Source organism: Treponema sp. Marseille-Q4132 (assembly GCF_014334835.1).
GTDB classification, from domain to species: Bacteria; Spirochaetota; Spirochaetia; order Treponematales; family Treponemataceae; genus Treponema_D; species Treponema_D paredis.
The window spans coordinates 1,902,328-2,133,013 of sequence record NZ_CP060591.1; the positions used below are offsets into that span (position 1 = coordinate 1,902,328).

Sequence of the window (230,686 nt, forward strand, 5' to 3'; positions counted from 1 at the left end):
AAATAAAAGGAGACGATACCTTGCTGTTGTGGTGTATTATATTTCGAATCAAAATATAGTACAATTCCTCGTTACTGCATTATAATAAAACGACTTGATAAGAAATTTTCTGCAAGATATTCCCATGAACTGTTTTGCAGCTTTGATTTTTGACAATTCAGCAGTGGCTCAAAATCATGGCGTTTGAGCTGTAGAAAAGCATATTTGCCAAGCACACGCTTTTTTACGAGTTTTGTAGAGTAAAACTCAGGAAGCAACCGCAAGGTTGCGGCGTTTACGTCAAAGGAGATGGATGAAGCACGCACGATAGCCGGCGTTTTGTGCGTGGGGCTCTATTACTACGGTGCACGGTACTTGGATGCGAAATACAGTCGGTGGCTGAGTGCGGATCCGGCGATGAGTGATTACGTGAGCGGAACGAGTACAGGTGAAGGCGGTGCGTTTAATGTATTAAATTTGAACCTTTATCATTACGGCAATAATAACTCGGTAAAGAATACGGACCCTGATGGCGAGAATGTATTTGGAGCCGCAATAATAGGAGGATTAATATCTGCCGGGATTGATTATGCTTTCCAAGTTGGAGGAAATTATTTGCAGGGAAAAAGAGGTGCTGAGCTTTGGACTGATGTAAATGCAGACGAAATAGTGGGGCTTTTGTTTCAGGTGCATTAACGACGGTTGGACTTGGATCTGTATCAAATGTTGCAAGTCTTGCTAATAAAGGTGGAAAATTAATACAACTTGCAGGCAGTGCCGTTGTAAGCGCTGGCGCGAGTGTACCAGGAATAGTAGTTCAAAATATTGTAAATAATATAGTTGATTCAGATAATAAAGTTAACTTATTTGATGGTGTTGTAGATAACATGAAATTTTTAGCTAAAGCAGGTGCTGCATCTGCCGTTTTAACACCATTACCAAAAGTATCGGCTAGGGCACCAGACTTTATAAAGAATAAACCTAATTATGTTATGAAAGGAGATAGAGCAATTCGTAAAGGAGTTCTTCCTGGTACCGCTCAGGCTACATGGGTACAAGTCGGTAAAACAGAAAATATCAAAAAATACTGTAAATGGCTATATGGTAATAAGGAATAGTAGTGTATGACAATATTTGAGCTTTACGATAACATAAATAGAAAAACATGGATATTGCAAGGAATAGTTTCATTTACTATTGTTATTTTTGTATGGAGAAAAAAACTATTAGATATTAATACAGAAAATAAGTATTATATATTATTGGTAGTTATTATTTTGCTTATAAAAGCAATAATGTATATTTTATGTTTTTTTATGGCGATAATAAAAAATAAAAGGCTATAAATGATAGTTTTTTTATATATGGCTCCATCTGCTTATGCCGGATTGGAGCACCACGGAGCTTCTTCGCAGCGAGCCGATAGGTGAAGCTTCAAGCGAAGCCGGTTGGTACATAACGCGTCGTTCTGAAATAGCGGATATCTACGACACGCGATATGCCTATCCGGCCGATGCTTTGGGTACCGAAGGCATGCTGGATAATAATTTCCGCTTACGCAAACGGCGCTCTTGCACTTGAATATGAGCTGATAAGCCGGATTATAAAGGCGCGGACTAGAAAGAAAATGACACAAAAGCAGCGTGCCTAAAAAACCGGTATACGACAATCCAACATTGCCCGATTGGAATGCGGGTTTAAGCGGGAGATAAAAGCGATCATCCGATCGTGCAAAAGCTCAAAGATACCGAGGACAAAGAACGCATCGCCGATATTTTTTTCGTGCTGCTCGATCAGGTGCTGCTCGTCGGCGGCGAAGAGCTGAAAGATCCCGCCGACTTCGTAAGGCGCATGAACAATCTTTTGAGCAGATAGATCCGCCTGCTGGGAGCGTGAATTGAAACTGGGAACTCGAAGACGGGCTTAAAAAGCTCTTGGGTCGCACCCTCAGGGGAGCGTGAATTGAAACTTGCATTATTTACCTATTCCGATCATAGCACGGAGTCGCTCCCTCAAGGGAGCGTGAATTGAAACAAGGATTATGAGGCGGTAAAAGCGGACGTCGAAGTCGCTCCTTCACGGGAGCGTGAATTGAAACACTTCCGGTAATTTTTCATGTGGAGCTATAACACGTCGCTCCCTCAAGGGAGCGTGAATTGAAACGAGGGGTACGACAATCGCGGACGGCACGTAGGGTCACTCCCTCACGGGAGCGTGAATTGTGAAATGAACAGCCGCTCATTGTTCTCTTGCAGCGTGCCGTCGTGAAAACGACGGCTTTTTTTTTATATTTTTTGAGATTTATTTGACGGCCGGATATACATGGGTTATACTTAAAAGCAAAATAGTACGTTTACAACAGTGTACTGCATCGGATATTCATAATAAAAATATATTAGTCGGATAAAAAAGGTCGTTCTTATGAAAAAAATCGCGGTTATTGCATACGATAAAGTTTCCGCAGATGTGTACGCGGAGCAAATTCGATATTTTATGGGCGATAAAGCCAGGGTGTTTCCCTACAGTACGAAAGAGAATTTTACCGGAATCCGACCGGCCGATCTTTATTTGATTTCCACTTGCGCGTGTACCGAACTTAATAATTTTCAAAGCCGGCTGCCGCCTAAGAGCGAAGTGATTATCATTCAAGTAACGATACGGAAAGAAAGCTTAAAACAATTATTAAAAATTCCGCAAGGGACGAAAGCGCTTGTTGTCAATCTCAGTCACAAAATGGCCATTGAAACGATGGCTTTGTTCAATCGCTTCGGTATCGACAATATCGAATGCTATCCGTGCAGCCCGAACGAAACGTATACGCCGAATATCGGTTTCGCCGTTACACCGGGGGAAAGCCGTTACGTTCCCGAAGAAGTGAAAGATGTTTTGGATATCGGGCCGCGTCTTTTGAGCGGCGACACGGTCGTCGAGCTGCTGTTGAAATCGGATTGCGAAGAACTCCTCGAAGAAGAAAAAGTTAAACAATATCTTAAAGAAATCGTCGACGACAATTATAATTTCAATCGGATGTTCTATCGTTCCATACGGATGGAAGGACTTTTCGATATCCTCCAAAATATGCTCGATATCGGCATTATCTGTATCGATGCGGAAGGAACGGTATTTTATTTAAATAAAAAAGCGGAGGAAATACTTGCCGTATCGGAAAAGACCGTCATGCGTAAAAAAGCGGGCGATGTTCTGCCTTTTATTCCGTTTGGCGATTTTCTTCGTTCACAAAGAACTGTAAAAGAACACATGCTCAAAATACGCAATGTCGATATGACGCTCAATATTACGCCGATCGTCAAAGGCAGTTCTTTTGTCGGAGCTATGGCGACGATTCAGCGTTTCAGTGATGAAGAGTTCCGTCAGCACAAACTGCGCCGCCAGCTCATGCATAAGGGACATGCCGCAAAATATACGTTCGATTCGATAATCGGAAGCAGCGCCGCTTTGCGTCGCGCAAAAGAAGTTGCCGCTAAAATGGCGTGCCGAACGGCTCCCGTTCTTTTGACCGGTGAAAGCGGTACGGGCAAAGAACTTTTCGCACATGCGATTCACGCGGCATCCGAACGGCACGGCTATCCCTTTGTCGCAATCAACTGTGCGGCGATTCCGGACAGCCTTATGGAAAGCGAATTGTTCGGTTATGAAGAAGGCGCTTTTACGGGTGCGAAAAAAGGCGGTAAAATGGGCTTTTTCGAATTCGCTCATCGCGGTACGCTTTTTCTCGACGAAATCGAAGGTATGAGTAAAGCGCTGCAGTTGAAACTTTTGCGCGTTATTCAGGAAAAGGAAGTATTGCGGATCGGCGGCAACAGTGTCATCAGCGTCGATGTGCGTATTATCGCTGCTACGAATGAAAATCTCGGAGATTTGGTACAGGCGGGAGGATTCAGAAAAGATTTGTATTATCGGCTCAATGTGCTGAGTTTGGAACTGCCGCCGTTACGCGCGCGGGAAAAAGACGTTTTGGAATTGATCGACAGTTTTAAGTCCCGGCTGCACTCCGATTTTACGCTGGTGCCGGAGGCGGAACGGATACTCCTAAGTCAAAAGTGGGACGGCAATATCCGGCAGCTGAAAAACTGTGTCGAACATCTTGCCTGTTTGAATAAAACCGAAATCTTTCCGGAAGATTTACCCGCCGATTTGCAGACGAGGCGCCAAAAACAGGATCGATTTGAACGGGGATTTGAAACGGAAAAGACAGCCCCTTCATCCGTTTTTTCTTCCGTAAATGAAGTATCTTCTGTGCCTTCGGCTTTTGCAACGGAAACGGGGGAGCCGTCCGATTATCCGGCTTTGTGGGGCAGCGCCGGTACCGTCCGCTTTTTTCCCGCCGCAAGCGCGGAAAAGCACGCCCAGCTTTTTTTGCTCGGTCAAATGGAGCGGCGCGCAAAAGAAGGGAAAAGCTGCGGCCGGCGGTTTTTACTGCAGCAGATCAGAAATGCGGGTTATATCGTCGGAGAAAAAGAAGTGCGTGACATATTGAAAGGTATGGCGGCGAAAAGATTTATCGATGTAAAAAAAGGCAGGAGCGGAACTCAAATAACCGAAAAAGGGGTAATTTGGTTTAATGAAAATAAAATAACGGGGTAAATGGGGTGTCTGAAAAACAATATCGATAAATATCCCTGAATCCGCAAAAAATTCGTTAAAATAGCGATGAAATCTTAAAGTATTCGTATAAAAATCATAATAAAAACCAATATCTCCAACGTTTTTTATTGGCATAAAAAATGCATATAAATTTAAAAATATAAAACAATTCCTGCATAGTATATAAAAAGGGAGAATACGATGACCTATGATTTTGATGCGATAACCGACAGAACGCGCAGTAATTCCGTAAAATACGATGAAGCCGAAAAAAAATTCGGTACGAAAGATCTTATTCCGTTGTGGATTGCCGACATGGATTTTCCGACCGCCCGGCCGATTATCGACGCAATGGCGGAACGGAATAAAAACGGAATTTTCGGTTATACGTCGCGTCCCGATTCGTATTTTGAATCCATTCGTGATTGGCAGGTAAAAAGAAACGGCTGGATATTCGATACCGCACTGGCATCTTTTTGTCCGGGCGTAGTACCGGCTTTGTCGGCGATCATTGACCGGTTCAGCGGTGAAGGAGATGCCGTTTTATTTTTTACGCCGGTTTATTCCGAGTTTTTCAGCGTCACCCGAACCTGCGGACGGACTCCGCTTACGGTTCCGCTTTTGGAAAAAGGCGGCGGCGCGGTCGATATCGATTTCGACGCATTCGAAAAAGCACTGCAGAAAAAACCCTCGCTCTTTATTTTATGTCATCCTCACAATCCTCTCGGCCGCGTCTGGAAAAAATCCGAACTGCAGAAAATTGCGGAATTATGCGTACGCTATAAAGTGCCGGTCATATCCGACGAAATTCATTCGGATCTTATGCTGTGGGGCAATAAGCATATTCCCTTTGCTTCCGTCAGTCCGGAGGCGGCATCCTGTACGATTACCTGTACGTCGGCGACAAAAACGTTCAACCTTGCAGGTTTGCAGGCATCGACGATTATCTTTCCCGATAAAGCGGCAAAAGAAAAATTTGACGCATTTTGGCACCGCATAGACGTTCATAGAAACAACTGTTTCAGTGTCGTTGCGGTCGAAGCCGCTTTCAGATACGGTGAAGAATGGCTTGAACAGGTACTGCATTACATTGAAGCCAATATGAAATACGTAAAGGAATATATCGATACGAATATTCCCCGAATAAAAACCTATATACCCGAAAGTACGTATTTGATGTGGCTCGACTGCCGCGGACTCGGCTTTACCGGCGACGAACTCGCGGAATTTATGGCGAAAAAAGCGCGTTTGGGATTAAACGACGGACGCGCATTCGGTGCCGACGCCGGATATATGCGGATCAACGTTGCCTGTCCGCGCTCGATATTGACAAAAGCACTGACGCAGCTTAAAGAAGCCGTCGAAAAAAAATAATCGGACGCCTTAAAATCCGAAGTTTTCGGCGTCTGTGAATCATACGGTGCGGTTTTTCCGCAAAGGGAAATATTATGCTGAAAGATATGGAAGAATACGTTATCGCGCTCAGACGGAAATTTCACAAAATTCCGGAAGTCTCTTTAAAAGAAAAAGAAACTTCCGAACACATCCGGCGCGAATTGGAAACCTTGGGCATTTCATATAAAACCGTCGGCGAATACGGAACGGTCGCGAGTATCAAAGGCGATCTGCCGGGCAAGATATATGCGTTCCGATCCGATATCGACGCGCTGCCTATAAACGAAGATACGTCGCTCGAATTTAAATCAGAGCATGCGGGCTGTATGCATGCGTGCGGGCACGACGGCCACATCGCAATTCTTTTGACCTTTGCACGGGAACTTGCAGCTATGAAATCGGAACTCAAAGGAACCGTTTACCTTTGTTTTCAGCAGGCGGAAGAAATCGGCAAAGGGCATCAGGAGATTATCGACTATCTCAAAACCGTCGGAAAAATTGAAACGATGGTGAGCTCTCATCTTTGGGCGGACATTCCCGTCGGAAAAATATGGCTGCAGGCGGGAGCGGTGATGGCGGGAACGACGAGCTTTCACTTGACCGTAACCGGAAAAAGCTGCCACGGCTCGCGCCCCGATCAAGGTATCGATCCCATCAACGCCGGTGCGATGATCGTCGGAGAAGCATTCCGAATTAAAGACAGGGAATTCAGTCCGCTTCAGAACAATACGCTGAGTTTCGGATTGTTTCACAGCGGCACAGCGACAAATATCATTCCCGATCAGGCGGAACTCGGCGGAACGATGCGATTTTTTTCGGATACCGAACGCAAACAATTATTTTCCGTCCTTGACAGGAGCTGCAAAGCTGCGGAAATACTGACCGGTGTAAAGGCGGAATGGAAGCCTCTCGTCGGTCTTCCTCCCGTTGTAAATGATTCGGCAAGTATTGCAAAAGCGCTCCCGTCGGCACAGGCCGTTTTCGAGGATAAAAACGTCATCCGATTTGAAAAGATTATGGGTTCCGATAATTACGGCTGCTATCTGCAGGACTTTCCCGGCTTTTATGCGTTTATCGGTATCAGAAACGAAGAAAAAGGAATTTGCCACGCGCATCATAACAGTAAATTCGATATGGACGAATCTGCACTGCCGAATGCCGTTCGTTTTTATATCGATTTTATACGCAGAAATATGTAGGAGGTATCTATGGATACTGCAAAACGGAAAGCCGAAAATAAGCGACAGCTTTCGGGTATGTTGGGTTTTATCGAGAGGGCAGGAAATAAAATTCCGCATCCGATTTATATGTTTATCGCGTTTTTCTTTTTGACGCTGGTTCTTTCGGCGATTTGCGCCGCGGCCGGAGTCAAAGCGGTTAATCCGGTAAACGATAAAGAAGTCGCCGCCGTCAATCTGCTTACATCGGCCGGAATTGCCGATATTTTGAAAAGCTTTCCGTCGGTGTGGGCAAGTTTCGCACCGATCGGCGCGGTGTTTATTGCAACGTTGGGACTCGGCGTTGCGAACGGCAGCGGATTTTTAAAAGGGATTCTGTCGCTTGCAAGCAATTTCAAATCGAAATTCATCGTGACGATGATTGTCGTTTTGATCGGTATCAACGGAAACCTGATCGGCGACACCGCGTTCGTCGTGTTTCCTCCCCTCATTGCAATTTTGTATATAAATTTGAAACGTAATCCGCTTGCGGGACTCTTTACGGCCTATGCATCGGTGGCTTGCGGATTCGGAGCCGCACTGGTCGTCGGTAACGGAGACGCTATGCTTGCAGGTATGACCGAAGCCGCCGCGCGTTTGGTGGATCCGGCGATGGTCGTTTCACCTGCGAGCGGATATTATTTTATGCTCGTATCGACGATCGTGTTGAGTCCCGCAATCGCTTGGGTGTCTATCAAATTCGTAGAGAAAAAACTCGACGACACGGGTATGGGTTCGGAATTCGAACTTGAAGAAGACGAGCATATAAAAGTTTCGCTTTCAGCCGTGGAAAATAAAGCTATGAAATTGGCGGCATTGGGATTGGCGGGCTTGGTTTTGGTTCTCGTTGTCATGGGATTCAAAGGTATGCCCTTTGCGCCGCCCGAAGGAAAATCGTTTGCGTTCAGTCCGATGCTTCGAGCCATTCCTGCCGTTATCCTGTTTGTGTTCGCCGTTCCCGGCTACGTATACGGAAAAATTACCGGCACGATTAAAGAATTTAAAGACATATTCGCTATGATGACGAATGAAATAAAAACGATTGCGCCGTTTTTCCTTATTTGTTTTTTTGCAAGCCAATTTATTTCCGTATTTGCAAAGAGCAATTTGGGAACGATCATCGCAATCAAGTGCGGTCTGTTTTTGAAAAACAGCGGCATTCACGGCGTCGGCCTTTTTGTCGCCTTCGTATTCCTTATCGCGATTATAAACCTCTTCGTCAGCAGCATGAGCGCAAAATGGGCGGTACTCTCTACGGTTTTCGTTCCCATGCTTTTGATTGCCGGCATAACTCCTGCGGCCACGCAAATGGCATATCGCATCGGTGACAGCTTGACAAACAATATTACGCCGACGTTCGCATATTTGGGCATTATCCTTACCTATGCGCAAAAATACGATAAACGTGCGCAGACCGGTACGGTTATGGCATACATGCTGCCGTTTTCAATCGCGTTTACGCTCGTGTGGGTTCTTTTGCTGATATTGTGGACGGTTTCCGGTTTGCCGATCGGCCCCGGATATAATGTATTTATGTAGGAGGTATAATAAATATGAAAAAGATAATCGTATTGTTATGTGCCGCATCCCTTATGTTTGCTGCGGTAACAGGGTGCTCTTCGCCGATGTCTGATAACAACGACGATCGATTTCTTCCTGCAGAAGACATCGATCCGAACGGGGGTGCGGATATTCACGGCGCGAATAATCACAAAAAATCAAAATATTGGCTGCATCCGGATTTTTATAATATGCAAAGCGATGATCAAGTAACGATTATATCGCATTTTAAAACCATGCAGCAAACGACCGAATACAGCTGCGGTCCTTCGTGCGTTACGATGGCCCTCATGCATTTGGGCATACCGATGACCGAATGGGAAGCCGCAGTCGGTATGCATTGCAATATGGATGAAGACGATCCGGACGCAAAACCGGGCAGTGCAAACAACTGGTACGAACCCGGTGCAAATGTCGAAAAAATCGTCAAGTTTTTAAAAACACTTTCCGATGTGAAGATTGTCGAAGCGAATTACAAAGAACATCCGCAGCCGGACGATTTCGTAACCGACGCCGATATTGCAACGTTGAAATATTCTCCTGCTATGAAGGGTAATTATAAAAGATATTTTGAATCCGTATCCCTTTACTCGAGCGAAAATAAAGCGGATACCGATAAATGGGTTACGGATGCAAAAGATTCGTTTTTTGTAAAATGGCTGACCGGTCATTTGAAAGAAGGGCATCCGATTATCGCTCATACCAATCTGTGGAACGGACATTATGTTGTAATTGTCGGCTATGATAACGGCGGAACACCGCAGCTTGGTGATGACGTTTTAATTATTGCCGATCCTTATGATACATGGGATCACTGGCAAGACGGATTTATCGTGCTGCCGCTTGAAAAATTTTTTTATGAATGGAATGATTTTAATATTGCGGCGAAACCGTATCAGTTGCAGCCCTTTGTAGTAGTAGGGAAAAAATAAAAAACAAACCCTTGTCCGGTATTGCCGCATCATAACGGATTACATACTATTGCAATACCGGGCAAGGTATTTTATTGCGGAAATCGTTTTTCCCTCGATTGCCTAAACTTCGTTTTTTGAACACCCTTGCTTTTATATCCTCATAACATTTTCAAAGTACGATCATCCGTATATCTCCCGGATTGTATGTTTTATCACATTTTAAATACTATACTTTTTTAATAATTATTTATAATACGGAATCCCTAAGGCGTTTCAACAAGATCATTGACGCGGTACCTCCTTTATCGTATGGTGTTGTTAATAAGACTTCTCTTTTTTACGGAGGATAACATGGTTAGAATGAAAAAAATGCTTTTAACCGGATGTGCGGTTTTAGCGTTGTGTCTTGCCGGATGCGCGAAGAGCGCAACGTATACGGCAGGTACGTATACCGCAAGCGCAAAGGGAATGGGCGGAGATGTCAACGTTTCAGTTACGTTCAGTAAATCGGCGATCACTAAAATCGAAATCGGCGCGCACAATGAAACGCCCGGTATTTCCGACACGCCGATAAAGGAAATTCCCACGCAAATTATTAAAACGCAAAGTTTGGCCGTCGATACGGTAAGCGGAGCGACTTTTACGTCCAAGGCGATTTTGACGGCCGTTGCAAATGCGGTCGAACAGGCGGGCGGAGATGTCGCCGCGCTTCAATCGAAAAAGGCAAAGGTCAAAGCGGGAAAGGCCGCAAAAAAGACGACCGATGTTGTCGTTATCGGCGGCGGCGGCGCGGGTTTGTCGGCTGCGGTCGAAGCGGCGACGAACGGCGCGAAAGTTATTCTTATCGAAAAAATGTCCATTCTCGGCGGTAATACGCTTTTGTCCTATGCCGAACTTGCCTGCCCGAACAATTGGCTGCAGCAGGAAAAAGGCATTAAAGACAGTCCCGAACAATTTGCAAAAGAAATGTATGAGGGCGGCGGCAAATTCGCAAAAAAAGAATTGGTCGATATCGTTGCAAATAACGCGACGGCGGGAGCGCTGTGGCTTCGCGATGTTATCGGCGTAAAATATCAGGATTATCTGGTACACGAAGGCGGACACAGCGTTCCGCGTGCGGTCGAACCGATCGAACTCGGCGCAGGTATGATTACGCCTTTAAAAGAATACGCCGAAAAAATCGGAGTGGAAATTCTTTTAAATACGAAGGGCGAAGAGCTGATAAAAGACAAGTCGGGGAAGATCGTCGGCGTACAGGCGATGCAAAAGGATAATACCCCGATCGTGCTGACTGCAAACAGGGCCGTTGTGCTTGCGACCGGCGGTTTCGGAGCGAATGTTGAAATGCGTCAAAAATACAACAAGCGCTGGGAAACGCTCGACGCATCGGTTAAGACAACCAACTCTCCCGCCATCGTCGGCGACGGAATTGTCATGGCCGAAAAAGTCAACGCGAATTTGATCGGCATGGAATACATTCAGCTCTATCCGTTTAACAATCCCATTACCGGAGTGTTCTACGGCATCGAAGCGCCGAGCTGGTCGGGAGAAGGTTTGATTTACGTCAACAAAGACGGCAAGCGTTTCGTCAACGAAGTCGGCATGCGCGATGTGCGCGCGGAAGGCATTCTCGCACAAGGCGGCGTCGCATACGCGATCTACAATCAGGAAGTCGCCGACCGTCTGCACCTTGAAGAAAAATTCAAAGACGAATACGCAAAGACTTTGGCGGACGGCGTCTTTTTCAAAGCCGACACGCTCGAAGAAATCGCAAATCATTTCGGCATCAACGCCGCAAACCTCGTCAAAACGATGGACGCGTACAACAAGGGCATCGAAAATAACAACGACGAATTCGGCAGAAAGACGAGTATGGTTACGATGAAGAGGGGCCCGTGGTTTATTTTGAAAGGCGTCGTTTCCGTACATCATACGATGGGCGGCGTTGAAATCAACGAAAAAGCGCAAGTGCTCGACGTCAACGGAAAACCGATTCCCGGTTTGTATGCGGCGGGCGAAGTTACCGGCGGCATTCACGGCAATAACCGCGTCGGAACCTGCGCGATTTCCGACATCGTCGTATTCGGCAGAATCGCCGGTAAAAATGCTGCAAGTACGGCGCAGTAATAGGCGGTAATATATATATGAAAAAATATTTTTATGTATTCGGTTCGCTGTTGCTTGCCGCTTTTACGGCGGTCGGCTGCGCGGGAAAAGATGCCGTAAAAGACGGCGATTATGCGGTGAGCGTTACGGGCCATAACGGTCCGCTCGAACTTACGGTAAACTTTTCGGCTAAAAAGATTTCCGGCATTACGATAACGAAGGAAAACGAAACGGATGTGCTGTCGGATCCGGCGCTTATCGATTTGCCGAAAAAGATAATCGAAACGAACAGCCTCGCCGTTGATTCGGTATCCGGCGCAACGGTTACATCAAGTGCCGTTAAATACGCAGTCAGACAGGCGATTGCACAAGCGGGCGGAAATCCCGACGACTTTGAAAGACCGATAGAAAAAGCGCCGGCAAAAACCGAAAATATCAGCGCTGACGTCGTCGTTATCGGTGCGGGCGGTGCGGGTGTAAGCGCGGCTTTACGTGCCGACCAACTCGGAGCGAAGACAGTGCTTTTGGAAAAGACCGGCATGATAGGAGGTGCTCTCGTCGTCAGCGGCGGCAATCAGGTTGTCATGGGCTCAAAACTGCAAAAAGAAGCCGGTGTTGCAAATGATTCGATGCAGAGCATGGTTGCCGACTTTATGAAAAACGGCGCACGTAAAAACAATGAAGCCTCCCTTACGCTTTTTGCGCGGAATGTCGGAGCCGCGAGCGATTGGCTCCACGAATATGCCGGCGTTCAATTCGATATGAAAGGCGGGCTGCACAAACTTGCCGAATATTCGAATGACAGGGAATTGGCCTACCTCGGCGGCGGAAGCGGTTTTATGAAAAGTATTTTGCAAAAGCTTTCATCGACGAATATCGATCTGCATTTGAATACGAAGGCGACCGAATTAAAACGCGACGGCGGTATGGTTGTCGGTGTAATAGCCGAAGATTCCGACGGCAACACCTACGACATAACGGCAAAGTCGGTCATAATCGCAACCGGCGGATACGGTGCGAACAAATCGCTTTTGTCGGAAGATCTGCAAAAATCGCTGTACTACGGCAGATCGAATGCGACCGGCGACGGTTTGATAATGAGCGATGCGGTCAATGCTCAGCGGCAGCTCATGCAGTACGGAAAACGCTATCCGAACGGTATCGAAGTCGCTCCCGGCATGGCGAAGTCAACGATTGCCGGAAACATCGTTGCGTTCAATTCGGGCAGCGCGATTCTTATCAATAAGGAAGGAAAGCGCGTTGTAAGCGAAAAAGCGTCGAATCGCACGATTCTCGAAACCGAAGTCAAACAAACCGGCGGAATGCTCTTTTTATTCATGGATCAGAAAACTTTCGATATGTGGAAGGAAAGGCTTGCAAACGCAGGCATTTCGAAAGAAAATATAGATGCATGGCTTAAAAATAACGGTTCGCATGCGCCGATTTTTATACGCGGAACGACGGTCGAAGAAGTCGCCGCCGCTTTGAATATGGATGCAGCGGCTCTTAAAGCTACGATCGATACGTATAATTCTTATGTCGTATCGGGAACCGATTCTGCTTTCGGACGTCCGGCAAATTTTATGAAAGCGAAAATCGAAGACGGTCCTTATTACCTTGTCGAACAAAAACCGCGTTTTGCAACGACGATGGGCGGCTTGGTTTTGGATGACAGCTTGCAGGTTATCGGCACGGATGGAAAAATAGTTCCCGGACTTTATGCCGCAGGAGAAGTCGGCGGCGGTGTTATGGGGGATGATTCTCCTTCCGGTGCGAACAATGCATGGGCGATTACGTCGGGAAAACTTGCCGGCGAAAGCGCTGCAAAAAACGCATCGAAAAAATAGCGTTTAACAATTGACGTGGCGAGCAATTAGCAATTGACGCGGCGGCGGATATTTTGCCGCTTGCCGCGGACACGCCGTTTCAAAAACCGTATCGTTTCGATAACCCCGTCGATATACGTATGTACATCGGCAGGATATTGTCATTTTATGGCTTCCGCTTCTACAGCCGACGCAATCTCCGCATTGCAGATACGGATACTGCAGTCTTCCGCTTCCGAATATCCGAGAAAGTCGATGCTGCCGTACCACAAAATTCTTTCATCGAAAACGGCAAGCCGCTGCGAAACATTTTCTTTTACGAAAACGCCAGCACCCGCAGCTTCGAGCATGTCGATATACGACTGCTGCTTTTTGCGTCGGTCTTTATCTTCATGCAACCTAGTCGTGATAAAAATTTTGCACCCGTTTGAAAGTATTTTCGGTACAAGCGGTAAAAATTTTTGTACTTCGGTTTTGGAAAGATACGGCGAGCAAATGACGGCCGATTTTTTTGCGCTCATGCAGTCTTTAATAAAATCGGTTTTACAGTTGTCGACGGAATACAGCTTTGACGGTGCCGCTCCGTTTTGAGCCGAATCGGAATCAGGCTTTATCGTATAACCTAGCTGCTTGTAGCCTTTGAGGCGATTCCGGTACATGTGATCGAAAACTTGAATACGGAAGTCGACGTAGTCATAAATCAACACTTCTTCTTTTCCCGCAAAATTTCTGTGCAGGCGTCCGCAGTATTGCGCAAGCGTGCCTTTCCAGCTGAACGGCATTGCAAGCATAAGTGTGTCGAGCCGCGGATCGTCAAAGCCTTCTCCTGCATACTTTCCCGTCGCAAGCACGACAAGCGATTCGGATGCGGGAACTTTGTTGAGCGCTTCCAGCTGTTCTTTCTTTTGCTTTTGCGTTCCTTTGCCGGTAATCACGATGACATGGAGGGCAGCGTCTTTGAGGTAATTTTTTAATAATTTTAAATGTTCGATCCTGTCGGAAAGGATAAGTGGTGTCCGTCCTTCTTTGACGGCGTCTCGTACATCGGAAACGATTAACATATTCCGCGCTTCCGCTTGTACCATTTCGGAATAATAATTTTGAATTGAGGACTTCGAAATCTCCGCATTTTCTGCAGCGATATGAAAGTTCGTAAGACGCGGAATAAAATAATGCTCAAAGTTTTGTACACGGTTCATCTGTTTCGCAGTCGTCGCATAGAGGATCCGCCCGCATTGCATAAAGATAATCTTTTGCCTACCGTCGCGTCGTATCGGCGTTGCTGTCAATCCGTACACGTATTTTGCACGAAAGCTCTTTATGAGATTTTCCGTCCCGAATGCCGACACGTGATGACACTCGTCGACGATGAGCATACCGTATGCATGCCGTCGCGGTTTTACCGCATCCGAATTTTTTTCCGTAAGCGATTTAATAATTGCGATGTCGATAATTCCCGTCGCGGTATCTTTGCCTGCGGCGATAGTTCCTGCTTCATAATTCAAAAATCGCTTGACGGCCTTTTTCCACTGCTCCAAAAGTGCATGCGTCTGCACGAGGATCATCGTATTCGTTTTTCGTTCCGCAATGAGAGCGGCGGTGGTTACCGTTTTTCCGAAACCCGTTCCGGCGGATAAAATACCGATATCCGATTTAAGCATCGCCTGTAAAGCTGCTTTTTGTTCATCGTACAGTTTTCCGGTAAAATTGATTTCAATGCGTATTCCTTGTTCGCGTTTATCCGTGATTTCGTACGGTACATCGCAATCTTTTAATAATTTTTCGATTTGAGCGAGATTGCCGCGGGGCAAAAGCAAAGCGTTTTCCGTTTCACCGGAACAATCGATATAACGAGGGATATTATAGAGCGGAAGCCGCATGTGAAGGTTTTTAAAATATTCCGGATTTAAGAAAACCGCCGTCCGCCGAAAAACTCCCAGAGCCCGCTCCGATATTCCATTTTTTTCAATTTCGATTTGGTTGGAGAATGTGATGTGCACAACTGAATAAAAATCTTTTTGCGTAAGCTGCGGGCTTTTCGATGATGGAGCGTTTGATTGCGTATGTGGATCGCTTGAATAAACGTTCAATAATTTGTTTTGCGCTGAATTATCGCTCTGCTGATTTTTAATAATTTTATATGCTCTTCCGAATTTAATAATATTGTCTGTTTTATTAATTTCGTCGGTATTGAAATCGTCCGGTTTATTGATCCCACCGATATCGAAATCGTTCGGCAAAAAATCGGACACGGTCTTTGCAATTTCGGTACAGCGCGCCTGCACGGCTTTTTCGGACAATTTTTTGACGGAACTTAAATACACCCACTGATCGTCAAACGGAATAAAATTTTCGTCCACAAAAACGGAACACTTGTTTTTTACCGCCTGTCCCTGCAGCGGCAGAGCGATCAAATTGCCGTAGCCGCCTTTCGGTATCGCATCCTGATTGGGAAACATACGGTCGAATGATTCAAACGAAAGCGAATGCCGCTTGTTCATCGCAGCCTGTAAAATCAATGTCCCGAAATTACGAGCTCGTTTTGCGGCAACAGTTTCGCTGAAGAAAATCCAAAGGTGAGCGCCTTTTCCCGATCGCGATATTTCAACTGAAACGGGAACCGAAAACGCAGCACAGATTTTACGTACGGCCGCCGCATCTTTTTTCCACGCATCGGAACTTCCCGTATGCCAATCGAAGTCAAATGCGAGAAAGCGGCATACATCTCCTTCCATAAGCGGATATAAACCGACGACATCACGGCAAGCGGAATCTTTTCCCGCCAAGTGATTAAAAATATAGCCGTCGGAAAGCGGAATGGGGAGTTTAAACGGACAGGAGGTGCATGAATATTTTTTCATATCGCATTTTCCGTTCTGCCACTTGTTTTCGCAAACCGGCGAATAGCCGCTTTTGTCAGATTTCGCGTTGTACCAGCGCAGCGCAAAGACATCCTGTCGGCCGACAAAGAGCGATGTATATAAATCGATTTTTTGTTGCGGTGTGCTGTTTCGAGTAACAAGGACTTGCGATGACGTTGTGGATATGTCCGCTGCCGGCAGTTCCGGTGGTGATTGTACAAATATATCGGCCGGTTCCGCTTTTGTGCTTACGGCGCCGGCTTTTTCTTCAAGTGTGCATCGAATATCTTCGTGTGTCGCGGCGAAATAATTTATTAATTCGATAAGTTTTTCGCGAGAAAGCGTTTCCAAATATGCTAAAACGGCAGACGATATATCGGACATTGTGTACGAATTATGTATCGGTCGTATGATAGGAAAAAATAAATAAAATATCATTCACTTTGTGTGGTATGACTTGAAAATTCTGTGCGCCGAAACGGGGAACACGAGGGAAATATATTGGTCGATCTTTCCAAACGCGCTCTTCGACCTATTACACGATCGGTTTGGTATGAAAGATGAGGTAATTTATCAATCCGCTTCTCTTTAAAGTTACGAGCAACAATCTCTTGTTCGTTTCATCGAGCCATACATAATTTGATCCGAACTGATCGACAAATTTATATGCACGATTTAACTCTTGTATCCATGAAACATTATCCGTAAACGGCAAAAACCCCATCGCACTGTTTGAGTGTATTTTAGCATAGCCGTATGGGAGTTTTAATAAAATACCGTCTGCGGCGAGAAAATCGTTTTTCGGAAGTACGCTTTTTAGAATATATACAGTATCGCTTGTGTCCTTCAGTAGTCCGTAATAATCGTGAGTATGAATCCACGATTCCGTAAAAGTGAAAAATAATAAAATTATTGAAAGCGAAATACCGATTGCGCAGGCGTATATAGTTTTTTTGTGTTTCAAGTTTTTATCGCCTTTTTTTTCGGAATATAACAGCTTTCTACCATAACTTCATTTTTATTGTATCACCGGCTTTCGTTTCCGATTTAAATGATTCCGATGAATTATATATTTTATAAACTCCGCAATCAAGTTTCGCAAGTGTATCGCATCGCCTTTTGTACGAGTTCTTGCAGTATCGGAATCGCGTCTTTTTCAAACCACGGGTTGCGCTTTCTCCAGCCGAAATTGAGCGGTGAGGGATGCACGATCGGAAAATACTCCGGCAGATAATTATTAAAATATTTTACCGTTTCGGTTAAGCTTCGCTTCGCCCGCATCCCCAAATAATATTTTTGCGCGTACGCTCCCACCAAAATCGTCAGGCGGACGTTCGGCATAAGCGCCGAAAGCTTCGGATGCCATGTTTTTGCAAAGTCTTTCCGCGGAGGCAAATCCCCGTGCGCACCTTTTCCCGGATAGTAAAAGTCCATAGGCATGATCGCAAACAGATCGGGATCGTAAAATTCTTCATCCGTTACGCCGAGCCATTTTCGAAGCAGCCGTCCGCTTGCGTCGTTCCACGGTTTCCGCGTTTCCTGTGCGATCCGTCCGGGCGCCTGTCCCACGAGTACGATGCGCGACTTTGCCGATGCGGTGTAGACGGGAGCGAATCCTTTTGCGCGCAAGGGCGCATTCATTTCAGCGCGGTCGATTTGTGTGTAGAGAAGCGGGAGCATAAACGTATAACCTCGATAATAAATATCGTCTATTTTTCTAATATAAATAAATATTCAGAAACATGTATATCTCTGTTTTTTAAATTTCTGCTTCCGCGAAAAACGTTGTATCGAATTTTCCGTGTTTTAAATTTTCCGTATTTATGCAGCATAGTTCGCATTTCATCAAAGGATATAAAGCCTTCCGAATTGTAGGAGATGATCACGAATTTACTGTCCAAATTTGCGATTATTTCTTCCATCGCATTTAACGCGCCGTACGGTTTATTAAATACGGAACGATTCCAATCCTGCGTTATTCCGCTGACTTTGCTTATTTCCACGTCGAGTTTGTTTTTTAAAATAAGATTCAGCATAAAATAATTCGATCCGTACGGATGTTGATTATACGGCGGGTCGAGGTATGCTATATCCAAATTTTTCAATTCTTCGGAAAGCTGCACCGCATCTTTTTGATAAACGCGCAGCTTCGATTCATAATTACTGAAAACGGGTTCTTTCAATTCTATCTTGCCGAAAATTCTCAAAAGCGCATTTTTACCGGCAGCTCCGAAGCAGCCGATCCCCGTATTTTTATCTTTATAAAAACCTTTGAAAACGCCGCTCGTATTGACATGAATGGAAGCTTCGGTAATCAAAGGCGCCAAGAAAAATTTTTTTAATGTATCTTCTTCAATTATTTCATCGATCAGTTTTCTATACGTGTCGATCAACACGGCATTTTCATGTGTGTAAAAAACTCTTTCGTTCGGTAAAATATGATCATCGTTTTTAGGCGCGTAATTTTTTGAAATTATTCCGCTGTATTTTTTGCGTAAACATTGATTTTCAATCTCGCTTCTGAGTGCGGAACATTTTTTTACGGGATAGTCTTTTTTATTTGTTAAATAGCAACTGTTTATTACGGCGGAGTAATCTTCCAAATCGTTTACGATCAGCGTATCGGAATGTTTTTTCAGCATGCGTGCAACAATACCCGATCCGGAAAAAATATCCACGCAAATCATTTTTTCTTTTTTCAATTTTTGCGATATTATGTTTGCTTCTTTTTCAATATGACCTATTAATAAACGTTTGTTCCCAAGATACGTGATTATTTGCGTTGTTAGAAAAGCATCGTTTTCTTTATAATTTGCGTTGTTCATACAAACACCGTGTTTTATTGGAACATTCGGATAAATTCCTCCGGCAATAGAACTTTTATTTTTGAACTTTTATAGTCTGCAATATTTCTGGTTATTATATATTCGCACCGGTTTTCTACAGCTGAAGAATATTGCAGCGCATCTTCAAAATCGGAAAATTTTGATTTTAATGCTTCTAATACATTCTGATGATCGATTGTTATTACGGTTATATACTTAACTATATTTAGTATAAATTTCCGTGCCTTATTATCGCCGCCGAATTTTCTCAATATATAATAGATATTGGCAACACAATTTGATGAAATATTTCCTATGATAATATTATTTTCCGCCATTGCCAATATGATTTTACTGGCAGAAAAAAACGGTTCCCTTGCTAATGCAACATCAAGGACAATATCGGTATCAATAAAGATCTTTTTTATCATAAATATTTGTCCTGTAATGCTTCACTGAGCATATCTTTATATGATTTTCCATTGTCATAAAACATACCGGAAATACTGTCGGTTATCGGTGATTTCATTGTAGAAAATGAAGCAGCCGTCTCATGATCGGTTGCTATATTTTTAAGATAATCTTCTACGATTCGGGAAACGCTCCTATTCTTTTTTTGAGCATATTCCTTTGCTTGTTCTATTACAAATCGATCTATAGTCAATGTAAGTTTTGCCAACATATATCACCTCGCACGTATAAGTATAACATATAAACACGTGTAAGTATATATTTTATAATAGAGAACGCTACACTACATATTTTTTGATATTTCCCGTTTTGTGTTTTTATTTTGACATCTCATCGCGCGTTGTCAGATGCATAACAATTTGCTATGATACAGCGTATGGAAAAAACTGTATCGCGAAACAGAAAAATCGCATTGACGGGCGCGCTCTGTGCTCTTGTCGTAGTCCTCGGCATGCCGCCGCTCCATCTCGGCATGATCCCGCTCGGCCCGAATGCATCGATTACGATCATGCATATCCCGGTTTTGCTCGCCGTTATGCTGTCGGGAGGCGCGTCGGCTCTCGCATCGGGGATCGCCGTCGGTACGGTTTTCGGCGTGTTCAGTTTGATCCTTGCGGCGATAACGCCGACCGGTGCGCTCGATCCGCTTTTTATCAATCCCGCCGTTTCGGTTTTGCCGCGCGCGCTTCTTGCCGTAGCCGCTTGGCTTTTATGGCGGTTTTTGTCGCTCGTTCCGCATTTGCCGAAAACGCTTTCCGCCGCGCTTACAGCGTTTATTTCAACGCTTGTGCATACGTGTTTTGTCGTCGGCGCGCTGTATCTTTTTGCGGGCGGCAGGATGATGAGTGCGATGGGCGGCAAAGGCTTTGTCGCCGTGCTGCTTTTACTGCTCCCGAACGCGCTGCTCGAAGCTGCCGCCGCTGCGATCGTGTGTGCGGCGGTGATCGCATCGGCGACGGTTGCTGCGGGAAAAAAATCGAAACTGTCGCAGGAAGACAAAAATTAATACGGGAATATCAGCTTTGATTAAATTTCAATTAATTGATAAGGAACAGGTTTCATGCGGATCGTTATTATCGGTGCCGGTTTTACCGGCGTACAGCTTGCAAAATTATTGATCAATGAAAAAAATACCGTCGCGATTATCGACAACGATGAAAACAACGTGCGTCACGTTTCGAATCGGCTTGACTGTACGGTGATGCTCGCCGACGGTAACGACTTGGAAACACTCGAAGAAGCGGGTATCGCGAAAGCGGACGCGCTCGTATGTGTTACGGAAAACGACGAAGTGAATATGATCACCTGTTCGCTCGTCGACGCGGTATATCCCGACATCGTAAAGATCGCGCGTGTGCGGAACTACGCGTACTATGTCAACACGGCGGCTGCAAAAAAGAGCCACGCGGATTCGTTCGGAGGAAAACACCGGCCTCTGTACGGAATCGATTATATGATCCATCCCGACGTGGAAGCCGGTGAAGCCGTCGTTCAAGCGGTCGAAAGCGGCGCCGTGAGCGACGTGCAGGTTTTCGGAAACAATGCGTATGAGTTGACGCGCATGACGGTCGCAAAGGAAAGCAAGCTTGTCGGGCAAAAACTGCAGACGATCCGCGCGCTCATCGATAAGCCTTTTCTCATCGCGTACGTCGAAGAAAACGGCAAAACTTCCCTTCCGAGCGGCAATACGGTTCTCAATCCCGGCGACAGCATCGGCGTCATCGTTGCCAAAGAAAACGTTCCCGAATTGCTCTCGCTCTGCGGTTCCGAGCAAAAAGAATTGAAAAATATCGCTCTTATCGGAGCGGGAAGAATCGGCACGATCATTGCGGAACGATTGATTCAGCCGAAAGAAAAGCGATCGCTTTTTAACTTGTTTTCGAAGCAGGTTATCAAACGGCCGCAAAAATTCGTCATCATCGACAGCGATGAAGAGCTGACTAAAATCGCATCCGAGCGCTTTCCGTCGGCAAAGGTTTTTTGCGCCGATGCGACGGACGAAGCTTTTTTGCAGGAAGAAGGGATTGCATCGTTCGATTTGGCGATATGCGCGACGCACAATCACGAAATGAACATGGTGCTTGCGGCCTACCTCGAATCGCTCGGTGTCGGAAAATCCATAAGCCTCGTCACGAGTTCGGCCTTTTCGTCGATTTCGCGGAAGCTCGGCGTCGACGTGCCCGTCCCGATCCGCGATGCCGTCGTCGATTCGATTATGAGTCATTTGCGCGGAAAATCCGTTAAAGAAATTCACACCGTGACGACCGGCGATTTGGAAATCATCGAATGCGTTCTTCCCGGTGATTCGAAGGCGATCAATAAGACGCTCCGCGACATTGCGAACCCGGGCGTATTTTTGATCCTCCTTGTCAAAAAATACGACTCACAAGTTTACGAAATACCCGTCGGCGATACGCGCCTCCATGCGGGCGATCACGTTATCCTTATCACCGTTGCGGAAGAAAACGGCAATGTCGTTTCGTTTTTCGGCGGCAGCGTAAAATAGGGGAGCGGATCATGGCGGTTTTAACATTTTTAAAAATCATATCCATTATTGTCGCATTTATCGGCGTTTCGTTTTTAATTCCGATCGGCACGGCGCTCGCGCTCGGAGAGACCGTCGTCATCGCTTCTTTCGCCGTTCCGATGGTCGCAAGCTGGATCGCGGCGATCGTCATCTTTATCGCCGGGCGAAAAACGGAAATACGTCTTTCAACGCGCGGTACTTTCATCATCGTCGCACTTGCGTGGATTTCCGGAAGCGTATTCGGTGCGCTGCCGCTCTGGTGCAGCCGTGCGATCCCGCACTTTGCCGACGCCATTTTCGAAAGCGTCAGCGGTTTTTCGACGACGGGAGCGACGATTTTGAGCGAAGTCGAATCGCTGCCGCGAAGCATCAATCTGTGGCGGTGCGAAATGCACTGGCTCGGCGGTATGGGTATCGTCGCGCTCACCGTCGCGCTTTTGCCCCTGCTAGGCGTCGGCGGTTTTCAGCTCATCAAAGCGGAAACAACAGGTCCCGAAAAAGGCAAAGTGACGCCGAAAATCACGACGACGGCAAAAATTTTGTGGATTTCCTATACCGCACTTACGCTCGTGCAAACGGTGCTGCTCTTGTTTGCCGGTATGGATTTTATCGATGCGCTTTCACACGCGTTTGCGACGCTCGGTACCGGCGGTTTTTCGACGAAAAATTCGAGCGTCGGCACATACGGTTCCGTTTCGATCGACGTCATCTGTACGGTGTTTATGTTTTTGTCGGGAATCAACTTCAGTTTATACTACTATGCCGTGATCGGAAAATTTTCGGAGATCCGCGATAACTCGGAATTAAAAGCGTATTTTGCCGTTTTTATTGCGGCTTCGCTCGGTATTGCGTTCGTTATCACAAAACAGTACGGTTCGTTTTTGCAGGCGCTCAGATACGGTTCGTTTCAAGTCGCTTCGATTTTGACGACGACGGGATTCGGCACGGCGGATTTTACAACGTGGGCGCCGACTGCACAATTATTAATTTTTATACTCTATTTTTTAGGCGGCTGCGCAGGCTCTACCGGAGGCGGTATAAAAGTCGTGCGCTGGGTCGTCCTTGCAAAACAGCTGCACAACGAAACCGAAAAAATGCTGCATCCGCACGGTATATTCAATATTCGGTTGAACGGAAAAGTCGCCGGCAAAGATCTGGTATCGAACATTGCCGCGTTCATTTCGCTGTATTTCGTGCTCGTGTTTATAACGACCGTGATAGGCTGCCTTTTCGATTTGGATCTGCTCAGCGCTTTGACGGGTGCGCTTTCGATGGTCGGAAACGTCGGACCGGGCTTCGGAAAATTGGGACCGGCGTGCAATTACGGCTTTCTCCCCGATGCGGTCAAATGGTGGTATTCGTTTGCAATGCTCGCCGGACGGCTCGAGCTTTATACGATGATTTTGTATTTTCTGCCCGCGTTTTGGAAAAAATAAAACCGGAACGCAAAATCGCGCTCCGGTCGGTTTAATAATTAATAATTATTATTTAACTTTAACGGAGCCGAGGCAGATATTCTTTTTCGTTTCGGCGTCGAAAATGATAATATCGTCGCCGACGATGTCGAAGCGTATCGGTTTATCGACCGCATAGTCGATCGAACCGAACACGACGGAAGATAAAATATCGCCCTTGAGATTGATTTTGACGATCGTTTCCATACCCGACGGAAGCGTCGAATACGCAAGCCCTTCGATTGCACCGCTGTCCCTGATCGGAAGAAATTCCGGACGGATACCGATGATAACGTCTTCTTTTTTAAGCTGTATGTCTTTTTCGCAGGCGAAGACCGCATCGATGCCGAAGAATTTTACCGAGAGTTCGTTTGATGCCGTCTGCTTCGCTTTTGCCGGAACGAAATTCATCGTCGGGTTTCCGATAAAATCCGCGACGAACAAATTCGCCGGACGGTTGTAAACGACGAGCGGCGGATCATACTGCTGCAGATCGCCCTTTTCAATTAAACAGATGCGCGTCGCAAGCGTCATAGCTTCGAGCTGGTCGTGAGTAACGTAGACGAAAGTCGAGTTCGTGTCCGAATGCAGACGCTTCAATTCCGTGCGCATTTCGCTGCGCAGTTTCGCGTCGAGGTTTGAAAGCGGCTCGTCCATAAAAAGCACTTTCGGTTTCGGCGCGAGCGTCCGCGCGATCGCGACGCGCTGCTGCTGACCGCCCGACAATTCGGCCGGATAGCGGTCTTTGAATTCTTCGATTTTTAAAGTCTTTAAAACTTCCCGTACGCGCTCTTCGATTTTGCTTTTCGGCCATTTTAAATTTTCAAGACCGAAGGCGATATTTTTATACACGGTCATGTGCGGCCACAAAGCGTAGTTTTGAAATAAAAAGCCGATATCGCGTTTGTCGGGCGAAACGTTGATGCCTTTTTCCGAATCGAAAACGACCGTATCTCCGATGGTGATTTTACCTTCCGTCGGCGTTTCAAGCCCTGCGATCATGCGCAGTGTCGTCGTCTTTCCGCAGCCGGACGGCCCGAGCAATGTGATGAATTCTCTGTCTTCGATAACCATATTGAGATGATTGACACCGACGAAATCGCCCCAGCGTTTTGAAACATCATGCAATTCTATCCGCGGCATATAGTAACCTCCAATTTTTTTTATGCGATGCAAACACGCACCCGTTTATATAAAACAGATGCATAAAGCCGCTGCGCCTGTATTTTTATATGGATTATATTTCAGTATAAATCAGAAAAATCGCGTTGTCAATCGTTCGTTTACCGATTATCGATTATGCTTACCGATGATTTTCTCGGCGATGAGAGCGGCTTCTCTCTCTCCGTCCATGGCCGACGACACGATGCCGCCGGAATAACCGGATCCTTCGCCTGCGGGATAAAGGCGCGCGACGGAAATGCATTCGCCCGTTTCCTTATTTCGCAGTATGCGCACGGGAGTCGATGTGCGCGTTTCGACGGCGATGAGGAGCGCATCCGGTGAAATAAAGCCTCGCATCGTTTTATTAAAATCGCCGAACGCTTTTTCGAGTCTCGTTTTGATGTGGGGAGGAAGCCATTCGTCAAGTCTGCTTGAGACGACACCGGGCGTAAAACTCGTCGGAGGAAGCGACTCGCTTTTGCGGTGAGAAAGAAAGTCTTTCATGCGCTGAGCGGGAGCCGCCTGTCCTTTTCCGTGCAGCTTCGCTTCGCGTTCGATATGCGCTCGCCAGTATAAGCCTGCAAGGGCGGGACAGTCGCCTGCTTTTTTAATAAATTCCTGTGGGATGTCTTCTGGCCGTATTTCGACGACGATTGCCGCGTTCGACCACTTCGAATTGCGTTTGCTCGACGACATGCCGTTTACGACGATCTGATCGCCGTTCGTCGCCGACGGTACGACAAAGCCTCCGGGGCACATGCAAAAAGAATACACGCCTCGCTCCGAAACTTGCGTCGTGAGGCGGTATTCTGCGGATTGAAAATTTTTTCCGTGAAATTGAATCGCATCGATGAGTTCGCGCGGGTGTTCGACGCGTACGCCGGCCGCGAAGGTTTTCGCTTCGAGCGCTTCCGGAGCGAAGCGTGCGACGAGGGCGTATATGTCGTTTGCCGAATGTCCCGATGCAAGCAGCACCGCGTCCGCTTCGATCGTACGCCGCTCTTTCGTTTTCGTATGCTCTACGGCGATTCCCGTGATACGTTTTTTGCCGTTTTCGGTTTCGGAGAGAAAGTCGACGCACTTTGTGCAGCTGTGAAATTCGCCTCCGAGTGAAATGATTTTTTCGCGCATCGCGTTTACGATTTTCGGAAGTTTGTCCGTACCGATATGCGGGTGCGCGTCGGTGAGGATTGATTCCGACGCTCCGAAAAAACGGAACAGGGAAAGTATACGGCCTGCGTTTCCGCGCTTCGTACTTCTCGTGTAAAGTTTTCCGTCGCTGAACGCGCCGGCGCCCCCTTCTCCGAAACAGTAATTGCTGTCGCCGTCGACCGATCCTTTTGTGCTGATCTCAGCTATCGTTTTTTTGCGCGCGTCCGTATATTCGCCCCGTTCGACGATTATCGGCGTGATGCCGTCTTCGAGCAAGCGGAGTGCGCCGAACAAGCCCGCGGGACCGGATCCTACGATGACGACGCGATTTGCGCCGTCGGCAGGCTGCCAGGTCGGTATCTGCTTTGCCGATTGCTCGTCGGGTGCTTCTCCGATGTACGCTTTACAGCGCAGGCATATCCGTATGCGGCCGTGCCTCGCGTCGATCGAACGCTTTGCGACTATGAGCCGTATATCTTCGGGGCGGATGTTGCAGTTTTTTTTCGAAAGCGCTTCCACCGCTTTGTTTTTTAATAAATTTTCATCGTGCTCGTCTTCGGGGCGTACGATGAGCGTGATGTCCGAAATCATAAAGATTTCCACGCGTCGATGAATTCGAGCGTAAACTGTTGGATGTCGCCGAAGTATTTTTTTTGAAACGCGCATGCGATTTTTCCGATGTAGCGGAAATGCCAGCTTTCCCAGCGGTAACCCGTAGCATCTTCATAGCCGTCGGGAAAGCTCAAACTCCAGCCGTAGTTTTCCGCGTGATTTCGCATCCACGCGCCCGCACGGGTATTTGCAAAAGTATTGTCGATGGAACCGAAGTCGATGACGAGACCCGTCTGGTGCTGGCTTGTGCCCGCTCGAGAACTTTCTCTCTCGGCTTCCGCAAGTCCGTCGATCTGCACCCACCGCTCGAATACTTTTTTTTGGTATTCATAGGAGCGGTATGTTGAGCTTACGAGCAGGGTAACGCCGTCTTTTTTTGCTTCTCGTCCCATAACGACGAGCGCTTCGTAGGCTTCCGGTCTCAGAGAAAGATCGTTTCGGATAATGTTGAACGCGTCGTTTTTGACGAGCGGGATGAGGCGGGCAGGGGCGTAGCCGTCGGGAAGAGGATGCGTTTTGTCCACGAGGGTCAAAAGTGAAAGATCGTCTTTCGGATTTTGCGAATCCTCATCGAGTACCGCTTTTAAATCCGCGATAAATTCACCGTAATCGTTTATAACTATCGTTTCCTGCGCACGTGCGCTCATATTCGAAATTACGGATCGGACGCGGGATTCGTCTTGTTCCCGCTGTACTTCTTCCGCAGTCTTCCGTACGGCAGGCGCGCTTTGCGTTTTTGTTAAAGACACGGTTTTTGCAGCGGCGGTTTTTCCGGTATCGTCCCGTCCGAAGACGAAAAACAGCAGAGCAAGTGCCGCCGCACATATCGGCGCCGAAGTCAACAGTATCGTTTGTTTTTTCATCGTATATCCTCATGTATAATTTAATAATTATTAATTCGGTGCGGGAGACGTGCGGCAGGGATTGGAGGGGCGGAAGTTCCGAAGGAATGGAGCCGGAAGGCGGAACCCCGAAAAGCCCGGTTTTTGCGGCGCGGCCGCAAAAAGCCGCCCGAAACAATATGCGTACGATACAACCCGCATGCGCTTCATCACTTGAATTCGTAGGCCTGTAAGCCGCAGTTTTCAAAGCCGCTGTTCGTGAATTCTTCGATGGTTTCGTAATCCTGAAAATACGTGCTGATAAGCGACGAAACCATGCCGTGACACACGAAGAGTATATTGTCGGGCGCGAAGCGCGCACGCCCTTCTTCGATCGCTCCGTAAACGCGGTAAGCGGCATAGAGCAGCGATTCGCCTCCGGGAAAGCGTTTATACGGGTTCGCCTTTATCGCAAGGAATTCCGCACCCTGTGTGCTCGTGTGTTCGAATGCGCCGAAATCGATTTCGTGCAACCGTTCTTCGACGACGGCATCGATACCGAGCGCCTTTTCGATATACGATGCGGTTTCCCGTGCGCGGCCGAGAGGCGAGACGAGAATGTGTTTGATGCGATAATCGTTTTGATGTTCGGCAAGTCGGGCGGCGAGAGAAGCTGCTTGCAGCCTGCCTTTTTCCGCAAGCGGGACTTCGGCAAGACCCGAGATGATGTGTTTTGCATTCCATTCGGTTTCACCGTGCCGGGTAACGTAGAGCGTCATAGCCACATACTACCCAAAAACGGCGATTTGCGCTACTATTATTTATTCGGTTTCAATGAACTCGACCGGATAAGAAGGTAGAAGAAAAATGAAAAACGCATACGTCAAACGGATTTGGGAAGACGTTCAGCTGAAAAATGCCGACCAGAGCGAATTCCTCCAAGCGGTTCAGGAAGTTTTAACCACGATAGAACCTGCCGTCGCAAAGATGCAAAAAGAACTTGAGCGCAATGCGGTCCTCGAGCGTTTCGTAGAGCCGGAACGCACCGTCATGTTCCGCGTGCCGTGGACGGACGACAAGGGTGTGCCGCATATCAACCGCGGATATCGCGTGCAGTTCAACAGCGCGATCGGTCCGTACAAGGGGGGCTTGCGCTTCAGCCCCGAAGTGAATCTTTCGGTTTTGAAATTTTTGGGTTTCGAGCAGACGCTCAAAAACAGTTTGACGACGCTTCCGATGGGCGGAGGCAAGGGCGGAAGCGATTTCGATCCGCACGGAAAATCGGACGCGGAAGTGATGCGCTTTTGTCAATCTTTCGTGACTGAATTGTACCGTCACATAGGCCCCGATACCGACGTGCCTGCAGGCGACAAGGGGGTGGGCGCGAGAGAAGTCGCGTTTATGTTCGGACAGTACAAGCGCATTACGAATACGTTTTCCGGCGTGCTCACCGGCAAAGGACTGGACTTCGGCGGCTCTCTCATCCGCACGGAAGCTACGGGCTACGGGCTCATCTATTTTGCGGAGTGTATGCTGAAAAAAATCGGCGAAGACTTTACCGGCAAAACGTGTTCGGTTTCGGGCGACGGAAACGTCGCGCAGTACGCTGTGGAAAAATTGATCCAGCTCGGAGCGAAACCCGTGACACTCAGCGATCACACGGGATTCATTTTCGATGCACAGGGCATTACGCAAAAAAAACTCGATTACGTAAAAAAATTCCGCGCCGCACATAAAGGTATTTCCGAATACGTAAAAAAATTCCCCGAAGCGAAGTTTACCGCGAACGCGAAACCGTGGTCGGTAAAAGTCGATTGTGTATTTCCTTGTGCGACGCAAAACGAATTGGTCGGAAAAGATGCCGATATGCTTATTAAAAACGGCGTCCGGCTTGTCGCCGAAGGTGCGAATATGCCGAGTACGCTCGATGCGACGGTGAAGTTTCAAAATGCGAAGGTGCTCTTTGCGCCCGGCAAAGCTTCGAATGCGGGCGGTGTTTCCGTTTCAGGTCTTGAGATGAGTCAAAACAGCGGACACCTTTCGTGGACTGCGGAAGAAGTCGATGCGAAGCTGAAGCGGATCATGACGAACATCCACGACAACGCATACGATACGGCGAAGGAGTTCGGTGTAAAAGGCGATTATGTCGCAGGTGCGAATATCGCGGGATTCGTCAAAGTCGCCCGCGCGATGATCGCGCAGGGATTGGTATAACAGCTTTGCAGTTGTGAGGCGAGATATATGAGAGCCGGTTTGTCCGAAAAGGATGGGCCGGCATTTATTCTGATCCCGCCTTTGTCGGCGGACGGAGGAATTTATGAAATGCGTTCGTTTTGTACTTTCGATTTTTGCTGCGGCACTGTTGATTGCAGGCTGTGCGTCCGCTCCGAAAGCATCTGCAAAAGAGCAGACTCCCGAAGCGCAGGCGAAAGCGCCCGAATGGCGGACGTTTCGCGGAAAAGTGACGGCGATAGAAAAATACGGACACGCCGTTACCGATATCGCATTTGCCGATATGCAAAAAGCGGGCTATGAACACGGCGATATCGTAACCGTACGTTTCGATAACGGCTATACCTTCAGCGCGCCCGTCGTCGCAAACTACGATGTCGATAAGGGCGCCTTTCTCGTACGCACGAATCACGCCGGAGGATTTATCGCCGCGTGCATCAATTACGGAAAGCTGAACGTAACGGCAAACGTCGGAGTCGGATCCGCACTCACCGTTTCGATGAAACAAAAAGCGGGCTATCGCGAACAGTACGCGCTTCGCGCCCTTTCCAGAACCGATAAGCGGAGCGACTATGCGTCGGATGAATCTTTTGCCAATTTCAGAAGCGTGTCGCTCGGCTCGATCGGGAAAAATATTTTATACCGCGGAAGCCATCCCTTAAAAAAAGGCTGGGCTCGCGCACCCTTTGTATCGATGCTTATGGAAAAGGCGAAAATCAAAACGGTCGTCGATATGTCCGATTCCCGAAACGAACTCACGTCCTACCTCGACCCGTCGAATCCTCAATACTCGGCATATTACGCATCTCTCGATAAAGCGGGCAGCGTTGTGTGCCTCAGTATGAATATGGATTTTACGAGCGATATATTTGCCGCCGGTATCATCGGGGGCTTGCGTTTTATGATCGGCCGCGGAGGACCGTATTACCTGCATTGCAACGAAGGAAAAGACCGCACCGGCTTTATCATGATTTTGATCGAATTGCTCATGGGCGCAAGCAAAGAAGAAGCGATGCGCGATTACATGCAAAGCTACGTCGATTTTTATCACGTGGAAAAAGGCAGCTATAAATACAACGTTATCGCAAAGGCGAATTTCGAGCCGATGTATAAAGCGATCGTCGGAAGCTTGCCGCCTGCAAAAGGCGCGCGTGCATATCTTTCGGCTAACGGTATGACCGATGCGGAAATCGAAGCGCTTATACAACGTCTCCGCTGAAATATTTTTTTAATAAAAAGCGATTTGTTATGACAGAACCTTTCAAAAACGGAACACTCGTCGTCTATACCGACGGAGGATGCAGCGGAAATCCCGGGCCGGGCGGCTGGGCCTGCGTCATCATCGATGGCGAAAAAGAAGAAGCGCTGAGCGGCGGAGAAAAATCGACGACGAACAACCGCATGGAACTCACTGCGGCCATCGAAGCGCTTTCCGCCGTCGTACAAAAACCTCAGTACGGCGGACGGGCAGTGCACATTTTTTGCGACAGCCAATATGTCAAAAACGGTATTACAACGTGGATCCGCTCGTGGAAAAAAAACGGCTGGCGCACTGCGGCGAAAAAAAACGTTTTAAACCGCGATTTGTGGGAAAGACTCGACGCCCTTTCCGCATCGCTGGATATCTCATGGTCGTGGGTAAAAGGACATGCGGGGATCAAATACAACGAACTGTGCGACGAGCTGTGCCAAAAAGAAATCCGCCGGCAAAAAGATTGATCTTTGCCGGCGATCGTTGATTGATAATTATTAATTTCAGAATATTTCGGGAGATTTTCCCCGTTCAATATTCGTCATGCGCCGGTTTTTTGTCCTTGCTTTGGACACGCTGCATATACGGCTCGATCGCCGCCTCTATTTTTTCCTCGGTGAGCGCGTTCATCATCTGCGAAGTCATCGCTTTGGTAAAGTAAAATCTCAGCGTAGCGGACGCTTCGATTTTCGATCGGCCGGAATTGTATTCTTCGTTTTCAGCCGACGGCACGGAAAGCAAAAAGTAAGGGGACCCGTTTTTGAATTCGTATCCGAATTGTACGCGGGACTGTGCACGGTTGTTGATTATCGTTGCAAAGGATCCCCATTGCAGTGAAACCGGATATTCTCCGTAGATCTTCGTCCGATTGCCTTTTCTGTCGAGCCGTTTATTTTCGAAATCGTCGAGATATCGATTGACGGCTTCCTGAAATAAAGCGCGTCCGGCTTTGCCGAGCAGTACGTGGTACATACCGCCGCGGTACCATGCGGCAAAACCCGCAAGCCCCGTTTCGATATTGTAAATGCACAGTGCATCTTCTTCTTTCAGCGTGCCGAATGCGGTTTTTTGGAATACGCGCGTCATGTCGATTTCGATATCCTGTTGTCCGCCGGTAAAAAAATTCGTAAACGCGTTGCCGTTTTTCGGACGTACGATGCTGCGAGGGGCGTCGTCCTTTTCCTGCCGCTTTATCTCCGTGCCGGAAGAATGTGCGGCATAGGAATCCGCTGAAATCGGCTCGGCCGACTTGCACGAAACGCATGCGAGAGTACCGACCAGCACGAACGGCAATGCGATGATATGGAATTGTATTTTTTTCATAAGAGCCTCGATGTAATTGGTATTTCCGTAGCTATAGCATAAAAAGCGCGTTGTGTATATATCCCCTGAGAACTTTTTCAGAAACCCCAAACACGTAAAAAATACGATAAAATTTTTACTGAAATTTTAATTATTTTTTACGACGACATTTCATGTCGTACTGCCTATGGTAAAATATCGCTGTATGCAATGACATCGATGTCAAGGAGATTTGTTATGAAAAAATTATTCGGCGGTATGTTAATCGGCACTTTGATTTCGGCGGCTTGTATGGCGTTTTCGAGTTATGCGGAAACAAAACCCGAGCTTAAAAAAATCAAAGATAAAATAAAAGATGAAGCAAAGCATCATTACGATAAACAAAAGGAAATATGCAAAGATATTATCGGGCTTTTTACAAAAAAGAAAGGCATTCATCTATGCTAGTCGGCTTTTATTTGTCTTAATTTCGTATCGTATCACGTAAAAACCTCACCCAAAAAAAAGCTTGCATTTTTTCAGGGGGGGGTATAATAGAAGATAAATTCACATTGAGTGTCGTTGAAACTGCGATGCTCAAAACGTGATAATCGGTTATGACTGACTATGAAAAAAGGTCGAGAAGAAAAAGTAAAATCAAGACGCATTCTTCGTATCGATGAAGCATTGCGTTCGGGTAAAAAGGTTACATTGGCGTCTCTCGTTAAACGGTGCGAAGGAGTTTCCGCCAGAACGATCCAGCGTGATATCGAATTCATGCGTGACTTTAACAATGCGCCGATCGTATACGATCGGGAAACGCGTTCCTACCGTTACAGTGAGCCGAACTTTTTTATAAAAACCGTACAGATGACGGAAGGAGAACTTTTTTCTGTCGCTCTTTTTGACCGGCTTTTGGAACAGTACCGGAACACGCCACTGGAAAATGACCTCAGAAACGTATTCAGAAAAATCATTGCAGGCATGCCCGATGAAATCACAATAGATTCTTCGTTTCTTGAAAATCGCACGACATTTATTCCCGATCAGGGACCGAAAATTGAGCCGGAAGTTTTCCCCAAAGTTTTTGAGGCTCTTAAGGGGCATAAAACACTGGAGTTTGAATATCGCCCGCTTCAAAAACTTTCGTATATGCCTCGACTGCTGGATCCGTATCATGCAGTCTGTCAAAAAGGAAACTGGTACATCATCGGTTTTTGCCATGACAAAGGCGATGTCAGAGTCTTCAGTTACAGCCGGATGAAAGATGTACGCATAACAAAGGACTCTTTTAAAATACCGGACACTTTTAAACCGGAAGATTACTTTGACAAAGAGATCGGCGTTTGGCTCAGCGCAAAGCAAAAGTATACGGTGGAACTTTTAATTTCAAAGGAAATCGGAACGTTCGCAATAGACAGAACATGGCATTCCAACCAACAGCTGAAGCAAAATAAGGACGGAAGCGTACGGGTAAGTTTTGAAACAACCCAGCTTCCGGAAGTAAAACGTTGGGTGCTCGGACAGGGGAGTACGGTGAAGGTGTTGGGGCCGAAAGAGCTGAAGGTAAAGATTTTGGAAGAGGCGAAAGAAATTATTAAATTTTATAAATAGATATTAACTATGACATTATTTGTCGTAGTGCGTATGTTAAGATATTAGTAAAAGGGAGGATTCTATGAGGTGTCCAAGTTGTAGGCATAAAAATAATGATGGTGCAAAGTTTTGTGAAGAATGTGGAAACAAATTAATATCGGTTCCAAAATTTTGTCCGGAGTGTGGTGCAAAACTAAAAGACGAAGAAAAGTTTTGTCTTGAATGCGGCTATAATTTTTCTTCGATGACAATGCGAAATAAAAATTTAGATTCAAATATTTTAGAAGGAAATTTGCCACAAGGAAAATCCCGGGGGAAAATAATACTTCCATCTGGTAACTGTTTATCAGGAGTATCCGATGCAGAAATAGTACATTTTGTATCTGAAATTCCTACAAATTATAATGCAAATGATCCTAATTGGAGAGTTTTAGAACCTTCGGATTTTATGGATGGAAAAGAAAAAGAGCTTTCTGATGAATCATTATTGAAAGCTTATATATATACGGGTAAAAAAGTTTTCGAACTTTTTATTTGTTCGCCAGCAGAAATTTACGCAAATAAAGATTCTAGTTGGATGTTCTCTGATTTCCTTGATATGCGTTCAATCGATTTTGAAAACTTTAATACTTCTAAAGTAATAAATATGAATCGTATGTTTAGTTGTGGCTCTCTAAACTATATTGATTTATCAAATTTTAATACACAAAACGTTACCGATATGAGTGATATGTTTTCAGGTTGCGAATATCTAGCATCATTGGATTTGTCAAGCTTTGACACTCATAAAGTTAAAAACATGAGTGGTATGTTTCAACAATGTTGCAGTCTAAATAATCTTGATTTATCGAATTTTACGATTAAAAAATATGTAGATAGCGGAGATTATTCAAAAGTTGATATGCGCTCAATGTTCGTAGATTGTAAAAATCTTATTAATTTGATTTTACCCAATAATATATCGGAAAATGCAAATATTGATTATATGTTTGAAAAAGAAGTTCGGGGTGAATGTCCATATGGAAATACGGTTTCTTGGTATCAAAAACCTGATAAAAAAAGAATAAAAGGTGGATTTTCTTTATCAGGTCTATTTGGATTATAAAAGTAAGTATGTTTTTTGCGAGGAGAAAAAATATGAAATGTACTAATTGTGGTACTGAGAATAATAGCAAAGCTAAGTTTTGTATTGAATGTGGAAAAAAATTAGTGCAAATTTCGTCCTGTCCTAATTGTGGGGCAAAGATAAACCGCAATGTAAAGTTTTGCTCAAATTGTGGTTTTAATCTTTCTTCGAAAACAAATAATGTTGTTCAAAATAATTCAGTTACTGAAGAGGAAGCAAATAGAATTGTAATTCTTCCTCCTAGTGAATTTCCAATTAGCGAGTGTGAAGAAATATATTTCTTATATAGTGAACCAAAAAATCTTAATTCAGGTTCGGAAATGTGGCAGACTACAAATATTAATGATGCTTTTGAACCAGATAAAATTGCAAAAGGAAAAAATCTTTCACTATTAAAAGTTTATGCAAATCTTTTAAAGGAGAATGGAGAAGAAAAAGTACGCTTATATATTTGTTCATCTGCTCAAATATATGCAAATGAAAATTCACGCAGTTTATTCGGTGATTGTGGTTGGAAGTTAAAAAAGATTGTTCTTGAGAACTTTGATACCTCAAAAGTTATTGATATGAGTAGGATGTTTGAAGGTTGTAAAGGACTTAAAAGTCTTGATTTGTCGAATTTTAACATGGAAAATGTTGATAATTTTTGGTATATGTTTAAAGGGTGTGAAAACTTATCAAGTATCAAGTTCCCAAATTTAGACGATAAAACTTCAAAATATCTTTACCTTGTTCTTCAAAATTTCGTAGAGGTACTAGATAATTCGTATGAAGCAGTTGAAAAAATACTTTTGGAAAATGAAGATCTTGATGAAGATTATTTGAATATGGTTGTAAGTATGTTTAAAGACTGTGAAAATTTAGAGAAAATAGATCTTCCTGAATTCTAGATTTAAGTTGTAAGAGGAATATATTATGGAGTTTTTTATTAATAAACAAGCGAATAAGTTATTAGAATGTAGTAGCTGTGGAGAGAAATTAAATCCAAATCAAAGATATTGCTCAAAGTGTGGAAAAAGAGTTGAAGTTGATGAAACTATGAAGAAAAAAGCTATTTCAAAATTAGTTTTAAAAAATTATAGTAGTATTGATGTATCCGATTACTTGGATTTTGTATCATATAAATCAATAACAGAAAAGCAAAAAGCTCAAATTTTAAACTTTGATAAAAACCTTTCTATATGTGATTTTATATGCGCTTGTAGTAAATCAATTCTAGGCGATTCATATAAAGACGGTTTATTATTCATGCTTTCGGGCTTTTACGTAAAAGAAACTCCTTTTTCACAGTCATATTTTTTCAAATATTCTGATATCGAGTTAGAAATTCTTATTGGCGATTCAGAAGAATTACGTGTTTATTTTCATGATAAAGAAACGAATAAAATGAAGCACAAAGATGTTGCTATATATGACGCACGAAAATTAAAGGAACTATTAGAAAAGATAATTGCTATAGATAAAGAAAATGATACTTCATATACAGTGAAATCTCCAACAGGGGCAACAAAAGGCGTTCATGGAACCAAAAACAGAAAAGCTTATCGTGATGGTCAAATAAGCGGTTATGAACGCTGTTCAAGGCAATATGAATTAAAACTTAGGAGTGAAGCGGAAAAATTCTTAAAAAAAGAGAAAGATTTCAGACATGAAACGACAGAATATGAGCAATTACTTGATGAATACGAAAAAGTAATTGAAGAACTTGAAGCGTTAGTTAGAGAATCTTCTTTAACTGAATATTCTGAGCGTTTAGAAAACGAAAAGAAAATTGTAAAGCAATTAAAACAGTTGCGGGGATGATTATGTCTAGACTTGATGAATTAAAGGCAAAGAGAAGTGCATTAAGTACAGAAAGAGAAAATACAATAGCTGGAGTTAGTGAAGTACCTAAAGAACTTCTTAGAGTCGCTGATGTTGCTCACAACGCTGAGCAGAATATCAAGAATCTCGATGAAGAATTTGAATTACAAACTAAGTTACGTGGAAAAGATATAGGCTTTTTATTTTTTGCTACGGCATTGCAATGTGTACGGCAGTATATTCTTACGGATTTTAAAATCCGTATGGATGACCAAAAAGCCGCTGACAAGACTTTGGGCAAAAAAAAGTTCGACCCTCATGATTTAAAGGCTCGGAAAGAAGCCGGATTTGAAGTCAGACATCATAAATTGTATAATCCGACTTTAGAAGAAATCGTTTTACATCCTGTTCCATTTGATACTACAAAAGGAAGTAAGCAATTTGAAGATTTAAATCCTTTTTCCGGTACAGGAAAACTCAGGCATAGGGCAGGTGCTATAGGGCATGATCCCATTTTAGGTTGGATATTCGGTACTGCAAACATTGCTACAAGTACGCTTACCGGCTGGAATATGCAATCATTTCATATATCTTCAAAAACCGGAACAGGCGGCGGAGATTTTTTAAAATTACATGCCGATACAGGTAAAGTGCTTTCATATACATTTAATAAATTACTCCATGAGAATTTAAAAGGGAAAATAATCATAGGTACATCTTTAGTCAAAGAAGGAGTTCATTTGGCTTCTGATGTAAATACAAAACACAGTTTGCCTTTTCCAATTGTTTCAACCTATGATCCGAAACTTGCTTCAGGACTCGCCGATTATGGAATAGATATGGCTAATATTTTAACAGTCGGAAAACAGGTAGCTTTGGCTTCAGCAATTAATATGCTTGTTGTAATGATCCATCGCATGACTTTCAATGCTGAGAGAGACGGCGATCCAAAATTGTATGAAGTTCGAACAAGGCGGGTGGTTACCTATTCAAATGTAATTGCCTCTGCAAGTAATGTTCTCGCTGTTGGAATCGCTGCCGGTATTGGAATCGCCGCCGGGAATGAAGAACTTGTTAGAAGAAGTCTCCGAAAACTGGATATTGGCGGATTGCTCGTTACTTTGTATCGACTTATAAACGATTATAAATTTATAAGTGATTTGAAACAAGAATTTATTTTGAATAACTTTGATAAAATGGTTCAGGGAGATATGTAGTATATGATAGAAGAGTTCGAGTCTATAATTCTTTGTCGAAATGATAAAGGACGTTTTGTAAAGCAAATAAAACTTGGTAATAAATTTTTGTCGGATATTAACCAAATGTCTAATGCTGTTTTTCAAATTAAGAATGATTATATAAGCTTAGAAAATCAATTAAATTTATTGAATTGGAAAATTAATAGTCTTATTTCAACCCGAATTCTCTATAACTATAAAGGAATTAATTTCCCAAAACAAAATGAAGAAATGTCATATATGTCGAAAAATTATTTCTCCAAAGTTATAGAAAATATAAATGAAGGTCTTTATGCATTATTAACTGATTTTTATAATAATAAAATTGTTGTTCATCCCCGAATAATACACGATCATATTATTTATCTTCTTTGCTTTTATCAAAAATTAAAAATCTCAAAAGATTTTAAATCTATCGTAAGCTATGAGCAAAAAGAAATGGTCGAGGCTCAGTTTATAGAGTGTATAAATTTATTCAATGAAATTTTATCAGATAAAATTTTTGAAGATAATTGTGATTTTGTAATAGGAATGTTTTCTGTGCTTTTAGGTAAATCTTATAATTATAAACCACAGGATATTCCTCACTGTGAATTGAAAGACTGCAAATTAGATTATGAATTCAAGGAAATACCATGTTTCCGCTGTAGCTGAAAAAATAGCTTCTTTTGAAACTCCAAAATATTTAGAACAAAGAGCAGAGAGCTTCAAAGCAAAAACTTAAAAAAGTGTTATCTAAAGTTCCTGCAATAGAACCTTTGGAATTTGACAAATAAAAGTCAAACACAAATTATAACCACCCGGCAAACGGGCGGTTTGATCCTATCATAAATTTTCAGCTTCCCCTCCCGAATAATACTCCAAAACTTTTCGGGCGAACCGATAAGCGTTTTTTATTTCCGTATTTGACTCAAAATACTGTTTTCGATGAATCATACGACCGTCAAAAAATTCGGATATTTCTTTTAATGTAAACTCCTTGATTTTCGGCGACGTTATCAGTTTTGTATACACCGATAACATAACTGCAAAATCGTTAAGAAGAGGGACTTTCATGCAGCTTGAAATGACACCGTTGCCGATACCGATATTGCCCCGCAAAAGTTCGAAACTTGTGTCCAAGTCGTATTTGAAACTTTGTACGCTCTTAAAAGAACACAGCATACAGATATTGTGCGCCGCTGCATTTCGCAATCTTCTGACCGAATCGAAGTGTTTGGCATAGTCACATTTGATTCTAAAAAAATCGTAATAAAAAATATAAAAATTAATAAAATCATAAAAGCCGATCATTTCAACAAAATTCCAAACAGTAGGCACTTCAATATATTTGTCAAAATCGAGTCCGCTGTAGCCTGCGAGCCTCGCTCCTGATGTGAGGGTCGCCTTTATTTTTTCATGCGATTCCAGGAATTTATCTACAACTTCGTATCCGTCATCCGCAGGATTGTTCTGACATTCATTGACAAGTTTTACCTTCAGGTAATGTTCCAAATCAATGGTCATTTTGAGGATAAGTTTTCTGAAAAACATATCGACGGTCGAAAGCTCGACCAAATGTCCGAAATCCAAACCGATGTATTTTCCGCTTTTTGTCCGCTCGTTACAGGTTTCGGCGTATTGTTTTAAACGAAAAAAATAATTGTGTTTTTGAAGGAAACTTTTTGCATCTTCTTCACTTATTAAATTAAAAGTTAAACCGAGATTCGTTTTACAATAGTCAATGATTTCAGGAACGGTAAGTTTTTTTGATTTTAAATGTGAGTAAGAATTCTTGGACATTATTAATTTCTCCTATTTTTTGTTTTCGATATCCCAGTCGATTTCGATGGAGCGGTGTTCGATGTCCTGAATGCGCCGGTAGGTCAGGCAGTCGGCGCGGTGCACGGTGATACCTCTGTTCCGCGATATATAGCCGACGATCGCATCGGGGTATTTCGGTTTGCAGCACTGCGCGAAGGTGACGAAAAAATTCGTCGAACTTCCGATGCGTATTTTGCCCGTTCCCTGCACTGTGTCGGTGCGCGCTCCTGTTCCCTTTTTGTGCCGCCTCGTTTCCTGAATTTCACGGGAGGTTGTCGTGTTCGCGCTTTGTGCCGTTTCCGTTTTCGCTTTGTCGGCAAAGGTCGGATCGTGTGCGGTGAGCCACGCGTGGATCTTTTGCCGCGCTTTTGCGGTTTTTACCGCCGCGAGCTGAGATGCCGTCGGATGCGCCTGCGGGTTCGTGAGGATTTCGATGATCTGTGTGTTTTGCAGCGGCTCGACGAGCGGTATGATTTTTCCGTCCGCTTTTGCGCCGACGATTTTTTCGCCGATAGCCGAATGGATGCGGTATGCGAAGTCGATCGCGTTCGAGCCGGCGGGGAGCTGTACGACTTGTCCCTTCGGCGTAAACACGTAGATTTCATCGCCGAGCAGATCGCTTTTCAGTGCGCTGAAAAAATTTTCATCGGAAACGTGACCGTCGCGAAGTTCGCGCAGTTCGTTGAAGATACCGAGGTGTTCGATGTCGACAAAATCGCGGCTCTTTCCTTTTTTGTACAGCCAGTGGCTCGCGATACCGTGCTCGGCCGCTTCGTCCATCGCTTTTGTGCGTATCTGTATTTCGAGCGGTTTCCCGTCGCACATGACGGTCGTATGCAGCGAGCGGTAGCCGTTCGCTTTCGGCATAGCAATATAATCTTTAAATCGCCCGTCGAGCGGCTTCCAAAGATTGTGCACGATGCCGACGATCGTGTAGCATTCCGGGTTTTCGTCGCAGATGATGCGGAGCGCGAGCAGATCGTAGAGTTTGTCGGGCGACACGTTGCGCTTTCGCATTTTTTGATAAATCGAATAAAAATGTTTTGCGCGGCTCGTGATAGCGATGCGGATGCCAGCCTTTTGTGCAGCCGAACGGATTTGTTCCACGGCTTTTTCGAGGTAGGCGTTCCGCTCGTCTTTTTTTTGCGCGACGATCGCTTTGATCTGCAAAAACACGTCGGGATTCGTGTACTTTAAACTCAAATCTTCGAATTCGTTTTTTTCTTCCTGCATGCCGAGCCTGTCCGCAAGCGGTGCCCAAATGTCGATTATCTCTGCGGCGAGCGCGCGCTGTGTCGCATCGGGAAGCGTATCGATGCAGCGTATTTGATCGAGTTTATCCGCGATTTTAATAAGGATGATGCGCACGTCGTCCACCATCGCGAAGAGCATTTTGCGTACCGCATCCGCCTGCTGTATCGTCGAATGTCCGACGGGCATGTGCATGATCTTCGTCGTACCGTCTATGAGACGGGATGTGTTTTCGTCGAACAATTTGCGGATATCGTCTTTTGTGACGTCGAAATCGTATATCGTGTGGAGCAGCGCCGCGCATATCGATTCGGAATCCATTTTGTTTTGTGCGAGGATGTATGCGATGCGGAGCGGATGCAGACAGTAGGGAGAGCCGTCGGATCGGTTTTTGCCGCGCGATTTTTCGCAGAGCAGATTCCATGCCGCTTCGATTTTTCGTTTGTCTTCGTCCGAATAAAAATCGAAGGCGCCGAAAAACTCGCCGAGCAGTGCGGCTGTATCGCGTATATCGGCTTTGACGGTGACGATCCTACTCATCGCGTCATCGTATCAAATCGCAGGTCTTGACGCAAGCATCGCGGTAAGAGTATCGGTACATTCCGCGCGATTTGTATCGTATCGGTATTTCGGTTGTTAATAAAATATACCGGAGGTATTGATGAAACGGATACGGTCTATAATTTTGTTGATAATTTTTACTGCAGCGGCTATTTTGACCGGATGCGGTGCGCGTAAAAACCTTGCTGCAATGAAATATACAGTCGACAGCGCGTCCGTGCGCTCCGGCGGCGTCTATGCGGCCGAAGAAAAATCCGCCGGTACTACTTCCGATGCCGCGCTGCCCTTGCCCGAAAACCGAAAGCTCATCCGTACGGGGAATATCCGTTTTGAAGTTTCGAGTCTCGCCGAAACGAAGGCGGCGGCGGAAGCGTGGGCGAAGCGTTTCGGCGGTTATGTTTCGGATTTTTCGGAAGACGGCCGCTCGCTCGGTATGACGGTACACATCCCGTCTTCCGTTTTTGACGATGCGATGTCGTCGTCCGGCACTATCGGTAAAATCCTTTCGAAATCCGCGGACAGCGTCGACGTTACCGACCGCTTTTACGATTTGGATTCGCGTTTGGCAACTCGCCGTGTTTTGCTCGAGCGATTGCAATCGTATCTTCGGGAAGCGAAAAATATCAAAGACATGCTCGAAATCGAAACGAAAATAAACGACATTACGGCCGAAATCGAGCAGATGCAGGGACAGTTCAACCGTCTGTCCAAACAGATCGATTATTCGGAGATCTATATCGAAGCGCACTTGCCGTACAACCACGCGGAAGACAGAGGCTTTATCTTTCCCGATTTGAAATCGGCGTTTATCGAATTCTGCGAAACCGTCGTCGGGTTTTTTACCAACTTTGTATTCGTCGTTTTGTACATAATCATTTTCGGCATACCGATCCTCTGCGTCGCATTTTTGCTGTATTGGATTTGCTTCGGTAAAATCGGCGTGCTTCGAAAGCTCTTTGCAAAGATCCGCGCAGGTAAAAAAGAAAAATAAGGCATTGCAAAAGACAGCCTGTTTTTTCAGCCTTATATACCCGCATTGCTACAAACGGTTTTTTTTGGTAAAATCGCCGTCATAGCGAACGTAACGCTTAATAATTTTTTGTGACGGGAACTTCTAAAGACTGCGGTTTTCGGAAGCAGCCCGATACGTACGGGAGACGGCTATGGCGGAAACGAATCACGAATGCACGCTTGATAAAATCATCAGTTTGTGCAAGCGGCGCGGTTTTGTATATCAATCGAGCGAAATTTACGGCGGGCAGGCGGGCGCGTGGGATTACGGCCCGCTCGGAATCGAACTCAAGCGCAATATTCAAAATGCGTGGTGGAAAGAGATGACGCAGCTCCACGACGATGTCGTCGGCCTTGACTCTTCAATTTTTATGCATCACACGACGTGGGAAGCGAGCGGACACGTTGCTCATTTTTCCGATCCGATGATCGACTGCACCGAATGCAAAGCGCGTTTTCGCGCGGATCAGCTTATCGAAGATTTTTGCGCTTCTCACGACGTAAAGCCTGGAAAGGCGGTAGATGCGATGACGCACGAAGAGATGAAAGCGTTTATCGACGAGCACGCCGTCAACTGCCCCGTGTGCGGCAAGCACAGCTATACCGGCGTGCGCGAATTCAATTTGATGTTCAAAACACATCTCGGTCCCGTTCAAAGCGACACGTCCATAGTATACCTCCGCCCGGAAACCTGTCAGGGCATTTTCGTCGATTTTAAAAATATCGTTCAATCGAATCGGATGAAGATTCCGTTCGGCGTCGCGCAGGTCGGAAAATCGTTCCGCAATGAAATCATCTTTAAGAATTTTATCTTCCGTACTTGCGAATTCGAACAGATGGAAATGGAATACTTTTGCAAGCCCGGTGCCGACGATGATGCGTTCGCGTATTGGCGGGAACAGCGCTGGAATTTTTATAAGCGATACGGTATTGCAGAAAAAAATCTTCACTGGAAACACCACGATAAACTTGCGCACTATGCAAAAGACGCGTACGATATCCAATACCGCTTTCCGATCGGTTTCGAAGAGATCGAAGGTATTCACAACCGGACGGATTTCGACCTGTCGCAGCACACGAAGTACAGCGGCAAAGATATGAGCTATATCGATCAGGACGACTGCAACAAGCGTTACACTCCCTACGTCATCGAAACGTCAGCCGGATTGAACCGAAACTTTCTCATGTTTTTGTGTGAAGCGTACGAAGAGCAAAACGTCGCATCCGACGGCGGCGAAGATTACCGCACGGTGCTGCACCTCCATCCGCGTCTCGCGCCGGTTACGGTCGCCGTACTCCCGATGATGAAAAAAGACGGACTGGCGGAAATTGCGGCGGACGTCCGTAAAGCGCTCAAAGAAGATTTCGTCACCGATTACGATACGAGCGGTACGATCGGCAAACGCTACCGCCGGCAGGATGAAATCGGCACGCCGTTTTGCGTTACGGTCGATTATCAAACAAAAGACGACGACACCGTGACGATCCGTTTTCGCGATTCGATGGAACAAACGCGCGTCAAGAGAAGCGATTTGGTTTCCGAAATTCACAAAGCGATCGCATCGTACACGCCCGTCATTAGAAATTAATAATCATGTATCGTATCCGTGCGGTCATTTTGCCGGTGCGCTTACGATGCATCCGTCACACGGATAAAGTATGGATTACGTTCGGCTCGGCAAAACGAATCTCCTCGCAAGCAGGACGGCCTTCGGCGCCATGTCGCTCAAGCATACGGGAGATACCGAAACGGCTTCAACGCTCATCCGAAAAGCGTACGAAGCGGGAATCAATTTTTTCGATACGTCGCGCAGCAACGGTGCAAGCGAAAAGCTGCTCGGAGACGCGCTCTACGAAGTGCGGGAAAACGTCATCATCGCGACGAAATCGAAAGCCTCTTCGGGGCAGGAACTGCTTCGCGATTTGGATGAGAGCCTCGACGCGCTGCACTGCGATGCGATCGATCTGTATCAATACGAAACTGAAAGTTTTATCCCGACGGCAGACGGCAAAGACGGCATCTATCAAACGCTCCTTACGATGAAAGCGTCCGGTAAAATCAAACATATAGGTGCCGTAACCGAAGACTTTGATACCGCTTCCGAAATTATTAAAACGGAACTTTACGAAACGATCCAATTTCCGTTCAGCATGATAAGTCCGCTCGACACAGCATCTCTCGTGGAGCTGTGTGCGGAACGCGATATGGGCTTTATCGCAATGCAGCCCTTGTGCGGGGGCGTGCTTTCGAATATTCCGCTCGCCTTCGGCTTTCTCCATCAATACGAAAACGTTTTTCCGCTGTGGGGTGCGGAAACGCTCGAAGAGCTTTCGCAGATTTTATATTTTAACGACCGCCCGCCGGTCATCGATGAAGCGTTCCAAAGAGATGTCGAAAAGCTGCGCACGTTTTTTAATTAGCGAGATAACGGGCAAAGATTTTCCAAAGACAGGTAAGGTGAATTCAAAGGCTGCACACTGCCGCCCAGTTTCTAAAAAATATTTTATAACCGCCGGCATCCCATAAATCGATAAATTCTTCATACGGATAATATCGATTTCCGCTGCGGCATTTTTTATCCGTGACGGTTTTACGTGTATTTTCGGAACTCTTTTTCTGCAGCGAATCATACAGCATAAAGCCGTTTTCATCGTATCCTAAAATCGTTACATAGTGTTGAATATGCTGTATTTTTATTAAAACGATTACGGGAAAGCCCTTATCGATATTTTCTTGAAGCCATTGTATTTTCTCGTCTCCCGTTTTGTTTTTCAAAATATATTCTTTCGTTTTTATCGCATACGCATTTAATAATTTAATAACACCTCGCGGGAATGTGAGATTTTTGTATATCCTCCACTGTATTTCACTTGCAAGCAATTCGGGAGAAATTTTGTCGTTTTTTAAGATATTGATAACAGCCATGACCGAATACGGCCCGCAATTGTTTAAGGTTTGCCGGTAAAGCAGATCGGCATCGAGCGGTAAAGAGCGGCTTATTTCATGGGGTATCGGTTTTATTGTTATACGGGAAGGAAATGCTCTTCCGAAAATTAATAACGATACGGCCGCAAAAAAAATAATAAGAGAAATAATTATTACGGTAGGTTTTATCTTCATATTAAAAAAACGGGATGCCGAGCGGCACCCCGTTTGCGATTTTTCCGGCTTACGGACGCGCGATGATATCCGCAAGTTTCGCACACTTTTCCAAATCTTTCGGCAAAAGTTCTTCGCGCGCTTTATTGACGTATTTCGGATCCTGGAAGCTGTATGTAAACTTCGTATGGATATCGTAAGTACCCTTCATGAGCGCGTATGCGTCTTCGGTCATGACGAGTTCTTCGTCCGTCGGGATGACGAAAATTTTCGTTTTGCTGTCATCGGTGCTGATGCATGTTTCCGCGTTTCCGGTAAAAGACCATGCGTTTTTCTGCGCATCGAGTTTGATGCCGATATCGTCCAATCCTTCGAGGCTTTTTCCGCGAACGGTCGGAGAGTGTTCTCCGATGCCTGCGGTAAAGACGACCGCATCGACGCGGCCGAGCGCTGCTTTGTATGCGCCGATATATTTTTTAAGGCGGTATGCGGACATTTCAATCGACAGAGAGGCCAGTTTGTCGCCTCCCGCCGCCGCATTTTCGATGTCGCGGCTGTCCGTGTATTTTCCGTCTGTGATGCCGAGTAAACCGCACTGTTTGTTGAGCGCCGTATCCATTTCATCGGCACTCATGCCGGTCTTGCGCATAATATAAAACGGAAGCGCCGCATCGATGTCGCCGCACCTCGTACCCATGACGAGTCCCTCGAGCGGTGTAATGCCCATAGACGTATCGAAGCAGACGCCGCCTTTTACCGCGCATACCGACGCACCGTTTCCGAGGTGACAGATTATTAAATTCGTATCTTTTGGCTCTTTGCCGAGCAGCACCGCAGCGCGTTTCGACGTGTACATAAACGATGTGCCGTGGAAACCGTAACGGCGCGCGTGGTATTTTTCGTACCATTCGTGCGGGATCGCATACATATACGATACTTCAGGCATCGTCTGGTGCCATGCGGTATCCATAACGGCGCAGTGCGGAACATTCGGCAGCACTTTTTGCGCAGCTTCAATACCCATGATGTTTGCAGGATTGTGCAGCGGCCCCAAATCCTGCACTTCGCGGAACGTTTCGAGTACGGCAGGCGTAATGATAACCGACTTCGTGAATTTTTCACCGCCGTGGAGTACGCGGTGACCGACGGCACCGATCGTGCTCATGTCTTTGATGACGCCGACTTTTTCGTCGGTTATTTCTTTCATGATAAGTTCGATCGCTTCTTTGTGTGTCGGGCAGGGGCTTTCGATTTTATATTTGTCGGCTTCGACGCAGTGCGTGATGACCGAGCCGGGGCGGCCGACGCGTTCTACGATGCCCGTACACAAAACGGCTTTGTCGTCCCAGTCGTAGACTTGGTACTTTGCGGAAGATGAACCGCAGTTAAGCGTTAGAATAACCATACTCGCTTCCTTAATAAAAAATGTGTTTATTATTATAAAAGTATTTGCCGTTCTTCGCAAGGTACCGCATTGCATCACGTTAAATCTAACCGAAAAAAAAGCCGTTCCTCACGTAAAAATCTAACCCAAATCTGAGTCACAATAGAAGCCCGAAGGAAGGGCACCATGGGGTTAGATATGAAAACGAAAAAGAAATTGACCGAAGAAACGGCAAAACGCTACTGTACGGCAAACAAGAAGCGCAAGACGAAAATCATCGACGAGTTCACCGCAACCACCGGCTACAACCGAAAATACGCCATCCACATCCTCAAAAACAGCGCACGCATAAAAATAACACACTTCAACAACGTCGAAAGAAAGAGTGTACAGATCATCAAAAAGCCTCGTAAAAAGCGGCACTATGAAAAATACTACGGTCAAGATGTGCAGCGTGAAGTTATTCGACTGTGGCTATTTTCGATGTACCTGTGTGCAAAACGGCTCGTACCCTTTATCCGCGACAATATCGATTACCTTGCCCTCAAGTTCGGCTATACTGAACAACTGAAAACAAAACTTGCTCACATATCAAGCGCAACGGTCTCAAGGATACTCAAGCCGGAAATCCCCAAGCATTCCATCCGCGGTATTGCAACGACACGACCGGCAAAGAATCTCAATAAACTCATTCCGATCCGCACCTTCTTCGATTGGGACGAACGAAAACCGGGCTTTTTCGAAGCCGATACGGTCGCTCATTGCGGTACAACTACGGAAGGACAGTATATTTGTACCCTGACACTCACCGACGTTCATTCAGGATGGACGGAAAATCGTGCGCTTTTGAATAAAGCTCATCGGTGGGTCAAAGAAGCGACAGAGGACGTGAAAATACACTTACCCTTTGCTATGAAAGGCATTGACAGCGATAACGGACGTGAGTTCAAAAATATACAGCTTTTGCAGTGGTGTGAACTAAATCATATTACGTTCACCCGAAGCCGGTCGTACAAAAAAAATGACAACTGTTTTGTTGAACAGAAAAACGACAGCGTGGTAAGGCGTATTGTCGGCTACTATCGATTTGAGGGAGAAGCTGCCTGTGTTGTCTTAGCAGAACTGTATGAAAGTTATAATAAGCTCGTTAATTTCTTTTTTCCCTCGATGAAGATTATTGCAAAGCAACGAATAGACGCAAAGGTCATAAAGAAATATGATGCGGCTAAGACTCCCTACCGAAGGCTTATGGAAAGTAAGGAGGTAAGCAAGGCGGTAAAAGCTGAGCTTTTCAGGAGAAAGAACAGATTGGATTTACAACAGCTGCTTGACAAGACACAACTCTTGCAGCGTAAGCTTATCGCTATGGCGGTGCAACGGTCATAGCTACGGTTAGATTTTTACTTGAGGAACCGAAATCGTTTCGGTTAGATTTTTACGTGAGGAAATACGGGTACCGCCGCAGCAGTCGCGCGCGGGTACCGGGAATTATGCATGAGAAACTTTAATCGTAAAAAGATGACATGTAACGTAAAAATCGGCTACACTCCCGGCAGCAGCCCTGCCGTTTGCGCGGGGAACTTCGCGCTTCGCGCTCGTTGCAAGTGCCGCGGCTGACCGTAATCGGAATCGGACTGCGCAAAATTTCTTCGAAATTTTGCTTGCCATCGGTCAGAGCGGCTCGGCGGCATTGCCGCTGCCTCGCGTTCCTCCTTTTTTATTTTATTATACGCCTCTTTCCTGTGTATACATTTTCTATGCGTAAGTCCTACATCTGATGGCGCGCCGGATACGGGAGCGAGCGCCGCATTGTCTTTCGCGTTCCGTGTCAACCTTTCATCAGCGCCGCGTACTTTTCCGCGATGCGCTTCGATTTTTCCGCAGCGAGCCCGCGGTAGCGCGCGGGGTTTTCGAAAAACGTTTCCGCGTCTTCGATGCCGAGTTTTTTCAGCTGCTCGGTTATTTTATTAAAAGCATCGGTGTGGCGCTTCAGTACGGCAAAAAACGGCTCTCCCGTCTTTTCGCATTCGAGCGTAATTTTTCTGACGATTTCATGACCGTCGCTCACACCCGCTTCTCCGAGTAAAATATACGCCGGCTCCGCAAGTACTCCGCCCTTTACTCTGCCGCCCGCATTTTCAAGCGTCTTCGCCATCGCTTCCGTATCAGCCTGCAAACCCGACACGACTTTTTTCATGCGGCTCACCGCCAGCGTAAAGCCCGCGACATAATCGGCGATAAAACGCTGGCTCGCGCTGTTCGTCAAATCACGCTGGTGTTCCGAAATCTGATCCATATAAAACGTGATTACGCGCGGACACATCGCTTTCCACAAAGACTTTACGTGCTCGCTGTTCCACGGATTGCGCTTTTGCGGCATCGTACTCGAACCGACTTGCGTCGAACTGAAATACTCGAACACTTCTCCGATCTCCGAACGCTGGAGATTGCGCAAATCGTCGGCGAGGTTTGCGATGATGCCGAAGGCGGTATTGCATTCGAGCAGCAATCGTAAAAGGTATTCCGGTTCGACGAGCTGATTCGAATATTCGCTCGGTTCGAGACCGAGAAATGCGAGATAGCGCCGCTCCAAAGCTTCGGGATCTTTGACGATCATCGAAAGCCCGTTGTACGCGCCGACGGGACCTGCAAGTTTTCCTTTCAGCTGCTTTGCAAGCTCTTCGATTTTAATAATCGATTTTCCGAGCCTCGAAACGAATTCCGCAATCGTCCAGCCGAAGGTAATCGGAACGGCGTGCTGACCGTGCGTGCGCCCGACTTGCGGCGTTTCGGCATCGCGCAGTACGATATCGCAGAGCGCTTTTTCGAGCGCTTTCAATTCGGGCACGGTGACGTTTTGCATAACGTCCCGCATGCGAAGTGCAAGCGCCGTGTCGAGTATGTCGACACTCGTCGCGCCCAAGTGAACGAAGGGCGCGATTTCGCTCGGAACCGTCCGCTTCATCACGTTGACGAGCGCGCGGATATTGTGCTGCGTCTTTTCTTCTTCGGCGTACACTTCTTCGGGATCGACGGTATTTGCCGCCGCATCGATTGCCTCCTCGATTTCAGACGTGAGCGCGCCTCGCACTTCGAAATGCGCTTTTACGAGCGCGGCCTCGGCTTTCGCACACGAGCGCACCGCCGCCTCTTCGGAAATGCAGCGCACGAGTTTATCGTATACGTCTTTTTCGGAAATCGAATAACGGTGATCCAACGGCGAAATATTTTCAAAAACGGAACGGGTTTTCATGCGGAAAGTATGCAGGAAAAACGGAAAACTTGCAATGCGCTTCCGCTCTGACGCTTCGATTTTATTTTAATAAAATTTATTAAAATGACAAAGGGGGAAGTCTCCCCCTCGCTTCCGCCCGCATTCCTCCGCAAGCGAAAAATCATCTTTTCCGCTTGCTCCGTTCATGCGCTCGTCCGCTGCCCCTTCCAGCGGGGACACCCCGCAACGCCCCGTCTGCCCTTTATCAGCGGACGGAAGACGGAAAGCGCGTTATATTGATGTTGCCGCTTTCGGTTTTTATCTTGAGAGATGCCGCACCGTTTTTATACCGTACGGAACCGCTGCCTTTCGCATCGGTATTCGTAAACGCATCTTTGACTTTGCCGTCGGGTGCTGCGTATTCGAGCAAGTAGCCGTCGTTTTCCGGCAGCGCGATGTTTACCGAACCGCTTTCGCATGAGAACGACGCTTCTTTCATCATGGTTTTTGCGCTGAAATTGACGCCGCCTTTTTGAGATGCCGCATCGATATAATCGCACGAGCCGCTGTAGCTTATCCGGCCTTTTTCCGCCGCTATGTGTGCGCTTTTTGCGTCGGTGTCGCCGCATACGATCATGCCCGTTTCGCTTGCGAGCGAAAGCGCCGTAAACGAGCACGCATCGAACACGATTTTACCGCCTGCGGTTTTTACGTCGAATACACCGCATGTAAAGCCGCTTACGCTGACGGCGCCGCTCGTCGTTTTGACCGAAACGAAAAAATTATTAATTTCGATCGGCATCGTCCGCGGCACTTTTATATCGATCTCCGTGCGGTCGAGCATCGTGTGTTCCTGCCTGTCTTCGGCGATGACGACGGCGTTATCTTTGAGGACGGCATAGGGTCTGTCGTTTTGTTTACGGTCGGACGTGATCGAAAGCTCGATACGTGATTCGTCCCATTGAGAAAATTTCAAATCGCACGAAGAGACGTCCGCTTTGATTTCGGATATTCTGTCCGATTGAAAAAATACCGTTTCGGTTTTCGATTTTTCTTTTCCTCGTTCCGCCGGTTTTTCCGCTTTGCCGCCGTTCGAACGGCTGATCAGCAGTATTTCCGCGCCGACGGCGATGACGAGCGTTGCGATTATCGCAATCGCCGTCTTTGCATGATGATCCATACAGCTTCCTGTTTTCTTCCTTGCTATCAAGACAAACGTATTTGAAATATATATTAATAAAAATAGTCGGCAGTATAAAAAACGGCTGCACTCCCGGCAGCAGCCCTGCCGTTCACCGCGACTGACCGTAATCGGAATCGGACTGCGCAATCTTTTTAGCAAAAGATTGCTTGCCATCGGTCAGAGCGGCTCGGCGGCAGTGCCTCTGCCTCGCGTTCCGCCTCGTTTTATTTACCAGCACCTTTTTTCTTAGTTTATATTTCCGATGCGGTTGCCCCGTGCGCTGACATTCGATATTATTGTAGTATAAATGTATGAAAAAGACAAATGCAATGCGCATCCTTGAAAGCGCGCACATTCCGTATGAAACGGCTTCATACGACGATGACGGAGAACACGAACTCGGACGGGGAGCTGCCGAAACGCTTGCGAAAAAACTCGGCATCGATCCGAAGCTTGTTTTTAAAACAATCGTCATGCGCACGGAAACGAAAGAGCTGTGCGTGTTTTGTGAAAGCGCCGTAAACGAAATCAATTTGAAAAAAGCGCGGACCGCCGCAGGTGCAAAAGAGATCGATCCGGTAAAGCCCGATGAACTTTTGCAGTTGACCGGCTATGTGCGCGGAGGCTGTTCGCCGCTCGGCATGAAGCGGAAATATAGAACCTTTATAGACAGGTGCGCGCTCGATTGCGAAAAAATCTACATCAGCGCCGGCGTACGCGGAGGGCAGATCATCATCAAACCGGAAGATTTGATAAAAGCCTGCGATGCGCTTGTTTGCGATTTGGCGTTGTAAAATCGGATACTTTTTATAGAGGCAATCGTATTCTTTTCACGAGCGGATAAATCCGCTATACTTCGTACAAAGGCTTTGACGGGAAAACATGAAAGTCGATATGGCGAATAAAAAAGTCGGAAAACTTCCATTTTTGAAAAACTCGAAATTCGTGCGGACGATTATCGTAACCGCGCTGTGCGTCCTCTTGTTTTCGTGCGGCGGCAAAACAAATCCGTCCGCAGCGATGACGGGAGAAGGTGTGCTTTCCGTTTCAACTGCAGGAGAAGACGCTGCGAATATCAAACGTCCGACGCAGCTGTGGCACGTTTCCGATGAAGCCGTGTGCATATTTTTCGGCTACGGCTATAACGATGCGGCCTTTGTCGCTTCCGTGACGGAAGCTTTATCCGCCGTATACGGCGCCTCTTCGGACGGCGGTCGTATTTTGCCGATAGTTTTCCCCGATGACTTTAAGCGAGGTTCCCGTTCCGTTGCTGCGGAGCTCCCGCTTCTTGTCGGCGAAAAAAAATTGCGCGGTCTCATCCTGCTCGGTGCGCCGGAAAATACGCATTTCGGAATCGCTCACCTGCAGGATAAATACGACGGTACTTTTCCCTTTCCCGTGTTTTCTTTTTTTTCACAGGACGACGTATCGGGGACGGAAGGTACTGCGGATATCGTACTCGATAAAGCGCAGGAAGCCGGCATTGACGGAATTATTAAAAACGAATCGGAACAGACTTTCGTAAAAGAAGTGCCGGATTTTGTCCGTCGCTCCGTCGATTTTATGCTTTCGGTCGACGGCCGGCTTGCAAAAAACAACGACCTTTTTACATATCTGAAAAAAATCGTCGGAAAGGCGAAGCTGCGCCGTTATGTCGATCCCGAATCGGGTTTGCAGTCCGTCAATCATTTCATTTTGAGTGATTGATTTTCATGATTACGCTGAAACAGACGGAGCGTCATCTGCTCGGCGCAAAGCGCGATATCGATTCTCTTGCGAAAAAAGAAAGTGCGCGCATTCTCGTTCTTTCCGATTCTCACGGGCAGCGTGAACTTTTCCGCCTTATCGTTGAAAAGGCGGGTCCTTCGTGCGATGCTCTCGTTTTTTGCGGCGACGGTGCGGGCGATTTCGTTTCGTGTATGGACGATGCGGCGAGCGACAAAGCATTTGCCAAGCTTGTTCCGCCGGTTGCAGCCTTTGTCGAAGGCAACGGAGACGCCGACAGGTTTCCCGTGCGTTTTAATCCCGCCGGCAAAAAATCGTCCGAGGTTTTTTATGAATTGATCATTCCCAAGAGGCAAATTTTTGAAGCGGCCGGTCACGTGATCTATGCGGTGCACGGTCACGAACAGGGCGCGTATTACGGAACGGAGAGAATCGAACGCGAATGCGAAGCGGCCGGCGCCGACATCGCGCTCTACGGGCATACGCATATTGCAGCCGAAATGCGTCGGGACGTCTACATCGTAAACCCCGGGAGCATATCCTATCCGCGTTCTCTCACGCCTCCCTCGTTTGCCGTTCTTGAACTCGACGGAAAAAACAGCAACGCCGTTTTTTACCGCATCGACGTGCATCTCGACGGCGTACGCTTTACGCCGTTTACACCGAAAAAAATGTCGCTGTGGATCTAGACCGGAGAAGCTGCGGGTACACAGGTATGCGGCGGATAACGGCGCTTCGGCTGCATTCCCTTTTCTTCGTTCGGCCGCTGTCCATAAAGTTGTAAAGTAAAATTGAAAATCGATAAATCAAAAAAGCCCAGGTAATCCACGGCACGCCGGACATCCGACTACCGCTGCTGCATTCCTGCTCTGACGGGGTTTGCCGGCGTTCGGCTGCATGGCACCTGGGCATAGCGGAAAGAGGGGGATTCGAACCCCCGGTGCCTTTTGGGCACGCACGCCTTCCAAGCGTGTACCTTAAACCACTCGGACATCTTTCCTAAAATATTTTCAGTATGAAGGTAAATCGATGAATAATAAAAACGATTTTCCGTGTGACATTCGTTCCGGTTCGAATCCCAACGATATCTACGATACATGCTGTCCGGAAAGAGGGGGATTCGCCTTGTGCTCGCAAGCATCCCTGCCTGCTCGCTTCAGGCGCCTGCACTCGCTTCCGCCCGCATCCGGCGGGCTCATCCTTGCCCCTGCTCGGCGCTCGTTCCGGTTCGAATCCCCTAACGTTTTCACAACATCCGTTAAGCGGAAAGAGGGGGATTCGAACCCCCGGAACCCCAAAGGGTTCAACGGTTTTCGAGACCGTCCGGATCGACCACTCTCGCATCTTTCCTTAAGCGGCTATAAGCCGTACGAGACTAACACGATTCGAACGTGCGACCCCCACCTCCGCAGGGTGGTGCTCTAATCCAGCTGAGCTATAGTCTCAAAAAAATAACAATACGGAAGCGACAGGAGTCGAACCTGCCCAGCCCTTACGGAACTGACGGATTAGCAATCCGTTGTATTACCGCTCTACCACGCTTCCGATTCGTCTGACGGCGCCGTAAACGATGCACGAGCGATGTCCATTGAAAACCGATGCGGCGGAAACCGCAGGCGATTTTTCTGTCCGGAGCGAGAGGGATTCGAACCCCCGGAGGATTGCTCCTCAATAGTTTTCAAGACTACCTCCATCGACCGCTCGGACATCGCTCCAAAAGACGTAGCATAAGCATATCAAATTATCGCTTTTTGTGTCAAGTATAGGATTGTGCCGTAAATGAGATAATCGGAACTTGTTGATTTATACATAATAGAGTATATTTACGGCATGAGAAAAACCGATTTTATGCTCGGCGCGCTGCTTGCACTCGTTGCGCTCATGATGATCATTGCGCCTGAACAATGTATAAAAGTCGCCGTCGTCGCGCTTGGTATCGAAGCCGTTGTCAACGGCATTTTTAACCTGATCAAAATACGGCAGCTTGTCGATGACAAATCTTTCCAGCTTACGGTCATCGTTCGAAGCCTTATCAGCATCGTTATCGGTATTCTCGCCGTCGTTTTGCCGCTGCGCTTTGCCGAAGCCATGTGGACGATTATGCTCTACGTACTTGCAGCCTACCTCCTCGCGTCGGCCTTTCTCGAACTGTATATGCTCGCGAAACTCCGCGATACGAATATAGAACGCCGGCGCTACATGCTCGAAGTGATCATATCGCTTGTCGGAGCAATCGTATTGTTTATCGTGCCGCAGCAGATAGGGCTCGCCCTTGTGCGCATTCTCGGAGTTTTGCTCCTTGCCGTCAGCGCGGGTTATATGCTTTTCGAATGGCACGACCGCCCGATCGTCGTCGATGAAGTCGAAGTCGTGGACGATGTTCAGCCTCCCGTTTCAGGCTCGCTGCCTGCCGATGATTCTGAAAAACGAGGCGCAGCGGAATAATAGTCGAATGAGCGTCGACCGGTTTTTTATTAATTGTTAAATTTGAATTAGGAGGTACGATAAAAAACGCCGTCTGAAATATCGCCGTCGCTTTTTATCTCGAGTTTGCGCGGATGTTTGCAGAAAATGTGTATACTTAGTGTTTCGATAAAAATCGCATAAATACGATACGCTTTATTTTGCAAACTCGACTATTAAACGTGTGCGCGCACGCGCACGGCTAAAAACTTTTTCGGAAATTGATATTTCCTGCAAAAGTTTTTATGGGAGTATATATGGCTCACTGTGTTGTTCCCGAAGCGGAAGCGATCCTCGATAAAGAATATCCGGTGCTTGACAAGGGCTTTGTCCGCCTTGTCGATTATTTCGGCGGAGACGCGCGGATCGTTCAGGCGGCGCGCGTTTCGTACGGGGAAGGAACGAAGACGGTTTCGCAGGACGGCGCGCTCATCGATTATCTTTTGCGCCACGAACACACTTCTCCCTTCGAACAGGTTGTGATGACCTTTCATCTTAAAATGCCGATCTTCGTCGCGCGTCAATGGGTACGCCACCGCACGGGCAGGATGAACGAAGTGTCCGGCCGTTATTCGATCATGAAAGACGAGTTCTATGTTCCTTCCGATGAAAACATCGCGCCGCAGAGCAAAGATAACAAACAGGGCAGGGCGGTGGAACCTTTTTCGAAAGACGAAGCTGAAAATATCCGAGCGGCGCTCGAAGAGGGACAAAAAACTTCATACGAAACCTATACGAAACTCCTCGATGCCTCTCTTGCACGGGAGATCGCGCGCATCGATTTGCCGCTTGCGCTCTATACCGAATTCTATTGGCAAATGGATTTGCACAATCTCTTTCGATTTTTAAAACTCAGGCTCGACGGACACGCGCAGTATGAAATCCGCGAATACGCAAAAGTTATCCTTGCGCTGTGCCGCACGGTCGCACCTCTTGCGACGGGATCCTTTATCAATCATATAAACGAAGGAGTTCGCTTTTCGGGCGAAGAGATGGAAGCGCTGCGAAAAATACTTTCAGGAGAACAAAATCCGCTCGCAGGAAAAAAGCGCGAACGCTTCGAAGAAAAACTGCGGACGGGAACGCAGCTGTAGCGCGGCTCGTTTAAACCTTAAAATGCGGCATTGCAGGAAGTATCAACTTCCGAGGATGCCGCATTGGTGCGCGCACCCGTATATCCTTTATTTTTTTACGACGACGATGTTCCGTTCCGCATCTTTCATAAACGGCACGCGCACTTCGGTAAGCGTATAATCGGCGACAACAGCGCGTATCGCGTCCATTTCGTTTTCGATATTCGTTTTTTTCGCTTTATATGCGGCAAGATATCCGCCGTTTTTTATAAGCGATAAAAGGGTTTTTGCGAATCGGGCGTCGAGGGGTTTCAGCGCGCGGAACACCGCTATGTCGAAACTTTCATGCGGAATTTTTTCGGCTTCCGATTTTTGTACGGTAAGGTTTTGCAGACCGAGCATTGCGGCGCAGTTTTCGAGAAAGGCGCATCTCCTGTCCATACGTTCGACGAGCGTAAAGCGAAATTGCGGAAAGACGACGGCAAGCGGAATACCCGGCAGTCCTCCTCCCGAACCGATATCGCCGATGAGGATACCGTCTTCGCTTCGTATGCCGGCTGCAAGCGAAGCGATAATATCGTGTGCGGCGAGACTGTCGAATACGTGACGAACGGCAAGCTCTTCGAAGTCGCTCGTGTTGACGAGATTGTACGCGGAATTGAACAGCTGCAATTCTTTTATGTACGCACCGAGCTTTTGCGCGAAAAGCGGAATCGAAGACTGTGCAAAGCCGAGCTCGGAAAGCCCTTCTTGCAATATATCGTTCATGGTTATTTTCCGCTTCCGATGTCGATAAGCAAATCCGCACGGCAATTCTGATCGGATGTGCGCATCGAAACGAGATTGCCGGTTTTTACCGCAGTTAGATTGCCGAGAGAGGCAAGCCGATACATGAACGAATGCACATTCGTATAATCCTGTACGACGGAGCATTCCACTTTATACTGCGTCGAAAATCCCGCGTGTCCTGCCGGCCGAAAAAGTAAGTAAAACGTTTCCATCCGCTTTTGACCGTTTGCCGTATACGTTCTGTCGCCCGTCAGCAAAAACGTGCCGTCTTCTCCGACATCGCTGAAATACACGGTGCGGCACGAAGAGAGGACATCGTAGCCGTTTACGATAAAACGCAGTATGCCGGGACGCGCGGAAGAGGCGAGGGGCTGCTCTTCGTTCGATTTTACCGCTTCGGCATTTTGTTTTTTTACGTTGTCAAGTTCCGAAAGTATTTTTTCGAGCATCGCATTCGATGAAGACGGCAGCGCCCCACCGGAAGGTATTCCGCCTGACGATAGACCGCCCTGCAAAAGCGCATCGGTTCCCGACGAGCCGAGCAGCGAATAAAAATTGTTAAGGAGACCTTTTTTTGCAAGCGCCGTTAAATCGGCTGCCGAAACGGCGGACTGATTTTTCGAGCCGTTTGCATCCGCCTGTCCGGTACTTTGCACTTTGCCGCTCGGTATCTGTTGCATTGTTTGCGTCGGCGTTTCGTTTGCGGCGGGAGCGGAGCCGGTTTGCGAATCGTTCGTCTGCCGCTGTGTTGCGGTATTTCGGCCGGGCGTATAATGAGGAGCGCTCATCGAAGGAACGCTCAGCGTCGGCATCGAAGGAGGAGTCGGCATAACAGGCGCCGTTACGGGAGCGTTCTGTTTTTCGCTTCCGGACGATGTTCCGTTTTGCGCCGAAAGCGGCATCAGCGTCAATATCGCTGCCGAAGCGAAAGCCGCCGGCATGATCTTACATATTTTCAATTGCCGCCTCCACGAATTCGAGCCGCTTTTGCAGCTGTTCGATCGCGCGCTCGATGCGTTTTTTTTCTTTTTCAAGTTTCGTTTTTTTATCATCGGCATCGTCCGAGCTTTTACGCCGCATAAGAGCGCGCACGCTGTCGGGGCCTCCTCCGTGCAAAAGCTGTTTTTCCGCAGCGCTTCTGTCGTCGGGATTTTTGAGCGATGCGACGAATTTCATATTGTCGTAGCCGAGTGCGGGATTGATGTTTTCCATACCGAGCTTTCGGATGTCGCGTGCGGAATTGCGCGGGAGACAAAGTACGCGGTCGATATAATCTTCGTAGCGGATATTCGCTTTTTCACAGAGATCGTACGCTTTTGCGAGAAGCCGCCCGAACTCTTGCATGAGCTCGCCGTTTTTTTCGAGGTAATTTTTGCGGATCTCTTCGGTGAGTTTTTCGAGCTCCGGTGAGCTTTTCATATCCAGCGCGTAGTAACCCTTTTTTTCGGCGATAATCAACAATTCGTTGAACTTCGCCCAAAACGCCTGCGTGTGCACCCTCGCGTTCGGGAGCGCCGTGTCGCCCATAGTCGCAAGCGCTTCTTCGGTGAGCAGGTGATGCGCATATTCGTGGACGGCGGTATAGATCATTTCGTTATCGGTTTTAAAATTTTTATTGTGCAAAATGATTTCATGCGTATCGGGTTTGTATAAACCGTTGACACGCCGGCTTTCTTTTCCCGATTGAATGACCGTAAAGTCGAGCTTCGTGTCGCAGATATCGATGAGGAGTTCTTTGATTTTTGCATTGTCCATACGTTAAGTATAATGAAATCCTCTTTATTAAAAAAGCACATACGGTAATTTTTTCTATTTTTTGGTTCGGTTTTTCGCTGCCCGTTTCAGGGACGCGCAAGCCTTTTTTTCGTAAATTATACCGATGGATATGTTTACTCTTCTGCGTTATAATAATGTTATAAGGTTTTAAGCGTTTCAAGGATATAAAATGAAGAGGGAAGATATTTTCTTGCGTTCCGTTTTTATCCGCGCAAAAATTCCTCCTTTGTTCGCCGAAGCTGCGCGTTCGGCGGAAAGTTCCGATTCGTTTTGCCTTACCGTCTCCGGCGATGATTTTTTTGTTTCCGAATCGGATCCGCTTTATGCGCCGTACAATCAGCGCGAGGGCTGTAAAAAAAGTTTTCATCTTTCGGAGTATGTTTTTACATCGAATATTAAAAAATTATTTTTCGATGTGAATCTTTTTTACGGCGCATCGATCGCGCATATTTGGTATACGGCGTCGAATGCGGCGGATTTTTTCGTTCCGTACAGAGATGCGGCCGGCGGTATGCTTTGCTTTTATCGTCCCGATTTTGTCATTGAAATGAAAAACGGATATTTTTACATTGTAGAAATTACGGACGGCCGGACGGCAAACGATCGCATAGTACGGGCAAAAAAGGAATACATTGAAAAAAATAATATTTCGGTAAGCGGTATGCACATATCCTATGTAAGCGTTCCGTTTCGCTGCGCCGATATGCCGTTTGAAGATTTTATTCGTACCGATCGTTGATGTGACGGCGGCGTTCACACCTGCTGCGGTTCGTTCCGCAATTTTCCGACGGCATCGATCAATTTCGGCGGCGTCAAATCGTACGCGCGCGCAAATCGCTGAGATGCGATGCCGTGCGCGAGGACTGCCGTAACGGCCGCGTCTTCGGCATCGTATTGCTGGGCGAGCAGCGCGCAGATGAGACCTGCGAGCACGTCGCCGCTTCCGGCTTTTGCAAGGCTTTGATTTCCTTCTACGCTTACGAAGACGCCGCGCTTCGACGTGATCACCGTATTTGCGCCTTTGAGTACGAGCACGATATGCGGAAAGCGTTCGGAAAATTTTTTGACGATTTCTATCCTGTCGTCCGCAAGCTGCCCGATCGTATAGTCGCCGAGCGCACACAACTTCAAAAGCGATTGAAATTCTTTCGGATGAGGAGTCAATATAATCCTCGTGCGGCGCTTCGAGAGTACATCGAGCAGTTTTACGATATCGCCGTAATAAAAAGAATCGGCATCGAGCACGATACCGGCACCTTTGTGCGCTTCGAACTGCGCGCATACGCTTTGAAAGGCTTCCGTCCGATCGCGCCCGAATCCGCTTCCGAGTAAAATCGCAGTCGTGTTTTTCGGAAAGGATTTTTCAATTATCAGATCGGGCGGCAATTTAAATCGCGCAGCCGTTCCGGTTTCCGTTTCTACAAGCGTCGAAAGTCCCGCGCCGAAAGCGAGCGCCGCTTGTCCTGCGATAATCGCAGCTCCGGCTTTTTCTCCGACGGCAATCGCGGCATGTCCGAAGTTTCCTTTGTGTACCGATTTTTTAGTCCGCACTGGAAGCTTCATATCGTCCGCTTCGAGGAAGTACAAGTCGGCAGCGGCAGCCTCTTCGAATATGCGGCCGCTTACTCCGATACCGTATTTTTTAATAATTCCGCAAAAGTCTTTTGCCGCGTCTCCGAAATACGCCGCTTTGAGCGCACCCATCGAAATCGTCAGGTCGGCATTGAACGCGAGCGGCCTGTGTTTGTATTCGGTCGAAACCGCGCCACACTTGTCTATGCCGCTCGGTATGTCGCACGCAATGCGGAAACACGGAGCGTTATTGATTTTATCGATGAGGGCGGAAAGGTCGGGCATGAGCGTTCCGTGAAAACCGGTACCGTATAAACAGTCGACGACGAGAGCGCACGATGAAAGCTTTTTGAAAAATGCCGAGCGGCTTAGGATTTTTACACCGGCTGCGAGCGCCGCATCCCGTTCCCGTTTACAGTTTTCCGTTTTCGCGTCACAAGCGGCATACACTGCGGCGGGGATATCGCCTGCAATCCGGCGGGCGAGCGCGTAACCGTCGGCACCGTTGTTGCCGCTTCCGCACAGGATAAGCACGTCGTTCGAAGATGCCGTTCCGCGCTGTGCCGCACGCGATATGCTCGGCCGTTCCGTTCGATCAACCGGTCGTTTTTCATAAATCCGCGCAGCATCCCGATCGTGCAAAGCTTTTTTTACTTCGTTTTCAAGCGCGCTTGCCGCATTTTCGATCATCACGTCTTCGGTGATGCCGAAAACTTCATGCATGCGCTTTTCAAGCTCTTTTACATCGATAAAAACTTTTTGCATATACTCATTCCCTCAAAACCGGCGGAATCAATTATGTTAATTAATAATCGATTCGGAAAACCGCTGTGCGTTCATTTCCGATAAACGCATAATTCCCTTCTTATTATTTAAAAAACAGCAATCCTGCCGTACCGAGCGGAATGAGGTAGCACGCAAACCATCCGAGCTTTCCTTTTTTAATAATTTTCATAAGGAGGGAAAGAGATGCGTAACCGACGACGAAAGAGGCTGTGCACCCGACGAGGATAGGAAGCGCTCCGATCGATTCCGACATTTTATCGAAATCTTTGAGCTCAAGGATAAAGGCGCCGAGAATTGCGGGAATCGAAACGATAAACGAAAACTCTCCCGCATCCGCTCTCCCGATGCCGGAAAGCAGTCCGCCTGCGATCGTCGAACCGCTCCTTGAAATGCCCGGCAGCGTTCCGATGCCTTGGGCCGCTCCGACGACGAGCGCCTGTTTCCACGAAATGCCGTCGGATTTTTCTGCGCCCTCTCTTTTTTTGCCTGCATATTGCGAGATAAGCAAAATGAGCGCAGTGACGATAAAGAATGCACATACGAATCGTATGGAAAGAGAAGGGAGCATTTTTTCCGCGGCTATGCCGATGACGCCCGTAACGAGCGTTGCGACGATGACGGCGGCGACCGTTTTGCGGGAAGCTTCGTCGCTTTTTGTCAAAGAGCTTTCGCCCGAAAGGCCCGAAACGACGGGACGGTGCGCGATCATCCTTGCGAACGCACAAAAGAGTTTCAAAATATCGTGTCGGAAATAAAGTACGACTGCGGCGAGCGTTGCAAGGTGAAGAAATACGTCGAATAAAAGCGGCACGTCGCCGAGCGAAAACAGATGCTGCGCGACGGCAAGATGACCGGAAGACGAAACGGGTAAAAATTCCGTTAGGCCCTGAAGTGTGCCGAGCAAAAGGCTTTGTAAAATCGTCATGGATCCATCATAGCAAAAGAGCGGAAAGATGTCATGAGCGATATGCGGCGATACGAAGCTGCGGGGATTGCAGCTCCGCTGAAAAATAAGTACCTTACAGTACTTGCTCTCCGTCAAGATAGACGCGGGAAATCGACAAGCCTTTTTCGTCTTTTTCGAAGCAGACGAAATTTGCTCTGCAGCCCCGTGCCGTTTTGACTTTTTTTTCACAGCCGTAAAATGCCGCAGGAATTTCCGACGCTTTCATCCATGCATCTTTTAACGAGCAAATACCGCTTTTGACAAGATGCTCCACGCCGTGCCGGATACTTTGCGCGGAACCGGCAAGAAGACGCGGTTCGCTCATCATACAAAGCCGTCCGTTCGGCTGGAGCAGGACATTTCCGCCGATCGGCGTTTCGTACGTTCCCGGCTGTAATCCGCCGAACTGCGTGCTGTCGCTGATAATAAAAGACCGCGGACCTTTTACGGCAAAAGCCGTCTTCAACACCGATTCGGGAAGATGAAATCCGTCGGCAATACAGGAAAGCGTCAAACCGTCGTTGCTTAATTCTTCCCACAAAAAATTCGGATGACGGGGCACCATGACGGGAACTCCGTTTCCGAAGTGTGTGACGAGACTCGCTCCGCTTGCAACGGCTTCGGCTATTTGTTCTTCGCTTGCCATCGTATGTCCTACGGATACGACAACGCCGAGCTCACTGACTTTTGAAATAAAAGAATACGTGTCCGCACCCCATTCGGGCGAGAGGGTAAGAGCCGATATTTTTCCTTCCGCAGCATCATACCATCTCTTAAACATATCGAAGTCGGGCGCTCGGATATGGCGTTTGTCGTGCGCACCGGAAGCTCCGTCTTTCGGGGAGATAAAGGGGCCTTCAATATGAATACCCTGCGTCATTTTTTTTGCCAACGCATTGTGATGTATAAAAGAAACAATCTCTTTGCAGCGCTTCAGAATTTTTTCAGGATCGGCGGTGATAACGGTCGGACAAATCAGTCCGCAGCCTTCTTTCAATAAAGCGTACAGCGCTTTTTCATAGGCTTCTTCCGTCAATTCGTCGGTCGTATTGAAGTCAATGCCGTTGAAACCGTTAATTTGAGTATCGAACAGTACGGGTGCGATGTTCGGATACGTTACGGAATTTTCCGGCTCCGTTTTTTCCGCCGAAACAAAAATACCGTTTTCAATTTGGAGCTTTACCAGCGTATCGGTGCCGTACATCCATCCGGTAAAAAACATAAAGATACCTCCTCTACAGGCTCCGTATGGATTTTCTGAACTTATCGATAAAACGATTGTTCCATTCATCACCGCCCGGGCAGTTGCCGCTTCGCCAAACGGGAGGATTGACGCCTTCGTTTACAAGCATATTGATCGCTTCGATTATGATGCCGTTCATCACGAATGCGTTCGCGTATGTGCTGAGCGCGCCGATTTTTTGTTCGAAGCCGGGAAGTTCGATTGTCGCATCTCCCAGTTTTATTTTGCAGTCGACCGAACAGTCCGCGATTTCATGCAGATTTTTTTTCGACGGATGACGCGCAGGATGATCTTTCGGACAGGAATTTGCATGGGCATGGGAACTCACGCCGATCACTTTTGCGCCGCGCGATTGTGCGGTTAAGCATGCGTCGATCGTAGCGGAATTGATTCCGTACGCGTTGACGACGATCAGAAGGTCTCCTTCGCCTATGCCGTTGTCTTCGATTACGATTTTACCGTAACCGGGAAGCCGCTCCGTCGCCATCGATTTTAAAGCGCCGTTTGAAAGCATCGTCTCCTGATTTAAGATAGCGTTTATGTGCATGAGGCCGCCGGCGCGGAAAAATACTTCCATCGCGGCGAGATTCGAATGTCCGCCCGGGCCGAATACATACACGATTTTGTCTTTTTTTACATGGTCCGCGACCATGCGCGCCGCTTTGAGAATATTTTTTTCTTCGGTATCGTATATTTCATCGATAATGCCGAACACTTCTTTGCGGTACAGTTTTAAAACATCACCTTCAGTCATTTTACGCCTCCAAAAAATATTAATTATTAAAATTATCCAACGCTTTGTTTATAAGCTTTTCCGTTTCCGGGCCGTAGGTTCCGCACAGCGCAAAGTAGATCGCCGAACCGTGCGGCTCATACCCGCCTTCACGGATTTGTTTTTCGCTGCACAGATAACCGATCATGCCGTTCGTATAACAGACGCACAAACCGTTTTTGTTTTTTTGCCGTACCGACAGCGCATACTGCTGCGACATTTCGGCATTAAAAAAATACACGGGTGTCGAACCGAAATCGACGCGCGTTATTTCAAGCGTTTCATAATCGCGAAAGTTTTTTTCGATCGCTTTTTGCGCCCATTGGCGCATTGCGTCGTCTTCCGCATGAGCCGCAAGCGCTGTGACTTCATTTTTTGAAAAATCCTGCACGAGCGGAAGTTTGATCCGGCTTTTTCGCAATTCAAGATTTTCCTGAATCGGAACGCTTTGTGTTTGCAGAGTATCTCCGCACTTTTTAAAAAACTCATCCGCAAAGGCGATAACTTTTTCGAAATCGACGGAAGTGAAACGCTCTCCGAGTACGCTGTTCGGGCGCAAGTCGGCGGTACAGCCCTGCAAAAAGATTGAAACGCTTTCGGGATACGTTTCATCGAAACGCCGTAAAACGATCCCTGCGTAATCCGGATGTACGCTGTTGCCGTCGGAGAGATTGTTATGACACGCATAGTGAACGGCGAAGCCTTTCGGTTTCCCGCTGCTTTTTTTTACGAATTCGAAAATTGTTAAATCGGTATCGGCCGGCTCTTCATAATTCGGACGCATTTCGATGCCCTTATCCGTTTTTTTTCTGCGGTACACGTTCATGGCGCATGTGCCGTTAAATCTCCGTACGGCGACTTCTTCCGAATCGCGTTCCGCTGCAGTGATTCCGTTGATAATCCTTTGCAGTAAAAAATCGATGTAATTGTCGGATACGGTTTCAAGCAGCGGCGTAAACGCGCGTCCCGTTCCGGGGCCCGAGTGATTATGGGATGCCGTAAACAAAACTTCATCTTCGGCGATGCCCTGCTTTTGCTTGAGCAGCGCCCGCACGGTATCGATAAAATCGGGATTCCACCACAATAAATCCGCATATACGATGATGATGCGTTTGTTTGCCGTTTGCCAATAGTGAACGCGCAGAAAAATATCTTCCGTGATACCGCTGAAATTATCCGTCCGGCGTGCATAGCCGCACAGTCTGAGAGATACCTTCGGAGAAATTACCGATTTTGCACAGCCGAGCCGTATCATAAAAGCTCCATTATTTTTATAAAATTGCGCAGGATGTGGAAAGGATCTTTTACCGGAAGCGCAACGAGTTTGTCTGCCGGTTTTCCGTCGCGCGTACGTATTTGAATCCATTCTCCGAGTTCCGTATTCGGAAACGTTTTGAAAATATAGTCGAAACTTTGGGTATATATTTTATTAAATTTTTCATCGCCCGTAAATTTGTACAGCAAAAGGTAGGTATACAGGATTTCCGAATGCGGCCACCAGAGTTTCATATCCCACGTATCGGCGATGAGTTTTTCATACGGAGAGCCCGTCGACGTACCGCGCGGTTTTCCTCCTTCAAAATCGACAAAACGGAAAAGCCCTCCGCATTCCGAATCCCATCCGAGATGCCATGTGTGTTCGGCTGTTTTACAGATGCGGGGAAGATATTGTTCGAGAGAGCCGAATGCTTGAAGGAATTCTATTTGGAACCAGATGTCTTCGATCGTGTGACCGGGATTGATATGGCGGTCAAGCAGCCGTTTGTCTTTGTCGGGAAAATCGGATACGAATTCGTTTATATAGCCGTCTTCTTTCATAAGACGCTCGAGTATGAATGACGCGTTCTTTTTTCCGAATTCGACAGCTCCGTCCGACGGTATGCCGAATGCTTGGAGCATCCGTATATATTCGTATACCGTATTCGTAAGGATCATCGGAATTCCGTGCGTGCGGCAGCCTTGGGGAATCGGGTAGGGCTCCGTTAAAAAGTCGTCCCTTTCTATCCGCCGCTTGATACTTTCATACAGCGCCTTCGAAGTGTCGATCGCTTCCTGCTTTTTCGACAGTACGGCGTACTGGGCCGAACCTATCAGGGCGAAACAGTCGGCATAGATACTCGCGTCGAAACGGCCGGTACGTTCATCTTTTATCTTTTTGCCGTCTCGGGTAAGCAGATAGCAGCACGAACCGTCTTCCATGATGCAATAAGAATTAATAAAATTCCATGTACCGTCCGCCCACGTTTCGAGCGTCGCCGCATCGATGTTCGGCATTGTCTTTTTTTTGGCCGATTCCGAGAGACGGCATAAAATCCACAGCCATCTCCCTTGCGACCACGTAAATTTATTGTCGCTTATTCTTTTATCGCCGTAATTGTTAATGCAGTTGAGAATCCCTCCGTTTTCAGGATCGACGAATTTACTCCAATACGGCAAAAAATTGTTTCGGATTTGATCGATATAAAATTGTTTTTCGGCGGGATAATTCATTTATATCTTTCCTCATTTTCGGATGGGCAAGCCGAACCGCCGGACTTTCGTTCCGTCCGCCGGTTCGGTTTTTTCGGTTTGAAACTTTGTTTATGCTTTTTCTTCGAGATGCTGCAGCATGGTTTCAACTTCGGCGGGTACTTTTTTGCCGGATGCTTTGTTGGCAAATCCCACGGCACAGTATACGACGAAAGCGACAAGGGTCGGCATGATCAGGCCGACATCGGGAGGCAATTTTAACGCGCCGGCTTTTGTGAGCACGAATACGAGGAAGCCTCCGATCGTCGAAAGAATTGCGGCTTTTCCGTCCGAGTGTTTAAATGCGGGGAACAGTCCGAGCAAAAGCGGAACGGCCGTCGGTCCGAGCAGTGCTGCAAACCACGAAAGGATCATACCTGCGACTCCGCCGAATTTCTGATTGAGCAAACCGATGATGACGGTGAATGCCATAAAGATAAACGTCGTAATGCGTGCAAGCCGGAGACCTTCTTTGCCTTCCTGATCGATATCTTTTTTGAAAATCGGAAGGATGTCGCGAGTGATGACCGCCGAAATCGTGTTGCAGTCCGACGTGCACATAGAAAGCGTATTTGCATACATTGCGGCGAGCGACAGTCCGATCAATCCCGTCGGCAAAAATTTCTTGCTCAGTTCCGCAAATAAATTTTTCGCCGCTTCGCCCTGTGTCCATCCCGGGAATACGAGCGGACCGAGCCACATCGGCGTAAAGACTACGAGCGGCCATACCAAATACAACAGTGCGGAAAGCAGTGCGCCTTTGTGTGCATTTTTATCGTCTTTGCTTGAAATAAAACGCGTCGCCAGACTCCACGTACCGCCGTTATAGCTCAGGAAGATGACGAAGAAATAAAACAGCGACCACGTAACCGAGCCCTGTCCTCGTCCGGGGTTAAAGATAGAAATATGTCCCGCCGGCAGCGATTGAAACGCTTGAACCAAGCCGAGATTCATTTCGCTCTTTAAGAAGAGGATCGTGCCGACAAAAAGTACGATACCTCCGACGGTTTGAATAATCCATTGTGCGAAATCCGTCCACAAGTCTGCGATCAAGCCGCCTACGGACATATAGTAAATTGAAACGAGCGCGGAACTCAGGACGCCGACCCAAAACGGGATGCCGGTAAAGCCCTGTACCAGAATACCGATCGAAGCCCACTTTGCACCGACGTCGATAAGCTTGCTTACGATACCTGCAATCGCGACGACAACTTGAGAGGCCGTATCGTAACGCTTTTTGAGATATTCGGTCGGAGACTGGATACCCAAAAATTTACGCAAACGCGGCCAGCGCGGTACGATGACTATGGAACCGAGGGCGACCGCGATCGCGATGCTCATGCCCCACCAAAAATAAATTTGCGTTCCCGTCGCGTATGCGATGCCCGCATATCCGACAAATACGACGCCCGAATATCCGGTTACGTGATGCGAAATACCCGCCAGCCACCACGGAACCTTACCTCCGGCGACATAAAAATCTTCCGCGGTTTTGACGTTCTTTTTGGAATACAAACCGATCAAAACCATTCCTACAAGGAATGCGACGACCATGCCGTAATCGACCCAACTCATTGTTCCTCCTTGAATCGAATTGCAGGCAAATCTCCGCATTTGCAGACAATCCGATCCGTGCGCATTTGCGCATACTTATTATTATTAAAACTCAATAAATTATTTATTTATCAAGTTTCCGGCACATGCAGTATCTATGTACATACGGGTATGTTTCGTCTTTCGTAAAATGCTTGCAGGACATGTTTCCGAAACGGGACCCGTAAGGGCGGCGCATGTCGCGTCGTGTTTTTTTGCCGTAGGCACGATACAGAAAATACGTTCGCTCGACACGAGCGTCGGTATCGTAACCGTAAGCGCGTATTCGGGTACGTCGGCTATGGTAGGGAAACAACCGTCGTTTACCTGCTGCTGCCGGCATACCGGATCGAGTTTTACTTTTTTTACCGTTTTCGCGTCTTTGAAATCCGCAACTCCCGGATCGTTAAATGCGATATGACCGTTTTCGCCTATTCCCATAAAAGTTATGTGAATGCGCACGCCGTCGAGCAAGGCACCGTACCGCGCAGCTTCTTTGTCGGGATCCGCTTCGCCGTCGATTAAATTGACGCTTTTAAAAGGTACTTTCGAAAACAGCTTTTCCGAAAGAAAACCGTTGAAAGAATGCGGATCGCCCTGTTTTAAACCGACATAATCGTCCATGTGATATGCGTTGATCTTTTCCCACGGAACGGAAACGTCCGCCGTAAGAGCCGCTAAAAAATCGTTTTGCGAAGGCGCGGCTGCAAAGATGCAGTTGAGTTCGCTCCTCTCTTTTAATAATTCTTTGATGCATACGGCGGCGTCGCGGGCGGCGGCTTTGCCCATCTCTTCGCGAGTGTCGTATACAAACAATTCCACTTCGTCAAATCGCAATTGTTTCATTTTTATCGCCTCACTTTATAATTGATTTTCCGTACCGATTCCCGTTCGATCAATTTCGGTTCGAGCATTATCCGGCTTGCGGTGACGGGTTTGTTTTCGATCCTGTTCAGCAAAATATCCGCCGCGAGCCGTCCCGTATCCACCGCCGATTGGTCGATTGTCGTAAGTGCGGGTACGAACATTGCACCGAACGGAATGTTGTCGCAGCCGACGATCGAAATATCGGACGGTACGTGCACACCTTCCTTTTCGAACTTTTTTATCAATCCTATAGCCGTCATATCGTTTACGGCGAAAACCGCATCGGGCAGATAGCGCCGTTTCATCAGCAGTTCGGCGGCATATTGTCCGCGATAAAAGTCGTCGTTGAAGTCGTCCCGCCGCTGTTCAAAAGCGGCGATCAGCGCATTTTGCGCCGAAAAACGCCTGCGCTTTTTTGTAAACGCTTTTTTATATCCTTCAAACAATCGCTTTCTGCTGAACCGGTCGAGCGGCCCCGATACGAAAACGATATCCTTATGCCCCGCATCGAATAAAAACTCTGCGGCGGTTTTTCCTGCCGCAAGAAAATCGAAGCTGACGCTGTCGATTTCCGGATAATCATAGGGCTGATCGAACAGCACAAAAGGGACGGGGAGGGCGCGCAGTGTCCTCAAAAAAGCGCCGGCAAGATGTATGCTCGACAATAAAAGCCCCGCAACCTGTTTTCGCTGCAATATATCCAAATGCTTTGTTTCGAGCTGAAATCGATTTTGCGACGAACAGATAATCGGCATATAGCCGCGTTCGATACATTCGCATTCCACAGCCGATACAAGCTCGGCGTAAAAAGGATTCGACAGCGACGGAATGATGACACCGATTTCTCTGCTCGTTCCGCCTCTGAGCATCTGCCCGAACACATTCGGCTTATAATGCATGCCGAGCGCGATCCGAAGGATTTCTTTGCGGACTTCGCGGCTTACCGGATAATCCGAACCGCTCAAAACGCGCGACACCGTAGCGGATGACACGCCCGCTTTTTTTGCGATATCGGAAATAGTCGGCCTTTTTTTCGGTTTATCCTGCATAGTGTCGATTTCCGTGACAGTAAACGTTTACTATATGGTAAGTCCGTTTTTTCGATTTGTCAATAATTATTTTTTCGTTATAATTTATTACAATATAATGAATTGGAAGACAGGTAAAAAAATCGGAATGCAGAAATTGAAAACCGTATATAAAAAAATCGGTTTTTTTGTTGCATCGATATAGAATAATATTTCTATTGAAAAACAGCGCCGTGCTCGGATATGCGGCTCTGCTTTTATCCCGTACATACATCGCACGCGTATTGCCGGCGCCGTAAAAATGCAATACAATGCTTCGTATGCATTTCGACATCATCGATACCTTGTATTCCCTGCCCGGGATCGTTATCGGACTTACGCTGCATGAATACTGCCACGCACTCGCCGCGTACAAGCTCGGAGACGGAACGGCAAAAGCGGACGGAAGGCTTACCTTTGATCCGATCAAACACATCGACCCGATCGGTTTTTTGTTTATCGTCATCGCGGGTTTCGGCTGGGCAAAACCCGTTTCATTCGACCCGCGGAATTTGGCGCATCCGAGACGGGACAGAGTCGTCATCGCGCTTGCAGGCCCGCTGTCGAACCTTGGGCTCGGCATCGTCTCTCTTTTTATTGTAAAATTGTTCAGACTTGCAGGCGGGAGCATTTCGTCGTTGCCGCTGTTTGCCGTGTACAAAACCGTTTTTTACGTGCTCCTCTATACGGCGACGATCAATCTCGGATTGTTTATTTTCAATATTTTGCCCATCCCGCCGCTCGATGGCAGTCACGTATTTTTTTCGGGGATGAACTTCAGCAAAGAAAAAGAAGCGCGCTTTATGCAGTGGGGCACTTTCGCTTTGTTCGCCCTCATCGCAGCCGAGCGGGCGACAGGCATCGACTTTATTCCTATCGGTGCCTTTGTCAATAAAGTCGTATCGTTGGTGTTGTGAGCCGTCGTTGCAAATTACCCGACGGGAACGCTTTTGCGCTGCAACGCGGATATTTTGCCCTGTAAAACACAGTAATAATACAAGTGTGTTATTTTTCATTTTATCCTGTACGTACATCGTGCGATACGTTTTCTTTTAGCTTGCCTATAAACGGGTACGGTAGGTAGCACGTTAGAAACCGTCCAAAAAACTTCAGCTTTCGGACAGTTTCTTTGATCTACCGGTATTTTCGGCATTTACTCTAAATATCCCCCGAATAGCCAACCGACGGCATCAGGGCTGATATCTTTTCCCGTTACTTTTTTAGCTCCGTCTAAAAACTTTACTTTTACCCAATTGCTTTCTATGTTATCGATTATTTGCTTTTTGCCGACTTTTATTATTTGTACACGCGAGCCGGCAGCAGCTTTCAGCATCGGAGTTCCTTTTTCTATCGACGGATCGGCACGTAATACGGCCGGGGTTTTTACGGCCATTATTTGATTTTTTGATTTTACTTGAACTTTTATTATTTTTTCAGACTTACCGATATTCTCTTGCACATTGTCTTTACCGGCGGTTACTTCATCGATATCCGTATTTCCTATAGAAATTAACAGTTCCGGCATTATGATTTTATCATCGTAATCTGAAGTGCCGTCGGCGTGGCGGGGCCAAGTGACTTTTGAAAGATCGCAGGTATTATTTTTTATTAAGTTTTCATATTCTTTAAGGGTTGCTTCATTTATCCTGCAGAATGTATGGATAAATATGTCATCGATATAAAAATCAAGATAATCCCCGTCAATAATTATTTTTGCAGAATGAATATTATATTCATATTCTTTAAATGGGATTTCCGTTTTTATAAAATTGCTATAATATAAATCGGACTTTTGTACAATCCCAATTAAAGAAAAAATAATCTGATTATTTTTTACAGTAACATTTCTTACGGTCATATAATATGGGAAACAAAATATAGACAATGTTTCACCACTGTAATTCCAGGCTAAATAAAAATTACCGAGTCTTTTATGCTTCATCTCTTCATCAGTATTAACTCTGAATTCCAAAAAAGCGTTTGGGACTCCAGTATACCAATACAAATATGTTTTGAAATCTACCTCTGATAGCTCCGGAGCATGATAAACAGATGGATATAATTCAATTAATTTATCTCTATTTTGTGCTTTTAATACTTCAAAATCTTCATAAATGACAAAACTTTCTTTAGCTAATTTCTTTTCAACATTATCAGAGAATAGTTTGGAACTAATAAGGATTAATGAAAATATTATTATAATTCGATATTTATTCATTTTCATCCTTACAATTGTCTTTACCGGCGGTTGTTTTATCGAGACTCGTGTTTTTCGTAGAAATTAACGGTTCCGGCATTATGATTTTGTCATCGTAATCCGAAGTGCCGTCGGCGTGGCGGGGCCAGGTAACTTTTGAAAGATCGCAGGTATTCGTTTGGATTAGATTATTGTATTGATTCAATATCTCATTATCCACTTTGCAAAAGGTATCATAATAGTCAGTTAAATTATTGAGATAAACTCCAAGATAATCTCCGTCAAACCGTAAAATTATCGTACATTCGTCTTCCCGTATCGGCCAACTTGAAAAAGGTGATTTATTTTCATTTTTTTTGCAGTTGAATGTTTTTACAACATTTATATAAAAACATCCGTTTTCATAGTTGATCTCATCCATGTAAAATGATAATAAATCTAATTCTTTCCCTCAAGTTACGCATAAATTGTCTTGGTCACGATATAAATCTTTTATAATGCAAAAAGTAGAAAAACAGTCCTGCTCATCCCATTGTATGGTTTTCTCTTCTAATTCATGATAAAATGTTAAAGTTTCAATATTAGCAAAATATTTCTTTATACTTTCTTTGTTTGCAGTATGCAGTATTTTAAGGCATTTTTCCGGAATCCAGAAAGAATCATTCTTTTCAAGAATCCTATCATATAAACTTTTCTTAGGAGAAGCAAAAGTATTTAAACTTATACAAATCAAAACTATATAAAGTAATTTTTTTTTCATGGCATAACATGTCCTTCCTTAACAAGTTCTGCCGGTTACAGGAATAATAGTATGTATTTTCCTACCTTCCGAACAGTCCTTTGAGCGCTCCGGCGGCTTTTTGTACGGCGTCGCTTCCGGTTTGGCCTGCGAGCTGTTTGAGTATGTCCCGCTGAGCTTTTTCGAGCGCGGCGTTCATATCGCCGAAGTTCGCTTCCTGCAGTTTGATGCCGTTTTGAATATCCGTAAGCTTTGCGATTTCGGCTGAAACGCCGCCCGTTTTTTCGGCGAGCAGTTCGTTTACTTTTTCGCGCGCGGAAGCGGTGATCGACGTCAATTCGGAAGCGAGCATGCTTTGGAAAACTTCGGCGAATCGTTCGGCCGCGTCCGTGTCGATCGACAGCGTGATGCCCGATTCGAGCGCGTAGCCTGCGGTAAAGCCGACTTTGAGCGCGGTAAAGCGTTCCGTCGCTTTGCGGTAGATTTCGTATACGGGAGCGGGTTCGAAAGACGGAGTCGCGATTTTCATACCGCTCATATCGATTGCACCCTGCACGCGAAAGCTTCCGTCGTCATCGCCGAGTACGGTACACGAAAGGGCGGACGAGTGCGCGGCAAGCGAATACGCGTCGTCGATTTTGAGCGAAAGCGGAAAGCCCGAGCCGCTGTACTTTGCGGACAAAAGCGGATTATCCGTTTTTCGTCTCCCGTCGATAACGGCGCTTATCGCGTTGTCGATTCCGTTAACGGCGAAGGCGGCGGAAAGCTCTGCGGGCTTTCCACGCTTGTCGGGATCGCTTGAAACTTCTTTTGCCGACACGCTCCAGTTTGCACCGGAGCCGTACGCGTTTTCGATTAAAAACTTCGGAACGGTATCGTTTTTATAATAGATATCCGTGCCCTTCATGCGCCGCGAAACTTTTTTCTCTTTCTTTTTTGCAGGCTTCGGCGCAGCTTTGCTTTTAAATTGAAGGGCCGTATCGATCCCTTTTTGCACGTAGGGATAATACGTACCGAAAAGATTGTACATAAACGCCGTAAGCACTTTGTTGAAGACGCCGCCGATGCCGTCGTTTTTGAGCGTTTTGAATTTGGCGATCTCTTTGTCGATGAGCGCTTTGTCGGATGCGATCGCAGCCCCGATTTCTTTCGAAAGCCGCTCGGCCTTTTCGGTATCGCTTTTGAAGTCCGCCCCGATTTTTTCAGTCTGCGTTTTTATATTTTTTCCCTGCACGACGGCGGCGTTGATCGCATCGAGCGCTTCTTTTAATTTTACGGGATCTTTTACGCCTGCCCAATCGGTTTTGATGAGAGTATCGACGGAACTTGAAAATTCGCGAATCGATTTTTCCATCGACTCGGGCGTATCCTTCCACTTTGCGACCGTCTCTTCGATCGCGGCCTTTGTGCTTTCCGCCATAGCCGGAGATTTCAAATTGCTTTCAACGTTTTTAATAATCGTTTGAGGATCGTATTCTGCAAAAGTGTCGGAAAGCGTTTTTTGTACGTCGGCAAGGAGCGCCTTTTGCATGTCGGCGATGCGGCTTTCGTTTTGTTTTTCTTCGCGCTTTTGTTTTATCGGAATATAGCCGGACGTTTTCCGCTCGGTACCGATGAGCAGGTCGGCGACGGTGATGTTTTCCGCGTCGAATTTGCCGCGCAGCAGTTCGGTCAAATTGAAATCGAAAGTGATTTCCCCGACTTGAAAGATGTTTTTCATCACATCGTTTTTGTTCGCCTGCTGCAAATCTTTTATCGTAAGCTTCGCGCCGAATATTTGAAAATCGAGATAGCCGATATCGGTTTTCGCTTGGAAAGCGCTTTGCATTCCCGCGACGATCGCTTTCTTTACGATGATATTTTTGAACATACCGATAACGACGCAAACGGCGACTATGGCGCCGACGAGGGCTGCAAGCGGGATAAGCTTGACGCCGAATTTCTGCTGTCGTATCTCTTTTGCGACGGCTTTAAGACGGATAAAATCCGCTTTGACGATTTCCGAATTTTTGGGGATGCGGACGCTGCCCGTTTTATCCGCATCGGTGGTAAAATAATTATTAATAAATTCTTTATCCGCCGCGACGTATATTTTTTTCAGTATTTTCTTTTCGAATTGCTTTTGCGTATAAGATTTTTTTAACAATCCGGGGAGTTTTTTTGAGGGAACGGTTTTTTGCGTTTCAGCGATTGTCGTTTTCATACTTATACGATCTCCGACGCCTTTGCGGCAATTTTTGAAATGATCGGCAGCGCACCGATCGCTTTTCCGATTTTGCTGTTTTTGATCGCGCCTGCGATGACCGTACGCCACTTTTTGATCAGTACGATCGCAAGGAGAAAAAGCGGCACATAGCAGACTATGCCGCAGACGAGGGAGCCGCACACGATCGTATTGTTGAATCTCGTAAAGCCGACGAACGGAACGTCGAGCAGGTATGAAAAAATCGGTTCGAGCGGAGCAAACGTAAGAACGGCGTAGCCGGTTTTATGAAAAAGCGGGTCGAGCAGGGGAGAAGCGAGAGAGCCGAGCGCCATTGCGATAAGGTATGCGGCTTTGTTCGTCCGCATAAATAAAAACAGTACGGCGAGCAAATACCACAGCAGATTGTCTTTCGGCATAAAGCCGAGTACGAGCCCGAGGCAAAGCGCGTTCGCGATTTCCGACGGCTTCGAATTCGAATTGAGTGCGCGGAATAATGTTACGATATTTGCGATCATCGGATTCCTCCGAAATTAATAGGTCGAATTTCGATCTTTGTTGAACTCGGCAGGCAGTCGAAAAAGCAATCTGTTTTTGCAACCGCCCTCATATTATTAATTATTCAGAACAGCTGCGGCGAGTTCCTCGCCTTTTTTTTCAAGCGCCTGTAAATCGGCTTCGGTCGGAACGCCCTGCCATTCGTACTGTTCGAACTGTTCCCACTTGAGCGGAGCCGAAATTTCGTCGTACTCTTTTTTTGCTCCTCCCGACCAGCCCCAGCTTCCGATGCGCAGCGCTTTTTTCCCTGTGATGTGCTTGCGGTTGAAAAGATCGAGAATGTGCGCCATAGCGGGAAAGAGTTTGTATTCGTACGTCGGAGCGGCTATGACGATGCCGCGGGAACGGAGAGCGGCTGCGAGTACGTGAGAATCGTCGGTTCCGGGAACCTGCAAAAAATCGACTTTGATGGAAGCGTCGGCCGCTTTGATGCCGCGCACAAGGGCTTCCGCGCCTTTTTTCGTGTTGCCGTACATGGACGAGCAGATGACGCAGATTTCTTTTTCGCCCGTTCCCGCCGTATTGTACGAAGCGAAACGTTCGTAGGCGGCGATGATCCGTTCGGGATGCGCTCTCCAAATGATGCCGTGGCTCGGCGCAATCGTTTTGATTGCAAGGTTTTCGGCGCGGAGCTTTTCGATCGCTTTTTTGACAAAGGGGCTGAAGCTTGCAACGATCGTCGCGTAGTAGCGAAGGCTTTCTTCTTCGAACGATGAGAGTTCGCTTTCGGAAAATTCGTCGTCGAATACGCGCTCGCCGGTCGCGCCGTAGCCGCCGAAAGCGTCGCAGCTGAAAAGCGTTCCCGACGCCGCATCGAACGTACACATCGTTTCAGGCCAATGCACGTTCGGGATTTCGTAAAACGAAAGCGCTTTGCCGCCGAGATCGAGCGTATCGCCCGATTTTACTTCGCGGATTTTAAGAGCGGGGCATCCCTCGTCCGCTTTGATAAAATTCTTTACGAGGGCCGCACCCTTTGCGGTCGTAACGATTTCGATGTTCGGATTTTGCTTTACGAACTCGGGCAAAAATCCCGTGTGATCCGGCTCAAGGTGATTGAGGATGAGATAGTCGATTTTTGCGCCGCCGTCGATTTCGCCGAGCCGTTTTTTCAAGAGGTCGACGGCTTCGCTCCAGTCGGCGGTGAGATCGATAAGCGCGTTTTTTTCTCCGCGCACAAAATACGAATTGAGCGTCACGCCGTTCGGGATCGGCCAATAGCCTTCGAACAAAGGCTGATGAAGGATGTCCGAATGAATGACGGAAATATACGGTGTAATTGAAGCGGTACTCATACCGCCATTTTAGCAATCAAACGCTATGTAGACAAGCCGGCCGCGGACGGACTTTTTCGCTTATTGCAAGTCATGCGCGGAACATCGCGTTCATCCGTTCATTGAAAGGCATGAGCGGTACGCCGCGCTTTGCACCGCCGACATTATGACAAAAAGAGTTCGATGTGTCGCAATCGCTTTCGGCGCGTATTTCCTCACGTAAAAATCTAACCGAAACGATTTCGGTTCCTCAAGTAAAAATCTAACCGTAGCTATGACCGTTGCACCGCCATAGCGATAAGCTTACGCTGCAAGAGTTGTGTCTTGTCAAGCAGCTGTTGTAAATCCAATCTGTTCTTTCTCCTGAAAAGCTCAGCTTTTACCGCCTTGCTTACCTCCTTACTTTCCATAAGCCTTCGGTAGGGAGTCTTAGCCGCATCATATTTCTTTATGACCTTTGCGTCTATTCGTTGCTTTGCAATAATCTTCATCGAGGGAAAAAAGAAATTAACGAGCTTATTATAACTTTCATACAGTTCTGCTAAGACAACACAGGCAGCTTCTCCCTCAAATCGATAGTAGCCGACAATACGCCTTACCACGCTGTCGTTTTTCTGTTCAACAAAACAGTTGTCATTTTTTTTGTACGACCGGCTTCGGGTGAACGTAATATGATTTAGTTCACACCACTGCAAAAGCTGTATATTTTTGAACTCACGTCCGTTATCGCTGTCAATGCCTTTCATAGCAAAGGGTAAGTGTATTTTCACGTCCTCTGTCGCTTCTTTGACCCACCGATGAGCTTTATTCAAAAGCGCACGATTTTCCGTCCATCCTGAATGAACGTCGGTGAGTGTCAGGGTACAAATATACTGTCCTTCCGTAGTTGTACCGCAATGAGCGACCGTATCGGCTTCGAAAAAGCCCGGTTTTCGTTCGTCCCAATCGAAGAAGGTGCGGATCGGAATGAGTTTATTGAGATTCTTTGCCGGTCGTGTCGTTGCAATACCGCGGATGGAATGCTTGGGGATTTCCGGCTTGAGTATCCTTGAGACCGTTGCGCTTGATATGTGAGCAAGTTTTGTTTTCAGTTGTTCAGTATAGCCGAACTTGAGGGCAAGGTAATCGATATTGTCGCGGATAAAGGGTACGAGCCGTTTTGCACACAGGTACATCGAAAATAGCCACAGTCGAATAACTTCACGCTGCACATCTTGACCGTAGTATTTTTCATAGTGCCGCTTTTTACGAGGCTTTTTGATGATCTGTACACTCTTTCTTTCGACGTTGTTGAAGTGTGTTATTTTTATGCGTGCGCTGTTTTTGAGGATGTGGATGGCGTATTTTCGGTTGTAGCCGGTGGTTGCGGTGAACTCGTCGATGATTTTCGTCTTGCGCTTCTTGTTTGCCGTACAGTAGCGTTTTGCCGTTTCTTCGGTCAATTTCTTTTTCGTTTTCATATCTAACCCCATGGTGCCCTTCCTTCGGGCTTCTATTGTGACTCAGATTTGGGTTAGATTTTTACGTGAGGAACGGCTTTTTTTTCGGTTAGATTTAACGTGATGCAATGCGCGGCGTTGACACATCGCGCTTTCAACTTTACTATAGCGGTAGTATCGGCCTCTGTGCCGCAATTTATAAACAGGAGACTTTCATGGGAGTGCCTCTCGTAGAACAATGTAAAAAATATTTTGCCGAACTTACGGAAGCGTCGCGAGCTGCGGCAAAGATCGATGAAGAAAACGTATATCAGGAAGCGAATCCCCTTACTCGGAAATTTATGGACGAACTCTTGTCGGAAGTTATGCTGCCGGGTTCGGGAATTGTTAATATTGAAAATTTCAAAGCTTTTTACCGCGCGATAACCGAAGAAGGCAAAAGCGGCCTCATTTTGATGGAACACTATACGAATCTCGATTTGCCCGCCATCTGCTATCTCCTCGATCATGAGGGAGAGGAGTGGGCGAGGGATTTGTCGAAGCGGATCGTCGCGGTCGCCGGTATGAAGCTCAACGAAGAAAGTCCCATCGTGCGCGCATGGGCGGAAGGTTTTACGCGCGTGGTCATCTATCCGACACGCAGTCTTGACAAAGTCGAAGCGAACGCGCAATCGGAAACGGAAATCGAAGAAGAAAAAAAGCGCGCGCGCAAAATCAATTTGGCGGCGATGCACGCTATGGACGATTGCAAAAAAAGAGGACAGGCGATACTCGTGTTTCCGAGCGGTACTCGCTACAGACCCGGCAAGCCTGAAACGAAGCGCGGACTGCGTGAAATCGACAGCTATCTGCGCCTCTTCGACGTCATGCTGCTCGTGTCGATCAACGGCAACTGTCTCCGCATCAATCCGGAAGCCCCCGACAATATGATGATGGATCTCATTGAAAACGATACGATAACGCTGTCCGCGTCTCCCGTCATCGAATGCAAACAGTTCCGGCGCGACGTTATTGCGAGCTTGGGCGAAACCGAAGAGGACGCAAAGCAAAAGATTGTCGACCGCGTCATGGCGATTTTGGAAGAGCAGCACGAAGCGGCGGAAGCGGGGCGGGTGTAGCGCAGCATTGTACGCGGGCACCGACGGGGAGAGGTGCTCAAGTGTGCGGCCGGCAATACCTCTGATATATTAATTAAATTTAAAAGAATAATTCGGAAATTCCATCTTATGTAAACAATTGATAAAATCTTTTATGTATTTATTGTTATCCTTGTGCGTGTCTTCTATGCAATCGATATACATTTCAATAAATACATTTTTTTCTTCACATTTCATATATGCGATTTGTTGATAATGGCCGTGTCCTTCTTTTTTCTTTAAGTCGTATAATTTATATTGCCATTTATTCAATTGAGTCGAATACTCGGCTGAACCGATTTTTGTTAATTTATAATCGGGCAGATAGTCGGTTAGATTTTTAATCATATCCGATTCGAATTTTTCCAATGTAAAATCTTTCGGCGGAAAATACAGCTTTACATTTATATACACGGGAGTTTCATCCATACCGTATTTTTTTATAAAAAATACTCCGTTAACGCCGTATCGCGCTGCGGCGTTCATATCTACCATCCAATAATTCGGAAGAGGAATACTTAATAAAAAATTATCGCCGTATATTGAGAATGCCAGCAGTTCTTCATCTTTGTCTTTTGCCGAAATTGATATTGCGATTTGTAAAAGCACTGATACCAAAATAAAAATTCGATTTATTTTCTTCATTTATTTCCCCCTCTATGTTTTTTTCATTTGTGCATCGGTTACCTCCGGACATTCCTCAGTAACTACGGGTTTGGCTGAATTTATGAGTTTCCTGTCTTCTCAGTAAGCGGATTTTTAATTAAATTATCTAATGTCATAGTTTTCATGATACAATTTCTTCTCTTTATAAATATATATGTTTTTCTAAAAAATTAGAAATGACTATATCATTTTCCCATACTCGTAAATAGAATCACTTGCTAAATCAATTCTGTCATTCCAATATAAATATTTTGTGCTGTCTGCTCGTCAAGGTAATATTCTCCGCAGTTGTCACAAATTTTTGCAGGAACATTACGGAAAATAACTGTCGCATTGTCGCGAGTAAGTACAACTTGTGTAAAACCCTCTTGCATCTCTCCGAGCTTGTAAATCGGATATTTCATGTTAATTTCTTCTTTTTGTGAAATCAGAAGTCCATCACAGTGGGTGAGAAATCTTTAATTAGTCAGTGATTCACGTATTACTTCTTGTTCGACTGCTTTTTGTATGAATTGATTTAATGATATACCTTGCATTACCGATAACAGTTTCGCCTTTTTATGCAACTCCGGCGCAATACGAACATTAAAACTGCCTTTGTATGATTTCTCTATTTTTTTACCGCTCGCTTTACATAAAATTATGTAATCATTTACAGCTTCTTCAAAGGATTGTTTCAATTCACTGACCGTATTCCCTTCAAAAGACACCAGATCGTCAATGCCTTCTATTTTTCCGAAAAAGATTTCATCAGCGGCATTGAAATGAACGGAACCTATAAAATCTTTATACTGTAAGATATCTTTCATATTAATCCCCTTGTTGTCAGTTCTTCTACAAGTTGTTCTACTTGGTATTGTTTTAATACGTTTTTAGGATGCGGTTTATGAAGCCGAATAATGTGCCCTGTTTTTTCATTAAGAAACGCTACTCGAGAACCTGACGTTTTCCCGCTTTGACTTTCTTTATAGCCCAGTTTTCCTAATAATTTCCTTAATTCATCATATGTAAAATCAACCGGTTTATTTAAAAGCCTTTTTATAAGTTTTTCTTTTTGGCTCATATCTAATAATACTCTATATATGTTATAACTGCAACTGTTTTCCGGTTATAATTATAAGCTGCTGTAGTAATCCTCTTTTTTTTCGACAGCGCGCCGCGATTTCAAGTACTAAGCGGTGCTGTATATTAATCTTTCTTAAATATTTTCCCGTCTTTTCATAAGGCAAAGGGCTTTGAAAAGGATTATTTTTTATAATTTCAATCAAGTCTTTTAGTGTCTGTGTTGAATTTATTAAATCAATATTTTAAAAATATATTAATTTATTTTTCTAATAATTAACTCAACTAATAAAGTTAATAAGCTACCAATGATAACTGATAGCAAAGATAAAGCAATATTATCTTTCTGCCTAACAAAAAAATTCCTACAATTTCTATATGAAATCGAATTTCACTTATATATATTTCGAATTTTTCGACTTTTTTTTCGGAGAATTTTTCTATTTCTTCTCTACTCTCTAGCTCAAAATTATTTATTGTTATTTCATATTTAAATCCGTTCTCTTGAATTATATCTAGTAAATCATTAATTTCATCTAAATATAACTTTGAGTATTTATAATATTTTAAATCCCTTGAATTTTGCTTTATCATAATTATTTCCGAGAGTTTTCTAAATTGCACATATAATATTTCTCACCTTTTTCTCTTTATATCATAAAGAAATACTACTTTTTATCTAGGCTGATACAAAACAAAAAAATAAATTTCTCAAGCATAATAATAAAAAAATGCCCACCGGGCAATCGGTATAACATTCGCTTAAACGCATTGCACAGCAAATGTCAGGCTGACACGGCTGTTAGGTTTCCTATCTTCTACCAAACAGTTTTTACATCATACAACTATTTCATATACAGTATGAGTAAATTCCAATTTTTTCTTGATTTGTTTTATTGAAATCTCCCAAAATGAGGCATAACTGTAAAAACAAACATTAGACTCAACTATATCTTTAGCACTTTTCGAAAATCGATAAATACCAAAGATCTGTATGCGTGTCGAGCAAATACTTCTTTACATATACTCCGAAAAATCTTCGAGAGGTTCATCAAAATCCGGCGACATATAAAAAGGTTCATTTTTCCAAACACCGAAAAGAGATTTTTTTTCAGAACTGTGTAAGGCATATATGATATCTCATACAAATTCTATTGTATAATAAATTCATAAAATTTTCTGCTACAGTAGTTAGTAATACTGTAAAATTAGAAAACCGCTCGTAATTTATTATTACCGATTGTTATTATGTTTTCCTCTAAAAAAAGCCGGTAAGCGGCTGCCTACCGGCTTTTATGTTTTTTTTACTTTGTCAGAACCGCCATCTCGTAATTCTTTGTTGTAAAGTACGCGGCAATAACTTTATTTGCATAAGTACCGTTTATAGGCGCCCCTTGGCAAATCGTGTACTGCTGAATACCGTTACTTGCCGGCACCGTCATCACAACCCAGTTGCCGGTAAACTTACCGCTTTCAACACCGTTTTTAACGACTCCGTCGGAACCGATGCCGTCTTTCAGCCATGCAATGCGGGCGGCATTTGCCGAACCGTAAAAACCGTTATGGTAGTAGCTGATGTACGGAACCTGCTTGGTGCCTTCTTTGCGTACACCGATTTTAAGAAGGGTACCGGGATTCATATAGGTATCGACCTTAACAACTTTAAAGTCTGTAGAAGCAGGCTTTGTTGTTCCTGTCACTTTATCCGGCGGCAAGTAGGTATATTTAACTCCGCCTTCTCCGCTGGAGTAATAGCCGATATGAACGCCGTTATCATCATCAACAACAAGATCAATAAAGAGCGGGGCTGCACCGTCAATGCGTACGGCATTACTTTGCCAAGCGGTCGTTTTTTTATCGGTTCCCGTAGGAGCGATATAGGTGCTATCAAAATCCTTATAGCTGTATACAAGAGCACTGCTATTCGAATCATACCAGGCAACTACGGCACGATCTGTAGTAGTATTCAATTCAACCAATCCGACGCCTACATAAAGCCCGCTTCTATACGTACTGCTATTGCTGTCGGCGATAATTTCATAGCCGTTTGCGGAATAATCACCGTTTGTAGGTAAGTCATACCCCAGGCCTTTATCCATAGATGTCCACGAATCGGTACCGACAATTCCGTATCTGAATTTTACCGGCGGATTATCATTATTGCGATCATAATATGCCAGAGCTATTCTTGCCTTGTCCGTATCTAAGCCTTTGCCTCGTATAGCAACCTTAGGAATTTGAATACGATTTACATCATAGATTTCCCCTCCTGAACGACCTTGATTAAGAGACCCTTCAAGCCGCCGTTTTCCCGAACCATTTACATAGTTATTACGTTGACTGGGTTTCTGCTTTGCTACAAAATTGAAGCTGGTTGTATCACCGCCGCCTTTATCCGTATTAGTCGAACCTCCGTAAATATTTCCCGCTTCATCATACGCTACAACAGTATTGTGAAATTTACTATGGGTAGTTTCATACGCATAAGTATCGTTATTCATATCGCTGATACCATTTAGCAGTCGCTGGTTTTTCAGCATAAAGAATTTCATAGGAGCAGCGCCCCCGAGACTTCCCAGCGACATATAAAATCTTGAATCCTTATCCATCACAAACTGCGGGCTTTCCATTGCATTGTTATTGATAATAGGTTCCATCTTCCATACAAAAAGCTTACGTTTTGCATTGAGGATATCGTTATTAATTCCGTTGCCTTCAATATTGTACGGCTTTATAATATCCACCTTGTTGTTGACGGATTCGATAGAACCGACCTTAACGGACAAATCGCCGCTCGTATGCGATGATGCAATGGCTACGCTGTTTAAATTCGTACCGAGCGAAGAGGTGCCGAGCATAATCGTTCCGCCTGCGAGATTAAAGCCTTTTACTTTAATCGTTTCACCTGCCCGTACCGGATATTCGCCGGTTGAAGCGCGCGAAAAGGAGCCTTTATTACTGCTGTCGGCACCTTCTAAACCGGTTACTATCTCCGTAATATACGGAACAACGTTTACCGTTGTTTTCGGCTCGTTTGCAGTATAAGCGTACATAGAAACCGTAGTTGCTTCAATGGGGACGTCATCTTCAAGCGTTGCCTTATTACCTGTTACGGTTCTTATACGTGTAAGGTATTGCGTTTCGCCTTTTGTAAACACAACGAACTGTCCCGGTTTTTTATCTGCGAAAACAGCGTCTTCCGCAGACCTTTTTTCACTCCGGGTAACGCCTGTTGTTTTGGCTGTAGTCACTCCGGTGTCGGAAAATGTCGTTGTTCCATCATTAGCTGTTACTTTAATGTCTTTCGCAAGGCCTACGCCTATCTTTTCGGTATCCCAATCAATTTGCCATGTAACGTAATAACCAAGATAGTCGGCACCGAGTTTTTTAACCGTTAATACGATACCATCCGCTGAAGTTATTGTTCCAGCCGTCCAAGTGGAGCCGCTGCCGGAAAGCGCAGCTGTTAACGTTTTACCGGATACCTCAGCCGTAATTGAATCGATTTTAATATTGTCATACGCAAAACCGCGTAGGGTAACTTTACCCGAAACGGAAGAGTGATCGTTACCTAAGCTGTTAATCTTTGCAATTTCCACATGCCCGTTGGCACGTTTGTTTTCGTATAGTGAGTTATCACCTTCGCCGTTCCAGTGGAACGGAAGGATGACAACCGTAGGCGGCGTACTGTCGAGAGCATCGAAAAGTGTATTGATTTTAACTTCGGCAAAAGAACTCTTTTCAAGCGGAACTGCGCCGGTCGGGCTGCAATCGTGTGCATTGTCCCACAGTTCAAGAGTCAATTCTTTGGTTGTTTCGCCCGTAGTATTTCCGATCGTATTCAAATTGGCTTGGCTCAATATTATGATACCGTTGTTGCTGATATCCTGCATATAGTGCCCGGCTAAAACCGCATTGTTGTATTTCAGACTGTATTTAATCTGTCCTTCTCCGCCGGTAAAATTCACCTTTATTTTGGAATTATTTTCATTTTTAAAGGCAAATGCACTGCTGGTATAATTCGCGGTAAAGTCGAGATTAGAGTCTACGTCTATATCCTTGAGGGCTTTGTTCACATCATTATTTACGAACTCGACAGCACTTCCTCCTATGTCAGTAACGAGCGTTATTGTCTTTATCTTTATCGGCTTGTTTTTTACCCGCACATCGACAGGAGGAGCATTATATTCATTACCGCTCTTGTCGGTTATCTTGTAATGCAGTGTTCCCTTTCCGTCTTTAAGCGAACCGAGATTTATCTGTCCTTTCCAAGTAACCTGCCCGCCGAGCTGCCGCGTTATTTTATTCGTATTATCGGTTTCGGTTATAATCGTATGGGTTGTTGACCCATTATCTACCGTAACCCATGCCTCAACTTTTGCAACACCGGAACCGTCGTCGTTGGCAACGCCTTTTACGATCCACGGACTGGAGGAGCCTTCATTATATATCAACACTTCCGGTTTGTAGAGGATATAGTTGTATTCTTTGGCTTGTATCGAAGGAGTAAAATTCACCGTACTTCCCGATACGTCCGTTACCGTCAGTTCGGTATTTTCGGCCAGTATTTTAGCGCCTGCGCCTGAAGATGCATTTGCTCCCAAGTCCCGTAATTTGTCGGCGAGAGCGGTGTTCGTCACCGAAGAAGTACCGAAAACTCCGCTGTTGATATACATGCTTGATCCGAATACTCCCGTCGGCGGCGTCGTATCGAAGCGGAAGGTAAACGTACTGTCAGACTTTAGGCCTGTGTTTGTATTCTCTGTAATTTCAACCTTGATCGAAAAGTCATTACCCGACATGCCGCTTATATTAAGCGGTATGCTTAACGCATAGCCCGAAACACCGCCTGCATTATAAGGTGTAAGCCAGCCGGAAGGCGCCGTAGTCTGCGTATACGATATACCGCCGCTCATTTTGCTCGAGGTAATTTTAACTTCTTTTATTCCCGAAGGATCGGTCAATTTTGCCGTAAGTTTTTTGCCGCTTCCGATCCACATATTCGTTTCATAATTTTGCGGCGACGGCGGCGCCGAAACATTTTCGATTTTTACGTCGGTGATCAACGGCGCGTCTTTATCGACGATTATTTTTATCGGCGTCGTCCATTCACCGAGTCGTCCGTTGCTTTTATTTTTTGCACGGAGTCTGAAATAAACGTCTTGGCGCTGTGATGTTCCGTTGAACGCGCCGTTTCCGTTTATTTCAAGACGCCATTCAGCACCGCTTTGTCCGGGGCCGGAACCCGTTCCCGGAACGACTTGTCCGTCTCCGCCTTGATACCAATCGGCGGTGTATCCGGGTCCGTTAGTTCCGAAGGTCATATTCGACGCATTCGTAAAATCAGAAGTCTTTGAAAACTGTACATATACCTCACCGACAGCGCTTGGTCCGCCGGTAACAGCGCTTGCCGTACCGAAAATTTGTATAGTACCGCCGACAACAGCATCCGCTTGTGGAGAAAGTACTCTTACAACCGGCTTTGTTCCGTCGGGATTAAAAAGAATTTCTTTTGTTGAATCAACGGTTGCATTGCCGAGTATATCTTCGCTTCGGATATAGAGCGGTACTTTATAGTAGGAGCTCGAGCCGACTCGAGTTCCGTAATTTTCCGGATGAGCGCTCATCGTGTCCAAATTGACATCGGAGATGTTCCACGAGCCCTTTGTAGATGTGGTCATATTTTGCCAAGAGGGATCATCGAGAGCGGGTGTAGAAGCTTTTCGCCCCAGTATATATTTTGTACCGGTTTCTTTCACGCCCGATCCCGTTCCGTCGGTGATGGTACCCGAAATAGTGATTTTACCGGCTTGAGGGTCGGTAGGAAGGGGATAGCTTATATCAACGGATGGGGCGGTCGTATCGATAATAAAATCTATATCATCGCTGTCCGTTCCTCCTCCGGAACTTACCGCAACAAAATAAATTTTGTGATCTCCGTCGGTAAGTTTGTGACCGGGATTGCTTACGGGATTGTTGATATCGACCGTGGCTTTATACCGTATACCGCTGTCTAAAGACAACTCGTGAGCCGGCGTATGAGGAACGGTTGCACTATCGATATTGTAGTATACTTTACCGCTGGTTCCCAATCCGGTAACGTCCGCTTTGATTTCGAAATTTTCTTTTTTATATTTATCCATGTCGCGAACGGGCCTGACGCGGGCTCCGCCGCCGCCTGAGAGATATTTGCATACGAATAAACCGTCACCGGCCGAATTGCCGTCATTATAAGCTACAAAGCTGTTCGTATGGCTCTCATTCGAACTGTCCGTTCCTTCGACAAGTATTAAATAATTGCCTTCCGAAAAAGAAGCGGGCAATTTGCATTTTACCTTTACGATACCGCCTTCTTTTCTTACAACTTGGTTTGCCAAATCCGCAGCGGTTAAATGTTCGAAACTTAAAAGCTCCGTTTTGACAAGATTTGCTTCTGTGAAATTCTTGAGACTGTCGCTTTCATTTCCCGTGCCGTTCCATTTGTACAAATTTATTTTTATATTGCTTGCAGTATAATTTGAAAGAGAAGAACCCTTGATTATGGGATTTCCGTCTTTATTCGGGATCAAATCGATGTTTATAAACGTATCGACGTTTTCTTTAAAAACCGCAGATGAAATATCGCCTAAATTGAAGGAATCCTTTGTCAAATATCTGATATTTGCGACTCTGAACCCCGGGGATTTATTCGGATCCAATTTAAAGGTACTGCGTTTCGCTTCAGAACCGTTCATCATTTTACGGTTATTTTTTAATGCATTTTTCGCATCGGTATCGTTACGTAAAGCCAATATTTTTTGATCATGCTCATTTTTTACAGAACCTTTTTTGCCGGCAAAATAATCGCTGATCACTTCTTCCGTATACCCTTTTCCCGAAACGACATCGTATATATCGTCCTGCAAATAAAAAAAATCCGATCCGTTACCTTCCGTATCGGGAGTACTTCCCGTAAATTTCCGTGCATTGTCGTATAAAGAAATTTGCGCTTTAATAATATTTGCAGGCCTGCTTGCCTGCAATGCATACAACGCATCACCGTCGGCTGCAGCTTTTATATTTATATTCTTTCCTACATAGTCTTTTTCAATACGGATATTTTCATCGGCAACGATCAATAATTTTTCAACGGTATTTCTTTCACCTGCCTGTCCTACCACCGAAAAGACCGCTCCGTAACCGTCCGCCGGTTGATTTGTCGTATCGGCTGCATCTATCGTCGTCGACGGCCGCGAAACGATAAACACCGGCGGCGTATTGTCGATTTTATAATTTTTCGTAAACTTGGACGTTTTACCGCCGTTGTCGGTAACGGTAACGATGGCCGTGTATTCGCCGTCGGGTATGGGGTACACTTTTACCAAATCATGTCCGGGTTCCGTACCCGTTGATTCGTTGTTTATACTTGCAGTCCACGATGTATTGTAGGCGCCCGGCGCGGAAAGTTCGGCCTGAAAAGAGCGCGTTCTGTCTTTCGTTTCTATGTTTTCAAAAACGATTGAAACCGCTTGTACGCCTTCGTCGTCTTTTGCCGTTCCTTTCAGCACAAAACTTCCACGTATGGGTGTTTCGCCAGCATCGGGATAGGTGATTTCGCCGTTCGGCGGTAAAATATCCACGCTGCCGCCCAGGGCCACATTTTGCGGGCAGGCGGAGTATAAAATCAATGTTAGGGCAAATAATGCGGAATATAAAAATCCCGAGAGTATTCGCTTATTTTTATTTTTCAGTACCGTGTTTTTCATAAACATACCTCCAAAAATTTTGCGTGTCCGTATTCTTTTATCAGAATACGTTGACGCGTACTCCGCCGCTTAAGTGCGGCACAATCGATTTGATCGACGGTGAATTGACGTCGGTCGTGATGAACCACAGCTGTCCTTCGGTAAAGAACGAGAACGAGCTGAAATATTTTCGTTTTGCCAATTTTACTCGCGGGAATTCGAGCTGAATCAAACCTGCCGGCAGCACTTGCGGTTTGCCGCTTTGTGTTTCGCTGAACAGTGAAAACTGTGCGCCGAGCGCTACATTCAAATACAGCCACTGCCAATCCGGCCCGAAATAATAGCCGAAGGGCAGTTCGAATACGTTCGCCAAAAGTTTTAAAGAGCCGACGTGTCCGCCGTAGCGGATTTGCTGCAGCGGCAGATTGCGCACTTTATAAAAGAAATCGAACTGATCTTGCGTAAATTGTCCGTAATGCAGCTGGAGTTTTACGTTGTCGTCGAAAAAGCTTAAGCCCACACCTGCGTTCCACAGCGTCGCGCCCCAGAATCCCGCTTCGAAATGAAGACCCTGTATGAATTTCGGCACTTCGTATATCGATTTGTCGCCTTTGCGGAGTGCGGCGCTCGTATCCGCGAGACTGACATTGTCCGACGTCAAGCCCGCAAACGTTATGTTTTCGTTATAGCGTCCGCCTTCACCCGGAGAGATAAGCGTTATATTCGGTGCGGTTTTATCGATTCTGATGATCGTCCGGCATATAGCGACTTCTTTATTTTCCATAACGGCGCGCACGAGTAAAAAGTGATAGCCTTCCTCCATATCTTCCGTTTCGAGCCGATAGCGCCAGCCGTTTTTGAGTTTTGCCGGAACGAACGTGCGTCCGTTGTTGAAACTCACTTCAACCTGCTTTAAGCGTTTTCCCGCAAAAATCCGTTTTGCGTCCGCAGATGCGTCTTTTGCGGAGGCGGCATCTTTTTCCTCCTGCGAAACGGAATAACCGGCCCTGCCTTTCAAATAGGGTCGGTCGATCGCGAAGTCTCCCATAGCAAGGTTGTCGATCGTGATCCACGGCCCGTTTTCTTTGTACTGCACGGAAACGCCGCTTGAAATCACCGCTTGATTTGCGGGGAGGATACCCTTGATTTCGATCGTATGTTCGCCTTCGCTTATGACATCCGCATTCAAGCGGAACGATGCATACGAAGTGCCCGTCACATCGGACGTCATGATTTGTTTGCCGTCTACGAAGAGCGATACCTGTTGTATATTCGTCGAAGAATCGACACGGCCGTATACGTTGAACTCGCCGAACAGCGTTTCGCCGTTTAAAGGATAGAGCAGTTCGATTTTATTTTTATCGGCTTTCCGCGATACGTCGAAGTTTACGGCGGCTTCGTTCGTATTGCCGGCTTTATCGACGCCTGATATTTCCAGATTGTAGCGTCCTTCCGGCAGCGTGGAAATATCGATGTTTTCGGCGACGAGGAGATCGTTTTTAAGTTTTATTTGAGCGAGCGATGCTGGAACCGCCGTATTCGAAAGGCTTTTTATTTTCAGCGTTACGCCTTCGAGAGAGATATTGTCCCGCGTTTTTCCCGATACGAATAAATTTTTATCGAGCCGGGAGCCCGCCAGCGGATATTCGATTTTCAAAACGGGCGGCGTGTTGTCGATATTGATTAAAGTGGACGATACCGATTCCTGTCCGTATTTGTCCACCGCTCTGATGAGTACGACGTGGGTACCGTCGCCGATAACCTGCGTGTTGAGCGAATAGTTCCATTTGTCTCCGCCGTTCGCCCGCAAAAAACTGTTTCCGTTGTTCACCGATATGTAGACGCCTTCGATACCGTTCGCATCGGAAGCCGTACCGGTTATCGTTATAAGACCCTTTACCGTTTCACTGATGTCGGGCGAAGTCATTTGTGCCAGAGGCTTTGCGAGCGACACTCTGATTTTTCGTTCGACCGGCGAGCTCTTTATACCGTAGATATCTTCGCCGTATATACTGATCGTATGCTCGTTGTCGGTCAAAGATGAAAGAGCGATCGGAATGGAAAACGTATGCTTGACATCGAGCGCCGTATACGCTTTGTTGTCGATCCTGTAGTAGATTTTCGCCGGAGCGTCATCGTCGTACACAATACCTGAAATTTCGAAATCTTCGACTATAACCTGATTTTCAAACGGCAAATGTATTTCGACGACCGGAGCGTCCGAAGCGGTATCGATATCGAAATCGTATCGGTTGATGAGCTTAACGTTTCCCGCCTGGTCGGTAAACCGAAACTGCATGTTTTTGCTTATCGGATCGGCTGCGCTTCCCATGACGGTGTTCGAAAGCGAAGCATAGGGGAATTCCTTCCATGCCGAATTTTTATCTTCGGTTTTGTACTCGGCTTTTACGCCGCCGAATTTTTCATCGACGGTAAAAGCAGCCGTTATGGAACCGTTTACTTTATCGCCGTTTGCGGGCATAACCATGCGTACGTCCGGCGCTTCGGTATCTTTTATAAAGATTGCGTGTTCCGAAACTTTTTTGCCGGTATCGTCCGTTGCGGTGACGGTGAGGAAAAGCGCTCCGTCGGGGAAAGCTTTTACATCGAGCGTTTTTTCAAAGCGGCCGTCGATCGTTCCCGTTAAAACTTCATCCGAAGAAGCGGACGATAAGCTGTAATCGAGCGGCAGCCGGGTACCGCTTACGCTGCCCGAAAAGACGAGCGAATCTTTTACGTAAACAGCGTTTTTGTTAAGCATTATTTTAAGAGAAGAGGTATCGGCGGAAATGTCGACGCTTTCGCTTATTATTTCACGACCGTCGCTCGTGCGTACTTTTACGCGGACGTCTTTATAAACTCCGTCTTTTGCAGCGCTGATTTTTACGATGCTGCCTTCAACTTCGCAAGAGAGGCCTGCCGCTCCGGTCAATTCGGCGCTTTCGATTTCTGCGCCGTCGGCCGAATAAAACAAACCTTCCAAAGGTTCGCCCGTGATGAGCGCGGCATTTCCGATCCGCTTTCCGGCCCATGCAAAAGAAACCTGGTCGCTCGTGTCGCCCGACTTGCCGTTGTCGGCGATGCCGATGAGCAGTTTTTGTGTCGAAGAGCGGCCTGCCGTATCGGTTGCGCTGACGGATAGGGTATATATTCCCGCGCCCGTTTTGTCGTTTACGGGAGGACGTAAAATGAATTCCGTCTGGCCTTCTTTTATAACAAGCGATCTTTCTTCTTCGCCGTTAAAACCCGCACTCACTTCGCGTAAACCCGCTTCCGCTTTTATGCGGACGGCCGTCGAAACTTTATTTTGCGCGCCGTATAAGGGGATGACCGAAGTGCCCGACTCGAACGTAATGACCGGCGCTTTTCCCGTTAAAGAAAACTGAACGCTTTGCACGTTTCCTTCCGTACCGTCGGCATTTACGATGTACGCGGTAAGCGTGTGGTTTCCTGCCGGAAGTTCGTCTTCGCTTGCTGAAAACGCGATTGAAGACGAAGAAAGCATAAGAGATTTTTCTTCGCCTCTGTCGATTTTATAGCGGATTTCGGACGTCCTGCCGTAGGCCAAGCCTGAGATAAAGAGAGCGCCGTCTATTTTTTCGCCCGCTTTCGGACTGACGATTTCCAAAACGGGTTTGTCTTTCGCTTTATCGATTTCAATCTTTTTTTTCTCACGCACGACGTTTCCGGCAATGTCCTTTGCCGCAAATTCGATAATAAGCGATTTTGCATTCGTACGTGTAAAATCGAATTCTTTGACCCAATAATCGTTGCCCGGCGTTACGGAAATCTCTCCGCTGTCTTTTCCGCATACCCACGTAAGAGATTCGAGTCCCGTACCGTCGGATACGCGTCCGGCGACGGAAAAAACGCTCGGAAACGTTTCGGTGTCATTGTCCGGATATATGAATGAAAGTGAGGGCGGCACATTATCCACGAAAAATAAAAAGGTATAGATTCCCGTCGAGCCCTGTTTGTCGACCGCTTTGAACCAGCACACGTTCGGGCCGTCCGGAAGCAGCGCCGTTTTTACGGGGAGTTTAAAAACGGATCGCTTTTGCTTTTTATCGTAGGAAAGGCGGACTTCTTCAAATTTGTTTCCGTTATCGAGCGAATAAAACAGACGGTCTATGCCGTTTCCGTCTTCAACCGTTCCTTCCAGCTGTACGGTTCCCGACACCAAAGTGCCGGCTCCGGTATTCGTAACGCTTGTAACGGGGAGGCGTCTGTTCAAATTGAAAGAAGTTTTTACGCTTTTTCCCTGCACACCGTTGATATCGGTACCCCAAACTTCTATCGTATGCAAACCTTCGTCCAAAGACGCCGTATTGAGCGTATACGACCAAAATTCGGTACCTTTTGCCGTATATATTTCTTCGCCGTCGTCGATACGGAACGACACTTTTGTAACGGCATCATCGTCATAGCAGGTTCCGATAATATCGACGTTGCCGGCTACGTCCGCTCCCGATGCGGGAAAGGCGATCGAAGTAACGGGCAGATCCGAATCCGGATCTATGTACATATTGAAAGGTCCCGCATAGCCGACATTGCCGGCCGTATCGCGGGCGGTGATGAGGATATTGTATTTCCCCTTTTTTTTTGCCGAAATATCGACCGTTTCCTGCCAGCTTTTACGAGAAGCGAGATCGGTTTCGGTTATATCTCTGGAACCGAAGGCATGGACGGCGCCGAGCGCACAGCAAAAAAACACAAACGATGCAAGTCTTTTCATAAACTTCCTCTCTTACCGGACACTCCGATAAAATATTTTAAAGGCAGCCGCCCGAAAAAGGCGATCTGCCGATAAAAAACATGAATCCGCTTCTTTATCGGTATATGCATTAGAAATCTTTACTTCGGCAATACCGTACCGACGAAAGGATTGTGCGCGGGCGGCGCAGGATGATCCAATCTCACCACAGGATGTGTACCGAAGTATTTTATCTAAAAACACTAAAAAAGCCAAAACGTCCATATTTTAGCATAACGATAAAAAAAAGACAAGCGGTCGTCCGCTTGTCTTCGATATGATACGATGCAATTTTTGTACGATTTACGTTCGGGGCGAAGTACCTGTATGTCGAGCAGACGCCCCTTTGTTTTGCGACAGCCCTTTTTCAGGCGCGGGTTTAAAAATACAGTCGCAGTCCGCCCGAAACGATTGCGCCGAATTCCGTCGGGTATTCGCTCGTGTCCGCAATGTGATAGTTGTGTTTTCGGTTGTCGTTCGGAGTCCCGTCGATTACGGTAAAATAGCTGTAAACGAATCCGACGTCGCCGTATATCGTCAGCGGCACTTTAAATTTGCGAAGCGAATATTCTCCGCCGATTTTTACGATGTGAAACCATTGGTATGCGCCGTCGTGCAAAAAATATTTCCGCATAGCGTCGCGGCCCTCGGGATCGAGTTCGGAATATATCGAACTGCCGCGCACCGCCTGGCCTCCGTGTTCGGCTCCGTGTCTGATAAATTGATATTCCAAATGTGCCGTCAAGGCGGTAAGAGGCGAGCTTTCCACACGGATGTGCAGTTCATCCGAATTCGGCGGAAGATAATAACCGAGATTTTCGCCTGCGCTCATGTACGCTTCGGTTATATAATGCGAATACCACGGCGCTTTATTGATGGCGGTATGCGTATAACAGAAAGGTTCGATTTTTGTATAGCGGCAAGAAATCGTTGTAAACGGAAGGAACGGAATACTTGCTTTCATGCCGACTTGCGTTGCATACATATTGCGCGTCGCGTGGATGAAATCTCCGAGCAGTCCCGTTACCCGGCTGAAGCCGTTGAATTCGTCGAGAAAGATCGATGCCCATACGGTGCCGATTTTCGGATATGTATAAGAGATATTGCCGAACAGTGCGATATTATCCAAATCGCCGATATTGTTTTGATAAAAAACTTTGTCGGTCAGCGGGAAAAAATATCCCAGCTCGAAGCGCTTCGGCCAAACGGCGGTCGTTCCGAAATCGGCATGGATATATTTAAAATTGAATTCGAGCATTGCGATCGAATACGCGTTTTGAAAAAACGCCGCGTTGTCATAATCGCCGTGATCTTTTTTACTGTTGTATATCTTTCCGACAATATATGCGCTGTTCGGAAATTCGAGGATGCCGGTAAGCGTCGAAAGCGAAAACCAGCTGAAAGGAGAGATTTCGGCTTCGAGCGCAAGAAAGGGGTGTGCGGCGCCTCCGAATACGAGGCTTGCACCCTTGTCCATACCCGCCCATTCGCGCGAAAGGCGTCCGAATCGGATAAATATTTTATCATCGAAAACACCCGCCGCGATTTCCGAATTGATTCCGAAGCCGCCGGCGCCTTCATCGCACCAGCCTTCGAGACCGCTTGCCGTCAAGTCGCCTATTTTGTATACCGAGCCGTCCCATGTTTTACGGTGTGAAAACGGAAAAAACGCTTTGTTCGCATAAGTTTTAATCGTGCGGTCGGCGGAGCCGTCTTCAGTTTCTGTAAACCACCATTTTCCGATGCTGTAAGTTCCGAGGTTTTTCAGTACGGCGCGAGAAGCATTGCCGAACAAATTGAAATCGTAGGAAAGCTGCGTTCCGAAATCGCCTCTTACGGAAACCGTAGGCAAAAACCTAAAGCCCCACTGGTCGTCGTCTTTATTGTTGTAGATGCCGCCCGAAGCGAATATATCCGCTTTGAACGTCAGATCCGCCGTCGTACGGAGCTTTCCCTTTCCTTCATAATAATATCCGCCGCGTAAACCGTCTTTTCCGGGCTTTCTCTTAAATCTTTCGAGCGCATCGAATAAAATGTCCCGTTCCGTTTTCGAAAGCAACGGCGTGTCGGACGCATCGGATGCCGCGATGATTTCGTTGATCGCGTTTATAACCGTTTTTTCCGAATACGGTTTTACTTTCGGCATCGCTCGGCAAAGACCGCGCAGTTCCGCCTGTGCGATAATTTGATATACCGGATGTTCCAAAGGAACGGCGGCGTATGTTTGCGCAAAAAGCGCCGCGCCGGAAAATACGAAAAGCGCCGCGCAGACCGTGATACTTAACAATCGCTTCATAAAAACCTCTGTAAAAAAATCGATGCAAATTTATTATTGCAAAATCGTTAATCGATGATTTCTCCGAGGATGATTTCATCGATCTTTTTTATCATACCCCCGATGCCGTCCGAAACGAGGGCCGCAACGAAGGGACGCGCGATGATTACCTGCGACGCTCCGTAAAAGAGCGCCGTTTGTATATCATGGCGCGTTCTCACTCCGCCGTCAACCCAAATTTCGCCGCAATATTTTTTGATTTCTTTTCCGTATTCGGCAAGGAATTCAGCCGTGCTTCCTTCGCGCGTATCGATGCGCCCTCCGTGATTCGAAATGAAAGCTATGTCCGGTTTGACTTCTTTTACGAGTTCGATATCTTCTTTGCAGAAAATTCCTTTTAATGCGTACGGTACGGAAATTTTTTTTCTGATTTCCGAAATCAGCGCAGGCGTCTTTTTTTCCAGCTGTACGAGATTCCGCATCGTTTCAATATTGTACGAGTCGATATCGTTGCCGATTATTTCCGCAACGTCGCGGGCTGCCTCGATGCGGTCGAAAAGCTTTTCGTTCGGATAGGGTTTTAAAAATACCGCCGCTTTCAAATCCGGTTCCGCTTTTTGCAGTTTCCGTACCGCATCGAGCCCGTAGTGCAGTTTATAATCGGGGTAACCGTCGCCGACGCACAAACCGATGTCTCCGTACCGCGCGGCCGAAAAATACGGCAGATAAAAATATTCTTCTTTTTCGAAGCCGATATTCTGTACCGCACCGGTAACGGGTCCCGCCCGCACCGCGCTCGTTTCAACGGGTATCGATAAAATCGATTTGATCGTTCCGTCCGATACCGCCTTTTGCCGAAGCTTTTTCCATCCTTCGAAATTCAATTTGAAATTTTTATTATTGTTAACGCCGCCCATGCCCGGCATCTGTCCGATACAGCCTCTTCCGTCGCATACGGAACAAACGGCGCATTTGAATTCAAAACGGTTCGCCACGATACCCATCCATGTGCCGCATTATAGCCGAAACGTCCGAAGTTTTCCACTAAAACCGGATATAAAATCTGCCGATATTGATAGAACGGAAAACGAACGCGGTTTTTCAAAAACGCGTTTGAATTGCAAACTCGATTATGGGAGTATCGATGGAACGTTTGAATAAGCTGAAGTACGCTGCGGGTGTCGTATTGCTGCTTTTTGCGGCGGTTTTTTCTCTCGCGCTTATACTGCAGCCCTTCGATTTTATCGCATATACTGCGGGCTTCGGTGCCTCTTTGTTTTTACTCGGCACTATGCTTTTTTCGATATACGGATTTTCGAGCATACTCATTCCCGCGTTTTTATTTGCAGCGGCGATGACATGTTTTTCGGGAAAATGGACGGCACGAAAAGCGATGCGTCTTTTGACGGCCGCCGTTCCGTTTTTTACCGCCGTAATCACCGAAAACATCTGCAAAGCGATCGGCGAATTCAGTGCCGATTTTACCGGCATAAAAATCGGTGTTACGATCGCATTCGGCATCATGCTTATCGTCATAGAATGGCTTGGAGCGGGCATCATTGCGGATAAAATTACGCAGTCTGCAAAACGGAGAGGATTTGAAAAAATCCCGCGTGAAAAAACAGGAGAGGAAACGGACAGCGGAACGCACGATGAAAAAAGAACTGCTTCCGATTTTTCGGCGGACGATACGGAAGTTGAAAACGAGGGCGAAAGCGATCCTTACGAAAGCGCACGCGAAATCGATTCGCTTGCAAAAATGCCCGCCCGCAAAACGAATGAAAGAGGGGAGGCGTTTTCGAAAGAGAAAGAGTCTTCATCCGATATTGTTTCCCCGTTTGAAAATGTTTTTGATGAGGCCGGCGGCGATCGAGGCGATGCCGAAGACGGCGAAAAAAGCGGTGCGGAACGAAAAGGAGAAGATGCGTCGGCGCTTATTTCCGAAGAGGAATTTACCGCGCTTACCGCTCGCGACGACGCTCCGCTCGGCGAAATCGAAGAGCTTTCATGGCCTGATTTTCCCGAAGAAAACGCCGGCGCTTCGTATTTGGCGAGCGATGAGGATACCGGTGAGAGCGGAAAAGAGGAGCGCAAAACCGTACCGTTTTGGGAAAGAGAAAGACCCCGCAAAGCTGAAGATATGATTTCGTCGGAAGAAGACGATTTTTTGCAGGATTCGGATGAAAACGGAGCTTCCGATGACGAAAGCGTTTTCGGAGACAGATTCGAAACGGACGGATCGATAAATTCTTCCGATGAGCTTTTGCACGGTGAATCGCTCGATCCCGATTTTTTCGATGTCGATTTGAACGAAGAAACGGACGATACGGCGTTCGACGGAAAAACGAATACCATATACGATGTCGATTTGAGCAAAGCGGGCACGGCATCCGGAAATGAAACACCGCGTGATTTTGCCGGAAACGTTTTCAACGATATGGATGCCGACGTGCGGAAAAATTTATCAAATTTTAATAATTCTCTTTCGGCGGGCGTTCCCGTTATCGAAGACGGGCGTACCGTTTCGGGGGCGGATGCAACGACTTCGAAAGAAGAACTCGAAGCATTTTTCGGCAGCGCACGGGAAAAGGAAATTCCCGCTTTAAAGCCGGAGCCCGTAAAAAAGATGAAACCGAAAGGTCCGTATAAAATTCCTGCGAATTTATTAACGGAATATAAAAACGATCAGTATTGGATAATAGACGAAGAAACGAAAAAGGCTTCCGCCGAACTCAAAGAAACGCTCAACGAATTCAACATCGAAGCGGATATCATCGGCATAAAAAAGGGACCGGTCGTTACGATGTTCGAATTGCTTCCGGCACCGGGCGTCAAGCTCAGTAAAATCGCAGCGCTGCAGGACAATATCGCTTTGCGTCTTGCGGCGAGCAGCGTCCGCATCGTCGCGCCGATCCCCGGAAAAAAAGCGGTCGGCATCGAAATACCGAACAAAGAGCGCAGCATCGTCAGTTTCCGTGAAATCGTCGAAAAGGATATGAGCGAATACAAAAAGATGTCGGTACCGGTCATCCTCGGAAAAGACATTCTCGGAAAACCGCAGATTATCGATCTCGTAAAAACGCCGCACCTTTTGATCGCGGGCGCTACGGGCTCCGGAAAATCGGTGTGCGTCAACAGTATGATCCTTTCGATTTTGTACAAGCGCTCGCCGCAGGAAGTAAAACTTATTTTAATCGATCCGAAAATCGTCGAACTCAAACTCTATAACGATATCCCGCACTTGCTCGTTCCGGTCATCACCGAACCGAAAAAAGCGTTTCAAGCGCTGCAGTGGGCGCTGTGTGAGATGGAGCGGCGCTACGCGCTTTTGGACGGTATGGGATGCCGCGATGTGGCGAGCTACAATAAAAAGATCGAAGAAAAACACATAGCGACGGAAAAGATTCCGTACATCGTTTTGATCATCGACGAATTTGCCGATTTGATGGCGACGACGGGCAAAGAACTCGAATCGACGGTCGCCCGTCTTGCGGCGATGAGCCGCGCGATCGGCATACACTTGGTACTCGCAACGCAGCGGCCTTCGACCGACGTCATCACCGGATTGATTAAAGCGAATATTCCCGCGCGTATCGCGTTTATGGTCGCCTCCGGAATGGACAGCCGGATCATCATCGATCAAGTCGGTGCGGAAAAATTATTGGGCAGAGGCGATATGCTTTATTCGAGCGCCGTCAATCCGTTTCCCGTGCGCATTCAGGGGACCTTCGTCAGCGATCAGGAAGTTGAAGATGTCGTCAGTTGTGTGAAAAAATACGGAGAGCCGGAATACATCGACGAAGAGATTTTCGTGCCGGAAGAAGAAGAGAGCAGCGAGCCGAGTTTGTTCGACGGCGAAGATCCGCTGTACAATCAGGCGCTCGATATCGTCGTGCAGTCGGGAAAAGCGTCGGCATCGTACATCCAGCGAAGGCTTAAAATCGGCTATAATCGCGCGGCCCGCCTCGTCGAAGAGATGGAAGCGCGGGGCATTGTAGGACCGGCGAACGGCAGTAAACCTCGCGAAATCATTCACATACCCTAAGCTCGGCACGTATTTTCGGAAAAAGCGTGCTGCAAGCGGCTTGTGCGCAAACGGGACATACCGTATATGCCAGCCGCTTTTCCGGCGCTTTTATTTTTTTGTAATGACTACGGAATTATCCGCGTTGGAATACGGGGCGGGAATATATTTATCCGCCTGCCAATCGTTTTCCCAGCGCTGCCCGTCGATGAGGTAGCGGAATTGATATTCTTTATCCGTGTCGAGATCCAGTTTGACTGAAAAAGATCCGTCTTTGTTTTTTTTCAAGGGCGTTTCGGTGCTGCTCCAGCTGTTAAAATCGCCTGCAATATTGATCGTTTTCGCCGTTCCCGCGGCATCGGGAAGCACGGTGAACGTGACGGAACATTTTTTTCCGTCTTTTGAAAAGGATTTTTTAAGCGACATGGAAAACCTCCATATATTTTACTTTATAATATACTTTTTGCGAGCGCTGCAAGCGGCTGTTGCCAATCGACTGCAAATAGTATACTATACTTTCATTAATAAGTAAACAAATATTTCGGAGCTCTACGATGAATAATAAACGATATCTCTTTACGTCCGAGTCGGTAGGCGAAGGACATCCGGATAAAATTTGCGACCGTATTTCCGACGCCGTCCTTGACGCTTGCCTCGCCCGGGACGCGGAAAGTCATGTCGCATGCGAAACTTTTGCAACGACGGGTATGGTGCTTGTCGGCGGTGAAATTACAACCGGGGGCACGCTCGATATCGAAGGGATCGCGCGCGATACGGCAAGAAAAATCGGCTATACGGACGCCGCCTACGGTCTCGACTGCGAATCGATGGCGGTTCTCAACGTCATCCACAAGCAATCGCCCGACATCAATCAGGGTGTCGTCGGCAAAGGTCTCAAAGAATATACCGGTCAGCAGGGTGCCGGCGATCAGGGGATGATGTTCGGCTTTGCGTGCAGCGAAACGCCCGAACTTATGCCCGCGCCGGTCATGTACGCGCATAAACTGCTTTTAAAAGCGGCCGAACTGAGAAAAAATAAAACGATTCCGTGGCTGCGTCCCGACGCGAAAAGCCAAGTGACGATCGAATACGAAGGACACATTCCCCTGCGGATCGATACCGTCGTCGTCTCTCACCAGCACGATCCTTCGGTCGAACACGGTGAAATCAAAGAGACGATTATCGAACGGATCATAAAACCCGTACTCGATGCGACGGGTTTGCTCGACAAAGATACGAAATACTTTATCAATCCTACGGGGCGTTTCGTCACCGGCGGCCCCCAGGGGGATGCGGGATTGACAGGACGCAAAATCATCGTCGACACATACGGCGGTATGGGCCGACACGGAGGCGGCGCATTCAGCGGTAAAGATCCGTCGAAAGTCGACCGGTCGGCAGCCTATATGGCGCGTTATATCGCAAAAAACATCGTCGCCGCGGGCCTCGCCGACAGAGCGGAAATCGAACTCGCGTATGCGATCGGCGTTCCCTTTCCCGTGTCGATTATGGTCGATACTTTCGGTACGGAAAAAGCGCCGGTCGAAAAAATTACGAAAGCCGTAAAAGAAATCTTCGACTGTACGCCTGCGGGTATCGTAAAAACGCTCGATCTCAAACGTCCGATCTACGAAGCGACGGCGGCCTACGGGCATTTCGGCCGCAGCGAATTCAGCTGGGAAAAAACCGACAAAACCGATGCGCTCAAGCGCGCCCTGACATAATTTCATGACACTGCTGACAGAGCGGGAAATCTGCACGGTATTCGACCGTTTTAAAAAGCACAACCCCGATCCGAAATCGGAACTCCAATGGAAAAATGCGTATACGCTGCTCGTGTCGGTCGTGCTTTCCGCTCAGGCGACCGACAAAAGTGTCAACGCCGCAACCGAGTCTCTCTACAAAATCGCGGACACGCCTGAAAAAATGATCGCTCTCGGACAAAAAAAACTTGAAACCTATATCAAGTCGATCGGACTCTATCATACGAAGGCGGCGCACATCATCGCTCTCAGCAAAATCCTCATCAACGATTTCGGCGGAGAAGTGCCTTCGACGCGCGAAGAGCTTATGAAGCTTCCCGGCGTCGGCAGAAAGACGGCGAACGTCGTGCTCAATGTCGTCTTCGACAAACCGACGATGCCCGTCGACACGCACTTGCTGCGCATCTGTCCGAAAATCGGACTCGCCGAAGGAGCAACTCCGCTTGCAGTCGAAGAGAGCCTCGTCTCTCGCGTTCCCAAGCGATATATGCGTCACGCGCATCACTGGCTCATCCTGCACGGACGCTATGTGTGTACCGCGCGAAATCCGAAATGCGATACCTGTATCATAAACGACATCTGCAAACACAATGACGTTTTAAAAAATTAATAATCGGCAAGAGGTTTAAGATGGACGAATCGACAAGCGCCGTAACGATCGGCGTACAGCAGGCGCAGGAACAGATTTCCAAACACAAGGAGACGCTCTTTGCGTGGGTAAAATCGTTTTTTACGTGGACGAATCTTTTTCGCGCTGCGGGAATGCTCTTCGTCATCGGCATCATTTGGTTTTTGTATAAGCTCGCCTTCCATGCGCTCAATCGCGTAAGCGAACAAAAGATAAACAAACAGAACAATCTCGCCCTGCATAAATTATTAAAATACGTTTTTTACTCGGTCATCGTCATGTACATACTCAGCTGCTTCGGTATCAAGCTTACCGCTTTGCTCGGAGCCGCAGGTATTGCGGGGCTTGCCGTCGGTTTTGCGGCGCAGACGACGGTCAGCAACGTCATCAGCGGACTCTTCGTCATAACCGAAGGCGTCGTCAAAGTCGGCGACCGTATCGTCGTCAGCGGAGTTACCGGAGATGTCGATTCGATCGATTTGCTTTCGACGAAAGTGCACACGCTCGACAATCAGCTTGTGCGCATTCCGAATTCGTCGATCATCAATACGACCTTTCAAAACAATTCGTATTACTCGACGCGGCGCATAACGTTTGCGATCGGTCTGAAATACGGTACCGATATCCGCTATGCGCTCGACGTGCTTTTAAAAGCGCCCGAGCTGTGCGAAACGGTTATCAAAAAGCCTGCGCCCGCCGTATGGGTGGACGGCTTCGGCGACAGCAATATAAATATGACCGTCGCGGTGTGGTGCAAGAGTTCCGATTTTCTCAAAACGAAAAACGATATGTTCATCGCGCTGATGCGCGTTATGAACGAAAACGGTCTCGTCACATCGTATAACTGCGTCGAAATCGTACCGCACGACGATTCGACCCCGGTGCCGCCGGCAAAAAAATCCGTCGCGCGGCAAAGCTAGCGCTTTTTACGGCAGGCACGACATATCGAGCTTATCGAAGCCTGAGAGCAGTGTTTTCGCAATTTTAATAATTTTTTCCGCGTCGCCTTTTCGTTCTCCTTCGATGTTGAGCGGCATAACCGGATCGTGGAGGCTCAAGCGGAGAAGCATCCAGCCCCGCGCATCGCCGCCTTTGAACGAAACGCGGATCCCCTCGTAAGATTCCGGAAGCTCCCAGCCTGCATCTTCGGCTCGCTTTTTAAAAGCGTCGAGTACGGTTTTGCCGTAAGTTTTAAAATCGTCCGTGCCGATTTTAAAGCGGTATTCGCATTCTTCGACGAGCGGCGGCAGCCGCGCGATGAGGCTGTCTATAGTTTTTCCTTCGGCTTTCGCTTTTGCGAGCGCGATGATCAGTTTTACCGCGAGGAAAGCGCCGTCGTCGAGATAGTAATTGTCTTTGAGCGCGCCGTGTCCCGACGTTTCCATCGCAAGCGGCGAAACGATGCCCTTTGCGTTGAGCTCTTTGCATTTGTTGATGACGTTTTTGTAGCCGCGCATATAGCGCAGATGGCGTAAGCCCAGCACTTTTTCCAAAAAATACGTAAGCCTGTCCGACGTTACCGAATCGGTAACGATCGTTCCGCCCGGATAAGAAGGCGCCAAAATCGCGGAAATCATCGCGATGATCGCATCGCGATTTACTTCGGCTCCGGTGTGCAGCACGGCGGACATGCGGTCGACATCGGTGTCGAAAATCAATCCCAAATCGGCGCCCGCTTCGACGGTCGCGCTTCGTGCGGCTTCCATTGCAGCTTTATTTTCCGGATTCGGGATGTGGTTCGGAAACATGCCGTCCGCTTCCAAAAAGCGGCTGCCTGCAGTATCGGCTCCGAGCGGCTGCAAAATAGACGAAACGAAAAAGCCCGCGCATCCGTTTCCCGCATCGACTGCGATCCGTAAACCCGAAAGCGGTTTGTCGCTTTCGGATTTTGCAAGCTCCGCGCAGATAGTTTTCCGCAAGTGCGCGGCGTACAGCGAAAGCAGGTCGAAAGAGGCGAGCGGCGAATCGGAAAAAGCTTCACTGAGCGATGCCGCGCTTTTCAATATCGATTCGATATCGTCGTGTTCGAGACCTCCGTCGCGGTCGAAAAATTTTGCGCCGTTTCTGTTGAACGGAAGATGGCTTGCCGTCATCATCACCGCACCGTCGTATTTCGTTTCGGGAAATACGGTCGACATAAACATAGCAGGAGTCGTCGAAAGGCCGCAGTCGACCACTCGCGCGCCTTGAAAGGCCATGCCTTTTGCAAGGGCGGTCGAAAGAGAAGAGCCCGAAATGCGGGAATCGCGCCCGATCCCGATCGTGAGTACGGAAAGGGGTTTATCGATTTTTTTTGAAAGCCACAGTACAAACGCCTGCCCGATGCGGCTGCACGCCGCTTCCGTAAAGTTGACGTTTTCGCCTTCGACGCCGCTTACGGCGATGCCGCGGATATCGCTGCCGTTTTGCAATTTCATCATATCGCTGTTTGCCATAGTTTCAGTATATAGAGAAAAGAAAAATTATATAAGAGCAAAAAAATCCGAGCAGTGCGCAGGATTTTTTTGCGCCTCCTATGAAAGAAAAACGGCTCGGCCGTTTTTCGCCTCCGGACTTATTCGAATAAATCCGAGCAGTGCGGAACTTGCAACGAGCGCGGAGCGCGAAGTTCCCCGCGCCCCTTGCAACGAGCGTGGAGCGCGAAGTTCCCCGCGCCACTTGCAACGAGCGCGAAGTGCGAAGTTCCCCGCGCAGAAATCTGCGCGCGTCTCCTATGAAAGAAAAACGGCTCGGCCGTTTTTCGCCTCCGGACTTATTCGAACAAATCCGAGCAGTGCGCCACTTGCAACGAGCGCGGAGCGCGAAGTTCCCCGCGCAGAAATCTGCGCGCGTCTCCTATGAAAGAAAAACGGCTCGGCCGTTTTTCACCTCCGGACTTTCCGAAACTCGATTATTAAAAATGCCGACACCGTGCCGTCGCGCGGTGACGATTTGACAAAATGCCGTATGCATATATACAATAAAAATAATTATGGTACAGGTAACGTATACGGATAAGCGTTCATTTTCGATTTCAATCCCGTCCGAGCTTACGGAGGGAAAGCGGCGTCTTACGAGAGAAGAAATCGAAATACTCGAAAAAAATCAAAACACATCGGACGATCCTTCGTGGCAAAATTTTTACGTTGATGCCGAATGCTTTGATGCCTCTCTCATACGCGATTCGTCGTTTTCCGGTTTTACCGTTTTGGGAAAGCTCCGGCGGGCAATGCTTAAGTACCACGATCTCGAACTCGAAGAAGGTATCTACAATTCCAAATTGATAAATGCCGTGACCGGCGACGACAATGCAATCCGGAACGTCGCGTACTTTGAAAATTATCGGCTCGGAAAAAACGTCATGCTGTTCAATATACAGGAAATGAGCTGTACATCGCATTCGAAATTCGGCGAAGGGATTTTAAAAAAGAACGAGCCTGAGGAAAACCGAATATGGATCGGCGTCGCGAACGAAAACGGCGGCAGGGAAGTGCTTCCGTTTAAGAGTATGATTACCGCAGACGCATATCTGTGGTCGCGCTATCGGGAAGACGGCGCTCTTATGAAACGTTTTGTCGCGCTCACGGAAAAAGGCGCCTCAAGCGCAGAAACTACATACGGAATTGTTAAAAATAACGCCGTCATAAAAAATACGACGCTTTTAAAAGATGCCGAAATCGGAGAATGTGCATACATCAAAGGTGCGTTCAAATTAAAAAATATTACGGTATTGTCCTCGGAGGCGGAACCGTCGCAAATCGGCGAAGGCGTCGAAATGGTAAACGGCATCATGGGTTCGGGCAGCCGCGTTTTTTATCAGGCGGTTGCGGTGCGCTTTGTCATCGGCAAAAACTGTCAGCTCAAATACGGCGCGCGGCTTTTGAATTCGGTACTCGGAGACAATTCGACCGTGTCGTGCTGCGAGATTCTTAATAATTTGATATTTCCGTTTCACGAACAGCACCATAATTCGTCCTTCCTCATCGCGTCGACGATTATGGGACAGTCGAATATCGCATCGGGAGCGACGATCGGCAGCAATCACAATTCGCGAAGTCCCGACGGCGAGCTCGTCGCTTCGCGCGGATTTTGGCCTTCTCTTTCAAGCGATTTTAAACACAACAGTCGATTCGCGTCGTTCGTGCTCGTTGCAAAGGGTTCATATCAATACGAACTCGATATCCCGTATCCGTTTTCGCTCGTCGCGCTCGGTGAAAACGGAGACCGGAGCGTGCGCATTTTTCCGGCGTGGTGGTTTATGTACGATATGTTCGCGCTCGTCCGGAATCGCTACAAATTCAAAAAACGCGATAAGCGGATCGTGCCGGTGCAGCATATCGAAACCGATCCCTTTGCGCCCGATACGATGCAGGAAATTATGAAAGTTCTTGAGCGCATTGTCCGGTTGAAAGCGGAAGAGACGGCACGGCTTTGCGGACGGGCGGATGCGAAAGAAGGGGCGGACGGCAGCGGAGATCATTCGTCTGCAGATAATCACGGTGCAAGCTGCGGCGGTGAAAACGGTGTGGTCGAAGCGGCAAAGATCGAAGAAGCGAAAGCGTTTTTCGAAAAAAATCCCGACGCCGATTTTACCCTTTCCGATGCACAGTGTCAAAAAAAATACGGTGCGACGATATTTCGTCCGGCGTATGCGTATCATCAATACAGGAAAATTATTAAATATTTTGCCGCAAAAACGATAATCGAATATTGCGATGAAAAAAATATCGTCTCCGTTTCTCCTGCCGTTCTTGCCGATATGGCGCGCTATCCGCTGTACACCGAATGGGTCAATGCGGGCGGACAGATTATCCCGCTCGAAAAAATCGATGAGCTGCGTGAAAAAGTAAAGCGCGGGGAGATGTCGAGCTGGGACGAAGTGCATCGGTTTTACGATGCGTGTGCGACTTCGTACCTCGCCGACAAAACGCGCTATGCGCTCTATCTTTTGGAATATATCTACGGCATTCCTTTTGAACGATGCAGCACGGAGCAGTGTCGTAACCTCGTCGAAAGCGTCATCTCCGTTTCAAACGATATGTATGAGTTGTCGGTATCGTCGCGTGAAAAGGATTATACCGATTATTATCGAAAGATGATCTACCGGAGCCGCGAAGAGATGGACGCGGTACTCGGTACGATCGACAGCGATGATTTTTTAACGATGTTGAAAGACGACACGGAACGCTTTAATAAAAAATTGTATCACGTATTTGCACTGTAAGCGCGTGTTGAAGCGGTTCCGTATTTTTCGTGTAAACGCAGGAGGGCGCGGTAGCGGCGCTCCGCCGTGCGATCTCTCGTGCATGCGAGTGCCATGCCGAGCACGAAAAATCGCCGAACCGAAGCCGCGCTAGGGGCGCATCGCGTTTTTAATGCCGGCAAGGAGCTCCGAGTATTCGGTGTATGCCGGAAGCGCGGGATTATCCTTAATAATCTGCTCCGTCGATTTGAATAAAAATCCCGCTTTGGAAGCTTTGATCATCGCGAGATCGTTGAAGGAATCTCCCGCCGCGATCGTTTCGAAGCCGACCGACTGCAGTGCTTTTACCGTCGAAAGTTTGCTTTCGGGGCAGCGCATTTTATAACCGGTGATTTTTCCGCTTGCGTCGTGTTCCAGCGTATTGCAGAAAATCGTCGGACGCCCGAGCTTTTCCATAAGCGGAGCGGCAAACTGTTCGAAGGTATCGCTTAAAATGAGCACTTGTGTAAACGAACGCAGTTCGTCGAGAAAATCTTTCGCGCCGGGCATCGGATCGATTTTTTTTATCGTTTCGCGAATTTCATTCAAGCCGAGATTGTGTTTATCGAGGATATCGATTCGGTAGCGCATCAGCGTATCGTAGTTCGGTTCATCGCGCGTCGTGCGCCGCAGTTCGGGAATGCCGGTCGCTTCGCTGAACGCGATCCATATTTCGGGGACGAGTACGCCTTCAAGATCAAGACAAGTTATAAACATACCTAAACTATAGCACATACGCCGGCAGGGAGCAAGCCGCAGCGCGCCGGCTGTACGCGAGGACGTATACATAATAATTTTTATTGCTTTTTTTTGAAATAAGGCACATAATTATTTGTAGACTTTCATGGAGGCAATATGAAAAAACGATTCGGAATGATGATTGCCGCGGCAGCTGCGGCGATCGCGCTTTTTGCAAGCGGCTGTGCAAGTACGCCTTCTCCCCGCCGGAGCGACGGCAAAGCGCATGAACTCGTCATCCTTCACGTCAACGACACGCACGGAGCCGTTTTGGCCACGAAGGACGGCGTCGGCGGGCTTGTGTCCATGGCGGCGTTTATCAAGCAAGTGCGCGCGCAAAACAAAAATGTGCTCGTGCTTCATGCGGGAGACGTAAACACGGGTTCGGCTCTTTCGAATATGTTCAACGCGGAACCGGACATCATGAGTTTCAATAAAATGGGCTTCGACGCCATAGTGCTCGGAAACCACGAATTCGACGGAACGCTCGCAAAGCTCGAACAGCAGATAAAAATCGCCGAATTCCCGTGGGTGTCCGCAAATATCAAACGCGGAAGCCGCTATCTCGTCAAACCTTATATCATTAAAGATTACGACGGCTTCCGCGTCGCGGTCATCGGATTGACGACGCTGCGCACACTCGTCATCGCAAGCCCCGATAAGAGTCTCACTTTTATCGATGAAATCGAAGCGGCAAAGCAGATGGTAAAACGCGTACGCGAAAAAGAAAAAGCCGATATCGTCATCATCGACGGACACCTCGGCGACGTTCCGGAAACGGAAACGCAGAATACGTCGGTAAAGCTCGCCGAGCAGGTTTCGGGTATCGATTTGATCGTCGACGGTCACTCGCACTCGTATTTTGAAAAACCGAAAATCGTCAACGGCGTACCGATCGTCACGGCCAACGAATACGGAAAATACGTCGGCGACGGCGTCATGACGATCGTCAACGGTAAGGTGACGGATTTTACGTGGAAAGCCGTTCCGATTACGCTCAAAGCCTTCCCGCCCGATCCGGACGTCGAAACGCTTTTAAAACCCTATGTTGCCAAAGCGAACGCGGCGTTAAAAGAAGTCGTGATGAAAACGACGGCCGCTTTCGAATTCGGAAACCGCCTCACACGCTACAAAGAAATGGCGCTCGGCGATCTCGTGACCGACGCGATGGTCTCATACCTTAAAACGACCGGCGTCACGGTCGACGGCGCAATTACGAACGGCGGCGGCATCCGCGCTCCGCTTCCTGCGGGCAACGTTACGCGGGAAAATATTCTCACCGTTTTGCCCTTCGAAAATTATGTATACGTGCTCACGCTCAAAGGCGAAGACGTCGTTAAGCTTTTCGATTTTATCGGCAGTATCAAACAGGGAGCAGGCGCGTTTACGCAGGTTTCAAAAGAGATCCGTTACACGATCACCTATGATGCGGACGGCAACGGCAAAATCGGCAATGTCACAATCGGCGGAAAACCCATCGACAAAAACCGTACCTATCGCATTGCCACGAACGATTATATGGCAAAGGGCGGCGACGGCTATACGGTGCTGAAAACTTCGATCGATACGTACAATACGTCTATGCTCATCAGTACGGTCGTTATGGAATACGCGCAGAGACTGCAGGGTGCCGTGACTCCTGCGACGGACGGACGCATTACGCTTGTAGGCGGAAAACTGCCCGAGTAATTCCGGAAGACCGATACGGGGCGGTAAACCGTGCGCAATTGTGTGCGGCGATACGCCGCCCCCGTTTTATTTTTTACATTAGCGCATGATTTCATTTCAAAAAGCCGGATGAACATAAATCGTTTTATTCGCGACCGTATTATAAAAGTGAAATTATAGGAATCAAAAGTGCGAGTAGCCAAATGACGATTACTGATTTTTGCGGCGGAGCAAATATGTCTTTTCCTCTGTTGATTTTTATCAAGCGATACATTACGCTGAATTATTATTATCATTTTTAGGAGATTATATGAAAAAGATATTGATTATTATGGTTCTGGCTGTCTCGTGTACGTTTGCCACGTACACCGATGAGTTGGAAAATCTTATAGGAAATATCAATGATGTTTTTACAAATATCAGTAATGCAAGAAATAAAATCGTTCCGGCTGTCGGTAAGATACCGGAGAATAGAGAGCTGCTGCCGTTTGTGATGGATTATGTCAACACGAAAAATCCGGACTTGGTAGCGGGAGACGTTAAATTTCTCCGGTTAAACGCAATTGACGATGAATACCTAATTTCACAGTATGTCGTTGTTAAATATATGCTCACTTACATCCGTCAGGAATCGGTGATAGCGATAAAGGGCGAAGGCGACAAATTGTATATTTCTACGCAAAAAATAATGAACTACGCAACGGATAAAAACGGTAACAGAAAAGATAAAGGGACGATAAGTGGAAATAAAACATTGAATACTATGAATGAAATGCTTTTAAACGATTTTAATAAAAAATTTTCTTCATGGACGGACGAAGAATACGAACGCAAATATCGAGAAGCCGTCACGGACTTTGATGTTTTAAACTCAGTATCGCATTACTCACCTAATAAACTAAAAGCAAAAAAATGGTTTACGAATCATTCGCTTGACGGTGAGATGCTTTCGATTTCTTTTGTTTTTAGCGACATTGCCGAAAGTACAATGGACGGTTATGAGTATAAACTTGGAGGATTTATTCCTGGAACAACATCATATAAGGATTTGGAACCGGTTCTGGTATATTTTTTCAGTAACAATGGCAGCTACATTGATTTGCAAACGGGAACGCCTATCACGGTCAAGGGGAAAGTTGTTAAGGTTAATTATTCATCTGACTTTGATAAGAAATATCAAATTATATCAATCGACGTTATTGAACAGTAGACAGTATATGTTTGACATATGTCAATTGATTATTGAATTCGTATACTTTTATTACATACATTAGGAGGCTATGATGAAACGCATAACAAAATCGATTTCGGCAATTTTTATCGGCGCGGTATTTTTCGTATCGTGTGCAACCGCTTCGGGGGCGGCGGAAAAAGCCAAGCAGGCGACGGCTGCAAAAAACGAAGCCGATGAAATACTGCTTGCGGAACAGGGGATGCTGGCGTACAACTGGATGCAGCAATCGGGCGAATATCGCGCGCTCGCGTATCAGGCGTTCAATGCGGCAAAAGCGGCATTCGATGCGGCGAGCCCCGCGAACGGTATGAAAAAAGCGGTCGTCGTCGATCTCGACGAAACGATGATCGATAATTCCGCCGAAGGCGCAAGCCGTCTGTTGGAACACAAGGGATTCAGTCCCGCATCCTGGACGACGTGGTGCGAAGCCGAACAGGCGCGCGCGATTCCCGGAGCCGTGGAATTTGCAAACTATGTCAATTCGCACGGCGGCAAAATGTTTTACGTTTCGAACCGTATCGCCGGCGCGGAATACGGGCCGACGGTTAATAATTTAAAAGCGCTCGGCTTTACCGGAGTCGATGAAACGTCCCTGCTTTTAAAAGACAAAGAGTCGAAAAAAACGGGACGCTTCGAGCAGGTGGAAAAAGCAGGCTATGAAATCGTCGTGTTTATCGGCGACAATCTGGACGATTTCGCTTTTACGGGAGAAACCTACCATAAGCTCAACGATGCGCGCCGTGCGGCCGTCGACAAATACAAAGCCGATTTCGGCGTAAAATATATCGTTTTGCCGAATCCTCTTTACGGAAACTGGGAGGGAGGATTGAACGCCGATTATTATAAAACCGATGCGGCCGGCAAGCTCAAAATCCGCAGAGATAATTTAAAAGTTTGGAAAAAATAATATCGAAATGAAACGGAAGGACTGTCCGAGAGGTGAAGTTTAAACGAGCCGCTGAAACAGCGCGCCTCGTTTAATTTCGAGTTTTCGGGCAGCTTCCTTTCCGCGATATCGATATGTGCTCGGCGATATACCGTCGCCCCTATCCCGCGATCTTCGTTCCGATAAAATCCTTACCGTCAAGAATATTTTTTATATTTTCAATGTTTTTTCCCGATGCGCAGATGACCGCAAGTGAAAGCTCTTCGGCCTTTTTGCTTGCGACGGGATCGAAGGGGACGTTTTTTCCCGGCGTCCACGCATCGCCTACGATTTTGCGAAAATCTTTCCAGCAAATTTCATCGATCGGTTTTGCGTCGGGATTATGACGAGGATCGTCGGTATACACTTTTTCTATATTCGAAAGATTGACGACCGTATCCGCATCGAATTTTTCGGCAAGGAGAACCGCGTCGTTGTCCGTCGAAAATCCGGGCTTCCATCCCGAAGCGACGAGGATTTTTCCGCTGAATGAAATATCCGCCGTAGGATCGCAGACGACTTCATCCCGACACAGATCGGCGCAGCAAGCTTTTAAAAGTTCCGCATTGAGCCGTGTCGCCATAATGCCGATCCGGTCGGCCACATCGTTTTGTATGTTTCCGCCGGATTTTTCAAGCACATCGCCGTACGCTTTTTGATAAACGCGCGCCGGAGCGCCTCCGCCTGAAACGAAGATGAGGCGGCGGTCGTTTCCCTCGCCGAGCCAGCGGCGCGCCATAGCAATAAAATTGTTTAAGAATTCGGTATCGGGTTTGTCGGGGGCGATGATCGAACCTCCGACCGAAAGGATTTTCGTTGTCATAACGTTTATTATAAAACCAATAAAGCGCAAACGCAATAGCGCATCGCGTTTTTATTAAGCAATGACAAAACCCGCTATTCAAGCTATAATTATACTATGCGATTTACGAGTACACGAAACAAATCCAAGACCGTCGGTTTTGCGGAAGCCGTCCTGCACTGCATGCCGGAAGACGGCGGGCTTTATGTACCTTCGGATACGGAAGACTTGCGGCGCTGGATACTCTATACAGATAAAACGACGTCGTTCGCGTCGATCGCCGGAGCGCTCACATCGGCTTTTATCAAAGACGAATTCAGTCCCATCATCTGCGAAACGATCGCGACAAAAGCCTTTCCGTTCGAACCAGCCGTCCGCCGTCTCGACGATACGCATTTTATGCTTGAACTCTTTCACGGACCTTCCGGTTGCCATCGGGATTTCGGCATCGCATATCTTACCGCCTGTCTCGAAACGATTTTGCAGATGAGAGACAGCAGTGCGACGATTTTGGCGGTAACGCGCCGTGAAACCGGAGCCGTCCTTGCTCAGGAACTGCGCGGTAAAAAGCGCATCAAAGCCGTCGTCGTCTGTCCGAAAGGAAACGTATACGGTATGGAGGAAAGCGATTATTGTTGGAACGGCGGCAATATCTATCCTGTGGAAATCGAAGGAAACGAAGACGATTGCCGAAACCTTGTGCGCAGTATTTTCGCCGACAAAAATTTTTCCGAAGCGCACCGCCTGACCGTTGCGAATACCGCAAATATCGGGCGGCTTTTACCGCAGGCGTTTTTCTATCCGTTTGCGTTTTCGCGCTTGAAAGGCGAAGTGCCGGGCGATATGTACTACGCGCTCGCGCCGGGCAATTACAGCAATATCGTCGCGGGTTTGTACAGCTGGCGTTTTGCGCTTCCTTTAAACGGCTTTTTTATTCCTGCAACCGACGCGCTCACCGTCAATGCGGCAGGCGACTGCATCGTCCTCGATTCGGTCGTCCCGTATGCCGAGCGCATGCCTGCCGATCCGACCGATCCGTCGAATATCGAGCGGCTTGAAGAAGTGTTTTCCGCAAATAGCTTGATGATGCGCAATTTCGTGTATCCGGTAAAACTCACCGACAAGATGGTAGACGACGCGGTAAAAGAGCTTTTCGTAAAATACGGTATTTTTGCCGACCGGCACACGGGGCGCGCCTATGCTGCGGCAAAGGTGAAAGCCGATATGTCGTCGGAAGACGGCGGCGCCGTCATTATCGTTGCGCGCGATCATCCTTGTCTTTCGGCCGATTATATCCGCAGTACGACGGGCGAAGCGCCTTGCGTGCCCGAACGGATCGCATCCGCGCTGAAAGCCGTCCGTGTCGGAAAGCCCGTGATTTCATCGGAAGCCGAACTGCGCAGTATAATCGCCGGTATCGCCTGATAAAGAAAGGTTTAAACGAGCCACGCCCGTGTACGAATGCGGCAATTTTCGAAAATGTCGAGCCGGCGTATACGTATATCTGCAAGTTTTCAAAAATTGAAGTTAAACGAAGCGCACTGTTTCAATCTTTGTCTATGCGTTCGTATCTCTAGTCCGTACTTCGAATCTTTACCGTACAAGAATCGCTTCTGCCTTTGCCGTCGGCGACGGTGAGTTCGTAAACGCCGGGAGCGGGCTTCCATTCATATTTTTCGCCCGGTGCGCTTTTGCAGATAAACGACGCGCCCGAAAACCAAAACAATTCTTTCGTATCGGCATCGGCGGACGCGCTCAAAACGATGGTGCTGCGCGCGGGATCGGAGGAGCGGAACACATATTCTGTATGTTTGAGAGGCGACCGTATTTCCGGCGGATAGCCGCTTTTGTGTAAACCGCTTTTGCTTTGCTCCGGCGGGTAATCGGGAGGAAGAAGCCGCGGCAGTCCCGCTTCGGCAAAAAGCGCCTGCAAATCGCTCGGCCAAAATTCTCGCACGACTTCTTTGCAATACGGTTTTCCGGTTTCGTCGGTGCGGTAACCGCTTCTCGTGTCGATCGTTATCTTTCGATGAATGCGGCACTTCGCTATCGGCGACACTCCGGGGATAAACCACGCTTCTTCGGTATGCGGGCAGTCGTCGGTCGGAACGGCGCCCGACACCGAACACACGCGTATCTTCGTCACTCCTTCAGGCGGAGACTTCCGGAATGCGTCGACTCTGCCCGACGCGATCATGCTGTCGGCAATCGCAAAAAAGAGGGGAGCTGCGGCACTGCGTCCGAGGAAGGCATTGTTTCCGACGCCGTCGAAATTTCCTATCCATACGCACATCACGTACTTGCCGAAAAAGCCCGCCGTCCACGAATCGCGGAAGCCGACGGACGTTCCCGTTTTGTAAGCGACAGGAACGGCTTTCGCTTCGGTAGGTCTTGCTTCGACGGGCGGAGGATTTTGCTCGAGCATTTGGCACACGATAAATGCCGCTTCGGGTGAAAACAGTCGATGCTCTTTAAAATTATTAATTGGCAATGCATCGCCGATTGCCGCACGGCTTTCGCTCATAACCGCTTTAAGCGGCCGCTCCGTACCTCCGTTTACGAGAGAAGCGTACAGAGTCGTAAGTTCGAAGGGCGTTACGTCCGCACTTCCGAGCACGATCGAAAGCCCGTAGCTGTCCTTCGCTTTGAGGGCGGAGATATCCGCGTCCGCTAAAAAATCGTAGAGATCGGGATTTTTCAATTTCCGTGCGAGCGTTACAGCAGGGATATTGCGGCTTTCCGTAAGCGCCTGCCACGCTTTTATGGGACCTTTGAATGTGTTGCCGTAGTTGTCGGGCGTATATTCGCTGAAACTCGACGGCGTGTCTTTGAGCATCGTGCCGTAATGGATGATCCCCTGATCGAGGGCGAGCGCGTATATAAAAGGTTTCAGCGCGGAGCCGGGCGAACGCTTTGCGATGTTTCCGTCCACTTGCCCCTGAATGGCATCGTCGTAAAAACGAGCCGAACCGACAGCCGCAAGCACTTCCATCGTTTCGGAATCTGCGAGTAGGACTGCGGCGTTCGCAATGCCCAAATGCCGCTTCCGGTTGATAAAAAAGCGGATGCGAGATTCAACGAGTTCCTGCAAATTCGAATCGATTGTCGTTTTAATAATTTTTTGCGGATGTGCGAGATGCGGTCTTTGCAATTCGAGCATACGGGTATAGTGCGGCGCTTCATCGGGAAAGGTGCAGACGAGCTGCGGGGGCGAGATGACGAAAGCGCGTTCGCCGATCGCCGCCGGACGTTCCTTTATCCATTCGTCGAAAAGCGAGAGTCTCGCGTCGATGAGTTCGTCAGGGACACGGGATGCGGAGGGACATCGCTTTGCGGGATTTTGCGGAAGTATGCAGAGCATGAGGCGTTGCGGCAGATCCGTCTTTTCGATGCTCTTTCCGAAAAAATAATAAGAAGCCGCCTCGAAACCTTCGATGTTTTTTCCGCAGGGCGCGAGGTTGACGTACGCGTCGAGTATGTCCTGTTTCGAATACAAAACTTCGAGACGGAGCGCTAAAAAAATCTGCGCGAGTTTTCCGGGTACGCTTCGCGTATACAGACGGTATTTCAATTTTGCCGTCTGCATCGTAATCGTCGACGCGCCTATAACGCGCGATCGCTTTACGTAGGTTTCCCAGCCCGCGCGTATGAGGGATGCGGGATTGATGCCGTGATGCAGGTAAAAGCGCCGGTCTTCCCGAAGCAAAAGCGCTTCGATAAATTCTTTCGGAAATTCCGTAACGGGTTTATAAATGCGAAAGCGTTCGTCCGGAGTGAGGTATACGCGGAGAAGTTTTCCGTTCCTGTCGGCATAGGCGCCTGAAAAAGAGATGCCGTCGAGGATGCCGTTCGCTTTGCTGCGGACGACATCGACAACGCAAAAAAGCAGCAGCGCTCCCGCAACGCCGAGAGCTGCCGCATGACGCTTTTTCATTTATCGGAGATCGTTATGCTTTTTTGCGGACGGAGCGCGCGCTGCGTGCCGTCGTACATCGCTTCGGCAAAGAGCGGCGGCACCGTGTACTTCCCTGAGTTGACGGCTCGCACTTTGTACGTGAACGTTTTAAGTTCCTGCGTCACAGTTCCGAAGAGCACGATGCGGTCTTCGCGTATGTCGACGTAATCGGGTTTCCAGCCGGTATCGCTTTCGCGTACGGACGCGATATCAGCTTCCAAACCGCACGGCAGCATATCGACGACGGCGACGTTGCGTATCGATTTGTTTTTCGTCGAACGGACGTTCACTTTTACCGTCACTTCATCGCCGAGTTTTACCGCATCGATTTTTTTACCGTTCGCATCGACAAATTCGCGGTACACTTCGATGCCGTCTTTCGTTTCGCCTGAGGGGATATCGTGCAAAAATCCGCCCTGCGTCACTTGATAAAAGAGATTCGTCTTTTCGTCGTTCGTCACGCGAAGCTTTTGCGCATCCGAAGAGAACTCTGCGGTAAAGACTTTTTCACCCACCGGTGTAAGAGACTTCGTCGTTTTGCCCGCTTCCTCGGTAACGGTAAATTTTCCCGTTTCAGATGTGGGCATTGCCGCGAGATAGCTTTTTATTGCGATGAGCGTCATCGCGGCCGAAAGGGATGCGTAACGGCGATGAACGATTTCGTCTTCGATCGATTCGAGCAGATGTGCGGAAACGGCGGAAAGTTTTTCGGGATAATATTCCGAAATGAGGTAGAGGTACGCCGATTTGAAATACAAGTCATCTTCGAAAAAGCCGATGCTGTCGGCCGTTTTGACGCCGCGTTTTACGCGCGAGACGAGCTTTTCGCCTTCCGACGCCATGCCGAGCATTTTATACGATGCGGCGAGGAAAACGCCCGCGACGGAAGCTTTATCGTCGCGATCCATATCTTTGCGCAGAGAATTGATATAATCCGTCGTCACCGTTTCGTTGCGCGTGAGCACGTAAACGCAGAACGCGCGGCCGTATACGCCGCCGTCCGTGTCGGCCGCCCTCTTTTTCAAAACGCCGAGCAGATTGTTGAAAAACACGTCGGGAACGTAATAGCCGTTTTCGCGCGCGTCGGTTAAAAACATGGCACAGTATGCGTCGAGAGCTGCCCAGCTTTCCGAACGGTGCGTCCAAAATCCGATCGAACCGTCCGACTTTTGTCTCGACTGAAGTGCTGCGACGACGTTGTCGATCGCTTCCTGAGCGTCCGCTTTCGTTTTGCCCGACTCTTTGAGTAAGTCGGGGAACAAGTACGGATAGGCCATACTCACTTGCTGTTCCGAACAGCCGTACGGATATTTTTCGAGATAAAACTGCAAGCCCTTTGCCAGTCCGCTCGGCAGATACGAAAGCGCAATTTCTCTCGTCGCGTATTCGTTGTACATTTTTTTATCGACGTCGACGCTCGCTTTGTCTTTTGTAACGCGCCCGCTCGTAAGCCGCACTTGATACGGCATGGACGGACGGACACTCATCGAGGAAGTGATGCGCGACGAATGAGAAGCGCCCTTTGCAGTAAACGCGATATCCGCAGCACCGAGTACGTCATTCGTTTTTATGCTGAACTTCGCCGTCGCATCCCGCCCTTCGGGGATCTTTAGCGTTACCGACTGCGCGGACGTGATCGAAAAGTGAGCGGTCGGAACGGCGCCGAGTACGACGGATGCATCGCTGCCCGAACCCTTATCGTTGTTCGTTACCGTTACCGATATGTCGAAAGTATCTCCGGGAGAGGCGAAGGTCGGAGCATTCGGCACGATGACGTAAGTGTCTTTTATCTCCGACGATGCCTGTGCGACGCCTATCGCTTCGGACGACACCGCGACGGCCATAACGCGGAGGCTTCCGTTGAAGTAATCGGGAATGCGGTAGCTGAGGTTCCTCTTTTGAGGTCCCGTGTCGACGATGCCCGACCAATAGGCGACCGGCTCGTTTTGTTTCCGCTTAAACGGATTCAAATTGTGCGCGAGCAGATCGTAGTCTTCGCCGCCGCCTGCCGCAGCGAGCGTACGGAGGATATTGTATTCGGGCAAAACCAAAGCGAGCACTTGAGACGTCGAAACTTCGAGCGCGCGCTTTTTAAAAAAGTACGCAAGCGGATCGGGTGTTTTATAGCGCGCAACTTGCAAAATACCTTCATCGATCGCCATGACGACGATTTTTCCCGGCCTTTTACTCGAATACGAAATCGTGTAATCGGTTCCGGGCTTGGCTTCACGCGCTACGTCGAGCGTGATTTCGTTCGTACGCCGTTCGAGGCTGACCGAAAACGGAACGGCCGCATAGCAGAAGGGACTCATGTAGATTTCTTCGGAATCGTAGGAGCGCGCGTACATGATCGTGATATAGCCGTTTCCTTCAAGTCCCTGCGGAATCGCAATCGACTGCAGAGAGGATGCGCCGTCGGAACGGAACCATTTGTAGGTATACACTTTATCGCGTTCGACGGCGATGAGACCGCTTCCCGCGTACGGCGCTTTGATAAAAATCTGCGCCGTTTCTCCCGGACGGAAATCGCTTTTTTCCATCTTTACTTCGAGCTCTGCGGTACGCGACAGGCTTCGCTGCAAATTCTTTTCGCCGATAACGGAATACGGCGTTTTATTAAATTCGAGACCTTCTCCGTTTTTCAGCGTCAGTGTAAAATCGCCTTCATCCGAAACGGGCAGCCGATATTTCAATCCCGCTTCGGGGATCGTAAGCGTTTTCGTAAATACCGGATATTCTTTTTTTACCGATTGATATTTATACGCGCCGTTCGGTTGTTTGACGAGCACGGACACGTAGCGGTTTTCAGTGACGGCAAGTTCGACTCCCGACACCGCTCTTTGTTTGAGATCGGGGCCGACTGCGATGAGCGTCAGTTCGCGCGCCGAATCCTTTTTGATGTACGAAAGATCGCCGTCGGCTTTTACACCGATGAGATATTCGAGCGGAGAAACGTATACCGACGACTGCGAAGAGACCGCGCGGCCGCTGCCTTTTTCGTAACCGTCGGCCGTAAAGGTCATGCGGTACGACGCTTTGGCAAATTTTTCGACGTCGATCGCAAACTCCGCCCGTCCTTCATCGTCGGTCGTCTTTTCGTCGAGCGTTTCCGTATACGAATCTTTTCCGGTATACGGATCTGAAAATACGTAGCCGCGGTACTGCGGAAAGCGCATATATCCCGGATCGAGCGAAATCTCCGCCGAAACTTTATTGCCCGCCGCGACCGTGCCGAAGAGGTTTCGAAGCTTTACGACGCCCGTAAGCTTTGCCGGCCGGATCCAGCCTAAAGCCGGAAGCGGGTCGAAAGCCGTCGAAATCGAAAGCGTATCCGGTAAAAACTCTTCGACTTTGACCGTTTCGTTTCCGAGGAAAACGCGTTCGATTTTTCCGTCGGAACGCTGTTTTCTGAAATATGCGGAAACGTTGTATTCGCCGGTCGGAGAGTAGGACTGCGTGGCGAATTTGATTTCTTCAAAGCCCGCGTCGTTGAGCGCGAATTCTTTGTCGACAATCTCCGTGCCGTTCGGATCCGTGACGACGTAAGCGAGCGGAGTTCCCGCAAGGCTTTTCGCCCAATTTCCCGCTTTAACGATGAGACCGAGCTTTGCCGTATCTCCCGGCCGGTAGATGCCGCGGTCTGAAAAAATATAGGTGTGGATCGCATCGGGGTCGAGCGCGCCGTATTCGCCTCCCGTATTGAAATCCGAATAATCGAGCGAGCGTCCGTAATCGGCATACGGCATAAACGCGAAGTCGCCTCCGTTTACCGCAGTGTAGGCAACGGGGCGATGTTCGCTGCGGTTCGTCGAAAGAGAAGGAAGCGTTACGTGGCCGTCGGATGCCGTAACGCCCGAAGCGAGCGTGTCGCCGTTGAGCGCGACGACTCTTATTTCAGAGCCCGCAATGGGCCTTCCGGTCGCGATCGACTGTACGAATACGTCGCAGGTTTTGTCGGCATTTTTTTTAACGATGATCCCCTGATCGGTTACGAGGATGAGTCTCTCGTCACCGCTTCCGTTTTTTTCGCTCGACACGCGGAACAAAAAGAGACCGTATTTGAGATGCTGTGACGGGATCGAATTCAAATAGCCTGAAAAATCGAAGTTCGTATACGACGGTTTTTTCGCGTTCGTTGCAGCGACCGAAGCGTCGGAACGATAGACCGCACTCACATTGTTTTGATTGAAGATATAGTCGTAGTTGAACGAGAAATTTTTCATATCGCCGTTCGACATCGACGCGATGTGATTGATTTCATCGCTCTGCATGCGCCACACCGTGTAGTACACTTTATCGACGCCGCGCGTGAGCACCGGAATCTTTTTGCTGCCGCGCATCGAAATGATCGTACCGTCCGATAAAATCGTCGTCTCTTTGGGATAGGAGCGCACTTTTACGACTGTTCCGTGAGGATCGGTCAGATAATAATCGCCGTAAAATTTTGCGCCGTCTTTTACCGCGACGTAGAGATACGAACCCGGTTTTGCATCGATTACAAACGAATGCATCGTATCGTATTCGAGTTCCGAAGGCAGCGCCGTAAACGAAAGCGCTTTGCTGTTTTTAATAACGGTGTCGGTAACTTCTTCTTCGCTGTACCACTCGTAATCTTTTGCACCGCGACTGCCCGGTTCTGCAGGTTTATCCTGCGGCAGCTCGTATACCGAAAGCGCGCTTTGTAAATTGTCGGCGCTTATCTTCGCCGTCGTTTCGATCGCGATCACCTGCTCGTATTCCTGCGCATCGTTTTTGACAAGGGTAAAATCTATCGATTCGATTTTGGCATAGCTTGAAGAGCCGGGAACGGTAACCGAAGCCGTCATCTTTTTTAAAGGCGATCCGCCCGAAGTCGATTTGATTCCCGCCGCGATCGCGATGTTCATTGTTACGTCTTTTGCAGGCACGCCGAGCGGTTCGGATGCGAAAAACGCCGTGCGCTTATCGTCGCTCAAACCCGCCCTTACCGTATAACTGCGTTTTTCGAAAGTGCCGCTTTTCGGATTTTTCATATCGGGAGAAAGCGAGACGAGCTTTTCGATACCGTCGGAGTTTATCGGAAAATTCGCACGAAGCGAAAACGAAATATATTTTTTTGCGGGATCGGCGGCGTCGATGCAGAATTCCTCATCTTGGATTTCCGCATAAAAATCGTCGGTTGAAAATTTTGCCGTATACGAACGGATTTTAACGTGCTCGGCGAAATCTTTTTTTGAAAACGAAATCTGATACTGCGTACCGAGCGGCCACGGTTCGGAAGGCGTAAAGACGAGTTCGTCGGAACCGATCCATCGCCACTGGCCTGCCGTATCGGGTTTCATCGCTATGCCGCCGGCAATGATTTTATCGGCATCGTCGATTTTCGCGGCGGAACCGTTGAATGAAATGACGAGCGGGTCTTTCGCGTTTTCGAGCAAGTCCGGCTCATCGACCGAATAACCGATTTCCATTTTAAGCGGCATCTTCGACTCGATAAATACCCACGCAAACAAACCCGCGACGGCGAGCACGATGAGGCCGACGACCGACGCGAGTGAAATGAGAGCGATTTTCCGCGCTTTTTTAAATCCGGCTTTATTGCGGAAAAAAAAACGACCGATCGCCTTCATCCATTCAGGCGCTTCGTACTTTCCGAAAATTTTTGACCACGCGATTTTACCCATACAGCTGTCTCCCAATAAAAATGCGATATGCCGCCGCAGATTTCAAAGGAAATTATAGCGCAATGTAAGATTAATTTTAAGCGCCGGTTTTGCACTCGGCGGTATAAAAAATCGGAGTCGAAGAGTAAAGCTCGGCAGAGTTGAACGGCGTATTTCGCGCATGTCCGTTCCGATTTACTTTATTTTCGCCAACTGCTAAAATAACGCTATGATTTTTTCAGCGACCGAAATCGAACAGACTGTCAATATGTTTATGCGGCAAAAGCTCGACATCCGCGCGATCACCATGGGCATTTCCCTGCGTGACTGCATTTCAGATGACGGCAAAAAATGCCGGAACCGTATCTACGATAAAATTATGAAGCGGGCGGGAAACCTTGTCAAAGTCGGCCGCGAAATCGAAGCGGAATTCGGAGTGCCGATCATAAACAAACGTATTGCGGTTACGCCGATTGCGATGATTGCGGAAGCGAGCGGCGAACGAAGTTACGTCGCGTGGGCGGAAACGCTCGATAAAGCGGCAAAGGAACTCGGCGTCGATTTTGCCGGCGGTTTTTCGGCTCTCGTGCAAAAAGGCATCACGGAAGGAGACGCCGTTCTTATCGATTCGATTCCCGCGGCTCTTGCATGCACGGAACGGGTGTGTTCGTCGGTCAATCTCGGTTCGACGAAGAGCGGCATCAATATGGACGCCGTAAAGCTCATGGGACAAATCGTCAAAAAAACGGCGGAGCGCACGAAAGAAAAAGACGGCATCGGATGCGCGAAGCTCGTCGTGTTCTGCAACGCGCCGGAAGATAATCCTTTTATGGCCGGCGCATTTCACGGCCCGGGAGAAGGGGACGCGGTGCTGAGCGTCGGCGTTTCGGGACCGGGCGTCATCCTCGCGGCCGCAAAAGAATATAAAGGAAAACCGATCGACGAACTTGCCGACGGTATCAAAAAAACGGCGTTCAAAGTTTCGCGCATGGGACAGCTTGTCGGAACGGAAGCGGCACATCGTCTCGGCGTCGAATTCGGCATCCTCGATCTGTCACTTGCGCCGACCCCCGCCGTCGGAGATTCGGTTGCGCGCATCCTCGAAGAATGCGGCCTTGAAAGCGCGGGCGCTCCCGGTACGACGGCAGCTCTCGCGATGCTCACCGATATGGTAAAAAAAGGCGGCGTTATGGCGAGTACGAAAGTCGGCGGTCTTTCCGGCGCCTTTATTCCCGTGTCGGAAGACGAGGGGATGATCCGCGCGGTAAAAGAGCACTCGATCACGCTTGAAAAACTCGAAGCGATGACGACGGTGTGTTCGGTCGGTCTCGATATGATCGCGATCCCCGGCGATACGGAAGCATCGACTATCAGCGGTATCATCGCGGATGAACTGGCGATCGGCATGGTCAACAACAAAACGACCGCAGTGCGCGTTATCCCCGTCCCGGGAAAAACGACGGGCGATTGGGCGGAGTTCGGCGGTCTCTTAGGCGGCGCGCCGGTTATGGCGGTGAACGCGTTCAGTTGTAAAGAATTCATCGATCGCGGAGGGCGCATTCCCGCTCCCATTCACAGTTTCAGAAATTAACAGGTCGAAGGCCGAGTTGGAAAATTCGAAATTGAATTTAATCAATAACCCCGATGCAGCCTCGCAGCGAAGCTTCAAGCGGTGTCGGGGTATTAAACCCTTCGCACGAATAATTTGCAAAACTCGACGTTTGATTGATACGTGAAAAAGTCGGAAGGTATCTTATGCGCTTTATTCCGGTCGATGAAAAAAAGAAAGCGGAAACGCTTGCCTTCCTTGCAAAGCACGAGCGCACTTGCGTATCGCTTGTCGAACATATAAGGCTCGGAGGCGGCGACAGCTTTACAATCGAAAGCGGTGCGCACGAAACGCTCGGCGTCATAAGCGTCAAAAGCAGAATGCTCCTGTGTATTCCGAATGTGCGTTCGTTGCAAAACGATAAAGCGTTTTGCTCTTCCCTCAAAGTATTTCTGTCGGATAAAAAAATCTCATGCGTAAACGGTGAAGCCGAAGCGTCGCACTTTATCATGAAAATCCTTGCGGAACTCGGCAGGACGCCGCTCCACATAAACGAATACGCGCTCATGACGCTTTCCGAAGCGGCGTTAAAAAAAATCGAAGCAAAAAACAAACGGCATGCGGCTGTATCGGAGGGGCTCAAAATGCACGGAATGCGTGCGGAGTGCGCTGCGGCAAATCAGATTTCGGAAAATGCGGCGGCAGGCGGTACAGGTGAAAAAGCGTGTTGTGAAAAATTTAAAATAATCCGATGCGGTATAAGAGATGCGGATGCGCTCATGCCGCTGCAGCTTGCATACGAAGCGGAAGAAGTGTTGCCGCCGTGCAGGACGCAAAATCCCGCCGTTACCCGAAAAAATCTCGAGCGCATTTTAAAAACCGAATATGTTCTTGCGCTGCAAAACTCACGCGGCGAGCCTGTCGCAAAGGCGAACACGAATGCTGTCGGCATCCGCCGGGCGCAGATAGGAGGAGTGTACACTGCTCCCGATTTCAGAAGAAAGGGGTGCGCATCGCTTCTGGTCGAAACGCTCGCCGAAAAAATCGTCGCTTCGAAGCGATTTCCCGTACTCTACGCAAGGAACGGAAACGAGGGCGCGCAAAAAGCATATTCGGCGATCGGTTTTATAAAAACGGGCGGATTTACGATTGCGTATTATTAAGTGAATGCCGTGTTTCGAAAATATTTTAAAACCGAAGTCTGTTTTCGGCGATGCCTTGACCGCTTAGCCGCGGTCGAGCTTTTTGACGGGCTTTCGTAAGCATAAGGTTCGAAACGATGTGCGGCCGGTCTCCCGCCTTGTCGACTGCAAATTTTTTTATTGTTTTTTCTGGCGATAAGGGGGATTTCGTGATATAATGACAGTTATATCGCGGAGGTACGTTGTGGCCGAAAAAAAGTATATCGTTGCGCTCGATCAGGGAACGACGTCGTCGCGGGCTGTCGTGTTCAATCACGGAGCGAATAAGGTCGCAAGCGCGCAGCAGGAATTCAATCAATATTATCCGAAACCGGGCTGGGTTGAACACGATGCCGAAGAATTATTTTTGAGTCAGCTTTCGGTACTCCGAGAAGCCGTGCGGAGCGCACGCATAGAAGAAGGGCAGATTGCGGCTATCGGCATAACGAACCAGCGGGAAACGGTCGTATTGTGGGATAAAGCGACGGGAAAACCGGTGTACCGCGCTATCGTATGGCAATGCCGCCGAACGGCCGAACTTGCCGACGAATTGGTGCTGTCGGGGCAGGGAGATGTGATCCGCGAAAAGACGGGCTTGCTTCCCGACGCGTATTTTTCCGGCACGAAAATCAAATGGATTTTGGACAATGTCGAAGGCGTGCGTAAACGCGCGGAAAACGGAGAGATCCTCGCAGGTACGATAGACACGTGGCTCGTGTGGAAGCTGAGCGGCGGCAAATGCCACGTAACGGATTATACGAATGCCTGCCGCACGATGCTTTTCAATATTCACACGCTGAAATGGGACGACGATCTGCTGCATTTGCTCGGTATACCGCGCTGCATTCTTCCCGACGTAAAAGATTCATCGTGCGTGTATACGACGACCGACAAGAACGTATGCGGTTTCGAAGTTCCTATCGCCTCCGTCATCGGCGATCAGCAGGCGGCGCTTTTCGGTCAAGGCTGCTTTAACGAAGGCGAAACGAAATCGACGTACGGTACCGGCTGCTTTATGCTCATGCACACGGGAACAAAGCCGGTCGCTTCTCCGCATAAGCTTTTAACGACGATTGCACTCGGCATAAATGGTTCCGTGACATACGCGCTTGAAGGCAGCGTGTTTATCGGCGGAGCGCTTATCAAATGGCTGCGCGACGAACTCGGTCTTATTAAAACCGCACGCGAATGCGATACGCTTGCGGAAACCGTTTCCGATTCGAACGACGTGATCATTGTGCCGGCTTTTACGGGACTCGGCGCGCCGTATTGGGATCCCTATGCGCGCGGTACGATTACGGGACTTACCCGCGGTGCGAATAAAGCGCACATCTGCCGTGCGGCGCTTGAAGCGATCGCGTTTCAAGTAAAGGACGAGCTTGAGTGCATGAAAGAGGATGCGGGCTGTGCGATTCCGACGCTCAAAGTCGACGGCGGGGCGAGCGTGAGCAATCCGATGATGCAGTTTCAGTCCGATATACTCGATACGCCCGTGTACCGGCCGAAAAACGTCGAAACGACGGCGACTGGAACCGCCTTCCTTGCGGGGCTTGCCGTGGGTTTTTGGCACGATAAAGACGAATTGCACGATTTTTGGAAGATGGATAAAATTTTTACTCCTGAGATGGAAAATAAAAAGCGCGATGCGCTGTACGCATCGTGGAAGCGCGCGGTCGAACGTGCAAAAGGCTGGGCGGAAAAATGTTGACAACTGCGTATATTTGTTTTATCGTTAATTTTGTTATAAAAAATTTTTGAAAACACCGTCGGTTTCCGGCGACGGTTATAAAAGGATTGCGCAATGACAAAACGTGAACGTGTGCTTGCAGCCGTACTCGGACAAGAGGTCGATGTTGTCCCTTCTTCGTATTCTCTTCATTTTCCTTCCGAAAAAGCAAAATCGAATAAGGGTGTAGCATCGCATCTCGAATTCTACAAAAAAACCGATGTCGATATTATGAAGATAATGAACGAATATCTCGTTCCCGATTTCGGCAGTATCCGTGTTCCTGCGGATTGGAAAATTATTCCGTCGTTCAGCCGAAAAACGAAATTTATTTCCGACTTCGGCGATTTTGTGAAAAAGATCATCGATCGTTTGGGACCGGATGATTTTTCTCTTGCGACGATTCACGGAATTTGCGCTTCTTCGATCCATCCGATTGAAGCACGCTACGGCTATCTTCCCGTACGGGAGATGCAGGTGTCACATCTGCGTGAAAAGAGCGAGCCTTATCTCGATGCCTGCCGCAGGATTGCCGACGGGCTTTGCATTATGGCGGATATGATCTTCGAGGCCGGAGCAGACGGCGTCTATTACGCGGCGCTCGGCGGAGAACGCCATTTTTATACCGATGAAGAATTTTCCCGTGCTGTTTTGCCTTTCGATTTGCAAGTGATAAAGCATATAAAAGCGAAGGGCGGATATGTGCTGTTGCATATGTGTAAAAATAATTTAAATATGCAGCGTTTTAAGCCCTATGCGTCCTATGCGGATATCGTAAACTGGGGCGTTGCCGAAACTAATTTTTCTCTCAAAGAAGGGAAAAAACTTTTTTCAACTTCCGCGATTATGGGAGGGCTTCCGAATCGCGCGAAGATGTGGACTCAGGGCAGCGATGAAGATTTAAAGAAAGCGATCAAAAAAATCATCGCCGAAATGGGGCATAAAAAGTTTATCATGGGGGCGGACTGCACGCTTGCAACGGATTTGGCTTACGAACGGATCAACACGGCGGTGCGAACCGCGCGTTCGAAATAAATTAACTCAAGGAGTCAATATGAACAAGAGAATGAGTATCGTTTTTTCCGTCGCGTTCGCTGTCTTCATCCTATCGCTTACGGGATGTTCTCAAAAGGAAAAGGGTGTGGGCGGCAAAGCGGTGTATCCTGCAGGAACCGTCGTTATCTACGGTTACGGGCAGCCGCAATATCTTTTGCAGTATTACGACGCGTGGCTTGAAAAAAACAGAGACATTGCACCGGATGTAAAAATCGAAATTGTGCAGACGAAAGGAGCCGCCGATACGCGCGAAAAACTTTCGATGACCTATCTTGCCGGTTCATATCAGGATCTGCCCGATGCCATATATATCGATCCCGTCAACTTAAAGGATCTCGCTGCCGGCGGTATAATAAAGGATGAAACCGATTACGTAAAGCCTGTGCTTTCGGATTTTGTCGCGGGCTGTGAAAACGATGCGGTCTACAAGGGACGCATTTACGGTTTGCCCGATCAAGTGCGTCCGCAAGTTCTCTTTTACAATAAAGCGGTTTTTGATGCATACGGAATCGATCCTGCGACGATGTCGACGATGGACGGATATATCGAAGCGGGCCGTACGCTCAAGCAAAAGAGCGGCGGAACCGTATATCTTTCCTATATCGATCCGGGTGCGATGACGTGGCGTTATTGGGGACGACGGGGTTTGATGCCGCAGGCGAATGCGCGGATATGGGGCGATGACGGTTCCGTAGTGATCGGATCCGATCCGGGTACGAAACTTGCGATGGGTGTACTCGATACATTGTATTCGGAAAAACTCTTGCTGAATTCCGCGATTTTCCAAGCACCGCTTTACGATGCGATGCGCACGGGCCGCATAGCGACCTTTTATATCGGCGCATTTTGGGACGAATTTATCCGAAAGAACGTAAACGAAACATCGGGGCAGTGGCGTGTTATGCCGGCTCCCGTATTTAAAGAAGTCGGCACGGGCGGTGCGCCTGTATGTTCATACTTCGCCGTCGTTGCAAAACCCGACGGAAAATACGCGGGTCTTGTCGAAAAACTGTGGTACGATTTCCATCACGACAACGAAGCGAGAAAGACGTGGGTGCGGGCTATGGTTGAGCAAAACGCGCCGTATGCGAATCCGATTACGCTTGCCATGTTCGAAGATCCGTTTTGGAAAGAGCCGTCCGAATTTTACGGCGGACAGAGTTTCAGAGAGTGGGAAGCGAAGTGCTTGAACAATCCGAGCAAAAATCTTGCCGTAACCGCGCAGGATGCCGAAGCCGATTTGGTCATCAGCCATGAGCTTGAACTCTATGTGGCCGGCGACCAAACGATGCAGCAGGCCGTCGCAAACATGGACAGCGTCTTAAAGCAGAGGATCGGAAAAGCCGTCGTCGCCGAATAGAGGGCGTATCCGAAGACCGAAATTTTAAGAACCTCCGGTCTTATTCAGGGCAGACCCTTTCGAGTCTGCCCGATTTTTGGAGAAAGGGGCGTATGCGCTCTGCTATCAATAAATATAAATATCCGTATCTTTTTATTTTACCGTTTTTCGTGTTGTTTTTCGTATTTCAGCTGGTGCCGCTTTTGTGGACGATAGTCATAAGCTTTACGGAGTGGAACGGCATCGGTACGCCGAAAAACGTCGGTACGGCGAATTATATAATGCTTGCCGGCGACAAAATGTTTTGGAATTCGTTTTTCAATACGTTTATATATTGGATAACGGCGCTTGTTTTTATTCTCGTTTTTGCGATGGTACTCGCGCTCATCGTCAATTCTCTGGCGCAAAGGACAAAATCGTTTTTCAGTACGGTCGTTTTTTTGCCGAACGTCTGCGCGGCGATTGCCATGGGTTTGATATTCCGCCTGCTGTTTGACGATACGGTCGGCTTGATCAATGAAATAATAATTTTATGCAGAGGGAATCCTCAGCTTTGGCTTACGAGCACTCGTCTGAGTAAAGCGCCCGTCATCGTACTCAACGTGTGGCGAAATACGCCGTGGTTTATGCTCATTTTGTATTCCGGTTTGCTTGCGATCAACCGCGATTATTACGATGCGGCGAAAGTTGACGGTGCGGGATTTTTGCGGCAATTCATATATATCACGCTTCCGGAGCTCGGCAATATCATCTTTTTCTGCTTTATCACGCTTACGGTCGACTCATGGAAAATTTTCAACGAACCGTACATACTGCGCGGTCCCGGGACGAGCAATACCTCTCTTTTTCAATATATGTACGAAACGGGATTTACGATTTTTAAGATGGGTTATGCGTCGGCCGTCGGCTGCATCCTTATGCTTATATTGTTGCTGCTGTCGCTGATACAGTTTGCGGTGAAAAAAGGGCAGGGCGAAATATGACGAAACAAGCCGCCCGATCGATACAGTACCTCGTAAAATACGCCGTCATGCTGTGTATCGCTTTTATTGCGCTCTTTCCGATCGTATGGATGTGCATTATCTCGCTCAAAACGCCGACGGAAAATATAAGCGGTTTTAATTCGCTTTTCGTTTTGCATCCGACGCTGCGCAATTATATACAGCTTTTTAAACAGATCCCGATCGGAAAAAATTTCTTTAACAGTATTTTTACGACGGCGATCGGTACGGTTACGACGGTGTATTTTTGTGCACTTGCGGGCTTTGCGTTTGCAAAGTACAGGTTCCCCGGACGGGATGTTTTATTTTACTTTGTCATCGCGACGATGCTCATTCCTCCTGAAGTGGGAGCCGTTCCGCAATTTTTGATTATGCGGCGTCTCCATTTCATTAACAGCTTATGGTCGTTGATAGTTCCGAAAATTGCAACCGCCGTCGGTATCTTTTATATGCGGCAATATATACTCGATGTCCCCGATGAACTGCTCGAAGCGGCGCGGATCGACGGTTGTAAAGATTTCGGTATTTTTAATAAAATCATGTTTCCCGTTATAGTGCCGGCTTTGATTTCGTGGGCTTCGTTGACGATTGTCGCTCGCTGGAACGATTTTTTTTGGCCGATGCTTTTTTTGCGCAAAGCGGAAAAATATACGCTGATGATTTCGATTTCACTTTTGCCCGTCAGCGACGGTCTTTCCACTCCGTGGCCGGTGATCCTTGCTGGTACGACCGTCGTTATCATTCCGATTATAGTCGTGTATTTGATTTTTCAAATGATGCAGAAACACGGTTCTCTTTCGGGTGCCGTAAAAGGATGAGATATTTGAAAAGATATATTTTGCACTGTCTTTTAATCCGCAGTATCCGCTGCGTGCATGATAATTGCCGTTTTGGAAATATTGTTTGAAAGGGAGGTATGATATACATGGGTACGTATGATGTTGCGATAATCGGCGCGGGGATTACCGGCGCCTGCATCGCGCGGGAGCTTGCAAAAACTTCCGCAAAGATCGCGCTCATCGAAAAAGAAAACGATGTCGCGTGCGGCAGTTCGAAGGCGAACTCCGCGATCGTTCACGGAGGATTCGACCCCGTGCCGGGTACGCTCATGGCGCGCCTCAACGTGCGCGGAAGCGAACTGTATCCGGAACTTGCAAAAAAATTGAATTTCGATTACGAAAACAACGGTTCGCTCGTTATCGCCTTTGACGAGCAGGGCAGGACGCTTTTAAATACGCTGCTCGAGCGCGGCAGGAAAAACGGCGTTAAAGATTTGCGTATCGTCGAAAGCGAAGAACTTCACGATATGGAACCGAATCTCGGCGACAATTCGCTTGCGGCTCTGTACTCTCCGACTGCGGGGATCATGTGTCCGTACAAAGCGACGTGGGCATTTGCCGAAAGCGCGGTCATAAACGGCGCGGAATTTTTCAGAAATACGGCGGTTCACGCGATCGAAAAAACGGACGGCATCTTCGTGCTCTCTACGGGACACGGAGAGATCCGCGCGAAGTACGTCGTAAACGCCGCGGGCATTTTTGCGGATAAAGTGAGTGCGATGGCGGGCGCTCGAAGATTCGTCATCAAGCAGCGGCGCGGCGAATACTGTCTTCTTGACAATAACTGCAAGACGCTCGTCAACCATACGCTCTTTCAAACGCCGACCGCGCTCGGAAAAGGCGTGCTCGTAACGCAAACCGTCGACGGCAATATTTTGATCGGGCCGAGCGCCGACGACCAAAGCGGCGATATGTCGGGCTATACGGGCACTACCGCCGTATCGCAGGCGGACGTGCTTGCAAAAGCGTCGCTGACGATCCCCGATATTCCCCGCGGCAATATTATCAATTCCTTTGCCGGTATCCGCGCGATCGCCTGTGAAACGGATGAAAACGGAAATGCGGGCGAAAGTATCGAAGATTTTATCATCGAAGAAGATGCGAACGTAAAAGGTTTTATCAACGCGAGCGGTATCTGTTCGCCCGGTCTTTCAGCCGCTCCGGCAACCGCCGAATACGTTGCGGAACTGCTTAAAAGCGCGGGTCTCGATGTAAAAAAGCGGGACGATTTTATCGAAGAGCGCAAGGGGATCACCGCCTTTCACACGGCGGATATTGCGACGCGTTTAAAACTTATTAAAGAAGATCCGCTGTACGGGCAGATCATCTGCCGCTGCGAAACGGTAACGGAAGCGGAAATCGTGCAGGCGATCCGTTCTCCGCTCGGCGCGCTCGATGTCGACGGCATCAAGCGGAGGACGCGGGCGGGCATGGGCAGGTGCCAAAGCGGTTTTTGTTCGCCGCGTGTTACGGAAATCCTTTCGCGCGAAGCGCATATTCCGATGACGTCGGTGACGAAAAAAGGAGGGGCGTCGTTTATGCTTGCGGGTAAAACGCGCGACTTTTCCGACGACGAATCGATGCAGGGGGCGACACGATGAGCAATACGATATACGATGCGGTCATTGTCGGCGGCGGGCCGGCCGGTCTTGCCGCAGCCGTTTCGGCACGCGACAACGGTGCTGAAAAATTATTGATTTTGGAACGCGATTCGAAGCTCGGCGGAATTCTTTTGCAGTGCATTCACAACGGATTCGGTCTTCACTATTTCGGAGAGGAGTTGACGGGTCCCGAATACGCCGGCCGCTTTGTTGCGCAGGTTCGCGAACGGGGCATCGAATACAAAACGGATACGATGGTCATTTCGATCGATAAGGCGGAAGATTTCGAAGGCGCGGGACTGACCGAAAGATCGTTCGATAAAACGAGCGGAGAGCACGTCGTCACGGCGATGAACGCAAAAGACGGGCTTATGTTTTTGCATACGAAGACGGTTATCCTCGCGATGGGCTGCAGAGAGCGGACGCGGGGCGCCCTCGTCATCCCGGGGACGCGGCCTGCGGGCATCTTTACGGCCGGAAGCGCGCAGCGTTTCGTCAATATCGACGGGTACTTGCCCGGCAAAAAAATCGTCATTTTGGGAAGCGGCGATATCGGCCTCATCATGGCGAGGCGTCTCACGCTCGAAGGGTGCGACGTAAAAGTCGTATGCGAAGTAATGCCGTATTCGGCGGGCTTGAGCCGCAATATGACGCAGTGTCTCGAAAACTTCAACATACCGCTGAAATTGAGTACGACGGTTATCGAAATACACGGGAAGGAGCGCGTGACGGGCGTTACGATCGCTGCCGTCGATGCGAACCGCCGGCCGGTAAAAGGCTCTGAAGAATACGTCGCGTGCGATACGCTTCTCCTTTCGGTCGGGCTCATTCCCGAAAACGAAGTGAGTACGGGTGCGGGCGTTCACATGGATCCGGTGACGAAGGGGCCGTCGGTCAATCAGCTTATGGAAACGAGCGTACCCGGCATCTTTGCGTGCGGCAATACCGTACATGTTCACGACTTGGTCGATTTCGTGACGACCGAAAGCGTGCTCGCCGGAAAGTGCGCGGCCGAATACGCGCTTCATGCGGAAAGCGCGAGACAAAATGCGTCGAACGCCGCTTTGCATGCGCTTCCGATACGGCCGGGAAACCGCGTGCGTTACACCGTGCCGCAGCATATCGATCGGGACGATGCCTTTAAAGAAAGTGCGTCGAAGCAGTATGCGGACAAAAAAGACGAGCCGAAAGTGCAGATCATGTTCCGCAGCACCGACGTGTACCGAGGCGTTACCGTCGCGGTCTACAGCGGCAACGAGCGGCTTTATTCGAAAAAAGCGCGGATCGTGCGTCCGGGCGAAATGCAGATTGCGGACGTGCCGGCTTCTTCCCTTGCAAAGGCTGAAGCGCCGCTCACCGTTTCGATCGAAACGCCGGAAGATACGATAGATTGACCGAGGGGCGCGGCACAATGCGGACGCGATTTTAAAATTTTGTAAATTCGGAATACGAGGTTTCTTATGGAGATAAACGAAAAAAAGACGATGACGTGCATCATCTGTCCGATGGGTTGTCAGCTTGAAGTGACGAAATTGTCGGGAGCGGGGGAAGCGCCTGCATATTCGGTTACGGGCAACGCGTGCAAGCGCGGCGAAGCGTATGCGTACAAAGAACTCACGAATCCCGAGCGGACGCTCACGTGTACGGTGCAGGTTTCAGGCGGCGCTTCGAGGCTCGTGCCTGCAAAGTCGAAGACGGAAGTGCCGCGAGATATGCAGCTTGAATGCATGGAAGTGATAAAGCGCCTATGCGTTCCGGCTCCCGTTCGTGCGGGGGATGTACTCTGTGAAGACATCCTCAATACGGGCGCCGATATCATCGCATGCGATGACGTCGCCTCTCTGTAAGCGCCTGCGATACGGTTCGGGGCATTGCGGGGTATCCCCGCAGAGGGGGTAGTGGAAAAGACCGGAGCGCCTGAGCGCGAGGACTTTGAAACGAGGGGGAGACTTCCCCCTTTTTTTATATTAATAATTATAGAACTCGAACGATAATTTATTAATTGTTAAAACTTCGCTTTTCTGAGGCGCACCTGTTCGATGTCGTCGCTGAAAAGTTCGCGCAAGTCGTTGAGTCCGAGCGCCATGAGCGCCATGCGGTCTATGCCGATACCCCAAGCCAAAACGGGTACGTCGACGCCCATCGCTTTCGTCACTTCGGGGCGGAATATGCCCGATCCGCCGAGTTCGAACCAGCCGAGCACCGGATGTTTTATATGCACTTCGATCGACGGTTCGGTAAACGGGAAATAGCCGGGCACGTATTTGACGTCGGTTGCGCCTGCGATTTCCGTCGCGAACATTTTCAAAAAGCCGAGCAGCGTTTTTAAGTTGACATCGTTTCCGAGCACGATGCCTTCGGTTTGATAAAAATCACTCAAGTGCGTCGCATCGACTTTATCGTAGCGGAAGCAGCGCACGATGCCGAAATATTTCCCCGGTACTTCAGCTTTGTGGAGCTGGTGCGCGGACAGAACGGTACCCTGACTTCGCAAAATGAGGCGGCGCGTAAACTCCGTGTCGAAGCGGTAATTCCATCCGCGGCTTCCCGAATCTCCTCCGTTTTCGTGAATGCGTTTGACGTTCGACAGGTAGGGTTCTTCGATCGATTTTGCGTGCGTCGGATTTTTGATGCGATACACGTCGTGGATATCGCGCGCCGCGTGGAACTGCGGCATAAAGAGCGCATCTCCGTTCCAGAATTCGGTTTCGACGAGCGGGCCGTCGAACTCCTGAAAGCCGAGCGACGAAAGTTTGTCTTTTACCGATTCGAGAAACTGCACGTAGGGGTTCGTTCTGCCGGGGATGATGCGTGCCGGCGGAATCGCGATGTTGTACGCGCGGAAAGTTCCGCGTTTCCAGTCGCCCGAAGAGAGCAGCTGCGGCGTCACTTCTCCGATTTCGTTTCCGGTGATGCCGGCTTTTTTGAGCGCTTCGACGACTTTTTCGTATGCGCCGGTGAGTTTATATGTAACCGTTTCGCGTTCGATTATTTTGAACGGACTGTCCGCAGCACCTCGTTTTTTTGCGAGGCTTGCGATGACGTCCTTTTCTTCGGCGGAAAGCGATTCTCTGTCGATCTGTCCGTTTTCGGCAGCTGCGGCTTTTTTTAATAATTCTTTGACGATCGAAATGCGTTTCGGAAGGGGCTTGTCGGTTATGATGACCTGTTTTTCGTCGTTCATTTTCAAAACGCCGTCTTTTGCGAGCTGACCGAATGCGCTACCGATATCTTTGCTTTCGATGTTCAGCGCCGCGGCGATCTTCGGAAGCACTTGGGCGCCGTGTTCTTTTATAAAATTGATAAAGCGTTCTTCGATCGTGCTGCCGACTTTTACGACGGAGCGGCCGAGTTCGGTGATTTCGTAATACGTGTGCGGCGTTCTGCCGGCTTCTTTGACGAGTTCTTTGCCGGAAAGCCACGAAAAAGCCTGGTTTGCATGACCTTCTTTATAATCCAAATCTTTTTGCAGTTTTTCGGCCGTTAAATCGTCTTTTTGCGAATAGCGCAAAAGCACTTTCGTTTCGAGCGGATGCAGATTTTTAATAATATTTGAAACGTCCATTGCGTGCCTGATTTACCGAGTGAATTTTACGTATGACATATACTGCGCGCAGCTGTAGCCGCGTTCGTTTTTAAAATATTTTTCTTTGTCGCGCGCGAGGTACTTGTAGTGATAATATTGATTCGCTTTCATAAAATCTTCGAGACATGCGAGTACGGTGTTCATCGCTTGGCCTTTGTCGTAGGTGACGTACATGCACGTGTAGTAAATTCGCACTTCGTCATAGCGCGGCGTATATTCGATGCGCACTTCGGCCGTGTCGTCGGTCGTGTGCTGATTTTCCGGTATGATGATGCGCGTCGTCTTTTCGTCGTAGCCTTTATTGTTGGCGGATGTTTCGGGCGTGAACGTTCCCGTTTTTTGGGCAAAGATCATAATCCCTGCAAAGAGCATGCAGCATGCGAGCAAGATTTTTTTCATAGCGCGGTACCTCCGTAGTGCCCTTCGTCTTTCGACATGTTAAAATTGGGTATACGGTAGTATTTTATCAGTTTCAAGAAAAAAATCAAGCTGGACTTTATAGCGCCCCGCATCGATGCCGATAAGCGGCTCCCGTCTGAGGAGTACTCTGCCGCGTATTTCTTTCGGTTTATTTTTTATTTTTGTCCGAAAGTAGGCGCGCACTGCATCTTTGATCGCGTCCCGTACTGCGTTCGTTATACCGTCGAAGCCGTCGGAAATTTTTCCGTAGCCTATACCGTGTACCGTATCGTTTGTGATCGACGCCCAAAGATAATAATTTCGGATCATCGCTTCCGTCCGCGTAAATTCCACCCAGCAGTATACTTTGCCTTCTTCGACCCACGGTTTCGTATACGCGATGCTTTGTTCCGCTTCTCCCAATTCCCGCACCGGAGAAAAATCGATGTATTCTTCGACGCCGCGCAGTTTGTCGGACGGCGTATAGCTGAAATTCCAGCCGTGTACCATTCCGCCGATGATAAACGGCGCGAGCGTTTTCAGACGCGCACTAGAATAATCGAATACGCCCGCGGAAATATCCTGCGCTTCTGCGAGAGCAGGATATGCGTCGAGCTCTGCCCACAGCGGTATGCGGATATGCGCGACGATGTCCGGCGTTTGCGAAAACGCGGTTCCCGCTTTTGCGTGAGGAAATATGCACGCGGCGAAGAGAAGAAAAAACGTCACTGTGAAACGCGCGACGAATACGGGCGTGCGCTTTTCGGGTGAAATCATATTCTGCAACAGTATCGGTATTCTTTTCATCTGTCAATTCCCGCCTTATTGTGTTGCATAGGCATATTTCAGAACTCTCTTATTCATAGTAAAATAATCCCTATTTGTGGGACTAAAACATCGCGTTTCCAGACGGGCTGAAAGCGCTGGATGGAGTGTGAATTGGGATAAAGAATAAAACTATTCATAAAAAGGAATATCCTTTTTGATATGCTCAGGCAGAGGTTTTCCAAAAAAAGAATAATTCAATCTATCTATTACACCTAACTCCATCCATGCAGCTGTATATTCCAATCCGATGCAATTTTCTCTTGTAGTCCTAAAAAACTGGCCATCTTTATATAATTGATAATAATCTGAACCTATTGGCTTATTGTACTTGTTAAAAACAATTTTTCTTTTTTCCGAAAGTTCCATATTGCATATAAATTTCCATTTATCGCTTTTTAAGCAATCACGGTCAAGCCAGATTCTAAAAACTTCGTCCTTTTCTATTACTTCATTTATATTGTCATCTTCAGAATCTGAATAATAATTGAAAAAAGCTACATCATTTGCTTCTAATATCTGACAATAGCAATGAAATTTTTCATCAAAATCAAATCTGTATATATCGCCAACCTGCTTTCTTCTTGCCATTTTTTTTACTCCTGAACTGCTCCTACCATGCGGCTTTCTCCAACACTTGTATCAAATCTATATTTTTAAAATCATCTTTTGTAAACGAATGATATTTTATCAGCATCTTTAAATTACCTAACCAAATATCATCGTTTTCTTTACTAGCTTCTTTCAAAGTATTTTCTAAAGGCGGTAACAATATTTCCTTTGGAAAAGTTTTAAGTAAAGATATTGCCTTTTCAGAGCCTGGCCATGATAAATCCTGCAGAAGATATAATAAACCGTCGATTGATTTATATTGTTCGTCAACTTTTTTATTCGCTATTATTTCGACTAAATTAGCCATTAGTTTTTTAGGGGCGTTTTTTATTAAAATATTAAAATCGAAATTTTCAGCGTTGGAAAAATATGTAATGGCTTCTTCTTGTAATTTTCTGTCTTTATCCCAACTTAAATCTTGCAGTTTACTCATTTCTATTATTCCAAAATCAGCTTTTTACTCCGGAAACCGAGCGAAATTCGAGCATTTTCCGAAGCAGTCATACATATCCCTATTTGTAGGACTAAAACCCGGCGCTCTCGCTGGAGCGGAAAACACCGGATGTAGTGTGATATTAATTACATTTATTATTAATAACTCTGATTTTATCTTATACAAATAATGCACACACCTCTATTTTTCGCTTAAATTTGAATTATAAAATTTATTGTAAAAAATCTTTGTATTCTGTTTTTATGATTGACTTAATTTCTTCTCGTTCTTCAAGTTTTATTTCTTTCCATTTTTCCATTAAATCAAGAGAATGTAGCAAAACTTCCAAAACAAGTTTCTTTTTATGATTATAATCCGATTTCATAAATTCGTTATAATCAATTTTAAGCCTAAATTCCAGTTCATTATTCTTTAGACTTCGCCGTATAATTTCTTTGTACTTTGGACCTTTTTCATTCAAAATTATTGTTATAACAGCCCATTCAACATAATTCCCAAGTTTACAGTGCTTTATAAGTTCGTTAATGCGAGGTTCAATTTCATTTCGTATAATTGAATTCTCTTTACCACATTCTTCCATTTCTTCCGCAGACATCCATAATTTCATAATGCATCTCCTGTTATTACCAATCTGATTTATTCAATCGCGGTCTTTGTTCGTTATTATTTGTTTTGTAATCAAGAATTTTTTCATGCTGCCAATCATGCATTTCTCGCTTCGTACCATTTGTTTGAAACTCAATTCTATTACTCCTTTACTTTTACCGATATAGCTTGTAAAATTTTGGTATATACATGGGGAAAGTCATTATTTACTCAGCAAGTCTCTTTGATAATTTCCTTCATGCGGCATAGTCTTTAATGCTTCCGGTTCTACGATTTTTTTTTCGGCAAAAATATTGTTTAATATTTTTAGTAAATCTTTTAGATTTTTTTATGGATTACTTTTGAATTAAATTGTATATTCCAAGCTAAAATTCCATTCTCTTCAAGAATTTTATAATCACCGTATAAATAAGGTTCTTGCCAATAATCGTCGTCTTGAATCGTTATCGAATTTTTTTTAGGGCGTGAATTAATTATACAGATGTTGTCTATATATTGTATTACCAAAAGCGCATCTTGTTTTCCTAATATAAATTCATTGATTATTTTTACAATAGCATCTTTCATAATTCAAAGCCCGTATTTATGGAATTAGATTAATATCACCTGCGATTACAAAATCAACACGATCAGTTGTTTTCTGCGGAAAATAATAATTTTTCGCAGGGCAGCAGCTCATTTCCTCTCCGAAATCCGTACGCGCATTGCACGGGCTTCTTGCCGCTCCGCTGTTCCGTGCACCGCGCGGTGCGGATTGTTTTCGGCGGGAGGGCGCGTATTTCCGAATCGATCCGTTACGGCAAAACAATCTTAATTTGCCTTTATATTTATTATCGTATAATTTTTCATAATCTCAAAGAAAATCGCCCAGTTCGGAAGCTGCCGTTCGAGCAGGTCTATACCGTCTCTGTTGCGGGATGACATCATAAGTATTTTAAGGTTTGAAATGATTTCGCTGTTCGCTTTTTTTGCATCGGCAAGCAATTCGTTTATTTGAATGTATACGGTTTGCAGGTGATGTATTTCTTCCTGTATGATTTTTTGCGCATTCGCATTGATTGCCGAAACCATCGTCTCAAGCTTCGAATAAAAATCGCTGTCTTTGTGACTGTCGATGATGTAGCTTTCGAGTATGGCGGTATCGAACATTTTTCCGCGCGAAAAAAGATTTTCGAAAGCTTTGATTCTGCCGCGGCTTTCACCCGATGCGTATACGCTGCTTGAAAATTCCGATTTGTACGTTTGATTGTTGAAAAACCCTTCGATGATGATATTATTCAAAAGCGCTTGTATCGGCTGTGTGAGATATTGCTGCAAAAAGGTTTTGAGGATCTGCATCGGCGTGATCCACGCGAACGCGAATGCGGTATTCGCCCGGAGCTTTTCATTCGTGCTTGCATCGTAGCCCGCAATGGTCGCAAGAGGCGAATCGTTAAAGAGTTTTGAAAGTTCGCTTGAAAGCCGCTCGTCTTTGAGTTCGGCTTTGATCCGCTGTTCATCCGCCTGATACTGCTGTTGGAGCCACGCCGCAAAATTCTTCCGCGCCGATTCTCGGTATTCGACCGATGAAGGTTTGTACTCCGCATTTTCTTTGTATATGCGGATGAGCGCCTGTAAGCGCGACGGTGTGAGTACGCGCGTTATGATGTATGCGATTTTTTTTATGTTATCCGTATAAGCGTCGGTGCGAGACGAGGAAAGCGTGCCGTTGTTTTTCAGCTGTGCGAGCGCGATGACGGCTTGTACGACGGCGGTCGAAATCTGCAGTCCTTCGATTTGAAAATACAAATCTTCGATCGCGTTTCCGATCCGTGTAAGCGGTACTTCCTGATATACCGGTTTGTATGACATATCGATTGTCGTAAAATTCGCATCGAAAGGATGGATGATTGCGGCGAAATTGAAACGGCATAAGTCGACGAGCTGATGCAGCGATATCAATTCTTTGTCGATGTTTTTAAATGAATCGCCGTTGAGCGCTTTTATTATTTTTTCGAGCGTATGCCGCTGGCGTTCGAACTCGCGGTCTTGATCGGCACCCGCTGCCGCCGCGGCTTTTTTTCTGTTTGCATAGGAAAGCGATTTTACCGCTTCCTGATCTTCGGGCGAAAATCCCGTCAGCACGAGCTGGGCTTCAAAACGCCGCTGCTTCGGAATATCGGAACCGCCGATCGTTCCGGCAAACAATTCGTTGAGCGGATGCGTGTTGACGTACAGAATACGTACGGCTTCCGCAAAGTTCGGCAAAATACGCCCGTTCCGGTACAGGGCGGGCTGAGCGGAAAGAATTTCGCTTTCGAGCTTTTTTTTCTGCAGACGCTGCTGCACTTCGGGGGAATCTTTATGAAATATCGATTCGAAAAAAACGACGATCGCGCGGAATAAACTCATGTATACTATTGTAATTCATTTTAGTGTTTTTGCAAGAGCACGCGGATTTCGAGCAGTGCGCAGGAATTCTCAAGCGTCTCCGATAAAAGAAAAACGGCTTGGCCGTTTTTCACCTCTCGACTTCTTATACGATTGCGAGCAGTGGCCGTTCGCGGTACATCCGTGTACCGCTCACTACCGTATTTTTACTTCGTAAAAATACGCAGCCGTTTTGCTAAGATACGACACGGCATCCGTGCCGTGATTGAATGAAGAAAAATTTCCTGTGCAGGAATCGCCGAGCGTCTCCAATCACAAAGCGCACCGTAAACGTCGCGCTTTGTGTCCTCATAAGGAATCGCAGTCGGCTTTCATGCTTTTTATTACATCCGAACGGATGAAGTATGAAAGCCTCTGCACGGATAAAAGAAAAGCGGCTTGGCCGTTTTTCACCTCCAGACTTCCTATAAGATTTCGAGCAGTGGCCGTTCGCGGTACATCCGTGTACCACTCACTACCGTATTTTTACTTCGTAAAACTTGACACAAAAAAGAAAAACTCTCTAAATCTTTATCAGATATAAACTTACCCTATCTTTTACAAATCAATCGAGTAAAAATCTCTCAACTGTAGTAATTACTGTAGTAAAAAAAATGCAGTGAATAGAGCTGTTGCACTAGCGTAGGGCCTAATGCAACCGCTTTAGCGGTACCCGTCGGAACGGGATTGCCACATTAACATGCCCTACGTGTTAATGTGGTTTTTTTTTGTGCAGTGCCGGTGCACGGACGGACGGAGATACTCTCCAATCCGTCCGTCTATCGGGTTCGACTCCCGATCTGCACGATTGCTGCCGTATGGCGGCGTAAATCTCATCATGTGGAAGGAGAGTATCCATATGCAGGTTATCACATTTTCAAGTATCAAAGGCGGAACCGGAAAGACATCGCACGTTATTATGGCCGCAAATTGTCTCGGAGCTGCCGGTTATCGAGTCCTTGTCATCGACATGGATTTAAACAATGCTGCAAGTTTTTATTATTTGAACGAGCAAACGCAAGAGCGCGTCAACGAAAAAAACATTGCTGCAGCGATCGGCCGGGCAGATAATCGCCTTGAAGATTATATCTTACTGACCGATCATCGGGGTGTCGATATTATTCCGTCGTCGCTGTATCTGGTTGATATGCGCGGCGTATCGGATCGTAGGCTTGCACAAATGTTGCCGACGATCAGCGAGCAGTACGATTTTATCTTTGTCGACACCCAGCCGACGTACGACAATCTGGTGCTGGCTGCTTACAACGCATCGGACATCATCATTACTCCTGCCAATTTGTGCACGTTTGATTACAACACGGCGAGCTTTTTACGCGATAAAATCGCAACCGAAACGGACAAAATCAATAATTGGTATATCACTATTAACGGATACAATGCGCGCTATGCGCAAGCCGGTACGGGTATTCAAAAAGAGTATATCGATTATTTTCAACGAGATTTTACATTGACTCCGACGCAAACGTGGCTCCCCTGGACGTCAACGGTACGAAAAATCACCGATCAAAATATGTATCTCTCGGATAAAAAGAGCGGCAAAGACACTGCTGTCAATCCGAAATTGTACGATGCTGTATGCGCTCTTGCCGAAAGCATCAGCGGTACGAGTTTTGCTCCTCCGGAGGAATTCTGATGGCATTGAATCTTGCTCATAAAAGTGCGCTTGCCGGTCTTAACAGCGGTTGTACGACTGTCGCCCGGCAAATGCGGCTCGATGAGATACAGCTTTCCGATGAGTTTTCATCGCTGTTTCCGGTAAATCCTGCGGTTCTGGCTCAAATCGTAGAGAGTATAAAAAAACACGGATTTGACAATTCTCAGCCGCTACATGTTTGGAAAGAAAAAGGCCTATTGCTTGATGGACATACTCGTCGCCTTGCCGTCCTTGAATGCGGTCTTACGACAGTCCCTGTTTTTGAACACAGTTTTGCCACGGAAGAAGAAGCGATGGAGTATGCACTCGGCTTACAAACTGCGCGCAGAAATTTGACGGATGCAGAATTATTAAACGCACTATCGAAACTCGACCAACTGAAAAACAGAGGACGTCCGGACGGTAAAAAAGCGGATGACCGGCCGAAAGGAAAATCAGCCGCACATCTTGCCAAAGTGCTCGGCACGAGTACCGGCAAAATCGAAAAAGCACGAGCGGTATCGAAAAAGGCGACGGCGGAAGTAAAAGAAGCTGTAAAAGCGGGAAAGATGTCCGTCAATGCGGCATACGAAACAGTGAGAGCGCCGTCACCGGAAAAGGAATCGAGTACGGCAGAAAATCCTTCGATACAGCTCGATAAAATTATTTTTATTTTGTCGGAGCGAAAAATGTATCCTGCGATCACCGCGTTGTGCAGCGACTTGCATATACCGCAAAAAGTCATCGAATCTGTTTTGCAAAACATTCCGGAGAAAAAACGCGCGTTGATACAAAATTTGCGCATAGGAGACGTACATGGCACAAAAAAAAGCTGATTTATGTGTTGCGATCAATACCTATAAAGACCGCAACGGCGAAGAACGTACACAATGGGAAAATATCGGGGTCGAAATGAAAGGCGATGACGGAAAAATATTTTTCTTATTAAAACCGTGGATCAACCTTTCCGGCATTCCGCATGACACGGGCAAACACGTTGCCGTTTATCGATTTACCTCGAAAGCGGCGTCGTCTTCATCTGTTGCACTGCCGGAAACAAATTAAGCGGGTGCGGATATACAGGTTTGTCATGCAAGGTTCGAATCCTTGGTATCCGCAGAACCCTGTCAGGGTTAAAAAACGACTGACCCGGTCGAAAAACGGGTACGTTTGTTTTATGGGTTCTTGTAGGCCTAACGCCATTTTAGGCCTATAAGTTTTCTCAAAACGAGGAAGTTATGCGTCCGTTCCGAGAATTTTTAACTGCGGTTGCCGCAATGCGGAAACTGCAAATCGCTTATCAAAAAGACAAAGCACCTTCTCTTTTGAAAAAAACGGAAAAGCAGGAATCTCTCGTCGATACCTTGCTCGATGAGTACAGAAGCGAATATATTTCGCAAAAACAAATACCGCTATTTTAGGGATACAGGAGAAGAATTTTATGCTGAATTATCTCTGGAAATATTTAAGTATACTTACATCATTGGATTGTATAATTTTACTTCCTGTTTTCATTTTATTATTTGCCAAAGGGTTGAATTTACCAGTATCTAAACAAAAAGATAATCGGAAGTGTGATTGGTCTCTGAACGATTTCCTGTACATTTATTATTGTTCACGTTTTCTTTTCTATATTATAGCAATACTTATTTTAGTCATTGTATATAATCGTTACCATAAAAAACCTACTAATAAAACACCCCCTGCTATAGAGAAGCAGAGCAATGAAATGCTGCCTTCTGTAAAAGAACAGGGCGAAGCAATTCTAAAGAGAAATCTAAACATATCGGTACTAAAAGGCATGTGTATTTGCGAATACGCTAACGACAAAAAATATGATTTCGGGTTTTGACCTTTACAGAGTGCATTTGGAGGATAATTACGATGGCTTATTTATCGCCTTCCGTTTTAACGATTATTTTCACTTTTATGATTATGGGCTATGTATGGGCAATTTTGTATCTGGCTTATGCTTATCATAAAGAGCAAGCGAAGAAAAATGGTAGTACAGATGATAATTTGGAATCGGATAAAAACAAAGTGAAGAAAGATATGCAAAATATTGAACTTAACGACAATGATACCGCCGATGAAAAACATGCAATAGCAAACATTAGTAAATCTCTTCGCAGTATTGAGATAACTGTAAGTGCCTTTATTGCCTTCTTGATTATTTTTATCCTAACAAAATTCTAGTTTTTGACAGATAGTAGGAGGCAGTATGGAATTTTATGCGAGCCGGATTTATACGGCGGTAAATGCAGACAAACTTCAGATCGGGAGTGAATGTATATTTGCGAATACGCTAGAGGAGTTACGGCAAAGAGTCCAAGCCGTAAACGTAGAAGACTGTACAAAAAAATCAAGTAATTGGTATTACGATGCCAATATTAAATACTTCGTATCTGATACGGGTCCATGGATTTACGCCTATCTTATCGAGCCGCCTGTCGAGACGAAGTACAATCCGTGTCATGGGCAAGCGAACGGGAAGCGACAATTAAAGATATAGAGGCGATCGTAACACAGAATCTAACCGTGATCACCGGTACCAAATCTGCCGTACCTGTGCAGCGGAACGCATTCTTACGAGGCGCAAAGGACGGAGAAGATATAAACCTTTCGCGGCAGATGACCGGATCGGGCGGGCGGTATTTGGAATGATAGCGATACGCGACATGATTTTATAGCAATTGCTTATATTTTGGGGATGGTATAGATGGGCGGGAGACCATGAAGTACGCGATAGAGGGATTTTCACAGGCGAAGTTGCTTGAATATAACTTGGATATACTCGACGCATTTTTATTGCGGTGGTTTGCGGATTTTATCGCATCGGGTAGTATGCGGCAAACGATACAAAAAGGGAGGATTTATTATTGGATCCACTACCCGACGGTCATGAAGGAGTTACCGGCGATGGGCATACATAATACAAAATCAATTGCCGCAAAGTTTGAAAAATACGTTTCGGCAGGCATTTTAGATAAGACGGTCATACGTACACAAAAAGGCGCAACTGTCTATTATGCGATCATCGAATCGGTATTTCGCTCGCTCTTATATACGCCTGAAAATCCGCACTGGAATAAAAATTCCTGTGCGGAAAATCCGTTCCCGGATTTGCCGTTTTATGATGAAAAACCGGCTGAAAACAGTGAAATTTCAAGCGAAAACGGGGTAGATTCGGGAGAATCGGACGAAGAAAATCCGCACCGGAATAAAAATTCCTGTGCGGAAAATCCGATTCCGGATTTACCGTTTTATGACGAAAAAACGGCGGAAAATGACGAAAATTCAGACAAAAACGGAGAAAATTTGGGAGAATTGAGTGAGGAAAATCCGCACCGGAATAAAAGTTCTTGTGCGCACGAGAATAAAAATTCCTGTGCGCACCGGAATGAAAATTCCTGTGCTTTAAATGACTCTACTACAAAGGATTCACCTACTACTGCTACTACTAGTGTCAGCAAAAACGAGAAAGCAGCAGCAGTTATTTCGTACTTAAAAAAAGAGTTTGAAAAGTATTTGAATCCGGAACTCTTTTCAGCCGATTTTTGGCCGTCATTTTCGGTTGCCGTGCAAACACTCCCGAACCGAGTGTGGAGCGAATATATCGCGTTTTTATTTCGGTATACGGCGGAGAAAAAACCGCAATCGCCGGTAAATTATATCTACCGTATCGCCTCCCAGCCGTTTATGCTTGCCGCATACTTTGAGGATAAAGCAAAAGCCGAAGCAGCGAAACAGCGGATGTCGAAAAAACGAATATGTGTTATCTGCGGGAGAGAATACGAGGGGGAAGAATGTCCCGTATGTCATTTTTGCTATTACGACAATTCCGACGCAAAAAAAGTTGCATTGGCGAAACGGATATATGAGTTACCCGATTCGGAAAAAGCAAAACTTGAAAAGGAGCTTTCGGAATGTTCTTTGAAGTACGGCTTGGAGCAGTTTGCCGAATACCAAAAACACAAAGAGCTTATTTACGAAAAATACGGGATACACGCATGAGGCATTTTTTGTTTGAAGATAAAGACTATGAAATCAATCCTCGTTATAAAGTGCCGAAAAAAGAATATGCACTTGTTGCAGGCCTTGCCGCGCTTTATTATTTTTCGAAGTATCATAGCGGGAAAAGTTTCAGCGGAAAGAGCGGCGGTTATGGTATGAATACAAAAAGATATGCTATCGACCGGCGGCAAAACTGCACGGTAAAGATGCACTACAGTTACAGCATGGATGCACACAAAGAGCAGATAAATCGATACTTGCAGCGGGAAGGAACGGGAAAAGACGGAAAGGGTGCGGAATTATACGGCTGTGATGAAAAAGAGTATCGGGAACACATGGTATCAAAAAATTTCCGTATTTTTTTAAGTCCCGGAAACGACAAGGTTGTACTTAAAACGCTTGCAACGACTTTTATCAAACAGCTTGAATTGCAAACCGGTTATACACTGTATTGGCTTGCAGCCGAACACTACAACACCGCACATCCGCACGTTCATTTGTTAATAAACGGAAAAGATAAAAACGGACAGGACGTATACATCGCCCCTGATCTCGTAAAAACGCATATGCGCGACATTGCACGCGATATTTGTACTTCTCTTGTCGGGAGCCGCACGGACGAACAGATCCGGGAAGAAAAGCGTAATCAATTAAAGGCTGCCCGATATATAAAATTGGATCATGAAATTGAAAGCCTTATGTTTACTAATAACACTGTAGATGTAAAAAGTATCTTTACGAAAAAAGAATTATTATTGACGCGCCTTGAACACCTGCATACAATGGGCTTATGTAAAAGGAACGGGAAAAAATATATTTTTGAAAAAGATTGGATCGATACATTGAAAAATGTCGGGCGTTATAACGTGTACTTGGATGCCCGAAACGAACTGCACTATACATCGAAATACGATTTTACCTTATTTCACACGGAAGAAAAAAATGTAAGCGGCATTGTAACGAAGGTGTATCGTATGCAGGAAGATTCTGATGCGAATGCCGTCGTCGTCGAGAGCATCGACGGGAAAGCGTATTTTATCCCTCTCTACAAAAAAGCTCCGGTAAAACAAGGAGAGACGGTAAAGGTACAAATGGAGCAGAACCAAAAAGGCCGGCTAACGCCGTGTTTTGAAAAAGTGAGAGAGGAAGAATTACAAAAAGAGTGTACAGCAAAAGGATATACGAAAGGGTTTGCCGCAGCTCTTATGAAAAAAAGTTTTACACGAAAGAACGAAAGAGAGTTATAATAACAAAAGCGAAAGGAGCGATAGATGAAAGTGCATATTGCATACACACACAAAGATAACGGAAGCGGCGTTTGGGTCGATACAAACGGTAAAGAGCTTACGAGCGATTACTGTAAAGGAAACGAGGTTTTTGTAACGGATAAGGACGGAAACGAAGTGCAAACCAAGGCGCGATTTCTGCACTATACGGGAAAAGTTTTCCGCGATAAGGACGGACAATTATTGGATGACGATATATACAAAGGCGGTATCATATTACGTTTTAGAAACGGCCGTCTTGACGGAGAAGGAGAACCTGCTGTCGAAACGGAAGATTGTCATATCGAATATTGGGATAAGGGAGAACTGAAAGAAGTTGTAAGCGACTATATGAATCATAAAGAAAAATGGCACAATAATATGATTCAGGAGGTTATCATCGATAAGCAATAGCCTCAAACGGATCGGCACTTTTTAAAAACCCATAAAACAGACGTTCGGAGGAATCCGGATGTCCAAAAAAGAGTTTATCCGAAAAAAGCCTCAAACGGGCAACACCAAACAAATACGTGTATTTGTTTTCAGATTTACTATCCTCATCATCATGCTTACCGGATGCTGGGTATCGACGCAGTATTTTGCAAAACTGGTCGGCTACAGCGTTGCGCTGTGCGGTTATCCTGCGTACATAACGGCGAAAGGCTATCCCATCTATTATCCGTGGATGTATTTGTCATGGATGATCGACTACCTTTTTAAGCCCGAATTTTTCTATGTAAAGCAGGCGCTGAAACCGTGGATTTTTATCACGACGGTATCGACAGCACTGTTCTTGTTATACACACTCATCCGCGGATTGTCGCAAAAATCGGAGAACCTCTACGGCTCGACAAGACTTTCGACAAAAACCGATTTAACGCAAAACGGACTTTTAACCGGCAAAGGCACGATACTCGGCATGTATATTCCGCGCCCGGAATATACGGCGGTAAAAGTCGTTATCAGCGAGGGCAATCCTTCGATGCGTCTTGTAAAACAGATGCCGCTTATAACCCAATACGGCACAGGTTCGACGCTTGTTATCGCTCCTCCGAGAAGCGGTAAAGGCGTATCGATCGGGATCCCTTCGCTCTTAAATCACAATGGCTCGCTTATCGCAGTAGACTTTAAGGGCGAAAACTATATCTATACATCCGGCTATCGAAGAAAATTTTCATACACATTTAAATGGTCGCCTTCAAGTAACGACAGCATATCGTTCAATTTTTTAATGGAGATACGCAAGGGAGAGGAATGGTCGGACGCGATCATGCTTGCGACGACCTTGCTTGCACCGCAATATGAAGGCAAAGAGGACGACAACGCGGCACATTTTAGAATTGCCGCTATCGATTTTTTAACCGGTACGATACTGCATGTACTGTGCAGCAGTTTTACCGATAAAACGCTCGGCGGCTGCCTTGATTTTCTGTCGGGTACGCAAACCGGCACGGAAGAAGAGCGGGAGGAAAAGAGCTATGTACTGCTCCGCTCGATGATTGAAGCCGAACACTGTTCGGCTCAAGTTCATGCGCACGTCGTGGGAGTGGCAAACCGGCAGCTTGAACGGCCGGCACGCGAGCGAGGCTCGGTCTTTTCAAGCGTTTTTAAAGGCTTATCGGTTTTCGAAGACCCGAAGATCCGAAAAAACACATCCGCTCACGATTTCAGCTATGCGTCTTTCGTCGATTGTAAACACCCGGTAAGTTTATATATCACGCTGTCAAATGCGAAGATCGATCAGACGACAATGCTGTTGCGTCTTTTTGTAAGCATGATGCTCCGCCGGCTTTCGGATGCGGAAACGAGTTTCGACGAAATATTTTTGAAACACCAACTGCTGTTTTTTATCGACGAGTTTACCGCGATGCCTGCGATGAACTTTTTACAAAAGGCGATGGCGATCGTTCCCGGCTACGGCATCAAGTTTATGCTTATCTGCCAGAGCTTGTCGCAGCTTAATGCGGTCTACGGAAATGATCATCAGTTTTTGTCTCTTGTAAAACACATCGTAACCTTTGCCCCCGGCGACGTGCAATCGGCAGAGCTGTTTTGTAAGACAATCGGAAAAGAGTCCGTATGGAAGTCATCGACATCGATATCCGGAAATAAAATGGATATCACGCTCAATAACCTCAATCAATCCGGAACGGAAATCGAGCGGAATCTTATCAACCCGGATGAACTTATGAAACTGCCGTACAGCGACTGTCTCATCTTTACACAAGGAATGCCCGTAACGTACGCCTCGAAAGTCGTCTACTACGGCGACAGCCGCTTTAAGCACAAGGTGTATAACAAAAAAAATCCGAATCCGAAATTACGGCCGTATATGAAAAAGGCGGAACTTTTAAAAGAGTGTGCACCGCTTCGAAAGATGAAAACGGATCGTGCGTGGTACGAACTTCCGTTATGGACGACGCTCGAAAAAGAAGAGGACATCGTGTACTCGAAAAACTTAATCGATCCGCGTTTAACCGGTCAAGCACTCGCACAAGAGGCGGCGGAAATAACGGAAGAGCCAAACGAAGCGAAAGAAGAGATAACGAATCTGTCGGCGCTGCTCGTCGGCTAAAGGAGATAAGAGATGCAGAGCGTACAACACAATTTTAAAATATCCAATGAACTCGATAAAGAAATTCGCGAATACTGCAAAATACAGAAAATTGAAAACTTGAGTGAGTTTTTTAGACGTGCGGCGGTAAAGGAAGTGACGCCCGATACGTCGGACGCGCTTTTGACGTTCGAATCGTTAAAAGATTTACACGATAAAATGCACCGGCTAGAAAGCGAGCTGTCGGTTTTCTTTCACCTGTTTTGCTTCTACGTAAAACACTTCTTTGTATACAATCCCGAAATTCCTCCCGCCAACTTACAGGGTGCGGCCTTATCCGCGAAGCAACGATACGACGAAATGTTTTCAGAGTTCAAAAGGACATTTGCTGACTCGCCGTCGATTTTTCACAGCATGCTCGCGGATTATTTTGAGGAAAGAGACTAAATGCTCGATTATAAAGCGCAGGAAATAGTCAACGAACGCCAACTGCAAAATCTCATGGGAGAGCTCTACGAGCTTACACCCTATTTTGAAGATGAGAGCGTTTTAAATATTTTTACCCTGCGCAACGGAAAAATTAAAATTGATCATTTCACGAAAGGACAGTTTATTCTGGATAATATCGTTTTCTCTCGCGATAAAGTCATGCGCATTATTAATTTTTTAGCAGCAATGACCGACTGCGTTATAAATCCCTTGGAGTATCCGGTACTTGAAACATTCATCCCCAGTTACGGATTTCGCGTAACTGCGGTAATAAAGCCATGGGAGCTGTATCCTCAGCTTGCAATCCGCCGGCCGAATCCGCGTATTATCACACTCGAAGAATATCTGGAAGCGGGAAGGATCTCGGAAGCACATTTCCGACAGATAAAAGAAGCGATCAAAGATGCTAAAAATATCGTTATTATCGGAGCGACAGGAAGCGGCAAAACAACTTTCGCAAACAGTTGTATACATGAACAAGTCCAACTTTATCCAACCCATCGATATCTATTGATTGAAGATAATCCTGAATTGAGATGCGAAGCCGAAGACGTAACGCATATTCTCATTCGACACGAGCAGGTACAAGCCGCGAGAAACTTTGCTTTGCGCTGGTGTCCGAAGCATATCACGTTCGGTGAAATACGAAACAGCATTATGGCCGAAGGAGTATTGGAATTATGGAATACGGGGCATCCGGGAAACTTTACGACCTTGCATGCAAATTCCGCAAAAGCCGGTTTTGAACGCCTTACCGGCATGATACAAGACCCGTATGTAAAAAATCATATCGGAGAATACGTCGATCTTTGGGTCTATCTTGCGCACCAAACAGTCGAAGAAGTACTCGAATCGGAATCGATACAAAATCACATGAAAACCCTAAAACAAACCATATCACAAATGAATCTCTATGGAGGATTGTATGATGAAACTCATGAATGACAAAAGGAGCATTCACGTGTCGGTTAGTAAAATAAAAGGCGGAGCCGCCTCTGTTTTACTTTTTCTTACAACAGCGTCCGCATTTGCGCAAAGCGATATTATTCCGAGCGAAATAAAGACGACGTTCGAGACTATCCGTGACTGGATCAAAGATGAGATTGCGCCGGTATTGCTCGGAATTTTTTGGATATGTACGGCAATCTATTATGGCTATCATAAAGATTCGAACAGAGCGAAGACGGCGTTTATCGCCGTAACCATTGCGGCAATCGCAATCGGAATCGGTTTAAAAATCGTTGAAAAAGGTATGAAGCTGAGTTGATATGAGCGTTATCGATTTTTCAGTTCCGGTACACCGAAGTTTACAGCAACGTGATTTACTTGCAGGAGTGCCGCACAGTGCATTATTTGTCCTTGTTATATTCGGTATCGTAACCGTATATATGGCGCAATTATATTGGTTTTTGCCAGTAATAATCGTGCTCTACATTGCGATGCGGATATTAACAAAACATGATCCTTTTTTACTTGATATTATTTTCATATCAATAACACAGGACGATTACTTGTTACCTTAACAATTTTCGATGGCTGCCCTCCGCAGGGGCAGCCTCTTTGAGAGCATACTATGCAGCCATTTAAGATACGCTATAGAGCGAAGAAAAACAGTTTTTATAAAATTCTCCCGTGGGCATATATCTCCGATTATGCCGAAGGCGTTGTCGTGCAAAAAAACGGACTTTTGCAAAGAACGTTCGCTTTTCGCGGGCCGGATTTGGAATCGGCGGCGGCCTTGTATATCAACGATATGTGCCTATTTATTAACGATATTGTAAAATCGCTCGGTACCGGATGGGCATTTTGTTTTGAAAACAATCACTTTCAAACGCGCGATTATCAGGGAGCATCTTTTACCAACACGGCAGCCTATCTTATCGATAAAGAGCGGGAGTTTACCTACCAGTCATACGGCGCTCATTTTGACACGAACTATTATCTTACGATTGTCTATGAATCGCCGTTGGATATCAGCACTAAGATCACAAATATTTTTTTCAAAGAAAAAACGATCGGACTCGACAGTTCCATAAAGGAAGCGGTGAAAAAACTGCTTGCCGTTACGGATGATATATGCGCACTGCTGGCGAAAAAGATGACGATCGTACCGTTGGATAACGACGAAACGCTTGCGTACTTAAAGCAGAGCATATCAAAATCAGGATGCCCGGTACAAAATCAAAACGATATTGCCCCGTTTTTTCTCGACCACGTTTTACCCGATGAAGTGCTGGATGTCGGTATGACCTTAAAATTGGGAGAGTATTTTATCCCGATGATAACAATCAATGCGTTTCCGACAAAAACCTATCCTGCGATTTTGGACGCATTAAACGGAGCGCATATCGAATACCGCTGGACGTCGCGTTTTATTTGCATGGATAAACAAACCGCGCTCTCTTCCATTCAAAAACAATCGGATAAATATTTCGGCCAGCGGGAATCGTGGAAGCAAACGTTTTTTAAGATGTGGACGCACGAAGATACCGGAAGGGTCAATAAAGGAGCTGTTGCACGAGAAGAAGAAACGGATGCCGCGCAAATAGACGTTGAAACTGACGTCGTTTCTCTCGGCTATTATACAAGCTCGCTTATGGTCTGGGATACATCGCTTAAAAAAGCGAAAGAAAAACTTACTGCCGTAAAAAGTATTATCGGAGCTGCGGGGTTTACCTGCGTTGAAGAAACGTTCAACGCTTTGGAATGCTTTATGTCCATGATGCCCGGAAACGTATACCCGAATATCAGGCGGACGGCATTGACAAGCATGAATTTTGCACATGTCATACCGATATCGGCGATATGGGCGGGTGAATCGTACAACGCGCATACGGACAAGGTTTGTAAAGTCGGTGTGCCGCTTATGACCTGCTCGAGTAACTACGGTACACCGTTTTATTTTAATTTAAATGTCGGGGATGTCGGTATGGTATCGGTTGTTGGGCCTATAGGATCGGGAAAATCAACATTACTCGAACTTATCGAAGCGCAATTTTTAAAGTATCCCGGATCCCGTGTCATTATCCTTGACAAAGGAAGGAGTGCCCGGCAACTTACCATGGCCGTAGGCGGCCGCTATTACGAACCGGGTGCAAACCGAATCGCGTTCCAACCGCTTGAAAATCTCGACACGCAAGCGGAGCGCCTTTTTGCTGCGGAATTCATCGAAGGGCTTTTAATAATGCAGCAGCAAAAGATTACGCCTGCGATAAGTAAAGCGATCTACGAAGCGGTTAATCTTGTTGCAGGTATGCCGAAAAAACAGCGGACGCTTACGACTTTCAGGCAAACGGTAAACTACTACGATGAAAATCGGAATATCGATACCGTAAAAGAAGCGCTCGAGCCGTACTGTCTCGGCGGAAAATATGGACAGATATTCGATGCCGATTCAACTGATATGAGTCTTGAGACCGCATGGCTTATGATAGAGATGGGTGAGCTCATGAAGCTCGGGGAAGCATGCGTAACGCCGGCACTAAAATATATCTTTCATCTCATCGAAAGCAGGTTCGACGGCACGCTGACGCTTTTAGTGCTCGATGAAGCTTTTCTCTTTTTCAAAAATCCCATCTTCGCAGACCAGTTTAAAGAGTGGATAAAAACGGTTCGAAAGCTCAATGTCATGATCGTATTTGCGACGCAGGAGATCGCAGACATTATCAACTCGCCTTTATGCTCGACTATCACCGAAGAATGCTTAACAAAAATATTTTTGGCAAATCAGGAAGCATCCGTTCCGGTCATTACCGAATATTACCGGCAGCTCGGGCTTACCGACAGTCAAATCGATATCATCTCTCACGCAGTGATGAAAAAAGATTATTTTTATAAATCCCCGAAAGGTACCCGGCTCTTCCAGCTCGATTTAGGAGATCTTACCCTTGCGCTTATCGGCGGGCAAGATCATCGGATGCTCGACGAACTTGAAGCCGCACACAAAGGAGAGGCGGGATATGAATATGTAAAAGATATTCTTGCTGCAAAACATATCGACTATAAAAACTATTTGGAGGAATAACATGAAAAAGAAATTGGCAATGGTTATGCTGCTGGGTACGCTTTTATTCACACGCGGGACGGCACAGGGATATCCGGTGATCGATATCGCACATATTTTGGAAACGATACAAGTCGGTTTTCAAACGTATCAGCAAGTACAAAATACGATCAAGCAGTTGGAATACCAATATCAGCAGACAAAAATGCAGCTGCAAAATTTACAAAAAATGGACTTCAGCAACATTAACGGTGTCAACGATGCCGTAGGGCTTGTCGATAAAAACTTGAATTTTTTGCGTAATTCCGAAAGCCGGCTCAAAAATACCCGTATACAGATCGGCAAAGGAAGCTATGATTTGGCTTCGATGTATAAAACGCCTGATGGTGTTTTTGCGGAAATGAGCGATTTATGGACAAGGGATTTAAGTAATGAAGAAAAAGCGAGAATCTACAGCCGTTACGGACTCGATCCGAGAAATTATTATTACATGCAAGCATGGAACGGACGTGTACAGGAAGGTGCGAAGAAAATCGCAGCGCTTGCCGAAGATGCCGACAAACAGTTTGAAGAAAACGGTAAAGCCGTTGAAGCGATCGCCGAAAAATCCCGATCGGCCGACAGTACCGTTGCGCTGTTGCAAGCGACGAACGAACTCCTTCGTAAGCTGCACGAAGAGCTTCAAATGCTTTCATACACGACCAAAGTATCGGCAAATATGCTCGCCGACAAAACTATGGCCGAATCATACAACCGACCGGAAACGAGAGTCTCTGATGATTTTTTTAGTAAATCGGCAATCCCTGATTTGGAATTCAAAGGAGAGCGCTAATGATACAATGGCTCGATCATCCCTTTGTCGATTTATTAAGTCAGATAAAAGGACTGTTGCCGTATTTTATGATACAAGCACGTTATCTTGCCGGCTTCCTATTGCTGCTTAATATCAGCTTATCGTCGATTAAATATGCTATAACCCATCAAGGAATAAAAGACGACATCGTTAAAACGGCGACGGCACTCGTCTTTTTCGTCATCATCATCAATTTATATCCGGCGATCATCAACGGGTTAAACCGTATCGTGTACAAATGGGCGATGAATTCGACCTATACGAAAGTGCTTGCACAAACGATCGATAAGACGCGGCAGGATTCCGAGTTTTGGGCAAAAAAAGGCGATAAAGCCGAAGATGCGTATTCGGATATTATTAAAAAGGTTGCCGTCGTCGAAGGCGACGGGCAAGTCGGATACCGTTATATACTCGACGTATATCTTCCGGGCACCGGCTATTTTTCCCCTTCCGCGATGATGCGCGTCGTTATGCTCATTCTTGATAATATTCTCACCAAGGCGAACTCACTTTCACGCAATGCGTTCGGCATTGTTCACGATATGTCAAGTTATATTATGCTGCTTTTAACTGCGCTCTGTGTACTATTCGCGTCGATTTTCGGGCTGGCACAATATTTTTTAGGCGCTGTTGAGTTTCAGCTTATTGCCGCTGTCGGCATCATTACGCTTCCGGGTATGCTCTGGAATTCGACGAAATTTTTAACGGAAAAACTTATCGGTGCGATCTTAGGATTTTTTATTAAAATGCTTTTCGTAAGTATTGCCGTCATGCTTATGTTCAACGGACTGTTGGTATTGATGACAAAAGAATTTGCAGGCGCCATCGATCAGCTCGTCTATACGATTTTTACGTGCTTTCTCTATGTGATGTTCTGCCAGTCGGCTCCTGCTCTTGCAGTATCGCTTTTAACCGGAAGCCCGCAGATGTCTTTAATGGAAGCAGGAGCTGCGGCCGCTTCCATCGCTGCCGGTGTATACGGCGCGCAAAGGATCGGAGGCGCTGTAGCGGGAACAGCGGCACGAGGGGGCACTTCGCTCGGAGGCGGATTTGTAAAAACGATAGGGGCATCCATGCAGGGAGCACAGGATGCGGCTTCTTCCGGAAAATCCTTACCGGGCGCCATTGGCGCGGGAATGCTTTCCGGTGCACTTTCTACCGGACACTCGGTCATTAAAACTGCCGGCAGCGTTACCAATTCCATCGGAAGAAGCCTTACCGGCCGCCGAACGGAAAACAAACACAGCTCTCTTGAACGCTTTCAAAAAGGCTCGTCGTCCGACGGCGGAAGCATACTGTCCGGCAGCTCGCCGAGCGCGGATAATGCCGATGTCGGAAAGGCGCGTTCCGTTACGGATTATTTCCGGGCAAAATATAACGAAGGACAAAATTTTGCTAAAGGAAGATTTGCAAGCGAAGGAACGGTTGCTGCACAGACAGGAAGTCAAAAGGTGTTTGAAACTTCTTATGCGTACGCTCCGAGACTGAACGAACGGACGTTTCAGAAACTTCCTCCGGCGTTTGCTCCGAATGCGCTTCCGAAAGCGAAAGATCCGGAAGGATTACCGCCCCCGTCTTCGACTCCCAGCAGGCTCACGCTCCCGCCGCCGAAGAATTATCCTAAAAACTAACGAGGTTTGATCATGAATCATAAAACACAAAGCTATCTGCCCGACAGCACGGAAAAACATCCGATGAACCGCCTCGACCGGCAATACGACAGGATCATCGGATCGGAACGGACTAAAACTGTAGTGCTTACGATTATCGTATGTATATTGCTTGTCTATGTTATCGGATCGCTCTTTTTATATCGCAACGCTATAAAGATGCCGAAAGCAGTCCCGATGGTCATCGAAGTCGCTCCGTGGGGAGAAGCGATCAATGTGGGTGATATTTCAAAATATTCGTACGGAACACTCGAAGTTCCCGAAACGAGTAGACAGTGGCAGGTAAAAGAGTTCGTTCGAAAACTGCGCTCGCTTTCCTCCGATCCGCAAGTACTTTATGAAAATATTTCCTCGCTTTTTTCCATGATCACAACGAGTGCCGAAGCGAAGGTCAAGTACGACGTACGGAATCCCGACGTGTTTGCACTTGTCGGACGAAAGACCGTTACCGTGATGATTGAGTCAATTATTAAAGCGTCGGCCAAAACGTATCAAGTCGATTGGATTGAAACAACGCAAGGAGAAAACTCCGGAAAGCGGCATTACCGCGGACTTTTTACAATCGAATTACTGGAACCCTCTGCAAAACAGGCCGAAAAAAATCCGTTAGGCATATACATAAGTGCCTACGATATAGCTGAAATCACAAAAGGAGAAGGACAATGAAAAAAATAATTCTGCTTTCGTTTTTGATACTGTTTTTAGTATCGTGTAAAACAATGACGATGATGCCGAGTACACATCCGGATACGATGAGCGCATCCGAACAGAAGAAGGAAGATGAAAACGAGGAACATCAATATATGCTCGATGAAATCGTGTCGAACATACAGAGCAAGAGGGAAATTATTTACATAGAAAAACCCGTTTATCGGCCGAACGAGGAAACCGTTGCAAACAAGCTGCCGAAGGCCGAGCAAGAAGTACTTGCAAATATCGTAAAACCTGAAAACTATTCTGGTTCTGCGATGTTATATGACTATAACGAAAACTTTGTCTACGAAGTATACACAAAAGTTTTTTATCTCACGGATATACGCCTTGCTCCGGGCGAAAAGATAGTCGGAAATCCCGCATTATCGGATACGGTACGCTTCAAATGGGAAGCTGGCTCGAATTACGGATCGGACGGCCTCGAACGGCAGCACATGTATATCAAGCCGACGGCTGCCGGCCTTGAAGCGACGCTTATAATCAACACGAATCTGAGAAGCTATCACTTGGTGCTGAAAAGCTATAACAATACCTATATGCCGATCGTAAGCTGGCACTATCCGTTATCGGCCGAAGAACAGTTATCACTGAAAAAGAGCGGGATGGAAAAAAGTTTTGCTGGAAATACAACTGAAAGTTTCGGAGGCGATCTTCCCGATTTTAATTTTCGAGTTACCTATACCGTATTTCGGAAACCCTATTGGCTTCCGAAACTCGTATACGCATTCGGCGGCAAAACGTACATCATTATGCCGAAGGAAACCTTTCAGCGAGAACTCCCCGGTGTGTTCGGTGAACGCCGAGATCTTATCAATTATCGCGTACAGGGAAATACGTTTATCATTGACAAACTTTTAGACAAAATCACGCTTCGATATAACGGCAAAAAAGCCGTTATCAGGAGGATAAAGTAATGGCATACGATCCGCTGACGGACGCATATAGCAATGACGAAAAAACGGATGAAGCAGCTTTCGCAAAATCAAGCGATGCCGGAGCGGGAGAAACGGAAGCGTCTCAGGAGGCACAAGACGCCGATACGAAAGAAGACTTCAAAGAGGAAAAAGTTCCGAAGCTCAATAAAAAGATGATCATTGTTTTTCTTGCGGCTGCAGCGATACTTCTTTTAGCGCTCCGTTTCTTTAAAAATCACCGTCCCGACATCAAAAAAACGCAAGAGAAAAAACAGGCAAGCGATATTATCGTGCCGGAGTTCGGCGATTACAAAAACAGAGGCTATAAAGACACACCGCTCACGGAAGAAAAAGATACATCCGGTACCGAAGAAAGCAAAATACCCGCCCGTGCGGCAGACTACGAACTCCCGAAACCTGAAAATCGTAGAACAGATACCCGGACACAAAGCGCACCATCCTCGTCGTATCGGTCAGCTGCGTCGGATGAAGAACTGCTTGCGCGGAAATCGGATATCGCAGCTCCGATAAATCGCACGAGAGCTTCTCAAAACAGCAGCACGCAAATGTCTTATCCATATTCCGCTCAGGAGAGTGCGAACGATTATCTGGCTTCCCGGCTTAATAATCTCGGTACGGCACAAAAATCGAGCTATGAAAGTCAGAATATGCAGGATAATAAACTCCGCTTTTACGAAAAGGATAGATCGGGTTTTGTGACCGGCCAGTATCTCCCGGATGACAGTATCTGGATCGACACCGTTATTCCGGCTGTTCTTCTGTCCGGTATCTCTACCGATCTTCCCGGACAAATAAAAGCGCAGGTTACCGAAAATGTATACGACAGCAAAACGGGTACCGTTTTGCTTATTCCGCAAGGCTCGATCTTAAATGCCGAATACAATTCTTCCGTAAGCTATTCGCAAAAACGAGTACAGATTGCATGGAATACACTCGTACGTCCCGACGGTTATCAACTGAACCTCGGAAATATGAACGGCGTCGATACTGCAGGATTTTCCGGCGTGCATGGCTGGGTAGACGATCATCTGTTCGAATACTTAAAAGCGCTGGGGATCATTACCGCCTTTACGGCAATCAATGGAGAATTCGATAACCAGATGAAAGCTCTGACAAATCAATATGCGGCAAACCTCTTGCAGCAAAATCAAACCGTTATCAATCAGCTCGGCTCAAAGCTCATCGACCGCGCGCTCGATGTACAGCCGTCGATTTTTGTATTCAGCGGACAAAAGGTAAACGTGTTGGTAAATAAGACTATTACCTTGCCCCCGTTCAAATGGTAATCAGGAGAAAATCAATATGAAAAATTTTTGGAATATGTTTTCACAGAAAAAAACAGCAGTAAGCAAAAATAGTAAAGAAAAATCAAGCTCGCCTGTAAAGCCGGGTACCGTGTTTACAGATACCGTTATTAATACTTCACAAAGAGAAAAAGAGCTGACAGATGAACAAAAATCGTTTCGGCTCACACAGTTTTTAACGGAAGAAATGCTTCAAATGGATAAGGATATAGGTATAAAGCCACAAGCGATCAAAAAGGCGACCGTGGAACGCATCGATAAGCATATTAAATATATAGCAGAAGATATGCAGTATTTAAAAAAAGATGCGCAGTATGGTGTACCGGAAGAGTATTACCGAAACATAGTCCATGATTATCAAGAGAAGATTGCCGATTTTGATATTTTGAAACGATATTGCCAAAATATGTCTTTGAAAGAATTTGCCGCACATCCTTCCGTTAAGCAGATTATATCCGCTAAACAATGTCTTGAAGATCTGGATAAAAAAGATAGTACAAAAACAGTATCCGAACCAAAACAGACCGAATTCGATTTTTCCGATAAAGAGACACCGTGCTATAATCCCGCAAACGGTAAAGTATATGCCTCCCCCGAATTTGAAAGCCATTTAAAAGCGATTAACTCCGATGATAAACGATACTTATCACAAAGCGATATTATAAAATTCGGCTTTACCGTCAAAAGCGAGGCGCGCCCGATACTCTTAAACACTGAAAGACTCGTTGCCGGTAAAATACGAAATAATTACGAACTGCTCTATAACGGAAAAGATATCATAGGCTTGCCGCCGCTAATTGAAAAAGAAAAAAACACCGCTCGAGAGCCTGCTCGCAGTATCGCTGTACACAAAGAGAAAGAGTATGAGATCGAGCTCGGATAAGTGGCCAATATAAAAAGGAGGAAATCAATATGCTGCAAAAAGAAGCCTTACTACGTCAAATTATGAACACTTTTAATCTTTCGCCCGACGAAGCTGAAGCGGCTTTATTATTGCTCGATACGAGAGCGGCGAATCTCGATATGTCGCTCGACGACTATATGCAAACGTATCATCCGGCAGGCTTTTCACAAAAAGATGCAACGCTCAACGACGATTATAAAGGCTATGTACAATTTTTGGCGCAGGATGCGAAAGCGATCATTACAACCGGCAAGACGGCAGATTTCTCGACATTCGTACATGAAAATGCACATATCTTTCGAAGACAGCTCGTAGGAGATTTAAAGGCGAAGGCGGAAAAAGCTTTTAAAGTCGAAGGTGGAAACTGGACGCGTGAGCAGGAAGAATATTTTGCCATCGGTTTTGAAGAGTATATCCGATTGCGGATGGCCGAAAGCAAGGATCTACGGCAAGTATTCGAGCGCGGCGCGCGCTGTATGCAGCACATCTATAACGGACTTGATCGTATCGTAGCACTCAATCCTGAAATTATTAAAGTATATGACGAGCTTTTCACGGAGAGCCGTTTTCAATTTAAACAGAATGAGTTTGAAAAAACGATTAAAGATATCAACGAAAACAGCCTTGAAAAATTCAAAGCCTCGCATGTGTACTTGGGGATGACACCGCCGATTTATCAGGAATTGGGCTTCGAGCGATTACCCGTTATGATAACGGCACGTCATTTGAAAAGCGTTATGCAGGATCGGGGCAGCGATATAAATGTGAACTATCACGGTCTCACACCCGATATAATTGCACAGATCCCCGAAGCGATTAAAAAGCCGCTTATAATCATGCAGTCGCAAAACAAGGAAAATGCAGAAGATATAATTGCGGCTATACGATTAAAGGATAAAAATGGGAAACAAATTATCATTCCGTTTTCTCCAAGTAAAGAAGGGAGATTCAATAATGTAAAAATAAATATAAATTTAGCAAAAACTATTTATGGACGAACGGGATTTAATGATTTTATTATACGTGCGATTAAAGAGCATAGGATTCTTTACATAAATAGAAAAAGCCAAGTCCTTTCAAATCTCGGGATACAATTTCCCGACAATAAAGGCTCTCGGCTTTCCGATAAAAGCCAAGTCCTTGCAAGTCCACGGGTCCAATTCCCGAGCAATCAAGGCTCTCAGCTCTTTTATGATAATATAGCACGGTATCGGGCAATTGTCAAACAAAAAATGCCCGACTTTGCAAAATTATATCAGACAGCAGTGTCGGAAAAAATTAACACCAATATTCTCTTTCAGCGTTCTTCGTATTATTCGCGAGAAACGCAAAAAGAAAAGCGAGCCGAAGACGTTAATAAGATCGCCGGCTATTTTATCAAAGCGATCGAAACGAATACGGCGCCGTGGATGAAACCGTGGAAAGCGAGCGAATATATCGACGATTTCAACCCGGTAACAAAGACGACGTACAGCGGCATCAATTCGATGATTTTGCCGTTCATACGGGAAACCGAGTTTCATTCGAGCGATCCTCGCTGGTATACGTTCAACAATGCAAAAGAGCAAAACTTTATGGTGAAAAAAGGAGCAAAAGCAACTCCTATCGTATTTTACGGCACTATTCCGATCGGAAAAGACGGTAAAGCGTTGGCAGTCGATGAGGAAGGAAACCCTATCGGAGAAGTGGTACGATTCCGTTCGACATTGCGCTTCTATAAAGTCTTCCACGCATCGCAGCTCGGCGTTCCGCAATTCGACAAAGACGGAAACCTCCTGAGGGATAAAACGGGAGCGGTTATCAGTACACCGATAGAGCCGTTCGAACAGCCGAAAATCGAAGCGATCGATTTTAAGCCGATAGCGGCGGCCGAAAAAGTATTACAGCAATCGGGAGCAAGAATCTACCACGACCAAAGCGACAAAAGTTTTTACACCCCGGTAAATGACAGCATACACCTGTGTCCGAAAGAAAATTATATAAATGAAATGCTCTATTACGGAACGGCATTGCATGAGCTTACGCATTGGACGGGAGCGGAAAGCCGTTTGAATCGCGACTTGAAAAATTATTCTGTCAGTGAAACAGCTCGCGCACGGGAAGAATTGATTGCCGAAATCGGTTCCTATGCGTTATGCAAAGATTTAAAGCTCGACTTCAACCCGCAGAACTCGGCCGCGTATGTGCAAAGCTGGTGTGAGATATTGCGCGATAAGCCGGATGAAATTATGAAAGCGACGCATGCCGCCTTGACTGCGAAAGAGTATATACAAGGCTCTGAACATCGCATGGAAAAGGTTCAGAGTATCCGAAATAATGTACAAGGAGAAAATAACAAGGGGCGAGGAATACAAACCAATGGAAGAAAAAGCGTACGCGATATAGCAAAAGAAATTTGGAGTTTGACTAATTTTTCCGAAGGTAATATGTATGGAAGCGATTTTGAAATATGGTATAAAGAAAGTTTCCCCTATACCGTACATACGGCTGTAAAAAACATCTTAGACGGACATTGCAGCTATAAAGGCGGATCATTTGTCGCAATGGAAGCGAAGGAAGCAAAGGACAATAAACCGCATACGTTTTTCTTCGACAAAGAACATTTTGTCGAATATTACGGAGAACAAAAAGCGAAGCAACTGTTTGATACGGACTTAAGAAACGAACAAAAATCATTTCAGCTCACGCAATTTTTGACCGAAGAAATGCTTCAGACGGATAGAAGTATAAGCAGAGAACCGGAAGCTATTAAAAAGGCAACGGTAGAGCGCATCGATAAACGTATGGAATATATAAATGCTGATATGCAAGACTTCAAAAAAGATGCGAAGTATGAAGTACCGGAAGAATATTACGAAAGCGTAGTACATGATTTTCAAATGGATATTGATTATTTCGATGACTTGAAAAAATATTGTAAAAATATGCCATTGGAAGAATTTGCTGCGCATCCTTCCGTTAAGCAGGTTATATCCGCGAAACAATGTCTTGAAGAACTGGATAAAAAAGATAGTGCGAAATCGCTCGTGCAACAGCAACCCGAATTCGATTTTTCCGGCACGCCTTGTTATAATCCTGTAACCGGTAAAATATATGCAGCACCTGAATTTGAAAATCACGTACAAGCGATCCGTTCAAATGATAAACGCTACTTACCACAAAATGAAATCGTAAAGCTCGGCTTTGCCGTTGAAAACGATGCCCGGCCGATACTCTTAAAAACGGAAAAAGTCGTTGCCGGCAAAATAAAAAATAATTATGAACTACTGTATAACGGTAAAGATATCAAAGGGTTACTGCCGCCTGTCGAAAAAGAAAAAACCGCCGTTCGAAAGCCGGTTCGCAGTATTGCCATACAAAGAGAAAAAGATTACGGAATGGAAATAGGATAAAATATTTATACGAAAAAACATTCAAAAAGTATTGACAAATTGTATATTATAGATATATAGTATTTATAGGCATATATGATATGGGTAAAACGATTGTACACGGCAATTTTGAGTGGGATATTGATAAGGCGGAAGCTAATATCAAAAATCACGGAATCCGCTTCGAAGAAATTCTACCGATATTCGATGATCCGCTTTTTTGGGAACAGTATGATACGCTACATTCAACTGCCGAGGAAACAAGATATTTAGGAACCGGAAGGATAAACGGTTTCACGGTCGTAGTTTCCAGTTATACCCTCAGAGAGCGGATAAGAATTATTTCCGCTCGAATCTCAACGAATAAGGAGGAAAAAAAGTATGAAGAATGGTGCAGCCAATTTTACGGCTGAAAGAGTTGCGAAACTCCGCAAAAATATTGATTTTTCAGACATTCCCGAGATAAAAGATTTTTCAGGCGGACACCTCCGAAACTGGAAACCGGCGAAGAAACCGGTATCTTTCAGAATCGATCTCGATAATTTGCAGTGGCTGCAAAGCGAAGGTATTAAGGGCTATCAGAAAAAGATGAACGGTGTTCTACGGTGGGCAAGATTGAACGGATGCCCTATAACGCAAATGTAATTATACTGAAGGGACGGTTAAGCAAATCGGTTATATCTTATGAAGCATAACGAAGTATCAAAATTTTTTATAAGCAGGAGAATGGAAATGAAAAAATTATTAACGGCGATGCTGCTCGGTGCAGCACTTTTTATGGGATCGGGATGCACGAATGCCGCAGGCGGCGGATCCGGAAACGGCGGTACGTCCGGAGAAACCGATTATCTTGCACGTCTTATCGGTACGTGGGAAACACAAGGATATGATACTAATCAATTTATCACTTTTACAGACCCGAACGATTCTTCTCAAACTTGCGAATGGAAAGCGCGGCTGATTTTTACCTCTACAACATATACACCTTTTTACGAAGTTAGAAATTCTAATATACCAAGTCGTCCGAATGGGGAAGTAACACCTTCACCCAATCATATATATGGTATTGATGCGAATTACTTTTATACTGCCCCTTCCAACGGAGGTCGGATTGAATATAGAATTGAAAGCAATATTCTATATGTAGCAGGTATGGGCCCATTTTATAAGAAATAGGAAGTCAGGAGCTTACCAGATGTGATAAGCTCCCTTTTTTTATTACTGCTGGTTATACGGACAATTTCTTGTTTCGATGTAGACAGGAATAGTCATAGTTTTGTCTTTTCCGTTATGCTTATACGACAATACTAAATTGTCAGTATGTATCAACGACTTCACCGTCTTATCATCAGTTGCTATCTTCTTTGCCCATTTATTTATTTGTACGCTGTCATAGTGATCCCAGTGATCATAGTCATCTCGAGCTGGTCCCCGAGCCCATAGAGTAACTTCTGGTGCATACCAATCAGTGTTTTTTTCAAAATCTTCTGTCTTTATTCTCTTTTGTGTATCAAACATTTGTGTTCTGAAGATTACATCAGGCAACTCTCCAGCCATAGCTCTACCTATATTACTATTACGTCCATGAAAGAGTTCTGTTCCTTCAAAGAGTTTTGTTCCAGGAACAAACGGATACCTATAATATTCATGTACCCATACAAAAGGAAGTGAACGACTTGTCCTTTGTCTACCCCATGTTATAGTTCTGCGTGTTCCCTTATACTCGAACCAGCAGTCGCGATCGACGAGGTACTCCTGCGTTACGGTATCGGTCGGATGTGTCAGTTTATATGTACGCTCCCCGCTTCCGGCATTAAGCGACACGGGGCTTTTCGGATCCTTGTGTACAATTTGGGGTGCGGTAAACGTCCAATCCGCATTCTGCTCTGCCGCTCCGAATCCGATTTCCGCCTCTTCCCCGTCGCCGATTATAAGGATACCGCTGTTTTCATCATATCGGCTGAAAGAGCCAGTCTTTGAGATAATCGACGGCCGTATATTGAGCTTTTGGTAGTGGAAATAGAGTTTGCATTCCCGGCTCATATTCGGGAACGGCTGTTCCGGAGAGAGGTTCGTATTATACGCCGTTACTCGCAGCGTCGCGTCTCCTTCGCCTGTCGGTGTGAGTACGATCTGTCTTTTTGCCGTATCGACATAGACGTCGGCAACACCGTCGCTCGTCATGAATGTTTCGATCCGCGCATTTTCCGGGTGTACTTCATACGGGATGATAAACTTATCCGGATTATTCGCGTCGTATCGCGGTTCGCTTTTGATCTGCGTTTTACCGAGCGTCAGTTTATAATCCCACGCAGTCGTAATGCTGATCGAAGCGCGCATACTCTGCGATATTGCCGACAGCGTCGTTACGGCGAGGGAGCCTTGCGGATCTTCTTTTATGCCGGTAACGCGCACGATTTTTGCTGCCGTATCGACATCATAGGTAATATACTCATTAGTATTGGTAAACCATTGAATAGCACCGTCATCGGGAACAAGCGTATACTTAAAGGTTTTTGTTTGTCCCGGCTGTACACGGAGCGTCTGTGTGTCGAACGTAAATTGTCTGTTCGCTTTAACGACTACGTCGCAGCTTGCTTTTTTGCCGTTCCATTCAGCGCTTACCGTCGTACGGCCGGCGGCAAGTCCGTAGACTGCAACCGTCTTACCTGTTCCGAGCACGCTTACAATATCGAGATTGTTCACTTTATCGGCAGACCATGTGATATTGCCGTAATCGGCGGCCGTCCCGTTATCGATCGTGGCCGTAAGCTCGATCGTTTTACCGGTTTCAAGCGCCATATAGCTTTTATTAACGGCTATACCCTGTTCGTTCCCGGTAACCTCAATATAGATTGAGAAAACCGTATCGGTTTTTTCATGCGAGATTCTTATCGTCGTTTCTCCGGGCGCAACAGGCTTTATGAGTACCGTGGGGCCGGTAGATCCGACAAGTTTTACGACATTCGGATTATCGACTTTCCATTGCAGATTGTACTGATCGGTTGGCAGCACATCCTGCCCTACGAGCTGTGCGGTAACGGCGCGCTGGTTATCGGTTACCTTAAAACTTAAAACATTAGTATTTGAGGCTATATGCGGTGCTGTATTTGCAGCGGCTTTTTTCACATAGACGAGCATATCCGATTTCGCACCGGAAGGGCTTGTCGCCGTAACTTTTGTATTTCCTTGAACACCGGCAGTAAGTCGTGCGACTTGATTCGTGCCGCTTATAGTAACGATTTTCGGATTTTCCGTTGCATAGATGATTTTGCCGGTATAATCGTTTTCCATAGCCGGTACTTTCATTGAGACGAATTGTGTGTCACCTTCTATCATTGTGAAATTCGCTATCGAAAATTCGAATTTCGAATATTCGGTAACACGGACGGTCAGCTCTCCGTCAAGCGCTTTCGGATGCTTTATCGTAATCTTTGCCGTTCCTTCCGCTTTCGGTCTGATAACGGCCGTATTCGCGCTCGCCGTCAAATCGATGACGTTGTAATTGTCCGCATACCATTTGAAGCCGTACATATCCTCCGGCTTTCCGCCGACAAGTGTCGCCGTGATCGTCTGCTCGGGATCCGCGGGCTTGAGCGAGAGGATATTTGCCGGACTTGTTTTGATGTATAAACCTTGCCCGCTTGCAGCTTTTTCAACGATGACTTTGATCGGATACGGGTATTGGGCTTTGGGATGCGTTACGGTAATAAGCGCTTCACCGGGAGCAATACCTTTTACGACGGCATTTTGTCCGTTTGCAATGAGCCGTATGATATCCGCTCTGTCGAACGACCAGCTGAAATCGGTATTATCCGAAAGCGTCCCGCCGGCAAGTGTAACGTTGATAGATTTTGCAGCGCCTCCTGAATTAAGCGTTACGATATTTTGACTGTTCGTGATAAACGGATTCGCCGCAGCATCGGGAACGTCTTCTTTTACTTCGACGGTGATTTCAAGCGGATAGGTACAGGACGAATGACGCACTTCGACGTGTGCAATCCCTTCGTTTGAAGCTCTGAAAATCGCTTCACGGCCACTTGATATGACCTGTACGACCGAAGGGTTGTCTTTTACGAGCCATGCAAATGTTCCTGTGTCGGATGCATCAAGATTTACGGTTCGGATCTGTACGTTTTGCTGAGAGCCTTTTCGAAGCGCAACAAGATTTTGACTTGTCGTAAGATACGGTATGGTACCCAGTTCGTCGGCGCTGTTTGCGACAAGTACGAGCACTTTTTTATCCATACCGGGCGCTTCCGCATGCGACACGGTAAGTTGCGCTTGTCCGGGAGCCTTCGGTACGATAAAGCAGGAATTTTGTAAAGGCGTGATCTCCGCGATCGCAGGATCATCTATGTGCCAATTAAACGCTTTATTGACCGATGATGAGTTTGCAAGGTGTGCTTCAATTCTCTGTCCGCTTCCGCCGTTTACCAATCCGACGACAGCTTGGCTTACATCGACATACGGTGTTTTCACGGACGGTGATATGTATTGTTTTCCGACACGGACGGTAATACTAAGCGTATTTTCGGAATCCGGATGAGAGACTTTGATTTTCGTCTCACCTTCGGCACGCGCAGTGATCGTCGCTTTTTCTCCGTTCGGGGTAACCGAGCATATTGCGGCATCGAAATCCGTCCATGTGATTGCACCGTATTTTTCAGGCGCCAATTTGACCGGCGTTACGCTTATCGTTTGCGTTTCATTCGCTTTGGTAAATTGCACGACATTTCGACCGGTTGTCAAATACGTCGGAGACGGAATGACGCCCAAATCGGTTCCGGCGGGAAACACGGTGATAGAAAATTCGACCGGCTTTATGCAGGCAGGATGGCTTGCCGTAATTGTCGCAGTACCGGCTGCAACACCTTTAATAATACATTCGGCATTGGTAGCACCCATTTCCATTGAAACGGCCGCCGGATTCGAGTTCTGCCATCGAATATTACCGATGTCACTTTGAGCCAAACCGATGGAGTTTACATATAACTGCTCGGCAGCTCCCTTTGCAACGATGTTATATTGATTTTTTGACGTGTATAAAATTTTTTTTGCGTCAAGGTCTTCCTGTGTTGCCGCCGTATATACGAGGATTTTTTTCGGATACTGTGCTTTCGGGTGAGACACGGTTACGAACGATTCTCCAACACCTTTTGCCGTAAAGTTTGCCGACAACCCGTTTACCGCCGAAAGTTCTACGACTGCGTTCGATTCGTTTTCCCATGTAGTATGCTGCTCATCGCCCGATACAACGTTTCCGGTAAGCGATACGACGGTTTTCCGCGTCTCGCCTACGACGATGCCGACGACATCGGGGCCGAGTATATGCAGCGGATCTTCAAGCAATGCCGCCTGCGGCAATACTTCAACGAGGATCTCCGTCGGGACGACGACTTTCGGATGCGATACGCTGATAACAGCCGTACCCGCTTTTTTCGGTCTGATAAATGCTTGGCCGTCGGTACGGTTATCAAATCCCAATGCGGCACGGGCATACGAGACGATCCCGTGTGTCGTCTGTAAACCGATAATGCTCTTATCGTTTACCGACCATTTGAATTGCGCTTCGTCTCCCTGCTCTCCTCCTGCAAGCGATACGTTCAATGTCGTATCTTCGGCTCCGACTTTCGTCCGGATGTAATTCTGACTCGTCGTAATATACATGGAACCGTCGATAGCGCCAGCCGGATGGTTTTGCACGAAGACAAGAATTTCACGCGCGTATTTCGCCGCAGGATGCGATACGGTGATCTTCCCTGTTCCGTTCCCTTTTCCTACGACTCCGCAAGATGCCTGATACGGCGATAATTCGAGTAGATTCGTGTCGTGTGTTGACCACACAAACTCGCTTGCGTCAAAATCCCCGTCGCTTCCCGTCAAACGTGCCGTAATCGATTGCGGCGTTGTTCCCTCAAGCGTCAGTTTTGTCGGAGACGTTTCGATGATAACATTTTTAACAATCGTTACGACCTTACAACGGATAAGGTACGGGTATTGCGCTTTGGGATGCGATACTTGTATGAACGCAGTTCCGCTTTTTTTCGGAGTTACGACACAATTTTTTCCATTGGGTAAAATCGATATACAAGCGGCGTCGGATTCTGCATTATTCAGTACCGACCATTGGAAAAACGGATTATCACTTTCTACTCCGTTTATCAAATCGACCGATACCGTTTTATCACCGGAGTTACGGTCTATGATAATAATATTTTGACTATTGGTAATGTATACAGCCTTTTCAGCATCCGGTTTAACAAATACCAAGAATTTATACGGATAGGTTGCAAGCGGATGCGTTACGGTAACCTGTGCAATACCGTTTTCTTTTGCGCGGATGTACGCGCTTTGTCCGCTTCCTTCAATGCTTGCGATATTTGATTTATCGATGCTCCATCGAAACGCTGCCATATCGGCGGCGCTTCCGCCTTTTAATGCAACCTGCACCCGCTTCGACACCCCTCGTTCAATTTCCAATGCGATAGTCGATGATGTTATCTGCGGTGAGTTTTCAACCGTCGGATCAACTCCGGTAACCGATATGACGCATGCCGTTGTAACGCCGTTATCGGCGACGGCTTTCAATATGACGTTACCGTTTTTTTGTCCGGTAACGGATACGCCCGATTTGTCGCCTTCAATCGACACGATGTCGGGGACGTTGGTACTGTAGGAAACGGTACTCGTTGCGTTCGCAGGACTTATCGTCAGCGGTATGTATTCCATGCCTCCGATACCGAGCGACACCGAAGATTTTCCGAATCGTAGATACGTCGCCGGCACTTTTTGCGATCCACTGTTTTTATTCCCGTCTGCCGGATTCATGAATAACGAGCAGCTGCCGAGAATTACAAGCAGCGCTCCCATAATCACATAGTTGATTTTTTTCATAGAATAAACTCCTTTTGTAAATTAGCTTCACTTGAGGCTAATTATCGTATTCGTGTTTGTTTCTTACGGTATGAAAACTATCATCCGGAGGAGGTCGAATAGTATACATATCCATCCCCCTATTCCCGTTCCATGTCGGTACTGCGTTGCCGTTCTTGCTGCTTTGTCCGCTGTACCGTGCGGGTACGATCGTTTTCAAGCTGTTCGTTTTTGGCAAACAGACGATCCTTGGCAACTTCGCTCTGATAGACGGTACGCAAGAGATTATCCGTCGTCATCTTCGTCGTCTTAAAGGCGGCAAGCTGTTCGGCATTTAACAACGGACGGTACGGGATATGCAGCTCTTGTGCGAGCCGATATTGTGTAATGCCGGTTGCCAAAGACGCCATCTCTTTGGGTACCGTTCGTACGACTTCGGACAAGAGCTTATTCGTTATCGCCCGTAAATCTTTTGAACCGGTGTTTTGGATTGCATTCGCCGCTTTCTGTGCAACGATGTCTTTGCTTACGATGAACTGCGTATCACGGGACAAGGAACAGTTTAGGAGCTGTTCCACGTTATACATGAAGTAATAGCGTTGACGCGGATTCTTCTCGGAAAATCGTTCTCCGGTTGTAGGATTGACGTTAACGGGCGGGGAATATTTATTGACGTAGGCGATAGGCGTCGCAACTTCTCCGGTTTTGACCTTTATGCCTAATGTATTGAGTTCGTCGAGCGACAGCCAACGGGAATCTTTATAGCCCTTTTGTGCCGCTCTCATTTCGAGAATAATCGAATTGATACCGCCGAAGATAACACCGCTTTTCGGATTATATGCAAGTCCCCGTTCGGGTGTGCCATCTTGCAGCCACGGGGCTTTTGCATTAAGCGTAATATCCGAATAGATATTCGAAAAGCATTTGTAAAAATCTTCGTCGCGATAGTTTTTTTCTGCAGTAGTCATATATGTTTCCTTTTCTCGTTTGTTTTATGGGTTTTTAGAAAAAGAATTGCTATGACTATGCCGTTAACGTTCTACGGTGCTTGTCCGTTCATTTGTTTGCTCCTGTTGTTTTGTTCGTTCGGAAAAAGTTCCGATCATCTTTTTTGCCGTTTCACTTGCCGTTTTCGCGGTAAAGAAAAAAGTGCCGGAATTCGATTTTTCAAGATAGTCTTTTACCTGTTGTATTCTGTTAATACCTTTCGGCTCATAGGGAGTATGCGTTTGCACGGATATCAGATAGTTTGTAATATCCGCCCGCAGCGTTTCCTGCGGATGGTAACTTTTATCATTTCCATGACCGATTGTTCGCGGCCGATAGATTTCCGGCTGCTTTGTAGAGACGGTATATGATTTTTCATACGGGGGAATGCCTGAGAGCTGAGACGCATTCCAATAGTAATTGTACTTGATACTGTCATCCGAACCGCGGAAACTCATGATCGTCGCTTTTTGATTATGTCCGATATGATACCCGTGTGAAAACACATCCTTTCGTGAATACCATCTCGGGTCGGTTGACCCAAGTTCCTGCTCTCTGATTTTAAGCCATACTGCCGTAAATCCCTGCGGCACATACTGCGTTTCCGGGAAATACGATAACTCGGTATTCCCGTCATGACCTTTCAGCCATGGCGCAGTACCGGAGGAGACAAGATTGATGACGGTTGATTTGACTTTTTCTCGATACGCTTCGAACTTTTTCAGATCCGAATTTTCTTTTTCTCGTTGGATAGCCGTTTCTTTCATTGCTTCCAGTCGAGCAAAGAGCTGTTGCTTTTGATTTTGGATATTAGTATCCCCATAAAACGAATCCTGCATAATGAGAATCTCCTAACTTTGTTTTATGGGTAGTTTTACTATAAAACACTTTTTCAAATCTGTCAAGTATTTTTTTTAATAATTATTATTTTCTCTTATAATTTAGCTCCAAGTGAGGCTAATTATGATAATTATTAAATCGACATACTTGACGGCACGGTCGGCAATGGGTATAGTAGAACTACCCATACGACAAACGCGGAGAAGAACAATGAAACTTCTTCACGTACTCATTCCTCAAAATGAACACAGCTTTTATACGCTCTATGTGTTCGGCTCCTACGGCTCAAAGCACGATGTCGCAGGCGGAACAGATTTTGAATTTCCGCCTGCATCATTGCTCGTGCTCTACTATACCTATCCCGCGCACAGGCGGGCGTATGTCGTCCGCTTTACCGATGACGGTACAACAGTGCTTCCGGGACTATCCGCACCGGTAAAAAAAATCATCTGCGTCTACGCATCTAAAGTTGATAAACTCAAAAAAGCGTTATCGTATATCGGCGAGCATTATTTTTCCCCGCTTAAGTTATCCGACTTATTTTACATTCGGCTGGAACGGCTCTTGCTTAGAAAAGGAAAACTCGATTATGCGGCTTTGAAAAATCTATGTGAAACATATAAACAGGAGACTATATGAGCAGAGTACTAACACCCGAAGTCGAAAAATATCTTGAACTTGAATCAAGCCTCATGCAAACGGAAACGAAAGAGTATCCGGTTACCCTTGCCGTAATCGATACGACATCTCTTTGGCTGCTTATGCCGGATGATTTTGATGCACGAATCGAAACTTGCAGTTTGCGCCTTCGCATCGCAAGCAAGTATATAGTACTGCCGCTCACTTTTGAGCGTATTATTAAAAAGGAAACGCACAGCCTTATCCGCTACGCATATGAACCTTCGCGTCTTCCCGAGAAAATGTATGAAAAAATAATAGCCTTATTATCGCAGACTGCGAGCGTACAAAAACGCAAAAACGAACGGATCGAAGTAAGCCGTGAGACAGAAGTGAAAATAGGCTTACAGCAAACGGCATCGCTGATACTGCCGGACGAAAAACATGATTGCATCATAAAAGATATATCGCTCGGCGGCTGTCAATTCGTTTGCTTCGGTAAAATGCTTACTGTTGCTGCAGGCGTCTCATCGATTGCATTGCAGCTGTTGTTTATGAAGCCGGACGCGGATTTTATCTTACCGGCAAAAGTTATACGAAAAGCCGTTATGGAAACGCAAGGAACGTTCTTATCGGGTTGTGCCGTACAGTTCCTCGAACCGACGAATATATATTTTGAAAAGCGATTACTTAGCTATTTCGATTGATTTTTAAATAGCCTCAAGTGAGGCTATTTACCTCCCCTTATCGGTACTCCGGTTATAAGAATCTTATCAAACTTTTTCCGTAATTAAATAGCTTCACTTGAGGCTATTTAATCGGATGTCTCTCTCTAAAAATCTCATAAAACAGTGGCTTTACTTAATGTAACACGTCTATTTCATTGTATTGTAATAAAATAAACAATATGCGTATTACGTTGATATACACTGTATTACTGTTAATTATTTGTATTATAAATAATTACATTAGCCCGTATTACGTTCTTTATCTTGCCCTGTATACGGGCTAATGAATAGAGAGAGAACACAAACGCATATCGGTACTCCGGTTATAACACAGATGCATAAACTTTGCGGGCATAAGCCCGTTTACGTATCGAATCTATTTCACCCGCAGGGGTAAGCAAAGAGTTCAGTTTCAGCAGTACCGCCCGACACAAATTATGTCGGGCGGCAAATTACAAATTAGCTTCAAGTGAGGCTAATTATTTTGGAGTTATGGATAACGCTGAAAGCGCTGTGCTGAGTTCGTATAAACCTTGCGGGCGTAAGCCCGCTTGCGTATAGGATTTATTTTACCCGTAGGGGCAATCAAGGAGTTCAGTTTTAGCAGTACCGCCCGACACAAATTATGTCGGGCGGTAAATTACAAATTAGCTCCAAGTGAGGCTAATTATTTTAGAAAAAAGAAGTTGACAAAAATCAAATACTGGATGTATATTTACATGGGGGAAATAAAATGGGTGGAAAAAGAGGCGGTGCGCGACCGGGTGCCGGACGCAAAAAAACGGGTAAAATACACGTAACAATGTCGATTGTCGGGCGACGCGATGAGATCGCCATGATCAGAGAAAAAGCAGAAAAAGAAAATAAATCGATAAGCCGGTATGTAATCGATATCGTAAAAAAAAGCTGGGAGGAACCGGATACAAAGTAAATAATTTGGGTGGGGCATATCACAGCGCAAGGAGTGCAACATGAAAAAATGGTATACCTATACCCGAAACGAAATTATCTACGTCCAATTTAAAGACCGGCGTACCGGAAAAAAACTTACCGCAAAAAGTACCGGTACACGTATCAAATCCGAAGCGGACTATATTATTCAACGATGGTATCACGATCCCGACAGCTTTTTTAATAAACAACAAAAAAATACGACGACAAATCTTTTGACAGATATTATACGTTCTTCAATTTTATCTGAAACCGATATACGTTCAATCGTAAATACGGCAATTTCAGAAGTATTCAAGATAACGTGCGGAAACATTACGGTACTTTCACAAGAAAAAAAGAAGCCTATGCAAAAAGAGAGCGTTACTTTTAAAGAGTTTCTTTTTACCTTTTTTGATTATAATAACAGTCCTTACATACAGCAATTAAAGCGGCTGGGAAAAAAGCTACCTAATCCCGAACGGTTCAAAGCACTGTTGGGGATGTTAAAAAAATATGAGCAGTATTTTTCGGCAACACAGCTTTCTGATATTGATGCCGACGAAATAAATACTCTTTTAGGCGCAATTCAAAATGAGGGAAAATTAGCAGAATCGACGATGAATGTTTTGAGAGCCGCCGTTGCCGAAGTTTTGATTTTTGCATATAACAATCATCTCATCGAACGTCTGCTTACCGGCAAATTGACTAAATTTTCAAATGCCGGAAAAGAAAAAGAGATTTTTACTAGAGATGAATTAAATATGATTTTTGATAAAAATAGAGACGTATTCGGAAGAGAGCATTATCTGTTGGTGAATAAATTATTGCTGAAAACAGGCTGTCGTATCGGAGAAATTCTCGGTTTGCAAATTAAAGACCTTCGAAAAAGGGAGGATGGGTATAGTCTTTACATCGGTAAAAGTTATAATTTTTCAGGTAAGCGATTAAAAGAGACAAAAACAAATCGCGAAGATTTCGTGCCGATATCCGATGATATGGGATCTGAATTGTTGCGATTTATAGATACGTCTCCTTTCAAAGAAAATAAAGACAGCTTTATTTTTTATTCTGCTCAAAAAGATCATCCGATTATGTATTCGCAGGTTTATGAAAATTTTAATAAAACAATGAAAGCATTAGGAATTGCCAGAAAGTCTTTAACGATTCATAGCTATCGCCATACATACAGTTCCTTTTTGCAGGACGAAGGATTTTCCGATTCAGATATGCTCTACCTGACACGACATAACGATATAAAACAAGTACTGAGATACAGCAGTCATATAACGCCGGTAAAAGAACAAAAGAAACGACAGGCAGCTGAAATAATCGACAGGCTTGCATAGGTTTATCGATTTATTAAAGTAATAATCTTCTCATACAAAGCTTTCCTTTGATGGATACAAGGAGAGTCATTTCTTTGTGTAAAAAAAATAATAATAAAGATATAAAAAAAATCTTGACAGAATCATAATAGTATTATATTATGTGAACATAGATTTTTACTTACAGCTTATCGTGTAGTAAAAGTGTAGTATGTTTTATCTGAAAAGCCGTATAAAACGGTTCCTTTTAGTAAGGTTTCCTTTCTTTTTTCACTGTCAAGATTTACTTCGTAAAAATACGCAGCCGTTTTGCAACATATCGACACGGCATCCGTGCTGTGATTGAATGAGGAAAAATTTCCTGTGCAGGATTTATGTGCGTCCGTAAAAAATGCATTATGTTGTGAACAATATTTTTCTCTGTTTTGCGGCGAGATTGTCGATTAAAATAAATCGGAATGACTGCCTGTTCTAAACAATACTAATTCCAATATTTCTGCATTGACTTTATAAATAAGTAAAAAATCCGCACGGATGTGGCACTCTCTATACCCCTTATAATTACCGGAAAGAGAATGGTCTTTCTTTTCAGGCGGTAACTTCTCTCTTCGCTGCAGGGTTTCGATTACGTTGAACAGTTCCTCAATATTTTCATGTCGTTTTATAGCCAGTTTATAATCTTTTTTGAATTATGTTGTATAGACGATTTTAAGCATCCAATGAATTCCTTAACTCATCGACCGAAAAAAAAGGGCCGTGCAGATCTTTACCTTCTTTAGCCAATCGTAGCGTTTTTTGAGTCAGTGCATTGGGAGTATCGCTTTTTATTTCGAATGGGATTCGGCGTTCTCTTACGACGGCTTTTGCAAAAAGTACGATTGCCGTTGAAACGGGTATACCGAAATCGTCGCATATTGAAGAAAATTCATCTTTTAATTGCGAATCCATACGGACGCTGAATGCGGATTGTGCCATAGTGAAATCTTCCCGATACCTATTATATATCTATTTGCATTTGATAATGCAATAACACGTCTGTTAAAATATTATAATCATATATCCTGCAAACTGAATATGCGTCGTCCGTGCGTTTTTTCTGCGTTTCCGCCTATCGAATAAACACATGGCGGAGCGAAACCGTTTCAAATGCCGACGATTTTACTCCGTTTTGCGGCGGCTTTAATCCGTCCGTAAAAAATGCGTCATATGTTTTCTTCAAAAAAACGTCTCAGATCTTCTTTTTTAAGATTGACTATGCGGTAATCCCGAAGCTCCGTATAATTTCGAAACGAATGCAACGATTCAGGTATATTTTCCGCTCTATAGACGAGTTGATACGAACATATATTTTTTCTGATTAAAATTTCGCTTTCGTTCAAGATGAGAAAATTATCTTTTATTAAAATAGCATTGAGATCTTTTTTAATTTTATTAAAAAGTTCATCGGTATACAGAAAACTGATTTTATATTCTCGTCCGTAACCGGAAGCGTTTTCCGTTTTCTCCAGATTATTCATCACATAAGTTTCTATATGAGGATTTTGTTCGAGTTCCATCTTTGAACATTGGATTTTTACAATGCCGTTATCTCGTCTGTATGTGAATTCGATATTGTCAATTGAAAAATCTTTTCCGCATTTTTTTATACAATGTATATTTGAATCCAAGCGCAATTTTTTTAGCGTTTGTACGTAATCGATCGAAATGTCGTATTCGTTAATCGGAACATCCGTTTTTTTTAACAGCAATATACACAAATAATAGAGGTTTGCTATAGGCACGTATTGAAATAATATATACCAACCCGATAGGTTTAAATCATGCAACCGTAAAATTGTCAAACGCATCCATTGGAATATGAGTACGGGAGACACCGATATTCCGATCACTGCGGGCAATCCGAAGCGATGTTTGTATAGAAAAATCGAAACGCACGAATAAACAAACAAGCAAAGGAGTATTATCGATTTGATTTTTATATAGTTGTTTCTGTCGATTCGTCCGTTCGTGCAGCGGATCACTATGCCGGTAACTGTCAATGAAATAAAGATTCCGATAATTGCATTGCGAAACTGCATATGTTTATCTTCCCGCGTTATGTAGAATTTTATTCATGCGAAAGCTTTAATATCCCGGCGCTCGGCGTTGTAATGAAGGATAGTAAAGCCGACCGTAATCGCCTTATCCCCGCAGTCCCGAAACTATTGCGCGGTAGTCGGATTCGCTCGATGCGTGAACGAGTTTCGCTCTCAGCTCCGCCCCTCCGGGGATGCCTTTCGTATACGCGCAGAAGCGCTTCCGCATTTCTTTGCACGCGCACTCTTCTCCCTTATCTTCGATGAGGAGTTTTAGTTCGCGGAACCCCGCGTCTATGCACGCTTCAATGCCGACGTCTTCATAGCTTCCGGTCGTGAGGAGAGCTTTTGTCTTTGTAAAGATAAACGGATTTCCCATCGCACCGCGCGCAAACATCACCGCATCGCTTCCGGTCGTTTCGAACATCGCCCGTGCGTCTTCCGGCGAAAAGAGATCGCCCGAACCGAAAACGCCGACGCGTCCGGATACGAATGAAACGAGTTCTTTGAGCGCATTCCAATCGGCTTTGCCTTCATAGCCCTGAGCTCTCGTCCGCGGATGCATCGTAATCGCTTCGACGCCTGCCGAAAGAGCCGCGTCTGCAGCTTCTTTCCACGTAATCGTTTTATCGTCCCAACCGGAGCGGATTTTTACGGTGACGGGTACGCGTCTTTTTGTATGTTCGAGCGCACGGACAGCCGCTTTTACGACGGCGTATAATTTTTCGGGATCTCGCGTCAGTGCGGCTCCTGCCCCGGTCTTTACGATTTTCGGAACGGGGCAGCCGCAGTTTATATCGATGCATGCGCAATCGGTTTTTTCGGCGACGATGGCTGCCGCCTTTGCGATGACGTCCGGATTTCCGCCGAAGATTTGTACCGCGTATGCCGTTTCGTTTTCAGCTTTCCGCAAAAGACCTTCGGTTTTATCGTTGTCTCGGACAAGCGCTTCGGCGGATACCATTTCGGTATACGTGAACGAAGCGCCGCAGTCGACGCAGATCGAACGGAAAGAGCGGTCGCTGTATCCGGCTACGGGCGCGAGGAATATGTTTCCGCCGAGCGTCAGAGAACCGATCGCAACGGGATGATACGGCATTATTCGGGAAGGTTAAACGCTTTGCAGCTGTTTTTCCAAAGCTGATCGGCGAGCTGTTCGATATCCGTTTCGAGCAGATCGGAAAGGAAATGCGCCGTCGATGTTATATATGCCGGCATCGTACGCTTTTTTTCACGGAATTCGGCCGGAATCATAAAGGGACTTTCCGTTTCGATGAGGATTCTCTCGATCGGTACGTTGAGCGCCGTTTCGTGCAGATTCCGCGCATTGCGATAAGTTAAATTTCCCGCGAATGAAAACCATACGTTCAAACCCGCATCAAGGCAGCGCTTTGCGTAATCGGCGTCTTCCGAATAGCAATGAAAGATCGCGCCCGCCTGCGGAATGCGTTCGGCAAGTACGTCGAATATGTCTTTACCCGCGTCGCGGTTGTGGATGATGACCGGCAGATTGTGCTTTTGTGCGATTTCAAGCTGTGTGATAAACAATTCGATTTGCGAGCGCTTATCGCCGAATTGCTTATAATAATCGAGTCCCGTTTCGCCCACGGCAACGACATTCGGCAGTTTGATACTTTCTTCGATAACGCTTGCATAATCTTTTCCCGGATTCGTTACTTCGGACGGAGCGACTCCGACTGCGTGGTAGATGCCGGTTACCGCTTTCAACGCATTGTACACGCGCTTAAAATCGAGGAGACTGTTGTTGATGGATATGATACGGGAGACGCCGGCCTGTTTTGCCTGCTGAATAACGCGGAGCTGCTCAATAGGGTCGTCATATATCAGCCCGATGTGGGCGTGAGTATCAAAAAATTGCATGGCATTTCTCCCATAAAAACTTTTGCAGGAAGTTGCAACTTCCGAAAAAGTTTTTAGTCATGCGCGAGAGCGCATACGTTCAATAATCGAGTTTGCGAAAAAACACTGTATCGTATTCATTTGATTTTCATGAAAATGATACGTGTATATATCTTCCGCAAACATCCGCGCAAACTCGAGATAAAAAGCGACGGCGATATTTCAGACGGCGCTTTTTATTATTTCTCCCATAAATAAAAACTTTCGAAAAACCTATGTTTTCGAAAGTAAATGCAGCGAATCGGAAATATACCGATGTTATTATATAAGATACCACAGCTTTTGCATGAAGTCAAATGATTTTTCCGGTTGTTTTGCCGCGCTATTTCAGCGGCTCGTTTAAACGTTTGATTCAGACGCGCCGCGTTTATATTTTTTCCCTTTTTCCCGCCGTTTGCACGGGAAAGCCGCTTCAGTTTTCCAAAAGAGAGGCAAGCCGGCGAGCGTATTTTTTTACCGCTTTTCGTCCGAGCGGCGTCGCACTGTACATCGTTACGGGTTTTCGGTTTACGAAACGTTTTTCCACCGTCAGATAACCGGCGTTTTCCAATTTTTTGCAGTGAGCGGTGAGGTTGCCGTCGGTCGCATGTACCGTATCGCGCAGCACGGTAAATTCGATTTTTTCACAGCCGAGCAATACGGACATAACCGCAAGTCGCAGACGGGAAGAGAGTTGTTCGTCGAACAGGCGGTGGTCGAAAAAATCGACTTGACGATCAGCAGCGGTCATCGGCAGACTTCTTTTTCCGCATGATGATGAGTGCGGTAAGGGCGGGCATTGCAAGCAAAACGAAAGTCGCCGCGCTTATGATGAGAGGGGCTGTGTACGGTTCGACGAAGAGGCAGGGCAGGGCGGCCAAAAGCCAGAGAACGCCTTCGGCGTACATGATGATCCTCGCTTTCTTTTGTACGATAGCGCCGCTCGTAACGCATCCGACTGCTATCAATATGCCGATGATAAAAAACACGGCGGAAAAATCGATTTTGCCGAAAAACGACAGTACGGAATTCAATACGATGACGAAACCGATGGCGCCCCATAGAGCGGCAAAGATGCGGTCGCTTGCTCTTTGTATTTTTTCTTCGCGTTTCCGGCGGAAATACAAAGGCAAAAAGATCTGGCAAAATCCTATGACGAAAAGCCAAATGAGCCACACGTATTTTCCCAAATCGAAAAAAAGAAAACAATACGTCGCCGCCGTCCCCGAAGGAATCGCAATGCCGTATACCGAAAACGGTACGAGCATCGATTCGAAGCCCGCTTCCGCGTCTTCGGCCAATGCCCCGATCAAAGCCAGTCGTTCTTTTATCTCTTCGTCGTTCATGCTGCAACCGCCTTATAAAAACAACATACTCCGATACTTTGTACCGAAGTATGTTCGTAAAAAAAGCGGCACCGATCGATTCGAATGGACCGGTACCGCCGGTATGTGAAACAGTTTCAGCGTATCATCGGGACGGTGTAGCGCATGCCGGCTTTCGCGTGAAAACCGAAGCCGCCGCCTCCGATTTCGGTAAAGCAGCTGAAACCGGACGGCCGTTCGGTCATGAAAAATTCAAAACCGAAAAATCCCTGTCCCGTTATGACAACCGTATGCTCTCCGCCGAGCGGAAAAAGAGCCGCTGCGCCGCCTCCGCCGTACAAGCGGATATTTGCCGTTTTCATCAGATGACCGCTCATCAACGAAAGATCGACGACCGGATATCCGTAGATGTGCTGACTGCTCGGAACATAATATTCCCCGTTTATTCGGAACGCAAACGAATTGTAAAAAAACCACGGAGACGTGATGCCCGCCGACAATGCGAAATCGTTTTTAAGACCGGCAAGCGCAAAATCGAATCCTATGCCGGTTTCCGTTTTTTCCCCGCTTTCTTTTGCAAAAGTGCAGAGCGAAACCGCACACAACAGACATACGCCGCATAAGATTTTTTTCATAAAATACCTTCCTCTTCGGTTGAAAAAATAGTGTCGAAGATGCGGTCAAAGCTGCAGTTCTTTATACCGTATTTTCGATTTCAAGGATAGTATATCTTATGAGCTTTATTTTGTAAAGTACTTTGTAAAATATATTTTAATAACGCGGATAAAAGACGCAAGCATATCGATTCGATCCGGAGATTGAGTTTCGAAAATATTTCCGATTAATATACGCCGATAATGACGGGTTCGGCCCAAAACGAACTGTATCGGACGGTGCCTTCCGACGATTCTTCCCAAAAAGATTGGAGCGCATAGCCTCGAGGATGCTGTACGGTTTTCGTATTGCCGGCGGCGGGTTTTAAATCGTTTATGCCGCGGGTAAACGTTATATGCTGCGAATCGAGGTTTCCGAAATAATAATTTTTTACATCTCCCGTTTCGCTCCAGCCTTCATACGAAAGACCTGCGCCCAAAGCCGGGTCGACGGGTATCCATCCGACGCCGTATAAATAGAATTCGCACCACCAGTGATTTCGCGTGCGGATATTGCGGTCGACGAGTATGCCGCAATCGGTGAGCGCGGGAATACCTGCGGCGCGCAGGAGCGCTGTGTAAAGGAGCGCAAAACAATAGGCGTCGCCTCTTTTGGTTTTTATAAGATTGAGGGGCGATTCCGGCTTTGACGCGGTATCGTGCAGCCGGTAATTGTCGAGCATATACGTATAGATGAGCTTTGCTTTGGAGTAGGGATTCGTTTCTTTTCCGACGATCGACGAAGCGAGATTCGTAACGGTTCTGTCGTCCGACGGGATAAATTTATCCGCCCGCGTCGATGCCGCATAAAGCGCTTTGTTCATGTCGGAATACGGCTTTACGTATTTCGGCTGAACGGCGCTTTTGACTTCGTATACGGAAACGACGAAATTTTGCGAAAAGCGCTGTTTTGCCGGCGAAGAACCTTTGCTTGCCTGTATTTGATGGACGATCGTATTTTGGTAATCGGCGATAGCGGGTTCGGGCTCCCGCTCGTTAAGTTCGACAAATGGTTGTGCCGCCGTAACGATGGGGCGGGGAAAATAAAACCTGATCGTCGCCGGCTGCTTCGTTTCGATATTGTTTATGTCCGCAGCAAGCTGCATGATATATGTGCGCTGCGTACCGTATATTTTGTTTCCTGCACGCGAATCGATCGTGATTTTTTGAGGATCGGATTTTCCTGCGGGCGTTTCGACATAAATCGATCCGGAAGCCGCTCCGTCAGGGACGCGCACGCGTATTTCCGTGTCGTTCCAAAATTCGTAGTCGAAATCGATTTTATTTGCGGGAATATATACCGTGCCGGGCGCTCCGCTTTCGTATGAGAGCATACTGCGGCTCGGAGGAATTTCACGTTCCGTTGCAAAAAAGACGTCGGCGTCGTCGTGCGTATTGCCGAAATTTCTCCCGGAGATGACGATGAGACTTCCGACCGCCGGAGATGCGTTTGAAATCGATGCGATGAACGGAAGTGAAGTCTGCGTTTTCGGACGGGCGGCGACGGGGATCTCTCGCTCGTTCGTAAAAAACGAAGGCTCCGAGCGGTTTATTTCCGTTCCGACAAAGACGAGTCCGTCGGAAACGTTTGCCGGAAGTATGACTCTGATTTCTTTGTCCGTCCATGCAATATACGAACTTGCAGTAAGTTTGCTTCCTGCGAACTCGACATAACCGCCGCCTCGCATATTGCCGAAATGCTTTCCTCTGATAATGACGAGGTCTCCCGGAGAGCCGATCGGCGGATCGAGACTTTCGATGACTGGCTTCCGGCGCATCCGCATTGTAATTATAAAGATGATGCAGGATACGAGCGCGATAAGCGCCGCAACGCACAGCGTCCGAAACAGCGGCGACTTTCTGAATGAATAGCTGAATTGTCCGGAAGAAATCACTTGAGCGAGCCTACAAGCTGTCCGTTTGCAAAGTCTATGTCGGCGGCAGGCGGAACGAAGCCGATTTCGGGTATGCCGATTTTGATCGCGAGCGTGCTTCCGTTTGCAAAGTCGGGACGGAAGAGATCGACGTCTTCGAGCTGCCGTTCTCCCGTACGAACCGCGTCGAAACGCGTGCCGACGAAAGACGCATCGAAAGCGGTACGGTATTCGGCGCCCGTTCCGTATGATGCCGACGGATCGGAGGGTATGAATGCGTGCGGCTGTTCGATATTGCCGTTGATGACGACGGTATTCTTTGTAAGTTCGACGCTTCCGTTTCTTGCAATCGGATTGATTGCGGCGGTTTTAACCGCGGAAGGCGAGCGGAGAACGCGAAGCGGTATGATAAGTGCGAAAACCGCGGCGGCAGCGGCTGCCGAAAGGGCGTATCGGAAATTGTGTTCGGGAAAGCGGTATACGCGCTTGGTCGTTTTGCTGTAGCTGAGGCGCGCTTGGAGGCGTTCCCAGCTTTTGTCGAGAGACGCGCCATCCATTACCATACGGCCGGCTTCCGTGCGGAAGGCGGCGCTTACGGTGCGGAGAGATGCGAGTTTTGCCGCGCATTTCGGGCACGATTTGATGTGCTCTTCATACGTTCGGACGTATGTTTCGGGAAGTTCGTTATCGAGATACACCGAGTGGATATCGTTACTGGGGCAGGTAGACATCGTCTTCTCCTAATAATTTCGCCAGCTGTTCGCGTGCGCGAAACACGCGGACTTTTACGTTTCCTTCCGTAATGCCGAGCGTCTTTCCGATTTCTTTATAATTCAAATCTCCGTATTCGCGTAAAATCAAAACTTCGCGGAGTTTTTCCGGAAGCTGTGCGAGGGCTTCGCGCGCTTTTTTTGCGGTTTCCGCTTTGAGCACGTCGGTTTCGCCCGAAGGCGCCGTTCGATGATCTTCGTACAGCGCTTTTTGATACGCTTTCCGCTCGCGTCCCTTCCGCTTGACGTAGTTGAGCGATGCATTTTTTACGACGCGTATGAGCCAGTATTTTGCATCGTTGAGCGACGGAAAGACGATTTCTTTTTCGTTCGCTTTGATGAGCGAATCGTGCGCCAAATCTTCCGCCGCTTCTTCGTCGGCGACGACCCTGTATGAAATGCGGAACAAAAGCTGCATCGTCGCGTCGTATATCGTTTTAAAATCTGCGGGATTGCCCGCGTTGAGCGGATGAGACGATCCCGATTGATTTTCCTCTACCGTAGTAAACACGATAACTCCAAAAAGTTACGGCTTTTGCGCCGTCCGCTTCCACACCGGCCCCTCCGGCGTATCGGTAATGACGATGCCGCGGGATGCCAAATCGCCTCTGATTTTATCGGCTTTTGCGAAATCCTTCGCTTTTTTTGCCGCCGTCCGCTCCGCAACGAGAGCGTCGATTTCCGCCGCTTCCGCATCTCCTTCGTGCGTTTCGATATGCGGAGCCGACTCGAGCTTTGCCGCTTCCGCTTCGATTTTGAGCGCGAGTACGCCGTCCATCGTTTTGATGAGCGAAAGCGCTTCTTCCGCTTTCAGTTCGGAATCCTTTACGGCAAGGTGCAGCGCGCTCATCGCCTGAGGAGTTGCAAGATCGTTTTCGAGCGCGGCTTTAAAAGAATCGATATAACCTTGCGCTTTTTTTCCGAGCGAAGAAGAGGTTTTTCCGTGAGACGCTTCGATAATCTGCGCGGCGCGTTTTATGAGCGCTTTCCGCGCGTTTTTCGCGCTTTCCATCGCGTCCCAGCTGAAAAACACTTGGCTTCGATACTGAGCGCCGAGTAAAAAATAGCGGTAGTCGAGCGCGTCGTAGCCTTTATCGGCGAGCGTTTGGAGACGCAAAAAATTCCCCGCGGACTTCGACATTTTGTCTCCGTCTCCGGACGCGTCGTTTTTGACGACGAGGAATTCGTTGTGCAGCCAATAGTTGACCCATTTTTTGCCGGTCGCACCTTCCGACTGCGCGATTTCATTCGTGTGATGGATCGGGATATGGTCGATGCCGCCGGTGTGGATGTCGAAATGATCGCCGAGGTATTTCATGCTCATCGCCGAGCACTCGATATGCCAGCCGGGATAGCCTTTTCCCCAGGGGCTTTCCCACGACAGCGCCTGATTTTCGAATTTCGATTTTGTAAACCACAACACGAAATCGTAAGGATTGCGTTTGTTTTCATCGACGCCGACTCTCGCTCCGGCTTTTTGATCGCCGAGGCGGAGGTTTGCGAGCTTTCCGTAATCGGCATAGGTGGACACGTCGTAATAGAGGTTTCCGCCGGACATATAGGTATGACCGTTCGCTTCGATACGCTTTATCAATTCGATCATATCGGAAACGTGATCGGTCGCTTTGCACACGACGTCGGGACGTCGGATATTGAGCGCGTCCAAATCCTTAAAAAACTCATCCGTATAAAACTGTGCGACTTCGAGTACCGATTGATGGCGTTCTTTCGCCGTCTTTACGATTTTATCTTCACCCGAATCGTCGTCGCCCGTGAGGTGCCCGATATCGGTGATGTTCATGACGTGCTTTTTGTCATAGCCGAGAAAGGAAAGCGTGCGGTCGAGTATGTCGAGAAACACGTATGCGCGCAGGTTTCCGATGTGCGCGTAATTATACACCGTAGGGCCGCAGCCGTAAAAGCCGACGAAGCCCGGCGTGATCGGCACGAAATCCTGCATTTCCCGTCCCATCGTATTGAATACTCGTAATCCCATAAGCAATCCCTATCGAAAAGTATAAACGTTTTCAGTATACTGTAGCGCAATGACAAGCATACGCGAAACGGCTGAAAAATTCAATACGGACGATTTTAAAGGTCGCATTCTCTTTTCCGAAACGATGGCGAATCACACGACTTTCCGCATCGGAGGGCCGGCGCCTCTTTTTATAGAACCCTTCGATGTTCCGTCTCTCCGCTTTACGCTTTCGATTTTAAAGGCTGATGCCGTGCCGTATTTCGTATTCGGCGGCGGAAGCAATATCGTGGTGTCGGACAAGGGCTTTGAAGGTGCCGTCGTTTCGATGAGCGCTCTCTGTCATATCGAAGCCGCAGGCGAATGTGTCGCCTCAGGCGCGGGAGCTTCCGTTTCGTCGGTCGTTTCGTTTTGCACTGAGCATGCGCTTTCGGGGCTTGAAGCTTTTGCGGGACTTCCCGGAAGCGCGGGCGGCGCGGTATATATGAACGCAAGATGCTTCGACGTATCCGTAAGCGATATCCTTTCCGAAGTCCGCTACATCGATTGCGAAACGCTCGAAGAAAAAACCTACCGCTTTTCCGCCTCCGATTGGGATTATAAAATATCGCCTTTTCAAAATACGCCTCGAATCGTCACGTACGCGGTTTTTAAAACACGGAGACTTTCCGAAGACAAAAAAGCCGAAATCGCAGAGCGCTGTAAAGCCTACGTCGCGGAGCGAAGCGCAAAGGGGCATTATAAATTTCCGAGTGCCGGAAGCGTGTTCAAAAACAACCGCGCATTCGGAAAGCCGTCCGGAAAAATCATCGACGAAGCGGGATTGAAAGGGATGCGCTCGGGCGGCGCTCAAGTCGCTCCGTGGCACGGAAACTTTATCGTAAACACGGGAGGAGCGACGGCGGCGGACGTACGCGATCTCACGGATCGCATCGTCGAAATCGTGCGGCAAAAGACGAGATTTACGCTCGAATGCGAAATACTATTTTGCGGAATACGGTAAAGATACGCTCGATTTATGCCGATTTTAAAGATTGACAAACAGGGCAGTGGAATTTATACTTATAAAATAGAGGGCGAATCGAATTGCTGCAATTATCATTTGTAAATTTTAGAAAAGGATCTTACCTCGTCGTCGAAGGAAAGGCAGAAAGCGATCGCTTCTTTATCATTCAAAGCGGCAATGTGCGTTGTTTTAAAGCGACCGATACGCCCGGCGGCCCGATCAAACTACTCGGCCCGGGTGACTTTGTCGGCGTTATCCCCTGTATGTCGGGGCATTCGCAAATCGAAACCGTTATCGCCATTACCGACGTCACCGGCATTTCCGTCCGCCGCGATCAATATCCCGAGCTCATCATGCGCAATACGCCCGTCGCCATGAAGATCATCCGCACTTTTGCAAACGGCATGCGCTCCATGAACGAAACGCTGACAAAGCTGACGCTCAACAACGTCGTCGCCGATACTCCCGAACACATATTCGACGTCGCCGACTATTACGATAAAGCGGGTTTTTCCGATATCGCGGTATACGCCTATTATCAATACCTTAAAGCCTGTCCGCGCGGCATCAACGCGGGGCGCGCAAAAGAGCGTTTTATCGTACTCAAAGAGCGCACGCATGCGGTGTATTTCGAATCGACGCCCGATCTCATGCGCGTTTATCCGAAAAGTACGATGATATTTTCCGAAAGTCAAAACGGCCCGGACATGTTTATCATCCAGGAAGGGCAGGTGAAGATTTCGAAAGTCGTCGACGGCAACGAAGTGACGCTCGCTATGCTGAAAAAAGGCGATATGTTCGGAGAAATGGCGCTGCTTGAAAACAAGCCGCGCTCGGCAAGCGCGATCGCGCACGAGCCGTGCAAACTCATGGCGGTAAACCGGCAAAACTTCGATTTGATGGTCGCAACACAGCCCCAGCTTATTTCGCGCTTGACGACGATGCTCGCCGACCGCTTGTGGTCCATGTACCGTCAGATAGACAATGCGAACCTGCACGATCCGCTGCACAAACTTATCGACATCCTCGCGCTGCAAGTCGAAAAAACGAAAATCAATCTTTCACAACAAAACGTTCAATATCAAACGGATTTGACGCCCTACGATCTGGCAAATATGTGTGGACTTCCGAAAGAGCAGCAAGCCGAAAGTCTCCTTCGCCTGCAGTCCGATTCCCATGTCCGTTTTGTCAACGGAAAAATCCTCGTGCCCGACTGCCGCGAACTCGTAAAACAGGCGGCTTTTTACCGCAAGCAAAACAACAACGCGTAGCAGGGCGCGTAACGCGGAGTTTTCGATGAAAAAAACGATCGCAGCTGCGCTGTTATTTTTTGCATGTCTCTTTGCTCTGTGTGCGCAAAAAGCGCTTCCCCTCGGTTACGGCGGCATCCGTCTCGGCATGACGCTCGATGAAGTAAAAGCGCGCTTGAAAAAAAACGGCGAGTTCGGTTACCACGGCGATCGGGACGTGTCGCTGCTTCCAGGAGAAAACCGCGTGCTCATAGAAACCGATGCAAAGGCGCGGGGCGTTTCGTCTTTTCTCGACCGGTGCTATTTTCAGTTTTACAAGGGCCGCCTCTATATTATGATCATCAACATCGATCGGGAGCGCATGGACCACTACAGCATCTTCAGCGCTCTGTGCAAAAAATACGGAAACCCGACTTCTCTGTCGCCCGAAAAATCGGAGTGGAAATCGGATGCCGTGACGATGAGTCTCGAGCGGCCGCTTGCGATCAAATACATCGATACGAAAGTCTTTGACGAATTGAACGCCGCCTCCCTCGTTCCGCTTTCGGCCGCCGAAATGACGCGCGAACTGTTTTTGGACGCGCTGTGACGAACTCCGTACAAAGGCGTTGTGTGCCGAAAAAAATTATTAAGGATAAATACCGATGATGAAGTTAATAATTTTTAAAATCGTTGAAAAAATAACCTGCGGGAAAAAAGCCGCCGCGTGCGTAGTGCTTTTTGCCGCCGCGCTCTTTTTCATATCCTGCGCGAGCGATGCTCCGATGGAAGTCCAAACCCTCACGCTGAAAAGAGCCGACGGCACGACGGTGAGCGTCCGAGCGGAAATGGCGAGGACGGATGCCGAGCGGAGCCGTGGTTTTATGAAGCGCAAACGTATCCCCGACGGTACGGGAATGCTCTTCGTGTTCGCCAAAGACGAGGTTCTTTCATTTTGGATGATGAATACGCCGCATCCGCTTTCGATCGCGTATATCAATTCGGGCGGCCGCATCTGCGACAAATACGATATGAGGCCGTACAGCCTCGCGCCGGTCAAGAGTACGGTGAGCGTGCGCTATGCGCTTGAAGTGCCCCAAGGCTGGTTCGATCGCGTCAATATAAAAGTCGGCGATACGCTCACCCTCGACTTCGACACGCACGCACAGTAGCGCGGCGGCGCACCGGGCGCAAAATGCAAGCGCCGGCAAGTACGCGGGTACTTTGGTCGGATGCGCGCACTTGCACCGATGTGTGCGGCTTTTCGAACCGCGCGCACCGGCAGCTTGAGTGGCATCTTTTATAATTCTTTTACGTATGCCGCCATAATGCGTCCCGCGAGCGTTCCCGAGCCGAGCGAAATGCCGAATGCGGAACCTTCATTGTCGTAATACGGTGCGGTAAACACGCTTCCCGCATCGATACCCGCGGCATAGAGTCCGGGGATCGGCTTATTATTCGCGTCGAGCGCACGGAGACTGTCGTCAACTTTTACACCTCCAAGCGTACACCACGCACTCGTTTCATATTCGAAAACGTAAAACGGTCCCTTCGATACGGGTGTGAGAAATACCGGATTTTTATAAAAATCTTCGTCCTTGCCGGCCGCACACAATGCATTGTAGCGGGCTACCGTTTTCGTGAGATCGGTGAGAGCGAAATGAGAGGCCGCTTCTTCTATTGTACTCGCTTTATACGCCCAGCCCTGTTCGATCGCTTCGGCAAGCTGAGAGGGTGCTTCCGTCAATATTTTGACATGGGCTGCCGACGCCGGCGCTTCCGCCGACAGATTACGTTCGCCTGCAATCCAGCTTTGCGGTTTTCCGAGCGTTTCAAAAATTCCCTTCGTGCATACGGATTTGTAATATGCGTCGTCCATTACTGCGTAATATTTTCCTTCTCGGAGCGCCGACTGCGCGCCGCTTAAAGGTTTGTTTGCCATGACATCTTCGCTGAAAAAACGGTTGCCGTCGGAATTGACGATGAGGCCGCCGTAAATGCCGAAACGTAAATTTTGATTGCACTTTATCGTCCATTGTCCCGCCTTTTTATTTGCGGCGGAAAATTCATTGGCGACGATACCCCAGTTGCGGTCTTCAACTCCGCCCGCATCCAGTATCATCGCAATACCGTCGCCGGTCGAAAGCGTATTGCCGAGGGGATTTACCGTTATGTTGCCGAATTTTTTCCGAATAAATTCTTGGTTGCCCAAATATCCGCCGGTGGCGACAAGAACGGCTTTCGCGTTGACGATGACTTTCGTGCCGTCCGATTTTTCCGCTTCTATACCGGTCACGTGCCCGTCTTTTACGATGAGCTTTTTCCCTGCCGTTTCAAATAAAAAACGTCCGCCCTTCGCTTCGATTTTTTCCCGGAGAAAGCGCATTCTGTCGGCACCTTTCTGTTTGATACCGTGTCGGGCGCGGAAACCGATTCCGTATGCATCCCTGCGAAGGTAAATATCCAAACCCAGATCCTGCATCATATCGATCGTTTCCCCCGATACGGCAAGGCATTTATGCAGCAGCGAGGAATTGATCGTGCTGTTTGCAAAATCGTTCATGTGCGTATACAACTTTTCAAGCGTAAGATTTTCACCTTCCGTTTTTTGAATGCGCGTACCGACGGCAATGGGCCCGCCCGCGACCGCTCCGTTGCTCACCGCGACGCTTGCACCTTTTTCCAAAACGATGACGTTTGCGCCCGCTTCGGACGCGGCGATTCCTGCGGTGAGACCGGCCGCTCCCGCTCCGACGATCACGATATCGGCGGAATATGTTTCGGATTTTGCAGCCGACGCATTGCGCGCACTTTTTTTCAGTGCGTCGGGATTCGCTCCGGCTTGCGTTACACAGTCGGTAAGTGCTGCAAGCAGTGCCTTCGATGAAATCGTCGCACCCGTGACGGCATCGACGGCAAGAGTTTGCTCATCTATAACTTTTTTCGCAATTTTCTCAATCGCCGCATCTCCCAAGCCTGCCGTCTCCGTGCTTTCAAGGATGCTGATTTCTTTGATGCGCGAATCGGTAAATAAAACGCGGATTTTGATATCCCCATTTCTGCCGGCGGCGGTCGCGGTATAATCGCCCGCTTTGAACGCGATCTTCGGTTTTCCGCAGGAAAAAAACACCGCTGTGATCGCTGCGATACCCACTACCGTAAATCTCCGTGCGATACGCACGATAAAATCCGTGTGCATAGAAACTCCTGTTTATATATTTTCGTTTTCCGACTGTTCCAATTTTAATAATTCCGCCGCCGCGATTTTATCGTCGGGGGCGATTTCGAGAGCCGCCGCAAAATACTGTTTCGCTTTTTCGGTATCGTTTTCTTTCAATGCAACGAATCCCAAATTCGATATGATTTTCGTATTTTCGGGATCGAGCGACAGTGCGCGCGAAAGATAGCGCTTCGCTCCCGCAAGATCATTTTGTTCCATGCGGCAAATAGCAAGCTCGTTGCAAGTATCGCAGTTCGCCTCTCCTCCGGGGCACGCAAGCGATTCCAAAAACGCCTGTTCCGCGTTTTCATAACGTCCGAGTCTGCGCAGTCCCCAGCCGAGCAAAAACCACGCGTTCCACACTTTTTGATTCGTTTTGATAAATTGTTTGATTTCTTCAAGCCCTTTTTCTTCCTGTCCCGATGAAATCAAATCGTAGGCGGCTTTGAAATGGGCGTCGTCCATATTTTGATTGCGGATATTGTCGACGATTTCCTGTGCGCGCTCTTTTTTATATATGCCGTTTTCGCCGAGCACATCGTCGCTTACATCGCAGGTGAGCGCGATGTAGGTTTCAAAGCAGTCTTTCGCTTCGCGGTATGCGTATTTTTTAAGGTAAAAAAATCCCGCGTTGAAAAACGCATCGGGGATCGCGGGTTCGGCATCCATCGCCGCTTTGTAATAGGCGAGCGCATCGCTGTCGTAGGCGTCGGCATCTTCATTCAATCCGGAACGGCGGTACGAGTTTGCGCGTTCGTCGAAAAAAAGAGCGGTATTGAGTACTGTCGTCATATCGTCGGGGTCGAGACCGCGGAGTGCGGAAAACATTTCTTCGGCGATATCGTAATCTTCGTTTTTCGCTTTTAAAATCGCCGCTTCGGACAGTTCCCGTTTGATATTCGGCCGGGCTTTTTGCAGCAGCGCGCGGTAATAATCCAAGTGTTCGTTGTGTTTGTCGTAGGCGAGCACGGTGAGGATACCTGCGAGGATCTGTTCCTGCGTCAATTCTTCGGTTTTGAACGTGCCGGGCGCATCTCCGGCTTTTTTTTGCACCGGCAGCGGGATTTCCGGATCGATGCGCATCGCATTTCGGGACAGAGAAAAATCTTCGGGAAGTTTAATGTAGTAAATCGTATCGAGCAGATTTGAGGGATTCATATTATTTTCCTGATATTGCATTTGAAATATTTTGTACCGACGTGCCGCTTCGAGCCGCCGCGGCCAGGCGTGCTTTCATCGCAGCGGCCGCCTGTTCGAGCGTCTGCGTCGCCGCGCTTTGTGTCTTTGGGGAAGTATCGAGGAGATTTTTTTTCGTCATCGTAAGGTAATCGTTGATGTGCAGCTTGTATGCGGCAGGCACGGCTTCTTCATCGAACTTGATGCTCGCGGTAACGATGTCCTGGCGGCCTTCGGCAAAATCGGCGTGGATGATCGAGCCGCGTATGTCGAGCGTTTCAGGCGGATCGTCGAAAATGATGCGCAGTACGGTTTCTTTTCCGCTTACGAATTTCGGCACTCCGAGCAAAACGATCTTTGCGCCTGAAAACGACAGATCGCGCAAAATGCACTTGCGCGGAACGTTTTGCACGTAGATGATCGTATCTTCTTTTTCAATGCCGAGCCGATACCGGGCTTCGCTTGTCATGACGATGCGCTCTTCTCTGCGCTTTATAAAATTGATGTTGGCTTCGATGAGTGCGCCGATTTTGACGATAAAATCGTCGGGCGGTCGCTGCGTATACGTGAGCGTTACGACGGCAAGATCTTTCGAATCCGCGTATTGCGCCGTGTTCGTCACTTTTCCCGTGATAAAAAAACTCATCGTTTCCGAACCCTTGTCGATAAAAAAACAAAAACGCAGGCTGACAGGCGGAGCATTTTTTTGCGTGATTGCCGTGAACGCGCTTCCCGTTTTGTCGAGGATTATCTTTGCAGCCAAAAGCGACGTTGAATTGATAATGCACGGCCATTGATTGCCGCCGCATTTGATGTATATTTCACGGGGAGCGACACGGAGCGTATGCAGAATTTCACGCGAAAAAATCACTTCTTTGTCGCTGTAGGAATCGTAGTAATTCGTTATCTGCTGATTGGTAGCGATCGCCATGATTTAAATGATAATCGATTGATATGCGTTCGTCAACGATAAGAAAATACCGTAGATCGGGATGCTCCGCCGCCGGTTAAAAAAAATACCTGCCGCGAGGGCAGGTATGTGTACTGTACGTTCCAGCTGCAAAATGCGGGGAACGTACGTAATCGGCAGCGGATACGCAAAGGGCGCGTATCAATATGCCGATTTCGATTCGTGACGCGGATGCGTCTTTTTCATCAACTTGCGCTGAAGCGCTTTGTTTTTGCGATTTAAAATCGTAGAGGGCTTTTCATAGAATTCGCGTTTTTTGTATTCGCGGATAATGCCTTCTTTTTCGACCATTCTCTTAAAACGTTTGATCGCTTTTTCAAGATTTTCGGAATCATCGACTGCAATAGTCGCCATCTGTTTCGCCCCCTTCTGACCGGTGTACCGAGTAAGGATTATACTATAACATAAAATGCGTATGTTTTGCAAGCCGGAAATTTTTTTGCTTGTTGATTTTTTCGGCAGCCTTTTTTATTTTAATAATTTTTTACTTCCGTGTTCATCGGCGTTCATTCGGCGGTGCGTATGCCGATGCGGAGTTTCGCGCGTACGCAGTGCCATAACGATATTTTAAATATTTCCCTTGAAACCGCAGGGAAATAGGGGTGTTTTATATAGTCTAAATACCTTGACAGCTGAAAAACCTTGTGTTATATTAAAACGAAGTAACGGTTAAGTAACTGTGAAACATACGGTTGCCGTAAAATGACCGTCGGTCAGGCAGCCGATGCAAAAATGGAGGTTTTTTGTATGAAAAAGATTTTAGGTGTTGTGCTTGCATCCGCTCTCGTGGCAGGTGCTTTCGCACAAGTTTCGTCGGGCGTCGAATTCAGATCCGTTCTTGATGTTGCCAATGTAACGTTCAATAAAAACGCTGATCCGACGCAGTCCTACCTCAAACAGGACAACAAGGACGATACGCACATCGGTATCAGCGCAGCGGGAAAGAATGTCAGCGCTACGGCTGAATTCAATGTCGATTTGAATACTATGACGCTCGGCGTCGGTGATGTTTTCGCAACGTTCCATGTCGGCGGATTCAATCTTACCGCAGGAAAACTCGGCAGCCGCTTTACGAACCGCATGAGACAGTCCGTCGGAAAAATCATTAACGTGTCAATTGCAGAACCTGTCAAATACGGTATAGCCATTAAAGGCAATGTCGGTAACGATGCTGACAATATGACCAACGGTGCGAATCTTGCCATGATCGGCGACTATACGTTCGCGATCGGCGAATCGAAGCTTCTTGCGAAAGCCGCTATTTTCGACACGACCCCCGGTTTCCCGCAGCTCCAGAGCGGCTACGGCTTTGAAGCCGCTTTCCAGTCGAAACTCTTTACGCTCGATGCTGTTGTAAAAGTACCCTATGCCAGCACGGCTGTTACGGGTGTGTATTTATATATCGCGCCGGTTAAGATGCTCAGCGTTTCCGCAGGCGGTACGCTCGCTTGGGACAACCGCAGTTCGACGGAGAATTTCGCATTCGGTATCGATGCTCGCGTCCGCGTCGTTCCTATCGATGCTCTTGCTGTAACCTTGATGGGTAACTATTCGAATAATGCTGCAAAAGATTCCGGCGGAAATACGACCAATAAGGACGGTATGTACGTAACGCTCAACGGAACTTATATGCTCAACGATATGTTCGATCTTTTCTGCGAAGCCGGCTACTTTGACAAGGACGTGAAAGGTGAAACCAATAACAACATCAAATTCCAGGTCGGTACAACGGTTAAACCGGTTGAACACGTGACGGTTTCCGCTGCTGCTCAGGGCGTTGTTCCGCTCTATGAAGGCACGCAGGCTGACGGTACCGCGTCTTTCCAACTCGTAGTACCCGTTGCTTTGAAGGTTGCGTTCTAAGCTGAACTTTCGAGTTTGAGCGTTCTCTCTTGAACGCTCATGCTGAAAAGCGAATCCCGCCGCATTGCGGCGGGTTTTTTTATGTTCCGATTTGTACGGTAGTTTTTCAAGAGGAATTTTTTACGCCGCGAAAGAAGATTTTCCGAACCTTTGTCCGTTGGGATAAAAAGCGCGGTCTTATTCTATAAAGCGCTGCGGAGGCGTGACGATCCAAATGGCTTCGGAGTCTTTGTCCGTTTTGTTTTCGAGCATGTGGGGTGTGCTTGCGGAAAACGACGCGCTGTCTCCCGTTTTCAGTTCGTATTCTTTTTCTTCATATTTGAGCGTGATCGCTCCTTTTGTGACGACACCCAGCTCCCAGCCGATGTGTCCGTACGAACCGCGGTGCGTACGCGAATGCGGCGGCAGCCGTATGACGTACGCTTCGAATTGATTGTCTTTTTCCGATTTGTCCGTGCGCGCAAGCTCTTCGTATTTGATCGTATCTTCCGAAACGGTTCTCCGTTCGTCGCTTCGCGTTATTGTGACGGGGCGCTTTCGCCGGTGTTCTTCAAACAGAAATTCCAAATTGATATCGAGCGCGTCGGCGAGCGCGAGCAGCGTATCGATGGCCGGCGAAACTTTATTGCGCTCGATCTGCGACACGAGGCTTTCGCTCACTCCCGCTTTGTCGGCGACGACTTTGAGCGTCATTCCTTTGTGTTCGCGCACCATGCGCAGTTTTTCACCGAAATGGTACGGTACGCGTTTGCTTTCCTTTTTGCCGGTTGAATTGATTCGCCTCATCGTTTTCCCTTTTATACATTTTGCTCGGTGACAAATTGAATAAAGTAATCTTCGAGCGTTTTGTGCGGGCCGGGAAGTTTCATCCGCGCCCGCTCGCGCGCATCGTCCCTCCGGATCGTGTACAGCGAATAAAAATCGCGGTAATCGAGACCCGCATCCGTTTTAATATGCGTGCCGAGGTAATCGGCCACTTCATCCCGTCCTATCGCCGCAATACCCTTTGTCCGCAAAATCGTGCGCAGCTGCGAAATCTGCTCGTACGAAATACCGAATAAAAATTCTTCCATCGCTTGCGAAACGCCGGGCTCGCACAATTTATTTTTAATAAAACCGAGCCACTGTCCGTCCATTTGCATGGAAATGAGCAGAAGTTCGCTCGTACCCATCATCGTGCCGAAAGCGGGCGCGAGTTTTCTGCGCGCAGTCCAGACTTCGTTGAGAATCGGCGCGATGACTTGGATGCGGTCGTCCGTGCGGTATTCCCACAGCATGAGCAGCGAATAGCCCCATTGACGGCGGATTTCGCGCGGCAGCGTTTTGTCTGCAATCAAATTCAAATATACGTCTTCGGCGAGCAGCGAAAACATCATCGTAACCGCTTCGGTCATTAGCTCTTCGGAAAGAGAAGCGGGCGCTTTGATCCTTGTGCTCTGTTTCGAAAGCGACGAAAACGTGTGCATCTTTGCGATGAGAAATCCTTTGCCGAGACTCGCTTTTGACGGCAAAAGCAGCGTTCTGTCTCCGGCTTCCTGATTGTCGATGAGCATTTCCACGAGCGTTTTCGGCGTACGCATGCCGCCCGGCAGATCGTGCTGTTCAAGGAGCGACGGAAACAGTGCGATCGCACGCGCAAGGTGTTCGAGGTCTTTCATCCTGTCTTTTATTATCAACACGCGCTCGGCATCCGCATCGTTCATATACACAAGCAGATCGTCGATGAGTTTTTTTTGTTTTTGCGAGAGGATGACGATGTTTTTGTCATCTCTGCTTCGCGCGATGTTGTCGGTATCATAGATGTGATTGATATCGACTGGAGAAGTATTCGTGTCCGTATCGCTTATCCTTTATTAATAATATGTGATTTCAATATATATTCCGCATACGAACGCAGGGTATGCGGTTCGGTTTATTCCGCCCGCTGCGCTTCCGATTCGGCGGCCGGCGATTCCCGCACATCGGTATTTTGCATGTTTTGCGCTGCGTCCTGCGCTTCATTCGCAGCTTCCGGCCGTTCGCCCGCCGTTGCGGTATTCGTTTGTACTTTGCTCGGCTTCGTTTCCGGTAATTTGTGTTTCGGGATCCGCTTCATGCCGATTTCAGCCAATTTATTGTACGCACCCGGCAGTACGCCCGGCGTGGTCGATGCGTACATATCGAGAATTTCTTTAAACGATGCGTATGCCGCCGCGTATTTTTTTTGTTTCAAATAGAGGTGTCCGAGTTCGTAGCGCGCTTCCACGTAGACCGACGAATCCATGCCGTAACGAGCGATCACCGTTTTGTAATAAGTTTCCGCATTTTTATATTGCGCGCTTCCGTACGCATTTTGTCCGAGCTGAATGAGCTGCGTCGACGTCAAATCTTCAGGGATATCTTTTATCGTGCGGCACGAAGCAAATAAAAGCGCACCGCACACCGCCGAGGTCAATGTAATAGCAATAATTTTTTTCATAACACTCCCAGTGTACAATGAGAAGTATAAAAAAAGCAAGAGCTCAGCGATTGCGAGCAGTGCGGAGCAATCGCTGAGCGTCTTAATAAAAGAAAAACGGCTCGGCCGTTTTTCGCCTCCCGACTTCTTATAAGATTCCGAGCCGTGCGGAGGAATCCTCAAGCGTCTCCTATGAGAGAAAAACGGCTCGGCCGTTTTTCAACTCCAGACTTCCTATAAGATTCCGAGCAGTGGTCGTTCGGGGTACATCCGTGTACCCCTCACTACCGTATTTTTGCTTCGCAAAAATACGCAGCCGTTTTGCCAAGATGCGACACGGCATCCGTGCCGTGCAGTACATGAAGCGAAGTTCCCCGCGCGACTTGCAACGAGCACGAAGTGCGAAGTTCCCCGCGCAGGAATTGCCGAGCGTCTCCTATCACAAAGCGCGCATAAATGCCGCGCTTTGTGTCCTCATAAGGAATTGCAGTCGGCTTTCATATCTTTTATTGCATCCGAAAGGATGAGATATGAAAGCCTCCGCACGGATAAAAGAAAAACGGCACAGCCGTTTTTCAACTCCAGACTTCCTATAAGATTGCGAGCAGTGGCCGTTCGCGGTTTTCCAAAAACTTCAGTTTTTGGAAAGTTTCTTTGATTTACTATGCGATGTTTAAAATTGAGTCACTGCAATATAAAGACTTAATTTTAAACTCGTAGGCTGTCGAAAAAGTAACCGACTTTTGAGACAGCCGGCTCACTACCGTATTTTTGCTTTGCAAAAATGCGCAGTTGTTTTGCAAAAGTGCGACACGGCATCCCTGCCGTGAAGTGAGGAGTATGCCGCGCTTTGTGTCCTCATAAAAAAATGTACGGGGCGTTGCGGGGTATCCCCGCAGAGGGGGAAGCAAAAAAGACCGGAGCGCTTGAGCGCGAGGACTTTGAAGCGAGGGGGAGACTTCCCCCTTTGTGTAAGGATGTTTTAAAAAGGGGTTAAAAAAATTGACTTGCCCTGTTTTATTTGCTATACTTGTATAACATAGAAAATACGGAGATCCTGTATGTTGGCATTGAGATTAAAACCGGATTTGGAAAAGCGCCTCGCAACGCTTGCGGAAAAAACGGGCAGAACAAAAACGTTTTACGCCGTAAAAGCGATAGAGCAGCAATTGGACGATATGGAAGATTATTATCTTGCCGAGCAAGCTTACAATGAATGGGTTGCCGAAGGTAAAAAAACGTACTCGCTTGATGAGGTTTTCGGCTGAATGTTTACGATAAGTTTCGCGCCAAAAGCGAAGAAGCAGATTTCAAAGCTTAAAAAAACGGAGCGAAGCGCTATAGAAATATTCCTTAAAGAAAAAGTCGCGCAGGCAAAAGATAAAAAAGGTCTTTATGATATCGGCGGAACCGAATTGGTCGGAAATCTGAAAGGTCTTTGGCGATTTAAAAATAAGGAATTTCGAAAATACAGAATCATCGGTTATTTGGAAAATAAAGAATTGATAATAACGGTTTTAGCTGTAGAAAGCCGATCCGGCGTTTATAAAAATAAAGAAGATATTGCAAAAAAAGCGCGAAAAGGTTCTTTAGGCAATAAGGGAAAAGTATGAGGGCGTCTCGAAAAGCCGGCTTTGAGCAATTTTTTCGAGATTTCCGTATGTCGAGATTTTCGTATTGACTAAATGCCGGTACGCGGGTACGATTTTATATCGATTTAAAATCAGAAACGTTTTCCGTGTTATATTTTCAAAAAAAACGGAGCGCCGCATATCGAGTGCGCCGCGTTTCCGCAGGGAGCGATTATGAAACGATTGATCGGCGTATTTGCAGTGCTGTGCGTTTTGGCCGGCTGCAAGGGAACGAATAAAACGAAAACGATTAAAATCGGCATCGTACAGCTTGTCGAACATCCGGCGCTTGATGACGCATATAAGGGCTTTGTCGACGCTCTTTCCGAAGCGGGTTATACCGACGGAACGAATATTTCAATCGATTACGAAAACGCACAGGGTGAACAGGCGAACTGCGTTACGATCGCGCAAAAGCTCGTAAACAATCGAAGCGATTTGATCCTCGCGATTGCAACGCCTGCGGCGCAGGCTGTCGCGAATCTCACGAAAGACATTCCGATCCTCGTCACCGCCGTCACCGATCCCGCAAGCGCAAAGCTTGTCAAATCGAACGATGCGCCGGGTACGAATGTTTCGGGTACGTCGGACTTGACGCCCTGCGCCGCACAGATCGATTTATTGAAGCGTCTCGTGCCGAACGCGAAAACCGTCGGTATGCTCTATTGTTCGAGCGAGCAGAACAGCGTCTTTCAAATAAGTCTTGCAAAAGCGCAGTGCGATAAACTCGGACTTGCATACATCGACGCGACGGCATCGAGTACGAACGAAGTGCAGCAGGTGACGCAGAGTCTTGTCGGTAAAGTGGACGCGATCTATGTGCCGACGGACAATATGTTTTCATCGAGCATCGTGACTGTCGCGCAGGTTGCGAACGAACATAAAATTCCGACGATCGTCGGAGAAGAGGCGATGATAAAGCGCGGTGCGCTTGCGACTTACGGCATCGATTATTATGCGCTCGGAAAACAGACGGCTTCTATGGCTCTCGATATTATTAAAAACGGGAAAAAGCCTGCGGATATGCCGATTCAATATCTCGAACACTGTACGCTCGCCGTAAACCGCGACACGGCGGCGAAAATCGGTATTTCGATTCCCGACGATTTGAAATAGAGCGTTCGAAAAATTCGCTTTTGGGATACGATCGATAATCGGCAGGGCCGTTTGCCGCCGGCGGAGTTTTAAGTAAAGATGGGATTGTTGTTTGCAGTGCACGGCGCTCTCGCCGTGGGTATTTTATGGAGCGTGATGACGCTCGGCGTATACATTACGTTTCGGATCCTCGATATAGCCGATCTCACCGTCGACGGAAGTTTTGCGACGGGCGGGGCGGTTTCGGGCGTACTCATCGCGCACGGTGTGCATCCGTTTCTTTCGCTTTCGGCGGCTTTTGCGGCGGGTATGCTTGCAGGTCTTGCGACCGGTCTTTTGCACACGAAGATAAAAATACACGTGCTGCTCGCGAGCATCCTCACGATGATCGCACTGTATTCCGTCAATATCCGTATTATGGGAAAGGCGAACACGCCGCTGCTCGGCGTCAATACGCTGATGACTTTTTTTACCGATAAGTGCGGTTTTACCGCGGCGAACGCTTCGCTTACCGTCGGCGCCGTTTTTGTCGCGTGTATCGTCGCGCTTATGTATTGGTTTTTCGGAACGGAAATCGGCAGCGCCATGCGCGCGACGGGAAACAACGAGAGGATGGTGAGAGCGCTCGGCGTCAACACGGACACGATGAAAATGCTCGGTCTCATGCTCGCAAACGGTTTCGTCGCGCTGTCGGGCGGGCTCGTCGCACAGAGTCAGGGATACGCGGACGTCGGTATGGGAACGGGCGTCATCGTTATAGGGCTTGCATCGATCATCATCGGGGAAGTCGTGTTCGGAAAGCGCTTTGCGTTTTGGTATAGGCTTTCGGCGGTCGTATTCGGTTCGGTCATTTATCGAATCGTCATCGCGATCGTATTGCAGCTCGGATTGAAATCGACCGATTTGAAATTGTTTACGGCGATCATCGTCGCATCTTCCCTTTCCGTTCCCGTTGTCAAAGAGAGGGTTGCGCACCGCCGCCGTTCGGCTATCCCCGGCACGAATGCTTCGGATGCGGAAGTTCCGCGCGATGCGGACGTGACCGACACGGCAGGAAAATAAGCGATGTTAAAACTGTTCAACGTATCGAAAACATTCAATCCCGGAACGATCACCGAAAAGGTCGCACTCAAAAATATCAACCTTGAAATCGACGACGGGGATTTTATCACGGTTATCGGCGGGAACGGCGCGGGGAAATCGACGCTGCTCAATCTCATCGCAGGCATTCACTTTACCGACACGGGGTCTCTTTTTCTCGACGGTATGGATTTGACCGGCATGCCCGAATACGTGCGTGCGAAATACTTGGGCCGTGTGTTTCAGGATCCGATGATGGGAACGGCGGCGAATATGCAGATCGAAGAAAATCTCGCGCTTGCGATGAGGAGGGGTAAGCGGAGAACGCTTTCGTGGGGCGTGCAGCCTGCCGAACGCGCGCTCTATCGCGAAAAGCTTGCCCTTCTCGGTTTGGGGCTCGAAAAGCGCATGACGAGCAAAGTCGGTCTTCTTTCCGGAGGACAGCGTCAGGCGCTCACGCTGCTCATGGCGACGCTGCAAAAACCGAAACTGCTTTTGCTCGACGAACACACTGCCGCCCTCGATCCGAAAACCGCGAAAAAAGTACTCGATTTGACGGAAACCTTTGTCGCAGACGGAAGACTGACGACCTTTATGGTGACGCACAATATGAAAGACGCGATACGCTGCGGCAACCGTCTCATCATGATGAGCGAAGGGCGCATCATTTACGACGTGCGGGGCGACGAAAAGAAAAATCTCCGCGTCGAAGATTTGTTAAAGCGTTTCGATGCCGCAGGCGGAGAAGCGAACGACCGTCTTTTGCTTTCGTGAAACGCGGACCGGAGGCACCGGTAAAAAATACTCGGATAAATCGATTGAAAATTATATAATTATGTATTATAATTGGTAAATTGATGAGCTGTAAATAAAGCTGTACGGTTTAAGAGGTTTTGCATGAGCGATACAAATTCCATCAGGTTAATCGAAAAATTCAAGCCCGCTATGAGAACGTTTTTTTCCGTAGCGTTTTTTTTACCGCTTTTGACTTGCGGCCCCATTCTCGTTTTTATCCGCGCTATTTCCATGTCGGATATGATGAAAATGGCTATGACGCCCATGAACTATATCGGCGCTGCGGTTTTCAATATCATCATCCCGTTTATCCTCTACACTTACTATGAAAATGCCATCATCAAATACGACGGCTCTCAAGCGTCGGTCGTAAAAACGAACCGTCAGGTAAGGAATTTCGAAGCGGTCAGTATTTTGGCGGTGAACCTCAACGGTTTGGCCATGTTTATATTTTCGACGATAAGCTGCCGTATGCAGGGCATCGAATACGATCCCCTCGTGTGGTTTTTTGTTGCCGAAGGTACGACGTTTTTGTTCGGCCTGCTTATGTATATCCCGTTTTCCGAAATATTCGAAGATCATATCCATAACCTTCCCATAAAGAAAGAATATATAACGCTTTCGGTTATGGCGAGAAATACGCTCATCACGGGCTTCAGTTTTTTGGGCGTTATATTTTTGGTACTGGCTCCTATGTTTTCCAAAGGAAACGCCGATATGGATACGGTGCCGCTCTTTTTTGCCCGCGTTTTGCCCATTCTGATCGTAACGAGCGCCGTCGCCGTTTTGGACTCTTTGCTTTTTATAAGCAGCATGAATAAGCGTATCAGAGCCATTACGCGATTTTCTTCGTATCTTTCCAAAAACGATTATACGCAGCGGAGTATCGTCGTAACGAGCCGCGACGATTTCGGCGTGCTTACGGCGGACTTAAATCAATTTTACAATGTCATGCGCCGCCTGCTCCGCGCCATTATGAATACGGTCGCCGTTTCTACCGATTCGGCGGGCAATCTTTCCGAAGGTATGGGTGAAACCTCTTCGAGTATTTTGCAAATCGTTGCGAATATCGAATCGGTAAAAAGCAAAATCGTCAACCAGGCGGCCGGAGTCGAAGAAGCTCAGGCGACGGTCAAAAACATGGTTTCCTATATCAACGAACTTGATAAAAATATCGAATACGAAAAAACAAGTATCGATTCGTCGTCGACTGCCGTCGAACAGATGGTCGCAAATATCCGATCGGTTACGAGTACTTTGAGAGCGAGCGGTGTTGCAGCGCAAAAGCTCAGCGACGCCTCTGATAACGGACGCGCCGCCATAGAACAGGCGGTCGACCGCGCGCGCGACGTTCTCGAACGATCCGAAGGTTTGCTCGAAGCGAGTAATATCATCCAGAGTATAGCCGATCAGACGAACCTCCTCGCTATGAACGCAGCTATCGAAGCGGCACACGCGGGCGAAGCGGGTAAGGGTTTTTCCGTCGTTTCCGACGAAATCAGAAAGCTCGCCGAACAGTCGAACGAGCAGGGTAAAACGATCAGCGAACAGCTGCAGGAACTTCAGGAATCGATTCAGCAGGTATCCAACGGTACGACGCAGGTAAAAAATCAATTCGATACGATCTTTTCTCTTGCCGACGACGTTACCGAGCAGAACCGCACCGTTATGTCCGCCATGCAGGAACAGACTACGGGCAGTTCTCACGTACTCGAAGCCATGACCGAAATCAAATCCACGATCGAACTTGTCGTAAAGAGGTCTGCCGAATTGACGAACGGCGGTAAGCAGATCGCGTCGGAGATGACTTCCCTTGCCGGCCTGACGGAAGAGATCAACAGCGCCATGACTGAAATGGCAAACGGCGCTCAGTCGATCATTCACTCGGTACAGAATGCCGAAACTGCGACGACTGCAAACCGCGAAAATATACAAAAACTTTCAGATGAAATCAACACCTTTACCGTAAACCGCTAGGTACGATGTACAGTGCGCGGTGCAATGCCGCACTTCGCGCACTGTATACTCTTCAAATCATGCCCTATGCCTCTTATTAATAATTGCCCTTTTCATAAATTTATTATAAGATGAGAGCATGAAAGAAGCGGAAAAAGACGATATTCGGAAAAACGTCAAATTTTCAATCGGCGCAAAACTCGTTCTCATTATTTCGGTGCTTACGATTTTGTCGCTCGGCGTTATCACTCTTTTGGTTACGTGGTTCGGCGGACAGGATGTCCGTATCAGCGCGGAAGAAAACAACAGCACGGTAAATGCGCAGGCGGCGAGTTTGGCTGAAAAAGATCTGTCGTCGCTCCGCGCAAATGCGTTTTTGCTGTTGGATATTTTAAACAGAACGGGAAGTGCGAGTTCTTTCGCCAAAGAAACGGCGGATTTTTATTTTGAACGCAATCCTTCGGTTGCCGCCGTTTTGGTTACCGATTCGAGGAGACAGGGCGGCTTGGAACGAAAGCTTTTGAGTACGCCGTTTTTTTTATCGAACGAATTGGATCCTTCTCTCATTGACGCTTTTTTGGCACAGTCGCGCGATACGATGCTGCAGACGGAACGCGGTATTACGCACGTGATAAACGCTTCTCCGGTATTCGATATCCCGATGCTCGTGCTGTGCTGGCCGTACACGGAAAAAGGTTTGCGGCAGGGCTTGGCTGTCTTTTTTTCCGCCGAAAAACTTTCCGACAGTTTCGGTGCGGGTACGCTGCAGACGACGTATTTGGTAAACGGCGAGGGTGATATTTTAATTCATCCGGATTTCAATTTGGTAAAAAACGGCGCCAATGTCGGCAATTTTCCGCTTTTTACGCAGATGAGGGAAAACGGAGATACGAACCGTCAGCTTTTGGTTACCGACGAAGACGGCAAAAAATATTTCGGTTCGTACCGCCGCCTTTCTTTCGGTGAGCTTGCCGTTTTGACGACGGCGGACGCCTCCGTTCTTTTGGAGCCGGTTGCCGAAACGACCAAGCGCAATATTTATTTGAGCATCATCGTTTTGTTTCTCTCCGTTATGTTTATCTGGTTTTTTTCAAAGTCGATCAGCCGTCCGGTAAAAACGCTTGCACGAGCCGCCGAGCAGATCGAGCAGGGAGAGTTCGAACTCGATTTGAAGCCGAAAACGAGAGATGAAATCGGTCTTTTGACGTCGAGCTTCGTAAAGATGGGCAAGGGGCTCGCCGAACGCGAGCGTCTCAAAGATTCTTTCGGCCGATTTATCAATAAAGAAATCGCCGAGCTTGCCATGCGCGGCGAGCTTGCACTCGGAGGGGAAACGAAGAACGTAACGGTTTTCTTTTCCGATATCCGCTCGTTCACTTCGATTTCCGAAAAACTTACGCCGGCGGAAGTCGTCGAGTTTTTGAACGAATATATGACGGCGATGGTCGAATGCGTGAACATGACACACGGCGTCGTCGACAAATTTATCGGAGACGCGGTTATGAGCGTGTGGGGCGCTCCGACTTCGGTGGGAAGTCCGAAAGAAGATGCGCTCAACTGCATCCGCGCGGCGCTCCGTATGAGGGCTGCGCTCATAGTCTTTAACCGCGGACGCGGCGGAGATAAAAAACCTATTATCCGCATAGGCTGCGGTATCAACTCCGGCCCCGTCGTTGCCGGTCAAATCGGTTCGACGCAGCGTATGGAGTATACGGTCATCGGGGACGCCGTAAACCTCGCTTCCCGCACGGAAGCGCTCAATAAGCCGCTCGGTACGGACATCCTCATCACCGAATACACCTATGAACTTGTACGCGATCACGTACTCGTCGAAGAGATGCCGTCCGTTACCGTCAAAGGCAAAGAAAAGCCGCTTCGCATGTTCGCCGTCGTCAATATGCCCGATGAAAACGACATTCCCGGCGCAGGCGCGAAAGGTCCGAAGTCGCTTGCGCAGATCAGGCAAGTGCTCGGAATCCCGACTCCCGATTTTGCAAAGGTAGATCTCAATGAAGATGAAAAGAAATACAAAATACAGTCCTGACTCCGTAGCGGGCGTATTGCAGGATATCTTCGTTGTGCTCTTTTCTCTGTCCGTCATCGGATGCACCGCGTTTTTATTTTTTAATAATTTAAATAAAACGATCGAGCGGAACGACAAGACGCCTGTCGCAACCGTTTCGTATAAATACAAAAGCGTACAGCGCAAATTTCTCGACCGCTCCGTGTGGGACAGGCCCGTGCAGTATTCTCCGGTATATAACGGCGATATTATCCGAACCGCGCCTTCATCCGAAGCGACGATTTATTTTCCCGATCAAAACGTCATAAACGTCGGCGCGAACACGATGATCCAGATTTTCAAACAGGCACAAAAAGACGAAACGTCCGTGCAGGTTGCCGAGGGAAGCGTTTCCGTACAGACTGTCGGTTCGAAAGTTGCGGTCAAAGCGGACGACGTTTCCGTTGCAGTTGAAAAAGATTCCGTGCTGCATGTACAGAAATTCGAAAGCGCTGAAAAAGAGGCGGAAAATGCTTTAACGCCGACGGGTGAAACCTCTTTTTCCGGCAGTATCTTTGCAGGAGGAGATGCCGATCGCGGAAGCGCTGTCCGGGGAGAAAGTGCATCTGCAGGCGGTATGCTCCGTTTGACGGTTGAAAAAGGAACGGCCGCCATGACCGCGCTTGAAGAGGCAGGATCCGATGCGCGTGCGGTGCGAAGCGGCGCTGCAGCCGCCGTACAACCGACGGTGCTCTCCGAGGGAGACGTCGTACAGGCGGGGAATAAAGCCGCAGTGTCCATGATATGCCCTGCTCCGGGAGCAAGACTTATCAATCAATATAAGCGGGTGCTTCCGGTATCGTTTTCGTGGCGGAGTTCGTTTCCCGACAATACCGAACTCGTTTTGGAAACCTCTCGTAACCGGAATTTTACAAACGCCCGCAGACTTTCGGTTAAAGGATTGCAAGAGGTGACGCTCTATGAAGAAGCGGGAACCGTATATTGGCGGATCTATGCGGCAGACAGGGGAGCGCGCGACGAATCGGCGGATTCGGGAAAGTTTATCGTTTTGGATGCTCCTCCTCCCGTGCCGCTTGAACCTGCGCCCGATCGCCGCTTTGCGTATAAGGGGACGATTCCCGCGGTGCGTTTTTTGTGGAAGGGCAACGAAGTTTCTTCATCGTACATGCTCGAAGCCGCCGATAATCCCGATATGCGTAATCCCGCGGTGCGTAAGCACGTGAGCGGAGAGACGGTAACCTTGCCGAATTTGGGCGAAGGGGTGTGGTATTGGCGGGTGACGCCGAATTATATTGCGGATGAAAGCGTAACGGCAAAGCCGTCGGAAGTGTCGGCGTTTTCGATCGAAAAGCAAAAAGAACTTCCTCCCATCGAACTGATTTCTCCGAGCGCGATCGCGGATACAGCCGACGGAAAAAGTCTGGCCTTTTCGTGGAAGCGTGCGGGCGAAGCGGTAAAATATCGGCTCGTTATCGCAAAAAGCGAATCCATGCTTGACGCCGTTGTCGAGCGGACAAGCGATATCAATTACTGTGAATTGAAAAATGCCGCGAAGACGCTTCCGAACGGGACTTACTATTGGATGGTGGAAGGACTCGACAAAAACGGCGAGCGCTTAACTTCGAGCGCTCATTCCGCATTTCGCAGCCGCGACAACGAAGTTGTTTTGCGTTCGCTCTTTCCTCCCGACAATTATATTTTGGCGGATACGCTGTGTCTCGACACGCGCTTTACGTGGAAGACGAATTTGGAAGGCGAGCAGCGTTTTCAAGTATCCGCTTCGGAAGATTTTTCATCCCCCGTACTGAATGTGAAAACGCAGGGTTCCGGTATCGACGGGATCGTTTTGCCGCAAGGCGATTATTTTTGGCGCGTGTCGGTCAAAAGCGAATTCGAAGCGCTCGAAACGCCGCCGAAACGATTGACCGTAGCGCCCGCACTTCCTCCGCCCGAACTCGTGGGCATAGGGGATGTAGTAGTCATTCATCCGAAAAAAAAGAATACCTTTGCGTGGACTGCCGTTCCCGGCGCAGATTATTATCAAGTGAAGATCACGAAGCCCGGTTTGAATTCCGAACCGCTGTACGAAAATCTGTACATTACCGATACCGATGTGGAGATGGCGCTCCAGTCCATACAGGACGGCGATTATATAATGAGCGTGCAGGGCTTTGCATCTTCGACGCTGACGTCGAGCAGGCGTTACAGTTACGCAGCCGATAAAGCGTTTATGCTCAAGCACTTGCGTCCGGTAGAACTCGTATCGCCCGAACACAATGCAAAGATCGGCGGTGTGGATGCTGCGCTGAATCCCGGTCTTTTGAAGTGGTCTTCCGTTGAAAAACCCGTAAAAAGCCGCCTCGTGCTCGAAAAGGCGGGGCAAAGAGGCAGCGTGCTTTCCGTTTCGGATCCTTCTTTTTCCGTAAAGCTTCCGCCGCTTACGGCGGGAAACTATAGGTGGAGGGTTATTGCTGCGACCGGAGACGGATTCGACATATCGTCGCTGCAGGACAGCAGTTTTACCGTTTTACCGATACCGCCGCTTGAAAAAGTAGCCTTCGTATTCCCTGCCGACGGCGAAACGCTCGGTGTAAACTTTTTCAAATCGAATCGGAGCATCGTGTTCCGCTGGAAAAAGAACGGAGACGCGACACACTACGTAATCCGCCTTTACAACGAAAAAAAGCAAAAGATTTTCGAGCGCGAAATCACCGCTTCGGCGGCATCTTCCCGTACGGGCGGCGACTGTACGTTCGAGTTTACCGATCTCGCACAATTGTCACGCGGAATTTTTTATGCGGAAGCGATACCTGAGCGGCGGCTGAAAGACGGCACGCTGTTTCAAAACGGCATTATTTCGAGCCGCCGCTTCGTCATAGATTTGCCGAAAGCGGCATCGGTGGAAACCGATGCACCCGGAGTGCTCTATGGAAAATAAGCGATGTACCGCGGCGCTTTTGTGCCTGTTTTTGCTGCTTCCGCTCGCCGCGCAGAGCAGAGGCGGCCGCTCCGATTCCGATAAGCACTATTTTATACAAGAGGGGGAAGCGGGTGCGGTGCTCTATCAGCGGCTCTCGTGGGAAGCCATCAACGATATATTCGGCTTTGAATTCCGACTCGAACAAAGAGATGCGGCAGGCTCTTGGCATGAAATCGACAAAAAAATCGTACGCGATAATTTTATCGACGTGTCGCTGCCTCCGGGAAATTACCGCTATAAAGTAACCGTCATCAATTTGCTCGAACAAAAAGAAGCGACAAGCGCGTATCGGAATTTCGATATATTGATCGCCTATCAGCCGGAAGTCGAATCCGTGTCGCCGCGCCTCATTTACCTTGACGAATTTTTCGACGGAAAATTCAGCGTTACGGGCGGCAATTTTTTTGACGATACCGTTTTCGTATTTGAAAAGTCGGGCGGCGGAACGATAACGCTCGAGCCTGCGGAAGTGTCGAAAGACGGCAAAAAGGCGCGCTTCGAATTGAATGCGAACAGATTTCAGCCGGGTACCTATGTCTTTATTGCGCGCGACAAAAGCGGTCTTAGCGCCAAAAGCGAAGACGTAATATTCCGCTTTCAAAAACCGGTCGATACTTACGTTTCGCTCGGTTATGCATTTACGGGCTTTACGGGAGAAAGCGTATTCAAAACGTATTATAATCGTACCGTCGCTCCTTTGGGCGGAGCTTTCCGCTTTACCGTGCTGCCGTTTAAAAGAACCTACGGTCACTTCGGGTTTAACGTAAATTACAGTGCGGCAATGCTGCGGAAACAGTTCGACGATTATACGCTCGACGGTGCGCTTATGCTGACGCACGTCAATGCTGCATACGTGTATCCTATCATCAAGCACCGTTTGAATCTCGGCATACACGCCGGAGCGGGCGCCGTATTTTTGATGCAGAGCAAATTTTCGTTCGGCGGCAGCGCGGAAAGCCCTGCGTATTGGTATTGGGGATTCGATATGGACGCCGGAACCGCGCTGCAGGTTTTTGTTTATAAAAAGATGTATCTTGAACTCAATGTCGATCACTTTTTTGTGTTCAGGGACGGATTGCCGAAGTATATGTTCCAACCGCAGTTTTCCGTCGGCTGGATGTTTTAGGGAAACGACGCAATATTTGTTTTTATGAGGGAGTCGGCTATGAAACGATCAGGTAAAAATTTTATACGCGCCGCCGTGTGTGCGGCAGGCATCGCGCTGCTTTTCGGTATGACGGCGTGTAAAGAATTGTTTGCGGATATAGAAGAAGATTTTTCGTATTGGGTGTCGGAACCGGTCATCACCGGTTTTAGAGCGGCATCTCCGGTACAGATGAACGCTGCGGGTGTTCAATGCGTACCGTCTGCAAGTCCTGCGGTGCTTACCTTTACCGTGCGCAATCCCAAAAACTTTTCGTTTATAATGCCGGGTATGCCCGGCTCTCCGACGGATATCATAAGTTTCGGAAGCGGCATAAGCGCTTCGCAAGGTACCGATTATACGCTTGTGCAAAGCACACGCGATACTTTGACCCTTACATATACATCGGCTTTTTTGAAACGGTACGAGTACGGCAGCGCGAACATAGGAGCCGCGATCAAGCTTTACAGTACCGACGGCAGAAAGTTCAATCAAATTTACAAGTTTGATTTGGAAGCGAATACGCCGCCGCCCGATCCTGCGCCTGTCACGGCATCGACAGCCGGTAAAATCGCGCTTTTTAAAACGCATACAGCTGATTCTCAGGGTAAGTATTATTACGTTTTGTGCTTTAAGGTGGACGGCTTACCCGGCGGAAGTGTGCTGTCAGGTGTTCCTTTGCACAGCGATCTTACACACGTGTACGTGAGCAAAAACGGCGGCACTGAAAAGCCATATCCTGTTACGCTTAACTCCGGCGGATTTAATATTTCGCAGTCTGGCGGCAACTTTATCGCAAAAACTGATACCGATTCGTTATCGAACGCGGAAGCGGGAGTTTTTTCGGGCAGCCCGCAGCCGGACAGCGTTCCTTCAGGCTCGTGGATGCTCTGTCTTAAAACGGATATTCCTGTCGGCGGGGGTACGGCGACATATCGCATACGGCTCTTTGACGGAAAGCTCTATTCCGCGCGTGCGGAACAGACGATTGGTAAGCGCACGCTTCCCGCTCCTAAGGTATTCGCCCATGCGGATATGGATAATACGGCGGTTTCGGGCATATATACGGAAAAAGGCGCGACGGATGCATCCGGCAATGAAGATCTCAATGCGACAAACAGCGCGGCTCATAGCGGCAGCGAAACCGATCCCATACCCGTGTACAGCGCATACGGAGAAGCCGTAAAACTCTCGATTAAACAAAATGACGGAAACGACTATCCTACGGGCGTTATCCTAAGTCAGGGTGTTCAATTGGTATCGGGTTCCGGCTTGAACGGCTCCATAGATGTTAAGCCCGATTTCATTAAGCTTCCTTCTCCTGCAGACGGAGGCGGTGAAGCCGTGTACAAAGTTACCGTTAAGGCAACGGGCGAGGGTTTTGACGACAGCACCACGCGGACGTTGTATTACAAAGTTTGCAGGGAAGTAAAGGCAGTCAGCAGCACTTTACCGATGTGGCACATATTGAGGAAAGCGATTTCGAAAACAAGTGCGGGCGGTACCGTCGTTATAAACGGAGAAATAAAGGCGACGGACGCTGGCGGCAATAACGGTGAAATCACCATTGGTAAAAGCCTTACCATAGAAAAAGCAGACGGAGCAACTGCTGCCGTTATAAACGCAAATAAAAACAATCTTTCGAACGGAAATAAAGACCGCCTCTTCAAGGTAGAAAGCGGCAAAACGCTCACGCTTAAAAACCTGACGCTGAAAGGCGGCATGAGACCTACCGGCGGCGGCGCCGCCGGTATCTTCGTTGATTCCGGTGCTGCCGCATCTCTTACCGATTGCCGCATTATAGACTGTGTGAACAAAAGCGGAGAAGGAGGAGCCGTGTATACGAAAGGCACGCTCAGTTTGACGCGCGGTTCGATCGGCGGAATGGGTCCACAGGAAGGCAATGAGGCAAGGTACGGCGGCGGCATCTACGTCGCAAGCGGTAGCTGTACCCTTACCGGCACGAAAATACTCAAGAATTACGCCGACGGCGGTACTTCGTCATCGAGCGAAGGAAAGGGCGGCGGTATATACGTTGCACAGGGCGGCACATGCAGCCTCTACGATGTAGATACTATGAAGGACAATACGGTAAAAAACGGTTCGCCGAATAAGGGTGCGGGCGCAGGTATCTATGTCGAAAGCGGCGGCATATGCAATATAGCAGGCGGTACGAAGATCGACGAAGCGAACGACGTCTATTTGGCAAAGCACGCAAGCGATCAATCAAAAAACGCAAAGATAACCGTAGCGGCGCCTCTTAATACGGGTACATACACCGTTGCAAAGATAACGCCTGAAGATTATACGGCGGGCGTCACAGCCGTAAACGCCGCTTCCGGCGTAAGTCTCAGCGGATATGCGGACAGGTTTAAAATAACCGATCAGCAAAATCTTTCGCCTCCACCTCCGACGACTTCGTGGAAGCTCAAATATAACGGCAGCGCCCTCGTCTTGAACCAGGCGACGACGGTCATACCAAGTACCGCTACGTGGAAGACGCTGAAAGAGGCGATCGAAGCGCCGACGGTGGAAAACGGCGACGAATTCGTTATAAAGGGTACTATAACGGCAACAAGCACGACGGGTGACCACGGTGCGATCAGCGTAACAAAAAAGATCACCGTAAAAGGAGCCGGCTCAACTCCCACACTCAACGCAAGCAGCCTAAGCCGTGTCTTTACCGTAGAAAACGGCGGAGAACTCACGCTTGAAAACCTGACGCTTAAGAACGGGAGAGCGACAGGAACAGGCGAGCAATGTTCCGGCGGCGCAATATTTGTAAGAGGCGGAACCGTCAACATAACAAACTGTACCCTTACGCGTAACACGGCGGCAGGTACCACTGACAGCAGCGGCGGTGCAATCTATGCAAGCGGCGCAACCGTCACCATAACAAACTGTACCCTTACGAGCAACAAGGCGAAATCGAACGGCGGCGCAGTGTGTGCAGTAAAGAACGGCTCTACCGGCGCATATATAATAATCAGCGGCGGCACTATCGGCGGCACGGGCACGGACGCAAACACGGTAACCGATCCGTATGGCTTCGGCGGCGGCATCTATGTAAATGATGGCTGTACCTTGACGCTTAACGAGTACACGGACGTATTCGGCGTCAAGCATGGCGTACGGATTATCGGCAACGAGGCAGGAAGGGCAGGCGGCGTGCGTGCAAACAACTCAACCGTTACCATGGAAAACTGCACCATTAGCGGCAACACGGCGACAGACAGCACCATCTTTGGCGGCGGCGGCGGCGTGTATACTCACGGGGGAACGCTCACCATGACGCGCTGTACTCTTAGGGGTAACACGGCAAACAACAATGGCGGTGGCATGATTATCGAGGGCGGAACTGCCGGCATGACAAACTGCACCCTTACGAAGAATCAGGCGAAAAACGGCGGCGCAATCTACGCGGTAAAAGACAGCTCCGGATCCGACGTAACCATCGAAGGAGGTACCATCGGCGGCACGGGTACGGACGATGCAAACAAAGCAACCGGAACAGGCTCCGAGGGCAACGGCGGCGGCATCTATGTCGGCGCGGAGTGCACAGTAACGCTTCAAAATAACGACCAAAATGAAGGCTGCACCGTTAAGGGTAACACCGCAAATAGCGGCGGCGGCGTGTATGTAGATATGAACAGTACATTTAAGATGCATGGCGGTACAATTAAAAATAATACAAGCAATGTGGGAAAAGGCGTTTATGTAGCAGCCTCTTCCGGTGGGACGGGTAACCAAGACGGTTACTTTATCATGGGCGGTAAAGCCTGTGTCGGGGACTGGGGAAGCGACGGTACCCTAAAAGACGGCAATGATGTGTATTTAAAAGAAAACAGTGACAGCGGCTCGCCTGCTAGCATAAAAATCGATAAAGGCAATCCCATAACGGAATCGAAGGTTGCCTGTATTACTCCGCAGAACTATGTACCTGGCGAGATTGTAGTATGGATGTCGGACGGCTCATCGGTAGGGGCTTATACGAATAAGTTCACCGTAACACCGAAAGGCATTCAAACTTGGTCGGTAGACAGCGACGGGACACTAAAGACGCCGTAAACCATAAGGGATTGGCAGCGGATAATTGTTTGAAAACGGCTCAAAGTCCGTTTACGGATTTTGAGCGACGAGTTTGGTTGCAGTTTTGCCGCCGTCCGTGCTGCAGGGGAAGTGCGGGAGTGTGCTGCAGCATAATGCAGCGGTGTACGGTACGGCAGGTATTTTGAAAGAAAAAAGTTTTGACGATTGTCGACATATAGCAACGGCGATAATGGCGCAATGTGATATAATCGTATCATGGAACTTTAAACACATTGTCAATGATAAAACAATTGACGGTATAAAGCGGATAACGAATATAAAAAATCTGCCTGAAATAAAAATATACTGCCCGTCAATGCTTATAGGAGGAGCCGATGAATAAACCGACCGTAAGCGGTAATTTTACCGTAGAAGACATTCATAATATCAGGGAATGGAATTATGAAATGATGAAGTCCGGTAAAGGATTCGCCGATACGAATACCGTATCGGATATAATACAATCATTCCCAAAAGCAAAATATGTACCGCTGCATGATTTTATGATGGAGCCGTCGCCTTGCCTTTGCGAAAAAAGATAATGCGGGCGACCGGCCTTACCGAAGAAAAAGCGGAAGCGATTAATTAATGTGTAATGTAATTGGTAATTACCGATTAGAAAAAACTTTGATGAGGAGCAATATATGACAAAACTGAAAACGATTTTCTTTGCCGCTTCGGCGCTTGCACTGTTGGGAGTAAGCGCGTGTAAAGACCCGAGCGACGGTACGGGCGGCGGAACGGGAGCACCGCCCGACGCCCCCTTTGTCGAAGGCGGTGCCTCCCTCATCTTAAGCCCCGATAAGCTCGACATCACAGTTAAGGGAACAACCGCCGACGGCACCTCTGTTACAGTTGAAGGCTGTACCGAAACAACGCTTATAAGCGGCATCGAAACCGTGCTGCATGCAAAAGGCTCATTGGTAATTCTCAAAGGCAAGATCACCAGTCTGGACTGCTCCGTCAATCGGCTAAACTCTCTTAACGTGCAGGGCTTAACCGCTTTGCAAGTGCTGTCCTGCGTCGGCAATCGGCTTACCGAACTTAACGTGCAGGGCTTAACCGCTTTGAAAGAGCTGGTCTGCTGGGGGAATCAGCTAAACTCTCTTAACGTGCAGGGCTTAACCGCTTTGCAAGTGCTGAACTGCTTCGGCAATCGGCTTACCGAACTTAACGTGCAGGGCTTGACCGCTTTGCAAGTGCTGAACTGCTCCGGCAATCGGCTCACCGCCCTTAATGTGCAGGGCTTAATCGCTTTGCAAACGCTGAACTGCTTCGCCAATCAGCTCACCGCACTTAATGTGCAGGGTTTAACCGCTTTGAAAGAGCTGCTCTGCGGGGAGAATCAGCTTAACGCAGATGCATTTAAAAAACTCTTTAATGATTTACCGGTTCGGGCGTATAGTGATAATGCAAGTTGTTATCTTTACACCGAACGAACCGACGATACCGAAGGCAATCATACGTACTTTAGCGCTCCGCCTGACTTATCGGATGCCTTTAATAATGCAAAAACGGTAAAGAAGTGGAAGATGTATAAGGTTGATGCAGACGGGTATGGGGTTAGGATTTAACGTTGCGTTCGGGCGTTTCGTATCGCTCTATGCGAGCCTCTCGTACCGGGCAGTACGGCAGTATTAATCGGCATACCGTTATACGTCCTGTGTAACGGTATACCGAAACGAAAAAACGGACATTCGGCAAATGAAACTTTTACCGCCGGCCGAACGGTATCCGCTTTTTCGTATGTCGTTCAGCGCTCTCGGCGTTGCGCACCGCCGAGACCTCTGCTATAATGGCTTTATGACAAGGGAAGATAATGCCGCGGTGCGTGCGGTGCGCCGCTCGACGCTAAAATCGATTAAAGCGAAAAAGAAAGAACGTCTCAAACAGATAAAAGCGAATTACGATTCGGAAATCCGCGAAATAAATATCAAATACGCGAAAGATCCCGAACGTCTGCGTGCCAAATACGCCGCCGACGATTATGCGAAAAGCGAGCGGGCAAAGCGCCGCGCCGAACGAAGGATCGAACACGAACGGCGGCGTATTGAAATGCAAAGCAAAAAAAGGCGCCTTTCTCTCGGCGAAGAAATTTTCAGCGCGATCGTGCAGGGACTCGGTGCGCTTTTGTCCGTTGCGGCGACCGCCGTTCTTGCCGACCGCGCCCTTCAGCATGCCGACGGTGCGCTCCGCGTATTGTACGTTTCCACATTCGTATGCAGCACGGGATTGATGATCGTCATGTACATCATGTCGACGCTGCATCATGCGCTTGTGTCCGAAAACGCGAAAGAAGTGTTCGGCAGGCTCGCTCATTGTTTTGTCTTTTTAGTGCTGGGCAGCGCGTACACGTCGTTTATATTGATTTTTGCGCGCGGTGTCGGAGGCTGGGTGCTTTTCGGCCTCGTGTGGACAAGCGCTGTCGTCGGTATCGTTTTGTACGCGGTACGGGGAAGCGAGCTGAAGATAGTCAATGCCGTATTTTATTTCGTCATCGGCTGGGCTGGCCTCTTTCTCGTTCGGCAATTTTATCTCGGACACGCCATACGCAGTTTTGTCTATCTCGTAGTTTCGGGGCTTTTGTACAGTTTGGGCTGCGTATTTTTTTTGCTGCGCAAAATCAAATATATGCCTGCCGCGGGAAACGCCGTTATGCTTTTAGGGACGCTGTACTTGTACGCTTCGCTTTTCTTTTCCGTATCATGAGTTTTATGGAAGCGGTACTGCTCGGTGTTGCGCTTTCGATGGATTCATTCGCCGTAAGCGTGACAAACGGCATGCAGCTCGATAAAGTAACGCTGCCGTATACGTTAGCCGTATCGCTCATGTTCGGCGCGTTTCAAGCGCTTATGCCGCTGATCGGATTTTTTTGCGGCAGTTTCTTTTATGCATATATCGAAGCGGTCGATCATTGGATAGTGCTTGCACTGCTTTGCGCACTTGGCGGCAAAATGATTTTCGAAGCGGTGCGGAAACGGCACACTTCGCACGAATTCAAAAAAAAAGCCGTATACGGACGGCATTTGCCGCTGCCGCTGCTCTTTGTACAAGGAATGGCAACCAGTGTCGATGCACTTGCCGTCGGCATCGGGCTTGCCGTGATCAACGCGGATATAAAGCAGTCCGCCCTGACAATCGGCGTAACGACGGCTTTTATCTGCTTGCCCGCAATGTATATCGGCAAAAAAACGGGAGACGTGTTCAACGAAAAAGCTCGGTTTGCCGGCGGTTGTATGCTGGTCGGCATCGGGATAAAGATATGCGTCCAGCATGTGATCGTGCGCGGCGGTGTGTAAGCGTGGTGCCTCCCATATACGATGTATTTGCTAAGTTTTTTATTCGTGTGGAGGGCTTAATATTTTATGTATTTCCCTTTTGACATATTTTATATTTCGTGCTATGTTTTTAACAATTATGTATTCATAATTAAGGAGTCGTTATGATTACTATACGAACGTCTAGGGGGGGGGCTTCTCTTTCCTCGCTGATTGCTGAATTCTGTACACTTATTTTATGCAGTACGGTTATACTGTTTGCAGCCGTTGCTTGCAGTACCGATTCTTCGTCCGGAGATTCGGCGGGTGATTATAGCGGCGGCGGAAGCGGAAAGCCGATCGAAAAATCGATCAATCTTGAATTTTATTCCGATCGCCCGACAACGGAAAATCCTGCAGTCAAAAAAGTTTCTCAGACGATAAAAACGGAAACGGTTTTACTTCGTAAAAATACTTTTTCGAAGGACGGATACGTATTTTATCGTTGGCAAAAATATCTGGATGGCATGATACTTATCGACATGATGACTTATTATGACGATGAGGCGACGGTAAAAGCGGACGACTTTAAAGATCCTCCGGTGGGAAAATATGTTCTTATTGCGGAATGGCTTGAATCTTCAAAGGCACAGCATATAACATTTAATAAAAATGACGGCTCCGCCGCTCCTGAAATAAAACGCTGTACGGTGGATAAAACTCAAGATTTTCAACCGATATCGAAATACGGTACTCTTTTTTCAAGGGAAGGGTTTGAATTCCTCGGCTATGATGAAAATCCTGCAGCTTCTGTGCCGGCATATTACAGCGGGGGTGATAAACTCACTATAAAAACGGATGTTACTTTGTATGCGATCTGGAAAGAAAAGAATCCTTCGTCGTATGCCGTTATCTATTATGCAAATTATGAAGGAGCGAATCCCGGAACTTATACACAGTATTCTCCTGTCGATAAAAAAATTATTCCCGATGCTGATGCGATATTTACACGCAACGGTCATGCTTTTATCGGGTGGGCATCTAAATACCTTCCGCTTTTTAGTACGAAATATTATAAAGCCGATGAACCCATAGACTTTAGATATGACCCTCATGGAAATGCAATGAGTCTCGATGCTTGTTGGGCAGCCGAAAATGATTTCTGTATCGTAACGTATGATGCAAACGGAGGCGCGGGTACTCCGCCGCCCGTTCAAAAATTCGGCAAAGATTCTCCGTTGTATTTTAGAAATGTTGCACCGAATCCTTTTGTACGTGAGCATTATAAATTTCTCGGCTGGAATGATAGCAAAAACGGTACGTGGGGAAAATGGAATGCCTCAAGCGATCGGGAGAAGACAAAGCGATTCTATTTTGAAACCGGTAAAAAGGTAACGCTGTATGCCGTCTGGGAGTATGATCTTCCGATCATTACATTTGTACACAGAAGTCCTCCGAGCGCGGCGACAAAAAACGGTGAATACGAAACGAAACAATATCCTATGTCGAAAACGGAACAGACAAAACTGGATCCCAATCCGTTTATTCTAAAAGAGGCGGGATATAAATTTATCGGCTGGAAAGACGAAAAGACGGGGAAAACATATGAAGACGGGGCATCATTGATTGTTACGGAAGATATGACGCTGAGAGCTCAGTGGGAACCTATTACGTATACGATAACTTTTGACGGTAACGGCGGCCTTTGGGGGCTTATCCCGCTTTTGGGATCAGCGCCCGAAGGCGATCCCAAAAAATCTATCGTAATGGAAGAAAGAAAACCTCCGTATGTTTTTCGAGTCAAAAATGTTTTCAAAGATCCTGTTTCATCCACAGAGTATTATTTGCATCGCAGCAGCTCGACGGATAAACCCTATTATAAGTTCATCGGTTATTCGAAAAATAAAGATGCAACGGTTCCCGACCCGAACTATGAAGAGCTTGACATTGTAACCATAAGTGAAAAAAAAGATACAACCTTATACGCTGTTTGGAAACTTGTACCGAAGTATGGAGATCATTAGATCGGAAAGGATGCTGTTTTAACGGTCTTTTTCTAAATTAAAACGGCAATAAGGGTTTTATTGTAATAACAAGCGGCAGTCCGTGTTTTCGATATCGCATGATATCGAGAGTACCGTTGTCTGCCGCTTGTTTTTTTCCGACGCTTTGCAAAACCGTTTTTTTATATAATGTATAGCTATGCTTGTCGATTTTCATACACATTTGCATGCGTACCGGCGCGGAGATGAGTGCGATGCGGCGCTCGAATGCATTCGGCAAAATGCAATCCTCACGGTCGCCTCTTCCGTGGACAGGGCGACATGGAACGAAACGCTTTCGCTTGCATCTCTTGTTTTTCACTCCGGGAAAAAATTAATAATTCCGACCTTCGGCATTCATCCGTCGTATTGCGCCGGTTTGCCGGAAAGCGAAACGGAACTTTCCGATCTGCTTGAACCGTATCTGTGTGCATCGCCGATCATCGGAGAGATCGGACTCGATTTTTATTGGGAAAAAGAAATATCACACGAAACGCAGGAACGCGTGTTCCGCTGTATACTCGACCATTGCGAACGTACGGAAAAATATTGCGTCGTACACACTAAGGGAGCCGAATCGCGCATAGTCCGGATCCTTGCGGACTTCCCGCATGCAAAGCCCGTCATTCACTGGTATGACGGACCGGATTCGGCGTACGATATTTTTTTATCCCGCGGGTATATGCAGACATTCGGCTGCGAAGTGCGTTATTCCGATCGTATCAAAGCGCTGCTCGCCCGGACGCCTCTTGAGTTTTTGCTTTCCGAAACGGATAATCCGACCGGAGAGGTGTGGCTCGGAGGCGAGGATTCGTCGCCGCTTTTGATAAAGCGCGTAGTGCACGATATCGCGGAAGTAAAGGGGATCGAAGATGCGGAAGCGGAATCGATTTTGCAAAAAAACGCCGAAAAAATTCTTGCGGCGGCGAATATCGATTACCGTACCGTCTAGCATTGTTGGGCGGTATCGATTATACTGTAGCGGCTGAATGTCGGACGCGTATCGAATGCGAGACCGTTTTTCGAATGCACTGCCCGGTCAACGTAAACGTTGTGAATGTAGGATAATATATATTCGTATTGAAGAGGAATTTTCACATGGTGCTGTACAAAGAATTCGTTGAACACGATAGAGATTATCTGTCTTATGAAGATTTGAAAAAAAATTTTAAAATTAAAATTCCCGATAATTTTAATTTTGCATACGATGTCGTAGACCGCTATGCGGCCGAAGATCCGGAAAAGCGGGCGCTCGTATGGTGCGACGATTCGGATGAAGAACATATATTTACGTTCGCCGATATTTCGGAGATGTCGAAGCGCACTGCCAATTTTCTCACGGCACACGGCATCGGAAAGGGTGATTCCGTCATGCTCATCTTGCGCAGGCGGTATGAGTTTTGGTGGTTTATCATCGCTCTGCACCGTATCGGCGCAATCGTAATTCCCGCGACGGATCAGCTGCTTGAAAAAGATATCGAATACCGCAATAAAGCCGCCGAAGTGAAGATGATCATTTCATTCGACGAACCGAAAGTGCAGGAAGAGATCGAAAAATCGCTTGCGGCTTCTCCGTCGGTAAAGACGCTCGTAACCGTCGGAAAGGAGCGCGGAGTATGGGTGAACTTTCATAAAGAGATTGAAAAATACGACGCGCGCTTTGACCGGCCGACAGGCGACAAAGCAACGCGCAATGAAGATATCATGCTGCTGTATTTTACGTCGGGTACGTCGGGTTATCCGAAAATGGTTCAGCACAATTTCGTATATCCTCTCGGACATATCGTTACGGCGAAGTATTGGCAAAATGTCGTGGACAACGGTTTGCATTTGACGATAGCCGAAACGGGCTGGGCGAAAGCGGTGTGGGGAAAACTCTACGGTCAGTGGCTTGCGGGCTCGGCGGTCTTTTCGTACGATATGACGAGCTTTAAGCCGGACAGAATGCTGCAAAAGATTTCGCATTATAAAGTGACGACCTTTTGCGCGCCTCCGACCGTGTACCGCTATCTTATTCGGCAGGATTTGAAAAAATACGATCTGTCGAATCTGTGCTATTGCGTGACGGCGGGTGAAGCGCTCAACGCGGAAGTATATAATAAATTCTACGAACAGACGGGCATTAAAATGTTCGAAGCGTACGGGCAGACGGAAGCGACCGTCATCATCGGCAATTTCCCGGGTATGGAGCCGAAGCCCGGTTCTATGGGAAAGCCCGCGCCGGGTTATGACGTCGATATCATTGCACCGAACGGCATGAAATGCAAAGCGGGAGAAGCAGGCGAAATCGTCATCCGTATCGCCAAAGAGCGTCCCTTCGGTTTATTTTCCGGCTATTACCGCGATTTTTCGCTGACGGCTGCGGCCTTCGACAGCGGACTCTATCATACCGGCGATACCGCGTATTACGATAACGACGGCTATTTGTGGTTTATCGGGCGCAACGACGATATTATTAAAAGTTCCGGTTACCGCATCAGTCCGTTCGAAGTCGAAAGCGTGCTGATGAAACATCCTGCGGTACTCGAATGCGCAGTGACGGGCGTCGAAGACAAGCGGCGGGGTCAGCTCGTCAAAGCGACGATCGTACTCAATGCCGGTTTTGAGCCGTGCAAAGCGCTTGAACTCGAACTGCAGGATTATGTAAAGCATCAGACGGCGAGCTATAAGCATCCGCGCATCGTTGAATTCGTAAAGGAATTGCCGAAGACGATCAGCGGTAAAATCCGCCGCGTCGAAATTCGTGAAAAGGATAAAGAGACTTCGTCCGGAAAAAAAGATAAGACGAATCACTTTAAATTTTAACGCGCCGAAAAATACGCCGTGAAAAGCCGATAATTTTCAAGGATGTGCTTTATGTACGGAGCGATTTCGGGAGACATAATCGGCGAGCCTTATGAGTCGGGCGAAAATCCGAAAACAAAGGATTTTCCGTTGTTTTGCGCCGAGCCCGAGTTTACGGACGATTCGGTGATGACGATCGCCGTATGCGGCGGAATATTGGCGGCGGGTATCGATGCGGATGAGCGGACGATGAAAGCGGCGCTCACGGCAAGTATGCTCAGGTGGGGGCGCGAATATCCCGGTGCGGGCTACGGTGAAAGATTTTATCTTTGGCTGCACGGCGCCGATCCGAAGCCGTACGGCAGTTTCGGAAACGGATCCGCAATGCGGGTGTCTTCGGTCGGCTGGCTTTTTAAAACGCTTTCGCGGCCGCGTCGGGTCGCTGCATGGAGCGCCGAAATTACGCACAATCATCCTGAGGGTGTCAAAGGCGCAGAGTCGGTTGCAGCGGCGATTTGGCTTTCGCGGAACGGGTACGCCAAAACCGAAATCAAAACCTATGTCGAAAAAGAATTCGGCTACGACCTTTCTCGTACGTGTGACGAAATCCGTCCTTCGTATGTTTACGAAGCATCCTGTCAAAAAACAGTGCCCGAAGCGATGACCGCATTTTTGGAAGGGCACGATTTTGAAGACGTTGTCAGAACCGCGGTTTCTCTCGGCGGCGATTGCGATACGCTTACCGCCGTTGCCGGAAGCATGGCCGAAGCGTTTTACGGAATCCCCGAAGACATAAAGGCGAAATGTATCGAACTGACGACGGACGATATGCACGCGGTGATGTACGAATTCGACAAAAAAGCATATGCGAAAAAACCTCGCTGAAGCGTTTTCTTTTGTTGGAGACGCTCGGCAATTCCTGCACGGGGAACTTCGCGCTTCGCGCTCGTTCAATGCACGGCACGGATGCCGTGTCGTATCTTGGCAAAACGGCTGCGTATTTTTGCTACGCAAAAATACGGTAGTGAGCGGTGCACGGATGCAGCGCGAACGGCCACTGCTCGCAATCTTATAAAAAGTCGGGAGTCGAAAAACGCTGAAGCGTTTTTCTTTTGTTGGAGACGCACAGGATTGCTGTGCGGGGGACTTCGCGCTTCGCGCTCGTTCAATGCACGGCACGGATGCCGTGTCGTATCTTGGCAAAACGGCTGCGTATTTTTGCTATGCAAAAATACGGTAGTGAGCGGTGCACGGATGCAGCGCGAACGGCCACTGCTCACAATCTTATAAAAAGTCGAGAGTCGAAAAACGGCCGAGCCGTTTTTCTTTTATCGGAGACGCTCGGCAATTCCTGCGCGGGAAACTTCGCGCTAACGCGCTCGTTGCAAGTCCCGCACTGCTCGGATTTACTCTATAAGTCGAGAGTCGAAAAACGGCCGAGCCGTTTTTCTTTTATCGGAGACGCACAGGATTGCTGCGCACTGCTCGCAATCCTGTGCTCTTGATTTTTTATATGTCTAAGCATACTATATAATCAGAAGTAGCTATGATGAACATCGTGTTTGAAAAAATTAATAAAAACGGGAGAAAGATTTTACTTTCGCCCTTGACGGTAAGCGTGCTCTATCTCGTTGTGTTGGCCGAACTTATGCTGTTTCCTTTCAGTATGACCGGCATGGATCTGTTCAATCCCGAACAAACTTCCCGTTTGCTTTTTCCGTTTACCGTATTGCTGTCGGGAGCGGTAACGAGAGGTTTTAATTTTTTTTATATTTGCTGTCTGTCGTTTTTTCTTTTACCTATGACTTTTATCGTTATTGTCTTGTCGTTTTTTCGAAAAGAAATAACCAAGCTCGCCGTGTATCTGTGTTTGCTTGTTTCTCTGACGTTTTACTTGGCGGCATCGTTTTGCGGAATTATTTTATTTGCAAATACCGCCCGCTGGTTTTCTTCTCTGAGTCCGTTGACATATATAGCCTTTTTTTCGGCTTTTATCTTGCATGCGCGGCTCATCACCGTCGGCGTACTTTCCATAAAAGCGCAAAACGAATCCTATGTCGAATATAAAGAATTGTTAAGAGAAGAAGAAAAAAAAGAAGCCGTCATGCGGAAAAAGGCCGCGGAAAAATTGAAAAAACGGAAAAAGACGGGAGCCGATACCGGTGTCGGTTTTACCGCCGTAAAAAACACGTTGAGCGAATGGGCGCATAGGGTGCGAACCGTCAAAATCAAAACGCGTATTAAAACGAAAATAACCGTCGTTATTCTTTTGACGATACTTATCATTCTTTCGACGTTTATCTATACCGATCTGAACAATTATAAAGCCCTTGTTTCGCAGACTGCCGACAATACGGGCAAAAATCTTGCGGAGCAGGTTGCCGCAATTTATGATTTTTCCGACGGGCTGCATACGAAGATAAGCGCTTTTCTTGAAGGTGTAAAAAAGACCAATGCGTCTTCTCCTTTTCCTTGTCAACGTGCGGATATCATCACGGCGAGCGCCAAAACGAATATTTTTCTCGACGAAATCGATTATTCTACGGAGCTGCCGGAATTCGACGTCTTTTCGTATACGACCGCTGCCGTAGAGATACATAAAATTCCCGCGGAAGAAAAAAGGATTTTACCGTCGGAAGCCATTCAGTACATCGTCCATTTTCAAGACATCAACACGAGGGGCAAACCGATTTGCAAGTCGGGAAAGAATACGTGCGTTTACGTGTACCCCGTAACTTTTTCGCGCAAAGAGGGGCAAAAGCTCGTGGGATTTTCGGTCGTTACGTATTTGAAAGAAATTTTAAATCGGCCGTATTTTCAGGCGAAAGTTTTTATACTTTCGATTTCGGTGATTTTTTTCTATGTTTCCATAATCATCACGCTGTTTCTCGCGGACTTTATAGTAAATCCCGTCCTCTTTCTTTGCGGCAATATCAGAAGAACGGCAAACAGTCTCGGCGATATGCTTGCCGGAAATGCAAAGATCGAATCGGGTAAATTGGTTTTTGAAGAAACCGTCCATACGAACGACGAGATAAAAAATCTTTCCGTCGAAATAAAAAATATCGTGTCGCTTGTGCGCGGTATGCTTCCGTACGTGTCGTTTCACACGGTGCAGAACGCTGAAAAAAATGCCGGTCGTTTGAGCGCGACGCGTGAGTTGTGTTTTTTGTTTACCGATATCCGCGGCTTTACGAGCCTTTGTGAAAAAGTACCTCCGAAAGAGGTTATCCGGCTTTTAAATCATTATCTCGATATCGAAACGAAAATTATTTTCGATAACGGCGGAGATGTCGACAAATACGTCGGCGACGAAATAATGGCGTTTTTTCCCGGACCGAAAAAGGAAATCAATGCCTGCAAAGCCGCGATGGAAATCCGCAAAGCGATGTATCGCGAAAAACAGCTCGCTTTGGAAAAAGGGGCGGCCGCTATTGCCGTCGGTATCGGAATCAATTCGGGCGCCGTCGTATTCGGTTCGGTCGGTTCGGAAACGCGTAAAGATTTTACCTCGATCGGAGATACCGTAAATCTTGCGGCGCGCCTTGAAAGCGCGAATAAAGAATACGGTTCCAAATCGATTATTTCGAGAGCGGTTTATGAAAAGCTCGGCAAAGATTTCGTGTGCCGCGAACTCGACTATATAACGGTCAAAGGAAAAACAAAGCCCGTGCGTATTTATGAAGTACTGCAATCGAAACAAGCTGCGACCGATAAAATTATCGACTTAAAACGGACGTTCGAAACCGGCTTGTCGTATTATCGAAAAAGACAATGGCATAATGCTAAAAAATATTTTTCCGAAAACGTGGAAAAATACAACGATGCGCCGTCAAAAGTGTTTCTAAAGAGGATTGAGCGCTATCAGGCGTCACCGCCGAACAAAGAATGGAAAGGCGTTTTCGTAATGAGCGGCAAATAGCGAACGCAGAGCACTCGTGCCGGCATCGCATTTTGCGGATCGTTTTTGCTTGCAATCGCATCGCTCTTTACGCTACAATATGACGTTATGAAAGCTTCTCAAACGATTATTTCGACGCTGAGGGATTCTCCTTCGGATGCCGTCATCGAAAGCCACAAGCTTATGATGCGCGCGGGTCTTATCAGAAAATTGGCAAACGGATTGTACGCGTATATGCCCCTCGGTCTTCGTGCGCTTCGAAAAGCGGAAGCGATCATCCGCGAAGAACTTGATGCCGCCGGTATGCTTGAAATAAAACCGACGGTCATTCAGCCGGGCGATTTGTGGAAAGAGAGCGGGCGCTGGCAGACGATGGGACCGGAAATGCTGCGCGCCAAAACGAGAGGCGGACAGGATATGATCGTCAGTCCCACTGCGGAAGAAGCGTTTACGGCGCTCGTCCGCGACGGTCTTACCTCCTATAAACAGCTGCCGATTTTTATCTATCAGATCAATACGAAATACCGCGATGAAATCAGACCGCGCTACGGCGTTATGCGGGGCCGAGAATTTATCATGATGGATGCGTATTCGTTCGATGCGGATGCCCGCTCTCTCGACGAAAGCTACGAAAAATGTTCGCGTGCATACCGCCGCATTTTCAAACGCATGGGTATCAACGTGATTCCCGTAAGAGCCGATACGGGCGCTATGGGGGGAGACGGGTCGGAAGAATTCATGGTCGAAAGTTCCGTCGGGGACAATACGCTCGTGCTTTGTCCTTCGTGCGGCTACGCGGCGAATGTCGAAAAAGCTTCGTGCAAAGCCGATATCGCTCTCGATACTGCAGGCAAAGTGCAAGTGCCGGCAGACAAGCCCATCGAAAA

At 47.2% G+C, this 230,686-nt stretch carries 190 protein-coding genes, 5 tRNA genes, 1 other RNA gene and 3 pseudogenes (1 of these 199 cut by a window edge); 111 read left to right on the forward strand and 88 right to left on the reverse strand.

Annotated elements, in window-relative coordinates; translation table 11 throughout:
• The first annotated feature begins 288 nt into the window (after nucleotides 1–288).
• The 10 genes from H9I35_RS08680 (at nucleotide 289) to H9I35_RS08725 (ending at nucleotide 13,623) form a co-directional block, all read left to right on the forward strand.
• The gene (locus H9I35_RS08680; protein ID WP_187419021.1) at nucleotides 289–675 is read left to right on the forward strand and encodes an RHS repeat-associated core domain-containing protein; all 387 of its coding nucleotides are present in this window, start codon (nucleotides 289–291) and stop codon (nucleotides 673–675) included.
• A 191-nt stretch (nucleotides 676–866) separates the two neighbouring features.
• The gene (locus H9I35_RS08685; RefSeq protein ID WP_187419022.1) at nucleotides 867–1,097 is read left to right on the forward strand and encodes a hypothetical protein; all 231 of its coding nucleotides are present in this window, start codon (nucleotides 867–869) and stop codon (nucleotides 1,095–1,097) included.
• 610 nt (nucleotides 1,098–1,707) lie between these two features.
• Nucleotides 1,708–1,854 carry a hypothetical protein gene (locus H9I35_RS08690; RefSeq protein WP_187419023.1) on the forward strand — a complete coding sequence of 49 codons (147 nt, stop codon included), beginning with the start codon at nucleotides 1,708–1,710 and terminating at the stop codon, nucleotides 1,852–1,854.
• A gap of 546 nt (nucleotides 1,855–2,400) precedes the next feature.
• On the forward strand, nucleotides 2,401–4,584 hold the full coding sequence (locus H9I35_RS08695) for a sigma-54 interaction domain-containing protein (protein WP_187419024.1): 2,184 nt from the start codon (nucleotides 2,401–2,403) through the stop codon (nucleotides 4,582–4,584).
• Between the two features lie 201 nt (nucleotides 4,585–4,785).
• Entirely contained in the window at nucleotides 4,786–5,958 is a 1,173-nt protein-coding gene (locus H9I35_RS08700) for a MalY/PatB family protein (RefSeq protein ID WP_187419025.1), read from the forward strand.
• Between the two features lie 74 nt (nucleotides 5,959–6,032).
• On the forward strand, nucleotides 6,033–7,178 hold the full coding sequence (locus H9I35_RS08705; protein ID WP_187419026.1) for a M20 metallopeptidase family protein: 1,146 nt from the start codon (nucleotides 6,033–6,035) through the stop codon (nucleotides 7,176–7,178).
• A 9-nt stretch (nucleotides 7,179–7,187) separates the two neighbouring features.
• Complete coding sequence (locus H9I35_RS08710; protein WP_187419027.1) at nucleotides 7,188–8,735, forward strand: AbgT family transporter; 1,548 nt, start codon at nucleotides 7,188–7,190, stop codon at nucleotides 8,733–8,735.
• Nucleotides 8,736–8,749: 14 nt separating this feature from the next.
• Nucleotides 8,750–9,688 (forward strand): C39 family peptidase, encoded by a 939-nt coding sequence (locus H9I35_RS08715; RefSeq protein WP_187419028.1) that lies wholly within the window; start codon nucleotides 8,750–8,752, stop codon nucleotides 9,686–9,688.
• Between the two features lie 333 nt (nucleotides 9,689–10,021).
• On the forward strand, nucleotides 10,022–11,797 hold the full coding sequence (locus H9I35_RS08720; RefSeq protein ID WP_305852053.1) for a flavocytochrome c: 1,776 nt from the start codon (nucleotides 10,022–10,024) through the stop codon (nucleotides 11,795–11,797).
• A gap of 17 nt (nucleotides 11,798–11,814) precedes the next feature.
• On the forward strand, nucleotides 11,815–13,623 hold the full coding sequence (locus H9I35_RS08725; RefSeq protein ID WP_187419029.1) for an FAD-dependent oxidoreductase: 1,809 nt from the start codon (nucleotides 11,815–11,817) through the stop codon (nucleotides 13,621–13,623).
• Nucleotides 13,624–13,763: 140 nt separating this feature from the next.
• On the opposite strand, the pseudogene H9I35_RS08730 reads toward H9I35_RS08725, so the two are convergent.
• From H9I35_RS08730 to H9I35_RS08755, 6 genes and pseudogenes are all read right to left on the reverse strand, one after another.
• A pseudogene (locus H9I35_RS08730) lies at nucleotides 13,764–16,625 on the reverse strand (DEAD/DEAH box helicase family protein); the annotation flags it as partial.
• A gap of 373 nt (nucleotides 16,626–16,998) precedes the next feature.
• Complete coding sequence (locus H9I35_RS08735) at nucleotides 16,999–17,427, reverse strand: hypothetical protein (protein WP_187419031.1); 429 nt, start codon at nucleotides 17,425–17,427, stop codon at nucleotides 16,999–17,001.
• A 125-nt stretch (nucleotides 17,428–17,552) separates the two neighbouring features.
• Entirely contained in the window at nucleotides 17,553–18,143 is a 591-nt protein-coding gene (locus H9I35_RS08740) for a uracil-DNA glycosylase family protein (protein WP_187419032.1), read from the reverse strand.
• Between the two features lie 29 nt (nucleotides 18,144–18,172).
• Nucleotides 18,173–19,288 carry a DNA adenine methylase gene (locus H9I35_RS08745; protein WP_187419033.1) on the reverse strand — a complete coding sequence of 372 codons (1,116 nt, stop codon included), beginning with the start codon at nucleotides 19,286–19,288 and terminating at the stop codon, nucleotides 18,173–18,175.
• 14 nt (nucleotides 19,289–19,302) lie between these two features.
• Nucleotides 19,303–19,719, reverse strand: a complete 417-nt coding sequence (locus tag H9I35_RS08750) for a PIN domain-containing protein (protein ID WP_187419034.1) — start codon at nucleotides 19,717–19,719, stop codon at nucleotides 19,303–19,305.
• A complete protein-coding gene (locus H9I35_RS08755) occupies nucleotides 19,716–19,970 on the reverse strand; it encodes a DUF6364 family protein (RefSeq protein WP_187419035.1) in 255 nt (84 codons plus the stop codon). The genes H9I35_RS08750 and H9I35_RS08755 overlap by 4 nt, the downstream gene beginning before the upstream one ends.
• Before the next feature lie 165 nt (nucleotides 19,971–20,135).
• Here H9I35_RS08755 and H9I35_RS08760 point away from each other — a divergent pair, with 165 nt between their 5' ends.
• From H9I35_RS08760 to H9I35_RS08770, 3 genes are read left to right on the forward strand one after another with little or no spacing between them, the layout of a single operon-like run.
• On the forward strand, nucleotides 20,136–20,765 hold the full coding sequence (locus H9I35_RS08760) for an ECF transporter S component (protein ID WP_187419036.1): 630 nt from the start codon (nucleotides 20,136–20,138) through the stop codon (nucleotides 20,763–20,765).
• A 54-nt stretch (nucleotides 20,766–20,819) separates the two neighbouring features.
• A complete protein-coding gene (locus tag H9I35_RS08765; RefSeq protein ID WP_187419037.1) occupies nucleotides 20,820–22,265 on the forward strand; it encodes an NAD-binding protein in 1,446 nt (481 codons plus the stop codon).
• Nucleotides 22,266–22,276: 11 nt separating this feature from the next.
• A complete protein-coding gene (locus H9I35_RS08770) occupies nucleotides 22,277–23,722 on the forward strand; it encodes a TrkH family potassium uptake protein (RefSeq protein ID WP_187419038.1) in 1,446 nt (481 codons plus the stop codon).
• Nucleotides 23,723–23,770: 48 nt separating this feature from the next.
• On the opposite strand, the gene H9I35_RS08775 is transcribed toward H9I35_RS08770, so the two are convergent.
• The 4 genes from H9I35_RS08775 to H9I35_RS08790 form a co-directional block, all read right to left on the reverse strand.
• The gene (locus H9I35_RS08775) at nucleotides 23,771–24,883 is read right to left on the reverse strand and encodes an ABC transporter ATP-binding protein (protein ID WP_187419039.1); all 1,113 of its coding nucleotides are present in this window, start codon (nucleotides 24,881–24,883) and stop codon (nucleotides 23,771–23,773) included.
• A 147-nt stretch (nucleotides 24,884–25,030) separates the two neighbouring features.
• Complete coding sequence (locus H9I35_RS08780) at nucleotides 25,031–26,647, reverse strand: NAD(P)/FAD-dependent oxidoreductase (RefSeq protein ID WP_187419040.1); 1,617 nt, start codon at nucleotides 26,645–26,647, stop codon at nucleotides 25,031–25,033.
• Nucleotides 26,644–27,531 carry a M15 family metallopeptidase gene (locus H9I35_RS08785; RefSeq protein WP_187419041.1) on the reverse strand — a complete coding sequence of 296 codons (888 nt, stop codon included), beginning with the start codon at nucleotides 27,529–27,531 and terminating at the stop codon, nucleotides 26,644–26,646. Before H9I35_RS08785 ends, H9I35_RS08780 begins: the two co-directional genes overlap by 4 nt.
• A gap of 188 nt (nucleotides 27,532–27,719) precedes the next feature.
• Entirely contained in the window at nucleotides 27,720–28,268 is a 549-nt protein-coding gene (locus H9I35_RS08790) for a histidine phosphatase family protein (protein WP_187419042.1), read from the reverse strand.
• A gap of 88 nt (nucleotides 28,269–28,356) precedes the next feature.
• Here H9I35_RS08790 and gdhA point away from each other — a divergent pair, with 88 nt between their 5' ends.
• The 3 genes from gdhA to rnhA all read left to right on the forward strand — a co-directional run bounded on the left by gdhA (nucleotide 28,357) and on the right by rnhA (nucleotide 31,440).
• Nucleotides 28,357–29,703, forward strand: a complete 1,347-nt coding sequence (gene gdhA / locus H9I35_RS08795) for an NADP-specific glutamate dehydrogenase (protein ID WP_187419043.1) — start codon at nucleotides 28,357–28,359, stop codon at nucleotides 29,701–29,703.
• A 103-nt stretch (nucleotides 29,704–29,806) separates the two neighbouring features.
• Nucleotides 29,807–30,940 (forward strand): tyrosine-protein phosphatase, encoded by a 1,134-nt coding sequence (locus H9I35_RS08800; protein ID WP_187419044.1) that lies wholly within the window; start codon nucleotides 29,807–29,809, stop codon nucleotides 30,938–30,940.
• A gap of 29 nt (nucleotides 30,941–30,969) precedes the next feature.
• Nucleotides 30,970–31,440 (forward strand): ribonuclease HI, encoded by a 471-nt coding sequence (gene rnhA, locus H9I35_RS08805; protein ID WP_187419045.1) that lies wholly within the window; start codon nucleotides 30,970–30,972, stop codon nucleotides 31,438–31,440.
• 64 nt (nucleotides 31,441–31,504) lie between these two features.
• Here the strand turns inward: rnhA and H9I35_RS08810 are convergent, their stop codons facing one another.
• Entirely contained in the window at nucleotides 31,505–32,296 is a 792-nt protein-coding gene (locus H9I35_RS08810; protein ID WP_187419046.1) for a hypothetical protein, read from the reverse strand.
• Between the two features lie 216 nt (nucleotides 32,297–32,512).
• Between H9I35_RS08810 and H9I35_RS08815 the strand changes: the two genes are divergently transcribed.
• From H9I35_RS08815 to H9I35_RS08845, 7 genes are all read left to right on the forward strand, one after another.
• Nucleotides 32,513–32,722 carry a hypothetical protein gene (locus H9I35_RS08815; RefSeq protein ID WP_187419047.1) on the forward strand — a complete coding sequence of 70 codons (210 nt, stop codon included), beginning with the start codon at nucleotides 32,513–32,515 and terminating at the stop codon, nucleotides 32,720–32,722.
• Between the two features lie 159 nt (nucleotides 32,723–32,881).
• Nucleotides 32,882–33,868: a helix-turn-helix transcriptional regulator gene (locus tag H9I35_RS08820; protein ID WP_187419048.1), complete on the forward strand. Its 987-nt coding sequence runs from the start codon at nucleotides 32,882–32,884 to the stop codon at nucleotides 33,866–33,868.
• A 64-nt stretch (nucleotides 33,869–33,932) separates the two neighbouring features.
• Nucleotides 33,933–34,955, forward strand: coding sequence for a BspA family leucine-rich repeat surface protein (locus H9I35_RS08825; RefSeq protein ID WP_187419049.1), 1,023 nt, complete (start codon nucleotides 33,933–33,935; stop codon nucleotides 34,953–34,955).
• A 32-nt stretch (nucleotides 34,956–34,987) separates the two neighbouring features.
• Nucleotides 34,988–35,866 (forward strand): zinc-ribbon domain-containing protein, encoded by an 879-nt coding sequence (locus H9I35_RS08830; protein WP_187419050.1) that lies wholly within the window; start codon nucleotides 34,988–34,990, stop codon nucleotides 35,864–35,866.
• A 25-nt stretch (nucleotides 35,867–35,891) separates the two neighbouring features.
• Nucleotides 35,892–36,779, forward strand: coding sequence for a zinc ribbon domain-containing protein (locus H9I35_RS08835; protein WP_187419051.1), 888 nt, complete (start codon nucleotides 35,892–35,894; stop codon nucleotides 36,777–36,779).
• A 2-nt stretch (nucleotides 36,780–36,781) separates the two neighbouring features.
• Nucleotides 36,782–37,996: a hypothetical protein gene (locus H9I35_RS08840; RefSeq protein ID WP_187419052.1), complete on the forward strand. Its 1,215-nt coding sequence runs from the start codon at nucleotides 36,782–36,784 to the stop codon at nucleotides 37,994–37,996.
• 3 nt (nucleotides 37,997–37,999) lie between these two features.
• Nucleotides 38,000–38,671 (forward strand): hypothetical protein, encoded by a 672-nt coding sequence (locus H9I35_RS08845; protein ID WP_187419053.1) that lies wholly within the window; start codon nucleotides 38,000–38,002, stop codon nucleotides 38,669–38,671.
• 171 nt (nucleotides 38,672–38,842) lie between these two features.
• On the opposite strand, the gene H9I35_RS08850 is transcribed toward H9I35_RS08845, so the two are convergent.
• Nucleotides 38,843–39,799, reverse strand: coding sequence for an Abi family protein (locus H9I35_RS08850; RefSeq protein WP_187419054.1), 957 nt, complete (start codon nucleotides 39,797–39,799; stop codon nucleotides 38,843–38,845).
• Nucleotides 39,800–39,811: 12 nt separating this feature from the next.
• Nucleotides 39,812–41,611 carry a RelA/SpoT family protein gene (locus H9I35_RS08855; RefSeq protein WP_187419055.1) on the reverse strand — a complete coding sequence of 600 codons (1,800 nt, stop codon included), beginning with the start codon at nucleotides 41,609–41,611 and terminating at the stop codon, nucleotides 39,812–39,814.
• Between the two features lie 121 nt (nucleotides 41,612–41,732).
• Between H9I35_RS08855 and H9I35_RS08860 the strand changes: the two genes are divergently transcribed.
• From H9I35_RS08860 to H9I35_RS08870, 3 genes are all read left to right on the forward strand, one after another.
• Nucleotides 41,733–42,623 (forward strand): DUF4349 domain-containing protein, encoded by an 891-nt coding sequence (locus H9I35_RS08860; protein ID WP_187419056.1) that lies wholly within the window; start codon nucleotides 41,733–41,735, stop codon nucleotides 42,621–42,623.
• Nucleotides 42,624–42,795: 172 nt separating this feature from the next.
• Nucleotides 42,796–44,232 carry a glycine--tRNA ligase gene (locus H9I35_RS08865; RefSeq protein ID WP_187419057.1) on the forward strand — a complete coding sequence of 479 codons (1,437 nt, stop codon included), beginning with the start codon at nucleotides 42,796–42,798 and terminating at the stop codon, nucleotides 44,230–44,232.
• A 70-nt stretch (nucleotides 44,233–44,302) separates the two neighbouring features.
• Nucleotides 44,303–45,064 (forward strand): aldo/keto reductase, encoded by a 762-nt coding sequence (locus tag H9I35_RS08870; RefSeq protein WP_187419058.1) that lies wholly within the window; start codon nucleotides 44,303–44,305, stop codon nucleotides 45,062–45,064.
• Between the two features lie 43 nt (nucleotides 45,065–45,107).
• Here H9I35_RS08870 and H9I35_RS08875 read toward each other — a convergent pair whose 3' ends face one another.
• Both H9I35_RS08875 and H9I35_RS08880 read right to left on the reverse strand, forming a co-directional pair.
• Nucleotides 45,108–45,764, reverse strand: coding sequence for a C39 family peptidase (locus H9I35_RS08875; RefSeq protein WP_187419059.1), 657 nt, complete (start codon nucleotides 45,762–45,764; stop codon nucleotides 45,108–45,110).
• A 49-nt stretch (nucleotides 45,765–45,813) separates the two neighbouring features.
• A complete protein-coding gene (locus tag H9I35_RS08880) occupies nucleotides 45,814–47,148 on the reverse strand; it encodes an acetate kinase (RefSeq protein WP_187419060.1) in 1,335 nt (444 codons plus the stop codon).
• Nucleotides 47,149–47,313: 165 nt separating this feature from the next.
• Here H9I35_RS08880 and H9I35_RS08885 point away from each other — a divergent pair, with 165 nt between their 5' ends.
• Nucleotides 47,314–48,513, forward strand: coding sequence for an integrase catalytic domain-containing protein (locus H9I35_RS08885; protein WP_187418950.1), 1,200 nt, complete (start codon nucleotides 47,314–47,316; stop codon nucleotides 48,511–48,513).
• Between the two features lie 442 nt (nucleotides 48,514–48,955).
• Here H9I35_RS08885 and H9I35_RS08890 read toward each other — a convergent pair whose 3' ends face one another.
• Nucleotides 48,956–50,380, reverse strand: coding sequence for a lyase family protein (locus H9I35_RS08890; RefSeq protein WP_187419061.1), 1,425 nt, complete (start codon nucleotides 50,378–50,380; stop codon nucleotides 48,956–48,958).
• 84 nt (nucleotides 50,381–50,464) lie between these two features.
• On the opposite strand from H9I35_RS08890, the gene H9I35_RS08895 reads away from it, so the two are divergent.
• On the forward strand, nucleotides 50,465–50,641 hold the full coding sequence (locus H9I35_RS08895) for a hypothetical protein (protein ID WP_187419062.1): 177 nt from the start codon (nucleotides 50,465–50,467) through the stop codon (nucleotides 50,639–50,641).
• Here H9I35_RS08895 and H9I35_RS08900 read toward each other — a convergent pair.
• Nucleotides 50,607–51,521, reverse strand: coding sequence for a DUF4097 family beta strand repeat-containing protein (locus tag H9I35_RS08900; RefSeq protein ID WP_187419063.1), 915 nt, complete (start codon nucleotides 51,519–51,521; stop codon nucleotides 50,607–50,609). The genes H9I35_RS08895 and H9I35_RS08900 overlap by 35 nt on opposite strands.
• Nucleotides 51,522–51,835: 314 nt before the next feature.
• Between H9I35_RS08900 and ybaK the strand changes: the two genes are divergently transcribed.
• The 3 genes from ybaK (at nucleotide 51,836) to H9I35_RS08915 (ending at nucleotide 53,938) form a co-directional block, all read left to right on the forward strand.
• Complete coding sequence (ybaK, locus tag H9I35_RS08905; protein WP_187419064.1) at nucleotides 51,836–52,318, forward strand: Cys-tRNA(Pro) deacylase; 483 nt, start codon at nucleotides 51,836–51,838, stop codon at nucleotides 52,316–52,318.
• An 88-nt stretch (nucleotides 52,319–52,406) separates the two neighbouring features.
• The gene (locus tag H9I35_RS08910) at nucleotides 52,407–53,231 is read left to right on the forward strand and encodes a hypothetical protein (protein WP_187419065.1); all 825 of its coding nucleotides are present in this window, start codon (nucleotides 52,407–52,409) and stop codon (nucleotides 53,229–53,231) included.
• Nucleotides 53,232–53,236: 5 nt separating this feature from the next.
• Nucleotides 53,237–53,938 carry a YfcE family phosphodiesterase gene (locus tag H9I35_RS08915; RefSeq protein ID WP_187419066.1) on the forward strand — a complete coding sequence of 234 codons (702 nt, stop codon included), beginning with the start codon at nucleotides 53,237–53,239 and terminating at the stop codon, nucleotides 53,936–53,938.
• 122 nt (nucleotides 53,939–54,060) lie between these two features.
• On the opposite strand, the gene ffs is transcribed toward H9I35_RS08915, so the two are convergent.
• From ffs to H9I35_RS08945, 6 genes are all read right to left on the reverse strand, one after another.
• Nucleotides 54,061–54,159: signal recognition particle sRNA small type (gene ffs / locus H9I35_RS08920), an RNA gene on the reverse strand.
• Nucleotides 54,160–54,163: 4 nt separating this feature from the next.
• A tRNA-Ser gene (locus tag H9I35_RS08925) sits at nucleotides 54,164–54,249 on the reverse strand.
• Nucleotides 54,250–54,512: 263 nt separating this feature from the next.
• Nucleotides 54,513–54,599: transfer RNA gene (locus H9I35_RS08930), tRNA-Ser, on the reverse strand.
• Nucleotides 54,600–54,619: 20 nt separating this feature from the next.
• Nucleotides 54,620–54,694 (reverse strand) — tRNA-Arg (locus H9I35_RS08935).
• A gap of 15 nt (nucleotides 54,695–54,709) precedes the next feature.
• Nucleotides 54,710–54,794: transfer RNA gene (locus H9I35_RS08940), tRNA-Ser, on the reverse strand.
• A gap of 85 nt (nucleotides 54,795–54,879) precedes the next feature.
• A tRNA-Ser gene (locus H9I35_RS08945) sits at nucleotides 54,880–54,964 on the reverse strand.
• A gap of 115 nt (nucleotides 54,965–55,079) precedes the next feature.
• On the opposite strand from H9I35_RS08945, the gene H9I35_RS08950 reads away from it, so the two are divergent.
• Nucleotides 55,080–55,694 (forward strand): DUF308 domain-containing protein, encoded by a 615-nt coding sequence (locus H9I35_RS08950; protein ID WP_187419067.1) that lies wholly within the window; start codon nucleotides 55,080–55,082, stop codon nucleotides 55,692–55,694.
• A 275-nt stretch (nucleotides 55,695–55,969) separates the two neighbouring features.
• Nucleotides 55,970–56,806: an FAD-dependent thymidylate synthase gene (gene thyX / locus H9I35_RS08955; protein ID WP_187419068.1), complete on the forward strand. Its 837-nt coding sequence runs from the start codon at nucleotides 55,970–55,972 to the stop codon at nucleotides 56,804–56,806.
• 87 nt (nucleotides 56,807–56,893) lie between these two features.
• Here the strand turns inward: thyX and rsmG are convergent, their stop codons facing one another.
• Genes rsmG through H9I35_RS08970 form a run of 3 tightly spaced genes read right to left on the reverse strand, consistent with a single transcriptional unit; the run spans nucleotide 56,894 to nucleotide 59,329 of the window.
• Nucleotides 56,894–57,553 carry a 16S rRNA (guanine(527)-N(7))-methyltransferase RsmG gene (gene rsmG / locus H9I35_RS08960; RefSeq protein ID WP_187419069.1) on the reverse strand — a complete coding sequence of 220 codons (660 nt, stop codon included), beginning with the start codon at nucleotides 57,551–57,553 and terminating at the stop codon, nucleotides 56,894–56,896.
• Nucleotides 57,554–57,555: 2 nt separating this feature from the next.
• Nucleotides 57,556–58,533 carry a hypothetical protein gene (locus H9I35_RS08965; RefSeq protein WP_187419070.1) on the reverse strand — a complete coding sequence of 326 codons (978 nt, stop codon included), beginning with the start codon at nucleotides 58,531–58,533 and terminating at the stop codon, nucleotides 57,556–57,558.
• On the reverse strand, nucleotides 58,520–59,329 hold the full coding sequence (locus H9I35_RS08970; protein WP_187419071.1) for a hypothetical protein: 810 nt from the start codon (nucleotides 59,327–59,329) through the stop codon (nucleotides 58,520–58,522). Before H9I35_RS08970 ends, H9I35_RS08965 begins: the two co-directional genes overlap by 14 nt.
• Nucleotides 59,330–59,519: 190 nt before the next feature.
• Between H9I35_RS08970 and H9I35_RS08975 the strand changes: the two genes are divergently transcribed.
• Complete coding sequence (locus H9I35_RS08975) at nucleotides 59,520–60,089, forward strand: hypothetical protein (RefSeq protein WP_187419072.1); 570 nt, start codon at nucleotides 59,520–59,522, stop codon at nucleotides 60,087–60,089.
• A 14-nt stretch (nucleotides 60,090–60,103) separates the two neighbouring features.
• On the opposite strand, the gene H9I35_RS08980 is transcribed toward H9I35_RS08975, so the two are convergent.
• The 9 genes from H9I35_RS08980 to H9I35_RS09020 all read right to left on the reverse strand — a co-directional run bounded on the left by H9I35_RS08980 (nucleotide 60,104) and on the right by H9I35_RS09020 (nucleotide 70,686).
• On the reverse strand, nucleotides 60,104–61,687 hold the full coding sequence (locus H9I35_RS08980; protein ID WP_187419073.1) for an NAD(P)H-hydrate dehydratase: 1,584 nt from the start codon (nucleotides 61,685–61,687) through the stop codon (nucleotides 60,104–60,106).
• Nucleotides 61,688–61,790: 103 nt separating this feature from the next.
• On the reverse strand, nucleotides 61,791–62,633 hold the full coding sequence (locus H9I35_RS08985; protein ID WP_187419074.1) for an undecaprenyl-diphosphate phosphatase: 843 nt from the start codon (nucleotides 62,631–62,633) through the stop codon (nucleotides 61,791–61,793).
• 94 nt (nucleotides 62,634–62,727) lie between these two features.
• On the reverse strand, nucleotides 62,728–63,876 hold the full coding sequence (locus H9I35_RS08990; RefSeq protein WP_187419075.1) for an N-acetylglucosamine-6-phosphate deacetylase: 1,149 nt from the start codon (nucleotides 63,874–63,876) through the stop codon (nucleotides 62,728–62,730).
• A gap of 13 nt (nucleotides 63,877–63,889) precedes the next feature.
• Nucleotides 63,890–64,651 (reverse strand): sugar isomerase domain-containing protein, encoded by a 762-nt coding sequence (locus tag H9I35_RS08995; RefSeq protein ID WP_187419076.1) that lies wholly within the window; start codon nucleotides 64,649–64,651, stop codon nucleotides 63,890–63,892.
• Between the two features lie 19 nt (nucleotides 64,652–64,670).
• Nucleotides 64,671–65,924, reverse strand: coding sequence for a neutral/alkaline non-lysosomal ceramidase N-terminal domain-containing protein (locus H9I35_RS09000; RefSeq protein ID WP_187419077.1), 1,254 nt, complete (start codon nucleotides 65,922–65,924; stop codon nucleotides 64,671–64,673).
• A complete protein-coding gene (locus H9I35_RS09005) occupies nucleotides 65,921–67,159 on the reverse strand; it encodes an AGE family epimerase/isomerase (RefSeq protein WP_187419078.1) in 1,239 nt (412 codons plus the stop codon). The genes H9I35_RS09000 and H9I35_RS09005 overlap by 4 nt, the downstream gene beginning before the upstream one ends.
• Before the next feature lie 90 nt (nucleotides 67,160–67,249).
• A complete protein-coding gene (locus H9I35_RS09010; protein WP_187419079.1) occupies nucleotides 67,250–68,752 on the reverse strand; it encodes a sodium:solute symporter family protein in 1,503 nt (500 codons plus the stop codon).
• A gap of 99 nt (nucleotides 68,753–68,851) precedes the next feature.
• Nucleotides 68,852–69,616: a 6-phosphogluconolactonase gene (locus tag H9I35_RS09015; protein WP_187419080.1), complete on the reverse strand. Its 765-nt coding sequence runs from the start codon at nucleotides 69,614–69,616 to the stop codon at nucleotides 68,852–68,854.
• A gap of 2 nt (nucleotides 69,617–69,618) precedes the next feature.
• Nucleotides 69,619–70,686 carry a LacI family DNA-binding transcriptional regulator gene (locus H9I35_RS09020; protein ID WP_187419081.1) on the reverse strand — a complete coding sequence of 356 codons (1,068 nt, stop codon included), beginning with the start codon at nucleotides 70,684–70,686 and terminating at the stop codon, nucleotides 69,619–69,621.
• Between the two features lie 299 nt (nucleotides 70,687–70,985).
• Here H9I35_RS09020 and H9I35_RS09025 point away from each other — a divergent pair, with 299 nt between their 5' ends.
• The gene (locus H9I35_RS09025) at nucleotides 70,986–71,621 is read left to right on the forward strand and encodes a site-2 protease family protein (protein WP_187419082.1); all 636 of its coding nucleotides are present in this window, start codon (nucleotides 70,986–70,988) and stop codon (nucleotides 71,619–71,621) included.
• Nucleotides 71,622–71,857: 236 nt separating this feature from the next.
• Here the strand turns inward: H9I35_RS09025 and H9I35_RS09030 are convergent, their stop codons facing one another.
• The 7 genes from H9I35_RS09030 to H9I35_RS09060 all read right to left on the reverse strand — a co-directional run bounded on the left by H9I35_RS09030 (nucleotide 71,858) and on the right by H9I35_RS09060 (nucleotide 79,147).
• Nucleotides 71,858–72,928, reverse strand: coding sequence for a hypothetical protein (locus H9I35_RS09030; protein ID WP_187419083.1), 1,071 nt, complete (start codon nucleotides 72,926–72,928; stop codon nucleotides 71,858–71,860).
• Nucleotides 72,915–73,322: a hypothetical protein gene (locus H9I35_RS09035; RefSeq protein ID WP_187419084.1), complete on the reverse strand. Its 408-nt coding sequence runs from the start codon at nucleotides 73,320–73,322 to the stop codon at nucleotides 72,915–72,917. The genes H9I35_RS09030 and H9I35_RS09035 overlap by 14 nt, the downstream gene beginning before the upstream one ends.
• A gap of 30 nt (nucleotides 73,323–73,352) precedes the next feature.
• The gene (locus H9I35_RS09040; protein WP_187419085.1) at nucleotides 73,353–73,661 is read right to left on the reverse strand and encodes a hypothetical protein; all 309 of its coding nucleotides are present in this window, start codon (nucleotides 73,659–73,661) and stop codon (nucleotides 73,353–73,355) included.
• Nucleotides 73,662–73,722: 61 nt separating this feature from the next.
• Nucleotides 73,723–75,843 carry a TIGR03545 family protein gene (locus H9I35_RS09045; protein WP_187419086.1) on the reverse strand — a complete coding sequence of 707 codons (2,121 nt, stop codon included), beginning with the start codon at nucleotides 75,841–75,843 and terminating at the stop codon, nucleotides 73,723–73,725.
• A gap of 2 nt (nucleotides 75,844–75,845) precedes the next feature.
• Nucleotides 75,846–76,361 carry a TIGR03546 family protein gene (locus H9I35_RS09050; protein WP_187419087.1) on the reverse strand — a complete coding sequence of 172 codons (516 nt, stop codon included), beginning with the start codon at nucleotides 76,359–76,361 and terminating at the stop codon, nucleotides 75,846–75,848.
• 96 nt (nucleotides 76,362–76,457) lie between these two features.
• A complete protein-coding gene (locus tag H9I35_RS09055) occupies nucleotides 76,458–77,696 on the reverse strand; it encodes an FprA family A-type flavoprotein (protein WP_187419088.1) in 1,239 nt (412 codons plus the stop codon).
• Nucleotides 77,697–77,947: 251 nt separating this feature from the next.
• Nucleotides 77,948–79,147: an integrase catalytic domain-containing protein gene (locus tag H9I35_RS09060; RefSeq protein ID WP_187418950.1), complete on the reverse strand. Its 1,200-nt coding sequence runs from the start codon at nucleotides 79,145–79,147 to the stop codon at nucleotides 77,948–77,950.
• Between the two features lie 182 nt (nucleotides 79,148–79,329).
• On the opposite strand from H9I35_RS09060, the gene H9I35_RS09065 reads away from it, so the two are divergent.
• Entirely contained in the window at nucleotides 79,330–80,232 is a 903-nt protein-coding gene (locus tag H9I35_RS09065; protein ID WP_187419089.1) for a lysophospholipid acyltransferase family protein, read from the forward strand.
• Nucleotides 80,233–80,301: 69 nt separating this feature from the next.
• Here the strand turns inward: H9I35_RS09065 and H9I35_RS09070 are convergent, their stop codons facing one another.
• The 7 genes and pseudogenes from H9I35_RS09070 to H9I35_RS09100 form a co-directional block, all read right to left on the reverse strand.
• Nucleotides 80,302–80,895, reverse strand: coding sequence for a hypothetical protein (locus H9I35_RS09070; protein WP_187419090.1), 594 nt, complete (start codon nucleotides 80,893–80,895; stop codon nucleotides 80,302–80,304).
• Nucleotides 80,896–81,134: 239 nt separating this feature from the next.
• A complete protein-coding gene (locus H9I35_RS09075; RefSeq protein WP_187419091.1) occupies nucleotides 81,135–81,320 on the reverse strand; it encodes a type II toxin-antitoxin system MqsA family antitoxin in 186 nt (61 codons plus the stop codon).
• A 54-nt stretch (nucleotides 81,321–81,374) separates the two neighbouring features.
• Complete coding sequence (locus H9I35_RS09080) at nucleotides 81,375–81,725, reverse strand: type II toxin-antitoxin system HicB family antitoxin (protein WP_187419092.1); 351 nt, start codon at nucleotides 81,723–81,725, stop codon at nucleotides 81,375–81,377.
• Entirely contained in the window at nucleotides 81,722–81,979 is a 258-nt protein-coding gene (locus H9I35_RS09085; RefSeq protein WP_187419093.1) for a type II toxin-antitoxin system HicA family toxin, read from the reverse strand. The genes H9I35_RS09080 and H9I35_RS09085 overlap by 4 nt, the downstream gene beginning before the upstream one ends.
• Nucleotides 81,980–82,272: 293 nt before the next feature.
• On the reverse strand, nucleotides 82,273–82,572 hold the full coding sequence (locus H9I35_RS09090) for a hypothetical protein (RefSeq protein ID WP_187419094.1): 300 nt from the start codon (nucleotides 82,570–82,572) through the stop codon (nucleotides 82,273–82,275).
• 423 nt (nucleotides 82,573–82,995) lie between these two features.
• Nucleotides 82,996–83,094 (reverse strand): annotated as a pseudogene (locus tag H9I35_RS09095) (DUF2281 domain-containing protein); the annotation flags it as partial.
• 188 nt (nucleotides 83,095–83,282) lie between these two features.
• Complete coding sequence (locus H9I35_RS09100) at nucleotides 83,283–88,832, reverse strand: hypothetical protein (protein WP_252722638.1); 5,550 nt, start codon at nucleotides 88,830–88,832, stop codon at nucleotides 83,283–83,285.
• A 430-nt stretch (nucleotides 88,833–89,262) separates the two neighbouring features.
• Between H9I35_RS09100 and H9I35_RS12470 the strand changes: the two genes are divergently transcribed.
• Nucleotides 89,263–89,406, forward strand: coding sequence for a hypothetical protein (locus H9I35_RS12470; RefSeq protein ID WP_252722639.1), 144 nt, complete (start codon nucleotides 89,263–89,265; stop codon nucleotides 89,404–89,406).
• A gap of 357 nt (nucleotides 89,407–89,763) precedes the next feature.
• Here H9I35_RS12470 and H9I35_RS09105 read toward each other — a convergent pair whose 3' ends face one another.
• The 3 genes from H9I35_RS09105 to H9I35_RS09115 form a co-directional block, all read right to left on the reverse strand.
• Nucleotides 89,764–94,437 carry an Ig-like domain-containing protein gene (locus tag H9I35_RS09105; RefSeq protein ID WP_187419096.1) on the reverse strand — a complete coding sequence of 1,558 codons (4,674 nt, stop codon included), beginning with the start codon at nucleotides 94,435–94,437 and terminating at the stop codon, nucleotides 89,764–89,766.
• 397 nt (nucleotides 94,438–94,834) lie between these two features.
• The gene (locus tag H9I35_RS09110; RefSeq protein ID WP_187419097.1) at nucleotides 94,835–96,751 is read right to left on the reverse strand and encodes a hypothetical protein; all 1,917 of its coding nucleotides are present in this window, start codon (nucleotides 96,749–96,751) and stop codon (nucleotides 94,835–94,837) included.
• A gap of 47 nt (nucleotides 96,752–96,798) precedes the next feature.
• Nucleotides 96,799–97,734: an alpha-hydroxy-acid oxidizing protein gene (locus H9I35_RS09115; protein ID WP_187419098.1), complete on the reverse strand. Its 936-nt coding sequence runs from the start codon at nucleotides 97,732–97,734 to the stop codon at nucleotides 96,799–96,801.
• 140 nt (nucleotides 97,735–97,874) lie between these two features.
• Here H9I35_RS09115 and H9I35_RS09120 point away from each other — a divergent pair, with 140 nt between their 5' ends.
• Complete coding sequence (locus H9I35_RS09120) at nucleotides 97,875–100,775, forward strand: DNA translocase FtsK (protein WP_187419099.1); 2,901 nt, start codon at nucleotides 97,875–97,877, stop codon at nucleotides 100,773–100,775.
• 90 nt (nucleotides 100,776–100,865) lie between these two features.
• Here H9I35_RS09120 and H9I35_RS09125 read toward each other — a convergent pair whose 3' ends face one another.
• Nucleotides 100,866–101,180 carry an isoamylase early set domain-containing protein gene (locus tag H9I35_RS09125; protein WP_187419100.1) on the reverse strand — a complete coding sequence of 105 codons (315 nt, stop codon included), beginning with the start codon at nucleotides 101,178–101,180 and terminating at the stop codon, nucleotides 100,866–100,868.
• Nucleotides 101,181–101,308: 128 nt separating this feature from the next.
• On the opposite strand from H9I35_RS09125, the gene metK reads away from it, so the two are divergent.
• From metK to H9I35_RS09140, 3 genes are read left to right on the forward strand one after another with little or no spacing between them, the layout of a single operon-like run.
• On the forward strand, nucleotides 101,309–102,478 hold the full coding sequence (metK, locus tag H9I35_RS09130) for a methionine adenosyltransferase (protein WP_187419101.1): 1,170 nt from the start codon (nucleotides 101,309–101,311) through the stop codon (nucleotides 102,476–102,478).
• Between the two features lie 4 nt (nucleotides 102,479–102,482).
• Nucleotides 102,483–103,127 carry an endonuclease III gene (gene nth, locus H9I35_RS09135; protein WP_187419102.1) on the forward strand — a complete coding sequence of 215 codons (645 nt, stop codon included), beginning with the start codon at nucleotides 102,483–102,485 and terminating at the stop codon, nucleotides 103,125–103,127.
• Nucleotides 103,128–103,147: 20 nt separating this feature from the next.
• Nucleotides 103,148–104,065, forward strand: a complete 918-nt coding sequence (locus H9I35_RS09140; RefSeq protein WP_187419103.1) for a mechanosensitive ion channel family protein — start codon at nucleotides 103,148–103,150, stop codon at nucleotides 104,063–104,065.
• Between the two features lie 6 nt (nucleotides 104,066–104,071).
• On the opposite strand, the gene H9I35_RS09145 is transcribed toward H9I35_RS09140, so the two are convergent.
• Nucleotides 104,072–105,580 (reverse strand): phosphohexomutase domain-containing protein, encoded by a 1,509-nt coding sequence (locus H9I35_RS09145; RefSeq protein WP_187419104.1) that lies wholly within the window; start codon nucleotides 105,578–105,580, stop codon nucleotides 104,072–104,074.
• Nucleotides 105,581–106,116: 536 nt separating this feature from the next.
• Here H9I35_RS09145 and H9I35_RS09150 point away from each other — a divergent pair.
• A complete protein-coding gene (locus tag H9I35_RS09150; RefSeq protein ID WP_187419105.1) occupies nucleotides 106,117–108,348 on the forward strand; it encodes a DUF4954 family protein in 2,232 nt (743 codons plus the stop codon).
• 129 nt (nucleotides 108,349–108,477) lie between these two features.
• Here H9I35_RS09150 and thrH read toward each other — a convergent pair whose 3' ends face one another.
• The gene (thrH, locus tag H9I35_RS09155) at nucleotides 108,478–109,083 is read right to left on the reverse strand and encodes a bifunctional phosphoserine phosphatase/homoserine phosphotransferase ThrH (protein WP_187419106.1); all 606 of its coding nucleotides are present in this window, start codon (nucleotides 109,081–109,083) and stop codon (nucleotides 108,478–108,480) included.
• A gap of 138 nt (nucleotides 109,084–109,221) precedes the next feature.
• Between thrH and H9I35_RS09160 the strand changes: the two genes are divergently transcribed.
• From H9I35_RS09160 to H9I35_RS09170, 3 genes are all read left to right on the forward strand, one after another.
• The gene (locus tag H9I35_RS09160) at nucleotides 109,222–110,793 is read left to right on the forward strand and encodes a bifunctional metallophosphatase/5'-nucleotidase (RefSeq protein WP_187419107.1); all 1,572 of its coding nucleotides are present in this window, start codon (nucleotides 109,222–109,224) and stop codon (nucleotides 110,791–110,793) included.
• 289 nt (nucleotides 110,794–111,082) lie between these two features.
• On the forward strand, nucleotides 111,083–111,982 hold the full coding sequence (locus H9I35_RS09165; protein ID WP_187419108.1) for a hypothetical protein: 900 nt from the start codon (nucleotides 111,083–111,085) through the stop codon (nucleotides 111,980–111,982).
• 73 nt (nucleotides 111,983–112,055) lie between these two features.
• Complete coding sequence (locus H9I35_RS09170; protein ID WP_187419109.1) at nucleotides 112,056–112,913, forward strand: 5'-nucleotidase, lipoprotein e(P4) family; 858 nt, start codon at nucleotides 112,056–112,058, stop codon at nucleotides 112,911–112,913.
• Nucleotides 112,914–113,052: 139 nt separating this feature from the next.
• Here the strand turns inward: H9I35_RS09170 and pyrH are convergent, their stop codons facing one another.
• On the reverse strand, nucleotides 113,053–113,754 hold the full coding sequence (gene pyrH / locus H9I35_RS09175; RefSeq protein WP_187419110.1) for a UMP kinase: 702 nt from the start codon (nucleotides 113,752–113,754) through the stop codon (nucleotides 113,053–113,055).
• Between the two features lie 96 nt (nucleotides 113,755–113,850).
• Here pyrH and H9I35_RS09180 point away from each other — a divergent pair, with 96 nt between their 5' ends.
• Nucleotides 113,851–115,158 carry a PALP domain-containing protein gene (locus H9I35_RS09180; RefSeq protein ID WP_187419111.1) on the forward strand — a complete coding sequence of 436 codons (1,308 nt, stop codon included), beginning with the start codon at nucleotides 113,851–113,853 and terminating at the stop codon, nucleotides 115,156–115,158.
• A 148-nt stretch (nucleotides 115,159–115,306) separates the two neighbouring features.
• Here H9I35_RS09180 and pbpC read toward each other — a convergent pair whose 3' ends face one another.
• Nucleotides 115,307–117,667, reverse strand: coding sequence for a penicillin-binding protein 1C (gene pbpC, locus H9I35_RS09185; RefSeq protein WP_187419112.1), 2,361 nt, complete (start codon nucleotides 117,665–117,667; stop codon nucleotides 115,307–115,309).
• Nucleotides 117,664–123,351, reverse strand: a complete 5,688-nt coding sequence (locus tag H9I35_RS09190) for an alpha-2-macroglobulin family protein (RefSeq protein WP_187419113.1) — start codon at nucleotides 123,349–123,351, stop codon at nucleotides 117,664–117,666. Before H9I35_RS09190 ends, pbpC begins: the two co-directional genes overlap by 4 nt.
• A gap of 208 nt (nucleotides 123,352–123,559) precedes the next feature.
• Between H9I35_RS09190 and H9I35_RS09195 the strand changes: the two genes are divergently transcribed.
• The 10 genes from H9I35_RS09195 (at nucleotide 123,560) to H9I35_RS09240 (ending at nucleotide 135,469) form a co-directional block, all read left to right on the forward strand.
• The gene (locus H9I35_RS09195; RefSeq protein ID WP_187419114.1) at nucleotides 123,560–124,921 is read left to right on the forward strand and encodes a PFL family protein; all 1,362 of its coding nucleotides are present in this window, start codon (nucleotides 123,560–123,562) and stop codon (nucleotides 124,919–124,921) included.
• 164 nt (nucleotides 124,922–125,085) lie between these two features.
• Nucleotides 125,086–126,042 carry a GNAT family N-acetyltransferase gene (locus H9I35_RS09200; RefSeq protein WP_187419115.1) on the forward strand — a complete coding sequence of 319 codons (957 nt, stop codon included), beginning with the start codon at nucleotides 125,086–125,088 and terminating at the stop codon, nucleotides 126,040–126,042.
• A gap of 223 nt (nucleotides 126,043–126,265) precedes the next feature.
• Entirely contained in the window at nucleotides 126,266–127,768 is a 1,503-nt protein-coding gene (glpK, locus tag H9I35_RS09205; protein WP_371809440.1) for a glycerol kinase GlpK, read from the forward strand.
• Between the two features lie 93 nt (nucleotides 127,769–127,861).
• Nucleotides 127,862–128,821: a uroporphyrinogen decarboxylase family protein gene (locus H9I35_RS09210; protein ID WP_187419117.1), complete on the forward strand. Its 960-nt coding sequence runs from the start codon at nucleotides 127,862–127,864 to the stop codon at nucleotides 128,819–128,821.
• A 19-nt stretch (nucleotides 128,822–128,840) separates the two neighbouring features.
• Nucleotides 128,841–130,202, forward strand: coding sequence for an ABC transporter substrate-binding protein (locus H9I35_RS09215; protein ID WP_187419118.1), 1,362 nt, complete (start codon nucleotides 128,841–128,843; stop codon nucleotides 130,200–130,202).
• Nucleotides 130,203–130,294: 92 nt separating this feature from the next.
• On the forward strand, nucleotides 130,295–131,164 hold the full coding sequence (locus H9I35_RS09220) for a carbohydrate ABC transporter permease (RefSeq protein WP_180486984.1): 870 nt from the start codon (nucleotides 130,295–130,297) through the stop codon (nucleotides 131,162–131,164).
• The gene (locus H9I35_RS09225; RefSeq protein WP_187419119.1) at nucleotides 131,161–132,000 is read left to right on the forward strand and encodes a carbohydrate ABC transporter permease; all 840 of its coding nucleotides are present in this window, start codon (nucleotides 131,161–131,163) and stop codon (nucleotides 131,998–132,000) included. The genes H9I35_RS09220 and H9I35_RS09225 overlap by 4 nt, the downstream gene beginning before the upstream one ends.
• A 107-nt stretch (nucleotides 132,001–132,107) precedes the next feature.
• Nucleotides 132,108–133,622 (forward strand): NAD(P)/FAD-dependent oxidoreductase, encoded by a 1,515-nt coding sequence (locus tag H9I35_RS09230; RefSeq protein WP_252722640.1) that lies wholly within the window; start codon nucleotides 132,108–132,110, stop codon nucleotides 133,620–133,622.
• Entirely contained in the window at nucleotides 133,619–135,016 is a 1,398-nt protein-coding gene (locus tag H9I35_RS09235) for an NAD(P)/FAD-dependent oxidoreductase (protein WP_187419121.1), read from the forward strand. Before H9I35_RS09230 ends, H9I35_RS09235 begins: the two co-directional genes overlap by 4 nt.
• 66 nt (nucleotides 135,017–135,082) lie before the next feature.
• A complete protein-coding gene (locus H9I35_RS09240) occupies nucleotides 135,083–135,469 on the forward strand; it encodes a DUF1667 domain-containing protein (protein WP_187419122.1) in 387 nt (128 codons plus the stop codon).
• A 158-nt stretch (nucleotides 135,470–135,627) separates the two neighbouring features.
• On the opposite strand, the gene H9I35_RS09245 is transcribed toward H9I35_RS09240, so the two are convergent.
• From H9I35_RS09245 to H9I35_RS09280, 8 genes are all read right to left on the reverse strand, one after another.
• On the reverse strand, nucleotides 135,628–137,187 hold the full coding sequence (locus H9I35_RS09245; protein WP_187419123.1) for a phenylalanine--tRNA ligase subunit alpha: 1,560 nt from the start codon (nucleotides 137,185–137,187) through the stop codon (nucleotides 135,628–135,630).
• Nucleotides 137,188–137,199: 12 nt separating this feature from the next.
• On the reverse strand, nucleotides 137,200–137,607 hold the full coding sequence (locus H9I35_RS09250; protein ID WP_016520830.1) for a hypothetical protein: 408 nt from the start codon (nucleotides 137,605–137,607) through the stop codon (nucleotides 137,200–137,202).
• A gap of 39 nt (nucleotides 137,608–137,646) precedes the next feature.
• A complete protein-coding gene (locus H9I35_RS09255; protein WP_252722641.1) occupies nucleotides 137,647–138,414 on the reverse strand; it encodes a hypothetical protein in 768 nt (255 codons plus the stop codon).
• Between the two features lie 150 nt (nucleotides 138,415–138,564).
• Entirely contained in the window at nucleotides 138,565–139,023 is a 459-nt protein-coding gene (locus tag H9I35_RS09260) for an Imm26 family immunity protein (protein WP_187419124.1), read from the reverse strand.
• Nucleotides 139,024–139,045: 22 nt separating this feature from the next.
• Complete coding sequence (locus tag H9I35_RS09265; RefSeq protein ID WP_187419125.1) at nucleotides 139,046–139,477, reverse strand: hypothetical protein; 432 nt, start codon at nucleotides 139,475–139,477, stop codon at nucleotides 139,046–139,048.
• Nucleotides 139,478–139,709: 232 nt separating this feature from the next.
• Nucleotides 139,710–140,105 (reverse strand): Imm44 family immunity protein, encoded by a 396-nt coding sequence (locus H9I35_RS09270; protein WP_187419126.1) that lies wholly within the window; start codon nucleotides 140,103–140,105, stop codon nucleotides 139,710–139,712.
• Nucleotides 140,106–140,422: 317 nt separating this feature from the next.
• Nucleotides 140,423–140,671, reverse strand: coding sequence for a hypothetical protein (locus tag H9I35_RS09275; protein WP_187419127.1), 249 nt, complete (start codon nucleotides 140,669–140,671; stop codon nucleotides 140,423–140,425).
• 243 nt (nucleotides 140,672–140,914) lie between these two features.
• Nucleotides 140,915–142,495, reverse strand: coding sequence for a DUF5312 family protein (locus H9I35_RS09280; RefSeq protein WP_187419128.1), 1,581 nt, complete (start codon nucleotides 142,493–142,495; stop codon nucleotides 140,915–140,917).
• An 877-nt stretch (nucleotides 142,496–143,372) separates the two neighbouring features.
• Here H9I35_RS09280 and H9I35_RS09285 point away from each other — a divergent pair.
• From H9I35_RS09285 to H9I35_RS09405, 25 genes are all read left to right on the forward strand, one after another.
• Complete coding sequence (locus H9I35_RS09285) at nucleotides 143,373–144,167, forward strand: ParA family protein (RefSeq protein WP_187419129.1); 795 nt, start codon at nucleotides 143,373–143,375, stop codon at nucleotides 144,165–144,167.
• A complete protein-coding gene (locus H9I35_RS09290) occupies nucleotides 144,167–145,003 on the forward strand; it encodes a ParB/RepB/Spo0J family partition protein (RefSeq protein WP_187419130.1) in 837 nt (278 codons plus the stop codon). The genes H9I35_RS09285 and H9I35_RS09290 overlap by 1 nt, the downstream gene beginning before the upstream one ends.
• Nucleotides 144,984–145,232, forward strand: a complete 249-nt coding sequence (locus H9I35_RS09295) for a hypothetical protein (protein WP_187419131.1) — start codon at nucleotides 144,984–144,986, stop codon at nucleotides 145,230–145,232. The genes H9I35_RS09290 and H9I35_RS09295 overlap by 20 nt, the downstream gene beginning before the upstream one ends.
• A 173-nt stretch (nucleotides 145,233–145,405) precedes the next feature.
• Entirely contained in the window at nucleotides 145,406–145,588 is a 183-nt protein-coding gene (locus H9I35_RS09300) for a hypothetical protein (RefSeq protein WP_187419132.1), read from the forward strand.
• 463 nt (nucleotides 145,589–146,051) lie between these two features.
• On the forward strand, nucleotides 146,052–146,363 hold the full coding sequence (locus H9I35_RS09305; protein WP_187419133.1) for a hypothetical protein: 312 nt from the start codon (nucleotides 146,052–146,054) through the stop codon (nucleotides 146,361–146,363).
• 222 nt (nucleotides 146,364–146,585) lie between these two features.
• Nucleotides 146,586–146,831 (forward strand): hypothetical protein, encoded by a 246-nt coding sequence (locus tag H9I35_RS09310; protein WP_187419134.1) that lies wholly within the window; start codon nucleotides 146,586–146,588, stop codon nucleotides 146,829–146,831.
• 69 nt (nucleotides 146,832–146,900) lie between these two features.
• The gene (locus tag H9I35_RS09315; RefSeq protein WP_187419135.1) at nucleotides 146,901–148,181 is read left to right on the forward strand and encodes a hypothetical protein; all 1,281 of its coding nucleotides are present in this window, start codon (nucleotides 146,901–146,903) and stop codon (nucleotides 148,179–148,181) included.
• Nucleotides 148,182–148,189: 8 nt separating this feature from the next.
• Complete coding sequence (locus H9I35_RS09320; RefSeq protein WP_187419136.1) at nucleotides 148,190–149,428, forward strand: DUF3363 domain-containing protein; 1,239 nt, start codon at nucleotides 148,190–148,192, stop codon at nucleotides 149,426–149,428.
• A gap of 24 nt (nucleotides 149,429–149,452) precedes the next feature.
• Entirely contained in the window at nucleotides 149,453–149,860 is a 408-nt protein-coding gene (locus tag H9I35_RS09325) for a hypothetical protein (protein WP_187419137.1), read from the forward strand.
• 58 nt (nucleotides 149,861–149,918) lie between these two features.
• Nucleotides 149,919–152,021: a type IV secretory system conjugative DNA transfer family protein gene (locus H9I35_RS09330; RefSeq protein WP_187419138.1), complete on the forward strand. Its 2,103-nt coding sequence runs from the start codon at nucleotides 149,919–149,921 to the stop codon at nucleotides 152,019–152,021.
• Nucleotides 152,022–152,033: 12 nt separating this feature from the next.
• Nucleotides 152,034–152,447 carry a hypothetical protein gene (locus H9I35_RS09335; protein WP_187419139.1) on the forward strand — a complete coding sequence of 138 codons (414 nt, stop codon included), beginning with the start codon at nucleotides 152,034–152,036 and terminating at the stop codon, nucleotides 152,445–152,447.
• Nucleotides 152,448–153,434 (forward strand): ATPase, T2SS/T4P/T4SS family, encoded by a 987-nt coding sequence (locus H9I35_RS09340; protein WP_187419140.1) that lies wholly within the window; start codon nucleotides 152,448–152,450, stop codon nucleotides 153,432–153,434.
• A complete protein-coding gene (locus H9I35_RS09345; protein ID WP_187419141.1) occupies nucleotides 153,415–153,756 on the forward strand; it encodes a hypothetical protein in 342 nt (113 codons plus the stop codon). Before H9I35_RS09340 ends, H9I35_RS09345 begins: the two co-directional genes overlap by 20 nt.
• Nucleotide 153,757: 1 nt before the next feature.
• Nucleotides 153,758–154,012 (forward strand): VirB3 family type IV secretion system protein, encoded by a 255-nt coding sequence (locus H9I35_RS09350; RefSeq protein ID WP_187419142.1) that lies wholly within the window; start codon nucleotides 153,758–153,760, stop codon nucleotides 154,010–154,012.
• A gap of 50 nt (nucleotides 154,013–154,062) precedes the next feature.
• Nucleotides 154,063–156,513 (forward strand): TraG/VirB4 family ATPase, encoded by a 2,451-nt coding sequence (locus H9I35_RS09355; protein ID WP_187419143.1) that lies wholly within the window; start codon nucleotides 154,063–154,065, stop codon nucleotides 156,511–156,513.
• Nucleotide 156,514: 1 nt separating this feature from the next.
• Nucleotides 156,515–157,324 (forward strand): TrbJ/VirB5 family protein, encoded by an 810-nt coding sequence (locus tag H9I35_RS09360; RefSeq protein ID WP_187419144.1) that lies wholly within the window; start codon nucleotides 156,515–156,517, stop codon nucleotides 157,322–157,324.
• Nucleotides 157,324–158,976, forward strand: coding sequence for a type IV secretion system protein (locus H9I35_RS09365; protein ID WP_187419145.1), 1,653 nt, complete (start codon nucleotides 157,324–157,326; stop codon nucleotides 158,974–158,976). Before H9I35_RS09360 ends, H9I35_RS09365 begins: the two co-directional genes overlap by 1 nt.
• A 12-nt stretch (nucleotides 158,977–158,988) precedes the next feature.
• Nucleotides 158,989–159,681: a VirB8 family type IV secretion system protein gene (locus H9I35_RS09370; RefSeq protein ID WP_187419146.1), complete on the forward strand. Its 693-nt coding sequence runs from the start codon at nucleotides 158,989–158,991 to the stop codon at nucleotides 159,679–159,681.
• Entirely contained in the window at nucleotides 159,678–160,643 is a 966-nt protein-coding gene (locus H9I35_RS09375; protein WP_187419147.1) for a TrbG/VirB9 family P-type conjugative transfer protein, read from the forward strand. Before H9I35_RS09370 ends, H9I35_RS09375 begins: the two co-directional genes overlap by 4 nt.
• On the forward strand, nucleotides 160,643–161,950 hold the full coding sequence (locus tag H9I35_RS09380) for a TraB/TrbI/VirB10 family type IV secretion system protein (protein WP_187419148.1): 1,308 nt from the start codon (nucleotides 160,643–160,645) through the stop codon (nucleotides 161,948–161,950). The genes H9I35_RS09375 and H9I35_RS09380 overlap by 1 nt, the downstream gene beginning before the upstream one ends.
• 16 nt (nucleotides 161,951–161,966) lie before the next feature.
• Nucleotides 161,967–162,851, forward strand: a complete 885-nt coding sequence (locus tag H9I35_RS09385; protein WP_187419149.1) for a hypothetical protein — start codon at nucleotides 161,967–161,969, stop codon at nucleotides 162,849–162,851.
• Between the two features lie 29 nt (nucleotides 162,852–162,880).
• Nucleotides 162,881–166,264, forward strand: coding sequence for a zincin-like metallopeptidase domain-containing protein (locus tag H9I35_RS09390; RefSeq protein WP_187419150.1), 3,384 nt, complete (start codon nucleotides 162,881–162,883; stop codon nucleotides 166,262–166,264).
• Between the two features lie 80 nt (nucleotides 166,265–166,344).
• Entirely contained in the window at nucleotides 166,345–166,656 is a 312-nt protein-coding gene (locus H9I35_RS09395; protein WP_187419151.1) for a BrnT family toxin, read from the forward strand.
• Entirely contained in the window at nucleotides 166,625–166,888 is a 264-nt protein-coding gene (locus H9I35_RS09400) for a BrnA antitoxin family protein (RefSeq protein WP_187419152.1), read from the forward strand. The genes H9I35_RS09395 and H9I35_RS09400 overlap by 32 nt, the downstream gene beginning before the upstream one ends.
• 87 nt (nucleotides 166,889–166,975) lie before the next feature.
• Nucleotides 166,976–167,419, forward strand: coding sequence for a hypothetical protein (locus H9I35_RS09405; RefSeq protein WP_187419153.1), 444 nt, complete (start codon nucleotides 166,976–166,978; stop codon nucleotides 167,417–167,419).
• 42 nt (nucleotides 167,420–167,461) lie between these two features.
• On the opposite strand, the gene H9I35_RS09410 is transcribed toward H9I35_RS09405, so the two are convergent.
• From H9I35_RS09410 to H9I35_RS09420, 3 genes are all read right to left on the reverse strand, one after another.
• Nucleotides 167,462–173,140, reverse strand: a complete 5,679-nt coding sequence (locus H9I35_RS09410; protein ID WP_187419154.1) for a hypothetical protein — start codon at nucleotides 173,138–173,140, stop codon at nucleotides 167,462–167,464.
• Between the two features lie 119 nt (nucleotides 173,141–173,259).
• A complete protein-coding gene (locus tag H9I35_RS09415) occupies nucleotides 173,260–174,087 on the reverse strand; it encodes an ArdC-like ssDNA-binding domain-containing protein (protein ID WP_187419155.1) in 828 nt (275 codons plus the stop codon).
• A 63-nt stretch (nucleotides 174,088–174,150) separates the two neighbouring features.
• Complete coding sequence (locus tag H9I35_RS09420) at nucleotides 174,151–174,945, reverse strand: ArdC-like ssDNA-binding domain-containing protein (RefSeq protein WP_187419156.1); 795 nt, start codon at nucleotides 174,943–174,945, stop codon at nucleotides 174,151–174,153.
• Nucleotides 174,946–175,156: 211 nt separating this feature from the next.
• Between H9I35_RS09420 and H9I35_RS09425 the strand changes: the two genes are divergently transcribed.
• The 4 genes from H9I35_RS09425 to H9I35_RS09440 all read left to right on the forward strand — a co-directional run bounded on the left by H9I35_RS09425 (nucleotide 175,157) and on the right by H9I35_RS09440 (nucleotide 178,571).
• Nucleotides 175,157–175,585, forward strand: a complete 429-nt coding sequence (locus H9I35_RS09425) for a hypothetical protein (RefSeq protein ID WP_187419157.1) — start codon at nucleotides 175,157–175,159, stop codon at nucleotides 175,583–175,585.
• A complete protein-coding gene (locus H9I35_RS09430) occupies nucleotides 175,582–176,271 on the forward strand; it encodes a PilZ domain-containing protein (protein ID WP_187419158.1) in 690 nt (229 codons plus the stop codon). The genes H9I35_RS09425 and H9I35_RS09430 overlap by 4 nt, the downstream gene beginning before the upstream one ends.
• 754 nt (nucleotides 176,272–177,025) lie before the next feature.
• On the forward strand, nucleotides 177,026–177,223 hold the full coding sequence (locus tag H9I35_RS09435; protein ID WP_187419159.1) for a hypothetical protein: 198 nt from the start codon (nucleotides 177,026–177,028) through the stop codon (nucleotides 177,221–177,223).
• A 40-nt stretch (nucleotides 177,224–177,263) separates the two neighbouring features.
• Nucleotides 177,264–178,571: a tyrosine-type recombinase/integrase gene (locus tag H9I35_RS09440; RefSeq protein ID WP_187419160.1), complete on the forward strand. Its 1,308-nt coding sequence runs from the start codon at nucleotides 177,264–177,266 to the stop codon at nucleotides 178,569–178,571.
• A gap of 422 nt (nucleotides 178,572–178,993) precedes the next feature.
• On the opposite strand, the pseudogene H9I35_RS09445 reads toward H9I35_RS09440, so the two are convergent.
• From H9I35_RS09445 to cysS, 12 genes and pseudogenes are all read right to left on the reverse strand, one after another.
• Nucleotides 178,994–179,266 (reverse strand): annotated as a pseudogene (locus H9I35_RS09445) (type II toxin-antitoxin system YafQ family toxin).
• Nucleotides 179,259–179,525, reverse strand: coding sequence for a type II toxin-antitoxin system RelB/DinJ family antitoxin (locus H9I35_RS09450; RefSeq protein WP_016520826.1), 267 nt, complete (start codon nucleotides 179,523–179,525; stop codon nucleotides 179,259–179,261). Before H9I35_RS09450 ends, H9I35_RS09445 begins: the two are co-directional and overlap by 8 nt.
• Before the next feature lie 227 nt (nucleotides 179,526–179,752).
• On the reverse strand, nucleotides 179,753–180,628 hold the full coding sequence (locus H9I35_RS09455; RefSeq protein ID WP_187419161.1) for a DUF805 domain-containing protein: 876 nt from the start codon (nucleotides 180,626–180,628) through the stop codon (nucleotides 179,753–179,755).
• 103 nt (nucleotides 180,629–180,731) lie between these two features.
• Nucleotides 180,732–181,724: a tRNA dihydrouridine synthase DusB gene (dusB, locus tag H9I35_RS09460; RefSeq protein WP_187419162.1), complete on the reverse strand. Its 993-nt coding sequence runs from the start codon at nucleotides 181,722–181,724 to the stop codon at nucleotides 180,732–180,734.
• Nucleotides 181,724–182,506: a TatD family hydrolase gene (locus H9I35_RS09465; RefSeq protein ID WP_187419163.1), complete on the reverse strand. Its 783-nt coding sequence runs from the start codon at nucleotides 182,504–182,506 to the stop codon at nucleotides 181,724–181,726. Before H9I35_RS09465 ends, dusB begins: the two co-directional genes overlap by 1 nt.
• Before the next feature lie 451 nt (nucleotides 182,507–182,957).
• Nucleotides 182,958–183,275 (reverse strand): winged helix-turn-helix domain-containing protein, encoded by a 318-nt coding sequence (locus H9I35_RS09470; RefSeq protein WP_187419164.1) that lies wholly within the window; start codon nucleotides 183,273–183,275, stop codon nucleotides 182,958–182,960.
• Nucleotides 183,262–183,870 (reverse strand): hypothetical protein, encoded by a 609-nt coding sequence (locus H9I35_RS09475; protein WP_187419165.1) that lies wholly within the window; start codon nucleotides 183,868–183,870, stop codon nucleotides 183,262–183,264. Before H9I35_RS09475 ends, H9I35_RS09470 begins: the two co-directional genes overlap by 14 nt.
• Nucleotides 183,871–183,986: 116 nt before the next feature.
• Entirely contained in the window at nucleotides 183,987–184,484 is a 498-nt protein-coding gene (locus H9I35_RS09480; protein WP_187419166.1) for a hypothetical protein, read from the reverse strand.
• Nucleotides 184,485–184,690: 206 nt separating this feature from the next.
• Nucleotides 184,691–186,397 (reverse strand): transglutaminase domain-containing protein, encoded by a 1,707-nt coding sequence (locus H9I35_RS09485; protein ID WP_187419167.1) that lies wholly within the window; start codon nucleotides 186,395–186,397, stop codon nucleotides 184,691–184,693.
• On the reverse strand, nucleotides 186,394–187,107 hold the full coding sequence (locus tag H9I35_RS09490) for an anti-sigma factor family protein (RefSeq protein ID WP_187419168.1): 714 nt from the start codon (nucleotides 187,105–187,107) through the stop codon (nucleotides 186,394–186,396). The genes H9I35_RS09485 and H9I35_RS09490 overlap by 4 nt, the downstream gene beginning before the upstream one ends.
• Nucleotides 187,088–187,657 carry an RNA polymerase sigma factor gene (locus tag H9I35_RS09495; protein WP_187419169.1) on the reverse strand — a complete coding sequence of 190 codons (570 nt, stop codon included), beginning with the start codon at nucleotides 187,655–187,657 and terminating at the stop codon, nucleotides 187,088–187,090. The genes H9I35_RS09490 and H9I35_RS09495 overlap by 20 nt, the downstream gene beginning before the upstream one ends.
• A 15-nt stretch (nucleotides 187,658–187,672) precedes the next feature.
• On the reverse strand, nucleotides 187,673–189,142 hold the full coding sequence (gene cysS, locus H9I35_RS09500) for a cysteine--tRNA ligase (protein ID WP_187419170.1): 1,470 nt from the start codon (nucleotides 189,140–189,142) through the stop codon (nucleotides 187,673–187,675).
• 49 nt (nucleotides 189,143–189,191) lie between these two features.
• Between cysS and murB the strand changes: the two genes are divergently transcribed.
• The 4 genes from murB to H9I35_RS09520 all read left to right on the forward strand — a co-directional run bounded on the left by murB (nucleotide 189,192) and on the right by H9I35_RS09520 (nucleotide 192,528).
• A complete protein-coding gene (gene murB / locus H9I35_RS09505) occupies nucleotides 189,192–190,124 on the forward strand; it encodes a UDP-N-acetylmuramate dehydrogenase (protein WP_187419171.1) in 933 nt (310 codons plus the stop codon).
• Between the two features lie 83 nt (nucleotides 190,125–190,207).
• The gene (locus H9I35_RS09510; RefSeq protein WP_187419172.1) at nucleotides 190,208–191,398 is read left to right on the forward strand and encodes a Crp/Fnr family transcriptional regulator; all 1,191 of its coding nucleotides are present in this window, start codon (nucleotides 190,208–190,210) and stop codon (nucleotides 191,396–191,398) included.
• Between the two features lie 25 nt (nucleotides 191,399–191,423).
• Nucleotides 191,424–191,966 (forward strand): hypothetical protein, encoded by a 543-nt coding sequence (locus H9I35_RS09515; RefSeq protein WP_187419173.1) that lies wholly within the window; start codon nucleotides 191,424–191,426, stop codon nucleotides 191,964–191,966.
• Between the two features lie 55 nt (nucleotides 191,967–192,021).
• A complete protein-coding gene (locus tag H9I35_RS09520) occupies nucleotides 192,022–192,528 on the forward strand; it encodes a DUF192 domain-containing protein (RefSeq protein ID WP_187419174.1) in 507 nt (168 codons plus the stop codon).
• Between the two features lie 128 nt (nucleotides 192,529–192,656).
• Here H9I35_RS09520 and H9I35_RS09525 read toward each other — a convergent pair whose 3' ends face one another.
• The 4 genes from H9I35_RS09525 to rpsU all read right to left on the reverse strand — a co-directional run bounded on the left by H9I35_RS09525 (nucleotide 192,657) and on the right by rpsU (nucleotide 197,076).
• On the reverse strand, nucleotides 192,657–194,555 hold the full coding sequence (locus H9I35_RS09525) for an FAD-dependent oxidoreductase (RefSeq protein ID WP_187419175.1): 1,899 nt from the start codon (nucleotides 194,553–194,555) through the stop codon (nucleotides 192,657–192,659).
• A 12-nt stretch (nucleotides 194,556–194,567) separates the two neighbouring features.
• Complete coding sequence (locus tag H9I35_RS09530; protein ID WP_187419176.1) at nucleotides 194,568–195,734, reverse strand: tetratricopeptide repeat protein; 1,167 nt, start codon at nucleotides 195,732–195,734, stop codon at nucleotides 194,568–194,570.
• Between the two features lies 1 nt (nucleotide 195,735).
• Complete coding sequence (locus tag H9I35_RS09535) at nucleotides 195,736–196,683, reverse strand: PilZ domain-containing protein (RefSeq protein WP_187419177.1); 948 nt, start codon at nucleotides 196,681–196,683, stop codon at nucleotides 195,736–195,738.
• A 180-nt stretch (nucleotides 196,684–196,863) separates the two neighbouring features.
• Nucleotides 196,864–197,076 carry a 30S ribosomal protein S21 gene (rpsU, locus tag H9I35_RS09540; protein WP_016520808.1) on the reverse strand — a complete coding sequence of 71 codons (213 nt, stop codon included), beginning with the start codon at nucleotides 197,074–197,076 and terminating at the stop codon, nucleotides 196,864–196,866.
• A gap of 393 nt (nucleotides 197,077–197,469) precedes the next feature.
• Here rpsU and H9I35_RS09545 point away from each other — a divergent pair, with 393 nt between their 5' ends.
• Nucleotides 197,470–198,585, forward strand: a complete 1,116-nt coding sequence (locus tag H9I35_RS09545; RefSeq protein WP_187419178.1) for a hypothetical protein — start codon at nucleotides 197,470–197,472, stop codon at nucleotides 198,583–198,585.
• Between the two features lie 177 nt (nucleotides 198,586–198,762).
• On the opposite strand, the gene H9I35_RS09550 is transcribed toward H9I35_RS09545, so the two are convergent.
• From H9I35_RS09550 to H9I35_RS09560, 3 genes are all read right to left on the reverse strand, one after another.
• Nucleotides 198,763–199,371, reverse strand: a complete 609-nt coding sequence (locus H9I35_RS09550) for a helix-turn-helix domain-containing protein (protein WP_187419179.1) — start codon at nucleotides 199,369–199,371, stop codon at nucleotides 198,763–198,765.
• 11 nt (nucleotides 199,372–199,382) lie between these two features.
• Complete coding sequence (locus H9I35_RS09555) at nucleotides 199,383–200,288, reverse strand: hypothetical protein (RefSeq protein ID WP_187419180.1); 906 nt, start codon at nucleotides 200,286–200,288, stop codon at nucleotides 199,383–199,385.
• Nucleotides 200,289–200,497: 209 nt separating this feature from the next.
• Nucleotides 200,498–201,043, reverse strand: a complete 546-nt coding sequence (locus H9I35_RS09560) for an outer membrane protein assembly factor BamD (RefSeq protein WP_187419181.1) — start codon at nucleotides 201,041–201,043, stop codon at nucleotides 200,498–200,500.
• Nucleotides 201,044–202,083: 1,040 nt separating this feature from the next.
• Here H9I35_RS09560 and H9I35_RS09565 point away from each other — a divergent pair.
• From H9I35_RS09565 to H9I35_RS09665, 21 genes are all read left to right on the forward strand, one after another.
• Complete coding sequence (locus tag H9I35_RS09565) at nucleotides 202,084–202,290, forward strand: type II toxin-antitoxin system RelB family antitoxin (protein WP_016520802.1); 207 nt, start codon at nucleotides 202,084–202,086, stop codon at nucleotides 202,288–202,290.
• Nucleotides 202,291–202,635 (forward strand): type II toxin-antitoxin system RelE family toxin, encoded by a 345-nt coding sequence (locus H9I35_RS09570; protein WP_180486958.1) that lies wholly within the window; start codon nucleotides 202,291–202,293, stop codon nucleotides 202,633–202,635.
• 192 nt (nucleotides 202,636–202,827) lie between these two features.
• On the forward strand, nucleotides 202,828–203,769 hold the full coding sequence (locus H9I35_RS09575; RefSeq protein ID WP_187419182.1) for an ABC transporter substrate-binding protein: 942 nt from the start codon (nucleotides 202,828–202,830) through the stop codon (nucleotides 203,767–203,769).
• Between the two features lie 78 nt (nucleotides 203,770–203,847).
• Nucleotides 203,848–204,810, forward strand: coding sequence for an ABC transporter permease (locus H9I35_RS09580; protein WP_187419183.1), 963 nt, complete (start codon nucleotides 203,848–203,850; stop codon nucleotides 204,808–204,810).
• A gap of 3 nt (nucleotides 204,811–204,813) precedes the next feature.
• Nucleotides 204,814–205,602: an ABC transporter ATP-binding protein gene (locus tag H9I35_RS09585; RefSeq protein WP_187419184.1), complete on the forward strand. Its 789-nt coding sequence runs from the start codon at nucleotides 204,814–204,816 to the stop codon at nucleotides 205,600–205,602.
• A 123-nt stretch (nucleotides 205,603–205,725) separates the two neighbouring features.
• Nucleotides 205,726–207,600, forward strand: coding sequence for a methyl-accepting chemotaxis protein (locus H9I35_RS09590; RefSeq protein WP_187419185.1), 1,875 nt, complete (start codon nucleotides 205,726–205,728; stop codon nucleotides 207,598–207,600).
• A 118-nt stretch (nucleotides 207,601–207,718) separates the two neighbouring features.
• Complete coding sequence (locus tag H9I35_RS09595; protein WP_187419186.1) at nucleotides 207,719–209,623, forward strand: adenylate/guanylate cyclase domain-containing protein; 1,905 nt, start codon at nucleotides 207,719–207,721, stop codon at nucleotides 209,621–209,623.
• Complete coding sequence (locus tag H9I35_RS09600; protein ID WP_252722642.1) at nucleotides 209,595–212,540, forward strand: FecR domain-containing protein; 2,946 nt, start codon at nucleotides 209,595–209,597, stop codon at nucleotides 212,538–212,540. Before H9I35_RS09595 ends, H9I35_RS09600 begins: the two co-directional genes overlap by 29 nt.
• Nucleotides 212,530–213,708, forward strand: a complete 1,179-nt coding sequence (locus H9I35_RS09605; RefSeq protein ID WP_187419188.1) for a hypothetical protein — start codon at nucleotides 212,530–212,532, stop codon at nucleotides 213,706–213,708. Before H9I35_RS09600 ends, H9I35_RS09605 begins: the two co-directional genes overlap by 11 nt.
• A gap of 39 nt (nucleotides 213,709–213,747) precedes the next feature.
• The gene (locus tag H9I35_RS09610) at nucleotides 213,748–217,794 is read left to right on the forward strand and encodes a right-handed parallel beta-helix repeat-containing protein (protein ID WP_187419189.1); all 4,047 of its coding nucleotides are present in this window, start codon (nucleotides 213,748–213,750) and stop codon (nucleotides 217,792–217,794) included.
• A gap of 142 nt (nucleotides 217,795–217,936) precedes the next feature.
• A complete protein-coding gene (locus H9I35_RS09615) occupies nucleotides 217,937–218,158 on the forward strand; it encodes a PIN domain-containing protein (protein ID WP_187419190.1) in 222 nt (73 codons plus the stop codon).
• Nucleotides 218,151–218,357, forward strand: a complete 207-nt coding sequence (locus H9I35_RS09620; protein WP_187419191.1) for a hypothetical protein — start codon at nucleotides 218,151–218,153, stop codon at nucleotides 218,355–218,357. The genes H9I35_RS09615 and H9I35_RS09620 overlap by 8 nt, the downstream gene beginning before the upstream one ends.
• Before the next feature lie 102 nt (nucleotides 218,358–218,459).
• Nucleotides 218,460–219,389, forward strand: coding sequence for a leucine-rich repeat domain-containing protein (locus H9I35_RS09625; RefSeq protein ID WP_187419192.1), 930 nt, complete (start codon nucleotides 218,460–218,462; stop codon nucleotides 219,387–219,389).
• Between the two features lie 229 nt (nucleotides 219,390–219,618).
• Complete coding sequence (locus H9I35_RS09630; protein ID WP_187419193.1) at nucleotides 219,619–220,524, forward strand: PAQR family membrane homeostasis protein TrhA; 906 nt, start codon at nucleotides 219,619–219,621, stop codon at nucleotides 220,522–220,524.
• Nucleotides 220,525–220,529: 5 nt separating this feature from the next.
• Nucleotides 220,530–221,114 (forward strand): manganese efflux pump MntP, encoded by a 585-nt coding sequence (locus H9I35_RS09635; protein ID WP_252722643.1) that lies wholly within the window; start codon nucleotides 220,530–220,532, stop codon nucleotides 221,112–221,114.
• A 143-nt stretch (nucleotides 221,115–221,257) separates the two neighbouring features.
• Nucleotides 221,258–223,096 (forward strand): InlB B-repeat-containing protein, encoded by a 1,839-nt coding sequence (locus H9I35_RS09640; RefSeq protein WP_187419195.1) that lies wholly within the window; start codon nucleotides 221,258–221,260, stop codon nucleotides 223,094–223,096.
• 178 nt (nucleotides 223,097–223,274) lie between these two features.
• Nucleotides 223,275–224,066, forward strand: coding sequence for a TatD family hydrolase (locus tag H9I35_RS09645; RefSeq protein ID WP_187419196.1), 792 nt, complete (start codon nucleotides 223,275–223,277; stop codon nucleotides 224,064–224,066).
• Nucleotides 224,067–224,212: 146 nt separating this feature from the next.
• Nucleotides 224,213–225,919 (forward strand): AMP-binding protein, encoded by a 1,707-nt coding sequence (locus tag H9I35_RS09650; protein ID WP_187419197.1) that lies wholly within the window; start codon nucleotides 224,213–224,215, stop codon nucleotides 225,917–225,919.
• A gap of 51 nt (nucleotides 225,920–225,970) precedes the next feature.
• Nucleotides 225,971–226,783: an ADP-ribosylglycohydrolase family protein gene (locus H9I35_RS09655; protein ID WP_187419198.1), complete on the forward strand. Its 813-nt coding sequence runs from the start codon at nucleotides 225,971–225,973 to the stop codon at nucleotides 226,781–226,783.
• Between the two features lie 661 nt (nucleotides 226,784–227,444).
• A complete protein-coding gene (locus tag H9I35_RS09660; RefSeq protein WP_187419199.1) occupies nucleotides 227,445–229,820 on the forward strand; it encodes an adenylate/guanylate cyclase domain-containing protein in 2,376 nt (791 codons plus the stop codon).
• A gap of 87 nt (nucleotides 229,821–229,907) precedes the next feature.
• Nucleotides 229,908–230,686: the 5' end (the start) of a proline--tRNA ligase gene (locus H9I35_RS09665; protein ID WP_187419200.1), read on the forward strand. The gene runs 1,069 nt beyond the window's last position; the window shows 779 of its 1,848 coding nt (coding positions 1–779); it begins with the start codon at nucleotides 229,908–229,910; its stop codon lies off the right edge, out of view.

Excerpts from the sequence above, each read along its gene's own strand:
- H9I35_RS08680 (WP_187419021.1), top strand. The coding sequence starts at position 289 with ATGGATGAAGCACGCACGATAGCCGGCGTTTTGTGCGTGGGGCTCTAT.
- H9I35_RS08685 (WP_187419022.1), top strand. The coding sequence starts at position 867 with ATGAAATTTTTAGCTAAAGCAGGTGCTGCATCTGCCGTTTTAACACCA.
- H9I35_RS08695 (WP_187419024.1), top strand. The coding sequence starts at position 2,401 with ATGAAAAAAATCGCGGTTATTGCATACGATAAAGTTTCCGCAGATGTG.
- H9I35_RS08700 (WP_187419025.1), top strand. The coding sequence starts at position 4,786 with ATGACCTATGATTTTGATGCGATAACCGACAGAACGCGCAGTAATTCC.
- H9I35_RS08705 (WP_187419026.1), top strand. The coding sequence starts at position 6,033 with ATGCTGAAAGATATGGAAGAATACGTTATCGCGCTCAGACGGAAATTT.
- H9I35_RS08710 (WP_187419027.1), top strand. The coding sequence starts at position 7,188 with ATGGATACTGCAAAACGGAAAGCCGAAAATAAGCGACAGCTTTCGGGT.
- H9I35_RS08715 (WP_187419028.1), top strand. The coding sequence starts at position 8,750 with ATGAAAAAGATAATCGTATTGTTATGTGCCGCATCCCTTATGTTTGCT.
- H9I35_RS08720 (WP_305852053.1), top strand. The coding sequence starts at position 10,022 with ATGGTTAGAATGAAAAAAATGCTTTTAACCGGATGTGCGGTTTTAGCG.
- H9I35_RS08725 (WP_187419029.1), top strand. The coding sequence starts at position 11,815 with ATGAAAAAATATTTTTATGTATTCGGTTCGCTGTTGCTTGCCGCTTTT.
- H9I35_RS08740 (WP_187419032.1), bottom strand. The coding sequence starts at position 18,143 with ATGCTCCCGCTTCTCTACACACAAATCGACCGCGCTGAAATGAATGCG.
- H9I35_RS08745 (WP_187419033.1), bottom strand. The coding sequence starts at position 19,288 with ATGAACAACGCAAATTATAAAGAAAACGATGCTTTTCTAACAACGCAA.
- H9I35_RS08750 (WP_187419034.1), bottom strand. The coding sequence starts at position 19,719 with ATGATAAAAAAGATCTTTATTGATACCGATATTGTCCTTGATGTTGCA.
- H9I35_RS08755 (WP_187419035.1), bottom strand. The coding sequence starts at position 19,970 with ATGTTGGCAAAACTTACATTGACTATAGATCGATTTGTAATAGAACAA.
- H9I35_RS08760 (WP_187419036.1), top strand. The coding sequence starts at position 20,136 with ATGGAAAAAACTGTATCGCGAAACAGAAAAATCGCATTGACGGGCGCG.
- H9I35_RS08765 (WP_187419037.1), top strand. The coding sequence starts at position 20,820 with ATGCGGATCGTTATTATCGGTGCCGGTTTTACCGGCGTACAGCTTGCA.
- H9I35_RS08770 (WP_187419038.1), top strand. The coding sequence starts at position 22,277 with ATGGCGGTTTTAACATTTTTAAAAATCATATCCATTATTGTCGCATTT.
- H9I35_RS08775 (WP_187419039.1), bottom strand. The coding sequence starts at position 24,883 with ATGCCGCGGATAGAATTGCATGATGTTTCAAAACGCTGGGGCGATTTC.
- H9I35_RS08780 (WP_187419040.1), bottom strand. The coding sequence starts at position 26,647 with ATGATTTCGGACATCACGCTCATCGTACGCCCCGAAGACGAGCACGAT.
- H9I35_RS08785 (WP_187419041.1), bottom strand. The coding sequence starts at position 27,531 with ATGAAAAAACAAACGATACTGTTGACTTCGGCGCCGATATGTGCGGCG.
- H9I35_RS08790 (WP_187419042.1), bottom strand. The coding sequence starts at position 28,268 with ATGACGCTCTACGTTACCCGGCACGGTGAAACCGAATGGAATGCAAAA.
- gdhA (WP_187419043.1), top strand. The coding sequence starts at position 28,357 with ATGAAAAACGCATACGTCAAACGGATTTGGGAAGACGTTCAGCTGAAA.
- H9I35_RS08800 (WP_187419044.1), top strand. The coding sequence starts at position 29,807 with ATGAAATGCGTTCGTTTTGTACTTTCGATTTTTGCTGCGGCACTGTTG.
- rnhA (WP_187419045.1), top strand. The coding sequence starts at position 30,970 with ATGACAGAACCTTTCAAAAACGGAACACTCGTCGTCTATACCGACGGA.
- H9I35_RS08810 (WP_187419046.1), bottom strand. The coding sequence starts at position 32,296 with ATGAAAAAAATACAATTCCATATCATCGCATTGCCGTTCGTGCTGGTC.
- H9I35_RS08815 (WP_187419047.1), top strand. The coding sequence starts at position 32,513 with ATGAAAAAATTATTCGGCGGTATGTTAATCGGCACTTTGATTTCGGCG.
- H9I35_RS08820 (WP_187419048.1), top strand. The coding sequence starts at position 32,882 with ATGAAAAAAGGTCGAGAAGAAAAAGTAAAATCAAGACGCATTCTTCGT.
- H9I35_RS08825 (WP_187419049.1), top strand. The coding sequence starts at position 33,933 with ATGAGGTGTCCAAGTTGTAGGCATAAAAATAATGATGGTGCAAAGTTT.
- H9I35_RS08830 (WP_187419050.1), top strand. The coding sequence starts at position 34,988 with ATGAAATGTACTAATTGTGGTACTGAGAATAATAGCAAAGCTAAGTTT.
- H9I35_RS08835 (WP_187419051.1), top strand. The coding sequence starts at position 35,892 with ATGGAGTTTTTTATTAATAAACAAGCGAATAAGTTATTAGAATGTAGT.
- H9I35_RS08840 (WP_187419052.1), top strand. The coding sequence starts at position 36,782 with ATGTCTAGACTTGATGAATTAAAGGCAAAGAGAAGTGCATTAAGTACA.
- H9I35_RS08845 (WP_187419053.1), top strand. The coding sequence starts at position 38,000 with ATGATAGAAGAGTTCGAGTCTATAATTCTTTGTCGAAATGATAAAGGA.
- H9I35_RS08850 (WP_187419054.1), bottom strand. The coding sequence starts at position 39,799 with ATGTCCAAGAATTCTTACTCACATTTAAAATCAAAAAAACTTACCGTT.
- H9I35_RS08855 (WP_187419055.1), bottom strand. The coding sequence starts at position 41,611 with ATGAGTAGGATCGTCACCGTCAAAGCCGATATACGCGATACAGCCGCA.
- H9I35_RS08860 (WP_187419056.1), top strand. The coding sequence starts at position 41,733 with ATGAAACGGATACGGTCTATAATTTTGTTGATAATTTTTACTGCAGCG.
- H9I35_RS08865 (WP_187419057.1), top strand. The coding sequence starts at position 42,796 with ATGGCGGAAACGAATCACGAATGCACGCTTGATAAAATCATCAGTTTG.
- H9I35_RS08870 (WP_187419058.1), top strand. The coding sequence starts at position 44,303 with ATGGATTACGTTCGGCTCGGCAAAACGAATCTCCTCGCAAGCAGGACG.
- H9I35_RS08875 (WP_187419059.1), bottom strand. The coding sequence starts at position 45,764 with ATGAAGATAAAACCTACCGTAATAATTATTTCTCTTATTATTTTTTTT.
- H9I35_RS08880 (WP_187419060.1), bottom strand. The coding sequence starts at position 47,148 with ATGGTTATTCTAACGCTTAACTGCGGTTCATCTTCCGCAAAGTACCAA.
- H9I35_RS08885 (WP_187418950.1), top strand. The coding sequence starts at position 47,314 with ATGGGGTTAGATATGAAAACGAAAAAGAAATTGACCGAAGAAACGGCA.
- H9I35_RS08890 (WP_187419061.1), bottom strand. The coding sequence starts at position 50,380 with ATGAAAACCCGTTCCGTTTTTGAAAATATTTCGCCGTTGGATCACCGT.
- H9I35_RS08895 (WP_187419062.1), top strand. The coding sequence starts at position 50,465 with ATGACAAAGGGGGAAGTCTCCCCCTCGCTTCCGCCCGCATTCCTCCGC.
- H9I35_RS08900 (WP_187419063.1), bottom strand. The coding sequence starts at position 51,521 with ATGGATCATCATGCAAAGACGGCGATTGCGATAATCGCAACGCTCGTC.
- ybaK (WP_187419064.1), top strand. The coding sequence starts at position 51,836 with ATGAAAAAGACAAATGCAATGCGCATCCTTGAAAGCGCGCACATTCCG.
- H9I35_RS08910 (WP_187419065.1), top strand. The coding sequence starts at position 52,407 with ATGAAAGTCGATATGGCGAATAAAAAAGTCGGAAAACTTCCATTTTTG.
- H9I35_RS08915 (WP_187419066.1), top strand. The coding sequence starts at position 53,237 with ATGATTACGCTGAAACAGACGGAGCGTCATCTGCTCGGCGCAAAGCGC.
- H9I35_RS08950 (WP_187419067.1), top strand. The coding sequence starts at position 55,080 with ATGAGAAAAACCGATTTTATGCTCGGCGCGCTGCTTGCACTCGTTGCG.
- thyX (WP_187419068.1), top strand. The coding sequence starts at position 55,970 with ATGGCTCACTGTGTTGTTCCCGAAGCGGAAGCGATCCTCGATAAAGAA.
- rsmG (WP_187419069.1), bottom strand. The coding sequence starts at position 57,553 with ATGAACGATATATTGCAAGAAGGGCTTTCCGAGCTCGGCTTTGCACAG.
- H9I35_RS08970 (WP_187419071.1), bottom strand. The coding sequence starts at position 59,329 with ATGGACAATGCAAAAATCAAAGAACTCCTCATCGATATCTGCGACACG.
- H9I35_RS08975 (WP_187419072.1), top strand. The coding sequence starts at position 59,520 with ATGAAGAGGGAAGATATTTTCTTGCGTTCCGTTTTTATCCGCGCAAAA.
- H9I35_RS08980 (WP_187419073.1), bottom strand. The coding sequence starts at position 61,687 with ATGCAAAAAGTTTTTATCGATGTAAAAGAGCTTGAAAAGCGCATGCAT.
- H9I35_RS08985 (WP_187419074.1), bottom strand. The coding sequence starts at position 62,633 with ATGACGATTTTACAAAGCCTTTTGCTCGGCACACTTCAGGGCCTAACG.
- H9I35_RS08990 (WP_187419075.1), bottom strand. The coding sequence starts at position 63,876 with ATGTTTTTTACCGGATGGATGTACGGCACCGATACGCTGGTAAAGCTC.
- H9I35_RS08995 (WP_187419076.1), bottom strand. The coding sequence starts at position 64,651 with ATGACTGAAGGTGATGTTTTAAAACTGTACCGCAAAGAAGTGTTCGGC.
- H9I35_RS09000 (WP_187419077.1), bottom strand. The coding sequence starts at position 65,924 with ATGATACGGCTCGGCTGTGCAAAATCGGTAATTTCTCCGAAGGTATCT.
- H9I35_RS09005 (WP_187419078.1), bottom strand. The coding sequence starts at position 67,159 with ATGAATTATCCCGCCGAAAAACAATTTTATATCGATCAAATCCGAAAC.
- H9I35_RS09010 (WP_187419079.1), bottom strand. The coding sequence starts at position 68,752 with ATGAGTTGGGTCGATTACGGCATGGTCGTCGCATTCCTTGTAGGAATG.
- H9I35_RS09015 (WP_187419080.1), bottom strand. The coding sequence starts at position 69,616 with ATGAAACAATTGCGATTTGACGAAGTGGAATTGTTTGTATACGACACT.
- H9I35_RS09020 (WP_187419081.1), bottom strand. The coding sequence starts at position 70,686 with ATGCAGGATAAACCGAAAAAAAGGCCGACTATTTCCGATATCGCAAAA.
- H9I35_RS09025 (WP_187419082.1), top strand. The coding sequence starts at position 70,986 with ATGCATTTCGACATCATCGATACCTTGTATTCCCTGCCCGGGATCGTT.
- H9I35_RS09030 (WP_187419083.1), bottom strand. The coding sequence starts at position 72,928 with ATGAAAATGAATAAATATCGAATTATAATAATATTTTCATTAATCCTT.
- H9I35_RS09035 (WP_187419084.1), bottom strand. The coding sequence starts at position 73,322 with ATGGATGAGATCAACTATGAAAACGGATGTTTTTATATAAATGTTGTA.
- H9I35_RS09040 (WP_187419085.1), bottom strand. The coding sequence starts at position 73,661 with ATGAAAAAAAAATTACTTTATATAGTTTTGATTTGTATAAGTTTAAAT.
- H9I35_RS09045 (WP_187419086.1), bottom strand. The coding sequence starts at position 75,843 with ATGAAAACGACAATCGCTGAAACGCAAAAAACCGTTCCCTCAAAAAAA.
- H9I35_RS09050 (WP_187419087.1), bottom strand. The coding sequence starts at position 76,361 with ATGATCGCAAATATCGTAACATTATTCCGCGCACTCAATTCGAATTCG.
- H9I35_RS09055 (WP_187419088.1), bottom strand. The coding sequence starts at position 77,696 with ATGAGTACCGCTTCAATTACACCGTATATTTCCGTCATTCATTCGGAC.
- H9I35_RS09060 (WP_187418950.1), bottom strand. The coding sequence starts at position 79,147 with ATGGGGTTAGATATGAAAACGAAAAAGAAATTGACCGAAGAAACGGCA.
- H9I35_RS09065 (WP_187419089.1), top strand. The coding sequence starts at position 79,330 with ATGGGAGTGCCTCTCGTAGAACAATGTAAAAAATATTTTGCCGAACTT.
- H9I35_RS09070 (WP_187419090.1), bottom strand. The coding sequence starts at position 80,895 with ATGAAGAAAATAAATCGAATTTTTATTTTGGTATCAGTGCTTTTACAA.
- H9I35_RS09075 (WP_187419091.1), bottom strand. The coding sequence starts at position 81,320 with ATGAAATATCCGATTTACAAGCTCGGAGAGATGCAAGAGGGTTTTACA.
- H9I35_RS09080 (WP_187419092.1), bottom strand. The coding sequence starts at position 81,725 with ATGAAAGATATCTTACAGTATAAAGATTTTATAGGTTCCGTTCATTTC.
- H9I35_RS09085 (WP_187419093.1), bottom strand. The coding sequence starts at position 81,979 with ATGAGCCAAAAAGAAAAACTTATAAAAAGGCTTTTAAATAAACCGGTT.
- H9I35_RS09090 (WP_187419094.1), bottom strand. The coding sequence starts at position 82,572 with ATGATAAAGCAAAATTCAAGGGATTTAAAATATTATAAATACTCAAAG.
- H9I35_RS09105 (WP_187419096.1), bottom strand. The coding sequence starts at position 94,437 with ATGAAAAGACTTGCATCGTTTGTGTTTTTTTGCTGTGCGCTCGGCGCC.
- H9I35_RS09110 (WP_187419097.1), bottom strand. The coding sequence starts at position 96,751 with ATGAAGCGATTGTTAAGTATCACGGTCTGCGCGGCGCTTTTCGTATTT.
- H9I35_RS09115 (WP_187419098.1), bottom strand. The coding sequence starts at position 97,734 with ATGGGTATCGTGGCGAACCGTTTTGAATTCAAATGCGCCGTTTGTTCC.
- H9I35_RS09120 (WP_187419099.1), top strand. The coding sequence starts at position 97,875 with ATGGAACGTTTGAATAAGCTGAAGTACGCTGCGGGTGTCGTATTGCTG.
- H9I35_RS09125 (WP_187419100.1), bottom strand. The coding sequence starts at position 101,180 with ATGTCGCTTAAAAAATCCTTTTCAAAAGACGGAAAAAAATGTTCCGTC.
- metK (WP_187419101.1), top strand. The coding sequence starts at position 101,309 with ATGAATAATAAACGATATCTCTTTACGTCCGAGTCGGTAGGCGAAGGA.
- nth (WP_187419102.1), top strand. The coding sequence starts at position 102,483 with ATGACACTGCTGACAGAGCGGGAAATCTGCACGGTATTCGACCGTTTT.
- H9I35_RS09140 (WP_187419103.1), top strand. The coding sequence starts at position 103,148 with ATGGACGAATCGACAAGCGCCGTAACGATCGGCGTACAGCAGGCGCAG.
- H9I35_RS09145 (WP_187419104.1), bottom strand. The coding sequence starts at position 105,580 with ATGGCAAACAGCGATATGATGAAATTGCAAAACGGCAGCGATATCCGC.
- H9I35_RS09150 (WP_187419105.1), top strand. The coding sequence starts at position 106,117 with ATGGTACAGGTAACGTATACGGATAAGCGTTCATTTTCGATTTCAATC.
- thrH (WP_187419106.1), bottom strand. The coding sequence starts at position 109,083 with ATGTTTATAACTTGTCTTGATCTTGAAGGCGTACTCGTCCCCGAAATA.
- H9I35_RS09160 (WP_187419107.1), top strand. The coding sequence starts at position 109,222 with ATGAAAAAACGATTCGGAATGATGATTGCCGCGGCAGCTGCGGCGATC.
- H9I35_RS09165 (WP_187419108.1), top strand. The coding sequence starts at position 111,083 with ATGAAAAAGATATTGATTATTATGGTTCTGGCTGTCTCGTGTACGTTT.
- H9I35_RS09170 (WP_187419109.1), top strand. The coding sequence starts at position 112,056 with ATGAAACGCATAACAAAATCGATTTCGGCAATTTTTATCGGCGCGGTA.
- pyrH (WP_187419110.1), bottom strand. The coding sequence starts at position 113,754 with ATGACAACGAAAATCCTTTCGGTCGGAGGTTCGATCATCGCCCCCGAC.
- H9I35_RS09180 (WP_187419111.1), top strand. The coding sequence starts at position 113,851 with ATGCGATTTACGAGTACACGAAACAAATCCAAGACCGTCGGTTTTGCG.
- pbpC (WP_187419112.1), bottom strand. The coding sequence starts at position 117,667 with ATGAAAAAGCGTCATGCGGCAGCTCTCGGCGTTGCGGGAGCGCTGCTG.
- H9I35_RS09190 (WP_187419113.1), bottom strand. The coding sequence starts at position 123,351 with ATGGGTAAAATCGCGTGGTCAAAAATTTTCGGAAAGTACGAAGCGCCT.
- H9I35_RS09195 (WP_187419114.1), top strand. The coding sequence starts at position 123,560 with ATGATTTTTTCAGCGACCGAAATCGAACAGACTGTCAATATGTTTATG.
- H9I35_RS09200 (WP_187419115.1), top strand. The coding sequence starts at position 125,086 with ATGCGCTTTATTCCGGTCGATGAAAAAAAGAAAGCGGAAACGCTTGCC.
- H9I35_RS09210 (WP_187419117.1), top strand. The coding sequence starts at position 127,862 with ATGACAAAACGTGAACGTGTGCTTGCAGCCGTACTCGGACAAGAGGTC.
- H9I35_RS09215 (WP_187419118.1), top strand. The coding sequence starts at position 128,841 with ATGAACAAGAGAATGAGTATCGTTTTTTCCGTCGCGTTCGCTGTCTTC.
- H9I35_RS09220 (WP_180486984.1), top strand. The coding sequence starts at position 130,295 with ATGCGCTCTGCTATCAATAAATATAAATATCCGTATCTTTTTATTTTA.
- H9I35_RS09225 (WP_187419119.1), top strand. The coding sequence starts at position 131,161 with ATGACGAAACAAGCCGCCCGATCGATACAGTACCTCGTAAAATACGCC.
- H9I35_RS09230 (WP_252722640.1), top strand. The coding sequence starts at position 132,108 with ATGGGTACGTATGATGTTGCGATAATCGGCGCGGGGATTACCGGCGCC.
- H9I35_RS09235 (WP_187419121.1), top strand. The coding sequence starts at position 133,619 with ATGAGCAATACGATATACGATGCGGTCATTGTCGGCGGCGGGCCGGCC.
- H9I35_RS09240 (WP_187419122.1), top strand. The coding sequence starts at position 135,083 with ATGGAGATAAACGAAAAAAAGACGATGACGTGCATCATCTGTCCGATG.
- H9I35_RS09245 (WP_187419123.1), bottom strand. The coding sequence starts at position 137,187 with ATGGACGTTTCAAATATTATTAAAAATCTGCATCCGCTCGAAACGAAA.
- H9I35_RS09250 (WP_016520830.1), bottom strand. The coding sequence starts at position 137,607 with ATGAAAAAAATCTTGCTCGCATGCTGCATGCTCTTTGCAGGGATTATG.
- H9I35_RS09255 (WP_252722641.1), bottom strand. The coding sequence starts at position 138,414 with ATGAAAAGAATACCGATACTGTTGCAGAATATGATTTCACCCGAAAAG.
- H9I35_RS09260 (WP_187419124.1), bottom strand. The coding sequence starts at position 139,023 with ATGGCAAGAAGAAAGCAGGTTGGCGATATATACAGATTTGATTTTGAT.
- H9I35_RS09265 (WP_187419125.1), bottom strand. The coding sequence starts at position 139,477 with ATGAGTAAACTGCAAGATTTAAGTTGGGATAAAGACAGAAAATTACAA.
- H9I35_RS09270 (WP_187419126.1), bottom strand. The coding sequence starts at position 140,105 with ATGAAATTATGGATGTCTGCGGAAGAAATGGAAGAATGTGGTAAAGAG.
- H9I35_RS09275 (WP_187419127.1), bottom strand. The coding sequence starts at position 140,671 with ATGAAAGATGCTATTGTAAAAATAATCAATGAATTTATATTAGGAAAA.
- H9I35_RS09280 (WP_187419128.1), bottom strand. The coding sequence starts at position 142,495 with ATGAGTTTATTCCGCGCGATCGTCGTTTTTTTCGAATCGATATTTCAT.
- H9I35_RS09285 (WP_187419129.1), top strand. The coding sequence starts at position 143,373 with ATGCAGGTTATCACATTTTCAAGTATCAAAGGCGGAACCGGAAAGACA.
- H9I35_RS09290 (WP_187419130.1), top strand. The coding sequence starts at position 144,167 with ATGGCATTGAATCTTGCTCATAAAAGTGCGCTTGCCGGTCTTAACAGC.
- H9I35_RS09295 (WP_187419131.1), top strand. The coding sequence starts at position 144,984 with ATGGCACAAAAAAAAGCTGATTTATGTGTTGCGATCAATACCTATAAA.
- H9I35_RS09300 (WP_187419132.1), top strand. The coding sequence starts at position 145,406 with ATGCGTCCGTTCCGAGAATTTTTAACTGCGGTTGCCGCAATGCGGAAA.
- H9I35_RS09305 (WP_187419133.1), top strand. The coding sequence starts at position 146,052 with ATGGCTTATTTATCGCCTTCCGTTTTAACGATTATTTTCACTTTTATG.
- H9I35_RS09310 (WP_187419134.1), top strand. The coding sequence starts at position 146,586 with ATGGATTTACGCCTATCTTATCGAGCCGCCTGTCGAGACGAAGTACAA.
- H9I35_RS09315 (WP_187419135.1), top strand. The coding sequence starts at position 146,901 with ATGAAGTACGCGATAGAGGGATTTTCACAGGCGAAGTTGCTTGAATAT.
- H9I35_RS09325 (WP_187419137.1), top strand. The coding sequence starts at position 149,453 with ATGAAAGTGCATATTGCATACACACACAAAGATAACGGAAGCGGCGTT.
- H9I35_RS09330 (WP_187419138.1), top strand. The coding sequence starts at position 149,919 with ATGTCCAAAAAAGAGTTTATCCGAAAAAAGCCTCAAACGGGCAACACC.
- H9I35_RS09335 (WP_187419139.1), top strand. The coding sequence starts at position 152,034 with ATGCAGAGCGTACAACACAATTTTAAAATATCCAATGAACTCGATAAA.
- H9I35_RS09340 (WP_187419140.1), top strand. The coding sequence starts at position 152,448 with ATGCTCGATTATAAAGCGCAGGAAATAGTCAACGAACGCCAACTGCAA.
- H9I35_RS09345 (WP_187419141.1), top strand. The coding sequence starts at position 153,415 with ATGATGAAACTCATGAATGACAAAAGGAGCATTCACGTGTCGGTTAGT.
- H9I35_RS09350 (WP_187419142.1), top strand. The coding sequence starts at position 153,758 with ATGAGCGTTATCGATTTTTCAGTTCCGGTACACCGAAGTTTACAGCAA.
- H9I35_RS09355 (WP_187419143.1), top strand. The coding sequence starts at position 154,063 with ATGCAGCCATTTAAGATACGCTATAGAGCGAAGAAAAACAGTTTTTAT.
- H9I35_RS09360 (WP_187419144.1), top strand. The coding sequence starts at position 156,515 with ATGAAAAAGAAATTGGCAATGGTTATGCTGCTGGGTACGCTTTTATTC.
- H9I35_RS09365 (WP_187419145.1), top strand. The coding sequence starts at position 157,324 with ATGATACAATGGCTCGATCATCCCTTTGTCGATTTATTAAGTCAGATA.
- H9I35_RS09370 (WP_187419146.1), top strand. The coding sequence starts at position 158,989 with ATGAATCATAAAACACAAAGCTATCTGCCCGACAGCACGGAAAAACAT.
- H9I35_RS09375 (WP_187419147.1), top strand. The coding sequence starts at position 159,678 with ATGAAAAAAATAATTCTGCTTTCGTTTTTGATACTGTTTTTAGTATCG.
- H9I35_RS09380 (WP_187419148.1), top strand. The coding sequence starts at position 160,643 with ATGGCATACGATCCGCTGACGGACGCATATAGCAATGACGAAAAAACG.
- H9I35_RS09385 (WP_187419149.1), top strand. The coding sequence starts at position 161,967 with ATGAAAAATTTTTGGAATATGTTTTCACAGAAAAAAACAGCAGTAAGC.
- H9I35_RS09390 (WP_187419150.1), top strand. The coding sequence starts at position 162,881 with ATGCTGCAAAAAGAAGCCTTACTACGTCAAATTATGAACACTTTTAAT.
- H9I35_RS09395 (WP_187419151.1), top strand. The coding sequence starts at position 166,345 with ATGGGTAAAACGATTGTACACGGCAATTTTGAGTGGGATATTGATAAG.
- H9I35_RS09400 (WP_187419152.1), top strand. The coding sequence starts at position 166,625 with ATGAAGAATGGTGCAGCCAATTTTACGGCTGAAAGAGTTGCGAAACTC.
- H9I35_RS09405 (WP_187419153.1), top strand. The coding sequence starts at position 166,976 with ATGAAAAAATTATTAACGGCGATGCTGCTCGGTGCAGCACTTTTTATG.
- H9I35_RS09410 (WP_187419154.1), bottom strand. The coding sequence starts at position 173,140 with ATGAAAAAAATCAACTATGTGATTATGGGAGCGCTGCTTGTAATTCTC.
- H9I35_RS09415 (WP_187419155.1), bottom strand. The coding sequence starts at position 174,087 with ATGACTACTGCAGAAAAAAACTATCGCGACGAAGATTTTTACAAATGC.
- H9I35_RS09420 (WP_187419156.1), bottom strand. The coding sequence starts at position 174,945 with ATGCAGGATTCGTTTTATGGGGATACTAATATCCAAAATCAAAAGCAA.
- H9I35_RS09425 (WP_187419157.1), top strand. The coding sequence starts at position 175,157 with ATGAAACTTCTTCACGTACTCATTCCTCAAAATGAACACAGCTTTTAT.
- H9I35_RS09430 (WP_187419158.1), top strand. The coding sequence starts at position 175,582 with ATGAGCAGAGTACTAACACCCGAAGTCGAAAAATATCTTGAACTTGAA.
- H9I35_RS09435 (WP_187419159.1), top strand. The coding sequence starts at position 177,026 with ATGGGTGGAAAAAGAGGCGGTGCGCGACCGGGTGCCGGACGCAAAAAA.
- H9I35_RS09440 (WP_187419160.1), top strand. The coding sequence starts at position 177,264 with ATGAAAAAATGGTATACCTATACCCGAAACGAAATTATCTACGTCCAA.
- H9I35_RS09450 (WP_016520826.1), bottom strand. The coding sequence starts at position 179,525 with ATGGCACAATCCGCATTCAGCGTCCGTATGGATTCGCAATTAAAAGAT.
- H9I35_RS09455 (WP_187419161.1), bottom strand. The coding sequence starts at position 180,628 with ATGCAGTTTCGCAATGCAATTATCGGAATCTTTATTTCATTGACAGTT.
- dusB (WP_187419162.1), bottom strand. The coding sequence starts at position 181,724 with ATGCCGTATCATCCCGTTGCGATCGGTTCTCTGACGCTCGGCGGAAAC.
- H9I35_RS09465 (WP_187419163.1), bottom strand. The coding sequence starts at position 182,506 with ATGCAATTTTTTGATACTCACGCCCACATCGGGCTGATATATGACGAC.
- H9I35_RS09470 (WP_187419164.1), bottom strand. The coding sequence starts at position 183,275 with ATGACCGCTGCTGATCGTCAAGTCGATTTTTTCGACCACCGCCTGTTC.
- H9I35_RS09475 (WP_187419165.1), bottom strand. The coding sequence starts at position 183,870 with ATGAACGACGAAGAGATAAAAGAACGACTGGCTTTGATCGGGGCATTG.
- H9I35_RS09480 (WP_187419166.1), bottom strand. The coding sequence starts at position 184,484 with ATGAAAAAAATCTTATGCGGCGTATGTCTGTTGTGTGCGGTTTCGCTC.
- H9I35_RS09490 (WP_187419168.1), bottom strand. The coding sequence starts at position 187,107 with ATGTCTACCTGCCCCAGTAACGATATCCACTCGGTGTATCTCGATAAC.
- cysS (WP_187419170.1), bottom strand. The coding sequence starts at position 189,142 with ATGGGATTACGAGTATTCAATACGATGGGACGGGAAATGCAGGATTTC.
- murB (WP_187419171.1), top strand. The coding sequence starts at position 189,192 with ATGACAAGCATACGCGAAACGGCTGAAAAATTCAATACGGACGATTTT.
- H9I35_RS09515 (WP_187419173.1), top strand. The coding sequence starts at position 191,424 with ATGAAAAAAACGATCGCAGCTGCGCTGTTATTTTTTGCATGTCTCTTT.
- H9I35_RS09520 (WP_187419174.1), top strand. The coding sequence starts at position 192,022 with ATGATGAAGTTAATAATTTTTAAAATCGTTGAAAAAATAACCTGCGGG.
- H9I35_RS09525 (WP_187419175.1), bottom strand. The coding sequence starts at position 194,555 with ATGCACACGGATTTTATCGTGCGTATCGCACGGAGATTTACGGTAGTG.
- H9I35_RS09530 (WP_187419176.1), bottom strand. The coding sequence starts at position 195,734 with ATGAATCCCTCAAATCTGCTCGATACGATTTACTACATTAAACTTCCC.
- H9I35_RS09535 (WP_187419177.1), bottom strand. The coding sequence starts at position 196,683 with ATGGCGATCGCTACCAATCAGCAGATAACGAATTACTACGATTCCTAC.
- rpsU (WP_016520808.1), bottom strand. The coding sequence starts at position 197,076 with ATGGCGACTATTGCAGTCGATGATTCCGAAAATCTTGAAAAAGCGATC.
- H9I35_RS09545 (WP_187419178.1), top strand. The coding sequence starts at position 197,470 with ATGAAAAAGATTTTAGGTGTTGTGCTTGCATCCGCTCTCGTGGCAGGT.
- H9I35_RS09550 (WP_187419179.1), bottom strand. The coding sequence starts at position 199,371 with ATGAGGCGAATCAATTCAACCGGCAAAAAGGAAAGCAAACGCGTACCG.
- H9I35_RS09555 (WP_187419180.1), bottom strand. The coding sequence starts at position 200,288 with ATGAACGATGCGGATGCCGAGCGCGTGTTGATAATAAAAGACAGGATG.
- H9I35_RS09560 (WP_187419181.1), bottom strand. The coding sequence starts at position 201,043 with ATGAAAAAAATTATTGCTATTACATTGACCTCGGCGGTGTGCGGTGCG.
- H9I35_RS09565 (WP_016520802.1), top strand. The coding sequence starts at position 202,084 with ATGTTGGCATTGAGATTAAAACCGGATTTGGAAAAGCGCCTCGCAACG.
- H9I35_RS09570 (WP_180486958.1), top strand. The coding sequence starts at position 202,291 with ATGTTTACGATAAGTTTCGCGCCAAAAGCGAAGAAGCAGATTTCAAAG.
- H9I35_RS09575 (WP_187419182.1), top strand. The coding sequence starts at position 202,828 with ATGAAACGATTGATCGGCGTATTTGCAGTGCTGTGCGTTTTGGCCGGC.
- H9I35_RS09580 (WP_187419183.1), top strand. The coding sequence starts at position 203,848 with ATGGGATTGTTGTTTGCAGTGCACGGCGCTCTCGCCGTGGGTATTTTA.
- H9I35_RS09585 (WP_187419184.1), top strand. The coding sequence starts at position 204,814 with ATGTTAAAACTGTTCAACGTATCGAAAACATTCAATCCCGGAACGATC.
- H9I35_RS09590 (WP_187419185.1), top strand. The coding sequence starts at position 205,726 with ATGAGCGATACAAATTCCATCAGGTTAATCGAAAAATTCAAGCCCGCT.
- H9I35_RS09595 (WP_187419186.1), top strand. The coding sequence starts at position 207,719 with ATGAAAGAAGCGGAAAAAGACGATATTCGGAAAAACGTCAAATTTTCA.
- H9I35_RS09600 (WP_252722642.1), top strand. The coding sequence starts at position 209,595 with ATGAAAAGAAATACAAAATACAGTCCTGACTCCGTAGCGGGCGTATTG.
- H9I35_RS09605 (WP_187419188.1), top strand. The coding sequence starts at position 212,530 with ATGGAAAATAAGCGATGTACCGCGGCGCTTTTGTGCCTGTTTTTGCTG.
- H9I35_RS09610 (WP_187419189.1), top strand. The coding sequence starts at position 213,748 with ATGAAACGATCAGGTAAAAATTTTATACGCGCCGCCGTGTGTGCGGCA.
- H9I35_RS09620 (WP_187419191.1), top strand. The coding sequence starts at position 218,151 with ATGAATAAACCGACCGTAAGCGGTAATTTTACCGTAGAAGACATTCAT.
- H9I35_RS09625 (WP_187419192.1), top strand. The coding sequence starts at position 218,460 with ATGACAAAACTGAAAACGATTTTCTTTGCCGCTTCGGCGCTTGCACTG.
- H9I35_RS09630 (WP_187419193.1), top strand. The coding sequence starts at position 219,619 with ATGACAAGGGAAGATAATGCCGCGGTGCGTGCGGTGCGCCGCTCGACG.
- H9I35_RS09635 (WP_252722643.1), top strand. The coding sequence starts at position 220,530 with ATGGAAGCGGTACTGCTCGGTGTTGCGCTTTCGATGGATTCATTCGCC.
- H9I35_RS09640 (WP_187419195.1), top strand. The coding sequence starts at position 221,258 with ATGATTACTATACGAACGTCTAGGGGGGGGGCTTCTCTTTCCTCGCTG.
- H9I35_RS09645 (WP_187419196.1), top strand. The coding sequence starts at position 223,275 with ATGCTTGTCGATTTTCATACACATTTGCATGCGTACCGGCGCGGAGAT.
- H9I35_RS09650 (WP_187419197.1), top strand. The coding sequence starts at position 224,213 with ATGGTGCTGTACAAAGAATTCGTTGAACACGATAGAGATTATCTGTCT.
- H9I35_RS09655 (WP_187419198.1), top strand. The coding sequence starts at position 225,971 with ATGTACGGAGCGATTTCGGGAGACATAATCGGCGAGCCTTATGAGTCG.
- H9I35_RS09660 (WP_187419199.1), top strand. The coding sequence starts at position 227,445 with ATGATGAACATCGTGTTTGAAAAAATTAATAAAAACGGGAGAAAGATT.